Source organism: Raoultibacter phocaeensis (assembly GCF_901411515.1).
GTDB lineage: Bacteria > Actinomycetota > Coriobacteriia > Coriobacteriales > Eggerthellaceae > Raoultibacter > Raoultibacter phocaeensis.
Window position 1 is genome coordinate 576,442 of record NZ_CABDUX010000002.1, and the last position, 230,686, is coordinate 807,127.

The window sequence follows — 230,686 nt, forward strand, 5'->3', positions numbered from 1 at the left end:
CGCGCGATCCCAACGCGGCGCTCGGGCAGCTCGAGGGGAAGACCCAGGAAGAGATCCAGGCCGAGCTCGACCGCACGGTGGCCGAGGGCATGCTCTCCATCTCCATCGCCTCGTTCGTGGAGTTTTCCGACGGCTCATCGGAAGGCGAGGTCAAAATCGAGAACGCTCCGTCGAACCACTACCTGATGAAGGTTCGCATAACGCGCGACGACACGGGCGAGACCGTCTACGAATCGGGGATCATCGAACCCAACCGCCACATACAGAAGGCGAAGCTCGCCGTCGACCTCGATGCGGGCGAGTATCCGTGCACGGCCGTGTTCGACGCGTACGACAGCGAGACGGAGGAGCCCGTGGGCCAGGCGGCCGCGAAGCTCACGATAGCGGTGAAGGCGTAAACCATGGGCACGAGAGAGGTAATCGCAGCTATGAGAAGGCATACGAACACATGGTTGGCGGCGCTTCTGTGCGCATGCCTGCTCATATCCTCGGTTCCCGCAACCGCGCTGGGTGCGGCGCGGCCCTCGGTGGGGCCGCACGGGCGCGTAGGCGAAAACGGCGTGGCCTACACGAGCGTCAACGTGCTTGCCGTCAAAGAGCTCTCGGTCCGGGCGAGCGAGAGCTTCGCGGCCACGGTAACCCAGATCCAGCAAGCACCCGACTTGTATATGCTCAAAGCGGCCGTGTCGGGCCACTCGGGCGAGCTTTCCTATGCGTGGACCCGCACGGTGGACGGCGAACCCGACGACGCGTTTTCCTGGGACGGCGCCGAAGTGCGGCTCGCCGATTGGATCGGCGATGGAGCGGGGGGCATCGAGGACGGACGCGAGTACGTCTACACGGTCACGGCGACCGATTCGTCGGGGGCGAGCGCGAGCGCGGCGGTCAGCGTGGCGACCCTCGACGGCTACGGGCGGGCGACCCGCACCGAGAACGGCGTCACCGTCGAGGGCGTGCTTGCCGACGAGGCGGTGTTCGCCGCAGGCGAGCTGGACGGCTCGGCGCCCGCCTACGACCACCTGCTCGCCTCGGCCGAGGGCAAACCGGTCGCAGGCGTTTGGTGCACGGAGCTCTCGGGCACGCGCGGCAGCCGGCCCGCCCATGTGGGCCCCTTGGACGTCACGCTGCCTGCAGCCGGGCTCGGCGAAGGCTCCGAGGTCGTCGTCATCGGGCTGGATGCCCGGGGTGCCGTCGCTAAGTATCCGGGCACGGTGGAAGGCGGCTGCGTGACCGTATCGGTTCCCGCGCTCGGCGCGTTCGCCGTCGCCGCCTGCGGTTCGGGCGGTTCGAGCTACACGATCGAGGCGAGCGCGGGCGAGGGCGGCCAGATCACCCCGTGTGAGACGGCATCGTACGCCGAAGGCGCGGCTCCCCGCTACGTCGTCCTGCCCGATTCGGGGTACGTGGTCGATCAGGTGCTCGTAGACGGTGCGCCCGCTGCGCTTTCCGGAAACGCGTACGTATTCGCACCGCTCGATGCAAACCATGCCATCCGCGCGACCTTCGCAGCCGTCGAACCCGATGCATCGACCGGGCACCGCCTTTCCGCATCCGTGAGCGGCGGGCACGGACGCGTATCCGTGGCGGGCGGCGAGGCGGCTGCCACAGTAGAGGCCGAGCTTTCGCACGGCGCGTCCGCGCTGGTCGAGTTTCTGCCCGACGACGGCTACGCGGTGGACGCCCTCACCGTGAACGGGGTGCCCCATGCGGTCATCGGCGATTCGTTCCTCGTCTCGTGCGCGACCGAAGACGTCGCGGTGCAGGTGACGTTCAAGCCGGGTATCGCGCCGCCGCTACCCGTGCACGCCGTCGAGGCGTCGGTCACAGGCGCAGGCGGAAGCGTCTCGCCCGAGCGCGCCCTGGTTCCCCACGGTCGGTCGGAATCCTTCACCTTCGTGCCCGACGAGGGCTACGAGCTCGAGGCGGTCGCCCTCAACGGCGACGACGTGACGCATCGGGTGCAGCAGGCCGACGGGGCAACGCTCTTGATCGAGAACGTCGTGAAAAGCCACGCGATCGAAGCTTCGTTCAAGGAGAAGGACGATCCCGGCCCCGCTCCCGACGAGCCGTTCGTCAACGTAGACGTGAAGGTGGAGGTGAGCTCGGAAGGCGGCGAGGGCGGAAGCGTGTCGCCGTCGGGCGCCCTGGTGATGGCGCACGGATCGTCCCAGACCTTCTATATCTACCCCGAGGAGGGCTATGACCTCGACCGGGTGACCGTGAACGGCGAGCTTGTCGAAGCCCGACCCCTCGCGCGGGCGACGCTGTTTTCGGCGCGCAGCACGGCGGGCGCGTACGGCGGATACGTGGTGTCGGTCGAATCCGTGACGACGGATACGGTCATCGAGGTTTCCTTCAGGAAGCTCGGCGAGGGCGAACCTCAGCCTCCTGCCGTCGCGGTCTGGGAGGTGGCTTCGTCGGCTTCGGGGGGAGGCACCGTCTCTCCTGCGGGGGTTTCGCGCGTGCCCCAGGGCGAATCGCTTTTCTTGACGCTCAAACCCGACGAGGGGCACCGCTTGGCATCCCTTATCGTGAACGGAACGGATGCAACCGCCGAGGTGTCCGGAAACGTATTCGCCCTTGCCGATGTGCGGGCCGATACGGCCGTGCACGCGGTGTTCGAGCCCGAGGGCGGTGATCCTGGACCCGGCCCAGGGCCTGGCCCCGACCCCGGTCCAGGGCCCGATCCAGGGCCTGATCCAGGGCCTGACCCCGACCCCGAAGGCGAGTTCTTCGCCATCGAGGTGGCGGCGGGCCCGCACGGCACCGTGTCCGACCTTGGCGGCGCCCCGTCGGCAACCATGCAGGTGTCAAAGGGTGCGGACAAGGCGTTCTTCTTCCTGCCCGAGGCGGGCTATGCGGTCGGCGAGGTGAAGGTGGACGGGCAGCCGGTGGTCGCCGCGCGCAGCTACACGTTCTTGAACGTGCAGGCCGACCATACGCTCGAAGTCACGTTTAAGGCTCAGGCTGCGCCGGTTCCCGTACATCCCGGCCAGGCTTTCGGGCGGTTCGCCCAGACGGGCGATGCGCCGTTCGCCTTCGCTGCGGCGGGCCTTGCGGCCCTTGCGGGCGTGGTTGCGCTTATCGGATGGCTCCGTTCGGCTCCGCTTCGTAGGCGTTTTAGCATGAGCCCGGTCTGTGGGGGCAGCAGAGCCGAGAGGACGGATAAAATCGACGGAAGGGGTAGCCGATGAGCGCGCGGGCGAACAGACGGCGCGCTTCGGCGCTGCGCAGGTCGCCGTCCGGCCGTCGCGTGCCGCGGCCGACCATGGCCGATGCCTGCGCCCGCTTCGGCAGGGAATCGCTGCGCGTCAGGCAGATCGAGCACTTCGTCGCCGCGGTGGAACTCGGGAGCCTCTCGGCCGCAGCCGAGGCGGCGGGCATCTCGGTGCAGGGGATGTCCCAGTCGATCGCGGGGCTCGAGGAGGAGGTGGGTGCGCGGCTGCTCGAGCGGGGCCGCCTCGGGACGTCGCCGACGGCGTTCGGCTGGGAGTGCTACGACCGCGCGAAGGACCTCCTTGCGGAGTTTGACGGTTTCGACGCGTTCGTGCGGAGCCGAAGCGGCCCGGACGATGCCTGAGGTCGGCTGGCTGCCCGCCTTGTGCCTTATCGCGGGAGCCGTCGCTTTGGCGCTTGCGCTGGCGGCGATCATCCTGGCTCTGCTGAGGCGAATCCGGGTTCTCGCCGAGCTCGCCTACGTCGATCAGGTGACGGGCGGTTGCACGCAGGCTCGCTTTGAGCGAATGGCGGCCGAGCGGCTTTCCGGGGCCCTTGCGAACGAATACATGCTCGTGACCCTGAATCTCGAGGGCTTCAAGCTGGTGAACGACGCGTTCGGGAGCGAGCGGGGCGATGCCGTGCTTCGCCACGTGTACCGCACCGTCGAGCGGTGGATGGACGAGGGCGATCTGCTCTGCCGCACGTTCGCCGACCATTTCATCCTGCTCGTCGAGACGAAGCCGCGCGCAGAAATCGTCAGGCGGCTCCAGGGGCTCTCGACCGAGCTCAACCGTTTCAACGAGGGGGCGGCTCGCGCGTACCGCCTCGTTTTGAGCGCGGGGGCCTACCCGATCGACGATCCGTCGCTTCCGCTCGTGCAGATCCGCGACCGATCGAACGTGGCGCGCCTGAGCGCCGCCGATTTGGAATCGGGGAGCCTGTTCTCGTGCGGGTTCTACTCCGATGCCGACAGGCTGCGGCTTTTGCGCGAGAAGCGGCTGGAGAACCGGACGGGTGATTTGGTGGAGAGCGGCGAGCTCGCCGTGTTCCTGCAGCCCAAGCTCGACTTGCGCGTGGGTGGGGTAGCCGGGGCTGAGGCGCTCGTTCGGTGGCGCGACCCCGAGCGCGGCCTCGTCATGCCCGACGGGTTCGTGCCGTTCTACGAGAGGAATGGCTACATCGTGAAGATCGACCTGTTCGTGTTCGAATCCGCGTGCGCGCTTCTGCGGAAGTGGATCGGCGCCGGGGTTGAACCTCTGCCGATCTCCTTCAACCTCTCCCGCGCCCACCTTTCGGATCCCCTGTTTCTCGATGCCTTCGAGCGGGTGAGGGAGCGCTACGGCGTGCCGGCGCATCTGCTCGATTTCGAGCTCACCGAGACCTACGCGGCGAGCGACCCCGGCGTCGTGGCCGCCGCTTTCGACGCCATCCGCGCGGCGGGCTACCGCGTTTCCGTCGACGACTTCGGCAGCGGGTGCTCGTCGCTCAACATGCTGAAGGACATGCGGGCCGACACCCTCAAGCTCGACCGCGAGTTTCTGTACGCCGCAAGAGCAGCGAGCCGAGGGAAGCCTGCAGCAGGCGATGCGGCCCCCGACTCGTCCCGCGCCAGTGTCGAGGATCCCGGCCCCGAAGCTGCTTCTGGGAGCGGGCCCGGCTCGTCGCAGCTCGCCCGGCTCGCACCGGGCGAGGCATGTCTGCCGCCCAGCGGGCCCGCCGACTTACCCTGCGCCGTCGTCGTGGTCGAATCGGTGGTGGCCATGGCCAAGCGCCTCGGCATGCAGGTCGTCTGCGAAGGCGTGGAGTCCGACTCCCAGCTTGAAGCCCTCGCCGCCATGGGCTGCGACCTCGCCCAAGGTTTCGCCATCGCCCCGGCGCTGCCTCTCGACGAGTTCGAGCGCATGGCGTTCGGACGGGTTGTGGAGTAGGGCGATCCCACGCTTCTCTTCGACGTCCGTTTATTCGGAATCCGCGCCACGATCTCCCGGCAGCGCATGCTCGCCGCGGCCCGAAAGGCGGGTGAAGCGGTTGACTTCCTGCGCTCGGAGGTGTTGGGGCGGCTTGGGGTGAAATAAGGCGTCGATTTTCTCGGTGACGATGGCTGCCCCTTGTAACCGTTCGTCGGACAAAACGAAAAAATGTCACTTTATCTCAAACGAACTGAAAGTTCCGTCCTTTGAAAGCTTCTTCCGCGCTTGGAACAATGAAGCGGTCGGCATGGTGCCGGCATGCGCACAGGTGCGTACGGGAGGAGGAGACCATGAAAGAAGACAACGCTTTACGATCTGCAAAGTCGGCAATGTCTCGTCGGACGTTTCTCGGGGGAAGTGCCGTAGCGTTCGGGACGCTTATGCTTTCGGGTACGCTCGGTATGACCGGCTGCTCGTCAGCGAACGAGCACGAGGCAAAAGGGGATGTCGCCTCGACTCAAGCGGGCGATCAGGCGACCTTCGAGATCTACGATACCGAAATACTGATCATAGGGGGTGGGCTGGCTGGTTCCCATGCAGCGCTTCAGGCCTATAAGCAGGGTAAAGATGTGACCGTTGTAGAAAAGGGTCCGTTCCATTTCGGTGGTGCTTGCGGGTACAACTGGTGCAACTGGATAAACTTCATTCAAACCGATACGCCGTGGGATCAGTCGGAAGATTTCGTGCTGAACGAACTGACGAACAAGAAGATTGCAAAAGCAACCCACGAAGCGTTCAGCGTAGATGAGCGAAATCTGCTTCTGAGGTACGCCCAAGAAGGAAACAACCTGTTCGTTCGCGATGAAGAGGGAAATTTCGCTCCAGGGCTCGACATGTCCGACTATCCGTTGTTCGGGACGTTCAACGGCTTCCCCCGATACTTCACGGATTCCGTTGAACGCACAGGGGCTCGCATCTTCGACCATACGATGATCACCGATGTCATCATCGAGGGCGGCTCATGCATAGGGGCGATAGGCCTTCATGTGCCAACCGGCGTGGTAAGGGTATTCAGGGCGAAGGCGACGGTTTCTTGTACCGGTGCGAGTTCGTGGATATATGGATGGAATACAGTCGCTCCGACATCGATCAACTCGCCTGACAACACAGGTGACGTCGATGCAGCGGCGTATCGGAGGGGCGCTTTGCTTCAGGATTCGGAATTCTTCCAATTCGACCTCATCAGCATGTACCCTACCGGACTTGCAGCAACGTTCGTGGGCGGAATCGGCGCCGACAACCTCTGCTGCGAGTACATCTGCGATGCGAACGACAATTATTTCTTCCGTGGCATGGATTATTCGACCCTCGATCGCATTACGTTCACGCGTACGATCGCGAAAGCCATACACGATGGCGGGGGATCCCCGAGCGGCGGGGTGTACGTCGATTTTTCCAACCCCGAGGCATTTGCGGCAATGGGCGAGGTGTATCGTCGAAACGTCGGCCTCTGGAAAGACGTGTTCGGCATCGACGTTGCTTCGACCAAGCTCGAGTGCGCACTCGAAGCCTACGAGCATGGAAGCAACCCGCGCGTCGATGAAAACCTTATGGTCGAAGGTATGCCGGGGCTGTTCTGCTCGCGCGGTGGCGGTGTGTACGGTGCACAAGGGGGTTCGTCGGTCAACGTTGCCTACCGAGACGGGTCGTATGCCATGATGAAGGCGATCGAATACGCCGAAGGCGAAGGAGAAGCGCGTCCGGCGGCGTTTTCGTTCGATCTCATCGGGGAGGAAATCAACCGCCTCCACGAGCTGCGTGTTCGACAAAACGGGGGAAAGAGGCCCCAGGAGATTACCCGCATGATCCAGAAGGCCGCGTATGCGGCATGCCAGCCGACGCGCGAGACCGATGCCATGAAGCAAGCCGTGGCCGAGCTCGAGCGCATACGAGTCGAAGACATGCCGAGTATGACGCTTGCCGATCATTCGCTAACCTATAACAGCGATTGGAAGGCGGCCATCGAGGCTTACAACGTGCTCGATATAGCCGAGGCTAGCTCAAAAGCCGCGCTTATGAGGGAAGAGAGCCGTGGACACAGCTACCGCCCAGAGTATCCAGAAGAAAACCCTGCAGAATGGACGTGCAACATCGTAGCCGAAAACGTGAACGGCGAGATGAAACTTGCAACCGTTCCTGTCGTAGAGCTTGACTAGTCCGCCTTATCCAAGGTGAAGGAGGCGTTTTACTATGAAGATCAAGGTCCAAAAGTACAATCCGTCCGTGGATGCAGAGCCATCGTTTTCCGAATACGACATCGACTATTGGGAGCACATGACGCTTTTGGAGGCGTTAGTGCTGATAAACGATACGATCGAGCCTATTGCATTCGACTATAGCTGCAGAGGCCGCGTGTGCGGTAGATGCGCGATGGCGCTTGATGCCACACCGTGCCTCGCCTGCGTCACGCTTGTAGAAGAAAACGGCAAGAACGTGGTGACTCCGCTTCCCGGTTTTCCCGTCATCCGCGACCTTATCGTCGATAAAACGAAGATTACCGATAAAGTGAGCAGAATACTTGCCCGGCAACGTGCGTTCGACCTTTCGCTTGACGAAGTTAAGGCGCCGATCGATCCCGAGGTGTACGAGAAGCTCGAGCCGCTTGAGTACTGCGCCCGCTGCGGCGTATGCATGGCGGCATGTCCGGTCGTGCAGGCGGACGGTGCGAAATCCTATATCGGCCCAACGGGGATGGTAGCAATCGCCAATCGCTTCTACGATCCGTACGATCAGGGGGATCGTGTGGTCGAAGCCGTGCAGAACGGATTGTGGAACTGCACCCAATGTGGCACGTGCGACGTAGTGTGCAAAGCGCTTGAGATCGACCATCAGTCGGTTTGGAAGGATCTGCGCGCCGCCGCAGAGGCAGCGGGGTTGAAGCCCGCGAACGCATAGGGCCTTATTTAGCCGTCCTGCATCTAAGCGTGGCGACGCGGGACGGCTTACTTCGTTCGGACGGATGCTCTCAGATGAAAGCGAGCCTGCAGGTTAGCATACCATTCGTGCGCACGAACGCGTAAGGGAGTATACTTTTTCATGAGGGGTTTCCGTATGGGATGCGGATGGGGGATATATGAAAAACGATGCTTGGGAGCCGCAGGGCCTCTTCGATAGCGAGGACGTTCAAATCAAGCTGCGCATCATGCATGCGGTCGATGGTTCGCTCGATCAGATAACCGTGGCGGATCTGTGCGAAAAGACGGGTATTTCCCGACAGACCTTCTATCGGAATTTCGACAGCAAGTACAGTTTGCATTGGTGGTGGCCGACGCATATCCACAAGTTCTACCTTGTTGAAGTGGGCAGAACCATCGATTGGGAGACGGGCTATTTTCACCATATTCGGTTACTCTCGCTTGAAAAAGACTTCTTCGAGGTTGCAACGCAGTATACGCTCAACTTCCCAACCGAGCGCAGCATCATGCCGCATTACCGCAAATGCGCCCTCATCGAAACCCTGCGGGATTACCGCGACATCGAAATCGATGACGACCTCATGTTCTGCGTAAACACATGGGTCAAAACTGAAACCGAGATACTGACCGAGTGGTATCGGCTCGGCACGACGCCGTCTCCGAGGGAAGCTGCAGCCAAGATCGCAGGCGTTATTCCCAAGCGGCTCTACGATGCTCTTTCTATGGAAGCGGACTAGAGACGAGCATCACGCGGGGCTTTTAGTTTCAGGTTCGGACACATTAAGCGGAGTCGCGGCCTCTCCCGGCAGCGCATGCTCGCCGCGGCCCGAAAGGCGGGTGAAGCGGTTAACTTCCTGCGCTCGGAGGTGTTGGGGCGGCTCGCTCGGCTCGCGGCGATGCTTCTTTCCGTACAGCTCGTAGATGAGAAACGGGATGAGCACGGTCACGGCGGAGCCGATCGCAAGGAGCGCTTCGTAGGCGGGCTGCTGCGATGCGGATATCACGATGGGCGGGAAAAACGCGATGACGAGCGCAAAAAGCGAGCTCGCGAACCCGGCGACCGCGAACACCCATTTGCCAACTGCTTTGCCCGGTACGTGGTAGCCGCGCTTGATCTCAGGGTGCAGAATGAGCTTGATGTAGGAGATGAACAGCATCAAATACGCCACCAGGTAGATCACGGCCGTGAGCGATACGGCGGCGAGGTAGGAGAGGTTGTTGCCTCCGCCTGCGAGCGTGAGCACGACCGCCCATATGCTCACGACGATGCCCTGCACGACGATGATGGGCACGGGCGCACCGTGCTTGTTGAGGCTTTTGAAGCGCTCGGGGATGAGCCCCTGCTGGGCGACCGCGTACAGGGCCCGCGAGGGGCCGACCACCCACGAGCCCACCTCCCCGATCACGCCGAGCACGAGCATGAGGCAGAGCACCTTCACCGCCCAGCCGAGTTCGGGGCCGATGCCGAGCACGAGCGTCTCGTAGGTTTGCACCATGCCGCCGCTCATGGAAAGCTGTTCGAGCGGCACGACGCCCGCAACGGCGAAGCCGCCGATGGCGTTGAGCACCGTCGCGACGATGACGAGGACGATCATCGCGATCGGGTAGTTGCGCGAGGGGTTCTTGAGCTCGTTGATGTGGCTCGCGCTCGCCTCGGTGCCCATGTTCGCGAACAGGAAGCTCACGAATACGACGAGCGTGGAGGCGTGGGCGAAATCGGGCAGCAGGTTCGGGTGCGCAAGGTCGAGCTCGAGCGGTTTTCCCGAAGCGAGGTAGAGTGCGCTTAGCACGATGAGCAGAAGCGTCGGCACGAGAACGCCGACGATGAAGCCGATGCGCGCGAACGCGGCGGTCTTCTTGGTTCCGCCGAGCTGCAAGAGCGTGACCGCCCAGAACACGACGAGCACGCCTATGGTTTTGACGAGCGGATCGTTGTCGAGCGCGGGGAAATCGAGCAGGTAGGAAAGCGCGCTCAGACCGAAGTAAATGATTATGATGAAGCAGATGGTGATCTGGAACCATTGGAAGAACACGGCGGCGAACCCAAACCGCGGCCCGAGCATGCGCCCGACCCATGCGAAGATGCCGCCGTTTTCCCAGCCTTTGACGGTAGCCATCTCGGCCGAGCAGAGGGCGACGGGGAGAAACCAGAGAAAACCGCTCGCCAACAGGAAAAACGGTATTTGCATGCCTGCGACTGCGAAGGTGGGGTACTCGTGTACCGACATGACCATGGCGGCGGTGATGGAAAGGAAGCCTGCGAGCGTGAGCGCAGGTTTGGCGGCGGCACGTGCGCGGGATCGGGTGCTTTCGGGCGATGCTTTCATGTATCCTCGCTTGATTGGATGGTATCGATAGCGTAGCGCGCAGAGGGCTTCGGTGGCGGCAATCGTCATGCAAGCGTAGCCGATGGGATACGATTTCGATCCTTTTCCGCAGCTTTCCGTTGCGCTTGTTGCCCTGATGCCTATAATCGGGAGCGAGCGGTGCCGATGCGCCGCCTGCGGCTGTAAGCCGCATACATAGCAGGGGAGCTTGCAGGAAGCGCGTTGAGCGCTGCGGCAGGCTGAGAGGAAGCGCGATCCCGCTTCGACCCTTTGAACCTGATGGTTAATGCCAGCGAAGGGAGTGCCATGACGCAGATTACTGCTGCACGTGACGGAACCGTCACACCTCAGATGAGAATCGTCGCCGAAAAAGAGGGCCTCGAGGCCGAAACGATACGCGAAGGCGTGGCCGCGGGGCGCATCGCCATTCCCGCAAACGTCAACCACACCGCGCTTTCGCCCGAGGGCGTGGGCGGCGGGCTTCGGACCAAGGTGAACGTGAACCTCGGCATTTCGGGCGATATGCACGACGAGGAAGAGGAGTTCTCCAAGGTGGCCGTCGCGCTCGAACTGGGCGCCGAGGGCATCATGGATCTGTCGAACCACGGCAAGACGCGCGAATTTCGCACCAAGCTCATCGAGCGGTCGAGCGCGATGGTGGGCACCGTGCCGATGTACGATGCGATCGGGTACCTCGAAAAGCCGCTCGTGGACATCACGGTCGAAGATTTTCTCGAGGTCATCCGCGTGCATGCCGAAGACGGCGTCGATTTCGCAACCATCCATGCCGGCATGAACCGGCGCGTCATCGACTCGTTTCGCGAAACGGGACGGCTTACCAACATCGTGAGCCGCGGCGGTTCGCTCATCTTCGCCTGGATGGAGGCGACCGGCAACGAGAACCCGTTTTACGAGCACTACGACGAAGTGCTCGCCATCTGCCGCGAATACGACGTGACGATCAGCCTCGGCGACGCGATGCGGCCGGGAAGCACCTATGATGCATCCGACGCGGCCCAAATAGCCGAGCTCATTGAAATCGGCACGCTCAACCGGCGTGCGTGGGATGCGGGCGTGCAGGTGATGGTGGAGGGGCCGGGCCACATGGCGCTCGACGAGATCGCCGCGAACATGAAGCTCGAGAAGCGTTTGTGCCACAACGCGCCGTTTTACGTGCTCGGCCCGCTCGTGACCGACATCGCTCCGGGCTACGATCACATCACGGCGGCCATTGGAGGCGCGGTGGCGGCGGCATCGGGTGCGGATTTCCTCTGCTACGTGACGCCTGCCGAGCACTTGCGCCTGCCGGATGTGAACGACGTGCGCGAAGGGCTCGTGGCTACCAAGATCGCAGCTCATGCGGCCGACATCGCGAAGGGCGTGCGCGGCGCACGCGACATCGACAACCGCATGAGCGATGCGCGCCGCCGCATCGATTGGGAGGGCATGTTCGACTGCGCAATCGATCCGGTGCGTGCGCGGAAGGTGTTCGAGAGCGCGCCTCCCGCGACGGAGGGCACCTGCACGATGTGCGGGAAGATGTGCGCCATGCGCACGGTGAACACCATCATGGAAGGCTTAGTGGTTTCGCTGGACTGACGTCCATCGAAACGGGTCGACTGCTACGCCGCGAAGCAAGTCCCCTCGGGACGGGTTTCCGCAGCGCCCCGCCTCGACGGTCCAAGCCCTCGTCGCGTACGAAGTACGCGTCCCCGGGCTTTCCCGCCGATTCGAGGCACCGCGAAAACCCTCGCTGACTTACAGGGACCTGGAAGGTTGAAAGGAAACGAACATGGAACGGTTCTCTTTGAAAAACGCCCTCGAGACGGTGCGCGCCACGGTGCCGCTCGTCCACAACATCACGAACTACGTGACGGTCAACGATTGCGCGAACGCGCTTCTGGCGGCGGGTGCGAGCCCCATCATGAGCGACGAGCCCGAAGACGTCGTCGATATTACAACGATCTGCGGCGCACTCACCCTGAACATCGGAACGCTCAACAAGGCGAGCATCGAAGCGATGTTTCTCGCAGGCGAGCGTGCAGCCGAGCTCGCCCATCCCATCGTGCTCGACCCGGTGGGGGCGGGGGCGTCGGGCTTGCGTACGCGTACCGCGGCGGAGCTTCTTGACAAACTCCCCGTTGCGGTGATCCGCGGCAACATGTCGGAGATGAAGGCGCTCGCGAGCGGTGCCGCCTCCACGCGCGGCGTCGACGTGTGTCCCGACGACGCGGTCACGCCCGAGAACCTTGCCGAATCGGCCGCGTTCGCCCGTGCCTTTGCCCGGAAAACCGGCGCAGTCGTTGCTATCACCGGCGCGATCGATATCGTGACCGACGGCGAGGAGGCGTACGCCATCTCGAACGGATCGCCGGTTATGGGAAAGATCACGGGAGCTGGCTGCATGCTTTCGTGCTTATGCGCTGCTTACGCGTGCGCAAACCCCGCTTCGGTACTCGATGCGACGGTTGCCGTGGTTGCCGGCATGGGTCTTGCGGGCGAGACGGCCGAGAAGCGCATGGGCACCCGCGACGGCAACGGGTCGTTTCGCACGTATCTGCTCGACGCGCTCTACCGCATGGACGGTGAGGCGCTCGAAGCAGGGGCGAAGATCGAGCGGATCGAGCGGTAGGCCATGTACCCGCGCGAGAAAATCCGCGAGGGCATGCGCCTGTATGCGGTCACGGACAACGCATGGCTTGCGGGTCGCACGCTCGCGACGTGCGTACAGGAGGCGCTTGCTGGGGGAGCGACGTTCGTGCAGCTGCGCGACAAGCGGGCGACAACCGACGAGTTGGTCGTGCAAGCCCGCGCGCTCATGCCGCTGTGCGCGAAGGCCGGCGTGCCGTTCGTGGTGAACGACGATGTGGAGGCGGCGCGCGCATCGGGCGCCTGCGGGGTGCACGTGGGCCAGGATGATACGGCATGCGCGAGCGCCCGGGCGGTGCTCGGGCCCGATAAGATCGTGGGCGTGTCGGTGCAAACGCGCGAAGAGGCGCTCGCGGCCGAGGCCGCAGGTGCCGATTATCTTGGGGTTGGGGCGATGTTCGGCACACCGACCAAACCCGAGGCGGTGGATGTGAGCTTTGCGGAGCTCGCATCCATCTGCGCCGCCGTCTCCATTCCCGTCGTGGCGATCGGGGGCTTGAACGAACGCACCATCCCGCAGCTTGCGCAGACCGGCGTCGACGGAGCTGCGGTGGTGTCGGCGATCTTTGCAGCGGCGGACATCGAAACGGCAACGCAACGCCTGCGATTGCTCGTTGACGAGGCGATCAGGTAAGCGCTACGATGAACGCGAAGCAACGACGATGCGGGCGCATCGGCGGGCGCGGACGGCGAAAGGACCGAACATGGAAGCAGTATTGAGCATAGCAGGTTCCGATTCGAGCGGGGGAGCCGGCATCCAAGCCGATATCAAGACCATCGCAGCGCATAAGCTCTATGCCGAGACGGTCATTACGGCGCTCACGGCGCAGAACACCACGGGCGTCTTCGGCGTCATGGAGGTCGATCCGGCGTTCGTTGCGCAGCAGATCGACGCGGTGTTCGATGACATCCGCCCCGACGCCGTGAAAATCGGCATGGTGTCTTCGGCCCCCATTATCGAGGTTATCGCCGAGCGTCTTGTCGCCCATAAGGCCGAGAACATCGTGGTGGATCCCGTCATGGTATCGACCTCGGGGGCTTATCTCATCGACGACGATGCCGTGGAAGCCCTCAAGACCACGCTCATTCCCTTGGCGAACATCATCACCCCGAACATTCCCGAAGCCGAGGTGCTCTGCGGCCGCCGGATCGCATCCGAAGAGGCCATGGAGGAGGCGGCGAAGGAGCTTGCCGAGCTTACGACGGGTGCGGTGCTCGTGAAAGGGGGGCATGGCTCCCAGCGAGCCGACGATGTGCTCGTCACCGAGCACGGGCGCGTGGTGTGGCTGCGCCATAAGCTCATCCCGACGCCGAATACCCACGGCACGGGCTGTACGCTCTCTTCGGCCATTGCCTGCGGTCTTGCGCAGGACTTCGAGATGCAGGCGGCGGTGTCGAAGGCGAAGGCGTACGTGACAGGAGCGCTACAGTACGGCCTCGACCTCGGACGGGGCAACGGCCCGTTGAACCACATGTGGGATTACTGACGGTTGCTCTTCGCTCGACGAGTTCGGTTGCTCGGGGCCCGCGCGGCGGCGGGCAGGGCTTCCGTGTAGCGTACGGAAGCCCATGGTTTCGCGTGCCCCTGGAGGTGGCCGCTTTTCGGTGCCCTTGCATGAATCTGGCGCGGAAAATGGCCAATTGTCTCGCTTGTCCCACGCTGTCGCGTACATGCCCGAGGTTGAACGTGTATCGCTCTCGTTTGATCAGGCATGATGTTCGTGCGCCGTGGTTCGTGGCATAACAGGTGCTGAGAAAACCGCGATTTTTTGGGACAGACGAGACGATTGGCCAAAACAGGGTGGTTTTTTGTGCATGCACCCACTCTCAATCGTCGACGTGCCATATTGTCCTGCGATTTGCGTGTGGTTGAGCCGCTTGCCCCATCGGTTCGGCTCTATCGTTCGTACTTCAGCGTGCCTCCCACGTAGGTGGCGATAACCTGCGTGCTCTGTATCTCATCGTCGGGCAGTGCGAGCAGGTTTCGGTCGAGTACGCAGAAGTCGGCGAGTTTGCCCGCTTCGAGCGTACCGAGCTCATGGGCGCGACCTGCCGCATGGGCGCTCCCGAGCGTGTAGGCGCGTATCGCATCGGCCAGGGGAATGCGCTCTTCGGGCAGCCACCCGCCGCGCGGCATGTGGGTGTGCGGGTCTTGCCGGGTGACGGCAGCGTAGAGCACATCCATGGAATTCACGTCGACCACGGGCGAATCGGTTCCGAACGCCATCTTCACGCCCTCGTCCAAAAACGTTGCGAACGGCCACATCCACCGCGTGCGCTCGGGCCCCAGATCGCGTTCGGGGCCGCCGGGGTCGAGCGTGATGTGGGGCGGCTGCACGGCGGCGAGCACATTGAGCGCGGATAGGCGCGCGATGTCGGCTGGCTGGAGGTTCTCGAGGTGCTCGAGGCAGTTCTGGCCGTGTGCGGGCAGTCCGTATTCACGCTGCGCTTCCTCGAAGATGTCGAGCGCGAGGTGGATGGCCTCGTCTCCGATCGTGTGGATGCGCACAGCATGGCCCGCCTGCGCTGCAGCCAACACAAGCTCGCGCATCGTTTCGGGTTCGATGGTCGGCCGTCCGCGATCTCCTTCGAACCGTGCGTTGGCGTAGGGCTCTGCAAGGTAGGCGGTGTGCTGGCTCGATACGCCGTCGAAGAACTGCTTGAAGCCGGGTGCTTTAAGATAGGGCCCAGAAAAGCGGCGCTGCATGGCTTCGAGGCGGCTCATGTCGAAGGTGAGCGTGGGGAACACATGCACGCGCACCGCGAGCTCGCCGCGCGCTTCGAGTGCCGCGTAGATATCGTCGCGCACGAAATCGAGTCCCGGATGCGCCATGAGCGACAGATCGCAGACCGACGTGATGCCATTTTCGAGCAAGGTTTCCATGAAGCCACGGTATGCGCTTCGCATCTCCTCGTCGGAGAACGAGGAAACGATGCGCGGCATGAGTTCCATGGCCGCAGCTTCGCGGATGATGCCCGTAAGGTTTCCGTCGCTGTCGCGGTCATAGCTGCCGCCTTGGGGCGGTTTGCTTTCTGTTGTTACGCCGAGGGCGGCAAGGGCTGCTGAATTGACCCAGAGCGTATGGGCGTCGCCCGAATACAAAGCGACGGGTCTATCGGGAAAGGCGGCGTCGAGAGAGCGCTTGCTCGGCATGATCGGCGGGTCCCACCGGTACTCGCGCCAACCTTGGGCGAGTATCCACGAACCATGCGGGCGGGCGGCGGCAAGCGGAGCGAGGTGTTCCACGTAGTCCGCCTCGCTCGTTCCGAGATAGTTCAGCGCGAGCGGGGACGAATAGAGCGCCGAGTGGAAGACGTGCAGGTGCGAATCGTGGAATCCAGCCACGATCATCGACGAACCGAAGTCACGCACGGTCGTGTGCGGTCCGCGGAAGGGCCGTACCCCTTCGTTCGGGCCTGCGTATACAATGCGGTCGCCCTTAACGGCGAGGGATCCGGGTGCGGCATCGTTTCCGATGCCCGTGAACAGCGCTTGGGTTTCGAAGATGGTGTCTGCGAACATTGCCGTCCTTTCCTTTCACGTGCCGAAAGCGCAGTGCGTTTCGTCTTCTGCCCTTGGCCGCGCGAAGCGAGCGATCCGTGCGGCGCGCTCGTCTTCGGCTTCGGTTGCCGCGTGTAGGGCGGGCCTTCGTCGGAAAAGCTTACGAGGGAAGTTCGAAGCGGTACTCGTCGCCGCAGATCGTCTGCTTGATCTTCCCGTCGCATACGAGGTACACCAAATGCGCCATCGTCTCGGCCATCGAGAAGTACTTCTGGTCGAGGGGCCAGCGGCACCAGTCGGGGTACTTCCATTGCGCGTTTTGCGAGATGGAGATGATGTCGTGGTGGCCCTCGGCGACGAGTTCGTAGATTTCCTCGAGGCGCTTTTCGTGATGGTCCTTCAAGTATAAAACGCGTTCGTGCAAGCCGGTGAAGGGGTTTCCGTGTGCGGGGAGCACGAGCTTAACGTCGTAGCGGTTCATCTTGCCGAGGCTTTCCATAAACTCTTCGAGCGCGTTGTGGGTGGCGAACCACGACGAGATGGCGGGCGTGATGCGTTCGAGCACGTGATCGCCGATGATCATCGTCTTCGTAGCAGGCTCGTACAGGCAGATGTGCCAATTGTCGTGGCCGGGCGTTTCGATGACCTCGAACTCGTAGCCGCCGGCAAAGATGGTATCGCCCTCTTCGACGTAGGTGACGAACGGGCGGTGCTTCAAAGGCAGTAGTTCGGCATGAAGCCTGAGGCGCGGTACGCCTTTTTCGAAGGAGAGCCCCTCGTCTTGGGGGCGCGCCGCCTGGCGTACGAGCGGCTCAAACACCTTCGCCTCCATCATCTGGAGGTTCTCTACTTCCTGGAACGAATGGAGGTTCGCGTACAGGCACATCCCATCGCGGTAAATACGGTCGAGGTTGCCGGTATGGTCGGGATGGGAATGCGTGAGCACGATCTTCACCGAATCCCAGCCGCGCCCGAGTTTGGCGAGCGCTGCGTTGAGCGCCGCTTCGCACGCCGGATGGTCGAACCCGACGTCGACGATCGTGGTCGTCTCGTCGTCGAGGATGAAGTACGAGTTCAGCTCGCGCAGCGGGTTGTCGGGAAGCGGTACGCGCACCTGGTAGATGTGCGGCACCACTTCGGTGATGAAACCGTCGTAGTCGAACTCGTATGTAGGAGAAGCCTTCGTATCGATGCTCGAGGCCCTGTTGCCTATACTGTCCATTGTCTGCCTTCTGTTCGGTGTCCTGCGTTCATTGTACGACGGGGCGGGTGCGTATGCAGGTTACGACTGGGCAGCGAGTTGAAAGTCTCCGTAAAACGATGGTTCGAAAGTGCGGCTTGCAATGCCGACAGGCAGGGTTTTGAGCATTTACCCAGCGCTCAGGCTATGGAGAATGCTTTCGGGAATATCGAAAGGCGTAACCGCCCCTTGTTTCGCTGCCGCTTCGTTCTTGAAGTCACGAATCAGAGCGCGCTTGATATGCGCAATGGCACCTGTGGGCTCGAATACGTACTCCGCGAGCGCATCCAAAAACAGGGGAAGCGGCGAGTTCCTTCCTGCAATTTTCATTCTGGTAAACCCGCGAGAGCACAGGTAAGAAATACGAGAGTTGGAAATAAACAGATTGTTACCGAGACGGTTTTCGATGTTCGAAGCGGTTTCCAGATGATAGCAGGGCTGCCCCGATCCTCTGCAGCCCCCATCGTTCCATTCTTCGAGCTTTTTAATATGATTGTAGACGTTTTGGCAGTTCGGGACGCAGAATTGATTAACAATTATTTCAACCTTTTCGCGAACGTCGTACAGGTTTTCTAGGCATTCGTCGTTCAGCGCGTATTCGCTTCTTACAACGATCTCGTCGTAGAGCTCGAGGAGACTTCTGTAATAGGCGGTCTCCTGTTCGCAGTCTTCGTGCATAGTGCTCATGGCCTTGTTCAGCGACGCCACGGTTTTGATGCTGGGTCGGGTTTGCTTTATATGGTTTGCCAGAACATCATCGAACAAGATGACCTCGCCATCATATTCTTCAACGAAATCCAACAGCAGGTTGCAATACGTGTCGCGGTAGTAGCCCTCATCGACACTAAGTCGGGATAGGGTCAAGGCACACCGGACACCGAAGTGCGCGTATGCAGAAAAATATGTATCAAGTTGTTCTTCGTTGAGGCGGGCTTTTACAGCAGAGGGCCGTCCGCCCGACCAGGCGCAATAGGGAGCTCCGTATACGATGTCGAACGGCCGATCGAAGCCTAAAGTCGAGCACAGCTCCAAGAGCTTCAGCGCACCCCAGTCGTTGCAGCAGAATGCTGGAATTTTCCAAGAAGCTCGAACCGGATGATTACGGTATACGTCAATGTCGTTTCGAACGGTCATAGCAGCAGCAACTCCTCGTGATAGCGTGCGTTTCGCAGCAGGGGTACATGCATGGTAGGCAACCGGCCGATTGAAAATCGGCCGGTTGCGAAACCTTATGCGCCTTGGAGAGCCGAAGAAGCAGCGAGATATCCGCTCCCCCAGCTCAGTGCGCATGCGCCTGCAAGGCTCGTGTTAGTCCATTGAGAGCCGTAGCTGTTCTCGCCCGCTATGCCTCCCGCAGTTAAGAAATTGGCGTAGAGACCGGGAATCTGCTTTCCTTTAGCGTCCACGACGTGCATGTTCTCGTCAACGCGCAGTCCGCAGAGCGTCTTTCCAATCATGGCGCCGATCTTTGCGCAGTAATAGGGCGGCTTTTCAATGGGAACAAGCCATTGGGGATTGTAGGGTACAGCGAGATCGGTGTCTTCCCCAAGAGCGCAAAGCTCGTTCCATCGCTTGACGGCCGCTTCGAACGCGACTGGATCGAGCCCGACTTCTACAGCCAGCTCCTCAAGCGTGTCGGCTTTTTTAATGGATCCGCGCTCTACGGCATCCAGTACCTCTTGCCGCCAATCATCGGTAACAAGATCGGTTTGAATCATCGGCTCGCCCTTTTCGATAGGGATTTTTGAATGGTCGAGGGCTTTTCGGTAAATGATCTTCTCAAGATTCTCTTCATAGTTATCGTCGAGAACTGCGTAAGCCCCGTGTCCTGGTAGCGACATCTGGATGGACGCGTTGGTGCATTCGCCCATGCAAAAATCGCCGTTGTAGAATTCGGGTTGAAAATCGTATCCCGAAAGGTACTGGACGCGATTGCAGGTTTCATCGAGCAACAACCATGGGTTGGTTAAGAGCTGGCGCGGACCATTCCAGAAATAATGCCAATACGAACCGTCGCCTGCTCCGTAGTATTCGTCAAGCCCGCCTTCCCAGCAGCTGAATGAATTCAATCCTGCATAATCGGCTCCCGCACCAAGACCCATGCGGAAAACTTCTCCGGTATGGAAGGGCATCGGACCACCCTGCAGGGCTTGCTCAAAGCAGGATGGGATATATCGCTGCAACAGATCGCGGTTCATGCCGAAGCCGCCTCCGCAGAGCACGACACCTTTGGCTCCCTTGATGTATATCTCGGTGCCTTCCGCCGTGGTCGCCATAATGCCGACGGCAACTCCGTCGTCGATAACGAGCGCTTCCGCTTTGGTGTTCAGCATGATGTCCGCACCTGCGGAAAGCGCGGCTTTTTCCATCGCGTTCACTGTGTTGTTCATGCCAAGGACAAAGTTTTGTTTACCCTCGAGAACATCGTTGTCCAAGTACGAGCGCGGCGTGGCGAATAACGATATTCCATCATGCTCCAACATCCAGTCAACGCATTCGCCACACGCGGTGAGGACGTTTGCGTGCAGGGGAGCATTGAGTGAGAACTGATAATAGGGATTGATTCTGTTTACTGCAGCGATGGGATCGAACGTATCGCCGGGCCATGCAGCGCCCATTTCTGTTTGCAGTTTCGAGCCGCCGGCGAAAAGGACATAGCCCACGGCGTGGCGAGTTGCTCCACCTACTTGACCCTCTTTTTCCACAGCGATCACGGTAGTGCCGTTTTCTGCGGCGAGCGTCGTTGCGGCAAGACCGCCTCCCCCTGTGCCCACAACCACCAAATCAGCTTCGAAATCCCAAGAAGCTGGAGGATCGAGCGGCGCGATGGGATCGGCTTCGTTTGCGTTTTGAGATGCATCCTTCTCATCTTCGCCAGCTTTCGGAGCTGGCGGGCTGCATGCGGTGACGCCGAACAGCGCAGCCGTACTTCCCGCTAATGCGGCTCCCTTCAAAAAACTACGACGATCAAGTTCCATGGTTCCCCCTCAGGTAGTGATGCTCAAAGATTTGAACATCTCTTTTCGTTCGCAGGCGTGTGCCGTGCGGGTTCAGAATACCTGCTTATCATTTGATGGGAAAAACGATGATTCTTGATAGGTTCATGCGAAAAATCCATCGAGGGTATCGTGATTTTTGGCAGAATGAATCGCGAACTACGATAGCCGATCACGGTTGGTGGGCGATAGGTTTTTGAAGGCGAGTCGGAATGCGGAGCGCTCTTACGGCGCAAATAAGCGATCCGTTACACAGGAGCTGGTCATCGTAGAAACTATGCGTCCTTATGGCAATCCTGCCAGTGGGTTTCTTTGTAGGATTCCAACAGATGCTCCTTGAAGCTCGTAACGGCTCTACTGTTATCCTTGCTGCGAAATACGAGATATCCAACCGAGTAGATGGGAGGCTTGAAGCAGCGAAACACTTTGCCGTTCGCTTCGTTTATTGCAGCCACCATTTGGGAGCCTCGATTGAGTATCAGCAAATCGTCTCGCTTGATTTTCGAGAGAAAAAAATCATCGATCGATTGGCAATAACGAGGTTTGATGTTCGCTTTTGCTCCGAAAGACGAAAAAAGCTCCTCGTACATCGGCGGCAAATAGCCGCTGTAGGTGCCGGCGCTTACAGGTACGGGAAGAACGGAGTTTTCTAGGTCGAGCGGCGCCAGGAATTCCTTATCGAGTAGGGGCGAATCCCTGTCCATCCAGACGATGAACTCTTCATCGACGACGGGAATCAGTTCGAACTCTCTTTCTACCTCGGGCTTGTTGATCGAATTTCCGAAGTATCCGCAATCGATGCTTCCATCCCTAAGCTCTTCGAACAGCCGGTTGCTCTGCGTGTTTTGAATATCGATGGTTGCGTATGGATTGTCTTTCTTGAAATCGATTATTTTGTTGAGCAGGGCTAAAATGAAACCTTCTCGACGTTGCGGAGCCCGAACCGTAATGACCTCTTCGCTCTGATGCCGATTTTTCTTCACGCGCTCCTTGAACTCGTCATACAAACCCATGATGTCCGATGCCGTTTCGAGAAACTCCCTTCCCGCCAACGTAAGGCAAGGGGTTCCGTCGCGCTCGATAAGCTGAACGCCGAGTTCTTTTTCGAGTTTGATGATATGGCTGCTCAAAGTCGATTGGGCAATATTGAGCTCACGAGATGTTTTGGTGACATTGAGGCCTTCGGAAAGAGAGATGAACTCTCTGAATATTTCTATATCCATGATTCTCCCCGTTATAGAACTCCCTGCCGCTCAGTATAGCACCGGGAATGGCGGATTGACAGAGGTGCCGAAGCACGGAGCCCATGCTTTCATGTCTTCGACGGTCGTTTCAAACGAGTTGAACGGCGGCTCAGGGCGACCCTGTCAGGAATCCGACCATCCAGCTGACAATCGCCGTTTTTCGTGCTTTTCCGTATCGTAATGATTCCCGACGAGTAACGGTTGATCTTCTTTTTCGATTCGGCTTCGACGGAAGGATACGATGCTGTCAAACCGATTTGAAGGAGCGATCATGACAGCGCAGCCCTACCGCCTTACGGCGGATGAGGTCATCGAAGAGCAGCAAAGCAGCCCAGAAGGGCTGACCCCCGAGGAAGCGAAGGAGCGGCTTGCGCGCTTCGGGGAAAACGAGCTGTACGAGAGCGAAGGCAAAAGCGCGATCGCTGTATTCTTCGGGCAGTTCAAAGATCTGCTCGTCATCATCCTCATCGTCGCTGCCGTCATATCGCTTTTGTCGGGCCATCTGGAGAGCACGATCGTCATCTTCGTCGTCATCGTCTTGAACGCGGTGCTCGGCACCGTGCAGACCATCAAGGCCGAGCAATCGCTTGCGAGCCTCAAAGAGATGAGCGCACCGGCAGCCCGCGTCGTGCGCTCAGGCGAGCGCGCCCTTGTGCCCGCTGCCGAGGTGGTACCGGGCGACGTGCTCGAACTCGAAGCAGGCGATTTGGTGGCAGCCGACGCGCGTATCGTGGAAAGCTTCTCGCTCAAGGTGAACGAGAGCGCGCTGACGGGGGAGAGCGAGAGCGTGGAGAAGATCGCAGACGCGCTCGACGGCGCGGACATCCCCATCGGGGATCGCGACAACATGGTGTTCTCGGGCTCGCTTGTCACGTACGGGCGCGCGCGTGCCGTGGTCACTGCGACCGGCATGGCGACCGAGATCGGCAGGATCGCATCGCTCATGAACGAGACGAGCGCCCGCAAGACGCCGTTGCAGAAGAGCCTCGATGACTTCTCGGCGAAGCTCGCCATCGGCATTTTCATCATCTGCGGGATCGTGTTCGCCCTCTCGATATTCCGCAGCGGCATGAGCGTCATCGATTCGCTCATGTTCGCCGTCGCGCTCGCCGTAGCGGCAATCCCCGAAGCGCTCGGCTCCATCGTCACGATCATCCTCGCTATCGGCACGCAGAAGATGGCGAAGCAACATGCGATCATCAAAGACCTCAAGGCGGTCGAATCGCTCGGCAGCGTTTCGGTGATCTGCTCGGACAAGACGGGCACGCTCACGCAGAACCGCATGAGCGTCCAGGGTATCTACGTGGAGGACCGCTACGTTGCGTTTGCCGACATCGACCTCGACGATGCCGTGGAGCGCCGCCTTGTCGAGATCGGCCTGCTTGCAAGCGATGCGACCACCGACGAGGCTACGGGTGCGGCGATCGGCGATCCCACCGAAGTGGCGCTCGTGCGCATCGGGGACAACCTCGCCATCGATGAGGGGGCGTTTCGTGCGAGCCATCCGCGGCTGGGCGAGCTCGCATTCGATTCCGACCGCAAGCTCATGAGTACGCTGCACCAGCGCTCAAGCGGTCCGACGCTTCTCACCAAAGGGGCGCTCGACGTGCTGCTCGACCGCTCCGTGAACGTGCTGACCGCAGACGGGGTCGTGCCTCTGACCGAAGAGCGCAAGGCCGCCATCCTCGACGAGAACCGCCGGCTTTCGGAAAACGGCCTGCGCGTGCTCGCCTTCGCCGAGCGCACGCTCGATGCAGTTCGCGAACCCGCGCTCGAAGACGAGTTCGGCTACACGTTCGTCGGGCTCGCGGCCATGATGGACCCGCCGCGACCCGAGGCGGTCCGTGCTGTGGCCGACGCGCGCAAAGCGGGCATCCGCACGGTTATGATCACGGGCGATCACAAGGTGACGGCCTCAGCCATTGCACGCGAGCTCGGCATACTCGGGCCCGACGATCGCGCTCTCGACGGCGCGGAGCTCGATGCGATGAGCGATGAGGAACTCGACCGCGAGCTCGCGCATATCTCGGTGTATGCCCGTGTATCGCCCGAGCACAAGATCCGCATCGTGTCGGCGTGGCAGCGCAGAGGCTCGATCGTGGCGATGACCGGCGACGGCGTGAACGACGCGCCCGCGCTCAAGCAGGCCGACATCGGCGTGGCGATGGGCATCACCGGCACCGAGGTGAGCAAGGACGCTGCGTCGATGATCCTCTCCGACGATAACTTCGCCACCATCGTGCGGGCGGTGGAGAACGGGCGCGGGGTGTACGCGAACATCAAGGGCACCGTGCACTTCTTGCTTTCGGGCAACGCGGCGGGGATCTTAAGCGTGCTGTTCGCCTCGCTTGCCGCGCTTCCCGCACCGTTCGCTCCGGTGCAGCTTCTGTTCATCAACCTTTTGACCGACAGCCTGCCCGCGGTTTCGATCGGCATGGAACCTGTGGCCGACGACGTGCTCGCGCACAAGCCGCGCGATCCGAAGGAGCCCATCTTAGATAAGAGGCTGCTCGCGCAGATCGGCATCGAGGGCGTGCTGATCACGATCCCCACGATGGCCGCGTTTTTCATCGGCCTCGATGCGGGTGGCGCCGCCCTTGCGATGACCATGGCGTTCGCGACGCTCTCGCTCGCACGGCTGTTCCACGGATTCAACTGCCGCGGCAACGCCTCGATCTTCCACTTGGGGCTTTTGAGCAATCCCTATACGCTCGGGGCGTTCGTGCTCGGCGTCGTGCTGCTTGCCGCCGTACTGTTCATCCCGGCTCTGCACCCGTTCGTACAGGTTGTCGAGATCACGGCGGGCCAGGCGGGTTTGATCGCGGCGCTGGCGTTCGCACCCACCGCGGTTATACAATTGTACCGTGTGGTAAGGGGGTTGGTCACGCGGAAGGAAGACAGCCATGAAGCGCAACGCTAAAGCTATCGGATGGATTGCAGGCGTCGGTGCAGGTGTTCTCGCGCTTGCGGCGGCGTCCGTTGTGCTCATCGGCAATGCGGCCATCGATTTCGCCCTCGTACCTGGCAAGGACGGCAAGACCGGGCGCATGCGCAAACCCGACCGCATCGGGGGCGATCTGGCAAACGGGTCGGTCGATCGCAGCGTGCGCGGTCTCGTTGAGCGCAACCGCCGTGCGATCCGCGAGAAACGCGACGAGTGGCTTTCGACGGTGGACGTGGAGCGCGTGTTCATCAAGTCGTCGTGCGATTCGGGGGCTTTGCAGTGCGCGTATGCGGGCGAGGGGGGCCGCGATGCGCGAGCAGGGAATTCGGTTCGACATGGCGTCCGTGCGCGCCGCCACGAGCATCGAGGCGCGCACGCATTCGGCCACGGCGAGCCGTTCGACCTTGCGGGCTTCGTCTATCCCGCGCGCGAGCGCACAGCGAAATGGGCTGTTCTCGTGCATGGCTACACCAACGACCATACCGATATGGAGCACATCGGCGCCTTCTACGCCGAGCGCGGCTACAACGTGTTTGCCCCCGATCTGCGGGCACAGGGTGAAAGCGGCGGCGACCTCATCGGCATGGGCTGGACCGATCGCAACGACCTCGTGCTGTGGATCGACTACCTTGTGAAAAGATTCGGAAGCGACATCTCGATCGTCTTGCACGGTGTATCGATGGGCGGGGCGGCGGTGTGCATGGCGTCGGGCGAGCGGCTGCCCGCTCAGGTGAGAGCCGTCGTGTCCGATTGCGCGTTCACCGATGTGGAAAGTATGTTCGCGGGCCAGGTCAAGAAGCTCTACGGCTTGCCCAGACACCCCGTCGTCGACGACGGCCGCATCATGCTCAAGGCGCGGGGCGGCTACGATATCAAGCACGCCTCGGCGCTCGACCAGGTGAAGCAAAGCTGCACGCCCACGCTGTTCATCCATGGGGCGAGCGACGGGTTCGTGCCGCCCGCCATGGCTCGCGCGCTGTTCGAGGCGTGCTCGGCACCCGAGAAGCGCCTGCTCGTCATGAGGGGAGCGGGCCATGCGCTTGCCGCCGAAACCGACCCCGATTTGTATTTCCGGACGGTGTTCGACTTCCTTCAGGGGAAGATGTAACAAGCGCTAGCATGACCGATCCATGCCTTATGCAAACCCGAACACCATGCACAGCGCGGGCAGGAGCGTGGAGGTGAGCACCACGAGGAGCACCGTGGGCATCCAGCCGATCTTCACCATGTCGGACATGCGGTAGTACCCGGTCGAATACGTGAGAATGGGCACGCAGTCGAGCGGCAGGATGTAGGCGAGTGAGGCGTGCAGGGCAACTACCATGAGCATGCAGTACATGCTGATGCCGAAATCGCCCGCGATCACACCGAACGGATAGGCGAGGATGCCCGCCACAGCCGGCCCCACGGGAACGATGTTGTGCACGATGGCGCCGATGGCGGACAGCACGAGCAGGATGACGAGCGGTATCTTCCAGCTTTCGGGCAGAGCACCCACGACGGCTGTAACCATCCAATCGCCGGCACCGGTTGCCACCACGAAGTGCGCGACCGATAAGATGCACATGATCATGACGAGTACTCCCCAGTTCATGCGCGAAACGAGTCCCTTGAACTCGAGGGTAGAGCATCCGGGCACCGAGAGTAGCACGACGGCGAAGATGGCGATCATGGCGGTGTTGAGCACGGGTATCCACGAACTCAGAATCCAGAACACCATGGCAAGCGCGATAATGACGACGGTCATGAGTTCGGGGCGGGTGACTTTTCCCATGTGCGAGGCCTCGGCCATGGTGATATCGATCGACGATTGCGAGATGGGCTCCGGTTTGAAGAAGCGGGTGATGATGAACCACGAGGCGAACAGCATGATGAGACAGAACGGCAGTCCGAGCATCGACCATTCGACGAAGTTTATGTTCACACCGAACAGCGACGAGAACAACCCGACGGTGACTATGTTGCACCCGTTGCCGGTCATGACTGCACAGCCGCCCGCATACGAGGCCCAGGGTATGGCGATCATGAGGGCCTTTCCCATGGGCGATGCGAGCTTTTCCGCTTCGTTGAGTTCGAGTAGCCGTTTGCCCACCGATATGAACACGCCGCATGCAGCCACGTCCGACATGAAGAACGAGAGAAAGGCCGTCGCGCACATGAAGCCGAGCAGCATCTTGTTCGTGCTGGTGCCCGACCATCGAAGCACGAACGCGGCGATGCGGGTGGGTATGGTGGTGGCATCGAGTGCGACGGTGAACGCGAACGTTCCCATAAGGAAGAACACGGTCGAACCCATGGCGTTCGCATACGCATCCTCGAACGTGCATACGCCCATGATCGGCATCATCACAAGGATGAGCAGCGCCGTTGCGGGCAAGGGCAGCGATTCGGTTACCCACAAAAGTATGCCCGCCCCGAGAATTCCCAGAACCATACGGCCCTCGTAGGAAAGTCCCTCGGTCGCCGGGGCGAGTGCCGTTGCGGCTACGATGCCGATAGCGAGCAAGATGCACACGACGGCGCGCGGACGCAGCGCGGTTCGCTGTATGGCTTCAGACATGATTAACCCCCGTTACGTGATGCCTGTCCTTGTGCTTTCGTAGCACCCGAGCAGGCGTATCCCCTGGAATGGTTTTGCTCGGGTGCGTCGCACGGGTTCCCAAGCGAAGGAGCCCGTGCGAATCGTGCGGATCGATACGTTACAACGCTCCCAGCATGGGTGGAACGACGAGCAGAAATGCGCTGAAGAATACCATCGTCGCGATAGTGACGGGAAGCCCGCCCTTCCACATCTCGTTGAACTTGTAGTACCCGCCCGCATACGAAACGAGCAGGACCGAATCCAAGGGAACGAGGAAGCAGAGGGCGCACCACAGAGCCAGCATGAGGATAGTTGCCGTGAAGTTGCCGCCGACCGCCGCCACGAGGCCGAGCACGGGCGCGGTCACGAGAGCCGCAAGGCCCGGGCCCGAGGGGAAGAAGTTGTGCACGATGGCCAGCACGACGCTGATAACCATGAACAGCATGACGAAGCTCATATCGGACGTCACGCCGAGCAGCATGTTGACGATCCATGCGACGGAGCCCGCTGCCGACATGGCGGCGACGATACCGTTGATGGACGCCATCATGAGCAGGATGTCCCACGGGCTTTCGGATCGGTACTGCTTCGTCGTGATCATGGACGTACCGGGCAAGAACAGGAGGCCGAGCGCGACGAGCGCGACGAACGTGGTGTTGAGCGCGGGAATCCAAGAACTTGCGATCCAGCATACGAGTGCGACGAGCAGCACACCGATGTTGAACTTCTCTTTGAAGTCCATGGGCGGCAGCGCGGATACTTCGCCGAGGAACGCATCGACGGTCTCTTGGCTCAAGGGTTCGGGCTTGTATACCTTGACAAGAATGATCCAGCAGGCGATGAGGCTCAGCGTTACCGGGATGATGGTGTAGCCGAACCATTCCGCAAACGTGATGGTGACGCCGCACGCGGTTTCAGCGAGGCCGAGCACGACGACGTTGATGGGCGTGCCTGATGGCAACAGGCATCCGCCGAACATGACGGCGAACGGAATTGCGAGCGCAAGGCAGCGACCCATGTTGGATTCGCCCGGTTTGGCACCGGCCGCACGCAAAAGCGATGCCGCGAAACCCATCATGATGGCGGTAAGCGCGATGTTCGACATGACCATCGAGATGATGGCGGAGATCACCATGAAACCCAGTATGACCAGGTTGATGTTGCCCTTCACCATTTTCACGACCATGGCTATCAAGCGCTGGGGGAACGTGGACACCCCGAGAAACGTCGTGAAGCCGAAGATGCCGATGAACATCCAGAGCGATCCCGTAAACGTTGCCGCCCAGATGTCGTTGTAGGCGGCGATCCCCAAAAACCCGCACATCGCCACCATGACAAGCGAAGTGATGGGCAAAGGCAGCGCCTCGGTCGCCCACATGACCACGGCGGCTAGCAGGACCATGATGGCCGCCTGGCCCTCGCGTGTTAAGTCGGGCGACCAGAGCGGGCCGAACTGCCCGATGATGATCATGACGATGGCAACGGCGATCCAGATCCATTTGAAGACCACCTTGTTGCCCTTGGCTGTTTCAGCCATTGTTACCCCTTCCTGTTGTATCGTGTGTAGCCCCGCAGCGGCGCCGAACGTGCACCGCTGCGGGGAAGATCCCAGGCTCGGTTTACGCAGCGGCATTCAGGAAGATGTCGCCTAAAACCACATCCTCTTCGGTGGTGTCGGCGGCAAGGACCACATCCTCGTAGCCGTCCACCTTCGCATGCACGGTATACGCCGCTTCGTCGAGCTCCTTGAAGCGGAACTCTCCGAACTCGTCGGTTTCGACTGAGGCGACCTCGGCGCCTTCGGCGTCGACGAGCTGTACGGTTGCGCCGACGATCACTTCGTTGATGGTGCGGTCCACGAGCACGCCGTACACCCAGCGTTTCGGGATGTTCATGTAGTACACGTGCGGATGCAGCTCTCCTGCGGCAGGCATGGGATAGGCTGCCTCGGGCACGTCCTCTTCGTCGATGTAGGCGAGGGCTCCCGTGGCGCATACGTCGACACAGCGCGGAGTTGTCCAGCCGTCGTCGAGCAGGTGGGCACAGCCCGTGCACTTCTGAGGAAGATCAAGCGCCTCGTTGTAGTACACGGCGCCGGCGGGGCAAGCATCCGCGATCGCTTTCTGGCCCTTCGCTTTTACCGGATCGATGATCACGAGCCCGTCGTCGCGGCGGTACACGGCGTTGTCGGTCGCAGCCTCCATGCAGGCGGCGTTTTCGCAGTGCCCGCACAGCACGGGTTGGTACTGTACTTTGATCTCGGGAATCTTGCCTCGGGTGGTCTGCTCGACCTTGCACCAGAACTGGCCGGTTGTGGGCTGTTCGGCAGCGATGGGGCTCCAATCGTTGCCGCAGTGCTCGTCTTTGCACGCCATCTGGCAACCGTAGCAGCCGTTGCACAGGCTGGCGTCAAACAGAATAGTCTTCATTCTTTATGCCTCCTGCAGATAATCGTAGACGTTCGTACCTGTTTCGATGGTGTAGTGCTCGGCTTCGAAAGCCTCGGGATACTGTTCCATGAGCGCGTGGATGTCGCATTTGCGCACGCCCACCAAAAAGCCGCCCGTCACTTCGCCGGCCGCGTTCTTGGACGACGTTTTGCTGGGAGCGATCAGGTTATTCGCGCCGCCGCGATCGATGCCGCCCACTCCGGGGACGATCGGGTCGGTTTCGGCTCCGTGGTCTTGCAGCACCGCTCCGGGAATGATGCGCTCGGTGATGTAGGCGCCTCCGAGCACGGTGCCGCGCTCGTTGAATACCTCGACGATATCGCCGTTTTCGATGCCGAGCTTCGCGGCATCGGTGGGATGGATCCAAACGGGTTCGTAGGCGTAGCCGTCGACGCCGACCACCTTGCACGTTTCGATCTCACGCGTCCACGGACAGTCGTCGAAGTTCGCATGGATGCGCCAACGCGGATGGTTGGATACCAGCAAAAAGGGGTAGTCCTTCGCGCGGTCGCAGCTAATGCGCTCATGATGGCTTTCGGATTCTTCGATCCACTTGGCCACCGGTTGGCGCTCCATGTCGTCGGGGAAGAAGTTGGCGAGGCCGGTGGAGTAGAACTCGATCTTGCCCGTCGGGGTTTCCATAGGGTTGTTTTCGGGGTCCTCGAAGAATTCGATCATACCCGCGGGTTCCTTGTCCCAGCCTTCGCGGGTGGGAAGCATCTGGTAGCCTTGGCTTTTGATGAGCTCGAGGTCCTGCTCCTCTTCGGGCAGGCCCGATCCCTGGTAGCCCACCTCCTGCCATTGTTCGACGGTCATGTCGCCGGAAAGGTGGCTTGCGCAATCCTCGTAGACGCCGCCGTACTTCTCGAGCTTTTTCGCCACTTCGAGCACGGCTTCGTAGTCGGAGAGCGATTCGTACTGACGCTCGCACGCCTTCTGCTCCCAGATGATTGAGTTGAACTGGCCGGAATACGTGTCGACGCCGAAGTCGTCAAGCTCGAGCGTGGTCGAGATGGGAAGGATCAAGTCGGCGAACAGGGTATCGTTTTCCATCCAGGGATGCTCCACTAAGAAGAACTCGAGGTTGGGGTTCAAGAGCGCATCCTGGAATTCGTTGCCGCCGTTCCAGCAGGTGGACCAGCAGGGGGAATCCGACCAGATCATCTTGATGCCGTGATCGCCGTCCTGCGGGAACTGGAACTTCTTGAACTGATCGGTGCGGTGGTGGCGGCTTGTGGTGTGGCCGTACCATTCGACCTTCTCGCCCTCCTCGACGGTGATGCACTGGGGTACGAGGGTCTTCGGGATGAAGGAGGCAGGAAGCTCGCCGAGCACCGAGCCGTGGTAGCAGGCGCGAACCTCGGGCAGGAAGTTTCCGGGAGGCAGCGGGTTGAACGAGTCCATGCCGATGAGCGCCCATTCGATGAATTTCACCTGGTTGCGTCCCGGTTTGCCGACAGCCTGCATGGCGAGCAGGTACACCTCGAGGCGTGCAGGCTCGTGGGAGTAGCAGGAACGGATGTAGGAGCCGCCGTTGCAGTGCCCGATCGACACGTTGTGCTTGGCCCAGTAGCGGGCGAGCGCCTTGATGCGGTAGGCGGGCACGTGGCATTTCTCCTCGGCCCATTCAGGCGTTTTCGGGATGCCGTCCTCGTTGCCGAGCACGTAGTACTCGAACCAATCGAAGCCTTCGGTATGGGTTTCGACGTAGTCTTTGTCGTAGGTGCCTTCGGTCATCCACACGTACGCGATGGCAAGCTGAAGCGCCGCATCGGTGTTGGGGAGTACGGGGATCCACATGTCGGAATGGACGGCGTTGGCGTAGTTCACGTCGGGTGCGATGTGAATTTGCTTCACGTCGATTTCGCTGAACCAGAAGCACAAACGCGACGCCTGCTGCCCCGACCAGCCCCACGGCGTGGTCTCGGGGTCGCAGCCCCAGAACAGCACGGCGTCGGAGTTTTCGGAAATGTCCTTGAACAGGTTGTGCTGGTGGGTGTTTTGGCCCAGTGGCTCGTTTCCCCAAGCGTGCTTGGCGCCCCAGTACCATCCCTCCCAGCTGTCGGGCTGGCGGGCCTGCATGGTCAGGCCGCCCGTCATATCGAGGAGGTTTGCCATGGTGCCGTGGGGTCCGTGGATGGAGCCGGTTTCGCCGTGGCCGTCGCCCTGGCAGAAGATGGAGTTGCGGCCGTAGGTTTCGTCGATGCGCACGATTTCGGAGGCGATGATATCGGTCGCTTCGTCCCAGCTGATGCGCTCGAATTTCGATTTGCCGCGGTTCTGCGGATTGCGCTCTCCGTTCGGATCCCAATCGACGCGTTTAAGCGGGAAGGGGATGCGGTTGGGGGAGTACGTGCGGGTCTTGTAGATGAAGGTGAAGGGCGAGTTCAGCGTCTTCATGCCCGGCTCGAAGGAATGGCCCTTCGCCTCGATGGTCCAGTAGTTCAGGTCTTCTTTGGTGTAGTGCTCGTCGTAGTGCACGGGGCGCATACGAACGATCTTTCCGTCTTTGGAGTCGACAGCGGTGAGATTGGCGCCGTTGCCGAAAGAACACAGCGACATGTTCTTGTAGATTGTCTTGTCAGACGTCTTCATGCTCCTCCTACTTTCTTCGTCTTCTGCTGATGTCCAACCGGTCGGCAGGGCTTTGCCTTGCATGTCGGCAGAAACACCAATCTGCATGCTCGCCTGGCCTCGTTTGGGTGAGCGATCGTAAGATCTTGGCTCCCGTGCGCACAAAAGCGTCGATCCGATCCCCTTGCCTCAAGTGTATGGACCGGTGCGGCGGGAGAAAATAAGCGGAGCGTTGGGCTGCCCCTCGTTTTTGTGGGGCCTGCGCACGGCTACGCATTTCGTTGACGCGGCTCAACGTTTCGTTGCTCGAAGCGCATATCGGGGCAGATCAGTGCTCGGGAGTTGTCTCAAGCTCCCGACGAAAACCCGCATCGGCGATTCGGCGCGCAATTCGGTATGCCGAGCGCCCCGCCTTGCCTTATAATGAGGCTGCTTCGATCGGATCGACGCCAAGGGGGACAGGGTGAACATCGAGTATCTGCACTATTTTTTGGATGTGGCTAAAACCAAATCCATCACCCGGGCGGCTAAGCTGAACTTCATTTCGCCTCAGGGTATGAGCCGCGCGATGAACGAGCTCGAAAAGGAACTCGGCTGCGAGCTGCTCATCCGTTACTCCAACAAACTCGTCTTATCGCCGATCGGCGAGGAGCTCGCCCCCAAAATCGCCGATGTCGTGGACGGCTACACGGGCATACTCGAGTACGCCGCTGCGAAATCCCAGGTTCAGCTTACCGGCGGCCATTCTATCCAGCTCGAATGCCAGAACGTGGCCATGCTGGCGTTTCTCACGCAACAGGCGAAGGATTACATCTTCGGTTGCCGCGATATCCATTTCCGCGAATCGCAGAACTCCCAGATCCGTCATGATCTTTTAGCAAACAACGCGAACGATCCTGCGGGGGCGAACCCCATCATTGGGCTTGTGTGCTTCTTCAACCAGGATCGCAGCACCAACATGGGCGGCATCGACGATTTGGAGGAGAAGGGCTACCAGTACAGGCCGTATCTGAAGACCTACGACAAGGTAATGGTGAACGCGCAGTCTCCTTTGGCGAAGAAGGACACGCTATCCGACGAAGACATCGTATCGAAGCCTCTGGTGTCCACCAACACGTATCTGTACAGCGTTTTATCGAAACGCTTCGGGCAAAGTGCCATCGAGTTCTCGAGTTCGGATTTCTCGCTGCGAAAAAGCATGGTGGAGCGGGATTCGGCCGTATCGTTTCTGCCTGCTATCGCAGCGCTCACCATGGCCGACGAGGCCGGGTTCGTTTTGCGCGACATGGAGCATTCGTACGAGGTCGAGATAGGGTTCGTCGGGATGGAGTCCGATTTGGAGTCCTCATGCTTCCAGGGCCTTATGCGCATCTTAGACGAGTTCTACCGCGCTCATGAGGATTCGGGATTGTACGCCTTGTGCAGATAGGCGAGCGGAGTTACTGCGCGGGTGCCGACTGGTGCGTCTGCTGGCGTCTGGCAGGTACAGCGGCGAACTGAGCGATCCAGCCGCTGCATGACTTGCATATGCTTGTTCGGAGCGGCAAAACGGCACCTCGCCCTCGAACGCTTTTCAGGGGCGAGCGAGTATCGGTCAGCAGCGGTGCATTCTGCGGGTTCGTTCGGGTTCGATGCGGTCAGGAACCGGATTGCTGTTCGCGCCCCCGGCTCCTGACTCTCGTAGCGGTGCGGTTACGCGCCAGGGGCTTTAGGCGCGCCCGGCGCGCTTGGCGCTTTCGGGGCGCCGGGAGCTTTGGGGGCACCGGGGGCCTTGGGGGCGCCAGGCGCACCGGGAGCAGTGGCTCCGCTCGCGGCGAAACCGCATTCCTCGCATACCGTTGCCGAGATGGGGTTCTCGTGACCGCACATGGGACACGCGATCAAGCCGGTGTTGACTGCTGCTGGTCTGAAGCACATGGTATTCCTCCATTCGATTCGCTTAACGGTTTAAAGCTTACGTAAGCTTGCCTCGAATGCACAGCAGCCGGATATTGATGACCCCCAACGAAATCTGGGGGAGCCGAACCTCTCATACCGCTTGCCTGCGGTGTTTTGCTGCAAACGCGCAGCATTGCAGTCTCGTATTCCCCGATGCAGACATGTTGCCGAGCGCCAAAGCTCGCGGGCATCTTCTTTCTGTTGGGCATCCCCTCGTTTTCATTGAACTGATCTCGAAGTATTTTTGCGTCAGGTCCGTATCATTGAAGCAATGCAACTACGTTAAAGGAGGACGACATGCTTGGACCGCTCGGCGGAGACCGCCTGTGGAACCCGAAGGAACTCGACGCATGCAAAGCTGCCGCGCAGGAAGCGGTGGATGCTCAGGACAAGGGCGCCGAAGAAGGCGGCATCATCTACGGCTACATGTACACGATGAACAACAGCAACTACGGCTACAAGGGCGACGATCTTGAGTTCAAGACCATCGCCGAGATCGAGGCGTTCGACGCGAACGGCCAGGTGAAAGAAACGTACGTCGCGTATAAGGCGTAACATCTGCATTATTGGAGCATGGTCAAACCAGGTGCCCTTGCATAAAGCTGCGAAAGCGCAGCTGCAAGGGCACCTCCATTTTCGCGTACCTATGGCATGGAATCAGGCTGACCCGATTCATTTCAGGCGGCAAGCGCTGCTGCGAAGCCCTTCGTTCTCTGCGAGCCCGGTAGAGTTCACGGTTCTTTCCGGCCTTCTATTTCGGGGCTTGCGATTGCTACCATGCATCGACGATATGGATCAGCTCCTGCTGGGAGTTTATCGTGAGCTTCTGGTAAATATGCTGGATGTGAGTTCTCGTGGTCGGCCGTGCGATGCTCAATTCCGCAGAGATGAAGTCGGCGTGATAGCCCTTTGCAAGCAGCACGAGCACTTCGGCTTCGCGCGGCGTGAGGCCGTACGCTTGCGCGATGGCGTCGCAGCGGTCGCGGAAACGTCGGGTGGGTACTTCGCCTTGTTCCGGATTTTGCTGCGGCGACATATGCTGCTCGTCGGTGTTGTTGTAGGTGCAGAACTCCAGGAAAGCAAACGCCACGCATATCAAGGCGACAAGCGCCGCGATAATTATAGTGAAGACCTCAGTGTTGGAGCTGACGGCGATTTCGCAGACGATGGCTCCTATGAAAAGCCCGAACCAACCCGGCAGTTTCTCTTTCGAGAAGACCTCTATCGGTCCGCGATGCTTCGAGGATGATTTCCGTGCGGTAGTGTACCAACTGATTGTTGCGGTGAAAATCGAGGTAGCTATGATGGGGATACTGCACAGTATGTAGCTTACGATTCCACCGAGTGGAAGGAACAGCAGCGGGGCGGCGACGGGGACGAACCCTATGCGGCGGATATCGGCGCCTCTGCTCAGCGCTCCCGCCAAAATCGCTACCAACGCTATGCTGCATCCGATTATTCCCCCGACCGCCCCATAGCTGACCGACATCGTCCCGATCGACTGGAGGAGGATAATCGCAAAACCGAAGTTGATGCCGCAGGTTGTCGAGTAGACGATGCGGGAGAAGGCCTTGAGGGAAATTCGCGTTGACTCGGGCGATGCGTCCTCGCTTTTTGCGAGATTTCCTGCCGGTATGCTTTCCGGCGTTCGATCGCGCGCGTGTTCGATGGGTTTCGGCGCGAAGAGCAGAAACGCCAACATGCCCGTCGTTACGGCAGCGCTTGTAAAGCCCAAAAACAGCGAAGATGCTGTGTTGTCGAACGGCACGGTCAGCGAGTATAGGAAGAACATAGAAAAACCGACTACATAGCCGACGGCAACGATGACGGCGGTCCACGAATCGAAGTTCTCGCTAAAGCACAGCGCCCAAGCAAACATGAGGAAGGCCAGACTAAAGCCATGCGCGCTCCATACGATGATGCCTATCCACAGGGGCGGAACCGTTACGTGGGGAAGAACCGATGAGAACAGCACCGCTACAAGGGCGGCACCGCCCCCAGCGCCGAGGACGAAAACTGGACGGTTTTCAAAGCGACCATACAGCCTCGTTGCGGCGAAAAAGCTCGCTGCAAGAACGAAGAACCCGCACACTCTCATGAACCAAAGCGACTCAGGGGGGAAGTAAGGTGCTGCAAACGGAAGAGCACCGAAGATGCCCAGCAATTCCCAGAATATATAGCACGAAAAGCCGAGAAGGGCTAAAAGAGAAGGCGCACTGAGAGCCGATTTGGGTTCGCGGCCGTTTCTTTTTTCCGATGACCGAGTGAGAAAACGTATCATGGTTGCCTTTCGATCTTGAACGGGAAGCCAGCGGCGCGCAGAGTGCTTTTTCATTTTATCGGAACACTTCCTCGTTGAGCATCATCTCGGGGAGATGATGCTCTCAGATACGGTTTCGCGCGCGTTGCAACCTCCTTGTTTTTCCTGCAGAAAACAAAGCAAATCACCGTCCTTCATGAACGGTTTGATCAGGCGATTCATCATGTGGTGATGAGATGGCAAGCCGATAAGAATCACGGTGGCACGATGCGTTTTTCCCGTTTCGTTTCCATACTGCGTGTCATACGCCTCGGTGTGCGATACGCGTGGGGCGTCGATGACGAAAGGAGGACGTATGTGTTTTAGGCCACCAAGCGTCGATGAGGGGGGAGAGTCGGTGTGCTCTTCGTGCGGTGCGAACAACCCACCGGGAAGCGAGGTGTGCACCTCGTGCGGAAAGCCTCTGCTGAAGGTGCCCGCAGCAGCTATGGGCCGCGCCGGCGCACCGCCTGTTCCCGGAGCGTCGGGGACGCCCAAAGCACCTGGTGCACCGAAGCCGCCAACGGTGCCTCGGGCACCGAAGGCTTAAGTTCGAAACGAAAGTTGCAACGTGAGGAGGATGAAGTGAGCAACGAGGAGAAGAAGGATACATGCGCAGGGGTCCAGCAAGCCCCGAGCAAGGAGGCCAAAGCGAAAAAGAAGCCTGCGCCGCCAGCGCCGCCGAAGAAGCCGGTAGCGCCGAGTGAAAGCGCCATCAAGGATAAAGACGCCATGCCCGATCTCGATGCATTCAACTTCATGAAGTGGTAGGAGACGAAGGGAACACTATGGGAACTGCTACAGGAAAGACAATCATAAAGGGTATGGGCTTTTGCGCTTCCGCCATCGGTGCGAACGTGTGCAACGTCGACGTTGCCGAGGATGAGGGCAAGATCCTTCGCATTCGACCCTTTCATTTCGACGAAGCGTACGATGCCGATCATTTCAACGCCTGGAAGATAGAGGCGCGCGGTCATACGTTCGAGCCAGGGTACAAAATGGTTTCCGGGCCCTTGTCCTACGGATACAAAAAACGCGTATACTCGAAAAATCGGATTCTTTTTCCCATGAAACGTGCGGACTGGGATCCGGCGGGCGAGCGCAATCCGCAGAACCGCGGCAAAAGCAAGTACGTGCGTATCTCGTGGGACGAGGCCACCCAGATCATCGCCGAAGAGATAAAGCGCATTCACGACGAGTACGGTCCGCTTTCGATTCTCATCCAAGGGGACGGCCATGGCGAGACGAAGTTCGTGCACGGTACTCACGGGTGCCAGACCCGCATGCTCGGGTTGGTCGGAGATTACACGCTGCAGGCGCGCCAGCCCGACAGCTGGGAGGGCTGGTACTGGGGAGCCAAGCACATATGGGGCATGGACCCGCTCGGCCAGCAGAACCTGCAGAACAACGTGATCAAGGACATCTCCGAGAACGGCGATGCGGTGCTGTTCTGGGGCTGCGATCCTGAGACCACGCCGTGGGGCTGGGGCGGCATGATGGCGAGCCGCATCTGCTTCTGGTTCACCGAGATCGGCGTGAAGCAGATCCACATCTCGCCCGACGTGAACTACACCAACGCCGTGCACGCCGACAAGTGGATCCCCGTGCTCCCCAACACCGATGCGGCGCTGCAGCTCGCAATCGCCTACGTGTGGCTATCGGAGAATACGTTCGATCGCGACTACCTCGATACCCACTCCATCGGATTCGACAATTTCGCCTACTATGTGATGGGTGGCGAAGACGGTGTTCCCAAGACTCCGAAGTGGGCCGAGAAGAAATGCGGCGTGCCCTCCTACACCATCAAGGCGCTTGCCCGCTACTGGGCCAAGCACGCCGTGTCGATCGCGCACTGCAACGGCGGCAGCTTCATTCGTTCGGCGTTCGCGCACGAACCCGCCCGCCTCGAGGTTGCGCTCCTCGGCATGCAGTCGCTCGGCAAACCCGGTGCGAACCAGTTCAAATTCATCGAATGGTCGCTGTTCGGTATGGAAAGCGTCACACCCATGCCTCCCTCGGTTGAGATTCCGAACTGCGGTCCCGCATTCCGCGGCCGCCAGTATTCGGTGCGGCCGAGCATCATTCCCAAAACGATGATTCCCGAGGCTATTACCAACCCGCCCGTGCAATGGTACGGGCACATCGCCGCGGGCTTGCCGCGCGAGGACCAGTTCGTCGGCCCGCTCACCTTCCCGCTCGAGGGCAAAGAGCGCATCCATATGATCTGGTCGGATGCGCCGTGTTGGGAAACGTGCTGGAACGGCGGCAACGAGATGCAAGAGGCGCTGCGCCACGAATCCATTGAGTTTCTGCTCATCCAGCACCCGTGGATGGAGAACGACTGTTTGTTCGCCGACATCCTTCTGCCCATCAACACGAAGCTCGAGGAAGAGGACATCGGCACCGATTCCGATAACGGGATGTGGTCGGTCGTGTACTACGAGCAGCAGGCTATCGAGCCGTTGGGCGAATCGAGATCCGACCTAGAAGCCGTTGAAGAAGTCGCCAAGAAACTCGAGCGGTTCGGCGGAATCTACGAGAATCTGCATGCCCGCATGATGGACGGCGGCAAGACGGTCGGAGATTTCATCCAGGCCGGCTTCGAGAACACGGGCGCATCCGAGAAGCTCACGTTCGAGGAGTTCAAAGAGAAGCAGTACTATCCGTTCCCGACGAAAGAGAGATGGGAAGAGCTTCCCGTGGGCCTAAGCCAATTCTACGAGGATCCCGAGAACCATCCGCTCACGACGCCGTCGGGCAAGCTCGAGTACTATTCGACGGCTCTTGCCGACATCTTTCCCGATGACGAGATTCGCGGACCCATTCCGCGGTGGATCGAGGAGGGCGACGGGCACGAGGAGCGCATCGATTCGAAGCGGGCGGTCGACTATCCGTTCCTTATCGTTTCGAACCATCCGCGGTGGCGCGTCCATGCGAACTGCGACGACATCACGTGGTTGCGCGAAATCCAGACATGCAAGGTCGTCGGGCCCGACGGCTACGCGTACGAGCCTGTGTGGGTGAACCCGGTCGATGCTGGCAAGCTCGGCCTTAAAACTGGCGATGTGGCGAAAATCTACAACGAGCGCGGCGGCGTGCTCGGCGGCGTCATCGTGTCGGAGCGCATTATGCCCGGCGCGGTCTACCAGGACCACGGTGCACGCGTCGACACCATTGTTTCGGGGGTCGGTGGGCTCGACCGTGGCGGAGCGAACAACTTGATCGCTCCTTCGGCAACCACGTCGAAGAATGCACACGGCGAGGTTACGAGCGGCTTTCTCGTCAACATCGAAAAAGTCGATGTCTTCGGGCTCGCCGAACAGTATCCCGAGGCGTTCGGGCGCTCCTATGATCCGGCATCCGGTGTCGTGGTGGACGAGTATATCGTGGAAGGGAAGTAGCATGGGCAAGATATTCGTAATCGATCCGGCGAAGTGCAACGGTTGCCGAAACTGCCAGATCGCCTGCAAGGACGAACACTGCGACAACGATTGGTCTCCCATCGCGTTGCCCCAGCCCGACACCGGTCATTTTTGGATCGGCGTCAACGAGACGGTGCGCGGCAGCGTTCCGAAGGTCAAAGTGTCCTATGTCGTAGAGCTTTGCCAGCATTGCGGCGATGCTCCGTGTATGAAGGCCGCTCCCGAAGCGGTGTACCGGCGCGACGACGGGCTTGTGATCGTCGATCCGAGCAAGTCCAAGGGAAAGCGCGAACTGGTAGATTCCTGCCCATACGGGGCGATTTTCTGGAACGAAGAACTCGACGTGCCGCAGAAGTGCACGGGGTGCGCGCATCTGCTCGATGAAGGATGGGCGGTGCCTCGGTGTGTCGATGCGTGCCCGCACGATGCCATCCGCTTCGGCGACGAAAAGGAATTCGCCGAAGAGCTCGGTTCTGCGGAGTTCATTGCGCCCGACCGTGCGGATGCCGACAAGCCCCACGTCTACTATCTGAATCTGCCTAAGCGCTTTGTTGCCGGTGTCGTCGTCGATCTGGAATCGGACGAGGTGGTAGTAGGCGCCCAGGTCACTCTTGAGAACGCCGAAACGTCCGAGTTGCTTCAGGCCGAGACCGATGAGTTCGGAGATTTCTGGTTTAATCAAGTGGGTGCTGCTCCATACAATGTATATGTCGAGGCCGAGGGGTACATGACGCGCATGGTGAAGGCGGATGCAACGGCCGAGGATTGCAACGTCGGACCGATCGACGTATTCGCAACTGCTGAGTAATGCTGAGCGGGGCCTCTTTGCATGAGGGGCTCCGCTTGGATTCTTCAACTCGAATTGTTAGGGGATCATATGATAAACGTATCATCGAAAAAGCAAATCGTCGGCTTGGTCATAGCGGCGATTCTTGTAGTCGGCGGCCTGTTCCTGCCGGGATCGGGGGATCTGACCCACGAGGGAATTTTGGGACTCGCTATACTGCTTGCGACGGTGGCTCTTTGGATCTGCGAGTCGATACCGATGGGGGTTGCGGGACTCTTGGCGCTCGTCGTAGCGCCGATCGTCGGCATTGCGGAGATCAACACGGTCTTTTCGGGTTTCGGTACGACAACCGTCATCTTCGCCATCGCGGTGTTCGGACTCACGGCAATCGTCATGAAGTCGAACCTCGCGATTCGGCTGACCGCTACTATGACAAAGTGGTCGGGAGCCAATTCGAACAAGCTCGTACTTGCCTTCATGTGCGTTTCCTGGCTGCTCTCGACGGTTATGAACGACTCCGCCGTTCTAGTGCTCGTCATCGGCCTGTCCATGATCGTTCTCAACAACGCGGGGCACGTAATCGGCACGTCGCGTTTAGCGAAAGCGCTCTATATCGGCATTGCACTCTGCGCGTTCATCGGCGGAGGCGCGACCCCTGCCGGCTCTTCGATCAACGTGCTCGTCATCGGCATGCTCGAGCAGACGATGGGGCAGACGATCAGCTTCGTCGATTGGATGGTCGCCTGCTTGCCGGTTTGCCTTCTGATGGTTCCGATCACGTGGTTTGCCGTCATCAAGATTCTCAAGCCCGAGCCCATCGAGCCGAAGGATCTCGTCGATCTGCAAAACCGCGCAAAGGCGCTCGGGCCTCTGGCGGCGGAGGAGAAGAAGACGCTTTTCTTCCTCATCGCCATGCCGGTGCTTTGGATTGCCGGTTCGTGGATTCCCGCTCTCAACGTTACGACGGTGACCGTGCTCGGTCTCGCTGCGATGTTCCTTCCCGGCGTCAAGCTGCTGACGTTCGAGGAATTCCAGCGCGAGGTTCCGTGGACGATCGTCATCATGATCGGCGCAGTGCTGTGTCTCGGCGGCATCGTTAACGCCACCGGTGGCGTCGCATACCTAGCGAACATGTTCTTGTCGACGGGTGTGACGGAGCTCGGCGGGTTCTTCTCGTTGCTGCTCATCATGCTGGCCGTGTACGCATTTCACACGCTCGTTCCGATCGGACCTGCGTTTATCACGCTGCTCGTGCCTCCCTTGATGGCGTTTTGCGTTTCGGTTGGCATGTCGCCTGCCGTGCCGGGCATGATGCTCGCGATCCTGCTTTCGGGCAACTTCCTCCTTCCTTTCAACCCGGGTATGGCACTTGCTTACCGCGATAACTGTTGGACGGCAAGCGAGTTGTTCAAGACGGGCATCATTCCGGCGATCATTTTCGTCGTGCTGCTGAGCGCTTGGACGCCCTTCGCTTCGGGTCTTATGGGCATCGCCATGTAATATATTACTAAGAAACAGTCGCTTACAGGCCTTCCGGCCGATCGAGTCGGAAGGCCTTGGGGATAGGGGGAGTTATGGTTCGTGTTAACAAGAAGTACGTCGGCATCCCTCTTGCGCTTGTCATCTTGCTCGTCGGATGGTTCCTGCCCCCGATCGAGGGGCTTACCCATGAGGGAATAGTCGGGCTCGCTATACTGTTCGCAGCCGTTGCGCTCTGGATTTGCGAGACGCTGCCAATGGGCGTGACCGGTCTTCTCGCCCTCGTATGCGCGCCTTTGCTCGGCATTGCGGAAATCAACACGGTCTTCTCGGGTTTCGGCACGACGACCGTCATCTTTGCCATGGCCGTTTTTTCGCTGACGGCTATCGTGATGAAATCCGATCTTGCCATTCGTCTGACGGGGTTTCTCGTGCGGATAGCGGGAAGGGATTCCCGCAAGCTCGTGTTGGCGTTCATGGCTGCGGGCGGCTTGCTTTCAGCCGTGATGAACGATTCGGCAACGCTCGTGCTGTTTTTGGGGTTCGCCGACACGGTGCTTGAGAATGCAGGGCACGTAAAGGGGAAATCGAACCTTGCAAAGTGTTTGTACCTCGGTAGTGCGTTCGCAATATTTATGGGAGGTATGGCCACGCCCGCAGGCGCTTCCATCAATGTGCTTGCACTCGGGTTGGTGGAGCAGGCAACGGGGCAGACCATCCCGTTTCTGTCGTGGATGCTCGCAGCCGCACCCGTTGCCATCGTAATGATCCCGATCATCTGGATCGTGCTGACGCGGGTGTTCAAACCCGAGCCCATCGACGAGGAGAGCTTGCGCGTGCTTACAGCTAAGGCCGCCTCGCTCGGGTCGCTGACGCTCGAAGAAAAGAAGACGCTGGTGTTTCTTCTGGGCGTTCCGGTGCTTTGGATCATCGGCTCGTGGGTACCGGCGCTCAACGTGACGACGGTTTCGGTTGTGGCGCTTGCGCTCATGTGCGCGCCTGGCGTGAAGCTGCTCACCTTCGACGAGTTCCAACGCGAGGTTCCGTGGACGATCGTCATCATGATCGGTGCCGTGATCTCGCTCGGCGGCATCGTCGGTTCGACGGGCGGCGTGGCGTTTCTGGCGAATCTGTTCCTGAACAGCGGCGTCATGGAGTTGGGCATGTTCCTCACGTTCTGGCTCATCGTGGCGGCTGTCTACTTCACTCACTCGTTCGTACCGGTCGGTCCTGCGTTCGCCACCATCCTCATTCCGCCGCTCATGACGTACTGCATGTCGGCTGGATATTCTCCTGCGATACCGGCCATTCTGCTTGCCGCTATTTTGTCGGGCAATCTGCTGCTTCCCATCAATCCCGGGTTGGCGCTCTCGTATCGCGACAACGTCTATACGTTCGGCGATGCGTTCAAATCGGGTATCGTTCCAGTCTTGTGCCTGATAACGCTTCTGGCTGCGTGGGTGCCGTTCATGGTGGGGGTTTTGGGAGTGCCAAACTAGCGTCCACGTGTGTTCTGCAAGCAAAGAACCCCCGACTTGCGGGGGTTCTTTAAATTTTTGGTAGTCCCGACCGGATTCGAACCGGCGACCTCCGCCTTGAGAGGGCGGCGTCCTGAACCGCTAGACGACGGGACCATTGTGGCGCATCGTGGTAGTTTATCGGGAGCGGCAAGGTTCGTCAAGCACTTATTTTCGAGCCTTGCAGCAGCCGTGTACCGCTCTGCAAAAACTGGCTGGGGTGGAAGGAGTCGAACCCTCACATACGGTACCAGAAACCGCTGTCCTGCCATTAGACGACACCCCAGCTTCTTTGCGCTGAACTCGGAACCATCGGTTTCCGGGAGCAAACGCGAGTGAATATATTACGGTGATGTACGCACTTCGTCAAGCCCGTTTTGATAAATTACCGAAAACGCGATGGAACGCTTGGGTACTTGGTGGTGAGAGGCCGTTGGCGCACTCGTTGCTGCTCTCGGAAGCTGGCGCGTGGCGCTGCTCGACCCGTCACGCCGCTTGGCGTTCATCGCCCGTGCTATATAACATTGTCGCCCGAGCTGCGAAATGGTGCGCACGGACAGCCTGTGTGGCATTCGGTAAGGTCGCGCATGCTGTCCGTGCGACGGGTGGCCGCTCGCGCTGCCTTCGGGGTTGGGGCTACGCGTGGCTCGAGCCCTGCGGCCTTACAGCCCGTCGCGGAATGCGGCGGGTACATGCATGGCGTCGCAGAAGGGCTTGTTGCGGGATTGGCCGCAGCGGCAGAGCGTATAGCGGTTGCGCAGCTCGTAGCGCGTGCCGTCCGCGGATTCGAGCGGGATGCCGCCTTTCACGTACAAGCCCGCGCTCACGCCCTTCTCGGGGTCTTCGAGCAGTGATATCTCGGGGTCGAGGTCGGGTTCGATGAGCGTGCCGTCGTCGACGCGGCGGTGCACGAGCCTGCCTGCCGGGCAGTCGGTCGATTCCTGGACGGCTTCGGCCATCAGGCGGGGATCGTCGGATGCTTCGGTGAGCGACCACACGTCGCCGTCTTCGCGATGGCAGAAGCGGGCGAACGCGCAGCGGTTATCGTCGAGAAGTTCGACGCCGCCGCCGGGATAGAGGTCGGCGCGGTCGAGGAAATCCTCGCGCGATGCGGTTTCGGTTCCCTTGAAATGCGCCTCGATGTGCGATCCGTCGCAGAACGGATGGTTTTTCGAATGGCCACACCGGCAGAGCGCGTACGTTTCCTCGGTTTCAAAGATGCGATCAAGCTTGTATTCGCGGTGGCCTCCGACGAGCGTGATGATCTCACGTTTGAGCGGCACGTTTCCCGTGACGAGGTAAGGTCCGTCTTCCGCGATCGTGATCAGCATGTTTTCGGCCGTGGGCTTGGGTGCGTTCTCGTTTCGCGTGCTGGCTGATTCCATGGATGTCCTCGCTTTCTCGTGCTAATGTAAGGCTTCGCACCAGTATATGGGTAAGGTCATCAGGAAAACGAGCTTCGGAGGCATCGTTGCCGAACGGTTGCGTCCTCGTCACCGCATACGGACGAACGCAGTAAGCGCCGCTCGTTCGTTGGGCACGCGCTCGTCGATCACCGCTTCGAGCGCCTCTTCGAGCAGCCGTCCTACTTCGGGGCCGGGTGCGATGCCGAGCGCGATGACGTCGCCTCCCTTGATGGCGAGGTCTTTGAGGGAGAACGCTTCTTCAGCCTCGAGGATCGCATCGAGCGCGCGGTCGAGCTCATCGGCAAGCGCTACGCGGTTGTGGCAGTGCGGCGCCTGGGCGAGCGCGTCGCCGCGTTTGAGGTCGCACAGGGCTCGGAACAGGTCGACCCTGCCGCCGAGACGCCGGAGTGCGCGCTTCACCGCTTTCGGCGTTGGCTCGATATCATCGTCGTGCCGCGTTACAAGCTCGATTATGTCGGAAGAGAGCGCCGAGGGCATGCCGAGCCGCTTCATGACGGGCTCTGCGAGCTCGACGCTTACCGTCGCATGACCGTAGAAATGCCCGATGCCCGCATCGTCGGTGAAGAAGGTGCGCGGTTTTCCCATGTCGTGGAACAGCGCGGCCCAACGGACGAGCGGGTAGGCGGGGGTGTTCTGCATCGCGTAGGCGGTGTGTTCGAGGACGTCGTAGATGTGGTAGGGGGTCTTCTGATCGAAGCCCTTCATGGCTTTGAGCTCGCCGATGACGGATGCGAGCACGTCTGCGCAGGCCATAAGCGCATCGTAAACATGCTCGCCGCACACGAACCCCTGGAGTTCCTTAAGCGTGCGCTCCGAAGCGATTCTCGAAAGCAGCGGCGCGCACGATTCCATGGCGCGCATCGTGGCGGACTCGATGGCGAATCCCAGCTGCGAGGAGAACCTGCAGGCACGCAGGATGCGCAGCGCATCTTCGCCGAAGCGCCGGCTCGGATCGCCGACGGCGCGGATCAGGCCTGCTTCGATGTCGGGTACGCCGCCTTCGGGATCGAAAAGCCCCCGCCTCGGATGGTAGGCGACGGCGTTCATCGTGAAATCGCGCCGCTTGAGATCGGCGGCTATGTCGTTCACGAACTCCACCGTATCGGGATGGCGGGAATCGGTATAGGTGCCGTCGGCGCGGTACGTCGTGACCTCGATCGGTTCGTCCGACACGATCACGGTGATAGTGCCGTGCGCGATGCCGGTCTCATGGACGCGCAACCCCTGCGCCGCAAACGCCCTCGCAGCTTCTTGCCAGGGGGCGGATGTCGCGATGTCGATGTCGCCGCTTGCGCGCCCCATAAGCGCATCCCGCACGAATCCGCCGACGATCCACGCCTCGTACCCTGCGTTTTCGAGCGCGCCGAGGGCTTGGCGTGCGGGGGCGCGAAGGGATAGGGATGTGTGATCTCTGCACATGGATGCACTATACCATGCGCAGCGCAGGCATCTCAATGTGATCCCGGTCCCGACGGTATTCGGGGAACGATTATCAAAGTGATAATCGTTCAACCTGTCTCTTGCGAGTACCTATGATTGAACCTATCATGTATCGCCCTGAGAATGCCGATCGGAGGGATCCATGGCGGACTTCATCATGAACTCGGCTTGCAACGGGTGCAAGCCGAAGCATCTGCGAGGGCGGCGGCACTACCAGCGCACGGGGCTTTTGTCGCGCATGATGCAGAAGCGGGATGTCGGGCGATTTCTCATCGCCCCTTCGGGGTTCGGCAAAACGGCGCTCGCGTGCGCCTATGCGGAATCGATCTTCGAATTCCGCAACGTGTTTTGGCTCGATGCGCAAAGCCCGTGCTTTCTGCGCGACGTCGATCGGGGCACGCTCGCCTCGTCGCTTACGGCGCGCACCCGCACTTCGTCGCTCGTCGTCATCGAAGACGTTCCGAGGCTTACGGCCGAGCGCGCCGAATCGATGTCGGCGTGTATCGACAAACTGCTCGAACGAGGATGGGAGGTTGTGGTGAGCATGGTGCCGATGCACCGTGCGCTCGCCGACCGCCAGCCCGACGGGGTGCGCATCTGCTCGGAAGATTTCATGGTGACCGAAGACGAGCTCAGGAGTATCGCCTCCGAATCGGGGGTTCAGTTCGATTCCCGGACGCTGTTCGCCGCAGGCGGCGTCCCCGGCCTTGTGTGGGGCGGTCCGAAGGCGCCGCTTCGCATGCTGCGAGCAGCGGTTGCCGACGCGGCTCCCACCGATCTGCTGTTCGCCCTCTTCGCGATCACGTCGCTCGGATCGGGAAGCATCGAAGACGTCGAGGTGTTCACGGGCTCCCTTAAAAGCGATACCCGCGCCTTGCTCGAGAGAGGTTACCTGTTCGCGGGCCTCGACGAGCGGCGGGGGCATTTCGAATCCTACCCGTTTTCCGTCGAAGATATCGTACGGGCCTTTTCTCCGTGTTTGGGGCGTATCGCCGCCGCATCCTCGTTCGCCGATGCGAACGCGCTGGCGGCGCGCCTCGCCGATGCGCTCATGGCGCGCGGCCAGAGCGAACGCGCCTGCTTGCTCGTGGACGGATGCTGCAATGCCGATAAGCGGATATCGTGGCTTTCATCGCGTTCGGCCGAGCTTACCGAAGCGGGGTGCCTGCTCGCCGCGCATCGCTTGTTCGAGAGCAAAGCCCTCAGGTTGAATGCGCAGACAGCGCAGGCGTTCGTGCAGGAGGCGTGGCGTCTTGCTGCCCTCGATGATATCCGAGCGGCCCTTGCGCTGTGCGAGAGAGTGATCGGCTGTGCGGGTGCGCCCGATGTCGAGCGAGGGCAGGCTGTTTTGCTTGCGGCCCGCTTCGCCGAAGCCGAGGTACGCGCGCACGCCTTGGCAGCACTCAAAGGGGTTTCCTCTGCGGGCGGTCGGAAACCCGAATCGCGCTCAGAGGCCATCAGGGGCGCCCTGAACTCCGAACGGCAACGATGGAGGGCGCTCGCATGGGCGCATCTCTGGCTATGCGAAGATGCCCGGGCGGTATTCGACCTGTGTGCGCTTGTCGCGGAGCGCGGGCTTGCGGGTGCCGTCGAGACGACCCTGCTGCTCTGGTCGGTACAGGCGCTTGTTGGCGCCGGCCCGTGTGCGTGCGGCTCATTAACGGAAGCAGAGGCTTCGCGCGTACTCGGTATCGTGGGCGACTACCTGCGCATGTGCGAGCAAGGGAGTGTGTGCGGTCTCGCGGAGGCTCTTCTGCTCGATGCATGGGACCAGGCGAAGGCGCTCGGCCGAAGCGAAGAGCCGTATCCGCGTCTCGCTGTGCTGCGCGCGTCTGCCCAAGCGGTACAGTTGTGGTTGTTCTCGCAGAGAAGCGCATTCGAGCGAACGAAGCATACAGCGGTGCCCGCGCCGAAAAGCGCAGCGCGCGGCACCGTATCCGCAAAGACGGTGTCCGCCTTCGGTATGGACCGGAGCATCCGGGACGCGGACGCTGCGGCGAGAAGCGCTGTACCCGAGCTCTCCATCCGCCTGTTCGGCGGCCTCGAGGCTTCGATCGGGGGCGCCGAGGTTGATCCGTCGCTCTTCCGAAGGCAGAAAGTCAAGACCCTTCTGGCACTGCTTACGCTCAACCAGGGAAAAGAGCTTCTGCGTGAACGGCTCTCGGAAATTCTGTGGCCTATGAGCTCGCCTGCTACCGCCAAACGCAACTTTTACAGCACCTGGTCGTTTTTGCGCAAAGCGCTTTCCCTTCCCGGAGGCGAGTGCCCTTACCTCATTCGCCTGCAGCACAGCTGCAAGCTCGATGCCCGTTTGGTTGCAAGCGACGTGGCCGAGTTCGACCTGCTGTGCAACAGGCTTCTGTTCGATCCGCCCGATGTGGAGGCCTGGTCGGGCATTTACAGCCGGCTCGACGAGCTGTACCGGGGCGATCTGCTTCCGTGCGAAGGGCGAAACGAATTCATCGTGCGGCAGCGCGAAGAGTACCGCGCGCGATTGATCGACGCCCTTGTGGCGGCATCGATGCGGCTGTTCGAGCAAGGCGGGCTCCAGGCGGCGCTGTGGTTCGCACATGCGGCGGTGCGCAAGGACGCGACGAGGGAAGACGCCTACATTGCACTCATGCAGGCCCAGATTGCAATGGGGCAGAGAACGGCCGCTCTCGACACGTACTTCAAATGCAAGCGCTACCTGTCAACCGAGCTCGGCATCGATCCCTCGAAGCGCGCGCTGCTTTTGTACGGGTCGATCATCGAAGAGGAGCCGAGTCTCAAATCGTTCGTTCCCAAAGGATGAGCCTTCGCACGCCTGCTCAAGCGCTTCGCGCAAACGTTTCAAATCGCTTTACGCGGTATGGATTTCCTTTGACGTTATACGAGGTGTGATAGAGTAGATCGACAGGCTTATACGCCCTTGAAACATGAGAGAAAGACGGCTCGTACATGGCAGGTTTTTTATCGAAACTCCTCACGCTTGGCGAAGGGAAGCAGCTTAAGCGTTACGAAGATACGGTTCAGAAGATCAACGGCTTGGAAGCGGGGATGCAGGAGCTCTCGGATGCTGAGCTCACGGCACTCACCGCTGCGTTTATGGAGCGGCAGGAAAACGGCGAAGCGCTCGAATCGCTTCTGCCCGAGGCGTTCGCCGCAGTGCGCGAGGCGGGTGTCCGAACGCTTGGCATGCGCCACTTCGACGTGCAGCTCATCGGCGGCATGGCGTTGAACGACGGGCAGATCGCCGAGATGAAAACCGGCGAAGGCAAGACGCTCGTATCCACGCTCGCCGGCTATTTGAACGCGCTTACCGGCAACAACGTGCACATCGTCACGGTGAACGACTACCTGGCCAAGCGCGACAGCGAATGGATGGGCCGCATCTACAAGTTCCTCGGGATGGACGTGGGCCTCATCCAAAACGGCATGAAGCCCGATCAGAAAATCCCCGCCTACCAAGCGGCTGTCACATACGGCACGAACTCGGAGTTCGGCTTCGACTACCTGCGCGACAACATGGTCACGAAAGCCGGCAACCGCGTGCAGCGCGGCCATAACTTCGCCATCGTCGACGAGGTCGACTCGATCCTCATCGATGAGGCCCGAACCCCGCTTATCATCTCCGGCGCGGGAACGCAGGCGGCCGAGACCTACAACAAGTTCGCCCGCATCATGCCCGGGCTTGCGCGCGATGTCGATTTCGACATGGACGAGGCGAAGAAGACGATCAACGCCACCGAGAGCGGGCTTGAGAAGATCGAAGCCATGCTCGGCATCGAGGATATCTACGCCGACCCGTCGGGCCAGCTCGCAAACCACCTGCAGCAGGCCTTGAAGGCGCAGTTCCTCTTCCACCGCGACGTCGATTACGTCGTCATCGACGGCGAAGTGAAGATCGTCGACGAGTTCACGGGCCGTATCATGGAGGGCCGCCGCTATTCGGAAGGCCTCCATCAGGCGCTTGAGGCGAAAGAGCACGTGCTTGTGCGCGAAGAAAACCAGACGCTTGCCACCATCACTCTGCAGAACTACTTCCGCCTCTACGAAAAGCTCGCCGGCATGACCGGTACGGCCATGACCGAAGATGCCGAGTTCCGCCAGATCTACAACCTGCCCGTCATGGCCATCCCGCCGAACAAACCGGTAATCCGCAAAGACGAAGACGATCTCATCTACCGCAACATCGACGCGAAGTTCAACGCAGTCGCCGACGATGTAGCCGCCCGCAACGCTGCGGGGCAGCCGTGCCTCATCGGCACTGTGTCGATCGAGAGTTCCGAGAAGCTTTCGCGCCTGCTCGACAAGCGCGGCATCAAGCACGAGACACTGAACGCGAAGAACCACGAGCGCGAGGCGCACATCATCGCCCAAGCGGGCCGCGTGGGCGCTGTCACCATCGCCACGAACATGGCGGGCCGCGGTACCGACATTCTCTTGGGAGGAAACCCCGAGGTTATGGCCGAGGATGTGCTGCGCGAGCGCGGGTACGATCCCGAGCTGCCGGAAGGCGCCGAGGTTGAAGAGGGCAAAGCGCCCGCACCGTCGGCCGAAGAGCGCGAAAGCGCGCTTGCCGAGGCGAAAGCCGTCACCGAGGTCGAGCACGACCGCGTGCTCAAAGCGGGCGGCCTTGCCGTCATCGGCACCGAGCGCCACGAGAGCCGCCGTATCGATAACCAGCTCAGAGGCCGTTCGGGTCGTCAGGGTGATCCGGGCCTCACGCAGTTCTACCTGTCGCTCGAAGACGATCTTATGAGGCTCTTCGGCGGAAACCGTATGGATTCCATCGGTCGCATGATGGAAAAGACCGACATGCCCGAAGATACGCCGATCCAGGCCGGCATGGTGTCGAAGGCGATCGAGGGCGCTCAGCGGCAGGTCGAGAGCATGCACTTCGCTGCCCGTAAGAACGTTCTCGAATACGACGATGTCATGAACCTCCAGCGCGTCGCCATCTACGAGGAGCGCAACGCCATCCTCGACGGTAAGGACCTCACCGACCGCATTCCCGAAATCATCCGCGACGCTGCAGAGAGCGTCGTCGCCGAGAACTGCCCCGAGAAAGTGCCCTCCGACGATTGGGACGCCAAAGCGATCGAGCTTTGGGTCGCAAACATGTGCGGCCGTACCGATTTCGACGTGGCGGCCCTCGACCACGACGACGACCCCGATGCGGTGCTCGAAGGTATCGTCGACTTTTTACAGGCGGTCTATGACGAGAAGACCGAGATGCTCGGCAGCGAGGCTATGAAAAACCTCGAGGCGCAAGTGATGCTGCGCATTATCGATACGAAGTGGATGGCGCACCTCCAGGAGATGGATTACCTCAAAGCGGGCATCGGCCTGCGCGCCTTCGGCCAGCGCGATCCGCTCGTCGAGTACAAGAACGAGGCGTATTCCGCGTTCGAATCGCTCACCGTGTCGATGTACGAAGATTTCCTGCGCACGCTTCTGCGCCTGCAGATAGCCGTGAAGGAAGTGCCCGAGGAGAAAAGCCCGCTCGACGGCAAGGTGAGCTATTCGTCTCCCGAGGCGACGCTGACCGATTCGTCCACGACCACGGCCGAGCGCACGCAAGCTGCGGCTGCGCAGGCGAAGGGCATGCCCGCACCCGCGCCGAAGGCCGCCCCAACCGGTAAGGCCAAGACGGTGGAGAAGGACAAGGACGACCCGTTCGCCAATGTGGGCCGCAACGACCCGTGCCCCTGCGGCTCGGGCAAGAAGTACAAGAAGTGCCACGGAGCTTAGAGGTTCCGGTATGACTGACAGAGAGCTGAAAGATATCGAGCAGGTAGGCGTGCGCGTCGCGGATGCGAAGCGCTATCTGCATGTAGATGAGAAAAAGGCCGAACTGGCTTTGCTCGACAAGGAAATTGCGGCCCCCGGGTTCTGGGACGATGCGTCCCATGCTCAGGAAGTGTCGAAGCAGGCAAGCAATCTGCGCGATGTCATCGACGAGTACTACGAGGCCGAAACGCTTCTGGAAGACGCCCAAGCGGCGCTCGACCTTGCGGCTGAAGACGTTGCGTTTGCAGACGAAGCGGCCGACGCGCTCGACGCGCTCGACGCGCTGCTCGATCGGCTCGAGGTGTCATCGTGGTTTTCGGGCCGCTTCGATGGGGGTGATGCCATCCTTACCGTCAATCCCGGTTCGGGGGGACTCGAAGCGCAGGACTGGACCGAGATGCTCTACCGCATGTATACGCGCTACGCCGAGAAGAAGGGCTGGAAGGCGCGCGTGCTCGACCTCGTACCCGGAAACGGCATCGGGCTCGACAAGGCCACGATCCAAATCGAAGGCCGCAACGCCTACGGCATGCTCAAAAGCGAATCGGGCGTGCACCGGCTCGTGCGCATCTCGCCGACAGACGACAAGAAGCGCCGTCACACTACGTTTGCGGGCGTGGAAGTGCTTCCCGTGCTTCCCGACGACATCGAGATCGACCTGAACCCCGCAGATGTGCGGGTTGACGTGTACCGCTCGAGCGGTCCGGGCGGCCAGTGCGTGAACACGACCGACTCCGCCGTGCGCCTCACGCACGTGCCCACCGGGCTCGTCGTCACGTGCCAGAACGAGAAATCGCAGCTTCAGAACAAGGAGGCGGCGTTCAAGGTGCTGCGCGCGAAGCTCTTCGAACTCGAAGAGCGCAAGCGCGAAGAGGAGCTTGAGGCGCTCAGGGGAGAGCGTATGGAAAACTCCTTCGGCAGCCAAATTCGCAACTACGTATTGTATCCTTACCAATTGGTGAAAGACGTGCGCAGCAACATCGAGACGGGCAACGTCGACGCGGTCCTCGACGGCGAGATCGACGAGTTCGTGCTCGGATACCACAAGTGGCGCGTATCGTCTTAAGGAGCAAGAGAAGAAGGGCGGGCATGGAAAGTACCGAGATCGAGAACAAGGCGCGCGATATCCGCGAGGACATCGTGAAGATGATCGCCGAAGCGGGAAGCGGGCATCCGGGCGGATCGCTCTCCTGTGCCGATATACTGGCGGCGCTGTACTTCGGAGGCGTGCTCAAGCACGATCCGGCTCACCCCGACGATCCGGATAGAGACTACTTCATCCTCGGCAAGGGGCATGCGGCGCCTGCGCTCTATGCTACGCTCGCCGAAGCGGGGTACTTCCCGAAAGAGGAGCTCATGTCTTTGCGCAAGCTCGGCACGAGGCTTCAGGGGCATCCCGATTCCAACCTGCTCGAGGGCATCGAGGTGTCCACCGGCTCGCTCGGCCAAGGGCTCTCCATCGCCGCAGGAGCCGCAAGCGGCCTTGCACTCGACGGCCGCGACGGCCGCGTGTTCGTACTCATCGGCGACGGCGAGAGCCAGGAGGGCCAGGTGTGGGAAGCGGCAACGTTTGCCGCGCACCAAAAGCTCGGAAATCTCGTCTGCATCGTCGACGCGAACGGCCTGCAGATCGACGGCGCCTGTGACGATGTGTGCGCATCGGGCGATTTGGGCGAGAAGTTCGCCGCATTCGGTTGGGACGTGTCTCGCGTAGACGGCCACGACATCGAGGCGCTCATCGAACTCTTAGGCACCTTGAAGGCGGCGGGGGGAGCCAAACCCCATGCGGTCATCGCCACGACCGTCAAGGGCAAGGGCGTGTCGTTCATGGAGGGTCAGGCGGGCTGGCACGGCAAGGCTCCGAACGCAGAGGAACTCGCCTCTGCTCTTGCCGAACTCGAGGCGGAAGGAGCAAGCCGTGGTTAAGTTCGCATCAGCCGAAGAGGCGTCTCAGAAAAAGGCCACCCGTGCGGCCTTCGGCGAAACGCTCGCCGAGCTTGCAGCGAAGGGAGTGCCTGTCGTAGCCGTCGATGCCGACCTGTCGGGATCGACCACCACAAAGAAGTTCGCGAGCGCGGCACCGGGAAACGAAAAGCGGCTTTTCAACGTGGGCATCGCCGAGCAGAACATGATCGGCGTTGCGGCGGGCCTCGCGCTTACCGGCCACATCGCCTACACCGGTTCGTTCGCCGTGTTCGGCACGGGCCGCGCCTACGACCAGATCCGCAATACAGTTGCCTATTCCAAACTCAACGTGAAGATCGCTCCTACGCATGCGGGCATCTCGGTCGGCCCCGATGGCGGCAGTCACCAGATGCTTGAAGACATCTCGCTCATGCGCGGCCTTCCGAACATGACGGTGCTCGTGCCTGCCGACTACGCTTCCGCGCGCGCTGCCATCCGCATCGCGGCGAACACGCCCGGTCCGGTGTACGTGCGCATGGGCCGCGCTTCGGTCCCGTGCGTGTACGCGCACGACGTCGAGCTCGAAGCAGGACGCGCCTATGTGCTGCGCGAGGGATGCGATGCGACGGTTGTCGCGTGCGGCGTGGAGATCGACGAAGCCCTGAAAGCCGCCGACATGCTTGCGAACGAGGGTGTATCGGTCGAGGTTATCGATGCGTTTTCGGTGAAACCGCTCGACCGCGCCACCATCGTGGGCTCGGTGGCGAAAACCGGATGCGCCGTCGTAGCCGAAGAGCACTCGGTCGTAGGCGGGCTCGGGTCCGCTGTGGCCGAAGCGCTCGCCGAGGAACATCCTGCGCCCTGCGAATTCGTCGGCGTACGCGACACCTTCGGCAAATCGGGCGAATTCGCAGAGCTCATGGCCTATTTCTCGCTCGATGCCAGAGCCATTGTTGAAGCTGTGAAGAAGACGATGGCCCGAAAGGCGATCTGCTAGAATTACGGCGTCTCAGTATATCGACTATTCGAACGGAGCATTCTGTGACAAACGATAACTTCCAAGGGGCTCCTGCGCGCACCGGTGCGCACGCGGGGCGTCCGAGGCAGGCGGCGGCGCCCGCGCGAGGGCAGGCTGCTTCGCAGCTCTCCGCGTCGCTCCCCATGCTCGACGCCGACGACATGCCCCAGCCGATGGGCACGCCCGTCATCACGTTTGATCATGTGACCAAAGTGTATCCGGCCCAGCCCAACAAGCCCGCCCTCGACGACATCTCCCTGCAGATTTATGCGGGCGAGTTCGTGTTTCTCGTCGGGCATTCCGGTTCGGGCAAATCGACGTTCATCCGCATGCTCATCCGTGAAGTAAAGCCTACGCAGGGCCATATCTACGTAGCCGACGAGGACCTTTCGACCATGCGCAATTGGCGCGTGCCGTACCTGCGCCGCAACATCGGCTGCGTGTTCCAAGATTTCAAGCTGCTCCCGAACAAGACCGTATTCGAGAACGTCGCCTTCGCCCTCGAGGTAATCGGCAAGAGCCGCCACGTCATCAAAACGCAGGTGCCCGAGGTGCTGCGCTTGGTCGGATTGCAGGACAAGCTCAACAAGCGCCCCGATCAGCTTTCAGGCGGCGAGCAGCAGCGTGTGTCCATTGCGCGCGCCATCGTGAACCGTCCGCCGCTGCTCATTTGCGACGAGCCGACCGGCAACCTCGACCCGCAGACTTCGCGCGGCATCATGGATCTGCTCGAGCGCATCAACCGCACGGGCACGACGGTGCTCGTTGCTACGCACGACCGCGAGATGGTCGACAACATGCGCAGGCGCGTCATTGCGCTCGACAAGGGCCGTCTGACCCGCGACCAGGACAGGGGGGTGTACGGGTTCGATGTCTAGCCTTCTGTACTTTCTCAAAGAATCGCTTACCGGGTTCACCCGCAATCTATCGACGGCGCTCGGCTCCATCGTCACGATATTCTTGTCGCTTCTGATCATCGGCATCTTCCTCATCGGCGGTTTCATCGTCGAGAACGTGGTGTCGTCGGTTGAGGACAAGGTGTCCATTTCGGTGTGGATCTCAGACGATGCGTCCGATTCTGACATCACGACACTCGAGAACTACATCCAGGGTCTCGAGGGCGTCGAGAGCGTGGGCTTCACCACGAAAGATCAGGCGCTTGAGAACTTCCGCAACTCGATGACCTCGAATCCCGAGATCGTCGATCAGCTCGACGGCCAAAACCCGCTGCCAGCCTCGATCGAGGTCGAGCTCGCCGACCCGCAGATGGTCGAGACGATCGCGGGGCAGATACGCGATAACGCCACGTTCCAGAAGATCTGCGACAATCCCGCAGATCCGGCCGATTCGCTCAAGTACGGCCAGAAGAGCGTTCAGCGCCTGTTCGATCTCACGAACTACATCCGCTACATCGGCATTGCTCTTATCGCGCTTCTGATCTTCATCGCGATGGTGTTCATCAACAACACGATCCGCCTGGCCATCCTCGCGCGCCGCAAGGAGATCGCGATTATGCGGCTCGTCGGCGCTTCGAACGGGTTCATCCGCGGGCCGTTTTTGATGGAGGGCGCGCTGCACGCCATCATTGGCTCGCTTCTGGCGGTCGGCTCTCTCGAGCTCTTGCGCTCGATCGTGTTCCCGAAGATATCGACGGCGCTCGTGTGGCTGCCGCTCGATCTCGGCACCTCGACGACGTTTCTGATCTATGCGGCGCTCGTCGTCGCGGGTCTGCTCATCGGCCTCATCGGATCGGCGCTTGCCATGCGCCGCTACCTGAAGGTGTAGAAGCGATACACGGCCATGGCCAACCACAGCGAAACAAACAAGCTCAAAGCGGCAAGTGCACGCAACGCGAGGATCGTCAAGATCCTCGCTGTTTGCATTTGCGTGTGCCTTGCATTCGCCGCGGGATTCCTGCTCCGCGGCGATCAGGGCATCTTGAAGCGCATCGGGTTCGAATCGCTCATCGTGGCGGGGGAACAGAACCCCGGCGCTACTGTGAGGGGCGATACGTACAGCTCCATTTCGGCGCGCGTCGCCGAGGTGGAGGGTATCCTTTCCAACGACAGCATGGATTCTTACAACCTCGATGAAGCCACCTCGGGCATTCTCGCCTCGTTCGCCGAGGCGACTGAGGATCCGTATCTGCGCTACTACGACGAGACCCGCTACCAAGCGTTCATCAAGGAGAACGCGAGCAAGTACGGTGGTATCGGCGTGCTGTTCTCCGAGCGCAACGGGCGTGCGTACGCAGTCGATGTGTTCGAGGGGTCGACGGCCGACGCGAACGGCGTCAAAGCGGGCGATTTCATCGTGGCCATCGACGGCGACCGCAGTCAGGAATGGTCGGCGAACGAGGTCATCAATGCGCTTTCGCGCGACGAGGGCGATTCGGTCGTGGTGACGTGGCGGCGTCCCGCCACCGCCGATGCAGAGGGAGGCGACGAGTTCTCCACGACGCTTACGACGGCGGTGTACCAGGAGCCGAACGTCACGACTTCGCTTGAAGACGATCAGGTGGGCTACATCTCGCTCAAGCAGTTCACGCAAAACTCCGCAGCGCTCGTTGGCGATGCCGTGGCCGAACTCGAAGAGCAGGGAGCGCTTTCGTTCGTGCTCGACATCCGCAGCAATCCCGGCGGCTACCTCACGCAGGCGGTCGACGTGGCATCGCTGTTCATGAAAAGCGGCGTCGTCGTGGAAATCGAAACCGTGCGCGACGGCGTGAGCACGAAATCGGTCGGCAGCAGCACGACGGCGACCGACAAACCGCTCGTAGTGCTGGTGAACGGCGATACATCGGCGGCTGCCGAAGTGGTTGCGGGCGCGTTGCAAGACAGCCAGCGTGCGACGATTGTCGGTACGAAGACCATGGGCAAGGGCTCGGTGCAGCGCGTGCAGAAGCTCAGCTTCGGCGGCGCGCTCAGGTACACGGCCGCATACTACCGCACACCGCTTGGCTACGATATCAACAATGCGGGCATCTCCCCCGACATCACCGTGAACGACGACGGGGAAGAAGACAACCAGAAGCAGTTCGCACTCGAGACCGCTTTGTCGCTCATCGAGCTGTAGCGCCATGGGCCGCAAGCGCACAACGTCACGGCGGAAAACACGCCGCACTCCCCGCAGCAACCCGCGCGGCGTCCTTAAGGTATCGGCTGCGGGCTACGGGTTCGTGCAGACGGCCGAGGGCGAGTTCTTCGTGCCCGCATCGAAGATGGCGGGCGCGTTCGACGGGGATGTGGTCGAGCTTGCACGCGAACGAGCGAGCGCCCAGCGCAAGCAAGCGCATCAGGATCGCGGCAAGCAAAGCGATAATCCCCCAGCACGTGTGGTGCGGGTTGTGAACCGGGCGCATGAAAACATCGTGGGGCGCTACGAGGTCGCGGAGCCTTTCGGCGTGGTCGTCCCCGAAGACCGGCGCATTCCCTACGATATCTTCACGATGCGCAAGGATTACCCGCACGTGCAGGACGGCGATGCGGTACGCGTGCGCATTACCGCCTACCCCTCGCGAACAAGCGCCGCCACGGGTGTGATCGAAGAGGTGATCGGGCGTGCGGACGACGAGGATCTCGCGATCGATCTGATCATCGCGCGCCACAAGCTTGAAACGACGTTCTCGCCCGCTTCGCTTAAGCAGGCGCGCGAGGCGAAGGTCGATGCCGAAGGCGCACGTGCCGAAGGGTACCGCGACCTGCGCGAGCGCACGGTGTTCACGATCGATCCGCACGATGCGCGCGACTTCGACGATGCGATCTCCCTTGACGCGGTAGACGGCCTCATCCGTCTCGGCGTGCACATCGCCGACGTATCGCACTACGTGGCGTGGAACTCGTCGATCGATCTCGATGCGCGCCGGCGAGCAACGAGCGTCTATCTTGTGGACCGCGTGATCCCGATGCTGCCCGAAGAGCTTTCGGCCGACATCTGCTCGCTCAAGCCGGGCGAGCCGCGCCGTGCGATGACCGCCGATTTGTATCTCGACGCGGAAGGGGAGCTTAAACGGTGCGAATTCTACCCTTCCCTCATCGAATCGAACGCGCGCCTGACCTACGACGAGGCCCAAAGCTTGCTCGACGGCGCACCCGATCGCGCAATCGATCCGGCGCTTGCGGATAAGCTCGTCGCGCTGCACGCCCTCGCCGTCAAGCTTGCCGACAAGCGCCGGCGAGACGGCGGCATCGACTTCGATACGACTGAGGCGAAGGTGCAGCTCGACGAAGACGGAGCGCCTATCGAAATCGTGCTGAGACGCAGAACCGATGCAACCGAGATGATCGAGGAGGCGATGATCCTCGCGAACAACGCGGTGGCCTCGCATCTGCTGGGCCGGGGCTTCCCGAGCTTGTACCGCGTTCACGAGCCCCCCTCGCCCGAGAGTCTGTCGGAGCTCGTGCCTGTTTTGCAGGAGTTCGATTACTTCAAAGACGTCTCGTCTGCGGCGTTTTCCGTCGGAAACCCCAAAGCCATCCAGGCGGTACTCGCCCGGGCGGCGGGCAGGCCCGAGGCGGAGCTCGTTTCGACGCTCGTACTGCGTTCGATGAAGCGCGCCGAGTACAAAAGCGAATGCGATCAGCACTTCGGACTGGCAAGCGATGCGTACACCCATTTCACGAGTCCTATCCGCCGCTATCCCGACCTCGTCGTGCACCGTATGCTCAAAGCGCAGCTGTTCGGGAAGTCCGAAACGTTCGAACAGCAGGTGCACAATCTGGCGTGGATCGCGAAGCATTCTTCGGAGATGGAGCGCATCGCCGAGACGGCTTCGCGCGAGTCGCAGGAATACAAGATCGTGGAGTATATGTCCCACGAAGTGGGCTCGGCCTTCGACGGCGTGATAGCGCACGTTGCAAGCTACGGCTTCTTCGTGCGGCTGGCCAACACGGCCGAGGGGTTCGTGCCGCTCAAAGAGCTCGGCGATGAGTATTTCGCCCTCGACGCGAGGCTTCATGCGCTCGTCGGACAAGAGAGCGGGAGGGTATACCGGCTCGGGCAACGAGTGCGTATCGTCCTCGAGCAAGCGCATCTGAGCCAGCGCAAGCTCGATTTTCGCCTCGCCGCCCGCGAGCGGTAGCGATTGCCGCTTGCGCGCCCGCCCGTGCGCTCATGGCATTCTCCCCGCTGGAATCAGGGTGCGGCGCTATACTGGGCATCGGCGGGTTTCCGGATTCGAGCGCGTTCGATCTTCTGCTTTTCACCGCGTTTCGGTTTCTGCGCATCCGACGATCCCGCTGCCTCCGCTTCAAGGGAAGCAGGCGAGCGCGCTTCTGCAGCGTACTCGCTTTTCTGCACCGCCGTTCGGGCGGTTTTTCGCGTTGTGCCCGCTACGGCCCTTATGACGAGAATATCCCAATTTCGCAAGGAGCAACTATGACTGACTACCGTCAGATGTGGACCGATTTGGACATGGACCTCGAGACCCATGACCAGCTGTGCGCGGTGCTGCCCATGGCATTCGGCGATACGTATCTGTCGCAGGAAAACCGTCCCGAGAACATGGCTTTCTACGATTTCGTCGTATCCGAAATCCACGGCGTTCGCCCCGCCGAGCTCATCGAACTCCAGAAGCAGGGTGGCAAGGTGTTCGGCACGTTTTGCGTATTCGTGCCCGACGAGGTGATCATCGCCTGCGGCGGTGCCGTTACGGGGCTCTGCGGTGGCTCCCAGTTCTGGGTGCCCGAAGGCGAGAAGGTGCTGCCGAGCGACATGTGCCCGCTCATCAAAGCGTCGCTGGGCGCCCATTTCGGCAAGACATGCCCGTATTTCAGTGTTGCCGACCTGTACGTAGGCGAAACTACGTGTGACGGCAAAAAGAAAGCCTACGAGATACTCGGTGCCGACAAGCGCACTTACGTCATGGACGTGCCCCAGATGAAGCGTCAGAAGGACATCGACGCATGGACGGCGGAGATCGCCGAATTCGCCGCCGAGGTCCAAGCGGTTACAGGACGAAAACTGACGGCCGCCAGCTTGGCGGACGCCATCGCACTCGTGAACGAGAAGAGGCGTGCGCTCGGGCGGGTATTCGAGGCGCGTAAGGCGAAAGACTGCATTCCCATCAGTGGCAAAGATGCGCTTCTCATGATGCAGATCGCGTTCTTCGACGATCCGGCGCGCTGCGCCGAGATGGCGAACAAGCTCGCCGACGAGCTGGAAGCGCGCATCGAAGACGGCGTAAGCGTGTTTGCCGAGAACACGAAGCGCATCCTCGTGACAGGCACGCCGCTCGCCATCCCTAACTGGAAGCTTCACCATATCATCGAGACGAGCGGTGCGGCCGTGGTGTGCGAGGAGATGTGCACGGGCACGCGCTACTTCGAGAACCTGGTGGACGAAAGCGCCGAAACGATCGAAGGGCAGTTCCAAGCGCTGAGTGAGCGGTACATGAAAAACAACTGCGCCTGCTTCACGCCGAATCCAGGACGGATCGAGGATGTGGTCCGCATGGCCCGGGAGTACCACGTTGACGGCGTGATCGACGCCAACCTGAAGTTCTGCACGCTCTACGACGTAGAAAAACCGGGGTTGGCTGCGGCGCTCGAGGCCGAAGGCATTCCGGTTTTGGCGCTCGAAACCGATTACACCGACAACGATGCCGAACAGCTGCGCACGCGCGTGGGTGCGTTCGTCGAGATGCTCGAAGCGTAGACGCGATGGGAGCCTTGGATGGAAGGCCGGCATCGGGCTTTGCGGCGGATAGCGCCGAGCCCGCCGATTGCTACGTACTGTTCCAAAGCCACACCGACGGACTTGCGCTGCACCGCGCGTTGAGGGGTTTAGGCGTCGGCGCTCGCATTGCGCCGACGCCCCGCGCCGCCCGCTCAACCTGTGGCATGAGTTTGCTCGTCTCGTGCGATGACGAGGGGCGCATCAGGGCCGCAGCGAAGGAATGCAAGGCGCGCATCGAGGACGTAGTCCGGCTCGAAAACCAGATACGACCCGACCGGGATCGGTTTTGCTGATACGGCACGGTTTCAGTGCGCAGCGAGAAGCGGAAAGGAACGGATATGCATTACGTGGGCATCGACGTGGGATCGACGAGTACGAAGGTCGCCGTGATGGACGAAGCGCGCAAACTCGCGGACACGTTTCTGTGCCCGACGGGGTTCAGCAGCGTGGATGCTGCGCAGCGCGCTCAACGTCTGCTGGTCGATGCGGGCTACGACGTGCGCTCGTGCGCGGTTGCGGCGACTGGTTACGGGCGCGTGGCCGTACCGTATGCCGCACACGTCGTAACTGAGATCACCTGTCACGGCAAAGGTGCCGCGTACCTGTTCGGATGCGACGGCACAGTGATCGACGTGGGTGGCCAGGACACGAAGGTCATCGTGCTGGTAAACGGTTCGGTTAAGAAGTTCGTCATGAACGACAAGTGCTCGGCCGGAACGGGCCGTTTTCTCGAGATCATGGCCGATCGTTTGGCGGTTACCCAAGACGAGCTCGCCCGCCTTGCGCGCCTCGGGCATCCCACGCCCATTTCGAGCATGTGCACCGTGTTCGCCGAATCCGAAGTGATCTCGCTTGTGGGCCGGGGCGAGTCGCGTGAGAACATAGCCAACGGAGTCATCGAATCGGTGGTGGCGCGGGTCGCTTCGCTCGCATCGCAGATGGGCTCGCAGAGGTATTATCTCACCGGGGGCCTATGCGATAACGGCTACGTGGTCGAGCGATTGAGCGCATGTCTGAAAAGCCCGGTGCGAAGCGTGCCCGAGGCGCGTTTCGCGGGTGCTGTGGGAGCGGCGCTGTGTGCGCACGATGCGGCGCATGTCGCTTCGAATACCTGCTATGATTCAGTGGACGGAAAGGCGTCGGTGCAATGATCTACTTCGATAACGCGGCAACCACCCTGAGAAAGCCCCCCGAGGTGGCCGATGCGGTAGTGCGCGCGCTCGGCGCATTCGGCGGCGTCGGTCGCGGTGTGCACGGCGCGTCGCTCGATGCGGGCATGGCCGTCTTCGAAGCACGCGAAACGGCGGCACGGCTTCTCGGTGCTCCGTGCGCCGCACGCGTATCGTTTGCGCACAACGCCACAGCTGCGCTCAACATCGCCATTGCATCCACGATTCCGTGCGGGGGGAGGGCGGTGACGACGGCGGCTTCGCACAATTCGGTGTTGCGCCCGCTGTTCAAAGCCCGCGACGAACGGGGCTGCAAGGTGGATGTTGCGCCGGTACGCCCGGACGCCTCGCTTGATTTCGGCGCCTACGAGCGGTTGCTGGAAGGCGGTGCGGACCTCGTCGTCGCCACGCATGCGTCGAACCTCACGGGCGATGTGTACGATATCGCCCGCATGACCGCATCTGCCCATGCGGCAGGCGCGGTTTTCGTGCTCGATGCCGCTCAGACGGCAGGTACCGTGCCGATCGATATGGGCGCGCTCGGAGCCGATATCGTATGCTTCACCGGGCATAAGAGCCTGTTCGGTCCGCAGGGTACGGGCGGACTTGCGGTTGCCGAGGGCATCGAGGTCGCACCGCTGTTTGTGGGGGGCTCGGGCACGGCGAGCTTCGACGAGCAACACCCCCGCTTCATGCCCGAGGCTTTGGAGGCGGGCACGCTCAACGCGCACGGTTTGGCGGGGCTTGCGGCGGGCATGGCATTCGTCGAACGCGAGGGCGTGGCCGCTTCAGCTGCACGGCTCGGGCTTTTGACCGAGCGGTTCGAGTGTGGGGCGCGGGAGGTTTCGGGCGTGCGTGTGCTTGGGGGTCGCGGCGGTATCGACCGATGCCCGATCGTCGCTTTGGACGTCTGCGGCATTGATTCGGCGATGGTGGCCGATGAGCTGTACCGCGAGCATTCCATCTGCGTGCGGGCTGGCGCGCACTGCGCCCCGCTCATGCACCGTGCGCTGGCAACGGAGCAAAACGGCGCCGTACGCTTCAGCTTTTCGCACTTTACGACAGCAGAGGAGATCGACGAGGGGATTTCCGCCCTCGAGGCCGTCGTGCGCGCCGTGCGATGAGGACTTCGAGCCATACGGCTTATACATATACAGATTGCGGGGGCGCCCCGGAAAGGAATTGGACAACCATGAAGATCATCGATGCATTCGGCATGCAGTGCCCCAAACCGCTCGTTTTGGCCAAGAAGGAGATCGACGCGGGGTGCCGCGAGCTTTCCGTGCAGGTGGACAACCAGACGGCCGTAAACAACCTTACAAGACTGGGCGGCAAGACCGGCCTGTCCGTATCGGTAGACGAGATCGGGGGAGGATGGCTCGTGTCCTTCGCCGAGGGGGATGGCGCCGTTTCCGCTTTGCCTGCCGCTATCGCCGCATCTCCGCATGCAGCCTGCTCGTCTGAGAGAGGCTGCGGCTTTAGCGTCTTCATCGGCAAGGACCATGTGGGCGAAGGCGATGGGGAATTGGGTTACAACCTCATGAAGATGGCTTTGTACACGCTTTCCGAATCCGAAGAGGCGCCGGTCTCGCTTCTGTTCATGAATTCCGGCGTGAAGCTCGTTGCCGGCGGGGAACAGCAGGTTATCGAGAGTGTACGGACGCTGCGCGACAAGGGTACCGAAGTGCTCGTATGCGGAACGTGCCTCGACTTTTACGGCGTCAAGGACGTCCTCGCCGTCGGCGAGGTTTCCAACATGTACGACATCCTCGGCCGCATGCAAGAGGCGGCTAAAGTCATCGCGCTGTGATCGCCATGCCGCGCTACCTGCTTGCATTCGAGTCGACCCACGCGGCCATGGCCGCGAACCGGGCCCTTGCCTCTGTGCAACCCGTCGTGATGCCGACGCCCCGCTCCATCACCGCGAGTTGCGGCATGTCGCTTCGCTTCGAAGCCGAGGACGTCGATCGGGCTTGGGCGCTTGCCTCTTCCGCAAAAGAGAGCCGCGGCCTCGCCTCGCTCTATGCCGAAGAGGCGGAGGGCTACACGCTGCTGCGAAAGCTTTGAGCTTCGCTCTGTCCGCAGTGGTGAGATAGTCTATACTGAACGGGGATAACAGCCGATCGGAAGGCGGGTTTGCACATGAATGCTCCGAAGAAGATCATCGCGCTTGTTCTGTGTGCGTGCGCGCTTTGCTGCGTGCTCGGCGCATGCGGTGCTGGACCCGACGATTCGCAGGAGACGGACGAACAGGCCGAGAAGCAATCGAGCGTCGAGTACGTCGTCGCCGAAGAAGTGCAGCAGTATTCCCAAGGTGAGCTGAAAGGCGCAAGTTATCGCGTGGCAGTGCCTGCCGATACGCCCGAAGACGAGTTGAAAGCGGTGTTTGCCGACGTCGTGGCGCATGACGGCTTCGATGTGCACACCGTGTGGTTCTACAGCGATGCGCGGCTTACCGACGGCACTGCGCCTTGCGACGTTGCGAGCGCCGTGCAGGAGGATCCCGGAAGCGAGCCGTCCATCGTGCTTGCAACCGACGAGACGAAAGCCAAAGCCCAAGAATCGCTCGCAGCTAAAGGGTAGGCCGCGCACGGGTGCATGCCGGGCGTCCGCCGTCAGGCCGATATCAGCGCGGGCCCGCATGGTGCCCGACGGCGATCCGCCCGCTCGGAGCACTGATGCGCCAGATGGCCGTCAAGTGCCATGAAAGGTCGCGTCAATATCGAGCGGTGCGGCGCCCAAAAGCCCAATAATTGCCGCTGTGAAGTGTTCTGTAATGTATTATCGATGCAAGCAGATTCCACGGTAGCGATAACCCCTGGTCACCGACCCGTCGGTTCCTCGGTGCATGCAGCAGTTTTCCGCTTACGTATCCCGTCGGTGCCTTGAAGCCCCTCAAATCCTTCACGACGGCGATTTTTGGGCTTCGGGCGGCCTTCTGCCGCCGAACCGCCGCCGACACCCGCCCGCGTCCCTCGCCGCCCGCGTGCCCTTTACGGGCGTATGCCGATCCTGGTTCAGCAGCGGAGACGGCCTGTTCTGCACAGTTTCCTTCTTTGTGTTGCGCCCGGGGGCACAGGGGTCGGGGCCGCTTCTGTCGGCTCGAATGAATCCCCTGATCACGGTGCTGCAGCCAATCGCGCGCCGACGGAAGGCGTTGTCGGCGGGTCTCTGGGGCGGCCCAAGGAGCCCGATTCCGCAACACATGGGCGGAAAACGTGCATCTGGCGGGGTTTTCGCCGTCGAACTGATGCCGACGCGACCTCGCTAACACCCGACGGCGATCCCGCGTGTCCAGTGTGCGAGAGCCGCAACCGTGCGGCCGCGGCGCACCGGTCGCGCTCGGCCAGTGCCGAGGGCGCAGGGCCCTCGGCGACACGACGCGAAATTTGAAGATTTGGTTTACTGCTTCCTTCTCGATAGAAATTAGTTTGATAATCAAACTAATTGCGCTACGATGGGTCGGTCTTGAAACCGTGCGGCGCATCTGCCGTGCCTGTCCGGGCAGCGTCCGGTCAGGATGAGAAAGAAGGTTTGCCTATGAGCATCGCCATCGTTACCGATTCGACGTGCGATTGGTCGCTTGAAGAGTACGAGCGTCGTAACGTCGTCATGGTTCCCCTCACAATCCAAGTCGGGGAGGCGTCGCTTCTCGATCAGGTGGAGCTTGTATCGGAAGATTTCTACGATCGCATGATCGCATCGGACGAGATCCCCCTGACCTCCCAGCCCTCGCCAGGCGCTTTCGCGGCGGTGTACGAACGGCTCGCCGAAGAGGGCTTCGATGCTATCGTTTCGCTGCATCTCGCTCCCGTGCTTTCGGGCACGCTCGCCTCGGCCGAGATGGCCGCCGAAGCGGTCGACATCCCCGTCGTCGCCATCGATTCGAAGAACGCTTCATCGAGTTTGGGGCTGCTCGTCGAAAAAGCGTGCGTCCTGCGCGATGAGGGCGCGACGTTCGAAGAGATCGCAGAGGTGCTCCGAAGGGCCGCTGCGAAAACGCATCTGTACCTTGCGCCCGATTCGACCGATAACCTTGTGAAGGGCGGCAGGATCTCACCGGAGCAGGCGCAGGGAGCCGCCATGCTCAACATCAAGCTCGTGTTCGCGCTCGACGAAGACGGCAGGTTGGTGAACCTCGACAAGGTGAAGGGCGCAAAAGGCGTCATCAAGCGCCTCGTCGAAGCTGCCCAGCTTCACGCCGAAGCGTACGGTCCGCTCAAGCTCCGCTTCATGCATGCGCGCAACGGCTCAGAGGTCGAGAAGCTCATCGAAGCGCTTCGGGAAGCGGGAATCGAATTCGAGGTTGCGGGAATCGACGCGTGCGGTGCGACGGTGGCAACCCACGCGGGCATCGGCGTAATCGGCATGGCCGTTTCGCCCTTAAACGGGTAGAATGGGAACAACCGAACGGATGGGAGCCATGGACGAGCACAACCAGCAACCTGAGCGCGCGCGGCAGCAACTCGACGCTGCTGCCCTGAAGCGCCGCGACGAGCTCGACGAACTGCTGTCCGGCACGTTCAACTCGGTGCTGCGCACCGAGGAGAAATCTCTGCAGAACAAGCTCACCGAGGGATTGACCATCACCGAGATCCATACGATCGTTGCGGTGGGGCTGCATGAGGTGAATCCCATGAACGTGGTTGCCGCGCGGCTCGGCGTGACGCTTGCCACGCTCACGACGGCGGTGAACAAACTCGTCGACAAAGGGTTCATCTCGCGCACGCGCAGCGAAGACGACCGGCGCAAAGTGCTCGTCTCGCTTACCAAGCGTGGAAAGCAGGTGTACCGCGCCCACGGACTCTTCCACAAAAAGATGATCGACGAGGCGCTCGCGGCACTCACCGAAGAGGAAGAGCGCGTATTCGTGCATGCGCTCGCCAAAGTGAAGACGTTCTTCGACGAGCAGGCGTAACGGCGCATTTCGCCTGGGCGACCGATGGGCGCAGCTCCGCGTGCATCAGGCGATGGGCGGGTTCGGTCCTGGGAGCGACGAGGGGGTCTGACGCGAAGGTGCGGACGGGCTTGGTTCGCGGATGGCGCGATTCGGCCCGTGTAGCGCCCGACTCCGATACACCGTTTGCAGAAATCATGGACTCGTGTGTAAAAGGTATGAGAAGCAGCATTATCGGCGAAAAAAGCTTAGACTATCAAACTATTAGAAAGTAAGACTAAAGTGCGCGGAAGCGAAAAAGCTTCGCATGCGTGCGGGAAAGGACGATCATGGCAACGCTTGACACCGTGAAAGAAGTACTCTCTGAAAACCTCGATATCGAAGGCGACCAGGTGAGCGAAGAGGCAACCCTCGACTCGCTCGGCATCGATTCGCTCGATATGGTCGAGCTCATCTGCGATATCGAGGAGAAATGCGATATCGAGTTCGGCGAGCCCGACAACATCGCGACGATCGGCGAGCTTGTCGCGCACATCGACTCCCTCAAATAGGCGGCGCGCATGAAAACGCGGGTAACCGAGCTTTTGGGGATCGAGCATCCCGTTATCCAGGGCGCAATGGCGTGGGTCGCCAACGCGAGTCTTGCCGGGGCGGTCAGCGAAGCCGGAGGTCTCGGCATCATCGCTGCGGGAGCCGCGCCGCTTGCCTGGATCGAAGAGCAGGTGCGCATCGCGCGCTCGATGACCGATAGGCCCATCGGCGTGAACGTCATGCTCATGAACCCCGAAGCGCCTGAGGTGGCGAAGCTTTTGGCGAACCTCAAAGTCGATGTCATCACCACCGGCGCGGGCAGCCCGTCGGCCTACATCGATATGTGGAAGGAAGCGGGGTCGAAAGTCGTTCCCGTCGTGGCGTCGAGCGCGCTTGCTGCACGGATGGAACGCCTCGGTGCCGATGCGGTGGTTGCCGAGGGCTGCGAGGCGGGCGGCCATATCGGCGAGCTCACCACGATGGCGCTTGTGCCGGCCGTGTGCGATGCGGTGTCGATTCCCGTTATCGCCGCAGGAGGCATTGCCGACGGGCGCACGATGGCTGCGGCGTTCGCGCTCGGCGCCGAAGGAGTGCAGGTGGGAACGAGGTTTCTGACGGTCGATGAATGCACGGTTGCGGATGCGTACAAAGATCGCGTCATCGCGGCGAAGGATTCCGATACGATCGTGACGGGACGAGCGGGTGGGCATCCCGTCCGCGGTCTCAAAAACGCGTTCTCGCGCAACGTCAGGACGCTTGAGGCCGATCCCTCGTGTGATCCGAGGGAGCTCGAAGCGCTCTACGCCGGCTCGCTTCGGCGGGCGGTCGAGGGCGATGTGGTGCGGGGTTCGATGATGGCCGGCCAGTCGGCGGGTATCGTGTACGAGCGCAAAACTGCCCGCGAGGCGATCTCCGAGATGATCGGGCAGGCCGAAGCGCTTGGCATGCGCTCGCTCGAAGAGCTTGCGCAGGCGAATGCGGATCGTACGCCGATGCAGCGGGGCGCTTGATGGAGCTTGTTTTGAACGGAAACGGACCCGTTTTCATGCTTTCGGGCCAGGGCTCGCAGGCACCCGGCATGGGTGCCGATCTGCTCGAGGTGCCCGAAGTGGCCGAAGCGTTCTCATGCGCTTCGGAGGCGTTCGGATTCGACGTCCGTGCGCTCGCGGCCGAAGGGAGCGCCGAGGAACTCGGCCGTACGCTCTGCGCGCAGGCGGTCATCTGCGCGCTCTCGACAGGTATCGCTTGCGCGCTCGTTGCCCGTGGGGTGATGCCGGGTGCCGTGCTCGGCTTCTCGCTCGGGCAGATCGGGGCGCTTGCGGTATCGGGCATGCTCGGCCTCGAAGAGACGTTTGCGCTTGCGGCGCATCGGGCGAAGCTCATGGAACGTGCCGCCGCCGAGCATCCGGGTGTGATGTGCGCACTCATCGGGGCTGACGAAGAATCGGTCCGCGACGTATGCGAAGCCAGCGCAAAAGGCGACGTGCTCGTGGCCGCCAACTACAACTGCCCGGGGCAGATCGTCGTTTCGGGAACGCCGGGTGCGATCGCGCGTGCGCAGGAGGCATGGGCTTCCCGCAACAAGCGCTCGGCGCTGCTCGCAACGGAAGGCGGGTTCCACAGCCCGCTTCTCGCGGAGGCGTCCGACGAGCTTGTCGCATACCTTTCGTCCGTGACGTTCGCCGAGGCGCGTATCCCGCTCGTATGCAACGTCGATGCGCGCCCGCTTGCGGCGAAAGATGCGGCCGATCACCTCGCGCGCCATCTCACACACCCGGTGCGCTTCGAGGAGAGCGTACGATCGCTTGCGCGAGCGGGCGCGTCCGATTTCGTCGAAACCGGATTCGGCGGCGTGCTCGTCGGGCTCGTCAAGCGAATCGATAAGACCCTCGTTCGCACGCGCGTCGAGGATCGTGCAGGTTTCGAAGCAGCATGCGAGCGCTATTGCGCTAACACCGAGAACGAAAAGGAACAACGATGACACTACTGAAACACGACGCCGCTGCCGACGGTGCATCCGAGCGCGTCGCCGTGGTAACCGGATCGAGTCGCGGCATCGGCCGTGCCATCGCCTGCGAGCTTGCACGCGCAGGTATGGACGTCTGCGTAAACTGCGCGTCGCAGGCAAGCGTTTCCGCTGCCGAAGAGACCGCCGCCTTCCTTCGCGATGCCTACGGCGTGCGCGCTATCGCACTCGCTGCAAACGTCGCCGACGCGTGCGAGGCGAAATCCCTCATCGATGGGGCTCGCGAAGCCCTCGGCCGTGTGGATGTGCTCGTGAACAACGCGGGCATCACGCGCGACGCGCTTGTCATGCGCATGGGCGAAGACGATTTCGACGCGGTGATAGCAACGAACCTCAAAGGAGCGTTCAACTGCTGCAAGGCCGCGAGCTCGTACATGATGAAGCAGCGCTTCGGCCGTATGATCTGCATGGGCAGCGTTGTCGGGCTTGCGGGCAATGCCGGCCAGGCGAACTACGCGGCATCGAAGGCGGGGCTTGTCGGCCTTGCGAAATCGCTTGCGAAAGAGCTTGCGGGCCGCAATATCACGGTGAACGTCGTTGCTCCCGGGTTCATCGAAACCGATATGACCGGCGCGCTTTCCGAATCACAGCAGGCCGCCATACGCGATCGCATCGCGGCGAAGCGCTACGGCACGCCCGAGGAAGTGGCTTCGCTCGTCGGGTTTCTAGCGAGCGATCAGGCGGGCTACATCACCGGGCAGGTCGTCGGCATAGACGGGGGGATGGCACTATGAGCGTGCAGGATCGATCGAACGTGCGCACCCCGGACGGGTGCAATCGCGTGGTTATAACCGGAACGGGCGCAATCTCGCCTGCCGGTGTCGGGGTCGAGGCGCTCTGGCAAGCCGTCATGGAGGCGCGGTGCTGCATCGGGCCCCTGACGCGGTTTCCGAGCGACTCCTTCGATGTGAAGATCGCAGGCGAGATACCCGCCTACGATCCGCTTGCGCTCGGTCTCACCAAGAAAGAGGCGCATCGTCTGGCGCGCTTCGTGCAGTACGCCTTCATCGCTTCGGACGAGGCGTGGGCGCAGGCGGGCATTGCCATCGAGAACGAGGATGCGACCCGCATCGGTTGCGTGTTCGGCTCGGGCATCGGGGGACTCGAAGCGTTCGAGCAGGGAAGCGTTACCTTGAACACCAAAGGCCCCAAGCGCGTGATCCCGCTGTTCATCCCTACCGTCATCTCCAACATGGCGGCGGGCAACCTCTCGATCCGCTTCGGACTCAAGGGGGAGTGCACCAATATCGTGACCGCCTGCGCGACCGGGACCCACTGCATCGGGGCCGCATACCGCAGCATCAAGCACGGCTATCTTGATGCGGCTCTTGCGGGCGGCACCGAAGAAAGCGTCACGCCTGTATCTCTCGCAGGGTTCTCGAACCTCGGGGCGCTGACGAAACCCGCCGATCCCCATGCGGCTTCCGTGCCGTTCGACAAGCGCCGCAGCGGGTTTGTGGCCGGGGAGGGGGCGGGCGCTGTCGTGCTTGAATCCCTCGATCATGCCCGTGCGCGCGGTGCGCACATCATCGCCGAAATCGTCGGATTTGGCTCGACGGGCGATGCGTATCACATGACCGCCCCCGAACCGGACGGCGAAGGGCTCGTGCGCGCCATGCGCCTTGCGCTCGAAGAGGGCGGATTCGGTCCTGAGGATATCGGGCACCTCAACGCGCACGGAACGTCCACACCGGCGAACGATAAGGCGGAGGCGCAGGCGCTCATCGGCCTCTGCGGTAAAGGTTGCGAGGTTCCGGTCGTTTCGATCAAGGGATCGACCGGGCACATGCTCGGCGGGGCGGGTGCCGTCGAGGCCATCGTGTGCGCACGTTCGGTCGTCGAAGGCGTCGTGCCGGCGACGACGGGATTTTCCGAACCCGATCCCGCGTGTCCGGTTCGAGTGTTGAGAGAGCCTTTGCGCGATTATTCCCAAAAGGTCGCCCTTTCGAACTCGCTCGGGTTCGGGGGGCATAACGCGTCGTTGGCCATCGCGCCGTATTGCGGCTAAGCAGGAGGCATACATCATGGAGTCGATACACTATCCTTGCGGCGCATCGGTCATCGAAGCCGTGTTGCCGCATCGCGATCCGTTCGTCTGGCTTACGCGCGTGCTCGCCTGCGATCCCGGCGTATCGATCGAAGCCGAACTCGACGTCGACGAGAACCTCCCCGTGTTCAAAGGGCATTTCCCCGAGCATCCGGTACTGCCGGGCGTGATCATCATGGAAGCGCTTGCGCAGGCGGCATCGTTTTGCGTGCTCGTAGGGAGAAGCGATGCGGGAGCCATCGGGTTTCTGACGGGCATCGACCATGCGAAGTTTCGCCGTCAGGTGCAACCGGGCGAGACGGTGCGCCTTGCGGCCCGCATCGTGAAATCGTCGTCGCGCATGTGCGTAGCCGAGGTCGAGGCGAGCGTGGATGGCGCCGTGTGCGCGAGCGCGACGCAGAAGTACGTGCTCGACAAAGCGCCGAGCGGGATGTAAGGCAAGGGAGCGAGTCGTGGGTAGGCGGAAGCGTCAGGACTACATAACAATTCCCCATCAGGGGATAAGACCCGAATGGGTGCAGGGCGTCTCGACCGAGGAGCTGCTTGCCGCAAACGGCACGAACGTCGGCGCGCTCGGCACCGTCGAGATAGCTTACAGCCTCGCCTCCATCGCACAAGAGCTCGAGCGCGACCGCGCAAGCGCTGAGAAGGATGCTCGGGCTTTGCGCGTCGTCGTCGCCGGATACGGCGAGAACGCGAAACGCACGATCCGCGCGTGCCTCGATGCGGGACTTGAGGCCTATGCGGTCTATGCCGGGGAAGACGAGCAGGCGGCGTACGTGCGCGCTGCGACCGGTGCCGAGAAGATCGGCGAGACGTTTTCCGAAGCGCTTTTCTGCAACAGCCATGCGCTCCTGTCCGCATGCGACGCATGCGGTGCGCGCGCGGTGCTTGCCCTCGATGCGGCGCTCGGGACCGACCAGCATTTCTGCGGCCTTGCTGCCGCACGGGGCATCAAGGTGTTTCGAGCGATCACGCCTTCGGTGCCCGTGCGGGGGTGGCTTGTGTGCGAAGGCACTCCGCTCGTCCGCGAAACGGCCTGGAAGAAGTGCCCCCATTGCGGTCTTATGTTCGACGTGGCGACGCTTGTCGCCGGGCACTACGAGTGCCCTTCGTGCGGGGGCCTGTACCGCATGTCATCGTCGGAGCGCATCTGCGACCTCTTCGATGCGGGAAGCTTCGAGGAATGGGAGCGCGGTCTTCCCCAAACCGACCCGCTCGATTTTCCCGGATACCGCGACAAGCTCGCCTCCGCGTGCGAGCAGACCGGGCTCGACGACGCCGTGAGGTGCGGATCGGGTGCGATCGCCGGTATGCGCATGGCGATCGCCATCATGGATGCGCGCTTCTTCATGGGTTCGATGGGCTCGGTTGTCGGTGAGAAAATCGCACGTACCGTCGAGCGGGCAACGCGGGAGAGCCTGCCGCTTGTGATTTTCACCGCTTCGGGCGGCGCGCGCATGCAGGAGGGGATCGTATCGCTCATGCAGATGGCGAAGGTGTCCTGCGCGCTTTCGGCTCACGGTGAAGCGGGGCTTCTCTACGTTTCAGTGCTCACCGACCCCACGACAGGCGGTGTGACCGCCTCGTTCGCCATGCAGGGCGATATCGTGTTGGCCGAACCGGGGGCCCTTGTCGGGTTCGCGGGGCAGCGCGTCATCCGCGATACGATCAAGCAGGAGCTGCCCGACGGGTTCCAAAGTGCCGAGTTCGCCCTTGAGCACGGGCTCATCGATGCGGTCGTACCGCGCGCCGAGCTGCGCGAGAAGCTCGCCCATATCGTTGCCATCCACGAGGCGTCGTCTCGTCGCTGCGCGCTTGAGGACGGGGCGGTGGTGAGCTATGCGGCGGTGTGCGAGAACCTGAGCAGCGAGGGCGGAACGTACAACACGGTGACGTACGGCAAGCTTCCGCAGCTGAGACGCGCATTCACCGCAGCCTCGCAGCGCTTCATACCCGCGAAGCCAAAGCAGGCTAAGCGCAGCCCGTTCGGTAGATCCAAAGCGCAGCGCGCGTCCGAAAGGCGGCTTGCCACGCTTTTGAGCGGGGGATTCTATGCGGAAGACGGCATGCTTTTCGACGAGGCAGACGAATTCGGACCTGCTGCGGAAAAGCGAGCGCGCACGAAGGACCGCAGCGCACGGGCCTCCTGCGCAAACACGCCGCCTGCCAGCTCGGACAACCGTGCATGGGAAAGCGTGCAGCTTGCGCGCAACACCAAACGCCCGACGGCGATGGCGTACGTGCGCGGGTTCGTCGACGGGTTCATCGAGCTGCATGGCGACCGTTCGTTTGCCGATGACGGAGCTGTCGTGGGCGGCATCGGTTGGATCGGCGGCCATCCCGTAACGGTGATCGTTCAAGAAAAAGGTGCCGATCTCAAGGAGCGTCTCGCCCGCAATTTCGGATGCCCTCAGCCCGAAGGCTACCGCAAATCGCTTCGGCTCATGCGTCAGGCGGAGAAGTTCGGCCGTTCGGTCGTCTGCATCGTCGACACGCAGGGGGCGCTCTGCGGGACTGAGGCCGAACAGCGGGGGGCGGGCAACGCGATTGCCGACAACCTGCTTGCCATGGCGGGGCTGCGCGTGCCCATCGTGAGCGTGCTCGTAGGCGAAGGCGGCAGCGGTGGGGCGCTTGCGCTCGCGCTTGCGGACCGGGTTGCTATGCAGGAGCACGCCGTGTACTCCGTGCTTTCCCCCGAGGGGTTCGCGTCGATCCTCTGGAAGGATCGCACCCGCGCGCCCGAGGCGGCTGCAGTGATGAAGATGAGCGCCCGCGAAGCGCACGAGCTCGGCGTGGTGGATGCGGTGCTATCCGAGGGGCAGGGTCCCGCTCACGAGAATCCCGATGTCGCCATCGCTGTCGTGCGGGGCTATCTCGTGCGCGCGCTCGATGAACTCGAGGGGCTCCCGGCTTCCCAATTGGTCGAAGCGCGGTATGCGCGCTTCCGCTCGCTCTGAGGTGCTTCGGCAGCTTTACGGTAACGGCGTGACCGAATTTGCGCAGTTCGGGGTACAATGGGCGCGGTGTGCGGTCGGTCGTTGCAGCGGAAGGCGAGTAGGCGGTGTTCGAGACAATCAACGCGTGGTTTGCGCGGCTTGAGGATGTGATGGCGTTTCAGGCCATACGCCAGGGTCTCATCCTCACGATACCCGTTTTGCTCATCGGCTCGTTCAGCCTCATCTTCCTCAACCTCCCGATCGACCCGTACCGCGATCTCCTTGCATCCCTGCCGTGGTTCGAAAGCGTGCTCGACATCTCGTATGCCGCCACCATGGGCATTTTCTCGCTCTACGTTTCGGTCGCTATCGCGTTGCGCTACGCGCAGGCCTATGCCGAACGGTACGGAAGCTTTTTCGTGCAGGGGGCGCCGTTCGCCGCACTGGCGGCGTACCTCATGTTCGTCGGGTTCGGCACCGAGGCGTTCGACAACGCGGTGCTCAGCACCCGCTCTCTCTTCATCGCGATCGTGTGCGGGCTCGTCTCGTCGATGCTGTACTGCAGGCTCATGCGCATGCGCGCGAACAAGCGGCTCTACGGCGACAGCATCGACGGCGTGTTCAACCAAGCGGTCTCGGGGCTTATTCCCATTGCCTGCACCATCGCCTTGTTCGCCGTCGTCGAGGCGACGGCGGTCGCGCTCGGCGGCGCGGGAAGCGTCGAGGAGCTGTTCTTCCACGGCGTAAGCGCGCTGTTCCCCTTGGCGAACGCCGATGCTGCGAGCGGGCTCCTGTACCTGCTCATGAACAACGTCATGTGGTTCTTCGGCATCCATGGCGGCAACATGCTCGACGGGGTGGCGCAGAGCGTCTTCGTGCCGGGGACCGCTGCGAATGCCGCGTCGATTGCAGCCGGGGGCGAAGCGGTCCAGATCGTCACCAAGACGTTCTTCGACGTGTTCGCCTCGATCGGCGGGGCCGGGGCGCTGCTTTCGCTGCTCATCGCCATTCTTCTGTTCGGAAAGCGCAGAAACGTACGCCGCCTTTCGGCGTTCGCTACCGTTCCCATGGTGTTCAACATTTCGGAAATCATGATGTTCGGTCTGCCCGTCGTATGGAACCCGGCGCTGTTCGTGCCGTTCATCGCCGTGCCGCTTGTGAACATGGCCATTTCGTATGCGGCCATGGCAACAGGGCTCGTGCCGCCTGTCGTCGTCGACGTATCGTGGACGACGCCGCCTATTGTGGGCGGCTACATCGCAACCGGCTCCGTTACCGGTGCCGTGCTGCAGGTTGTCAATCTTGCGGTGGGGGCGCTTGTGTACCTTCCGTTTTTGCGCCGCTATGAGCGGGTTGCCGACGAGCGCGACCGCACGGAGTACCGCAGCCTGCTTGAGCGGTTCCAGGAGGCCGAGCGCGGGCAGCGCGAGGTCGAGCTGATATCCGCATCGGGAGCGCTCGGGGGCGTTGCCCGCTCGCTTGCCGAAGATGTTCGCAAAGCCGTTACGGACCGTTCGTTTTCGCTGTACTACCAGCCGCAATTCGACACGTCCGGTTGCGCGGTGGGCGCTGAAGCACTGCTGCGCTTCGAGCATCCGACCTATGGCATGGTGTACCCGCCGCTCATGATCGAGCTTGCGCAGGAGGCGGGCGTGCTCGACGAGCTCGAACGGGCGGTGTTCGAACGAGCTTTGGACGACGCAGCCGTTCTCGAGGATATGGCGAGGCGCGGTATGCTGCACGCGGGCTTTTCGGTCAGCGTGAACGCCTCGGCGCGCATGCTGCAAAACGAGGCGTGCGTCGATTTCATCATCGCGGCTGTACGCTTTCGCGCGCTTGACGAAGGGCGCATCGTGGTTGAGGCTACCGAGCGCGAGGCGCTTGTGTGGGATGCGGGAGCGTCGGCGTTGCTCAAGCGCCTCGATGATGCGGGAATACCGCTTGCCATCGATGATTTCTCGATGGGCCGCACCTCGTTTCAGTACCTCGAAACGAGCGTGTTTACGGTAGTGAAGCTCGACGGTACGATTGCGAAAGGCGTCATGGAAAACGAGCGCTATGCCGAAATCGTAGCGTCGATCACCCGGCTTTCCGAACAGCTGGGCTTTACCGTACTCGCCGAGTACGTCGAAACCGAAGAACAGCGCGCCCGTCTCGAAGAGCTGGGTTGCTCGTATTTCCAGGGGTACCTGTACGCCCCGGCGCTGCCCTTCGACGAGATGGTCGAGCGGGTGCGGCAGACGAATTGAAAGCCTATGCATAGAGAAGGCGAGGGAAAGAGGTATCGTTTCATGGATGAGCGCGAAGAAAAGGTGACGGGACGGTTCGCTGAAGGCGACGTGCGCAGCTGCGCGAACTGCGCGGTTGTGGCCTGCGACGACGACGGGGCGGGTCACGCGTTTCCCGATTTCTGCATGACCGAGCGCACATCAGGTGACGTGTTCGACGAAGCCCTTTCGCTTTACCGAGACGATCCCGAGACCTCGCGCATCTTTCAGGCGGCGGCCGAGATCGAAGGAAGGTACTACGGCAGGCTTACGCGCGTTGAGGAGGTCATGGTGTTCGCGCGGCGCATCGGGGCCCGCAGGATCGGCATCGCCACCTGCACGGGTTTGCTTGACGAGTCGCAGGCGTTCGCGAAGATCCTGCGGGCGAAAGGGTTCGAAGAGGTATGCGCCGTCGCCTGCAAGGTAGGCAAGATCGACAAGGTCGAGGCGGGTATTTCCGACGGGGTGAAGGTGCATCCCGGATGCTTCGAGCCCACGTGCAACCCCATCGTTCAGGCGAAGATATTGAACGAGGCGAATACCGACCTCAATGTGATCGTCGGCCTTTGCGTCGGCCACGACACGCTGTTCATCAAGCATTCCGAGGCCCCCGTAACCTACCTGATCGTGAAGGACCGTGTGCTCGCCCATAATCCTGCGGCTGCCCTCTATACGCGAGGATCGTATTACGGCCGCCTTATGGCCCCTGACCTTCCCAAGCCGCGCCCGTGAAAAAAGTGACGAGTAACGCCGCAGAGGAAGACTTGTCGGGTGGGGCTCGGCGTGACGAACCCGATGGGCCTGCCAAGCCCGTGAAACCCGCGAAATCCGCGAAACCCGCCAAACCCGCCAAACCCGCCAAGCCCGCTAAGCCCGCTAAGCCCGCCAAACCCGCAGACTTCGCCAAGCACTACCTCTACGTGCTTGAGTGCTCAGACGGTACGCTGTACACGGGCTATACGGTCGATATCGAGCAGCGCGTTGCCGCCCACAGCGAGGGGAGAGGTGCGAAATACACCCGCTCGCACAGGCCGGTGAAGCTTATCGCTTCGGCCGAGTTCGAAACGAAGCATGCGGCCATGAGCGCAGAATACCGTTTCAAACGGCTTTCCCGTGCAGAGAAGCTTTCGCTTCTCGACAAAGGCACGCGTTTTCCGTTCGAACACGTGCTCGAAGAGCGGTTCGGCATCAGTGATATGGAATCGGGGGCATTGTAGTTCTTTTGCGATGCATTGGTCTTTGCGGTTCAGGTTGCCTTTTGTGTCCTTGACCTTGGGCTAAGCGAGGGATGCTTCGAAGGGGTCGAGGCGGCGTTTGCGAGGATGCTGCCGTTAAACTTTGAAGGTACCTTGCCAGATCGCTTCGGCAAGGTACCTGTGTTTTATTGATAATGCGTTTCTGCGAGAAAAAGGCCTTCAGATGGCGGCGAACTGTAGCTTTGCGAAGACCAGTCGGGTTTCCGCCGCTTTCGGCTGCGATAAGGCTTGACAAAACGCTTGGTCGTGGTTCCCCGCATCTAACAATATGCCGCCGACAGGGCTTCCAGCGGCGTTTTCGTAGCGCAAAGCGGCGGTTCGCAACCATTTTGAGGCTTGGTTTCGACAAAACTTTGGTACGTTAGTCGGGCGGTGGGGTTCGGGCTTGCCAAACGACGCACGCATGTCTGTAGGTTGGGCTTTGCTGCGGGGCTTGTTGGTGCACTTTCGCGGGGTTGCAGGTTACCCGGGCGCCTCTGTTTTCGGCGCCCGGTTTCGGATAGACGGCGCGTACGCATAGGGGGGATTACCCGCGCGGACCCCGGCATCTCACCGATTCTTCCACCAGACGATCGAGATTGGCGGCAAACCGTTCGCGGTCTTCGTCGGTGAACGCGGCGGGTCCTTTCGTGCGTCCGCCTTGTCGGCGGATCTTCTTTTCCTGGTGGCGAATTTCCATATCCATATCGATGGTCGCGCGCGTGTACACGCGTCCGCGCACGCCGATGGCATGTGCGCTGCGTCCCAGCACCATGGCGGCAAGCCCGATGTCCTGCGTGACCACGATGTCTCCCGGTTGCAGCCGTTCCACGATGGCGAAATCGGCCGAATCCGCACCGACGCCGACGGCGAGCGTATCTGCCCAGAAGCCGCCGGTGTCCTTGCGCGGGTCGCCTCGGCGGATGTGGCGGGCGAGATTCTGCGTCGAGTTGCCGGCAATCAGCACAGGCAGGCCCCGCTTGCGGGCGACCGCGAGCGCTTCGGCCGTTACCGGGCATGCGTCGGCATCGATGATGATCGTAGGGCGGATGCCCTGCTTATGTTCGCTGTGCGGCATGGTGATCTTCCTTTTTGCCGTTCGAGCGCTTTTGTCCAAGAGCGCGCTCTCTTTTGGGTCGGGTGCGGTGAAGTTCGTCGGCTCGTATTGTAGCCGACGCGGCGTGTTTGCCGTGCAGCGTGCCGTAAAGCTTCTCGAAGGCCGCACGTGCGAAAGGTTGCTGCGCGGTTCGGAAAGCGTTGGTTCGGCAAGGCCGCCGATTGCGTGGCGAAGCGTTCTGCGCTCTTGACATTCTCTTTTGCGATACTACAATTTCCTATTGGCACTCTAACAGCTAGACTGCTAAAAACGCCGCTCATAGTTGTGAACAGTATCCGTGAGGAAGGTAGTTGGCATGCGCAAGTTCAAAACCGAGAGCAAGAAACTGCTCGACCTGATGATCAATTCGATCTACACGAACAAGGAGATTTTCCTTCGCGAGCTCATCTCCAACGCGTCGGACGCGGTTGACAAACTCTACTTCAGGAGTCTGACCGATTCCGATGTCACGATCTCGAAGGACGATCTTGCTATCCGCGTTTCGTTTGACAAGGCGGCCCGCACGATCACCGTGTCTGACAACGGCATCGGCATGTCGAAAGACGAACTCGACAAGAACCTCGGTACGATCGCGCATTCAGACAGCCTCGAGTTCAAGGCCGAGAACGCCGATACGCAGGGCGAGGACATCGATATCATAGGGCAGTTCGGCGTTGGTTTTTACTCGGGCTTCATGGTGGCATCGAACGTCACGGTCGTTTCGCGAGCATACGGCTCAGACGAAGCGTACTCGTGGGAAAGCGACGGCATCGAGGGCTACACCATCACGCAAGCCGAGCGGGCAAGCCACGGCACCGATGTCATCCTCACGCTCAAAGAGGACACCGACGAAGACGACTACGACACCTTCCTTTCGGAGTACAAGCTCAAAAGCCTCATCAAACGCTACAGCAACTACGTACGCTACCCCGTGCAGATGGAAGTGGAGAAGACCCGCGAGCTTCCCAAGCCCGACGATGCGGATGAGGATTACAAGCCCGAATACGAGCAGTACCGCGAGCTCGACACCATCAATTCGATGATACCCATCTGGAAACGTCCTAAATCCGAAGTAACGCAAGAGGAGTACAACGAGTTCTATAAATCGGATTTCCACGATTTCGCCGATCCTGTGCGTACGATCACGGTGCATGCGGAGGGTTCGTTCTCCTACGATGCGCTCCTGTTCGTTCCCGGGCGCGTACCGTTCGACCTGTACAGCAAAGAGTACAAGAAGGGACTCGCCCTCTACAGCTCCAACGTGCTCATCATGGAAAAGTGCGAGGAGCTCGTACCCGACTACTTCAACTTCGTGCGCGGCGTGGTGGACAGCCAGGACTTGACGCTCAACATCTCGCGCGAGACGCTGCAGCACAACAGCCAGCTCAAAGCCATTGCAAAACGCATCGAGAAGAAGATCAAATCCGATCTGGCTGACATGCGCGACACCGACCGCGAAGGCTACGAGGAGTTCTTCACGAACTTCGGGCGCGGTATCAAGTACGGTATCTATTCGAGCTACGGCATGAAGAAAGACGAGCTTGCCGACCTTCTGCTGTTCTATTCGGCCAAGCAGGAAAAGATGATCACGCTTGCCGAGTACGCCGCCGCTATGCCCGAGGGCCAGGAATCGTTCTTCTACGCGGCGGGCGATTCGATCGAGCGCTTGGCGAAGATGCCCATTGTGTCCACGGTGCTCAAAAAAGGCTACGACGTGCTTCTGTGCACCGAGGACGTCGACGAGTTCTGCATGTCCGCCATGGCCGATTATGCGGTGGCCGATGCCGACGATCCCGATTCGCTTACCGCTCTGCCGCTCAAGAACGTCGCAGGCGGCAACCTCGGGCTTGAGACCGAGGAGGAGAAGGAGGCGGCTGAGGCCGTTGCCAAGGAGAACGAGGGTCTGTTCGAGGCCATGAAGGAATCGCTCGGTGACAAGGTGACGAAGGTGGCGGTATCCACGCGCCTGACCGATTCGCCGGTGGCGCTTACCGCCGAGGGTCCGATTTCGCTTGAGATGGAACGCGTGTTGGCGGGCGCTCCCGGCAACGACGACGTGAGGTCGGAGCGCGTGCTCGAGGTGAACGCCGAGCATCCCATCTTCACCGTGCTCAAACACGCTCAGGAGGCGGGCGACGCGGATAAGGTGAAGCTCTACACCGATATCCTCTACAACCAGGCGCTCCTCGTTGAAGGTATGCCGATCGACGATCCGGTTGCCTACGCGCAGGCGGTCTCCAAGCTCATGGTGTAAGCGTTTGCCTGCGTTTGGGATTTGAGCAACGCGCAGGCAGCCTACCGCTATCGCAAAGCCCGCACGGACCGATCGTCCGTGCGGGCTTTCTGTTGCTTCGCAAGGAACCCGACGGGTTTTCGCCGCTGTCGTATACCGCGAGCTTTCTGTGTCCTCTCGGTTGTTCGCCGTTTCCTGCATGGTGCGCACGGGCTTTTGCTACCATATCATCGGAAGATACACAGACGCTCTAAAGGAGGCCGCACGTGCCCGATGCACCCCGCATTCCCGAAACCCTGAATCAAACACTCGATCTGATCGAGGCAACCGTCGATGAGCGCGATGCGGAGCGACCTGCGTACTCCCTGCTCGTCGAGGGACAGGTTGCGGAAGGGGCCGACCTTGCACGGCTTGAGCTTTCTTCGTCGCGAGTGCTCCGGTGCTCGTTTCTCGCTTCGGATTTCTCGAACACCACGTTCGAGAACGTTGCCTTCGAGCAGTGCGATTTCTCGAATTCCGATTTCTCGTCCTCGTATTTCCTGAGATGCTCGTTTTCTTCGTGTCGGTTCGTCGGCGCCGATTTTTCGGATGCCGTATTCAAACATGTGGCCGCATGCGATTCCACCCTCCAGTACGCGACTTTCTCGCGGGGCGGTTTCGATACGTGCAGCTTCGATTCGTGCGACTTCTCGCAGGCTTCGATTTCCGAAGCCGAGCTCAAGCGCTTCGAGATAACCCGGTCGAGGTTCACGAACGTCGATCTGTTCCGAACGAGTTTGCGCGATGTCGATCTGTCGGACAACGACATTACGGGCTTTCTCGTTTCCGATACCATGCACGAGTTCCACGGGTGCATCATGGATCCGTATCAGGCCGCATCGGTGGCGCGCAAACTCGGGATTGTCGTGAAGGAGTAGCCGGACCGATGCCTCTATGCTGGATGCCGCGCGATGCCGATGTGTCGTACCGCTTTCGCTTCAATCGATCGGGGTACCGAAGCGACCGTCGGGCAACGTCGGATCATCACATCCGAAACGCCGCAGCTCCGCCTCTTGCGAAACGGTATAATGAACCGAAACCAGATGACCCGCCCGTTGACGTTCCCTGCGCTTGCGGCGCAGCCGCGTTGTAGCGTGGTGGGTTCGAACGCATAAAGGAGCACTTCATGAAGAAGAAGGATGTGAAATTCCTCAAGCGCATGCTCGAGACGCCTTCGCCGACCGGTTCGGAAGAGGCCGTAGCGGCCATCGTACGCGAGCGCCTTTCCGACAGTGCCGACGAAATCGAGACGAACGTGCTCGGGTCGGTGCACGCCACGCTCAAAGGAACGGGCGCCGGTCCTTCGGTGATGCTCGCGGCGCACATGGACGAGATAGGCCTTATGGTCACCTACGTAAGCGACGAAGGGTATTTGAGCGTTTCCGCCATCGGCGGCGTCGATGCTGCAATCCTTCCGGGCATGCGCGTTGACGTGCATACCTTTGAGGGAGCGCTGCGCGGCGTGGTCGGGCGCAAGCCGATCCACCTCATCCCGCCCGACGATCGCAAGAGCGTCACGCCCCTCGACAAGCTCGTGATCGATCTCGGCATGCCGGCGAAGGCAGTCAAGAAGCGTGTGCGCGTGGGGGATTCCATCACATTCGGCGTCGGTTTCGAGCGTTTCGGCAAAGGTATGGCTGTATCGCGCGCGTTCGACGATAAGGCGGGCGTGTGGGTTGCGGTGCGCGTGCTCGAGGAGCTCGCGAAGGCAGGTGGTGCTCCAGGCGATTTCACGAGTGCCATCACCGTGCAGGAGGAGATCGGCGTGCGCGGGGGAGAAACCTCCGCCTACGGCGTCCATCCCGATGTCGGGCTGGCGTTCGATGTGACCCATGCAACCGATTACCCCGGCATCGATAAGACGAAGCACGGCGATATCGCCTGCGGGCAGGGCCCGGTGATCGCGCGCGGCCCCAACATCAACCCGATCGTGTTCGAGCGGCTGGTTGCCGCTGCCGAGGCCGAGGGCATCCCGTATCAGATCGAGGCGGAGCCCGGCGTAACGGGCACCGATGCGCGCGGGATCCAGATAGCGCGCGGCGGCAAGGCGACGGGACTCGTATCGGTTGCCCTGCGCTATATGCACACGCCGACCGAGGTCGTCGCGCTTTCCGACCTCGAAGCAACGGTCAAGCTTCTCGTGCGCTTCATGCTTGACCTTGACGAGAACGTTTCGTTTGTGCCGGGTATGTCGTGTTTCGAGGCGGATGGTTCGTCCGACGGCGAAGCTGACGGTGCCGCGAACGAAGAACAGGGAGCGGAAAGCACCGAATGAAACGCGAAGAGACACTCATAGCTAAGAACAAGCGGGCGTTCCACGAGTACGAAGTGCTCGAGCGTTTCGAAGCGGGCATCGAGCTCAAGGGCACCGAAGTCCGCTCGCTGCGCGACAACAACTGCCAGCTCACCGATGCGTTCATCATGATTCGCAACGGCGAAGCATGGCTGAACAACCTGCATATCGCGCCGTTTTCGCACGGCAACATCAACAACGTCGACCCCGACCGCCGACGCAAGCTCCTGCTCCATAAAAAAGAGATCAGGCAGCTCGGTGAAGCGGTGAAGGAAAAGGGCATGGCGGTTATCCCGCTCAAAATGTACTTTGCTAAAAACGCCCTCGTGAAAGTCGAGATTGCGGTAGCGCGGGGCAAGAAGCTCTACGACAAGCGCGCGAGCATGGCCGAGCGCGACACGCGCCGCGATATCGAGCGAGCGCTCAAGGAACGAAGCAGATAAAGGCGAGCGTCGCATCTGCGATGCGGATAGGAGCACACAATGAACCTAGACGACGAGCTCGAAACGCTGGAAGACGGTGTGGAAACCGAGGGCATCGCTGCCGAAGACGAATCTGATCTCGAGATAGAAGACGAGTTCGAAGATACGGCTTTAGGCGCCGATGCAGACGAAGAAACCCTTGAAGAAGTGTACAAGGATTTCGAAAACGACGAGGCGGATATCGACGGTGCGCCTGCGCCGAATATCGGGTTCGAAATCGTTGATCTCGAGGACCTCAAGGAAGAGGAAGAAGAGGCCGACGACGAGTTCATCGAGGTCGAACTTGAGATCGACGAAGACGATATCGTGAGTTACCTAGTCGACGAGGACGATAACGAGATCGGCTTCACAATGCTTGATCAAGAAGGCAACGAGGTCGAGTACTTCTACGTAGAAGACGACGAAGCCGTTACCGGTAACGATGACGAAGACGATGACGAGTTCGACCTTGGCATCACCAAAGAAGGCGTGGCTCAGGCGACCACCGACATCAACGCTATCTACAAGGACGGCGTTGCGGTGGCGGCCGAGCTCAAGGGCGCGTTCGACGACATCAAAACGGCGTTCGATTTCAAGAGCGTTCTGAAGAAGTAACGTCCGTACTGCGCTTCGCACTCGTGTGCGAATATCTGCGCCCCGGCTGCTTGCGCTAGGCTTCGCGCTGCAGAAAGCAGATGCAGATGCGGCATCGCTTTGTGGAAATCGCTTTGTGACGCGGCGCTTGCGGATTTTGGATGCGAGCGCTACAATAGAACGTCCGCTTGGCGAGTTTGCGAGCTGCAAGCGGGAAGCACGTTGACAAGGTGGGGCCATCGACCCGTTCGGTTTGCGGCAGCGCTGCAAGCCGGCACACTTTCGGGGGCGACTGGTTTCGACATGGTACGTTTGAACTGAGGAGCAGGTCGTGGTCTCCTCGCCACGTTAAACAGGGGTACCGTCAATTTAATTGGCAAAAAGAACACTCAGAGCGCTCCGGCGCTCGCCATGGCTGCGTAATCGCACCTGGCTGTCGGCCTTGGGATTTCCCCGCCCCTTGGTCCGGCATCATTTCAGGGGAATGCGCTCGAGCACGTAGCCGGTATGGATCGAGCAAAGATCGAACCGGCTAGGAAGCGCAACGTTCGTCGGTGGACCGCGCGCAACCGAATGCTGACCGCCGAATAAGCTTGTAGAGCCTCACGGATTACGTAGTATGGACCGGAGTTCGATCCTCCGCGCCTCCACCAAACACGCAAGCCGCCCGATCTGCGAAGGAGCAGATCGGGCGGCTTTTCTTTTTTTGTAGTGCTTTTGAGGTTAACCAGGGTTTCCTCTTCTGATTACCGAGTGCCCACCGTCGGAAAACAACTCGTAACCAGTTCTTCTGCGTCGAGGCGACCGAAGGGTATTGTGATAGGCAACAATCGATGCCAAGCGATATTTCCGAGGTGCCCCATGGCCGATCAACTCAGCGAATACAACAAGAAGCGCGACTTTGCGAAAACCTCCGAGCCGAAAGGCGTGGCCGCCAAGCCGCGCAAGGAACTCGCGTTTGCGGTTCAACATCATCTGGCAAGCCGCGATCACTACGACTTCCGCCTCGAGTACAACGGTGTGCTCATGAGCTGGGCGGTTCCGAAAGGGCCCTCATACAACCCACACGACAAGCGGCTTGCCGTACAGGTGGAGGATCATCCTTACGACTACCGAACCTTCGAAGGCACCATCCCGAAAGGCGAGTACGGGGGCGGCACGGTGATGCTGTGGGACGAGGGAACATGGGAGCCGCTCGTCGACATCAACGAGGGACTCGAGATTGGCGACCTCAAGTTCGTTCTGCACGGGAAACGGCTCAAGGGCGCGTGGGTGCTTGTGCGGATGAAACCCAAGAAGGGCGAGACGAAGCACAACTGGCTTCTCATCAAAGAGAAGGACGGGTACGTGCAGTCCGATGCGGGCATTGCCTCGTACACGACCAGTGCGAGTACGGGTCGCACGATGGCCGAAATCAACGAAGACGCCGAAGCGAAACATATGCGCAATCCCTTCGAGCGCGTCGATGCCGAACTTGCGAAACTTGTCGACGAGGCCCCGACCGACGGCGAATGGGTCTACGAGGTCAAATACGATGGATACCGCATCATCGCGTTTTTCGAGGCGGGCGAAACCCGCCTTATGACGCGAAACGACAACGATTACACGGAGAAATTCGAATCGATCGCCGCATCGATTGCGCGTTGGGCTCAAGAGCGCGCGATGGTGCTCGACGGCGAGGTGGTGATCGCCGACGATGATGGAAAGACCGACTTCCAAGCGCTGCAAAACCATCTGCGCAATCCCGGAAAGACCGAGCCTGCCTACATGGTGTTCGACCTGCTTGCACTCGATGGGGAGGATCTGCGCGATCGCCCTTTGACCGAGCGCAAGGAACTTCTTGAGCGGCTGATGAACGATGCGCCTGACAACCTCCGCTACAGCAAGCACGTGGCGGCGCGCGGCGAGGAGAGCTTTGCGGCCGCGTGCAGCCTTAAACTCGAGGGCGTTGTCGGGAAAAGGGCCGACTCGCGCTATCGTGGGGGCCGCACTGGCAATTGGATCAAGCTGAAATGCGAGCATCGCCAGGAGTTCGTCATCGGCGGATACACGCAGTCCGGCAAAGGCGCCCGATCGATCAGCTCGCTTTTGCTCGGCGTATACCGCGGCGAAAAACTCGTGTACGTCGGTCGCGCAGGATCGGGATTGAGCGATGCCATCGTGGACGATCTCGAAGCGGCCTTCAAAGGAAAGCGCAGAAAGACATCTCCGTTCGAGGATGCGCCCAAGCCCCGGGGCGGGGAGTCGTTCACCTGGCTGAAACCCGCCCTCATGGCCGAGGTGCAGTTTGCGGAATGGACCGACGAGGGTCTGCTCAGACATCCGAGTTTCAAAGGTCTGCGCAGCGACAAGAATGCCCACGATGTGCGGCGAGAGGAAGCGCAGAAGCCTGTGAAGAAGCATTCCGACGGGATCGTCATCGGGGGCGTATCGATTTCAAGTCCAGACAAGGTTCTGTTCGAGCACCCCGGCATCACGAAAGAGGAAGTCGCCCGCTATTACGAACAGGTCGCGCCGCGCATGCTTTCGTATGTGGGCGATCGCATCCTGAGCATCGTGCGCTGTCCGAGCGGCATCGCAAGCGCGTGCTTCTACAAGAAGCATCCCGATACGGGTGGTACAGGCGTGGTTGCCGTCACCGTGCCGGCGAGCGACGGATCGGATGAGGAGTACTTCTATATCGAGAACGATACGGGCATCATCTCCGAAGTGCAGATGAACACGCTTGAGTTCCACGTATGGGGAAGCCGCATCGAAACGCTCGAGAAGCCCGATACGATGGTGTTCGACCTCGATCCCGACAAGGGCATGGCCCTCGATCGCGTCCGCGAGGGCGTGCGCGACCTCAAAGGGCTCCTCGACGAGCTGTCGCTTGCAACCTACCTCAAAACGAGCGGCGGCAAGGGCTACCATGTGGTTGTACCGTTCGAACCCGAGTCCACCTGGGATGCTTTCCACGATTTCGCGCGCCGCATCGCCGAGGCTATGGAAGAGCGCTGGCCCGACCGCTACACGAGCAACGTGCGCTTGGCGAAACGCAAGGGGAGGATATTCATCGATTGGATGCGCAACGGCCGCGGGGCCACGAGCGTAGCACCGTATTCGCTGCGCGCCCGCGATGGCGCTCCGGTGTCTCTGCCGCTTTCCTGGGATGAACTCGATACGGTGGCGCCGAACGACATCACGATACAGCGTGCGCTCGCGCGGCTCGACGAAGCCGACCCGTGGGCTGAGTACGGACCGCATGGAAACGCGCTGAAGTAACCGATACGCCTGCGCATGCGATGCGAGTGCGGGGTTCGGCGGGCAGTGCCGAACCCCGTTTCGTATGGGCGGTTGCCATTCGCTTGCACGCAGCGAGCGGTCTTCCGCGTGCTTCGGATGGAGCCGTGCTTGCGGACTCTCTGTCGAAATCGGTACAACGGCCTTTCGTTCGGGTAGTATGGTCAGCTTCGAACGAAAGGCGCAAACCCATGGAACTGACGGCGATGGCCGCATGGCTCAATACGACGTTCGCGGGATTCGACCTTGCGGTTTTCGGCATGCTCCACGGTGCGTCCGAAGCCGCAGGCTGGTTCTTGACGCCGTTTTTCCACCTGGTGAGCTTCTGCGCCGAAAACGGCATCGGTCTTCTTGTCGTATCGTTCGTGCTGATGCTGTTTAGGAGCACGCGCAAAGCGGGCATGTGCATGTTCGTAGCGGTGCTGTGCGGCGCGATCATCACAAACGTGCTGCTCAAGCATGTCATCGTGCGTCCGCGTCCCTTTTCCGACGAAGCGGGCATTGTGCATGCCTGGTGGCTTTCGGTCGGCGCGCCCCTGGAAACGAGCGCATCGTTTCCCTCGGGCCACACAACGGCGACGATGGCGGCCATGACGGCGCTGTTCTTGAGTCTGCGCGGCAAAGCGCGTTGGCTGTGCTTCGTTCCCGTTGTACTCATGGGCCTGTCGCGCATCTACCTCATGGTTCATTATCCCACCGACGTCATCGGCGGTATCGCAGCGGGTGCGCTCGGTGCAACGGGGGCGTTCTTGATCGTGCGAGCGCTGTACCGCTTTCTCGAGTCGCACGCCGAAGATCGTTGGCCGAATTTCATCCTCACCTTCGATATCCGAGGGGATCGTTCCGAAAGACCTACAGGCCCCTAACGAGTGCTCAACGGTTCCGTTTGCCCGATTCGCCGATGCTATGCTAACCGAACATCCAGGTCGAGGCCGCACGGCATGCGAGCAGGTGCGAGCAGGTGAAAGGAAGCGGTATGAAACGCTTGATCACAGCGATTTCCTCAAGCAAAGCGGTGCGACGATGATGATGCATGCGGGCGATTTGAAGCGTCGCTTTTTCGTGTGCCTCGTGCTCGCCGTTCCCGTTTTGCTGCTCTCCCCGATGATGGGCATCGAGCTCCCGTTTCAGCTATCGTTTCCCGGTTCCCCGTGGATCGTCGCCGCGCTTTCGACGGTTCTGTACGGCTTTGGCGGCAAGCCCTTTCTAACCGGTGCCGTGCAGGAGCTGAAAGCGCGCCGCCCCGCCATGATGACGCTCATCGCGCTCGGCATCACGACAGCGTACGCTTACAGCATGTACGCATTCGTTGCAAACGAGATCCTCAGAAGCCCCGATCACGTCATGGACTTCTTTTGGGAGCTCGCGACGCTGATCGTCATCATGCTGCTCGGACACTGGATCGAAATGCGCGCCACGGCGAGCGCAGGCGATGCGCTTCAAAAGATGGCCGAGTTGCTGCCTGCGAAAGCTTCGGTGAGGCAAGCGGACGGAAGCTTCGAAGAAGTTGATATCGATCAACTCGAGACGGGTCAGACGGTCATGGTGAAACCCGGGGAGAAGATACCTGCCGACGGCGTGATCGAGCAAGGCGAGACGACGGTGAACGAATCGCTTGTAACCGGCGAGGCCCGCGCTATCGCAAAGAAGGCGGACTCGAAGGTGGTCGGCGGTTCCCAGAACGGCAACGGCACTATCCTCGTCCAGGTGACTGGGACAGGCGAGAGCGGGTATCTCGCGCAGGTCATGCAGCTTGTGAGTACGGCTCAAGGTGAGAAGACGAAAGCGGAATCACTGGCAGACAAAGTGGCGAGGCTGCTGTTCTACGCTGCGGTGGCGGCGGGTCTCGCCTCGCTTGTCGCGTGGTACATCGCCACCCGAAACTTCGGGACGGCAATTACCTTCATGGTTACCGTGTTCGTTATCGCGTGCCCCCATGCGCTCGGCCTCGCCATTCCGCTCGTGAAAGCGCGATCGACGTCGATCGGCGCGAAAAACGGGCTGTTGCTTCGTCATCGGCAGGCGCTTGAGGCCATGCGAAATGCGGCGGTCGTCATGATGGATAAGACCGGTACGCTCACCGAAGGCGCATTCAAGGTCATCGATGTCGTCTCGGCTGATCCTGGCCGAACCTCCGACGAGGCGCTTGCCATCATGGCGGGTCTCGAAGCGGGTTCGTCGCATCCGCTCGCCGAAAGCATTACGGCGCTGGCCTCGACGAAGGGGATTGAAGCCGCACCCATCGCTAACGGCCATGCCATCCCCGGGGCGGGTGTCGGGGGGACGCTTGCCGACGGGACCGAAACCTTGCTCGTGAATGCACGCTACCTCGACGAGCAGTCGATCGCATACGATCCCGCCCTGCTCAATGATGCAGCCAAAGGCAGCTATACCGTAAGCTACCTCGTGATCGACGGTAAAGTTTCCGGGGCAATCGCCCAAGGCGATGAGATCAAGGGTTCTGCTCGCGAGGCGGTGCGCGGCATGAAAGAACGCGGACTTGTGCCTGTGATGCTCACGGGGGACAACGAAAGCGTCGCCTCGGCCGTCGCCGCCGATCTCGGTATCGAAACATACCGCGCATCCCTGCGCCCCGAAGACAAGGAGCGCATCGTTCGCGAGTACCAACGAAACGGCAATGTCGTGGTCATGGTCGGTGACGGTATCAACGACGCCCCGAGCCTTGCCCGGGCCGATGTCGGCGTGGCTATCGGGGCGGGAACCGACGTGGCCGTCGATTCGGCCGATGCCGTGCTCGTGCGCAGCGATCCGGTCGATGTGCTGCGCCTGTACGATCTGGCGAAGAGCACAGCGCGCAAAACCACCCAGAACCTCTGGTGGGGGGCGGGGTACAACATCGTCGCCATACCGCTTGCCGCAGGCGTGCTCGCGCCGATCGGCATCGTGCTCAGCCCGGCTGTCGGAGCCGTGCTGATGAGCCTTTCGACCGTTATCGTAGCGGTGAATGCGCTTACGCTCACCATTGATCGCTGAACTTATATGGAAGTGCAACAACGGCTATCCTTTCACCGTGTTATCGGTAAACGTTTCATTGCAGCGCGGCGTTGTGCTTCCGTATATGGTGGCAGGACTGCTACAATATCGATGGTATTTGATATAACGGACAAGTAAGGTCTTATGGATAAGAACAAGAAGGCGAAGCTCAAAGCGGCGAAGGGGAGGCATGCCGCTGGAGCCCCATCCCGTGCTCAGGTAGACGATGCGTCTCTGGAGCCGGGAGAAAAGCCTGCACTCGCACCCGCCCTCGCTTCGCAAGCAACAGCTGCATCCGAGTTCGAGCCGCCTGCTTTCGCGCATCCTGAACCGGAAGCAGGTGCGATCGCGGCCCCTGAAGCCGATTCGTCAAAACCGAAACGCAAACATCCGGTTCTGCGAGGTTTCGGCATCGCGCTCGGAGCGGTTGTCGGACTTGTGGTTGTTGCGTACGCAGCCGGGTGCTTCTTTTTCATGGATCGCTTTTTCCCCAACACCGCGATGGGGTCCTTCGATGTTTCACTCAAAACCTCTGCGGAAGCACGCGAGGTTCTGCAGGCTGGGCTCGAAGAGTATCGCCTTGAGGTCGCAGGACAGGGCTTGAAGTTTACGATTGCCGCAAACGATGCGGGCCTCACCCTCGACCAAGAGGCGATACTCTCGAAAGCGCTCGAGCAACGAAACGTGTGGATATGGCCGCTCGAACTTCGAAAACAGCATGATGCGTCGGATGCGCTTGCTGCAAGCTACGATGCTGCCGTTCTCGAAGCTACAGTTCGCGATCAAGTCGAGGCCTTCAACGAAAGCGCGACCGAACCGCAAGACGCGAAGGTCGTGTTCGATACAGGGAGGGGGGCGTACCGGGTTGCCCCCGAAGAGCTCGGCACGGCGCTCGACGTCGGCGCCGTTGCCGACACGGTGGGCGCGGCGCTCGAGGTGCTTGCGCCCGAGGCGACCATTTCCGCCGAAGAGCTGCTCAAACCCCCTGTGCTTGCAGACGATCCAGGCTTGGCCGTTGCATGCGATGCTGCAAACGGACTGCTTACTGCAGACTTTACGCTCATGATGGGATCGTCTGAGGCGGCGCACGTCGGGCCTGAGCTTATTTCGTCGTGGATCGGATTTGATGAAAATCATGTTCCTGCGCTCGATGAAGGACTTATGAACGCGTGGATCGAAGAGTTCGTTGCAGGGTGCAATACGGTCGGCTCGGAGCGCGCGTACACGCGCGAGGACGGTAAGCAGGTATCGGTTGCGGGCGGTACGTACGGGTGGTCGGTCGATCAGGCCGCTCTCGTGGCACTTCTCAAGGAAAGCATTGCAAACGGACAGACGGGAGCCGTCGACGCGCCTGTCATCCAGAGCGCGGCGATGTTCACCGGCGCGGGGCAGCGCGATTGGGGTAGATACGTCGATGTCGATCTGTCCGAACAGTACGTGCGCTTCTTCGACGAGAGCGGAGCCGTCATCTGGGAGAGCCCTACCATCACCGGTGTGCCCAACGCGCAGAAGGCAACGCCTACCGGCGTATACTACATAACCACGAAAGCGAGCCCGACGACGCTCAATACCTACGAGGGCAAGCCCGAGCCGAAGAAGACGGTCGTCCAGTACTGGATGCCGTTTGTGGGCAACGTCATCGGTTTGCATGATGCGTGGTGGCAACCCGGCTTCGGCGGCACGATGTACCGCGACGGATACGGCAGCCACGGGTGCGTGAACCTGCCGAGCGACAAGGCGCAGTCGCTCTACGGCATCCTCGGCATCGGCGATGTGGTCGTCGTACACTGGTAGGAGCGTTCGGACCGAGCCCAAAGGTTGTTACCGCCGGACGGTCAGATCGGCTGTCGTGAGTTCGACAACGCGTGCGAGGTCATCGAGCGAGAGTTCGATCTGGGCCCCGATGCGGCCGCCCGAGAACATGATCGTCTCGAACAGGATGGCTGTTTCGTCCACGACGGTCGCAAACGGCTTTTTCATGCCGATGGGCGAGCACCCGCCGTGGACGTACCCGGTGAGGGGAAGAAGCTCCTTCGCCTTGATCATCGCAATCGATTTCTCACCGACTGCCAAAGCCGCCTTCTTGAGGTCGAGCTCCTCGGCAACGGGAATCATGAACACGTAGTGCTCGTTCGAGTGCCCGATGGTTACCAGCGTCTTGAACACGCGGTCGCGCTCAAGGCCGAGCAGGTCGGCTACCTCGGTGCCGCTCAGGGCTTCGGCGCATTCGAACGTGCGCGAGCCGTACTCGATACGTGCTGCATCGAGTACGCGCATCGCATTCGTTTTTTCGGCGTGCTGCTTCGCCATGGCGCTGGGCGCTATGCGGTCGGGCGGATGAAGTTGGTTGCGATTTTGCGCTCCATGGCGGGGTGGCTGCCGCCCTCTGCCATGTCCCGGTCGATCAGGCGCAGCATCCATGCGAGGTTCTTGCCGAGCATGCGCATGGTCTGCAAGCCCTCTTCGTCTTGCCGAACCTGCTCGGCGCTTTGACCATGCACCATGGGCCAGTACGTGCTCGATACAACCGGCATCTTGTTGAATTGAAAGTACTTGTTGATCTGATCAATCGCGGGCGTAGTTCCCGCGCGGCGGGCGGAAGCGATTCCCGCAGCGGGTTTGAACTGCATGACCTGGCTTCCCGCAAAGAACATGCGGTCGAGAATGGCGAGAAGCGCTCCGTTCGCCCCTGCGTAGTATACGGGCGTCCCGACAAGGTACCCGTCGGCGCGCTCCGCTTTTTCGAGCAGCCGGTTGACCACGTCGTCGTCGAAGATACAGCGATTGATGCCGAGCTTGCTGCAGCCGCCGCATGCGATGCAGCCGCGTACGGGCTCCCGTCCGATCCAGGCGATTTCCGTCTCGACGCCCTCGGCTTCGAGCGCGTGCGCGGCTTCGGCAAGCGCCGTGTAGGTGCTGCGCTCCTCGTTGGGGCTTCCGTTTATGAGCAGTACTTTCATATGCATTCCTCGTCTTTCTCGATGCGGATGCCGCAGTGCTCGGTCGCCCCGGCAGCGAGGCGGGATCTCCCTCTGCTTTGCTGCAACGCTTTCGGACCGAACATCCAGGCACGTATGCGTTTCTCCTAGATTAGCAGATACTATGGCCGATGCGACGGTTTTGTGCCAATCTCATATCCTGCGCTATACTGGGCAACCATGAGCAATTTCGATCAACAGAAGCTTTCTTCGTCTTCGCGCACCGCCTACATTCCCGCGTTCACGACGTTCGGGAACGGGTACTGTCGACCGGGCGGCGAATACGACAACGCTCCCATCGGCGTCTTCGATTCTGGTTACGGGGGCCTCACCGTCACGCGCGAGATCATCAAGGCGCTGCCGAACGAAAGCATCGTGTATCTGGGCGACACGGCCCGCTGCCCCTACGGTCCCCGCTCGCTTGACGAGGTCGACGGTTTCGTGCAGGAAATCGGTGCATGGCTTGTCGAACGCGGCGTGAAGATCATCGTCATCGCCTGCAACACGGCAACGGCTGCGGGCTTGTCCCATGCGCAGCAGACCTTCGAGGTGCCGGTTATCGGCGTTGTCGAGCCGGGTGCACGCGCGGCGGTGCATGCGACCAAGAACCGCCATGTCGGCGTCATCGCCACCAAAGGAACCATCGAATCGGGAGCGTATGCGGATGCTATTCGCAACCTCGACGCGGGCATCACGGTGTTTTCGGTGCCCACGCCGCGGTTTGTCGAAATAGCCGAACAGGGCATTCGCATGGCGGACGGTCCGATCGAGGATTTCACGTCGCTTGCTTCGAACGTGTACATCCGTCCGGCGTTCCAGGAAATAGCGCAGGAGTATCTCGAGCCGCTCAGACGCTGCGATATCGATACGCTCGTGCTCGGCTGCACCCACTTCCCCCTCTTGAAGGCGCTTATCGGCGGAGTGGTGGGCCGCGACGTGCTGCTAATCTCGTCGGCGAAAGAGGTGGCGAAGGACGTTGCCGAAATCCTCACGCGGCGAGGAAAACGCGCCGAGGACGATCATGAGGCGCACTACGAATTTTATACAACAGGCGACGACGTGGGGGAGTTCGAGCGGTTCGGAAGCCGAGTGCTGCGGATACCGCTCGGATCGGCCCGCTCGGTGCGGTTTTGAGATGAGAGGGTCAGCATGAAAAAGGTCGTTATAGCGAGCAACAACGCCCACAAGGTTGAAGAGATCAAAACGGCACTCGATTTCGGGGGATGGGAATTCTATACGCTTTCCGATCTCGGGGTGGTGTCCGATCCGGATGAGGACGCCGATACGTTCGAAGGCAATGCGCGTATTAAGGCTCGCGCCGCCTATGAAGCAGCGGGATGCGCTGCGCTTGCTGACGATTCGGGTATCGAGGTCGATGCGCTCGACGGAGCTCCCGGCGTGCATTCGGCACGGTATGCGGGCGCGCATGCGAGCGATGATGAGAACAACGAGAAGCTCCTTGCCGCGCTTGAGGGCGTTCCCGACGAAAAACGCACCGGTCGGTTCGTGAGCACGCTCGTGTTCGTTGATGACGATGGAACAGAAACTGTTGCCTACGGTACGATCGAGGGGAAGATCGGCTATGCGCCGCAGGGCAGTGAGGGATTCGGATACGACCCGCTGTTCTATCCCGACCAGTTCGACGGAGCCCGCACGCTCGCTCAGGTGAGTCAGGCTGAGAAGAACGCGATCTCGCACCGCGGCAACGCACTGCGTGAACTTAAAGCGAAACTGACCGACAAGCTCTGATCTTCTGCTATAATCGTCAGGCTGTTTCGGCGTCGGGACGTGGCGCAGTTTGGTAGCGCGCCTGCTTTGGGAGGAAAGCGTCGCAGGTTGGCGCTCTCCGATATTCGGGCTAATAACGCCTGTTCAAGATCTTGCCGAGCTTAGTTTATTGCGCACAAAGCCTCGGAATTGGCTCAGATTTATCATCCAAAATGGCTGTATTTGCGATCGCATCGCAGTATATAAAACTTTTTGCAATCGTTTATATAGATTTCGTGTACACAGAATCAGCAGCGAGAATCAACCTGAAATTGGCACGCGTCGCAGAGGGGTCCTTCTTTGCCGCCAGCCGTCTCTGCGGTCGATCGGTTCACGAAATCGCTACGTATCGGTCAAGCCTATTTCCATGTCGCATATACAAACCAGACGCTCTACAGTCACCGCCTCTCTAGCCATGGAGGCGTAGGCGAGGCGTGGATCTGCCCAAGGTCGCTCCTCCCGTATCGCTCGAAAGATACGTCAACGTTTCGAGATCGAACCCATGCGCCGGTATTTCCTTTTAAGCTTGCGTGGTATAATTAGGCCACGAAACGAAGGGAGTTTGAAATGCCCCAGCTTCAGGAAAAGCCACATCGCGCACCAAGGTGCGTGCCTATCCGGGATATGAAGAACACGGCAGCGTTCACGACACTGGTGGAGGAGTCTTCAACCCCCATCACGGTGACGAGGAACGGCTACGATGCGTTCGTCGTGATGCGCAGCGAAGACTACGAGTCGATGCAAGTCGAATTGGCTCACGCTCGGTTGCTGTCGAGGATTTCTCAGGCCGAAGCCGAGTACGCCTCCGGCGATTTCGTCGACGGCAAGGAGTTCACGAGCAGGATCCGTGGCGAATATGGCCTATGAGTACGTTATCCTTCGGGGCGCTCAAGGCGACTACCGGGGCATCGTCGAGTACCTGCTCGAAGTGAAGAGGAGTCCTCAGGCAGCTCGCGGGTTCGTCGACGAGTTCGACCGACAGCTCGATATCGTGTGCGACAACCCGCTCCTACATGCACTGTCCCGCATGCCGGAGCTTGCCTCGTTGGGCTACAGACCCTTTTTCGTGAACAAGTACATCGTCTTGTACGCCTTCCGAGACGATCGCGTGGTGGTCGCCCACGTGTTCCATCAAACGCAGGATTACGCTCGGCTTGTCATGTCGCGGGAGTTTGAATAGCGAACATAATGCCTCAGAGTGCGTGTCTTGACCAAAAGAAGCAAGAGGGCGGGAGTTGGCGAGGATCGAGGAGTACCAGGTCGAAGTATACGAAGGGATTGCATACGCTAAGGACACCGGTTAAGGCTAGCTTTTAAACCTGGCATGTGGCGAACGGGACGCTTCTGCTATAATAGCCGCTGTTGCTTTGAGTCGGGGCGTGGCGCAGCTTGGTAGCGCGTCTGCTTTGGGAGCAGAAAGTCGTCGGTTCGAATCCGGCCGCCCCGACCACAAGATACCTATTGGGGCGATGCGCCCGTTCTTTAATCCCGTCATTTCTTCTACACCATTCAATCGCACTTGCTTCTCTTGTTGTCAAATCCTCTCCAAGGTTTTGACATGATTCATGGTGATCGCGTACACGAAGTTGAGAGGATAATAACGGATCCGCAACTTCGTCTCAGCCGAAAGTCATACGGCTCCGACAAGGAGACGCATGCTTTCTTCCCTTGAGGTTCGAATCAAAGCGGGCGTGCATTCGGGGTCATGCTACCAATCAAATGAACATCGACCTTCGCTCGATCTTGTGAAGAAATCGGCTGATTTGTTGTTCCGATATGCAATAATGGAAGTGGACAAAAAAGCGTTTCGGACGTTTTACGAGGCGGAGTTGCGATGAGCAGTTCCGCCTCGATTTTTTCTTACGGTTCAGTGATCGATTTGGCGAGTAAAATCAGGCTCATTTGGAACGAATGCGCTGTGAGACCCGTCCAACCTCGTCTCCATGCCAAAATCGCTTTCACGACGGTTCGATGAAAGTGAGATGCGACGAATAAACTGATGGAAAGGAAAGCGCGAACGACTACCTCGACTACTGCAGGTGGGCTAGGACGCTGAGCGACGAGACGCTAAAGGCCTACCGGTGCGACCTCCTTTAATTTGTGGAGGGCTCCAAGAAAACGGGACGGCCGTTCGATGGTCGGGTCATCTTCGGCTACGTCGCTTATTGCCGATTGCACTATCCGATCCAATCCTCGTGGCGCCTACATAAGTCAAGGCCGTTCTTCGACAGAAATGGAGAAGGTAGCGCGGTCTTCACGCGACCGGAGCTATTCGTTCTCGTTGTTCCGAGTACGAGGTAGCATTCCTTGATAGCCCGCGTGATGCCAACGTAGTGGAGATTGAGCGCTTGCTGAGTTTCTGCCGGATCAGGTCCCTGCGGTCTGAACATCGGCATGATGCTCTCGTAGGCCTCTAAGTGGAACACAATGTCGAACTCCAGTCCTTTTGCCTTATGAAGCGTCATAAGGTTGACTTCGCCCTCTCCCAAAGGGGAATAGTCGTTTGCCAACCGCTCGGGATCGCCCAGCTCGCAGAAGAGCACGGCGGCCAAGCCAATGGGTCTTTCGTTATAGCACGCCATGCTGGCGAGTTCGATCATCTTATCGATTTCGCCCCGCAGCATGCCTGTAGGCGTGTCGAATAAGTCGCAGGTGATCGAAAGAGCCTTCCTGTATTGACGATCGTCTTCTTCTTCCGAGAAGTAGCGTCGCACGAAACTCGTGAGGGCACCATTTTCAGCGAAATAGCTTGTGAGCATATCGTCCAGCATCTTGGCTTGGCTGCTGCCGTGATCTTCAAGTGCGGTGCTGGTGGCGATACGATACGGAACATCGACGCTCTGTGCCACCTTGGCAAGCGTTCTGTTCGTTCGAGCAAGAATCGCTACTCTCCCTAGATGTTCGACACCGTTCCTCTCCATTATCCCTGGAAGTCTTGCGCAGATCGCCCGAGCGATCTGTTCCTCGCCGCCGGGCACTCGGGCTTCAACGACCCTTTTGTCTTCCGGAGGAACTCCCCTGACACCTATCCCGAGTAGTTTCAAAGAGTAGTCGGAGATTGACTTGTGGCAACGAAAGTTCTGCGTGATCGACATGTGTTGGAATGAGTCGCCGGTCGCAAGCTCCCTCAGGAATCTCGACTTTTTACCAGCGAAACCGTATATGGCCTGGTCGAGATCTCCGACAGCGGTTCCGACTAGACCAATCGCGACAAGTTCGGTGAAAAAACCGTGTTGGGATTCGCCGCAGTCCTGGTACTCGTCGATGAAAACTTGGGTGTACCTAGCTTTGATGTAACGTCGGCACGCCTGCGAACGCTTAAGGATGCGCAGGGCGGTTTCGCCGACGACTTCTAGAAAGATTAGACCGTCACGCAACGCGTTGAACAGGAGTTCTTCCGACTCGACGGTTAAAGGCCGTTTCGCGGAAGACAGTTCGCCGTATTCCGGATGGTCGCAAAGCTTGCAGATCTCGAAATCGGTCGGCATGCGGATGAGATGTCCTCCGAACTTCACGATGATCTCCGAGATAAAGAACCTGTCTATGGTACCAAAGAATGAGCGGCTGCCTGCGACACCCTTCCGAGCGCACCGTTCTTTGAGTTCGTTGCTGGCCTTGTTCGTGAACGATATAGCGATTATTCCTTGGAACGGACGCAGGTTTCGGGTTGCAGCGGTAATCTTCTCGACCATTACAAACGTCTTCCCGCTGCCAGGACGAGCCGTGATGACGAGGTTCCCGTCGTATGCGATGGCCTCCGCTTGTTCGAGCGTAGCCGTGTAGGCTCCCCCTCCCATCTCACTCATTGAATGCAACCTCTACGGCGCACGGGACGGATCCAATGACCGCGTCCCTGACGAACTCGAGTGGTTCCACGATGCTGCTTCCCTTAAGGGACTTGATCGATTCTTGGTTCTCAGCAAGGAACTTGTACATGTTCTCCGCCTTTTTCGCCTGCATTACTTTAACTAAGTCCTCTTGATCGCTTGTTTTGTAATAATCTTCGAGCGTCTCCACCAAAGAACTGTCTGCCAGGTCTCCCTCGAGATCTGATCCTGCGACGAAGAAGCCGATCTCTGCGAGCCCGGATGTTAGGGTGTTTGCACAATTTCGAACATCATCTGGCACCCGATCAAGACTGGAATCCCAAGTCAGACACTTGAGGTAATCATGGACATACAGATCGAGCAAGGGAGACTCGCCTTGCTTAAAGTCGGCGTAAATCCCCATGAGGCGAGTGAGGCCTGCATAGTAACTCTTCTTTTTGCCGCCCTCAGTTTTCACGAATATATCGTTGTCGGTTCGTATGGCGTACGGAATCTCCAAAGCTTTGCATATCTTCGCGTACGGCTTGAATCCGACGCCGTCGACGGACAGTACCGTGGCATTAAGTCGATCGAGGTCGATGCCTATCGATTCTGAGAGTGCTGTGTAGAGAAGCTTCTCCGATATCCCTTCCACAAGGAGTATCCCGTTCGAGAAATACGCTTCGGATGAGATCGCGTTGATCCTATAGCCGAAATCGTCGAACGCTACCTTTGTGGTGTCGCTGCATCCCCCGGCCGAAGCCGTGCACCTTCCATTCTTTTCGTAGAGTCGGGCTATCTCTTTCGGGGTGAACGCAGAGGCGATGTGAGGCGAATGCGTCGTGACGAATACTTGTTCCTTGAACTTATTGCGAAGGTAGTCGGACATTTTTCTCTGCTGATGTGGGTGGAGATGGGCTTCGGGCTCTTCTACGGCGAACATGGTCACTTTGTCTATACTTCTTGAGATGTTCTGCTGCGCGATCCATGTCGCTAAGAACACCTGGTTGTTTCGTCCGTCGCCGCCGAGGGCGATGGGGAGGCTTTCGGCGGTGTAGGAGAGGACGAGGTTGTCGAGGAGCGTGCTCGCGTCTTTGCTGCCTGCGACGAAGGACACCGTTTGATTGCTGTTCTGTATGGACAGATCCGAAAGCTCCTTGTTGACCGTGGTTAGGGATTCTTTGACGAAGTTGAGCTCTCCCACCGTTTCGTTTATCCCGTTAAGAAGCCCCTGTATCTTCATCGTATCTTCATCATCGCTTCGAGCCTGAGCCTCTTCCAGGTTTTCTTTTGCGCGGCTGAGGATTTTAGTTTTCTCTCTACGAAGGAAGGCTCCAAGATCCCTGTTGCTCTTCACGTATTCCAAGTTCAAAGACTTCAGGTAGGTGCGCCCGGGAAGTGCTCGCATGTTCTCTTCGTTGAATCCGGTGTAAATCTCGTATTCTCCCGTTTTGCTATTGCGGTACCTCACGAGAAGCGTACCGTCATCGTCGACACCACCACCAAACTCGCTCACAAGGCAATCCTCGTGCACGTCCTTCAGCTTGGCGGTGATCTCTATCTTCTCCGCTCTTGTATAAACGTTGTAGTCGCTGTCGAGCAGCTCCAGATCGCGGGCGCTGAGACTTTTGTCGAAGAGAATCCGCAAAGCGTAGATGAGATTGGTTTTCCCAACGTCGTTGGCACCGATAACGAGCGTTTGTCGAGCGAAGCAGACCGTCTCGTCGTCGAAGTTCCTGAATCCTTTGATGCGCACGCTCTCAATCCTCATGACCCCTCCGATCTTGAACTGCGGATTAAGGTAGAAACGCAGTGTTTTCCTCATTTTATCATCAAGCGGAAACTGGAAGGGATCTTCGCTCTTGCCATGATCATGCCGCGTCTATCGCTATCAGCATAGCGCCTCGCCTTTTGTTTTAAGCGCCAAGCAGAGTTGCGAAATTCTGTTGGTAAAGTTGCTCGACGATGACAGGCGTAATTGGGATCAAGAAAACCGGGAACACGCGATTAGGCTCGCAGACGAACCAGAAAATGAAGGCTACTGGAGTGACGACGATAATCAACGCTACGGAAGAGATTTTTCTCCATATGCAACTAGGGTGTCCAGCTGTCAAAGCCTGGTACATGATGGCGCATTGCGAAAACGCCTCGCCGATCAGTTCTTTGAGGCTATAATCTGGGTATTCAAACTTGTAGACGATCTTCGTTATACAGAAAATGAATAGGCAGGCTAATCCTTTAATTATGCCTTCGTTCAGGAATATAGAGGCGATGCTTAGCATCTCGAAGCCCTTTCGATCAGAAGCATTCGATACAAGTGACCGCTTTCTCTCGAAAATCGGAACATATCGACCGTATTCGTTATAAATCCTGATAAAACGCATGTCAAGCGTTTTGAACAGCTAAAGATTAACACCGCCAAGGATGCAAAAGATGCGCCGGGATTTTGCATATGTTTTGATAATCGTTAAACTGATTGCGAAACTCGTAACCGGAATCGCGAAGCATCTCTTTAACCCAAAATGGCTCATATGTCATCTTAGAAAAGCTATTTACGCAGGTGCGAGCTGAGTCGATCAGGAAAGGCTGCTTACAAGCAAATCGAATGAATCGGTGCAACTGCTATGCATATAGGCTCTCATCAAGTGTTATAGCGCTTCTTCGAAATGTGATTATTTATGTGCTGCTGGGAGCAGGATGTCGCAGGTTCGAATCCTGTCGTCCCGACCATTTAAGGAGTGCCATCATCAGATGGCACTCCTTAAATGCTTCTGGGCACCGATTCTATTCCATGGGACTGTTTTGCTTGACGAAAGCGTGCATTAAAAAAATGCATATCTCAAAGACCATGCGAAGACTGCAGTGTAGGCATTCAGTTGGTGTTTGATCGGGAAAATACCCGTACCATGCATTTCTTCCTTGACACTCGTTTTCTGCTTCCAGAAAAGAACGCTAGTCTATACTGTGTTGATGCAACGCTTTAGGTCGGGTAACTTGATTGCAGAACTGTAGGTGAGCTTCTTGATGGCGCAGAATGCGATGATCGTCCGATGATGGAGAATTCCGTACAGAGAGAAAAAGAGATCGAGATCGTCAAACGGTTATCCGGAGTCTCTGACGAGAGCCGCATCGAGGTGAGCGAAATTGGGTGGACGAGCCGCGTCTATCTCGTCGACAAAGGGAAAATCGTTTTCAAATTCCCGCGGACCCCAGAGTTCAGGAGCGAATGCGCGCAAGAGGTAGCCGTGCTCGAAGTGTTGAAAAAGCACCGTTTCAACGTCGGTACCCCTGTTCTGGCTTGGACGGCGCATGACAACGAGTACTTTGGCTTTTACGGCGTAGAGGGTAAGCCGCTCAAAGACGCCATCCGTACCTTACCTGATCAGGAAAAGAGAGCCATCGGTACGCAGATAGGCCAATTCTTGAAGCAGCTCCACAGCATAACGGATTACGGTGAAGCTCGATCTCAAACCCTCGAGGAGCAAATTGTCGAATACTCAGAGATGTATAGGGCCGACAGGGGTTTGCTCGAAACCTTTTTCAGCGAATCGGAGCTGAGTCGCATCGACGATTTTTTCGCTGATGACGTCGTGCGCTGCATGGGGGGAGGAAGCGATCTTGTTTTCAGCCACGGGGATCTCGATTGCAACAACGTCTTGGTAGACGATGAAAACCAGGTAGGCGTCATCGATTTCGGCGATGCAGGGCTCTACGATAGGTCGCAAGATTTCAGGGGGATGGACGATCGGGTGGTGCGGACCGCTATGATGGAAGCGTACGGCGGCGGCGAAATCTTGAGCCTTGAGGCGGCGGAGGCCACAGCGAAGATGATCGATGTTCTTAACGTGCCCTATCTCATTAAAAACAGGAGCGCTGCCGAACGCGATGAATGCGTAAAGCGAATAAAAGAATGGCTCTTGCGTTGATAGCTTTGATGGATGCCCGCGAACCTGTATGAATGCGAAAGACGGCATGAAGAAATACCTCCTCAAACGAATGGCGTTCATTCCCCTCGGAATCGCCGCGTACCTCGTGACGCTCTATGCGCAGGGGCATCCCGATTGGACGGAACAGATGTACAGCCGATCGGTGTACCCGGCGCTTTCGTCTGCAGTGGGATTTCTTCCCTCGCTCGTGGGGTTTTCGGTTGCCGAGTGGTTCGTGGTGCTATTCATCTTGTTCTGCCTTGGATACATCGTGTATTACCTTCAAAAGATCATTGCGGCAAAACCATATGGCGCGGATGGTTCCGTAGACGGCGGCGCGCCGATGCCGAACAAAGGCGGACGTGGTATGACGATATACCGCGGGGCGATGGGGGCAGTTGCGATAGCATGCGTCGTCTACTTCTCTTTTACCGGTCTATGCGGGCTGAATTACTATCGGCACACGTTCACGTATCATTCGGGATATGCCATAGAGGAATCGAGCACAGAAGACCTCGAGCGGCTGTGTGCGACCCTTGCCGACGATATGGGGAAGACGAGGGAGGAGATAGGGGATGACGTCGATCTGCGCTCACCCGAACCAGGGGAGTTCGCCTTCTACGCGCAGCATTCGGTAACGACGATCCAAGCGCTCGCCGAACGCTATCCCGTGCTTGAAAGACCTCTCTACTCTGCGCCTAAGCCGGTCTTGTTTTCGGAGTTGATGTCGGATGCGGGTATAGGTGGGGTGTTCTTTCCGTTCACGATGGAGTCCAATATCAATACCCAGATGCCCTTCTTCACCGTTCCTTCGACCATGGCACACGAGCTTGCCCATCAGTGCGGGTTCATGCGGGAGGACGAGGCGAATTTCATTTCCTATCTGGCGTGCATGCAATCAGAGGATGCCCTTATGCGCTACAGCGGGCTGCTCTTGGCGTTCGACCACTCTCTGTCCGCCTTGGGCAAAGCCGATCCGGAGGCCGCATCGCGCATACGGTCCGGATTGTCTGCGGCGGTGCAACGCGATATGGAGCAGCGTATACGGTTCTGGAACGAGCACGAGGGAGTGCTCACCGACGTTTCACGTAACGCGAACGACATGTACCTCAAAGCCAACAAGCAGTCGGATGGGGTTCAAAGCTACGGCAGGATGGTCGATTTGCTGCTAGCCGAGCAAAGGGCAGCCGACGAACGCAGGTGATCGACGGCTTCGGCGACCGGTATACCATCTTTGCGCATAGGGAGCGTTGCTTAGTGATGAGCGGCGCTCATGCAAGTTCGCTGCTCGCTTGGTACCATACCACCTTGCCGCACAGTTCGACCGTATGCTCGTCATCGTCGGTTATGACGATGTCCTTGTGCTCGTCGTTATAGCTTTCCGGGCTGAGAACAAGCGTGTTGCGGGTGCGGTACATACGCCGCACGACGGCATCGCATCCGTCGATGGAGACGACGGCGATCGAGCCGTTTAGGGGCTCCTTGTTGGGCGAGACGACTATCACGCAGTTTTTTTCGGGATACACCTTGTTCATGCAATCGCCTTCAACCTCGCATGCGTAGACATCCGGATCGTCGTCAATGAGAAACTGGGGTACCAACACAAGCTCCTCGCGTGCCTCAAGGTTTTCAGGGTACGAGAAAGGCCCGGCATGAACGCGCCCGCGCAAAGGCACGTAGCCACCGTCCATTCCTTCGACAGGGCTTGCGCCACGTGGTGCGATTCTCTGACTTTTCTCGGCTACAATATCGGCAGCGGTTATCTCGAAAGCCGCCGCAAGTTTTTCGATCGCTCCCATTCTCGGTTGAGACCATCCGGTCTCCCATTGGGTCACCGTCGAGCGCGTAACGCCGATTTTTTCCGCAAGCTGCTCCTGCGTCCAATCGCGCGAGGTTCGAAGCTCCCGTATGTTCGATGCAATAGACATTTGAACATCCTTACGTCAGGTGTTTTATCATTTTATGATAATTATATTGACATAGCAATGTTAGCCTAGTTAACATATGCAGACGAGCATGCTTCAGAAAAGGAATTAAAAAAGACCGACCAAAAACGTGAACTGCAACGATTAGAAGGGTTCTAGCAATGCAAATACAAGAATTCATGGGACACGCATGAGCAGAAACAATAACAATGCTCGTCCAGATATGTTAAATAAATTAACTATACTGCATAACAAATGAAACAAGAAAGTCCGATAAGAAATCAAAGGGGGCAGAACCATATGCCGAAAAAGTCGCCTCGATACGCTGCCGTGCAGGCGTATTTGCGCAGTGTACTCGCCAACGAACGCCGCATTCAGTATCTCGAGTGCGAAATCGAAAAACAGCAAAGCCGTCTCGCGCTGAACGGAATCGAAGGCGGAGAATCGGTGCGGCGCACCATGGCGGGAGACGCTCTCGAGCAAGGTTTCATCAAGCTGTACGAATTATGCGACAGCATGGATACCGAATTGATCGGGTATGTGGAGGAGCGGGAGAAGGCGCGCGCAGTGCTTTCCCATATTGCGGGTTCGAAAGGATACGAGGTTTTGTACCTTCGGTATTTCGAGGGGATGAGGTTCAAGGATATATACCGCCGTATCTTTATCAGCGAGGACTATATGTACGAACTGCATCGAACGGCCATGACCGAACTCTATCCGTATATGCCGGCTGAATTCAAGCTGCGCGACCGCCGCCTCAGCAACCCAGTAAAACCCAGTGAAACCTGAGCTATAGTGTAGATAGCGCAGTATGGCCGTCCCTCGGGCGGCCTTTTTTCTTGCCCTGGCATCTCGGGGCCGCACTGCGCAGAGCCTCGAGCATAAAGGAGGATTGCATGCCGCCCTAAAACGCATCGATCGGCGCAATGCCCTGTCAAGAGTACGAGAAAACAACGTAGAACCATTACACGACAAGCCCGCGCAAGCGGGTTTTTTCTTTAGGAGGAAACTATGGCAACTGCAACGAACAACGCTGAAAACGTAAGCGTCGGTAAACCGAAAGCAGGGGGAGCGGTGTTTGCGGCTCCGATTGGGACAGCCGTTCCATCTGATGCCTCAACAGCGCTCGATCAGGCATTTAAGTGCCTCGGCTACGTATCCGAAGACGGTGTGACGAACACCGTGGAAACCGAAGGCGAAGACATTAAGGCTTGGGGCGGCGATGTGGTGGCAACGCCTCGGACGAGTCGCTCCGAAAAGCTCGTCATGACCTTCATCGAACAGCGCCAAGAGGTGTTCGAGCAAGTGTACGGCGAGGACAATGTGACCGTTTCAGAATCGGGGACTATCGCCATCGCCGGCAACGGAAACGAGCGTGCGGAGTACGTGTACGTAGTGGAAACGCTGCTTGCGGACGACAAGGTTATGCGAACAGTCGCTCCGCGTGGAAAAGTCGTCGAGGTTGGGGACATCGTGTTCGTCGATGGTGAGCCGCTCGGATACGAAACAACCATCCAATGCCTCCCCGATGCCGCTGGCAACACGTCTTACCGCCACATTGCCGCTTTGACCGGTCAGGAATAAAACGATGAGCGATTTGAAGACGATGACGAACGCGCAGCTTGAAAGCCTTGCGCATCTGCGCGGAATCGATATTTCGGAATGCAGCACCAAGGCGGATCGTATCGAGAAGATCGAAGCATATAGTGGCGAAGGTGCTTTGGTTGATCTGCGGGTCATGGGGGTTGACGTCGCGATTTCCGAGGACGCAATGGACGATTTCGAGGTTCTCGGATGGCTTGGCGACATAACCCGCAAAGGCGATCCGACGGTGCTTCCCGATCTCATGAAGCGCTTGTTTCGCGATGATTGGCAGCGCATATTCGACGAGCTGAAAGGGAGCGATTATCGTCTGCGCACCTCCAAGGCGGTCGAGTTCTTTACGGCGATCATGGAAGAGCTGAACGCAAAAAACTGATGCTGCTCGCGCGGATGCTGGATGAGTATCCGGTACACGTGCGGGCCGATATGCAGCAGTACTACGGGTTGAACATCGAGCGCATGGGCATCGACTATTCGATGCGGCATGCCGCCGATCTCATCGCTATGCTGCCGTCAAAATCAAGAACGTTCAGGGCGATCGACGCGCGCTACGAATGGGATATGAACGAATACCTGCTTGCCGAGGCTGTCGATTCCCTACACATGATGGTATGGGCGAACTCTAAAGACGCCCAGAAAAACCGCAACAGACCGAAACCGCTTCCGCGTCCTGGAAGCGGTTCTCCTTCTCGCGAAACGATCGGTCTGGATGCGGAGGAATATGCGGTGGAGCTTATGAAACCAAGAAAGGAGGTGGGATATGGCAACGGATATAGGTAGCGCATACCTGACGGTTGTGCCGTCGCTCGGCGACATCCAGAAGCAAATCGAGGCGCAGTTAGCCTCGATCGATCTTTCGAAGTCAGGCGAAGCCCTTGGAAGCTCGCTCGTTCGTGGCGTGCAAAGTTCCCTTTCGCGCCTATCCCTTGCCCCTGCGTTTGCTCAGCAAGTCGGTCCGGCTACCGAGTCGATCCAGAAGAGCATGCAAGGTGGTGGGATTAACCTCGATGCGCTTTCGTCGGCTACGGGAGTCATCGCAAACGTCCTTCGCGCACTCAGCGCGCTCAAGAGCATGCTGACACCGGTTCGGATCGACCTTTCCAATGTAGAAATCCTCATTGTAAATCTGACGAATTCATCTAAAGGAGCCGAGGGAGGATTCAAGGGATTGAAATCCGTCTTAACCGCATTAACGTCCCCCTTGGCAATCGTGATAGCGATTATTGCAGCTTTAGCCGCAGGATTCGCCTATCTTATGACAACGAACGACGGGTTCAGGGAAACGGTCATGGGGCTTGTGGGCGTTATAGGAGAAAGCCTCGCTCCGATTCTCGGGATCGTGGGGCAGGCCGTTGCGGATCTCGCAACGGCGGTGTTGCCGTTGTTGGCCGGTATGATAGAGCTGCTGCTTCCGGTCATCGGACAAATATGCATCGTTATCTTGCAACTGGTCGCCGCGCTAGCGCCTGTGGTAACTATGCTTGTGGCAGAGCTCGTTCCCATTATCGTAGAGATAATCGAGCTCGTCGTGTTGGTTGCCTCGCAGATACTCGCTGCCATTGTTCCTGTCATTACGACAATCCTGACCATGATTCAGACGAATATGCCGATGATCCAGATGATCATAACGACGGTCATGACCGCCATCATGGCTGTCGTACAAACGGTGTGGCCCCTTATTCAGGCCATCATCGAAACGGCTATGGGAATCATCCAGTCGATCATGAGCATTGTATCGGCGGCTATGGCTGGTGACTGGCAAGGTGTGTGGGAAGGAATCCTCGCGCTCGTCGATACGATATGGACCGGCATCCAAAGCGTTGTCGGCATTGCGATCGGGATACTGCAAGGCGCTATCGGCACTGCTCTCGATTTTATCCAGGGAATCTGGGATGGCGCGTGGACGGCTATCGGTACATTTTTGCAAGGTGCATGGGATGGCATCTGTGCTGCTGTTGAAACGGGAATCTCTACAGCTGTCGATTTCGTAGGAGGATTGCCCGATCAAGCACTTTCAGCGCTTGGGGATATCGGAACGTTTCTGTACAACGCAGGAAATAACTTTATCCAAGGTTTTATCAACGGTATTAAAGCTGCGGGTGATTGGGTGATCAATGCGGTTCGAACACTGTGCGACGATGCGCTTGGGGCGGTTAAATCGTTTTTCGGCATCGCAAGTCCCTCGAAAGTCATGGCGAAAATGGGCGGCTATATAGGAGACGGGCTTGCCGAAGGCATCTCCGCCTCGGCACCTTCGGTCATCCGCGCGATGGACGAAGTCGGCGCTGATGTTGCCGCATCTGCAAAGCACGCAGTATCGGGAGCAGTTCATTCCTTGGCCGCTGAAGCCGACGGCATGTTCGAGCCGTTCGATGGTCCCATGCGGCATGCGACATTGCAGCGAAATTTCGAGCTTGGGAGATTGGAGCCGTCTTCGACGGACGGTGCGAAACTAGACGAACTCATCTATACGGTTCGTCAGCTCCATGGTTCTTTGGGAAGCATAATTGCGGCAAACGCCCCATCGTTGGGAAGACGCGATTTTAGAAGGGTGGTGAATTCTCTCTGATGAGATACGTGAACCATCTCGGTGCCGAATTTGATTTCGATGCACCGGGAATCTATACCCATAGAGATGGGTTACGCGATTATTCGTGGAACGTAACCTTGCTCAACGGTCGAATCGCTTCGGCGAAGAGAGCCGAGGTCGCCATCCCGGTAGTCGTCAACTTTGCGATGCATTCTGCCAAATGCAATGCGGCGAAGGAGAAGCTCCGGACGGTTCTTGATGCGGATCCGGTTGCCGGGAGGACAGGGCGGCTCTACGATGGCGCATGGTACGTTGAGTGCATGCTTCAATCGTCGTCTAAGGCTCTCTGGTGGTACAGCGACGAAACTGCTCGGTGTACTTTGTCTTTTCTGGCTACCGAGCCTGTCTGGATTCGCGAGCATGCTTCTTTGTTCTCTAAGGGAGATACGTCGGGCGGCTTGAATTTTCCGTTCGATTTCCCTTTCGGTTTCGCGTTGTCAGGGACTGGGAGCAGGTTTGTCGAAAATCCAGGGTTTGAGCCGGCGCCCATCAGACTGACCGTATACGGACCTGCGAAATCCCCGGTTGTCATTATTGGGGGCAATCGTTACGAGGTCAATGCGGAAGTAAAGGAGGGAGGTAGGCTCGTCATCGACGGTACAGTCAAAACCATCAATGTCGAGGATGCGTACGGCCGTACGGAAAACGTGTTTTCGAAACGGTGCGGGAACCAACGCGAGGGCAGCGGATCGTATGTGTTCCAGAAAGTGGATCCCGGACATCAATCCGTCACCTGGGACGGCTCGTTCGCGTTCGAGGTCATCGTGTTCGAACGGGGGAGCGAAAGTGGGTGGGGACGATGATCGACCTCACCTACACCGACGCGGACGGTACGGACTTGGGCATTCTCTGCGCATATCAGCTCGATCTTGCTTACGGAAGCGATGAGAACGATTTCGAGCTTACTGTGCCCGAAGGCGTGTTTCTTGAAGAGAAATCGAGGGTTTACATCGAAGGCACCGAATGGGGCGGCATCGTGCGAGGCGGCAGGGAATCGACGCTCGACGGCGAGACCGTCTTTGTCGTCACGGGTGAAACATGGCATGGCAAGCTTGCTTCGACGTACGTGTGCTCCACTGAGGATCTGGTAGTGTCGGGAGAAGCGAACGAAGCGCTGCGCACGGTGATTGCCTTCGTCGGATTGGGTGATGTGTTCGACGTTTCAGAAGAGGAAAGCGGCGTGCGTGTTGCATACTCCCTTCGCTCTATGGAAGCCGTGTATGCGGGATTGCGCAAAATGCTGGCTGCGGCAGGAGGGAAACTGCGTATAACAAAGGAATCGGGAAGCAAACCAACGCTTTGCGCTGTGCCCGTCAACGCGTATATCGACGAGAACGACCTTGACGGATACGGATACGAGCTCGCGTGGGCTACTCCCGCCAACCATCTCATTTGCCTTGGTTCGGGCGAGGGTATCGATCGTGCGATGATCCACCTATACGCTGATGCCGCAGGAAATATCGGCGAGACCCAGGTTTTCTACGGCCTCGACGAGCGGCAATGCGTTCTCGAGAGCAACGTACTTGCCGACGAATTACGTGAAGAAGGCGAAAGAAAACTTCGGGAACTGCAGAACACAGGTACCTGCGAGCTTTCCTTGCCGAAAGACGCGGTGTTCGATGTGGGGGATATTGTCGGTGTGGTTTCCGAGAAAACCGGCGTAACCGTTACGTCTGTCGTTACGAAAACCGTAGTCAAGATTTCCGAAGACGGCCAAATCGAGCTTACCAACGAAATCGGAGAAGTCGTACCAGTTAGTGCAGCTTCTCAGAGGAAATAGTCTACGCTGCCAAGACTCATTCTGACGGTGAAGTTGAGTTTCGGTCGCAGTTGACTGGATAACCGACCTCGTTGTTTTTGAAGAGGTGTGGTTTGCTGCACAAAGATAGTGAGAGAAAGGAGATAAGAAGTATGTCAGTAGAATTAGTTACCGGCAAAGGGGCAACCGACCATGTGGGAGCAGAAGATTTCGGTGCCTATCAAGCATATACCTATGGCCCCGATGAATACATCCTGCACGGATGCGAAGCGACGGTCATCGACTCCAACACAATACGCATATCCGAAGGTGATCTGCTTGTGCAAGGCAGACATGTTCGTGTTAAGGGATCGGAGGATGTCGCGATCCAGAGCGGCATAGTGGGGCGCAATCGTAAGGATCTTATCTGCGTGCGTTACGCAAAAGATCAGAACGGCATAGAAGATGCACCGATCTCTGCCATCGTAGGTACGCCTGTCGAGGGGGAGGCGGTATATCCGCCGACGATCGAGGGAGACTTGCTTGCAGGAGATGTTGCGGCAGACTTCCCGCTGTTTAGCGTATCGATATCGGGACTGGAGGTTGGAGTTCCTGTGCCATGCATGAAGCGAACCGCACGATATGTCGGGCATATTCATAGCCAAGTGGATATTGAAGACGGTGCAATAACTGCAGCAAAACTGGATGATTCATTACTGAAGCGAATTACAGATTTAGAAGCGGCAAAACTAACCAAACTTGACTCGTATCCTATCGGATCGTATTACATTTCGCACATAGCGACAAGTCCAGCTTCGCTCTTCGGAGGCTCGTGGACTTCGATAACTGGACGGTTTTTGTACGCCAACTCATCGACTGCTGCCGGGGGCTCTAATACGCATACGCTTACAGTGAACGAGATGCCTAGCCATACGCACAACTACACTGATTATCACATGGTAGTGCAGCAAAACAGCGGACTTGCTTCTCTTAGCTGTGTTTCTTGGAGCAAGATGGACTACGGTATTGGGGTTCATCCGCAAAACACGGGCGGTAACGCTGCGCATAACAATATGCCGGCATATCAAAGCGTATATGCATGGCGTAGAACATCGTAGGGGGAAGGTATGACAAATTACGAATGGCATGGTGTGTATGATGCCGAAGGAAATAGAATAAAGAATCCTGATCCAGAAATAGGTATCACTGAAATAGAAACGATTGTAGTTCACCATGAGGCTGTTGCGGCTGTGGAGGAAGTTGGTCATGAGGGCAGGGTGCTAGCCGAGTACGAAAACGGCGGACGGGATGTTGAATGGATTGTTGATGTGCCAGCTATTGAAGCTCGTGATGCATATGATGAAGAGATCGAAATCTATCGCTATCGACCATATTCTGCCGATGACCTTGTTGAGAGGGTCCAAGACTAAGCCAAGAGCTGTTCGCATAATGAGAAGTCCTACGGGTCTTCTCTTCTTTTTGGTGGGGTGATGCCGTGGAAAAAGTACTCGATGCGGTGGCGGGCTCTCTCGCTCAAGCGGGGCCCGAATGGGTAATCGCCCTCGGAGCGCTCGCCATCGCAGCATGGGTTACAGCAAAAGGTCTGCCGATCTACAAGGCGACCAAGCTCAAGCGGATCGAGATCGAAGTAGAGCGCGAGACGCGCAAAGCTGAAGAGGCTCGACGGTTCGACGACCGCGAACACGAGCGTTCGGCAATAGCGGTGCGGCAGGTTGATGCGCAGGAACGCTCAACGGCTACCATAAACGCTATGACCGCCCAAATGGCCATGATGAACGCGAGCCTCGATGAAAGCAAATGCCGCTCGCGCGAAATGGGCATGACGGTGGGAGCTATGGCTGATCAGGTCGACGAAATACACGACATTGTCGTTGGATGCAAGATCGGAGGAACCGAATGAGAAAGATCACTGAAAGATTCGTAGCATGGTGCGCCGATGATTGTGCTGCAGCGCGTTTCGAACGAACAGTGGTGCAGGGCCTTATCGGCGTGGCGGTGAGCGCAATGACGTATTGTGGGACAGGAGACGGAGCGATTGCGGTTATCGTCGTTCCAGCGGTCATGGCTGTCCTGTCTCCGCTTCAGAAGGCCATAGGCAATAGGGGGGAGGCGGAGCTATCGTGAGGAATGCGAGGGAGGCTGCAACAGGGCAATTGATCGATGAAGCGGGATCCGAGTCCTTTTCGGAAGGCATTTGCGATGCCTGACATCAAGTGGATCGGCTGCACCAAATACAATCCCGGGCGCGGCGGCTACCGCGTGAAGCAGATCGTGCCGCACATCGCCGAGTGCACGACGATGGCGGGAGTGGACGCAACGTTCGCGGGACCCCGCGAGGCTTCGACGCACTACTGCGTGGACGAGAGTTCGATACACCAGTACGTGTCCGAGTCCGATACCGCGTGGGCCGTGGGCAACTGGGTCGGCAACCGCGAGACCATCAGCATCGAGCACGTGGGAACAACCGCCAACCCCCCGAGCTCAAAGACGCTCGACCGCAGCGCGGAGCTCATGGCCGACATAGCGAAAAGGTATGGGTGGTCCGAGCTCGTGCTGGGTCAAAATGTCGGACTCCATAAGTGGTACAGCGCGACGAGCTGCCCTGCCACGCTCGACTACAACTACCTCGTCGCCAAGGCGAACGCCATCCTGCGCGGCTCGGCGGGATGGAGCGGCCCCGGCGAGGAGATTGCGGGCGCGAGCCGCACAGAGACCGCGCGGGCGATAGCGGACAAGAAAGGATGGACCGGCCGACTTATGCGGACATCGGGAGATAACTGGCCCGATTTGCTCACGGGTATGTGGGTGGCAGGCAGGCTCGACGCGAATATCCTGTACGGCGGCGACGACTTTTATCTCTCGGATGGCACGGGCGGACTGTGCCTCGGCAGCGACAACCGCTACGGCACGAATCGGTATTGCCTCGATTTTTGGGAAAAGGTAAAGGGGCTCGACATCGGCGATACCTGCTTCGTGGTACCGGGGAATGACTATCCCGACGGCGTCGCGTGCGCTTGGGCTTCGTACAACCTTGGCATACCGATCGTTCTATACGAAGATCACCGAAACTTTCGTTCGCTTATATCCCGATTCGAACGCGCTGTCGCCATCGGCAACACCGTGCCCAAGTTCGAAGGCGAAACCGAACGTATTGCGGGAGTCGACCGCGGGGAGACCGCGGTTGCTGTTGCTGAGCGGTTCGCGAAAACCTGGAAGCATCCTGTTATCGTAACGGGTTCCGGCTACGCAGACGGGTTGTCCGCATCCCAATGGGTGGGGGACAACGCACTTTTATTTGCCGAGGGCCAGGCAAGCGTCCATGCACTTGAGCGACACCGGGCTGAAATTGAGACAATCTACTGGATAGGCGATGAGAATGCTATTCCGCATGGCCGCCGATGCGAGCTCAGCAAAGCCGCTGGCCTTCTTCGATGAGGTGCGAAGCGGTAAAGAGAGAGCGCCTCGATGGCGTTTCCAATAAATTCGCATTGAGTCGACGGAGCAAAATGCTTCCTGTTTGGCCGATCGCCTGCTTGGCGGTCGGCCTTTGGCGGCACACGCCTTTCTCAGTGAACCCCTTGTTCGAACAGCGACCTGTCGTGCTGCATCTTGCTGACGAGGTGGCCGACTAGTTCATCTTGCGAAATGGCCGGTTGGGTTTTGACGAACCACCACGCGAGGCTGATGGCTCCGTAGCAGTTGTAGATGACCGACATCTCTCGGTTGATTTCGGCTTGCCTGCTGATCGGCAGGTTGTCGGAGTAATAGGATCGAAATCCCTTAAGCCAGATGTCGACCACCTTGCCTTGCAGCTCCTCGTTGCCTCCAGGCTGTCTCATGATGTGTTCGAGTTGGGTCTTGTGCTGGTTCATGGCATCAAGTAGGTTGTTGAAAAATACGGTCAGGTTCTGATCGGTGAACAAGTGGGCAGAGGGTTTGAGCTCTGCGGACAACCACGCCACGACGAGGTCGTACTTGTCATCGAAGTGTTGGTAGAACGCCGCTTTGCTCACCGAGGCTCGCTGACATATCTGCTTTACGGTGATGGAGTCGAAATCCCGTTCTTCCAAAAGAGCGTCTATGGCGCCGAACAGAGCGTGCCGGGTTCGGGAAACGCGTGCATCGAGAGGTTGTAGATTGGTCATATCTTCCCTTTCTTCGCTCAGCATATGCTATCACAATGCTGCATTCGGAAAGGTGCGTTCTGGCGTCATATTGAAAAAACGGCATGTGGCGTGCAGCCCATGCCGTTTTTTCACATACCTATGCCGAAGAGAAGGTCGTCTCGGGTCGGTATCGGTGTCGGTGCCGAGGGTTTCGGCCTTCGGTGCTAGGGAGATGCCAGGCAGGCTTCGCCTCGATGGTGATCCCGCGAGGAAGCCCGGCTTTAGGCGACTTCGTATGCCCTGCTACGCTGCTTCTTCTTTTTCGCCGTTTCGCGGCGCTCGCTGCGGCTTTGAGGTTTGCGCTTGCCCTGAGCTTTGCGGTTGCCCGGCTCGAAGCTAGCGCCTCCGCGCTTTCTCGGCGCGCTTCCGTGAGCTTTCTTGGCAGGAGCCTTGTGTTTCGGTTTCTGAACGTAGGCTTCGATATCCTTCAGCCGGTCGAATTGCTCGTCTCCACCCATGAGCATTTCGGCGAGCGCAACGGCTACCTGTTTTTCCGAGCCTTCGAACGAGTCGCTTTCGAGAAGGCTCGCAACGAGTTTCTGCGCTGCGTTGCCCGCAGGGGTCTTCGCGCGCTCCTCAACGGTGCAAGCGGTTCGTTTTACTGTTTTGTCCATGATTTCCCCGCTTGTGGGAAGCGTGCGTTCATCGATGGTGCTGCCCGTGTACTTCATGAGGGCGCGCAGCGTCGCATGCTGCTTACCGTTGCAGATAAGCGTCTGCGAAACACCCCGTTTCCCTGCGCGGCCCGTACGGCCGATGCGATGCACGTAGTACTCGAAACTCTGCGGCAGGTCGTAGTTGATGACGACGTCGACATCGTCGACGTCGATGCCGCGCGCGGCTACGTCGGTGGCGATGAGCGCGTGCACCGATCCTTTACGGAAGCCTTGCATGACTTGGCTTCGCGCGGCTTGCGTCATGTCGCCGTGCAGACCGGAGGCCTTGAAACCCTGCTTGCGAAGCGTTTCGGCGAGCTCGTCAACCATCGACTTGGTGTTACAGAATACGACGGAGCGCTGGCCGTTCGCGTGCATGAGCAGGCTGAGCACGTCCTTTTTCTTGGCTTGCGCTACACGGTAGTACGTTTGCTCGATGTCGGCTTGGTTTTCTTTTCCGGAAAGCGTTTCGACGGTTACCGGATCGGTGAGAAACGTGTTCGAGATCTTCAAGAGCGATGCCGACATGGTGGCCGAGAACAGCACGGTCTGACGGTCTTCGGGCGTTGCGGTCAAGATGGTTTCGATGTCGTCGATGAATCCCATGTTGAGCATCTCGTCGGCCTCATCGAGCACGACGGTTTGTATGCGGTCGAGCTTGAGGGTCTTGCGTCGCATATGGTCCATGAGACGCCCCGGGGTGCCGATGACGATGTTGGCGTGGCGCAGTTGTTTGATCTGGTCGCCCATGGGTGCTCCGCCGTATACGACCGCGAGCGAGACGCCTTCTTTGTACTTCGAGAACTTCCTCATCTCGCAGTAGATCTGCATGGCGAGCTCGCGGGTGGGGGAAAGCACGAGCACCTGCGCATGATGCGAGGTGCCATCGACGCTCTCGATCGCGGGGATGGCGAAGGCCCCCGTCTTTCCCGAACCGGTGCAGCTGCGCCCGATCAGATCGTGCCCCTCGAGCAAAAAGGGGATGGCGCGTGCCTGGATGTTCGTGGGTTTGGTGTAGCCGATCTCGTCAATCGCTCTGATGACGTGCGGCGTGAGCGGCATTTCGTTGAATGCCGCGGGGCAACTCTGGGTATTCGACATAACTCCTCATTCGACGTTCGATTGTATGCGGACCTTCGGGCAACAAAGCGCTCTGCGCTTTCGCAGTGCCGTTTCGGGCCCGCAGCAAAACACCATCCACCCGTCAAACAAAGAGATGAGCCTTATTTGCAAGGGAAGAATCAACACTACATGAATCATGGAAAAATGGATCATGTGGATGGCTTCAGCGTGTATGCAGTATACCTGGAAGGGACGCTCGCTCGCACGCCGCGCAGAGAGTACCCGATAAAAACACGTTTACACCGTAGGGTCCCATTTTCAGCGACGATTGCCCGATTCGGCGCAATCGATATAATGGTACGGAGACTATAAGCGATAACGGCAGGTATGGAGGCGCTATGGCAGGGCAGCAAGCAGGTTGGTATCCGGATCCGTCGGGGGACGCATCGAAGCTCAGGTATTGGGATGGGATGCGGTGGACCGATGACTGCACGAGCACGCAGGCGAGTCAACAAACCGGTACCCAAAGCGCTCCGTACAGTCAGCCGGCGGGGCAGTACGGCGCCGCTCAGGGATATTACGGTCAGCCGGTCCAATCGGCGACGGGCGATAACGACCAGACGTTGAGGCTTGTTGCGTTCATCTTGTGCGTGCTTTCGACCATTTCGGTCGGATGGGCTCTCATTCCGCTTGCATGGATGATACCGATGACGGTGCATTGCTGGGGGCTCTACAAGGGTACGAAAGCCAATACCACGGCGTTCGGCGTCTGCACGCTGATATTCGTGAATATCGTAAGCGGCATACTTTTGCTGGTTTCGAAGAAGGATCAGTAGGCGAAGCGGCCGTCGGAAACGGCTTGTGCCGAGCAGGGCTGTACCGCCTATCCCGCAATCCGATGTACGTGGCGTATTTCGTGTACTTCGTCGGGTGCGCGCTGCTCACGCAATCGATGGTGCTGCTCGGTACCGTGATCGCCTTTCAGGTGTCTGCCCACTGGATCATCCTATCCGAAGAGCGCTGGTGTCTCGAGCGATTCGGCGAGGAATACCAACGATACAGCAAAAAAGTCAGACGGTACTTATGATCGGGAAACGGCGAACGGAAGCCCGTTGCCGAAGCTTCCGTCCGCTATGCTTTATGCCAGGTTGTTCTCTTCGAGCACATCGCCTATGTAGGTGCCTTCGGTCTTGCGTACGAATCCCTCGACGATTTTCTGCTCTACGAACGGCATGTCCATTTCCGTGAGCTTTTTGCGATCGGACAGGTAGTAGACCGCGTTCGCGAGCGCCCGCACATCAAAGGCCGAGGCGAAGGTTTCCGGTACGCCGCGCTCGAGATCGAGCAGCTGGTAGACGGCTTCCATGGCGGTGCGCACCGAATACTCCGTCGTGAATACCGTATCGCGCTCGGTTTCGGCGAAGTTGCCGATGAACGCGAGGTTCTTCGATCCGTTCGGCACGACGAGCGGACGGTCGCCTTTCGCCCTGAGCATGAAGTACGAGGTGATGAACGGCATGTACACAGGTATGGCCGTCGTCGAATTCTCAGCGATGTCCTCGATTTCTATTTCGGGTACCCCGAGGTGATATAAAAGCTCCTGTACGATCTCTTCTCCCGTGCACTGCTCGATGGGTTTCTTTACGTAGTTGCCCGGTGTATCGGAGAGCAGTCCGTAGACCCAGATGATGGTCTGTTCGGGGGTTTGGCCTTTGAAATGCGGCTGGCGATGGATGGTGAAGCTGAGCATCCAGTTCGAGTCCTTTGCTGTGATGATGCCCCCGGTAACGATCTTTCCCGTGCGGGGTTTGCGATTCGTGAGCCGCTCGATGTACGGGTCGAGATCGCTGTTCTCGACGGTGACGGTTGCCGAGACAAACCAGCTTTTCGCAGGCAGGTTCTCGCAGAAAGCATCAGGGTTTCCGAATTCGGGTGATTGCTCGGCGAGGTTCTTCCAGAGTTTCCAGCTTCCGCCCAGCTCGTGGGTGATGGGGGCGGGGGTGTGGTGGTCACCTTGCGTCGAGCTTTCGGTGATCGATCCGTTTGTGACGAATACGAGGTCGTTTTCGGTCAAGTCGATTTCCTTGGCCGAACCGGCCTGGGTAAGGACGATCTTCTTCGCGACCTTGGATCCGCCCTCGGTATCGACGATGACGTTTTCCACCTGCGTATCGTACTCGATATGTGCGCCTTTGTCGGTAAGGAAGGCCACGAGCGGTTTCACGAGCGATTCGTACTGGTTGTACCGCGTGAACTTCAGTGCGGTGAAATCGGGGAGCCCCTTGATGTGGTGGATGAACCGCATCACGTAACGCCGCATCTCGATGGCCGAGTGCCAGCGCTCGAATGCGAACATCGAGCACCAATACAGCCAAAAATTCGATTCGAAGAACTCGTCGGTGAACACGTCTTCGATGCGTTTGCCTTCGAGCTTGTCTTCCGATGTCATGAAGAGCTCGACCAATTCCTTCTGGGCTTTCTTCGACAGAGTGAAATCGCCGTCGTCTGCGGCGCGCTCGCCTCTGTTGTGGATGATGCGGCAGTTCGAGGAATTAGGATCGTCGTGATCGAGCCAATAGAACTCGTCTAGGACAGAAGCGTCTTCAACTTCCAAGGAGGGTATCGATCTGAAGAGATCCCACAGGCACTCGAAGTGATTTTCCATCTCGCGCCCGCCGCGTGTGACGAAGCTTTCGGGAGAGACCTCCTTGCCATCGAGGGAGCCGCCCGGGGTGGGCAGCTCTTCGAAAAGATGCACGTTGTCGGGTTTCATCTGCCCGTCGCGGACAAGAAATACCGCCGCAGCGAGCCCTGCGAGTCCGCTTCCGACGATGTAGGCCGACTTCTCATCCACCCCTTGAGGTTTGCGGGGTCGAGCGAATGCTTCGTAGTTGCCGTTCGTATGTCTCATGGCAAGCTCCCTTCGAGTATGTGCTTGGTGTATGCACCAAGCCTACTTCTTCAAGCGAGGGTAGGGAGGAAGCGTACCGAAATGCAGCCCGACGGTTGCTGCGCTGAAACCGGATTTGACGGTTTCAGCGAAACCGTTCATGGGCGTCTGGGCGTCGAGCGTAGTCCCCGTACGTCATCGGCACACGGGTCTACGCGAACGGACGCATATCCTGAGAATCTCACAGGAGATCTTGTTGGAAATCTTGCGGTAAACGGGACTTTTCAATAGGGACTGTTTCGTGTATCATGCATAAGGTTGCTTCGCGAGAGTGAAGTTTGCGCCGATGCGCGGGTGTGGTTCAATGGTAGAACTCCAGCCTTCCAAGCTGATAACGCGGGTTCGATTCCCGTCACCCGCTCCATTAAGAATGCAGGCCAGGGCTACAAAGCTCTGGCCTTTCTGGTTCCATTGAACCGGAAGTGCCTCTGGAAAAAACCGCTCGTATAGAAAAAGACCCGCTGTATGCGGGTCTTTACGGTTTAGGGGTTGTTCGCAAGTGGGATCGGCTCAGCCGGCCTGGGTTGCCAAGTAAGTGATGATGTCATCCGACTCGTACATCGCCTTGCCCCCGGTGACGAGGCAGGGAACCTGTTTCTTGCCTCCGATGCACACCAAATCGTTCTGGATACCGGGTTGGGTGGTGTCGCGCATATCGAGCGTAATGCCCTTCTCGTCCATGAAACGAAGTACTTTCTGGCAAAACGGGCAGGTCTTCTTATAATAGAGTGTATGGTCTTTCAAGTATGCCACGGGTGCTCCCTTCGTACGATCCCCGAATGACGACCGCGAAAAATGCGATAGCGCGTTTTATCTTACTAAAGAAGTGATCGATCAAGCGCTCGGTGGGCTTCGTTGTTGCTAAGCGGTTGCTTTCCTTACGCGAAGCCTCCACGAGGGCCCTTGCACCCGATGGGGCGATGCTGTTTGGTTGTTCGCGCCGAGGTACGGGGACAACCATACGAACTCAACGAAGCGTTTGTTGCACGGCAGTGCGGCTGCCGATACGATGCCACACGGAGGTGTGCATGATGAACAGCGAGAAAACAGGGTCTCTGATCCGCCGGTTGCGTACGGAGCAAGGCATGACCCAAAAGGACTTGTCCGACAAGCTGCACGTCAGCGATCGTGCGGTTTCCAAGTGGGAGCGAGGATGCGGATCGCCCGACGTATCGCTGCTTCAAAGCTTGTCTGATGTGCTCGGCGTAGACGTGCAAAGCCTCCTTACGGGCGATCTCAGCCCAAACGACAAAGACGGAGGAAACATGAAGCGCATCAGATTCTATCGATGTCCAACATGCGGCAACGTAGTCACCAGCACATCGGCTGCGGAAGTTTCGTGCTGCGGTCGCCCGCTCGAGCAGCTTGAGGTAAAGCGATCCGAAAAAGAGCACGCGATCTCGATCGAAGAGGTGGAGGACGAGTACCTCGTAACGGTCGACCACCCGATGAAAAAGGACCATTTCGTGTCGTTTGTAGCCTGCGCCACCGACGAACGTCTCGTGCTCGTCCGCATGTACCCCGAACAAGCGGCTCAAACGCGCTTTCCGCGGATGCCGTGGAGCACGTGGTACGTATGCTGCACGCATCACGGGTTGCATGTTCTGAGCGGCAAAGAAATGCGTTCGATCGCCCCTATGCGCTCCGGAGAATAAAACCGAAAGCTTATGCACTTTTGTCAGAAAGCCGCTTAAATAATTACCGTTTTTCACGTATTCGGCTTCCGTAGCTCGTCTTACGATATCTTATCAATGACTGGTTAAATGGAATGAAATAGGGTATACTGAAGAGTTTTTTACTTAGAAAACGTATAGCGCGTGATTCAGCGAGAAGAAAACCGCTCAGTAGTTTCTCTTTGCGAATGGCGCTCGGTGAGCGCGAAGTGCGGTATAATACCAACGCGCCGAACGGCGCAGAAGCGCTCGTAGCTCAGCTGGATAGAGCAGTGGACTTCTAATCCGAAGGTCGCAGGTTCGAATCCTGCCGGGCGCACCACGTAAACGAAGCGGATCGGCGCGAGGTCGGTCCGCTTTTTACATTCGGACGTAGAGCGGTTCGAACTGATTGCGATTATCGTCTTTCTGACGAGGCGAAACTCTGTATGAAGTCAAATGTCAAAACGAAGCATGGCGAGGTTCTGAGACGCGCCTGAACACACGAAAGTATCCCTTTTTGCGGCGTGGGAGAGGAGGCGGTCATGCAGCTTTATGCCATCGGGTGCCGCCGCCGATTTTCGTGGAATATAACGATTTTGCATTTTCACGCTTCTTTATGCAGCCCTATTCATAAAGTGAAGCAGCGTGTGGGGCTCATCGAGCTTTTCGAGTCGATGCGGAGACCGTTTGTCACTTTTTCGCTTTACTGCGATGGAGCAATTTCTGGAAGAAAACTGAAAAGAAATCGTTTTGTCAATAACCGTTCACCGCTTTAAAACTACCGTTCGCCAATCCTTTATTTCAGTTCGGTACTACCTGTTGCTTTTTCTTTTCGCCCATGAGATTTTGGCCCTGTCATGCGGTTGTGCTCAAAATATGAAGCAAAACCGAGAGTCTGAATCTATAAAGTGCATAAAAAGAAAAGGAGGGTTGCCATGGCTGGTGTAAACGTCAAAAGTGAAATCAAGCCTTTGAAAAAAGTCTTGCTTCACCGACCGGGTAAAGAGTTGCTCAACCTGACACCAAACACGCTCGAAGAGCTTCTGTTCGACGACATTCCGTTTTTGAAGGTCGCCCAAGAAGAGCACGATGCGTTCGCCGAGATTCTTCGCGACAACGGCGTCGAAGTCGTCTATCTCGAAGACCTTATGGCGGAAGTGCTCGACCAGAAGCCCGAATTGCGCGAACAGTTCCTGAAGCAGTTCATTGAGGAAGCTGGCATCCGCACCGATCGCTACCAGAAGATCATCTACGATTACCTCAACGACAATTACAAGGACAACAAGGATCTCGTCCTGAAAACCATGGAGGGCATCAACCTCACCGAGTTGCACACCGACAAGTCGAATTCGCTTGTCGACCTCGTGAGCGAGTCCTCGAAGATGGTTGTCGCCCCCATGCCGAACTTGTACTTCACGCGCGACCCGTTCGCTATGATCGGCAACGGCGTCTCCATCAACCGTATGTATTCGGCCACGCGCAATCGCGAGACCATCTACGGCGAGTACATCTTCAAGTACCACCCGGATTTCGAAGGAACTCCCGAGTACTACAGCCGCTACAACACCTTCCACATCGAAGGCGGCGACATCCTCAACATCAACGATAAGGTTCTCGCCATCGGCATTTCCCAGCGCACCGAGCCCGATGCGATCGACGCCATCGCGAAGAACATCTTCGAATCGGATTCCCCGATCGAGACCATCCTGGCATTCAAGATCCCGAACAACCGCGCCATGATGCACCTCGACACCGTATTCACCCAGATCGATTACGATAAGTTCACCATTCATCCCGGCATCCTTGGGCCGTTGACCGTCTTCGAGATCACCTCCGACGGCCAAGGCGGCATCCGCGTGAAAGAGATTCACGATACGCTCGAGAACATCCTCGAGAAGTACGTCGGCAACCCTGTCGAGCTCATCCTGTGCGGCGGTGGCGACCGCATCGCAGCCGAGCGCGAGCAGTGGAACGATGGCAGCAACACGCTGTGCATTGCTCCGGGTACCATCGTGGTCTACGAGCGCAACGACGTGACGAACGCCGTACTGCGCGAAAAAGGACTCACTGTTTTGGAGATGCCCTCCGCAGAGCTCTCGCGAGGCCGTGGCGGCCCGCGCTGCATGAGCATGCCCATCTGGCGCGAAGACTAATCCCCTAAAACCCAATCGGCCCTTCGCCCAAGCGGCGAGGGCCGGTCGAGGTAGGGCGGTTTATAACTTGGCACCGCCCGAACGTTTTGTCATCACTGTACATGCACTATCGAAAGGAATGAGCAATGCCTACTAGTTTGAGCGGACGTAACTTCTTGAAGCTGCTGGATTTCACGCCCGATGAAATCCGCTACCTCATCAAGTTGTCCAAAGAGTTCAAGAACCTGAAATTGACGGGCACCCCCCATCGTTATCTCGAAGGTAAGAACATCGTTCTTCTCTTCGAGAAGACTTCAACTCGCACCCGTTGCTCGTTCGAGGTCGGCGGCATGGACCTCGGCATGGGCGTCACCTACCTCGATCCCGGCAGCTCGCAAATGGGCAAGAAGGAATCCATCGAGGATACCGCTCGCGTGCTCGGCCGCATGTACGACGGCATCGAGTACCGCGGCTTCGACCAGTCGATCGTCGAAGACCTTGCAGCCAACGCAGGCGTACCGGTATGGAACGGCCTTACCACCGATTTCCATCCCACGCAGATGATCGCCGACATGATGACCGTCGAGGAGAATTTTCCCACGGGCATCAAAGGCCTGAAGTTCGTGTTCATGGGCGACGCCGAGAACAACGTGGCGAATTCGCTTATGGTCGTGTGCGCCAAGCTCGGCCTGCACTTCGTCGCATGCGGTCCGAAAGAGCGTATGCCGAAGAACGAACTCGTCGAGCAGTGCAAGGAAGTCGCCGCTGAAACCGGCGCCACCATCACGCTGACCGAAGACGTCAAGGAAGCCTGCACGGGCGCGCATGTCATCTACACCGACATCTGGGTATCCATGGGCGAGCCGGCCGAGCTTTGGGCCGAGCGCATCAAGCTCCTCGAGCCGTACCGCGTGACGACCGAGGTCATGGCCATGGCTGCCGACGATGCCATCTTCATGCACTGCCTGCCTTCGTTCCACGACACCAAGACCACCGTCGGAGCCGAGATCGCCGAGAAGTTCGGCGTGACCGAGATGGAGGTCGAGGATGCCGTGTTCGAGTCTCACCAGTCAAAAGTATTCGACGAGGCCGAGAACCGCATGCACTCCATCAAGGCCATCATGTACGCGACCCTTTCCTAAAGCGGAAGGAGACCTGTTATGGCTTATCAGAAAGGCGAGGGCAAGAGCGTGGTCATCGCGCTCGGCGGTAACGCGCTCGGAGACTCCCCCCAGGAGCAGCTCGAGCTCGTGAAGAACACCGCTGAGCACATCGTGGACATGGTCGCCGAGGGCATCAACGTTGTGGTATCCCACGGCAACGGCCCTCAGGTCGGCATGATCAACAACGCGTTCGCCTACGCGAGCGCCCATGACGGCAAGACCCCCGAGATGCCCTTCCCGGAGGCTGGCGCCATGAGCCAGGGCTATATCGGCTACCAGCTCTCGCAGGCGATCCTCAACGAGATGAAGCGACGCGGCATCATGCGCTCGACTGCGTGCGTGGTCACCCAGACCGTCGTCTATCCCGACGATCCGGCGTTCCAGAACCCCACCAAGCCCGTCGGCGCATTCCTCAGCGAGGAAGAGGCGAAGGCAAAGGCCGCCGAGACCGGCTGGACGTTCAAAGAGGACGCGGGCCGCGGATGGCGTCAGGTCGTGGCTTCCCCGAAGCCCCAGCGCATCGTGGAGTTCGACGCCGTGAAAGACCTCATGGACGCGGGCTACATCGTCGTGTCCACAGGCGGCGGCGGCGTGCCAGTAATCGAGAAGAACGACTCGTACGAGGGCGTTCCCGCGGTTATCGACAAAGACCGTTCGTCGGCGAAGCTCGCCGCGGACTTCAGGGCCGACATGCTCGTGATCCTCACGGCTGTCGAGAAGGTCGCGATCAACTTCAACACGCCCGAGCAGGAGTCGATCGACTCCATGACGGTGGCCGAGGCCCGAAAGTACATCGAGGAGGGCCAGTTCGCGCCCGGTTCGATGCTCCCGAAGGTCGAAGCCTGCATCGAGTTCGTCGAGGCCCATCCCGAGGGTCGCGCGCTCATCACGTCGCTCGAGTGCGCCGCAGCCGGACTCAAGGGCGAGACTGGCACGGTTATAACCAAGTAATACAGTAGCAAGGGGTGCTTTAACAGGCGGACGGAGCCTGGACGTACACGAGACCACGGCTCGGTCCGCCTGCAATTTCTCGTTCACCGTAAACTTCGATCCCTACTAAAAAGGAGGGGCAATGGCCGAGAAAGTTAAAGACAAAAGCAAGAAGAAGCGATCGATAAGCTCGTTTACTATTTTGCTTATCATGCTCATCGTGCTTGCGATCATCACCGTGGTGATGTCGTTTGCAGGCGTCGAGGGCGTGGAGGGCGCGACGATCGCCAATGTGGCGACGGCACCGGTGAAAGGTTTCACCGACGCGCTACCGGTATGCCTGTTCGTTCTTATCCTCGGTGGATTCCTGGGAATCATCACCGAAACCGGAGCTCTCGATGCAGGCATTGCCGCATTGGTTAAGAAGCTCAAGGGCAACGAGCTCATTTTGATTCCCATTCTCATGTTCATCTTCTCCATCGGCGGTACCACCTACGGCATGTGCGAGGAAACCGTTCCGTTCTACCTGCTGCTGGCTGCGACAATGGTCGCCGCGGGCTTTGACAGCGTGGTCGGTGCGGCAACCGTTCTGCTCGGTGCCGGTTGCGGCGTGCTCGGCTCGACGGTCAACCCGTTCGCCGTCGGTGCCGCAGTCGACTCGCTTTCGGGTACGGGCATCGCGATCAACCAGGGCACGATCATCCTTCTCGGCGTCGTTCTCTGGCTCGTCACGCTGGCCATCTCGATCGTGTTCGTCATGCGCTACGCGAAGAAGGTCAAGGCCAACAAAGGCTCGACCATCATGTCTTTGCAAGAGCAGGAGACCATGAAAGAAGAGTTCGGCGAGGCTCAGCAGGAAACCCTGAACGCCGAAGCGAACCCCAGCGAAAAGCTTATGACGGGCCGCCAAAAGGGCGCTCTCATCGTGTTCGCGCTCACGTTCGTCATCATGATCATCGGCTTCATCCCGTGGGAAGATTTCGGCGTAGAAGTCTTCAATGCGGGTGCGGCTTCCGAAGAGGTAACCGAAACCATCAGCGGCGCAGATATCTCTGCAGCATGGGATGACGCGCGGGTCGGCGGAGCGCTTGAGCTCGGCGACAACGTCGAAGGTACCGTTACCGAAGATGTGCAGATTTCCGACGGTTGGTCTTCGTTCCTCACGGGCGTTCCGCTCGGCGGATGGTACTTCGACGAGGCTTCCACGTGGTTCCTCATCATGGCCATCGTCATCGGTTTCATCGGCGGTCTGTCCGAAAGCCGTTTCGTCAAGGCATTCATCAACGGTGCAGCCGACATGATGAGCGTCGTGCTTATCATCGCGCTCGCTCGTTCGATCACCGTGCTTATGGGCGAGACCGGCCTCGACATGTGGATCCTCGAGAACGCTGCGAACGCGCTGGCGGGCATGTCGGCGATCATATTCGCGCCGCTGTCGTTCTTGCTGTACGTGGTCCTGTCGTTCCTCATCCCGTCGTCCTCGGGTATGGCGACCGTATCCATGCCCATCATGGGCCCGTTGGCGAACAACCTCGGATTCTCAACCGACGTCATGATCATGATCTTCAGCGCGGGCAACGGTCTTGTGAACCTGTTCACCCCGACGAGCGGTGCCATCATGGGCGGCTTGGCGCTTGCGAAGGTCGAGTATTCTACTTGGCTGAAGTTCGGCGCGAAGCTGTTTATCGTCCTCGGTGTCGTCTGCATGGTCATCCTCACGGCGGCGATGCTGATCTTGTGATACTACGCGGGCACATTGCTTGTGTGAACTGAGACGGATCCCCTGCGCAAGCGGGGGATCTTTTTTTCATATGCGGTTTCTGCGCGCGATGGTTCCGAGCGCTACGCATCCGCGCCGCGTCCTGTGATCGGCTGAGTCGATCACCCATCTGATATTCGAAAAACGCACGCGTGAGTGAGCCGCGTATAATCGGGGCAACGTTGGTCTGTGACTATCACGTGAGGAGTTGTTATGGATGAGGGACGAGTAAACCAACAGCTCGATGCATCGGCGCAGGGGGAAGCTGCCGTGCCGAAGCGGGTAACTCAAGACGATCCGGCGGGACGTACGTGGACGTGGGAGGAAGACGGCTACACGGTCATCCGCTCCAACGCGCGTTCGGGCCCGGGGTGCCACGATAACTGCGGCGTCCTCATGTACGTTAAGGATGGGGTGCCCGAAAAGATTGAGGGCGACCCCGAGAACCCGTACAACCAAGGCAGGCTCTGCCCGCGGTGCCTTGCCTTCAAAGAGATGCTCTACCATGAGGATCGCCTGAAGTACCCGATGAAGCGCGCTAAGGAAGATCGCGGTAAGAACACGTTTGAGCGCATCACGTGGGACGAGGCGTACGACATCATAGAGCGCGAAATGAAAGCGGTCATCGAAGAGTACGGCAATGAGGCCATCTGGGTTACTCAGGGCACCGGTCGCGACATCAACGGCTACGGGCCGCTCATGGCGCAGTACCTCGGCACGCCGAACTACGGCACCGGCTTCCTTTCGGGCCAGGCATGCTATGCGCCGCGCATCTTCTCGACAGCGCTCAAGGCGGGCGGCCTCTTTATCTGCGACTATTCGCAGTTCTTCCCCGATCGCTACGACGATCCGCGCTGGGAGGCACCCGAGTACGTACTCATATGGGGAAACAACCCCGTTGTTGCCAACTCGGACGGCACACTCGGCCACTGGATCGTCGAGAGCATGAAGCGGGGCAGCAAGCTCATCGTCATGGATCCGATGCTCACGTGGGTCGCCGGCAAGGCCGATGTGTTCTTGCAAGTGCGCCCTGGCACCGATGCGGCGCTCGCGCTTGCGCTGTGCAACCAGATCATAGCCGATGGGCTCGAGGATAAGGAGTTTGTCGAGTACTGGTGCTACGGATACGACGAATTCGCCGAGCATGTGAAGGACAACACGCCCGCCTGGGCGGCTGAAATCTGCGGCGTCGACGAAGAGCTCATAATCGAGGCTGCCCGCAAGATCGGCAACGCGAAATCGTGCTGCTTGCAGTGGGGCGTAGCCATGGACCACACCTCCGAGGGCTTCATCACCGGCATGGCGTGTTTCGACCTCATGGCGCTCACCGGCAACTTCGAGAAGCCGGGCACGATGGTTGCCGCGAATCCCGTATGGGATATGAGCGTCACTTGGATGCCGAACGACAGGGTGTGGCGCGGGTGCTCCGAGCCGGTCAAGGACCAGGGCCGTACGATGAACTTCGATTACCCGGCCCTCAAGGCCATGGCGGCCATCAGCCCCGACATGCTGCTCAAGGCCATGGAAACGGGCGAGCCGTATCCCATCAAGGCCATGTTCATGATGCAGAACAACGCGCTCGCCTGCATGGGGGCCGAGCCGCAGCGTATTCTGCCGGCGCTCCAGAAAATGGAATTCAACGTGTGCGTCGACCTGTTCCTCACGCCGACCATCCTCGCCTGCGCCGATGTCGTGCTTCCTGCGGCATGCTTTGCGGAGCGCATCGGCATCACGGGTCATCAGCCCTATGCGCTCGGAGCGATCGCCCAAGCGGTCGAGCCGCTTGGAGAATGCAAATCCGACCAGCGCATCATCTATGAGACGGGCAGTCGCTTCACGACCGACGAGTACAAGCAATGGGATGATGAGCAGGGCTTCTATGATTACCTGCTGCGCAAGACCGGCTACAACTACGAGGAGATGCGCGAACGCACGTGGGCCTATCCCGAGTTCGAGTACAAGAAGAACGAGAAGGGGATGCTGCGCCGCGACGGATCGGTGGGTTTCGCCACCTCGACGGGCCGCTACAACTTCTATTGCCCCGAAATGCTGCACTTCGGCCTTTCTCCGCTTGCAACCTACGAAGAGCCGCCTGAGAGCCCGGTATCGCGTCCCGATCTTGCGGAAAAATACCCGCTCGTGCTCACGACCGGCGCACGTCCGTGGGGTTTCTTCCATTCGGAGCACCGCCAGAGCCCCTCGATGCGGCGCTTGCATCCGAACCCCGAGATCCGCATCCATCCCGAGACGGCGGCGAAGTACGGTATCGCAGAGGGCGACTGGGTGCACATCGAGAACAATTTCGGATCGTGCAAGCAGAAGGCGCACCTGACCAAACGCATCCGCAAAGACACGGTATCGGCCGACCATGCCTGGTGGTTCCCCGAGCGCGGCCCCGAGGACGGAACGCTCTTCGGCGTGATGGAGTCCAACATCAACCGGCTCGTTCCCATGCGGCCCGGCAAGGTGGGGCTTGGGGCGTCCTATAAGTCGCAGCTGTGCAGCATAGCCAAGATCGAGGAGTGAGTGCCATGAAACAAGTGCTTGTAGTCGATTACGAATACTGCTCGGGATGCCATAGCTGCGAAATCGCCTGTCAGCAGGAACACGGCTTCGAGCCCGATCAGTACGGCATCGAGTTGAACCAGATCGGACCCGATCAGATCACCGATAGGAAGTGGCAGTACGAGTTTGTGCCCGTGCCGACCGACCGCTGTGACCGCTGTGCACACCGTCAATCGCAGGGCAAGCTTCCAAGCTGCGTGCAGCATTGCCAGGCAGGTTGCATCTACGTCGGCACGCTTGAGGAGATGGCAGACAAGCTCGGCAAGAAGAAGATTGCGCTGTTCACCTGAGAACGGGTGCCTACGGGCGTTTCGGGAAACGACGATGTTCGCTTTTCGGGCGGGGATGAACTATCCCCGCCCGTTTTCATGCGGTACAATAGACGACATCCCTTTACGATTGCAGAGGAAGCCATGCGGATCGAAACGCTCTATGAGTTCTTGCTGCTCACGTCGAACCTCAACTTCACCGAGACGGCGAAGAGCTTCTTCATTTCCCAATCGGTTCTGAGCAACCATATCTCGGGACTCGAAAAGGAGCTCGGCATCCGCCTGTTCGTGCGCGACCGCCATTCGGTGAGGCTTACCCAGGCGGGATCGCTTTTCCTCGAAGATGCGCAGAGGATCATCGCCGAATACGAGCACGCGATCGGGCGTATCTCTCAGTACCGCGACGGCGTTTCCTCCGTCATCAGGATAGGCTTTCTGCTCGGTTCGTACGGATCGTTTTTGCCGCTTGTGTGTAAACGTTACAGCGAACAGAACCCCGATGTGGGCTTCCATTTCTTGACCATGGAGATCGGCGATATCCAAGCACGGCTCAACGAGAACCGCATCGACATGGGGTTTACGCTGTTCACGAAAGACATTCAAGGGGGCAAGTACGCATATCGGTGCCTCTATGCCGACCGCTATAAGCTTGCGGTTCCCAAGACGCACCGCTTGGCCGCCCGAGAGAGCATTACGCTCGCCGATCTTGAAGGCGAGACGGTCCTTTCGCCGCGCTTCAACCGCACGCGCAACACGATAACCCAGGTGGGCGTGATGCTGCGCAATGCGGGCATCGATGTCCGCACCGACGATCAGATCGTCGATTCGGGCGCCCTCATGGCGACCATCGTGGCAACCGGCCACGTTGCGGTAACGCTCGACCACCATCGCGTGTACGGCAGCGGCAACGTGGTGTTCATCCCGATCGAGAGCGAGGGGATGGATCTGTGCTGCGGTCCCATATGGAAGAAATCGAAGGAAACCGATGCGATCCTGTCGTTCGTCGATTTCCTCCTCAAGGAAACTAAGGGCTTCACGAAAGAGGATTTCCTGTCCCGGGAAGGTGCCGAGGCCCTGCCGCCTTTGTAGGAAAATGCTGTGATGTTCGTGCGGTTGGGCGGGTGCCTCACCTTCCTGTGGTAGCATGGCAAATGCTATATGCATGGCTTATATAAGCCGAAGCAAGATCCTAAACGCAGTAGAAACGAACAGGGGGTCTGAGATTTCATGACGAAAACCCAACCAAAATCGAGGTCGACACTGAGTGCGCTGCTCGCTGTAACGCTTGCGCTTGCACTCGTGCCGTTTGCGAACGCGCCCGCCGCGTATGGCGAAGAAGAACAGGCCGAGGATACGGTCGTGCAGGAGCCTAAGGGCCAGGACGGCGAAGCCGAGGGACTCGACGCCCCTACCGCCGAGGCACCGGGGGAGGGTGCGGGAGATGCCGATACCGAGTCCGTGTCCGAAGCGAGTTCGCAGGAAGCAGCCCCTCAGAAGGAAGAGGGGACCGTTGTCGTGCTTCCCTCGGCCGAAGACATGGAAAAATCACTTATCGGGCTCGACGATCTGGCGAATGGCGAGGCCGGGATATCGACGTACTCGCTCGGTGCGGATGCCCGAGCAGCAGGCGTAGACGTGAAGTTCTTCAGCGGCGCCGACCGTGTGGAGACGTCGGTGCTTCAAGCGAAGGCCGCTTTCCCCCGGTCCGACTATGCCATCATCGCCGGCAGCAACTCTTGGCCCGATGCGTTGGCCGCTTCCGGACTTGCGGGTTTATACGACTGCCCGATTATGCTGACGCCGCAATACCGGCTCGATAGCGGAGTTGCGCAGGCCCTGAAAGATATGGGTGTCAAGCACGTCTTCGTTTTGGGCGACGCATACAGCATTTCCGCCGATACCGCAACGGCCATCAAGAACGTCATCAACGAGAACCCGGTGCGTTTAAGCGGTGCCGATCGATATGAAACGCAGATGGCGATTTACAATTACGGTCTGAGCAACAGCGACAATAAAACTTGGAAGAGCGAGCTTGCGGTTGTTGCGAACGGGGGAGATTCCCACTTCGCCGATGCGCTTTCGGCTTCTTCGGGCGCTTTCGCCCAAGGAGCACCGGTGTTTCTTGCGAACAGCTCGGGTGTTCTTAACAGCACCCAGCGCACTGCGTTGACCACCGGGGCTTCAAAGGGGCTGTTCAAAAACATCCTCGTTACGGGTGACTCTTACTCGATCTCCAACGACACCGAAACGTTTTTGAAAGGTGCTTGCTCCGGCGGAGCTTCGAATGTCGTGAGGCGTGGTGGAGCCGATCGGTACAAGACCAGCGCGCTCATAGCCGAATGGATGGTCGGCAAAGGGTACCTTTCGTGGGATAACGCCGCCTTCACCACCGGCAAGCTCGCGTACGACGCGCTTGGCGGCGGAGCGGCGCAGGGCCGTGCCAGCTCGGTCGTGCTTCTGGTTGATCTGTACCACACCGATGCAGCCGACAAGTTGATCGCCAACAAGGCGAACGTGAACACTTCGTTGAGGTTCTACGGAGGCTATCCGTCGATACCGGTGAGCGTGCGCACGTATGTCGCGAAAGGGCTTGGCATTTCGATGACGGCTACGGTGCAATACGACATCACGCTCGATGCGATGGTTGACTACGAAGCCAAGTTTTACGGGTCTTCGAGGAAAAACGAGCTGCGAAGCTACCTCGATCCTTCGGGAATCACGTCGGGCGATGCTAGATTCTACCAGTACGCCGATGTCGGACAAGGCTATACGGGCTTGTTCACGGCAGCTCAGCTCGACTCCTACATAGCGAAGATGGCTTCTGCATATTGGGAGGGCAAAACGGGTTATACGAGTAAGCTCCGCGGCATGGGGCAGGCCATCATCGATGCCGCACAGGCGTACAACATCAACGAGGTGTATTTGCTGAGCCATGCGGGCATCGAGAGCGCGTGGGGCTGCTCGAACTTGGCGCAAGGAAAGATTTCCGGATACTCTGGTTACTATAACTTCTTCGGCATCGCGGCTTACGATTCGAATCCCGGAAACGGGGCGGCCTACGCGAAGTCGAAGGGTTGGAACACGCCCCAGAAGGCTCTTATGGGCGCAGCGGAATTCTTGAGCAAGGGATATATCCACGATACGTCGTTCGCACAGAACACGCTCTACAACATGAAATGGGATCTCTTCAATGCTATCAACCATCCGGGTTCCCATTACGAATACGCGACCGATATGGCATGGGCTCAAAACATCGCCATAACCATGAGCGCGCTCTACAAAGCGCATGGCATGGATCAATCGACGTCGGGACTCGTTTTCCTGGTTCCCGAATATAAGAAGTAGCCTCAGTCGATATCCGCTGTACCGGGTGCCGGGGCCTCAAAGGCTCCGGCACCTTTGCGTTCGGATGGTTCGTGCTGTACGGGGATTTCGAATCGGATCGATTGGCCTTGGTGCATACGGACTTTGTATGAGGGGATGAATATGATACGTGCCCGAGGGGAAAGATGGTAAAATCTACTCTAATTGTACGGTATCAGCTAACGATGGAAAGAAGCATCATGCAAATTCGCGAACAACTTGAACTCGTGGTGAACGATGCCCTGAAAAACGCAATCGAAGGCGGGGCTCTCGAGCTGGAAGAAGCGCCGCACGCGGCCCTCGAGCGTCCGCGCGACGAATCCAACGGCGACTGGGCTTCGACGGTTGCCCTGCGCACCGCAAAGCTCGCCAAGAAGAATCCCCGCGACATCGCTCAGATCATCGCAGACCATATCCCCGAGAACGATCTGATCGAATCGGTCGAGATCGCGGGCCCCGGCTTCATCAACATCCGCCTCAAATCGGCGGCGTTCCAAAGCGTGCTCGCCGACGTGCTCAAACTCAAGGAATCGTACGGCAAGGGTGAAATCGAGCAGGGTAAGCGCTATGTGAACCTCGAATACGTTTCCGCTAACCCGACCGGCCCCATGCACGTGGGCCACGGCCGCTGGGCTGCGCTCGGCGATGCCACAGCACGCGTCATGCGCCATGCGGGCTACGATGTCTACGAAGAGTTCTACATCAACGATGCCGGCGTGCAGATGGATCTGTTCGGCAAGTCGGTGGCATGCCGCTACCTTCAGATGCTCGGTCAGGATATTCCGATGATCGAGAACGGCTACGGCGGGGGGTATATCAAGGATATCGCCCAAAGCATCATTGACCGCGATGGCGACAAATGGGTCGATGCCGATGAAGCTGCGCGCACTGAAGAATTCCGCGAGTTCGCCTACGCCCAAATGCTCCAGCTTATGAAAGATACGCTCGAAGGCTTCGGCAACCACTTCGACTGCTGGTTCTCGGAGCGCAGCCTGTACGTCGAAGGCCCCGACGGCACGAGCCCGGTTTCCCGCTCCATCAAGGCCATGGACGAGAAGGGCTACGTGTACGAGGAGGACGGCGCAACCTGGTTCAGGTCGACGGCGTTCGGCGACGAGAAAGACCGCGTCATGATCAAGGAGAACGGCGAGTTCACCTACTTCATGAGCGATGTCGCCTATCACTACGATAAGCTGTCCCGCGGATTCGACCACCTCATCAACATCTGGGGAGCCGATCACCACGGCTACGTCAAGCGCTGCGAGGCCATGCTCGAGGCCTGGGGCCGTCCGGGCGCGCTCGAAATCATGCTCGGCCAGCTCGTGAACCTCTACCGCGACGGCGAAGCGGTGCGTATGTCGAAGCGCACCGGCGAGATGATCACGTTCGCCGAGCTCATCGACGAGGTGGGTGTGGATGCGACGCGCTACCTCATGCTGTCGCGCTCACAGGACCAGCCGATCGACTTCGATATCGAGGTCGCCAAGAAGAAAGACGCTTCGAACCCGGTGTACTACGTGCAGTACGCCCATGCGCGCATCTGCTCCATCCTGCGCAAGGCGGCTCCCGCGGGGGATGCCGAGGCGGTTGTCGCCGGCACGAAGAGCATGGAGGAGCTGATCGAGAAACTCTTCTCCAGCGAAGCCGACCTGTCGCTTCTCACTCACGAATCGGAGATCGCGCTCATGCGCAAGATGTCCGAGTTCGGCGAGCTTGTGGCCGATGCCGCACGCGACCGCGCGGCGTTTCGCCTGACTCATTACGCTCAGGACCTGGCAGCTCTGTTCCACCAGTTCTATACGAACTGCCATGTGCTCGGCGAGGACAAAGAACTCGAGAAGGCACGTCTGTCGCTGGTGAACGGTACGCGCATCGTGCTTGCGAAAGCGCTCGATCTGCTCGGCGTTTCAGCGCCCGAGCAGATGTAGCTGCTTGCGTACCGGTTGCACCGGGCCGCACTGCATACGGTAATCGAATCATGGGGACCTTCGGGTCCCCTTTTTCATGCGTGCGCGTGCACAGAAATCCGCGCGTCTTGGCAAATGTTGCCGAAAAATCTCGGTTTGCACTTGCTTGTTACGTTGCGTCACATAGTACGCTGGCACTCGATGCAAAGCCGAATGCGAAAGCGAGGCATGACATGATAGATTCTCTCTACACCGTGGGGGAGATGGCGAAACGCATGGGCGTTTCGGTGAGGACCCTGCAGTATTACGATCGGCAGGGCCTTCTGGTCCCCTCGGCGCACTCCGAGGGAGGACGGCGTTTGTACGGTGCCCAGGATGCGATCAGGCTCCAGCAGATCCTCTCCCTCAAATACCTGGGCCTTTCGCTCGACGACATCAAAAGCCAGCTTGCGAAAAGCGAAGGCGAACCCGATGTGCGCGCTATTGTGGCCCAGCAGATATCGATCATGGAAGCGAAGGTCGATCGACTGCAGGAGTCGATCCGCACGCTGAGGCTCGTCATGGACGATATCGAGGGATCGGACGGGGTCGATTTCGCCTCCGTCGCCGATGCGCTCTCGACCATTCGCCTCGTTGAAACGCGCAACTGGATCGAACTCGATCGGTTCGACGACGGGTTGCGCACCCATATCGAGCGTCAGAGCGAAACCGACGAGCAGTTCAAGCTGCGCCTCGCTTGCCGGTTCGAGCGCGTTTCGAACCGCATGTTCGACCTTGCGCAGGCCAACGTGGATCCGACGGGGCCTGAGGGGCAGGCGGCGGCAAAAGAGGCATGGGACATGATCCAGGAGTTCACAGGTGGCGATGCGAGCTTGCTATCTCAGCTCAACGCATTCAACAAGGAGAAGGGATCGTGGCCCGAAGCCATGCGGGAGCGCCAGCAGACCATCGATGATTTCATGGGCAGAGCGCTTGACTGCTATACCCGTTCCCTCTCGATCGATTTGGAAGGAGGCATCTTATGAGGTGCGCTCTTTCGGTGACGGGGCTTGTAAAGGCCTACGGCCAGAACCAGGTGCTCAAGGGGGTTTCGTTCGAGCTGCGCTACGGGGAGGTGCTTGCGCTGCTCGGCATGAACGGTGCGGGGAAGACGACGACGATGGAGTGCATCGAAGGACTTCGCCGCGTCGACGGCGGGACCATCGAGGTTGACGGGAGGCTCGGTGTTCAGCTGCAATCGTCGAGTATCGTCAGCGAATGCACGGTTGACGAGGCTGTCAGGTTGTTCTGTGTATGGAACCATGCGCCGGCAGAGCCGATCCTCTCGCTCTTCGGACTCGAGGCTCTGCGAAAGAAGCGGTACGTGTCGCTGTCGGTAGGGCAAAAACGCAAGCTCCATCTTGCGCTTGCGCTCGTCGGCGATCCCGATATCGTCATCCTCGATGAACCGACTGCGGGTCTCGATGTGGAATCGAGGATGCGGCTGCACGATGAAATCCGCATGCTCAAGGAGGCCGGCAAGGCCGTGCTGCTTTCGAGCCACGATATGGCCGAGGTAGAAAGCCTCTGCGACCGTCTAGCGGTGCTGCGCGGCGGACGCATTGCATTTGCAGGCACGCCGCACGAGTTCAAAAAGCATGTGGGCACGCAGGTGCTCATCACGTTCAAGCTTACCCGAGCGCTTCCTGCAACGAAGTTTTCGACCTGCACGCTCGTAGAGGCCGATGGCGAGCGATGCGTGGTGCGCACGCCCAACGTCGCTCGCGCGCTCGAAGAGATCATGGCCGTGGGAGGCCGTCAGGGAATCGAGGTACTCGAGGTGAATACCGAGCAGGTGAGTTTAGAGCAGCGGTTTCTCGAAGTGTCGAAGGAAGGTGGGAAATCATGAAAGCGTTCTGGTACGGGGCTTTGCTCCAGTGGAAAATCGATATCAGGCGCAAGGATGTCCTGGTCATGTACTATCTTATGCCCCTTGCGTTCTTTCTGTTCATGGGAGGCATATTCTCATCGATCGATGCGGGGATGAAGGAGACGCTTGTGTACGCAATGAGCGTGTTCGCCGTGTGCGCGGGTGCGCTGTGCGGTGTGCCGACCTCCGTAGTTTCGTTTTACGGAACCGGCATGAAAAACGCGTACAAGGTGGGTGGTGTGCCGGTGTGGACCGCGTGGGCGAACAGTTTCGTTTCGGCGGTTCTCCACCTTGCGGTGACGACGGCTGTCATAGCCGTGCTGGCTCCGATCGTTTTCGGAGCGCAACCGGTAGCGGATTTGCCCCGTTTCATCGGGGTGGCGGTAAGTTTCACCCTTTCTCTGATAGCGGTAGGCGCGCTGCTCGGGCTGCTTGCAAAGAGTCAGACCAAGCTCTCGATGGCCGCCATGATGCTGTTTTTGGTGTGCATCATGCTTTCGGGAATCATGCTGCCCGATCAGTTTCTGCCCGAGGCATTCAGGACGGTTGGGGAGTTTCTGCCTTCAAGATGGGCCTACGAGGCGTTTTCGGGCGTCGAGGTGCCGAGAAACGTTGGTTTGTTACTCGGATTGTGCGCGGTCTGTGTAACTCTTGCCGCAGTGCGCTTGAAGGTGATCGCAAGCCGAGAATGAGCGGGCTGCTAGATGCGTTCTTCGAGATCGATCTGCATGAGGTAGACGTTCTCGCGCATGCGCTTTGCGGCGACGCGGCTCAATCGATCTGCATTGTACATTGCTTGCACCTGCTCGAGCTCGATTCTTAAACCTGCTTGCTCTACCGCTATCGTATCGGATACTCGTTTGGTGATGGCGGTGACGCTCGGGCGGGCGGCCCTCAGCGCAGCGAGCGTACGCTGGTATTCCAAGATGAGCTCACTGACATCCTCGGTGGGGGCGTCGGGGCTTGCCATCTCTTCTCGCAGCTTCGAAATGGCGTAGTTGCCGGTGGCGATCTGGAGGCTTCTCAGCTCTTCGGCGTTCTGCGACGAGGTTTTTCCGGGCAGCGCGTGGGTGAACCGTTGCCAAATGGCGCGCGAGAACAGCCCGAACCGTCGGAAGGCGTTGCGCCTTACCCAGCTGTAACGGTGCTCGTGCTTGATGAGATTCTGCACGTAGGCGAGGTGATTCAGGTGCTTGTAGCCGATCATGGGATCGATCTCGCTCTTGTCGATGAGCTCGAGCGTGTAGTCCTGCTCCCACCGAAGCGCTTTGATGCGCAACTCCTTGTTAGGCTCTATCTCGATATCGCTCGTATCTTTCAGGCGGTTGATGCGTTCGTTGTAGGAGCGGATGACCTTTTGCGTGGCCCGCCTGTTCTCGGGCGTCTGGTTAGCCGTGAGCTCCTCGATGACCGCACGGTAGATGTCGATGACGGTTTCAACCTCGTCTTCGTCGAGAATCGCCGTGCCTTTCGCCTTGTCTGCCTTCGGAGCTATGAGCGGAACGACGAAGGTTGCGACGAGCAGTGTGAGGATGATGACACCCGAGGCTATGAAAATGATGGTGCTGCGCTGGCTGAAAGCATTGCCGAGATCCCCTACCTGTGCGGGAATCGTCATCACGAGCGACAGCGTAATGGCTCCGCGGGCGCCGGAAAGCGTCATAACGAGAAGCTCTCTGAGGCTCAGCACGCCGAGCGTCTGCTTTGCGGGTTTTCGCTTGCTTTCGAAAAGATTCATAAGCACAAGCCATGCGAACCGCAGGACGTAGAGGGCTGCCGTGATGACGAGGATCCACACGAAAAGGTCCCAGTTGGTGATTTCCTTATTGACCCAACCCCCGCTCATCTGTTGGGGTAGCTGCGCTCCAAGCAGCACGAAGACCACGCCGTTCAAAGCGAATGAAAGCACCTTCCATACGCTATTCGAAACGATGTTGAGGCGCGATACCTGCGGATCCATCGTTCGGGGCGATATAATGCCGATGAGGCCCGCGGCTACGACGGCGAGAATGCCGCTTGTGCCGAGCTCGTTGGCGACGAGGTAGACGATGAACGGGATGAATACCTCGAAGAGCACGTGAAACGTCGTGTTTTCAAGGCCGAGCGAGCGTACTTGGCGGATGGCGAAGTTGGCGAGATAGCCGAGCACGATGCCGATGAGAATGCCTCCGAAGAAACTAACGAGAAAACTCACCGAGGCGTCGAGAAGAGAAAACGTGCCCGTGACTGCTGCAGCCAACGCGAACTGGAACGAGACGATGCCCGAGGCGTCGTTGATGAGCGATTCCGCTTCGAGCACGTTTTTTTGTTGCTTCTTTATGTTGATGTCCTTCGAAAGGGAAGCGACGGCCACTGCATCGGTAGGGCCGAGCGCTGCACCGAGTGCGAATGCGGCGGCGAGCCACATGGAGGGAACGAGCAGCTTCGTTAGAAAGCCCACCGCGAGGGCTGCTATGACGACGAGGCCGACGGCAAGCGAAATGACAGGCCTGCGGTTTTTCCAGAGCGATGCCTTATCGATGTTCTTCGATTCGCTGAATATGAGCGGTACGATGAACAGCACGATAAAGAGGTTAGGGTCGATGTTTATATTGACGTCGACTCCGGTAATAAGTGTTGCGAACAGCGCAATAAGCACGCCGAGGCCGATCTGGATGAGCGGGGAGGATACTTTAGGAACGATCTGGTCGATGACGGAAGATAGGAGAACTGCTGCAAGTACCAGTAACCCTATCTGCAAAGCTTCCACGCGCCATACGTCCTTTCGTCGTCTGTGTGCACATGAGGCGCTCACGCGGCGGCGCGGCGCTCCGGGCGTTTTCGCACTCATCTGAAGAGGAATCATCAACCTGTACAGCGCTATTCTACCGTACCGAGGGCAGGGATATGTTCCGAACGGTAAACTTTCACACGGGTACCCGATCTGATACGCGATTGGGAACGCGCAGTTTCAGATCGGTAATTTCCGCTGCGCGAAACGTCGGCGCGAAGAACCTTTATACTGGTCGTTGCATGGTAAGTAAGGATGCGCTGAGCGCTTGAAGCACGTGGATGGTTGGGGGATGCATGACATACTTGGGAAAGACGCTTGTAGTGGCGAACCCCGTCGCGCAAAACGGCAACGGTGCTGCCGCTGCCGAGCGTGCGGGCGAGCATTTGCGCCGATTACTCCCTGAGGGCTCGTTCGAGCTTGCTATGACTGAGGAGCCGTTGCATGCGACCCGCATAGCGGCGCAATCGGGTGCGTTCGACACCGTTGTTGCGCTAGGGGGCGACGGGATCGTGCACGAAGTGGTCAACGGACTCATGGAAATCGATGAGGCCGTACGGCCTGCATTTGGGCTGCTGCCTTTGGGCTCGGGCAACGACTACGCCCGTACGCTCGGTATGTCGTTTGATCTCGAGACATCGATTCGCCAGCTCGTCGCTGCATCGCCTGTGGCGCTCGACCTTGGATTATGCAACGGAGAATACTTCGCTGAGACGCTTTCGTTCGGCCTCGACGCGGCTATCGCGCTCGATACGGTGGAGCGGAGAAAGCGAACCGGAAAGACAGGAACGCCGCTGTTTCTGGCCAGCGGCATCGATATGCTGCTTCACAACATCACGGAACATCGGTTTTCTGCACAGATCGACGGGGGAGAGCCGTTTGAGAGCAGCATGCTTTTGTTCGCAGTGCAAATCGGGCCGACGTACGGCGGGGGATTTACGATATGCCCTGACGCCTCGGCGCGCGACGGCCTGCTTGATCTGTGTATAGCCCATCCGCCGCTCGGCATCCCGAAAGCAGTGCTCATCTTCCTGTTGGCGAAAAACGCGCACCATACCAGGTTCAAGCAGCTCGAGTTCAGGAGGGCGGCATCGCTTTCGATCCGTTTCGATGAAGCGCCTCCCGCACAGATCGACGGCGAGCCGATACCGGCATCGAGTTTCGACGTATCCGTCGTCCCGCGTGCGCTGAACGTTCTCGTTCCGTAAAACCGTTTTACCACGCGCGAGGTTCGCTGTGTTCGACGCTGGCGGCTATCGGACTTTGCCGATGCCGCATACCTTCAAGCGTATCGCACGAAGGTATGCTTCGGCTACTCGGATTCGGGTTCCATGGCGATGAGGCTCGCCTTGATGTAGAGCGTGTAGGCAACGGCGGCTGTGGAAGCGAGGACGAGGTCCCGCTCGAAATCCCCCTCGTTCGAGGTTCCGATCAGGCCTCTCGGCGTTTCGTTCAGGTCGCCGAACAGCGCCTTGACGGCATTTTCGAACGCACTGCAATAGTAGTCGTAAGCGACGGCGGTATCGAAGCTTGCGATCTGCGAAGCGATGAGCCGCTCGATTTCAGCTATCGAGAACGTCTGCTTCAGCGTGCAGATGACGATGAGGTACGCGATATGGTTGCGCGTGTAGCGCTTCGAGTGCGTTGCCGCCAGTATGCCCTGCTTCACGTAGTTGTTAACCATCGATGAGGTGATGATCTTCTCGTTGTCGCTGTACAGGGGCCGAAGCGTCTCCTCGAGGTACCCGAGAAGCTGATCCATGTACAGCTCGATACGGGGAATTTCGTCGAAGCGGGGCAAAGCGATAGTTTTGAGTCCTGCAGCGTATGCCGTGCGTGCTACCGATACCATGGTGTGCTGTCCTTTTCTTTCCTGATAAGAGATGAGCATACCAATCAACGGGGATTGAGTCAATTATAAAAACCGCTTGACATTGAGTAATCATACCCGTAATCTAGTTTTTAATACTATATCATAAAGCTTTAAAAAACAGTTTAGGTAGGGTCATGAAAAACACCGAAATCGCCCTGATCGTCGATTCCTGCACCGACGTTCCCGAAAACCTCATCGAATCGTACGGCATGTACGTGGTTCCGCTTACCGTCAATTACCATGACGGCAGCTATCTCGACAAGGTCACGATTACGCCCCAAGAAGTCTACGACCGGTTTTCCGAGGAAATCCCGACCACGTCTACGCCTTCCTCCGCATCCGCGAAAGCCGTATTTGAACAGGTAATTGCCGACGGATACACCCAGGCGGTTGTCGTCACCATCTCAAGCGGCCTTTCGGCGACCTACGAGTTGCTTTGTTCGACGGCGCAGGAATTCCCCGAGCTGTCTTCGGTGGTGGTCGACACCAAGAACATCGGCATGGGGGCGGGGCTGTCGGCCATCAGAGCGGCGCAGCTCATCGAGCAGGGCGTTGCGTTTTCCGAGATGGAGGCGCGCATGGCTCGGGTGGTGAAGAACACGAAAGTATTTTTCTGCGTCGATACGCTCGAGTACCTGCACAAAGGCGGAAGGATCGGTCTCGTGACGTTCGCCGTCGGAAGCTTGCTCGACATGCGGCCCGTCATCAGCTGCAATGAAGAGGGAGTGTACTACACCGTTTCGAAGGCGCGTGGCCGCAAGCAATCTCTCAAAAAGGCACTCTCCGTAGCCGAGAAATTCGCCTCCGAATTCCCTGAATGCGCCATAGCCGTGGTAAACGGCGATGCGGCCCTTGAGGCCGAGGGCGTGCTTGCCGAAATGAAAGACCACGTCGCAAACCATACAGCCGTGTACGACGGCCAGATCAGCCCCGTGCTCGTCGTGCACACGGGCCCGGGTCTCATCGGCATCGGGGTGCAGGGTCTCGATTAGGCTCCGGCATCCGAGACGCTGGTTTCGTGCCGTTGGTCGCCTGGGAGCCGGTGGCGGTGCGCTCTGCGGGATCGTATACACATGCGGTCTGCAATTTCGGTAATTTCGGTCTTGCGCGGTAGATGCAAAACCCCTATACTAATCGCTTGCGCCTTGGTGGCTATAGTTCAGTTGGCTAGAACGCCAGATTGTGGCTCTGGAGGTCGTCGGTTCGAGTCCGATTAGCCACCCCAGCGCGTTTTTTAAGAATTGCTTGCACGAACTTCGGGCTTGCATTACAATAGCTCGGCGCGATTGTGCAGTTGAAAACGATATACTTGGACCGTTAGCTTAGTTGGTAGAGCAGGGGACTCTTAATCCCAAGGTCGAAGGTTCGAATCCTTCACGGTCCACCAGAAAGAAACAAAAAGGCCAGAAGCGAAAGCTCCTGGCCTTTTCTTATGCCGAACGTACTTTCTTGAACGAAGCAGCACTTAGTACATTGTGCGGCAGATGAAGCCTGAACACTTCCTTACAGCTTGAAATCCCTGATATAGCCCTTTTCGGCGAGTATCGCATCGACCACCCGCACGAACGCCTCCATGTCTTCCTGTGAGATGTTCTTCTCGTAGCGTCGCCGTATCGTATTCAGATGACTGTTAACGCGTTTGGTGAGAACCTTGCCTTCGTCGGTTAGTTCGATGCGCAGGCGGCGCGCATCGCGCGGGTCGTGCTCGGCATGCGTGCAGCCATGCTCTTCGAGTATCGCTACGAGCACCCTGATGTTTTGATACGAGCACCGCATACGCTCCGCGAACTCGCCAAGCGTCGGCGGATTATCAAACGAGGCGAGCGATGCAAGCATCATGAGCTGTCGGCCGGTATAAGGCCCGATTGCCGAGCGGTTCTCGTCCTCGACGCGTTCGTGCAGACGTTCGAGGCTGTCGATGAATTCATCGATCATGACTCCTCCTTCCCCCGGAAGTTGGCGCTATTGTACTCCACTTATATAGGTAATTACCATATGATAGTAACGACTTATCAAATACAAAATGGGCAAAATGTCCAGTATCTTCGGGGGAGCACAGAAGAGCACAGAGGGACGATCCTTTCGTGCTGCTCGCTTCGTTCTGCTCGGCAGAGCACGAAAGGACCGTCCCTCTGTGCTCAGTTAGAGCCACTTTTTGCTGGCGCGGCGTTTGCGGGGTTTCTTCGGTTCGCGAAAATCGAGTTCGATTTGATCGCCGCAGAGATCGTCTTTTTTCTTCTTGAGCTTCACTTCGTCGATAACCCAGCTCACGGCCTCTTTGCCGAAGAGTTCGAGCATTTTGATACGGGCATCGTGCGCGTTCTTCTTGGACGATGCCCGGTGTTCGCTTTCAAATTCGAAGTATCCCTTGGTAGGCGATTCGGTTATCGGGGAGGTGTAATGCGCGATGTAGGTTTGGACGCCCGTGTCTACGAGCCGAGCAGCAGGGCGCGCGGGCTTGATCGCGCTGTCTTCGGGCTCGAGATCGAACAACGTGTCGATCGTATCGTCCATTCCTATCCTCTCGTTACACGGGTACGTAAACCATTGTATCAGGGTGCGCGCGGAGACGAGCGCATTTCCGCAAAGCTTCCGCTTGCATCAGGTGGTACACCGCATGAGTCCGCGCGTATACGCGCATGCAAGCCGGTCGTCCGTTTTCGCACCTGATTACCTGGTGACGTTTTGGCATCTGTTGGTTGAAGCGGCGTTAGCCGAGCGTTTCGCCATGGTAAGGTATAGCGGAAAACAAGTATGCGCAGAGCAGCATGAGAGAAAGAAACGATCATGAAAAAGATACTGATCGGCATCGGAGCCGTTGCCTTAGTGGTGCTCGGCTTCGTCGGTGCCCAGGTGTGGAACAAAGCGATGGAGCCGAGCGTTTCGCTTTCGGCGACGTCGATTCAGGAGCAATTGAGCGAATCGAGCGATCTTGCGACTGCTAAGCTCGAATACCGCGGACTCGTGCGTTACGAGAATGGCGACATCGACTTTCTTACGAAGAAGGGGTTCACGATGGTCTACGATGCCGAGGTGAGGGCCGGGGTGGATCTGTCGCAGGCAAGCGTCGAGGTGAACGGCCGCTCCATCACGGTGGCGCTGCCTATGGCCGAAGTGCAAACCATTTCGATCGATCCCGATTCCATCGAGTTTTACGACGAGTCGTTCGCGTTGTTCAACTGGGAGAACAAGCAGGACACCACTGAGGCGCTCGTGCTTGCCAAGCAGGATGCCGAGAGCAAGGTCGATCAGGTGAGCATGATCGAGCAGGCGAACGCCCAGGCGAAGGTGGCGGTGGGAAGCTTGCTTGCGCCGTTCACGCAGGGCGAGAACGCCTATACGGTAACCGTCGCGCAGCACTAGCGGCACGAGCGGATGCCATCAAACGGGCGGCCCCAGCATGTGTTGGGGCCGCCCGTTTTGCGTCAGTCGGCACGCGCGAGCCGCTTTGCGCCGAAGTAGGTGAGCAGGAAGTACGCGCCGTACACGACGAAGAACGCGGCGGCGCACATGACGGCCATCTGCCCGATATCGAGGTGACCGAATACGGCTACGACGTCGGTTACCACAACAAGCGCGCACACCGAGTGCGCCACGGCGAGGACGAGTGGAAACGCGAAATAGATGGCGATCTGCACGAGTAGCGCCCGCTTGATCATGGCCTCAGGTGCGCCGAGCTTGCGCAGCAGCCCGTAGCGGCGCGCGTTGTCGCTCGCTTCCGAAAGCTGTTGGATGGCGAGGATGGCCGCGCATGCCATGACGAGCACGAATCCGATGTAGATGGCGAGATAGGCGATGATGGTCGAGAGTCCCACGCTCTGGTCGTATACGGATGGGCGGGTGAGGGTCATCGAGATCGGCCATGTTTCTCCCACATCGGTCGCCTGGATGCCGTTTGCGATCCGCTCGAGCTCTGCTGCGGCTTCTTCGGAGGGGCACTGTATGTCGAGCAGCGAATAGCCGATCGCGGCGGTTTCGGGCATGGCCTCGTCGGGTATCACGAGTGCGCCCGTATTCATGGGGAACGGCGTGGTTTCCAAGCAGTAGTCGCTGAACTGGGCCAGCGCAAGATCGGTGTCGCCGATTGCGAAAACGGGCTCGACTTCGACGAGGTCGCGGTAATAATCGGCGAGCAGACTGGAATCGGCGATGACGGCGCACGTGCCCGGCTTAAGCTCGATCGCATCTCTTCCAGCGAGGGCGAGCGCATCGTTGACCTGCGAGAGGGCGACGAGGTAGATGGGGTATTTCTCGTATCCCTCGTTTACTGACGAGCCCGCGTACTCCTTCACCGTTTTGCCGAGTGCCCGGTCAAGATCGCCGATCGTGATGTTGTCATGCGTGTCGACCATGAAGTCCACTTGCACGGCGTTTTCCACCAGCACATCGAAATCGCCCAGACCGAGCGTTTCGGCGCTTTCGCGCAAGCCCTCCTCCATAGCATAGCCCTTGGATGCGGCGAATTCGCCGAATGCGCCGATATCTTCGGGGATGTAGCCGTCCTCGGAGGTGTAGGTGCCGAACAGCGAGCGCACCGTCGCGCTGTAGCCGGTGCTCTTATCTATTTGCGCGGTGAGCGTATTGCAGATGCCGATGCCGCCGCAGACGCTCGTAATGGCTAAAAACAGCGTGATGCAGATGACCGACATGGAAAGAAACGTCGTATTCACCTTGCTGTTGAGCTGGCGCAGCGTGAACATGTTGAGCCCGCGCAGGTATACGGGGCGAACAAGCTGGATAAGGCGCAGAAGAAACCCCGAAAGCGAGTAGAAGAACAAAACGGTGCCAACGCAGACGAGTACGGTTGCCGCTGCGAACTGAGGCGAGGGTTCGAGCAAGCCGTTATCGATGAGCAGCTTGTACGAGATGCCGATGACAATGCAGCTCACGACGAACAGGACGAGCGAAAGCGGAAGGCTCCGAAGCTTCATGACCTCGTTTTTGCTGTCGGCGTGGAGCAGGTCGATGAGTTTCGCCTTCATGATGGTACGCGAGTTGGCGAGCGCGGCGATGAGGAATATGATCGCGAATACGGCGAGCGTCTTTGCCGCGGCGGCAACGGAGACGTCGAATACGAATCCGGGCACTTCGACGGCGAAGAGCGATGCCGTGAGATAGAGGAGCGCTTGCGAGAACGCGATGCCGAGCACGAGGCCGCCGGCAAGTGAAACGGCTCCCACGATGAGCGTTTCGAGCGCGGTGATTTTGATGACGTCGGATTGCCGCATGCCGAGGCACAGGTACATGCCGAATTCCTTTTTGCGGCGCCTTATGAGGAATCGATCGGCGTATATGACGAGAAATGCGAGGATGACCACGATGAACACCGAAACCCCGTCGATGATCATACCCAGAAGCTCCATCATCTTGTTGGCGTTCCCTAAAAACGTGATCGCCTCTTGGTCGGTGATGGAGTTGAACGCGTAGAACACCGCCACGCCCAAGAGGATCGTAACGAAGTACACGCCGAAATCATGCAGGGATTTGCGAACGTTTCCGAAGGCGAGCTTAGCATGCATCTGCCTGATCACCTCCGAGCCGCGAGGTGATCGTGACGATGTCGTTGAAGAACGCCTTGCGGTCTTTGTCTCCGCGCTTGAGTTGGCCTGCGAGTGCGCCGTCTTTTATGAAGACGATGCGGTTTGAGTAGCTTGCCGTCACCGGGTCATGCGTTACCATGAGAAGCGTGGCCCCGAGGCCGTGTAACAGCTCGAACGTTTCGAGGAGCTGTGCAGCCGATTTGGAGTCGAGCGCCCCGGTCGGCTCGTCGGCAAGGATAAGGCTCGGATGGCCGACAGTCGCGCGTGCGGCGGCAACGCGCTGCTTCTGGCCGCCTGAAAGCTGGTAGGGGTACTTCGCGAGTGTATCTGAGATCGAAAGCTGTTCGGCAACGGTGCGCACCCTCGCTTCGATTTCCTTCGCGGGCGTCTTCTTTATGGTGAGGGCGAGCGCTATGTTTTCGAACGCCGTGAGCGTATCGAGGAGGTTCGCGTCTTGAAACACGAATCCGAGCTGGTCGCGCCGAAACGTCGAGAGCTGCTTGGAATCGAGTTTCGTCACGTCTTGGCCGCTGATCGAGACGGTGCCCGAGGTGGGCGTATCGATGGTGGCGATACAGTTGAGCAGCGTGCTCTTCCCCGACCCCGACGGCCCCATGATGCCCACGAATTCGCCCGCTTCCACCAGAAAGCTCACGCCTTCGAGCGCAAGTGTCGACGAGCCGTCGCGCTTCGCATTCGATCCGTATCGTTTTGTGAGGTTGCGCACCTCGAGGAGGCTTTGTTGTGCCATGGGACTTCCTTTTCTCCGTCAGCGTCGAATGACGCGCTTCCTATCGCATCCAAGCCTACCGAGCGTGCTTTACGCTGCCCTTCGCGCTTCCTTACATCTTCCTTACTTCACCTGCAGAGGCTTTTTGGATCGGGCTTTGCGTGGTTTAATACGTTTGGAGGTGTGCCCGTGAATACCGAAGACTCATATCTTGCGCGCAAGCGCATCATGCTCGTCGACGACGAGCCCGGCCTTTTGCGCATGCTTGAGACGATTCTTTCCCAGGCGGGGTTCGGAAACGTCATCTCGTTCGGTAGTCCCCGCGAGGCGCTTTCGTACTGCGAGAGCGCGCGCGGTGTCGAAAACCCGGTGCACCTGTTCGTGCTCGACGTTATGATGCCCGGCATGGACGGATTCACGCTTCTGTCGAACGTTCGTCGGATTGGCTGCTACGCGAAGACCCCCGCGATGTTCCTCACCGCGAAGGACGAGCCGCACGACCGGTTGTCGGGGCTGGGCCTCGGGGCGGACGACTATATACCCAAGCCGTTTTTGCCCCAAGAGCTCGTTTTGCGCATCAAGGCGGTGCTCAGGCGCTGCTATGCCGATGAGGATCCGATGCTCGATTTGGCCGCATGCAAGGTCGATCTTGCGAATGCCGAGGTGAAGCGTGCAGACGGGAGCACGATCACGCTGACGGCGAAAGAACACGAGATACTGAGCGTGCTCGCGCGCAACGCGGGGCGCATCGTTACCATCGACGCTATCTGCGATGCGTGCTGGGGCACGACGTTCGGCTACGAGAACTCGCTCATGGCCCACATACGGCGTCTGCGCGAGAAGATCGAGGCTGATCCCTCTGCGCCTGAATCGCTGGTGACCGTCAAGGGGCTCGGCTACAAGCTCGTGGTGGGAGCGTGAAGAGCTTTCCAAAATTCTTCACCAAGCAGTTGCTTGCGTTCGCTGCGTTGGCGTTCCTCATCGTGGTTGTCGATTTGGTGCTCTATATCGTCATTGCCCTGTACGAGTCCGATACAACGCTTTCGGAGCCGGCAACGATCGTCAGAACCGTTTCCGATGCGCTTTCGCCCGATGAGGATGGGACGGATTTTTTGTTCGAAGGGAGTGCGGCGGATATGCTCGACGGGGCAGGCGCATGGGCGCTGCTTATCGGGCCCGAAGGCGATCTTCTGTGGAAGTACAAGCCGCCCGACGAGGTCGTCAAACACTATTCGATCAACGATGTCGCCTTGTTCGCCCATTACGGGTACCTTGAGGATTACCCTGCGTTCGTCTGGTCGCGCGGCGACGGGTTGCTGGTGGTGGGCTTTCCCGAGACGAGCTATGCGATGTATGCGACGACGGGCTTTCCGCGCGAGGTGATCGGCCGCGTGCCGATGTACGTGCTTTTGATCCTTACGGCTGATCTGCTCATCTTCTTCGTGGCCTACCTCGTTTCGAGGCGACGTACGGTAAAGAGCATAGCCCCCTTGACCGAAGCGCTCGACGATCTGGCAAAGGGCCAGGCGGTTTCTGTAAGTCTCGGCGGCGATATGAAAGAAGTGGGGGAGCGCATCAACGAGGCGTCGGAGATCATCAGGAAGAAGGACGATGCGCGCAATAGCTGGATCAAGGGCATCTCGCATGACATCCGCACGCCGCTTTCGATGATAACCGGTTACGCCGATGGCATTGCGGGCAACGAGGCGGTACCAGAGCGCGTGCGCGACGATGCGGCGATCATCCGCACGCAAGGCCTTCGGATCAAGGACCTCGTACTCGATTTGAACGCAGCCTCGCAGCTCGAATACGACATGCAGCCGCTCAATGTGGAAGAGGTGCGCGTGGCAGGGCTCTTGCGCGAGATCATCGCGGACTATCTGAACGGCGGCGTGCCGGACGGCTACGAGCTCGATCTTGCGATCGACGCCTCGGCGCAGGATCTCGTGCTTGTGGGCGACCGACGCCTCGTGAAGCGTGCTGTGCAGAACCTCGTGCAAAACGCGATGGTGCACAACCCGGACGGCTGCACGATCGAGGTGGCGTTGCGTGCGCGCAAAGACAAGACGGCCGAGTACTGTTCCATCGTCGTTTCGGATACGGGGGCGGGCATGCCGATGAGCGACATGATCCTTTTGCAAAGCAGGATCCTCCAGGCGGCGTCGGGCTCTTCCGACGAGCGTCCGCAGCAGGCGCAGCACGGGCTCGGCCTCGTGCTTGTCGAGAAGATCGTGCGTGCACACGGCGGCGTTATGCAGCTTGCGGGCGAGGGCGGAAAGGGCTTTACGGCGACGCTCTACCTGCCGATGCGCCACGCGTGAGCCCTGGATACGAGAGGGGCCCCGCAGGGCCCCTCGTGCTTGCGTATGATGGATGCGCCGGCTTTTAGTCGAACGCTTTCGCTTCCTCGACGGGATCGCTCTTTTCGATGAGGGCGCCTGCCTTGTACGAGCGCTTCTCTTTGTTCCAGGTGCGGTACTCGGCCGTTGCGGTGAACAGCACGTCCGACGAGGAGTTGAGTCCCGTCTCGCATGAATCCTGGATCACGCCGATGATGAAGCCGATGGCCACGACCTGCATGGCGATATCGTTGCCGATGCCGAACAGCGAACAGGCGAGCGGGATGAGCAGAAGCGATCCGCCCGCTACGCCCGAGGCCCCGCACGCCGACACGGCGGAGAGCACGCAGAGGATCACGGCCGTCGGCAAATCGACCGAGACGCCGACGGTGTTTGCAGCCGCCATGGTCATGACGGCGATGGTGACGGCGGCACCGGCCATGTTGATGGTTGCGCCGAGCGGGATGGACACCGAGTAGTTATCCTTGTCGAGTCCGAGTTTGCGGCACAGCTCCATGTTGACGGGGATGTTGGCTGCCGAGCTGCGCGTGAAGAACGCGGTGATGCCGCTGTCTTTCAGGCAGCGCAGCACGAGCGGGAAGGGGTTCTTGCGGATGCTCAGAAACACGATGAGCGGGTTGGTGACAAGTGCGATGAAGATCATGCAGCCCACGAGTACGAGCAGAAGCTGGCCGTACTCGGTAAATATCTCGAGCCCGCTTGTGGAAACCGACGTGTACACGAGGCCGAGGATGCCGAAGGGGGCGAAGCTGATAACCCAGCGCACCACCTGCGAAACGGCGTCGGATACGCTCGTGAACACGCTTTTCGTTCCATCGCTCGCCATGCGAAGCGCGATGCCGAGCACGGCTGCCCATGCGAGTATGCCGACGTAGTTCGCGTTCATGAGCGCGTTTACGGGGTTGTCGACCACGTTCATGATGACGGTGGTGAGCACTTCTCCGATGCCGCTCGGCGAAGCCTGCTCGACCGCATCGGTGAGCGTAAGCGTGAGCGGGAACAAAAAGCTTGCGGCAACCGCCACGAGTGCTGCGACGAGCGTGCTGATTACGTACAGGACGATGACGGTCTTCATCGATCCGTCCGAGCGCGCGTTGGCGAGTGCGCTGATGACGAGGAAGAACACGAGGATGGGGGCGACGGCTTTCAGGGCCGATACGAACAGTGATCCGAGCAGCGTGACGAGCTCGATTCCGGGGAAGAACACCCCGAGCGCCGCGCCGATGATGAGACCGACGACGATGCGCTTGATCAAGCTGATGTCGTTGTACTTTCTGAACAGTTCTTTCACGAGCGAAACCCCTATCTTTCCGAGGGCGGTGGCGCCCACGCTTTGATTGGCTTGCGCAGCCGAGCCGATTCGTCGGTTGCAACTCGACCATAATAGCAGAACGCTGGGAAAGGGAAGCTGCTAACCGGTAAAGCGATGCCGTGCGGTACCGTTGCGGAAGACCCGCGCATCCCCGCAGAACCTGTAAGCATCGGAATGTTCTTTTGGGAAAGCGGCGTATGATTTGGTATCATGTCTTGATGCTGCGGGCGTTGGTTCTCGCGGCACTATGTCGATGTGCGGGCGTGGCGGAATTGGCAGACGCGCCAGATTTAGGTTCTGGTACCGAAAGGTGTGAAGGTTCAAGTCCTTTCGCCCGCACCATTTCAGTTTTCTCTTTTTATTTGTTTTCGACCATGTAGCAAACATGGGGTTTGAGCGGGTTGTTATCTGGTACTGCAGGATGATCGAAGTATTCGAATACTTGCATCCCGATTTTCTTCATGACACCTTGGGAGGGTGTGTTTTCAATGGCAGTGAAGCTGTAGATCCTGTCGAAGGCAAGGTGTTTGAATCCATGTTCAAGACACGATCGCGCTCCTTCAGTTGCATAGCCTTTTCTCCAGTATTCCCTTTTTAGTCGCCATCCAATCTCTATGCAAGGACAGAAATCGGCATCAAAGTTTGCGTGATGGAATCCTACGAACCCAAGGAAGTCTTTGCTGTTCTTTTCTTCTACCGCATAGAGTCCGAACCCATATTCCACGAACTCTCTTTGAATGATTTCGAAAAACGCAAGGGTTTGCGCTTCGGTTAAGGTTTCAGGGAAATAGCGCATGACGTGCTTGTCTGAATTCATCTCTGTGAAAGCTTCGAGATCAGGTTCTTTCCAATCTCGAAGGATAAGCCTACTGGTCTCTATATGTATGGCCATATGCTTTCCTAGCGGTATACGTCTCGACGATGCCCCGTCTGCACTATAAGAATAACAAGTTCCTCGTCCTTAATCTCGACTAACAAGCGGTAAGAACCCACCCTATATCGCCACCATTCATATTTATCTCCCGACAATGCTGTACCGATAGAGCGGGGGTCGTCGCATCCTAGAAGGTTTTTCTCTATCCAGGCTATAAGAAGCTTACTCTGATTCGGATCAAGCTTTTTAAGCTGTTTCCTTGCTTTATCCGAGTATTCGATGCTCCAAGCCATCAGAATCCGAACTCTTGCTTAATTTCATCATGGGTGTAAGTCTTTGGATTAGCTCTGTGATCAGCTACCGCTTTTTCCATATCGCGAAGATCTATCTCGTCCTCAATCTTATCGAGAACGGTCTCGAGGATGAAACTAGACATGGTTTCGCCATGCATTTTTGCATACTCGGCAATAAGATTCTTTTGCTTTGCGTCTGCCCTCAAGGTGATAGTGGTATCCATGGCATCTCCAATCAAATTGTTTATACAGTGTAACATACTGTGTAAACAATGTCATATATCCTTAACAGGGCCCACTGTACCTGGACCCTGCGTGCGAACGATCATCGGTTGAGTGCGCGCCGACGGCGGGCGACACCGATGACGAGGGCGAGGCCGCTTGCGCCAAGCGCGAAGGCAAGGCCTGATACCAAAGCCGAATCCCCGGTGGGAGACAAGCGTGAGGCTGCTGGGCGGGTGCCTTGCTCAGCGTTCGAGCCGCTTCCTGCAGCCGCATCGCCGTCCGAGCCCGCAGCTCCGTCGTCGCCTTCTTCGCCTTGCCCCTCTTCGTTATCGAGGTCAATGACGAAGTCTTCGGTTGTCGTGCGTCTCGCTTCGATCGTCGTCGAGCGGGTCTCGAGAGTGTCGTTGTATTCGAAGGACACGTCGTAGCTCCCCGCCACCAGGGGGATGCGGTATGCGCCGTTTTCGTCGGTGACGACTTTGATGGAGCCGGGTGTTATGGTTATGGTGGCTCCGCTTACGGGGTCACCCGTCTGTTTGACTGTGACTGTCCCCTCAAGGAATCCAGGCCTGTCGTCGAGGACGAAATCGACGATGCTTGTAGCGTCCGCTTCGATAATCGTTTGCTTTGCCTGGGTCGCGTACCCGTCTTTGGCGGTTACGACCGTGTAGTCTCCAACGGGCAAGCCCGCAAAGAGGTATCTTCCCTGGGCATCGGTCGTCGTGGTATAGGTAAGCGAAGAGGTGTTCGAATAGACGGTCACGCTTGCTTGGGCAATCGGCGTCCCGTCGGCGGTACTCACCGTTCCCTCGAGGCTACCGGGCAGCGGGATCACGAAATAGACGACGGTATTCTCATCGGCAACGATATGGGCGTCTTCGGTTTGGACGATCGTTCCGATCTCCCTAACCGCGAGGCTCGTCTCCATCGTCACGATATACTCGCCTTCGTGGATAGGGGTGAAGGAGTATGCACCGTCGGCGTCGGTCGTCGCCTCTTGCTCGCTTTCGGACGCGTCGGCGGCACGCACGCTCATGCGTGCCCCCGGCACGGGGCTTCCGTCGGCGTACTCCACACTTCCCGACAAGATGCCGAGTAAAGGCATTAAGTGGAAGTTCTCGTAGGATACCCGTCCGTTACTCACGGTGACCGTGCGGGTTTGGCCGTGATAGCCCGGGGCCTGGACTTCGACGGTGTACGTACCGTCCTGGAGGGAAGACGTATGGTATTGCCCGTCGCCCAAAGGCGGGTTCGAATGGTTTCCGTAATACACTTCGGGATCGCTTGTGGGCGAGCCGCTCACGGTTATGGTCGCGTTGTCGATGGGCGTGCGTGCAACGTAATCGCGCACCAAGCCTGCAATGCTACCTTTCGGGTACACGTAGAACAGCACATCGCGGCGCTCTGCGTCTGCAACGGTGACGGTTTGGGCGGGGGCTGTGTAGCTTCCGTATGAGGCTGTTCCCTCGTAGGTTCCGGGTGCGACGCGGGCGGTGCCGGTTTCCCCTTGGTCGTTCGTCGTGCGCGAGAGGACCTCTTCGCCATAGGCCATGGAAACCGTTGCGCCTGCTACCGGCTCGCCGCTTCCCGAATACAGGACCCGGCCGGTCAATTCGGCGTATTCTTTCAGCAGATGAAGCTCGATTTCTACGTAGCGGTCATCGCCGGTACCGTGTATTTCGGGATCGCCCGATCCGATCTCCACGGTATCCCACGCGGTTGCGTACCCCGCAGCCTCGGCGCTTACGGTATAGGTTCCGAACGGCACTTTTTCGGCGAACGAAGTGCTGACGGGGTTTCCGGCGGAGGTCGTATTGCTTGTTTGGAGGTTGAAGTCCTGCGCATCGTGTTCTGAGGTTCCTTGCAAATACGTTTGAACGTCGCCGAGTTCGAACGTCTGGGCGCCTTCCCCCGAAACCACCACGCGAACGGCGACCTCTATCGGTTTGAAGGTGATCGCAATGGCTCCCGCAGAGAGGCCGGGGGTATCCAAGGAAAACGACGCGACGTGATCGGTGGTCGTGAGGGCTATCGGGGAGTCGAACTCGATATCGTATCCTTTGTCGTCTGCGGGCCGAACCGTGTAAGCGCCGAGCGAGAGGTTGACCGAAACGCGCCCGTTCCCATCGGTTGCAACCGGCTGCTCGTCGTTCGTGGCGGTTTCGGTAACGATCAGCGTCCTGTTCTCAAAAGGCGTCGCAGCGTCGCGCAAGTACGTTTCGAACGTCACCGTAGCGAAGCTCCTCGAAAGTTCGAGGTCTTGCACAACAGGCGAAGACGAGCTTTTCATGATGGGCACGTCGGCGCTGTCGTCGCTGTAGCCGGCGGCCGAGGCGGCCACGGTCGCATGGTAGTCGGCGGCGTATACGCTGAAAGAGTACACGCCGCTGGCATCGGTGGTTGCGGTCGGTGACTGCCCGTTCGGTAAGCTCACTGTCGCCGATACGCTCACCGAGGCGCCCCCGATGGGGGATCCATTGTCTTTGTCCGTTACCGTGCCCGTCAGCGTGATCGTGCGCGGCCAGAGCTTGATGACGATGCTCGTCGTGGATCCGTCTGCGGCTACGGCAATCACTTCGCTGTCGTTGTCTTCATACCCCTCGGCGCGCACGGTTCCGGTGTAGGTTCCAGAGGGGATCTGCTCGTAGCCGAACGTGCCGTCTTCGCCCGACGTTTTCTCGACAAGGGGGCTGCCGTCCCCGTCGATCGGCGCGATTGCGGCACCTTCGATGGGATCGCCGGTCAGGCCGTCGACAACCGTGCCGATAAGCGATCCATACACGGGATCGAGCGTGAAGTCGACACGTGCCGTTTCCCCTGGATCGACGGCGGTCCGCTTCGTCTGAGTCGTGTATCCCGCAGCCGAGCAGGTGACCGAATACGTTCCGCTTGAAACCGAATCGAACGCGTATTCGCCGTTTGCATCGGTGATAGCCGTCCTCGACGGGTCGCTCGAAAGCGAGATGCTGGCTCCTTGGACGGGTGCACCGTGCGCATCGGTGACGGTTCCCCGTATCGCGCCGTCCGCCGCTTCTTTGAATTGGAACGGAAAGCGGTAGATCGAGTTTTCGAGGCCCATCCAAACCGGCGACGAGAACGTGAGCTGCAGCGTGTAAGCCTTGCCGTCCGAGAAACCCTCGTACTCGCGCATGAGCTCACTGCCGTCGACCGCGGGAAACGAGTCGACGACGCCGTTGTTCGCGTTGAGGATCGTCCACGTGCCGATAGGCGATCCGTCGCCGTACTGCACGTACTGGAAGAACAGAGGGGGGGATGAAGGGGTGTACTTCGGCGAAGCTTGCGTTGGATATCTGGATGACCGAAGCGTAGGTGTAGTTCTGGTTGTTCGCTGTGTATATAGATATCTCGCCGCTTTGCACGCGCGCGATGAACGCGGGCGGGAAGCGCTCGATGAGCGATTGGTTGTCGAGGCGGGCTTCCCGTAAGCCCCCCAGGTACTGGATCCCCTCGACGCTGTAGACGGTTTTCGGAGGCTGGACCGAAACGACGGTGTTCAGCTCGTTTTGCGTGACGGAATCCGAAGCGCTTTTCCCGAGTATGGAAGCCACATAGGCGGCAAACACCGGATCGGGAAAGAGGCTTGCGATCGTTCCCGAAGCGCGCATGTCTGCATCCGAGGGGGATGCGAGTGCTGGTTCGTTCGGCACGGGTGCCGATTCTCTTTCGGTCGCGGCAGGGGTTTTGTCGGGGTCGTCGGCTTGGGGCATGCCCTTTTCGGTGTTCGTGCCCTCAGCTGGGATGGTGGTGCCATCGGGGGAGGATGCGGCATCGGGTTGGGAGCCCAGCTCGGCGGGGGTCGGATCGTTGGAGTCTTGGGTCGTCGGATCCGTTGACGGGCTGTTCTCGGCATCTTGGTCGGACAAGGGCACCGTGTCGTTGTCGGATGCGGTCGCGAGTGCCGCGGCATCCGTAGCGTGAAGCTCGACGTCCGATCCGCCTCCCTCTTCTGGTGCCGCGAAGCCGAAGCTCGGGAACAGCGAAGCTGCGAGCATAAGCGCGCATGCGATCGCAAGGATCTTTCGAAGCGGCGTGACGGTGCTCATCGTGTACCTCCCTGGATACTGGTCTTTTCGGTTGCGGGAGCGTTTTTTGCCCTGGCCTGCCGATGCGGAGCGCCCTGCGCGACGGACTGTCGTCTTGGGACGTTCTCGCTCGGCGCATCGCTGACGTCTTCGGCCTGGGAAACGAGCGCTGTCAAAAGCTCCCGTACCTCGCTCGGGCTTCCGAGTGCGAAGCGTGCCTTGGTGGGGCCGCAGCCTACCTTGACGGTCCATGCTTCTTCAGGGGCGGCTGCGAACATGTCCTCGTCGGTGCGGTCGTCGCCGATGGTAAGGATGAAATCGAAGCTCATATCGCAAAACCACAGGTTCGCAGCGCTTCCTTTATCGACGCCGTTCGGCTTGACCTCGACGATCTTGCTGCCCGCCATGACGGCGAGGTCGTGTTCCTCGGCGATGCGGGAAAGCGCGTTTTTCATTTCGACGGCTCGGCGGCGCGCGAGCGAATCGTCGCACTTGCGGTAGTGCCAAACAAGCGAGCATTCCTTCTCTTCGAGCGACGATGCCGGCGTGCGATCGGTGAACGCCTCCATGAGGGGTCGCACCGCGCGTTTCCAGCGGTCGTCGAACGGGGCGGTCTGCATCCACGTGCGTGCGGGGCGGTCGTACATGAGAGCGCCGTGCTCGGCGACGAGTCCGACCGGAACGCTGCCGAACCACGATTCGAGCGTCGTCTTGTCGCGTCCGGAGATCACGCACACATCGGTGCTCGGATCGGATCCGAGACCTTTCAGGAGCGCAAGGAGCTCGGCGTCGGGTGCGGCGTCTTTAGGCTCGTTCGAAAACGATACGAGCGTGCCGTCGTAGTCGAGCAGGATCGCCCGCTTCCCGGCGGTCTTGTACGCATCGACAAGGGTGCCGCCCGCGCTCTCGTCGAGCTTTTGAGCCCGCTCATCTTCTCGCTGCATATGCGTTTGCTCGAGTCCGTCAAGGAATTCCGCCGCCCATTTCTGCGACGTGTAGCGTTTGAGCCTTTTCTGCATGGCGGCGTTTCTTCTGCCTTGTTCTGCTTTGGGCATGGTAAGCGCGCACTGCATGGCGTCGACGAGCTCTTGAAGGTTGAAGGGGTTTACGATTACTGCATCGGTGAGCTCGAAAGAGGCGCCCGCAAGCTCGGAGAGGATAAGCACGCCGTCTTCGCCGTCGCGCGCGGCAAGGTACTCTTTGCACACGAGGTTCATCCCGTCGCGCAGCGGCGTGACGAGCATGATGTCCGAGGCGCGGTACATGCTGCAGAGCATATCGTGCGAAACCGATCGGTAATAGTAGTCGATAGGCGCCCATGCGGGTGTGGCGTACTTGCCGTTGATCAGGCCGACGAGCATGTCGATATCTTTCTTGAGCTTCTGATACGACCCGACGCCTTCTCGCGAAGGCACGGTTACGAGTACGAGAACCACCTGCCCGATCCATTCAGGGTGCTGCTCGAGCAGGGCATCGTAGGCGTGGAGCCTGTCGGGAATGCCCTTCGAGTAGTCGAGGCGCTCGACCGAAAGCATGAGCTTGCAGCCGGTTCTCCCGTGGTCCCGTCGAAAATCTTCGGCGAGCGAGCGCACCGTGTCGGAGTTCGCCGTCGCAGCGAAGTCGTCGTAGTCGATCCCCATGGGGAAAGCGTCGCAGGTTGCCGTGCGGTTTTGCAGGCGAACCGTTCCCTGCTCCTCTTCGACGCCGAGGATCCGCGTGCAGCTTTCGAGAAAATAGCGCGCATAATCGTAGGTATGAAAGCCGATCAGATCGGCACCGAGCACGCCCGCTAAAAGTTCGTTTCGCCACGGTACCATGCGGTACGTTTCGAACGAGGGAAACGGAATATGGAGGAAGAATCCGATCGATGCGCCCGGCAAACGCTTTCGAAGGAGCTGCGGCACGAGCATGAGATGGTAATCGTGTATCCAGAACACATCTCCTGGCTGGGCGCGCCGAACGATCTCCTCGCAAAAGCGCTCGTTCACGCGTACGTAAGCCTGCCAGTCTTCGTCGTCGAAGCGTGCGATTTGCGGAAAGGAATGAAACAGCGGCCAGATAGCGGAATTGGAGAGTCCTTCGTAGTAGCCGGCGGCATCGTCGGCATCGAGGAACACCGGGGCACACTTGCGCTTGGCCAACTGGGCTTCGAGCTCGGACTTATCGGCGGGTTCGAGCGCTGTCGGATCGATGTCGGCCCAGCCTATCCAGAGGCAGGCGCGCTCGTCGTTGAAGAACGGCTTGAGGCCCGTCACGAGACCCCCTGAACTTGCGGAAAAGCCGAACGTGTTGTCGCGGTTCTTGGTTATGGATTGCGGAAGCCTGTTAGATACGATGACGAGCCTGCCATCCATGTGTTGTTCCTTCCTCGGGTGCTCAGTGGTGAACTTCCAGTATAGGCAGGGTATGCAGACAAAACGCCATCTGCTGACGGGACGTTAGCGCGCCGTTATGCTTTCGTGAAGGAGTCGCTCGGCTGGACGCTTTCTTGGGCGGCGGGCGAGGGGTTGTGCAGCAAAGCGGGTACGGGCGTGCTTCCGATCGATGCATCTTTCCGCCCGGCATGATGGGCTTCCGCTCTCAAGCCGCCATCGCCATGCGCCCGTTCGGAGCGCCGATGTGCCGGATCGCCGCCGGGCGCTCGCGGGGCCGCGTCAATCTGGTTTGACAGCGCAATGGGCTTTGGGTGTCCGCCAACCGTCGCTAAACGACATAATTACGGCCAGAAAATAAGGGAATGAGATCCTTGTGCCTGATCGCAGACTTCGGCAGCGAATCGAAGCACTTCGAAATGTCGTTTAGCGACGGTTGGCGGACACCCAGACGTCTTTCCGCCGGGCAAAACCGGCAGATTGCCGCACTGCGCCTAACGGCTCCCGATGCTCTTGAGCTGCAAACGGATGCAGATTGCCTCTTCGACAGCGGGGATCGCCAGACTGATCCGCTTGTCCGAATCCTCAGATCCGTGACAAACCGCGGTTCGCGGTCGGGTCATGGTATTATGGGAAAATCTCGATATACCCGCCGATGGCTTTCGGCCCGATCGCGTAAGGAGGCGCATATGATCGCCCGGCTCTACCGCAGCTTACCGCTGATCATCATCCTTGCGCTCATCGCGCTCGTCGTGTACTTCGTGGTTTCGTACCGCTCGTCGCCCAACCGCGCCAAGGAAGTTCTCATCAGGTCGTTCATATGGCTCACGGGCATTCTTTCGGGCTTTTTCGCGCTTGCGAGCCTCTACGCTCTGCTCGAGCGGAACTACTTCGCGCTCGACATCATGGCGAGTTTCCTTGCGGTGACCCTCGTCGCCCTCGGCATCGTGCTCGTGTGCCGGGCGGTCTTCTTGAAACACCATCCTCAGTATCGCAAAAAGCCGATGAAGGCGAAGAGGGAACGGCGCCTGCGCTAAGCGGGCTCGCCAGCCGTACGCGTACGCAGGTGCCGGGCGGCTTTTGTCGAGCGTGCGCGTTGGATTGAGGCTTGCGACGTCCAACGCGCATCGGACGGCCTTGTGCCAATTGCACGTTGGGCGTCGTCCTGCCGGCCGGCCTCTGCATGCGCGCCGGACGCTCTTACGGGAACACCGCCATGATGCGACGGCTGATGGTGCGGCGAACGCTCTCGATCGTGTCGAGGAAGCGGTCGATTTCGGCGGTTGTGTTGTAGAAGCACGGGCTTACGCGGCATGACGATTCGAGGCCGAGTGAGCGATGCAGGGGCTGGGCGCAGTGGGAGCCGGTGCGGATCGCGATGTTCTCGCCATCGAGGACAAGCGCGATGTCCTGAGGATGCGCGCCGTCTACCGTAAAGGCGACGACGCCTGTGCGGTCGAGGGTCGCGTAGGGGTTTCCGATGATGCGGACCGAATCGATCGCACGCATGCCGTCGAGCAGGTGCGTTGCGAGCTGACGTTCCACGCGTCCGATCTCGTCGAATCCTATTCTTTGCACGTAGTCGATGGCCGTTGCGAGTCCGAGGGCACCGGCAACGTTGGGTGTTCCCGCCTCGAAGCGCTTCGGGCCGTTTTCGAAGGTGGAGCGGTACTCGCGTACCTCGTCGATCATCTCGCCGCCGAAGAGAAACGGCTTCATCTGCCCGAGCAGCTCGCGCTTGGCGAACAGCACGCCGATGCCCATGGGAGCGTAGAGCTTGTGCCCCGAAAACGCGGCGAAATCCACGTCGAGCGCACTCAAGTCGAGCGGAAGGTGGGCCGCGCTCTGGGCGCAATCGAGTACGACGACCGCCCCGACGCTATGGGCCTTTTCCACGATCTTCTCGATGGGGAACACCGAACCGAGCACGTTCGAAACGTGCGCGCATGCGACGATCTTGGCGGCACCGGTGATCTTCTGCTCGATCTCCTCGTCGCGCAGCCGACCGTTTTCGTCAGGGCGCATGTATACGAGCTTTGCCCCGGTCTTTTCGCAGACATGCTGCCATACCACGAGATTGCTGTGGTGTTCGGAGATGGGCAGGACGATCTCGTCACCGGGTGCGAGGGTGTCGAGCGCGTAGCTGTACGCGACGAGGTTGAGCGATTCGGTGGCGTTTCTCGTAAATACGATCTCGTCGGCATCGGCGCCGATGAAGTGCGCGACGATGCTTCGCGAGCCTTCGTAGAGCTGGGTTGAGGCGACGCTTGTGCGGTAGGTGCCCCGATAGGGGTTGGCGTTGCACTCGCGGTAGTACCCCTCGACCGTCTGAAGGACGATCGAGGGTTTGTGCGTCGTGGCCGCGTTGTCGAGGTAGGCGAGCGGGTTCGAGGTGTATCCGAGTTCACCTTCGAAGGCGCCGAGCGCTGGGAAATCCTTGTAGTAGCAAGAGTCCATCCGTCGCACTTCCTTTCATGGGCCACACGGGAGTTGGCTGGTTGGCGTGGTTTGGGCCGCGCTGTCGGCAATCGGCCAGAACCCCGCAGATCTATCGCGTCGGCGGATTCGAGCACCCAGTGCGGTTGACGAACCCGCCTTCGGCATGCATGCCGCCTTACTGCTCCTCGGTTGCGATGAGGTCGGTCAGTTGGGCGAGTCGCATGTCGATGAGGTTGCCGAGCTTCTGCACCTTGCCGTGATAGCTTTCCTCGCCCGCGGTGTCGCGTGCGATCGCATCGGCGAGGTCAGGGTCGCGCACGTCGTTTCTCAGCCATGCGACAAGCTTGTCGATGTCGAACCAGCTGATCGATCCTTTGCCTCCGGTCGATAGGCCCATGCCTGCGGTTCCGTAGCGCAGAAACCGCGAGGCCTCCTGCAAGCTGTAGATGTAGATGTCGCGATTGCCGGCGGCGGGGTTCATCTCGATGCCGATGAAGTGCTCGCCCCATTCGAGTTCCCGTAGGATGAAGCGCGCCTCCTCGATGTCGGGCAGGGGAAACGAATAGAGCTCCATCACTTCGGGAGGCATCGTTACGGTACTTGCTGCCATAGCAATCACCCTTTCAGTGCGCCGGCGGCCTCGAGCGCGTCGGCGACGTGCCCCAAGTCGTACGATTCAAGCGTTTCGCGGGTGGGGCAGCCGGTCGCCACATCCCAGCCCTCGTGCTCGTAGAAGCGGTCCTTCACGGTTTCGAAGCGCTCGCGGTCGAGCGTGCGGTCGAGACAGGCGCCGTACGACCATTTCCCGTCCTCGTACACGGGCAGCGGGTAGGGCGCGCTGGTCGGAAGCGAGTAGACGAATTCGGCGAACACCTCCTGATCGCGATGGCGTCCCTGCATGTGCCAGATGGCGCGGTCGAGCGTGTAGATCTTCTTGCCCATCTCGAGGCTCTCATCGAACGTGATGTCGATGCCGGTGACCGCCTTGTACATGCGCGGTTCGAAGTTCGGCGTCGCGGGCGTGATGTCGCCGGTGGGCGAGGCGTACTCGATGAGGTGGGGCCACAGCCAGTCGCACATGCCCATCGACTGCACCCAGAAGCGTCCGTAATGGCGCATCCAGGCGACTTTCTCGATCGTCGCGTCGGAGTAGATGCCCTCTTCGCTGTAATCGAAGCAAAGCGGATCGCCGAGCGTCGTCGATTCGGCAAGACGGTTCGCCATGTCTTCGGCCGAGATGAGCGGCTCTTCGCCGACCATGCTGCATATCATCGGCATCCAGTGCACGTGCCAGTTGAGTCCGTGCTCGTTCACGTCGCGCTCGCTCATGACGCTCGCATAGCTCCACTCGACCTCGAGGCGCGGGTCGTAATGGTAGTAGTAGCCCCATTGCGGGTACTGGAAGGTGCCGTTGGCGCTGTCCTCTTCCCAGCGGCCCCACTTCTTGACGGCGCGCGCCGATCCTTCGGCGAGGTCTGCGCCGATATCCTCGCGGTATGCGATCGCCTTGATGAACGCCTCGGCGAACTCCCATGATCCGAACTTGTCGAAGGGCAGGTTCGACTCGATTTCCTTGCCGGGTCCCATGACGCCCATCTTGTAGAGGTTGCGGCAGTACGAGATGATGCTCGTTTCGAACCCGTTCATACCGAGCTTGTTCTGCAAGTCGGCTGCGCGGATCTGGTCTTTGAGGTTGTCGGCGGACATGTAGAACAACGAGGCGGCGCACATGATGCCGTTGCCCACGCCGTCATCGAAGTTGTGGCGGCAGTTGCGGAAGCATCCCTGGCATCCGTAGGGGCGCGAGATCATATCGCGGGCGTTCCAGTAAATGCCGTTGAAACCGGGATGCCGCGTGATGAAGCCGTACACGGCAGCATCGGGATTGGGCGTTTCGAGCACCGGGTCGTCCACGTTGTAGGAGAACTTCTGCTGGAACTCTACGCGCAGATCGATGAGCGCCGCCGGATCGGCAACGGGGACGCTGCCCGTGCCGAGGAAGCTCACGGCTTTGAGGTTCTTCGATCCCCATACGGCTCCGAGCCCGCTTTGTCCTGCGTGGTGGCTTGCGTCATGGGTGATGGTGGCCGTGCGACCGAGGTTCTCTCCTGTCGGCCCGATGCACATGACCGCGGGCTTTTGGGTGGTGCGGCCGCCGTCGCGCGACGTTCCCACCGTGTACCATTCGCCGTCGGGCGTGCCGCCGGTTACGCGATCCCAGATGGCCTCTTGGGTCTGGGCGGTGTCGAGGCCCCACAGCTCGTCGGCGTTGTGGAACTCGACCTCGCCATTGATCACGTTCACCCAGGTCTTCTCAGAGGCCTTGCCCTTGACCAGGTAGGCGTCGTATCCGGCTGCCTTGATCATGCCGCCGATTCTGCCGCCCATGCTCGAGCGGGTGAACCATTCCGGATCGGCGAACGATCCGATGCCCTGGATTTCGACGCGGGCCGAGGCCGAGGGCACGGGGGTGCCTGAGAACGGATTGGTGCATACGGTGACGACGTTGCCCTCGTCGAAGGGGCCGACGGTCTTGTCTTCGCAGAAGTCCCAGAACAGGGCCGATCCCATGCCGTGGCCGCCTCCCCATTGCTGGTAGGGGGAAGAGTCGATCGTTTCTGCGGTCTGGTTCGTGAGGTCTATGATGAGGATCTTTCCGACGAATCCTCCGGTTGCTTGTGGCATTGGTATCCTCCTCGTTGGTTGCTATTCTTCGGTGGCGGTATCATCGGCGGGCGGCGTCTTCACGACCGATGCGGTCGGAACCGAGACGTCGGGCTTCACGCGGCCCTCGTCGTCGATGGGGAAGCCGATGATCGCCCAGTGTTCGTTGCGCAGGTTCACGTCGTAGCCCTCGTCGCTTTGACGGGGGATGGTGTGAGTGAACGAGATGGCGCGCATGGGACAGACCTCGATGCACGCCTGCTTGCCGTTCGGACCGCCCTCTTCGTTCCAGTACGGCGTGTTGAGGCACAGGTCGCATTTCTGCGCGCATTTGTCCTCGTAGTTCCATTGTACGCGCGAGGGCGTGAAGGGGCAGGCCTCGATGCACCGCTCGCAGCCGATGCATTTGCCTTCGGCAACGAGACGCACGCCCGTTTCGGGATCGGCGTGCATGGCTCCGGTGGGGCAGGCGTCGACGCATGAGGGGTAGGGACACTGGCGGCATTGGTTCTGCTGCACGTCGTACGGGAAGCATCCGAGCGGGTTTTTTGTGAGCTGCAAACGCGAGAGGTTCACGTTCGTGCGCCCGCTGTGGGCGAGCGAGCAGGCGAGCATGCAGGTTTCGCAGCCGCCGCATTTCTTGGTGTCGACGAGCAGATATCCGTCGGACGATTCGACGGCGTACACCTCGTCGCCTACGAGGAAGGCGGAAACGCCCGCTCCGGCGAGTATCGCGCCGATGCCGACTCCGCCGATCGCCGCGATGAAGTCGCGGCGTGTTACCGTTTTAGCCGCAGCCTTCTCGTTGGCGGCATTCGTGCTTGCATCAGACATGATCGATACCTTCCTTCCGTCCTTGTGCGGCAAACGGGGCGCCCGCGCCGTCCTTCTCGTCATTCGTCTCATCGGCGCCTTCGATAGCGCCTTTCTCCTCAAGCTCTTCGACCCAGGCGGCATGCTCGTGCTTGGCGTGATCGAGCGGCAGATAGCCGGTGAACATCGATTTCAGCGTCTTCCACGAAACCGGCAGGATTGCTCCGAAGAACACGTGCGCGAGGAAGAACAGAAGCATGAGCGCCGCGGAGATGTCGTGGATCCATGTGATTGCGTTCATGAAGCCCTCGGGAAGCGCGATCGCGTGCGCGAGCACTTTGAACAAGCCGCTCACCAGCACCGCAACGGTTGCCACAATGGCGAGGATGAACGCCATGCGCTCGCTTTCGAAGTACTTCGCCTCTTTGGGATACGTGCACTTCTTGACGCCGAGCAGGCTTCCGTAGTGGTTGAGCGTATAGGTGATGGCGTTTTTAGTGGGCATGTGCTCGCCGAAGCGCCAGCGCGAGATGATGGTGTTCCCGAGCCAGTAGAACGTGCCGAACAAAAACAGCAGCGCGAACACGAAATGCACGTTGAACCACAGCGCAGTTGAGGCGTCGGTCGTCACGAACGCGGGGGTGAACCTCGTTCCGAGGATGATGCCCGACACGAGCAGCAGCGCCGTGCCGAGCGCATGGGTCCAATGCGATACACGCGCGGGCCCATCGTGTCTCAGTATCCGGTTTCCCCTGATGACGGGGTCTTGACGCTTGCTCAAGCCCGCCACCAGTAATCCTAAGAAGGGGGCCGCGAATACGAGCCAGGTGAATTGGTCGAACAAAAGCGTTTCCTGCATCCCTGCTCCTCTCGATTACTCGTCTATGCATGGATTAGTATAGAAACGGCAGGCGAGAGGCCCAATGTGGCGGAAATGAACAGCGCTCAGCGTTTTCTGCGCAGACAGGGTGGTGCTACCTGTTCAAAATGAACAGCAAACGAAGCGAATGGGAGAGCATGGTGCCGAATCGGCGGTAAACGTGTGCCAGCCGTTCGCCAAACGAGCCGCGATCAAGCCTTGAAACCGGATCCGTTTTCGGTTTCGGGAAGGGTTTTCGCCCCCTTCGCTCGGCAATCGGCGCGTTTCGGGGCATCGGGGGTAGTAAATGCAGCCCTTGTTTGGCCGCTCGTCCGAGAAAAGCGACCGATGAATACGTAAGCGGGTTCGTGGGAAACGGGTCGGATAGCGCAAGGGCGCATGCTTCGAAGCGATGCGGGTGCAGCTAGAGGTTGCGGGAGAGCTCCTCGACTCCCTCGTCGGCGATGAATACGAACGCCTTGCCGCGCTGCTCGGCACGCAGGTATCCCGCTTCGGAGAGTTCAACGAGGTCGCGCCGGGCCGTTGCGTATGAAATCCGGTGTTTTTCCTGGTGGTAGCGGATATGGAATTCCGCAAGAGGCGTGCGTAGGGCCCGGGCGAGGATGGAGCGCTGCCGGTGGTTGAACCGCGCATCGGAGGAGAGCATGCTTTTCGCCGCGGAATCTTTGTCCGCCACCCCGGTGATGCGGGCTTCCGCTTCGTCGAGTGCGACTTTCATGCATTGCGCGGAAAGCGTGTGGTGTACGGTCAGATCGCAGCAGGTGCGCCTGAGCGTGCTTTCGTATTCAGCGGGGCTGCAGAGCGTGCGGTCGCCGAGTTTCCTATCAAGCCACCTGAGCTTTGCATGCGAGACGGGCACAAGGGCGAGGACGGGCAGGTCGTGCTTGAGGAAGAACAGCCTCGATGCGAGCGAGGCGACAAGCGAACTCGCAAAACCGAACGGTTCGTGGTAGCGGATTGCGTCGGCAACGAGGTTGCCCTGCATGACGAGGAGGTCCTCGTCGTCTCCGCTCGCATTGGCGTACTCCATGATCGCATCGAGCTGATGCTGCACGATGTTCCACGTCTGCTCGTCGATGGCCCCCGCCGAAGCTATAGAGAGCGATTCGATGTCATCGGGTGCGAGGCCTTCGGTCAGGCGCTCGTAGAACGAGCCCAAGAGCGATCGGGAAAACGGTTCGCGTACGAACAAGGGCAAGTCCTGATCGACGAGCACGGCGTTTGCGACGGCCCGTTCCGCAGGATGATCGGGCAGCGTTCCTAGCCGCACGTGCATTTCGAGGTGGTCGCAATCGACGGAATGCCGTGAAAGCCGCAATGCTGCAACGTACTCGGCCAAGCGCAATCCAAGCGTGAACGAACGGTCCGCATGGTCGAGCAGAACCTCGCAAAACGACGATTCCTTCGCACTGAGCCGCTCGATCGCATCGACGAGGTCGCTCAGCTCATGGGTGCGCCGATACCAAAGTAGGTTTCCATCCTCGTCATCGAACAGGTGGACCCCGATGCACTGCCCGATAGAGCCGAGCATGTCCCAAACAGCGAGCGGACTCATGTCCGGCGGCAAAGGATGCGCGAGAAACGTGTCCCACGTCATAGCTTCGCGCTGCGAAAGCCGCAGAAGCGCGCGAAAACTGCGATCATGTATGATCTCGGTCAATGTCGGTGCACGGTCGTCCAACGTAGTACCCCCTGGCAGGCCCGCTCGGCTGTGCGCCGTGCTGCCTGCCATCCATCGATGCTGTGTGAGCCTCGTCGCCAAGTAAGAGATTACTATAGGCCCTCGTGCTCCGAGTGTGCGAATACGGTGGATGGACGTTTCAAGGCGAAGGAGGCCTTTGCTACACCGATAAGCGTACGCACGGTAACCGGTTGGCATCCGAATCGTCAGTTTGATGTGTTCGTGCACGTTCGTTCTTTCTCATTCTAACCATATGTGCGATAATTCCGTTTCGGTATGCTTTAAGCCGTGGGATACCGCGTTTCACGTGGGATGCTACGAGGCCATGATCGGGGGTTGCCCCGGCTGCTTCAAAGGGGCGTTGCAGACCGCGTTTATGCCGCAAGGCAGCAATGGAAGATGGAAGGAAAACTACGTGGAAACAAAAGTCGAGGCATTGAAGGACAACCAAGTCAAACTGACCGTCACGATCGATGCCAAAGAGATCGATGATCGCATCAAGAAAACCTACAAGGATTTCGCCTACAAGTACAATTTCCCGGGCTTTCGCCGCGGCAAGGCTCCGCGTCCGGTCATCGACAACGCCCTCGGCGCTGAAGCCGTTCCGGCGACGGTGACCGATGCCGTGTTGAACGAGACGTATCCTGTCGCCGTGGACGAGGCTCTGCTCTATCCCGTTTCGCAGCCGCAGTTCGAAGATCAGTCCTCGCTCGTCGAGGCCGGCAAGCCCTTCACGTACGTTGCCACCGTATCGGTCAAACCCGAGTTCGAGCTTTCGAGCTACGAGCCGGTTGAGATCGAGCTTCCCTGCGAGCATGCTACCGACGAGGAGATCGCCGATCAGATCGATCAGCTTCGCGAGCACTATTACTCGTTCGAAGATGCGCCTGCGAGCGCCAAGATCGAAGAGGGCGGTTACGCCGACCTCGCCATGACCGCTACCGGTTCTGACGGCGAAGCGCTCGAATCGCTGACGACCGAATCGCGTCTGTACGGCCTTGGCGTGGGCCTCTTCCCCGAGTCCTTCGATGCGGAGCTTATCGGCCTCAAGAAGGGGCAGAAGAAGAGCTTCGACATCGACATCACGGGCGATTCCTCCATGATGGTATCCTCGCTTGCCGAAAAAACCGACTCGATCCACTTCGACATAGAGGTGCTCGCGGTCAAGAAAAAGGACCTTCCTGAGGTAACCGACGAGTGGGCAAAGGATACGCTCGGGTTCGAGAACGTCGAAGATCTGAAAACCCGTATCGCCGAGTCCATCGAAAAGCAGAAGGCCGATATGCTTCCGGGCATGAAGGAGAACGCGTGCCTGAACGTGCTCGCCGAGCGCCTCGAGGGCGAAGCTCCCGAGTCGATGGTCGAATCGAACGAAGCCGACCTGCTCAAATCGTTCTTCCAGCAGCTGCAGCAGCAGTCCATGAGCTTCGATGTGTACCTCATGCAGCAGGGCATCACCGCCGACCAGTTCAAGGAAGACGTGAAAAAGCAGTCCACCGACATCGCCAAGCAGGATCTCGCGCTCGATGCGTGGGCCCGCCACGCGAAGATGGAAGTGACCGACCAGGAGCTCACCGACGAGTTCGCCAAGAGCGGCGTTGAGGATCCTGAGGCCCTCGAGGCCGAGTGGCGTGCCAACGGCCAGATGCACATGCTTCGCCAGGGCATCTTGCGCACGCGCGCCGTCACCGAGGTCATGGATACGGCGAACGTGACCGAGCTTACCGGCCCGAAGAAGGACGAAGACAAGGCCGAGAAGAAGCCTGCCAAGAAAGCCGCTGCAAAGAAGACCGCCAAGAAGGACGAAGCGGGTGCCGAAGCGGAAGAGAAGAAGGCTCCTGCGAAGAAAAAGGCCCCGGCCAAGAAGGCCGAAAAGAAGGAAACCGACGCCGAAGAGGCGAAGGAATAGAACAAGCATACCGATCAAGCAATCAAGCATATGAGAGTCAGGCGGATCTATCCGCCGGAAACGAGGCATACATGACATCGAACATCCAACCCGCAACCTCAGCGCTCATCCCTTACGTCATCGAGCAATCGCCGCGCGGGGAGCGCAGCTACGACATCTACTCTCGCCTGCTCAATGATCGCATCATCTTTTTGGGCGAGCAGATCGACGACAACGTTGCCAACTCGGTGGTGGCGCAGATGCTCCATCTGGCGAACTCCGATCCCGACAAGGACATCTCGCTCTACATCAACTCGCCCGGAGGCTCGGTTACAGCCGGGCTCGCGATTCTCGACACGATGAACTTCATCAAGTGCGACGTGTCGACGATCTGCCTCGGCGAATGCGCATCGATGGCCGCCGTGCTGTTGAGTTCGGGCACCAAGGGAAAGAGGCTCTGCCTGCCCAACTCAATGGTGCTCATCCATCAGCCTTCGGGCGGAGCGCAGGGCCAGCAGACCGAGATCGCGATCGTTGCGGACTTCATGTTCAAGACACGCGAGCGCCTGAACAAGATCCTCGCGGATAACACGGGCCAATCGCTCGAGACCATTCAAAACGATACCGAGCGCGACAACTACATGACCGCCGAAGAGGCGAAGGCGTACGGGCTCGTGGACGACATCGTGAAGTCCCAGGCCGTCGTGAGCGATGACAAGAAAAGCGAAGAGTAATGCCTAACGATAGGATCGACGGGCGCGACGCCGGATACGGGATGGAGCAGGATCCCCGTGATATCGCGTGCGCCTTCTGCGGCAAAGCGCCGCACCAGGTATCGGCCATGATATCGGGGCCGGGCGGCATCTACATCTGCGACGAGTGCATTTCGGTGTGCGCGGATGCTATGATGCGCGATATGGGTCTCAACAACGCGTCGGGGGATATGGATTCCCCGACGCCTGTTGCCTACGGCAAGGGTGGTACCGCCGCCCGCCACGCGCGCGGTTCCATCGAGCCGAGCGTCATCGAGCCCGAACCCGAAGACATCCTCGCCGATCTGCCAACGCCCCATGAGCTCTACGAAGAGCTTTCCGAGCACGTAGTGGGGCAGGAAACAGCGAAACGCGCCCTGTCCGTTGCCGTGTACAACCACTACAAGCGCATCAGCCTCGACGAGGATCTCGACGACGACGATGTGGAGATAGCGAAGAGCAACATCCTTCTGCTTGGGCCCACCGGTTCGGGAAAGACGCTCCTTGCCCAAACGCTCGCCCGCACGCTGCAGGTTCCGTTCGCCATAGCGGACGCGACCACGCTCACCGAGGCGGGCTATGTGGGCGAGGATGTGGAGAACATCCTGTTGAAGCTCATCACCGCAGCCGACTTTGATGTATCGCGTGCCGAAATCGGCATCATCTACATCGACGAGATCGACAAGATCGCGCGTAAGGCCGAAAACCTTTCGATCACGCGCGACGTGTCGGGCGAGGGCGTGCAGCAGGCGCTTCTCAAGATCGTCGAGGGCACCGAGGCGAGTGTGCCGCCGCAAGGGGGGCGCAAGCACCCCCAGCAGGAGCTCATCCATATCGATACGACGAACATCCTGTTCATACTGGGTGGGGCGTTCGTGGGACTGTCCGACATCATCGGCCAGCGCGTCGGAAAGACCGGGCTCGGGTTCAACGCGGAGCCGCCGAAGGCCAAGAAGCAGACCGAAGAGGAGCTGCTCGCACGCGTGCTGCCCGAAGACCTCAACAAGTACGGCATGATCCCCGAGTTCGTCGGGCGCATCCCGGTGATCACCTCGCTCAAGGAACTTTCGGAGGATGATCTGGTGCGCATCCTCACCGAACCGAAGAACGCGCTTGTCAAACAGTACACGCGCATGTTCGAGTTCGAAGACGCCGATCTCGTGTTCGAGCCCGATGCCCTGCGCGCCATCGCGCGCGAAGCGGTAAGCCACGGCACGGGCGCGCGCGGTCTGCGCTCCATCATGGAACGCGTGCTGCTCGATGTGATGTATGATCTGCCCGAACAGGAAGGCGCGTCGAGCGTCGTCGTACGGGAAAGCGATATCACGGGCGAAACGAAGCCCGAGATCGTAGCGGTGAAGGTATCGAAGCGCAAGCCCAAGCGAAGCGCCTAAACGCAAAGCGGAAATCGGGCGGGCGCGGCTTTGAGCTTTGCGCCCGCCTTTTGCATTCAGGGATAAGAGGAGACTATGTCGGAAGAGAAGAACAACGAGCAGGCGAAGAAGCGGGTCGACTACGATTTCGCCGCGCACGAACGCCCCCTTATCGAGGCCTGGGAGAAGCAGGGCTACTTCAAGCGCACCCCGGGTTTCGGGGAGCATGAGGGCGATGCGTACACGATCGTCATTCCTCCCCCCAACATCACCGGCGCGCTCCATATGGGCCACGCCCTGAACGACACCATCCAGGATACCTGCATCCGCCGTGCGCGCATGCAGGGCTACCAAGCCAGGTGGATCCTCGGCACCGACCATGCGGGCATCGCCACGCAGACCAAGGTGGACAAGAAGCTTGCCGACGAGGGCATATCGAGGCTCGAGATCGGGCGCGAGGCGTTCGTCGAGGCGTGCTACGACTGGTACCGCGAATACGGTGCAACCATCGTGAACCAAATCAAGGGCATGGGCTGCTCATGCGATTACTCCGACGAGCATTTCACGCTCGAGCCAGCGTACGTGAAAGCCGTGCGCCAGGTCTTCGTCGACTGGTATCGCGACGATCTCATCTACCGCGGTAAGCGCATCGTCAACTGGTGTCCGAGCTGCACGACGGCCATTGCCGATGACGAGGCGGAGTACGTGGACGAAGCGGGGCACCTGTGGTACCTGCGTTACCCCCTTACCGAGCCGGTGGATGGCATGGACTACATCGTTGTGGCCACCACGCGCCCCGAAACCATGCTCGGCGATACGGGCGTTGCGGTGAGTCCGAAAGATGAATCGAAGAAGGCGCTCGTTGGGCGTTCGGTTATGCTGCCGCTCGTGGATCGCGAGATACCCATCTTCAGCGATTTCCATGTGGATCCCGAATTCGGCACCGGATTTGTGAAGGTCACGCCCGCGCACGATCCGAACGATTACGCGATGGGCGAGCGCAACGGCCTTGAGCGCATCAACATCTTCGACGAGAACGCGGTTGTGGTCGAAGGTTATGGCGAGTTCTCGGGTATGACGCGCGACGAGGCCCGCGAGGCCGTGGTGGCGAAGTTCGAAGAGCTCGGGCTGCTCGATCACGTCGAGGAGCACGACCATTCGGTCATGACGTGCTACCGCTGCCACACGAAGCTCGAGCCATGGCTCTCCGAGCAATGGTTCGTTGCCGTGGACGGGTTGAAGCGCGATGCTGCCCGCGTGGTTGAGGACGGGTCGGTGGCGTTTTATCCCGAGCGCTGGAAGCAGGTCTATCTCGACTGGATGGAAAACCTCAAGGATTGGTGCATCTCGCGGCAGCTGTGGTGGGGGCATCGCATCCCGATGTTCTACTGCGACGCGTGCGGCTGGGAAGATGCGAGCGTCGAGGATATCGAGGTATGTCCTGTGTGCGGCGCCCCTGTTCGCCAGGACGACGATGTGCTCGACACCTGGTTCTCTTCGCAGCTCTGGCCGTTCGCCACGATGGGGTGGCCCGAAGCGGGCATGGATGCGCCCGAGATCAAGCTCGCGTACCCCACCCAAGTGCTTTCGACCGCCCGCGATATCATGGGGTTGTGGGTGGCGCGCATGGTCATGTCGTCGATGTATTGCTGCAAGGAGATTCCCTTCGAGAACGTCATCATCCACCCGACGGTCATGGCGGCGGACGGCAAGCCGATGAGCAAGTCGCGCGGCAACGGCGTCGATCCTTTGCGCCTCATGGAGGATTACGGTGCCGATGGCATGCGCTTCGGTCTCCTTATGCAGGTGACCGGCGCCCAAGACCTCAAGTTCAACGAAGCGAAGCTCGAAAGCAGCCGTAACTTCGCGAACAAGATCAGAAACGCCGCGCGGTTCGTGATGATGAACCTGGACGGCTTTGAACCGGGCGAGCCCGAGCCGGTGACCCCTGCCGACCGGTGGATATTCTCGCGCCTTGCGGGGCTGGTGGCCCGCATCGACGGGGCGTTCGCGCGCTTCGAGTTCGGTGAGATCACCCGCGAGCTCTACACGTTTTTCTGGAACGAGTTCTGCGATTGGTACATCGAGTTCTCGAAGAGCCGCCTGAACGGTTCGGCCGAGGACCGCGCTGCGTGCCAGCGTAACCTCGTGTTCGTGCTCGATACGGCGCTCAGGCTTCTGCATCCCATCATGCCGTTTGTGACCGAGGAGATATACCAGGAGCTGCCCGTCGACAAGGCGGATGCTCCGTACCTGATCATAGCCTCGTGGCCCGACGCTTCCGCGCTTGCGCGCTACGTTGACGCCGATGCCGAGCGCGCCATCACCATGGTGACCGAGACGGTGTCGGGGATCCGCTCGACCCGCTCGCGCTACGGCATCACGCCGAAGACAGCGCTTTCGGTGGTCGTTAAAGCGGATGCGCACGATGTAGAGCTGCTCGACGCGCAGCGACAGCTCGTCGCCGACATGGCGAATGTGGACGACCTTGTGATTGCGGCCGATGCCGAGAAGCCCGCCGAATCGGGCATCGCGCTCGCCGCGGGCCTCGAGGTCTACATCGTGCTAGCGGGGCTTGTCGATTTCGAGGCCGAGCGTGCTCGCCTCGAGAAGGAGCGGGCGAAGGTTGCGGCCGACGCGGCGAAGCTCGAGAAGAAGCTTTCGAACCCGGGCTTTCTTGCGAAAGCGGCACCCGAGATCGTCGAGAAGGACCGCGCGAAGTGCACCGAGCTCACCGATATGCTCGCCCGCATCGAAGGACAGCTTGCCGAAATATGGTAGGGCGCTGCAACATTCAGGCGAAAGCGGCTGCATCGTTTCGGCGACGGTGCAGCCGCTTCGTTGTGTGCACAGTGTCGCCCGAAAAACACGGATTAGGCGCAAGAACCGTGTTTTTGGGCGATACTGTTATCCGCGCTTGAGCCTCCGACGCTCGCACTTCACCGTCAGTCGGCTCCCGGCTTTCGGTGTCCACCAAGGTTCGCTGCGCGACATCTTTGGACGACCTGTGGAAAGGCGCATCCCCCCATCGGTTTTCCGAGGAAATTAGGGGTATCTACTTGGCGTGCATAGGTTCTTTGTTACAATAGGGCACTGTGTCGGCGCAGATGGTCGACTCGTGCGCGTTAAAAACGGCCTGTGCCGCGCGCGCTGACCGAGGAAAACGAGGTTACCATGAACGAACTGTTGTCCCAGCTGTGGACGCCCGAGCTGCAATCGGCATTCACGATCGTCGTCGTGCTGCTGGTCGTGCTCTACGTGCTGTCCATCGTTTGGGTGGTGCGCGATGCCTACCTGCGTGGATCATTCTGGTACATCTGGGCGATCGTCGCGCTCGTGCCGCTTGTCGGCGTGATAGCGTATTGCTTGCTTCGCCCCCCGCTTCTGCAGATCGACCGCGACGAGCAGGAACTCGAAATCGCACTCAAGCAGCGCGAGCTCATGAAGTACGGCGAATGCGCGAACTGCGGCTATCCGGTGGAGGCCGATTTCGTTCTGTGCCCGAACTGCCACCAGCGCTTGAAGAACCTCTGCATGACCTGCAATCATGCGCTCGATCCGTCGTGGACGGTGTGCCCGTACTGCGCCACCCCCGTTACAGGAGGCGCGCCTCGCCGTGGTGCTGTGCGACCCCGTTCAGGCGCGACAACTACCACGCCGCAGAATGCGGCCACCCAGCAAGCGAGATCGGCTCGCTCACGTTCGCGCTCGGGCGATGAGCTCGGCGCACAGTAGTTCTCAACTGTATGCAACGCGAAGCCGCCCTCGTATGGCGGCTTCGTTGTTCGTAGGGCCGATGGGCCCGCATGAAGGTGTTCGATCCGCGAGGGACGGCACCGCAACGATCGTGCAGGTGCTTTGTACGCACCCGGCACAGGAAAGGATTTGACATGGAAATCATTTTGCCCGACGGATCGCGCAAGGAACTCGAGGACGGCGCGACGGTTGCCGACATAGCGGCGTCGATCGGCGCAGGCCTTGCGAAAGCTGCGCTTGCCGGCATCGTCGACGGCGTTGCGGTCGATCTCGGTTGCGAGGTGCACGATGGCGAGCAGGTATCGATCATCACGAATAAGACTCCCGAAGCCATCGAGATACTCAGGCATTCGACGGCGCATATCATGGCGGCGGCGCTCGTGGACTTGTACGGCGATGTGAAGTTCGGCGTCGGTCCTGCGATCGAGGACGGTTTCTACTACGATATCAAGCTGGACGACAATCTGGGTCCCGATGATCTTGCGAAAGTCGAGGCCCGCATGGCCGAGATCATCGCTGCTGCCGAGCCATTTGAACGTCGCGTTGTTACGCGCGCCGAAGCCGAGGAACTTTTCTCCGACCAGCCGTTCAAGCTCGAGCTCATTGCCGAGCTGCCCGAGGACGAGGCCATCACCACGTACTCGATCGGCAGGTTCACCGATCTGTGCCGCGGCCCCCATCTTCCCGACACGTCGAAGGTTCCCGCGTTCAAGCTCACAAAGCTCGCCGGCGCGTACTGGCGCGGCGACAGCGAGCGCGAGATGCTCCAGCGCGTGTACGGCACGGCATTCTTCAGCAAGAAGGAGCTTGAAACCTATCTTCACAATCTCGAAGAAGCCGAGAAGCGCGATCATCGCAAGCTGGGCCGCGAGCTCGGCATCTACACGATGGATCCGCTCGCCGGCGTCGGCCTGCCGATGTATCTGCCCAAGGGCGCGCGCATCATCCGCACGATGCAGGAGTGGCTGCGCCGCGATCTGTACGAGCGCGGCTACGAGGAGGTCATCACGCCGCACATCTATAACGCCGACGTGTGGAAGATGAGCGGCCACTACGACTTCTACCATGAGAACATGTACTTCTTCGAGATCAACGAGGGCGACGAAGAGAATCCGCGCATGAGCGAGTACGGCGTGAAGCCCATGAACTGCCCCGGCCACGTCATGCTGTACAAGGCCGACTTGCACTCCTATCGCGATCTGCCGCTGCGCTACTTCGAGTTCGGCACGGTCTACCGCCACGAGATGAGCGGCGTCGTGCACGGCCTTCTGCGCGCCCGCGGGTTCACGCAAGACGATGCGCATGTGTTCTGCACCAAAGACCAGGTGGTCGACGAGGTGGTCGCCATCCTCGATCTCGTGGACCACATCATGACCACGTTCGGGTTCGAGTACACGGCCGAAATATCGACACGTCCCGAGAAGAGCATCGGTTCTGACGACATGTGGGAGCATGCAACGACGTCGCTTGAGGAAGCGTGCTCCCGCCACGGCCTTGAGTACGAGATCAACGAGGGCGACGGCGCATTCTACGGTCCGAAGATCGACATCAAGGTGAAAGATGCCATCGGTCGTACGTGGCAGTGCTCGACCGTTCAGGTCGACTTCAACTTTCCCGAACGGTTTAACTTGACGTACCGCACCGAGGACAACTCCGAGGAGCGTCCCTGGATGCTTCACCGCGCCATCTTCGGTTCGATCGAGCGTTTCTTGGGTATCCTGATCGAGCACTATGCAGGCGCGCTGCCTTTGTGGCTCGCACCCGTGCAGGTGGCTGTGCTGCCCCTGACCGATCGCCACGTCGATGCGGCGAACGAACTCATCGGCAAGCTGAAGGCGGCGGGCGGACGCGTAGAGCTCTATGCGCAAAACGAGCCTATGCGCGTGAAGATCGCGAAGGCGCAGAGCCAGAAGATCCCCTACATGGTCGTGCTCGGCGATAAAGAAGTCGAGAACGGCACCGTGAGCGTGCGCGAACGCCATGAAGGCGATCTGGGCAGCTGGGACGTCCAGAAGCTCGTCGATATCATCGAGGAAGCGGCGTTGTAAAACGATTTCCCAACTACTGCGTCATTGAGGCTCCGGGCAGCTCGAATGAATCGATCGCTCGGAGCCTCGCGTATTTTCCTGTCGGAATCGTGTCGGTCGGTGTACGCTATGCGGCTATCGACGGTCGTTTTCGTTTGGGTCGGGAAGCCAGAAGCGGTATGCTGTAGCGGGCTCGCTGTCCCACGTGGTTATGCAGAATTTCGAAAGGTCGTAGGTTCCATCGGCATGGGTTCCGGTCAACTCTTGTTTCGGGAGCACGAACGCTACCGTAATGGTTCGTTTCTCCGAGGGCGCAAGTATGTTCCAGCCATCCTTCAGGGCGTAGTGGATGAGGTTCTCGTCTTGCCGGGGCTCGCCGTATAATTCCGAAAAGATGCCGAGGTCCAGCTGCCATCCGCTGCCGATAAAGTCGGAGTCCGTACCGTCGAACCTGTCTGCCCAGAGCGCGAGCGTGGGCATGTAGGTTTCTGCGTCGCTTTCGTTTGCGAGGGTGATATCGGCAAACACGACAAAGCTCTCAAGCGGTTTTCGCTGACGGGGGTTTGCCTCGGCATAGTGCGGGTACCATTCTCGGAATGATTGCAGGCTGACGGCCTTCGAGCTTTCGACCTTCATGGTGAGGGCCGAGCATTCGTAGGACCATTCGGGCGTCTCGGCGAACTGCCGGGCGATTTCCGTACCCATGAAATCGAGCTCTTCATCGGTTATCAAGTGTTTCCTGCCTTGCTCAAGATCCTCAAGCGCATAGGGCATGTTCGGAGGTATGTCGACGACGCTTTCTGCCTCGACGGTGCTGTAGACGGCGAAACTCCATGCCTCGGCTTCGTACTCGGTAGCAGCGGTTCTCGGTGATCCAGGAAGGTAGCGTCCGATTGCCCATCCTGCGACAAGCGCTCCTGCAAGCAGGCAGCATATGCCCGCTGTGATACGTTTTGTTCGCGTGGTTGCCTGCAACAGATCACATCCTTTACGACGGGTTCATTACCTGAAACCCTATCACGCAAAGACGAAAATCAGCAATGATGATTTATATCACCCCTGTTCTCGGCTTTTGCGATGCGACGATTTGCTACGCTGTTTCGTGCGAAGACCAACGGTTGCCAGTTGGTATGCGCTGCGCTTGCGAACACGGTAGAGCGGGCTTCGTTTGCGGATATGAGGGCTAAGGAATATGGTGCGATGTTCGATTGGGCTGCGATGGTGTCTGTTTTGTGTTTGACGGGCGTGTTCGCTGGATTCTGCATCGCCGTTTCATGCGCATTCTTCGTTCAGCACCCTTTGCGGGTTCACTATCGCATGGTGGCACTCTGGGCCATTGCGCTTACCGCGGCGGCGTTGCTCGGCCCAATTGCAACGGATGCTCTTGGTGCGGATGAGGCATTCGTTGCGATTTTCCTTGCCGTGCTCCTTGTTGCGGCTCTGTTCCTGTCGATTGTTCTCTTTCGATATTGGGAGACAAGGGACGCGCTTGCGGCGGTTGCGTATTTGCAGATGGGTCGCTATCGGATGCGCGCTATCGAAACCGGCGTTTCGGGACTGAAGGAGGATCCCGCTTGTAATTCAAGGGTAGCCGATGTTTCATCCGATACGCTGTCTTCTGAGTCGGCGATGGTGTATGCGATGGCTGCACGCCGGTACGATCTTACCCGAAGGGAAGAAGAGGTGCTGCGGCTGCTACTCGACGGCAAAAGCTTTGCGGCGATAGCGGGGGAGCTTTTCATCTCCGACAACACGGTGAAGACCCATGTTCGCCATATCTATCGCAAGATGGGCGTGAATCGCAAACAAGGTCTCAGCGAGAAAGTGTACGGACCCGCCTCGGCTTCGGAATGACGATTGTCGAACGAGCGGTAGCGGAAGAAAAATCGCGAGAGGCCTTCATGTTGGCAGAGATTTACGATGCTGAACTTGCTCAGGGCTAGAAAGGGAGGAAGCTAAATTCCCGATCTGCGGGTCTCGTGCAGTTGCACAAGATCTCCGGCTCCGATTGCAGCTCCAGTGAGGCTTTTACAGTTCACGATCGCAAATCTCTGCCACCTTTGCTCCACATTTTCAAATTTTCGATGTTCCGCGATGCTGGGAATCGAAAACTCCCTTAATCCCGATGCGCTGAGCATGTGGAGGCGGATGGCCAGAGCTTTTCGCCATGGGCGCCGTCTGCTTCCTCGGTGGCTAGCCGGCGGCATCGTCGGAGGTGCCAGGTTTTTCTTCTAGCACGTCGTCGGCTCCCGTATCTTCCTCGTCGTCGCCCGCACCCCACGATCCGTAGCCGCGTCCGAATCGGCGGCCCTCTTCTTTGCGCAGCGCGCGCCGAGCTTCGCGTGCAGTGTGGCGCTCTTCGCGGCGTTTCTTGTGGGCGGCTTCGATCTCGGCTTTCTCGTCGTCGCTGAGTTTTTCGAATTCGGCCAGACGGCGCGCCTGCTCGGCTGCGAACAGAAGCGCCACGCGATCGGCATGGGCGGCTCGCGCGGCCGATGCCTTTCGAGCGAGCTCGTCGCGCTTCTCTTCTGCGGCGGTGCGCAGTGCGGTGCGGCTTTGGAGGGCGGCGGCTTTATCCTGCCAGTTGCCGCTTTGCTGCGCCTCGACGGTCTGGTCGCCGACTTTCTTCACGGTCTGCCAGCGCAGATCGCCCTCGGTTTTGAGGTGCTCCCATGTTTTGTCGCCCGTGCGCTTCGCCGATGCCCATTCGTCATCGCCTTGCTTCTTGATCTCATCCCAGAGCGCTGGATCGAGTTCGGCTCCCTGGATGAGCGCGTTCGCGCGGTCGATATGATCGCTTGGAAGCCAGGTATCCATGGGGCCGCGGCCTGTGTGATGCGAGAGAAAGCCAGCCGCTTTCGTGCGGGCGAACGAAGCGGCTCGCAAAGCCGCGTCCTGCTTGGCGAGCATGCGCTCGAGCGCCAGGTGGTCGCGCAGGATGCTGCCGATCTCGCGAGGGTTCTTGCTGATCTCCTTGACGGCGACGATGGGTTGCGCATCGACCACGCGGTAGGTTATAGAAGCGAGAAACGGCATGAGGAACACAGTGATGGCGCCTGCCGATACGAGTACCGAAGCGGTGTCTTGCGGCATGGCACCCACCTTTACCGCCACGCTTGTCACAGCCACGATGATGGGCAAGGCGGTCGTGCAGTACAGAGCAACGGTGAGGCGACTGTTCGGCGACATGTCACGCGTATCCTTGCCGGTCGTCAGCGCGATGAATATGGGAACAGCGCGGATGAGCAGCAGCATGAGAATGAACCCGACAAGAAGCACAGGCTGCGTGAACACCGCCATGAGGTTGATCTTCGCGCCCGACGCGATGAAGAACACGGGGATGAGGAACCCGTACGCGATGCCGTCGAGCTTCATTTCGAGGTCGTGGTCGCCTTCGGGAATCACGTAGCGCAGCACGAACCCTGCTGCGAAAGCGCCGAGCACGATGTCGAGATCGAAGATTGCCGAGAGGGCGACGAGTGCCACGAGCAGAAGCACCGTCACGCGCATGGCCGTCTGGGCGGTGGTGTTGGCGTTGGCGGTGAGGAACTTGAACCCCGCACCGCCGGCCTTCTTCGCCTTGGCGGAGAATACGCCCGCCAAAACCGCGACGCCGACGAAGCCGATGAGGATGAGCACCGTTTTCCATTCCGCGCGCGACGAAAGCAGAAGGGCCATGGCGATGACGGGACCGAGCTCGCCGTAGGTTCCGTAGGCGAGGATCGATTCGCCCACGCGGGTTTCCATGAGGTTGCGCTCTTTGAGGATGGGAAGCAGCGTGCCGAGCGCGGTTGTGGTAAGGGCGATAGCGACCGCGATGCCGTCGACATGGCTGATCGAGAAGTTAGGGGAGAGCCGCACAGCCAAAAACCCGAGACCGAGCGTGATGATCCACGTGACGAGGCCGCGTTTTCCCTGCGAGCCCGTCAAATGCTTCGGATTGATTTCGTAGCCCGCGAGCAAGAAAAGAAACGCGAGACCAAGGTCTGAAAGCAGCGCCACCGATTCGGTCATGCGGATCAAATCGACCATGTACGGCCCGAGCAGGGCTCCTGCGACAAGGAGGAAGACGACTTCGGGTATCGGTTTTCCAGGGATGAGCTGGGCGACCATCGGGGACACGGCGGCGACGAGCGCGATGACGGCGAGCGATATGAGATCGACGGGCATAGAGCAGGCCCTTTCTGGCGGCTCAAACGGTACGGTTCGGTTTGGGAGATTATACACCTCCTATGATCGGGAATTCGTAAACCCCTTGCAACGACCTGCGTATCTACGAAAAGGAGCAGAAGAGGACTGGTGCTGACCTGTCGTTTTCGGGGGTCGAGTCATGTCGCACAGCCGAAAGCGCGCTTGCGGTTGTTCAAGGCATGCTCGACCTCGATCTCATGTGCGCACTCATGTTGTACAGCCCCGATACGTAAATCGATTGGTTGCAAACGGTCGATCCCGACGAAAACCGCACGTTTTCGCGGTAGCATATACGGCGAATCGAAAAAGAAAGGACGTTGCCATGATCGTTACCACCACACCGGAAGTTGAAGGTTACGCCATTACCGGATACTACGGCGTCGTATTCGGGGAAGTCATTACCGGTGTCAATTTCTTGCGGGACTTCGGCGCGGGTATTCGCAACATAGTCGGCGGAAGAAGCGAAGGCTACGAAGCGGAGCTGACGCAGGCGCGCACCGAGGCGCTGCAGGAGCTTGAGCAGCGGGCGGCCTCGATGGGTGCGCATGCGGTCGTTGGCGTGGATATCGACTACGAAGTGCTCGGCCAGGGCAACATGCTCATGGTCACGGCCTCGGGCACCGCCGTGACGCTGGCCGCTAAGTAGGAGAGCGCATCGTGACGTTGCGGGTTGATGACGGCAAGCTTGACGACGCTTCCCCTTTCAAGCGCCAGGCGTTCTACGCGCTCAATGCTCCGATGCGCGGCAATGTGCCGGCACGCGTATTCGGTATCGGAATATTCGTCCTCATCATCGCAAACGCGCTGTTCGTATTCGTGGATGCCCATACGGGCCTTCCGGATGTCATCTATGCCGTGATGGCGGCGATCGGCATGGTGTCGACGGTGTGCTTCCTTATCGAGTACTGCTTTCGCGTATGGACATCCGATCTGTCGCATGCGGACATGAAGCCAAAGCGCGCACGCGTGCGCTATGTCGTATCGCTCATGGGTCTGATCGACCTGCTTGCCTTTCTTCCGGGTATGCTTGCCTGGTTCTTTCCGCTTTCACCTGCGCTGTTGGCGAGCGTTCCCGTGATCCGTCTCGTGCGCCTCATAAAGATATCGCGCTATATGAAAGGGTTGCATTCGATCGCGCTCGTATTCGAGAAGCGCCGTCAGGAGATCATCTCGGCGTTCATGGTGCTCGCGTTGCTCACGGTGACGGCGAGCGTGCTCATGTACCAGGTGGAAAACCCCGTGCAGCCCGAAAAGTTCGACAGCGTGTTCACGGGCATGTACTGGGCCATGACTACCATCACCTCGACGGGATACGGCGATTTGGTGCCGGTGACGGGCATGGGCCGCTTCATCGGCTTCTGCACGATGGTGCTTTCGATCGCGGTCGTCGCCATTCCCGCGGGTATTTTCTCCGCAGGGTTCGTGTCGCAATTTAGGGAAGACGACGCCCGCACGGCCCGTCGCGAACGCCGGGAGCGGATGGACGAGTGCGAAGGGCAAGATGAGGGGGATGGGGACGCGAGCCGCTAGCGCAGGTCGTCTCCTAGATAGCGCTTGAGCTCAGGCCAGGTTCGTGCCGCGGTTTCGTATCCCTGTTCGTAGAGGGCGAACAATTTGTCGGGATCCTTCTCCATGCTTCCGATGGTTACCGGCTCGGGCGGCCGGATCACGAACACCGTATCATTTTCGTGCATTTTCGGAAGCGCGCGGTACAGGCGGTTGTATTCGAAGTGGCGGTAGCGCATGCGGTCGACGAAGTACGGATACGCGCTGTATTGGCGCGAAGCGAGTGCCTGGAGCTTGTTGGGCTCCTTCTTGTAGCTTTCGTGCTGCGTAAGCACGACAACATGCTTCTTCGTGCTGGTGAAAAGCGAGTACATGATGGGAACGCTATCGCACGTGCCCCCGTCGAGCAGATGCTTTCCGTCGATCTCGACGATCTTGCTTACAAGCGGCATGGCCGACGATGCGATGAGGTAGGGAAGATCGGCTATAGGATCGGTAAACGCATGGTAGTCGGCTTCGCCGGTTTCGAGGTTGCTTGCAACGGTGGTGAGTTTCATGGGCGAGTTCCGAAACGCCTCGTAATTGAAGGGCTCGAGTACGTTGGGGATCGTATCGAATGTGAACTCGACACCGAAGGCGTTGCCGGTGCGCACGAAGCTTTTCATCGAAAGATAGCGCCAATCCGAGCAGTACTTGGTGTTGAGGTAGCACGTGCGTCCGTCTTCGCCCGCAACGTAGTTATAGCCGTTGAGCGCACCTGCCGAGGTGCCGATGACGTGATGCGCCCAGAACTTCTGATCCATGAAGAAATCGAGGACTCCTGCGGTGAACTGACCGCGCATCGCGCCGCCTTCGAGTACGAGGTTCACAGGCGATGCGGCGCATCCTGTGTATGCCGGTTCGTGGAGGCTTGCGTGCACGCGCTCTGCAGGTGTTTGCTTGCTGGTTTCCATGCTTTCGTTCCCTTCTGTCAAACCGATAGTATAGCGCTTCTTACTGTTCGTCCGAATAACGTCGATTTGTTTCCTAAATGGCAACACTCGTGTTCAGCGCCGATGCGAACCGCTACAATGGAATCAATACAAGATGAGCATGCGAACGAAATGCGAGCATGCGAGCGGATCGAGAGACCCGCGCAGCTTTTAGGAGGTTGCAATGAGCGAGGTTATTACGTCGGCGGAGTTCCAGAGCAAGGTGCTCGACGAGAAGCAGCCGGTGTTGGTCGATTTCTTTGCGACGTGGTGCGGTCCGTGCAGGATGCTCGCTCCCACGTTGGAGGAAATTACCAAGGATATGGATGGCAAGGCGAAGGTCTACAAGCTCGATATCGACCAGAGTCCCGAGATCGCTTCGCGCTATGGCGTGATGAGCGTTCCGACGCTGATTTTGTTCGAAGGCGGTCAGATAAAGAAGCAAACGGTTGGAGCCCAACCGAAAGCCCAGATCATGGCAATGTTCGACTAACATTCCGACATAATCGCAACAATAGGGCCGGTGCAGCGCGCATCGGCCTTTTTTTGTGCAGACGAACGGCGATCCGCCAGCGAAAGGTTGGTTGCGGTAGGGCGAACAACGGTCAGCACAACGAGACGATCCACCAGTGCGGGCCGGTTGCGAGAGAGCGAACGGGAGCGGTGGCGGCGAGGTGATCCGCCAGCGAAAGGTTGGTTGCGGTAGGGCGAACGGACGCAGAGCGTTTGAGGGCACCGCGTTTGGGCGGCTCGCGCGCGCGGCGCCCCGAGGCTTACGCGCGGCTCGAAAGCGGCTCGGCATCCGCGAGCTCGCGTTCCTCTTCGAAGTCTTCGAAGAGCGGCTTGAGGTAGCCGTATCCCTGGCTATCGAGCTCGTCGTACGGGATGAAGCGTAAGGCGGCGCTGTTGATGCAGTAGCGCATGCCGCCCGCTTCGGCGGGTCCGTCGGGAAACACATGCCCGAGGTGCGCATCTCCTGCGCGGCTGCGGATTTCGGTGCGCAGCGTGTTGAAACTCGTATCTAAATGCTCGGTGACGACCTCTTCAGCGATGGGCGACGTGAAACTCGGCCAACCGCATCCCGATTCGAACTTGTCGATCGAGCTGAACAGCGGTTCGCCTGTGGTTATGTCGACGTATATGCCCTTGTCGAAGGTACGGGTGTATTCGCCTGTGAAGGGGCGTTCGGTTTCGCTTTCCTGCGTAACCTTGTACGCGATGTCCGAAAGGCTCGCCTTAAGCTCGGTATCGGGGGGTTTGTGATAGGCTGAGGCATCGATCATGCCGTCAGCGGTCGGCTCTTCGGTCGACGGCTCCGGAATCTGGGCGGAATCGGCGGGGTCGGCGTTGTCGCTGATTCCAGATGCAAGCTGCTCGGGCGTGAGGAACACGCGGTTGCCGAGTCCGTGCTCGCGTGCGAACTCGTCGGCAGAGCGCACGTTGATGTGGCAGTAGCCGCCGGGATTCTTGTCGAGGTAGTCTTGGTGGTACTCTTCGGCGGGGAAGAAGCCGTCGATCGGCTCGACCTCGATCGCGAGGGGCTCGTCGTAGGTTTCTTGCAGGTCGCGAAGCTCGGTCTCGATGATGGGGACATCGTGCATGTCGGCGTAGTAGATGCCCGATCGGTATTGGGTTCCCCGGTCGTTTCCCTGGCGGTTCACCGATGTGGGGTCGATGGTGGTGAAAAACGCTTCGAGCAGAAGCTCGGTCGGGAGAACCGTTCGGTCGTAGGCGACCGCTACCGTTTCGGCGTGGCCGGTGTTGCCGTAGCACACATCGCGGTACGACGGCGATTCAGTGGTGCCGTTCGCGTAACCCACCTGGGTCTCCAGGACGCCCGGAAGGCGTTTCAGGTACGCCTCGAGTCCCCAGAAGCAGCCGCCGGCGAGATACATCACATGCCGGTCGATCGGGGTATCGAGATCGTCTTCTTCGTTTGTAATGCGTTCGGGTACCATAGCAAACTCCTTGTCGTTTGGGCATGATCCTATCTAACTCGTCTTTCGAGGAAGCGGCGCAAAGCGTTACCTTCGTGTTGCGGCTTTTTGCTCCATTCACCCGAATCGTTACGCGTTCGTTGATACCCGCGCTTGGCAAAGGGTGCGCAAACGGGGTAAGGTATACGAAACAGCAGTGCTAAGGCAGCATATGAAGGAGCGTGCATGGGTATGGGAGAGAATGCCCCGAGCAAGGTATACGACGTAGCGGTTATCGGTTCCGGGCCTGCGGGCATGACGGCGGCTCTGTACGCAGCGCGAGCGGGGCTTGAGGTGGCGGTGTTCGAGCGCATCACGCCGGGCGGCCAGCTCGGCCAGACCGAGCATATCGAGAACTACCCGGGGTTCCCCGACGGCATAAACGGGTTCGATCTCGCATTTGCAATGAAACAACAGGCCGACCGGTTCGGCTCCGTCAACATTGGCGAGGAGATACTGTCGGTTGACTTCTCCGCATCGCCTAAGGTCCTGAACACCGGATTCGGCACCTATGGGGCGCGAAGCGTCATCGTGGCAACGGGAGCGAAACCCCGTCGGCTCGGTCTGGAGCTCGAAGGCGAGCTCGGCGGCCGCGGCGTCTCGTACTGCGCAACCTGCGACGGAAACTTTTTCAAGGACCGCGACGTGGTTATCGTGGGGGGCGGCAACACGGCAGTCGCCGACGCCATCTATATGGCCCGCATCGCACGCAAAGTCTACCTGGTGCATCGACGCGATACGCTGCGCGCCACGGCCATCTACCATAAGATGCTCGAAGAGCTCGATACCGTCCAGTTCGTATGGAATTCGGGCATCAAAGAGCTTCTTGCGAAAGACGGTATGCTCGGCGGCGTGATCGTGGAGCATTACGACACCGGAGAAACCGAGGAGATCAACTGCTCGGGATTGTTCGTCGCGGTGGGTACCGAGCCGAATACCGAGTTCCTCGGCGGTGCGGTCGAGCTGGACGGCGGCTACATCGTAGCCGATGAATCCGGCCACACCTCGGTCGAGGGCGTGTTCGCTGCAGGGGATGTGCGCACCAAGGTGCTCAGGCAGGTGACAACCGCCGTTTCCGATGGTGCGAATACTGCGGAGGCTGCTGCGGAGTACCTGGCTTCGTGATACCATATCCAGTTGCGGTTTGCGCCCGGTTATCCGGGTTCGCCCGCACGCGCGAACGCTTCGGCGTTTGCACCGATACGATGTGCACGAAGCTGCAAAGGACTACCGATGATAGAAAAGCTCGAAAAGATAATCGAGGCGTACGAGGATTTGCAGACGAGGCTCGGCGATCCCGCCGTGCTCGCCGACCAGAAGGAATACAACCGGCTCGCGAAAGAGTTCTCGAGCCAAGGCCCTCTTGCCGCGAAGGCACGCGAGTACGTGCAGGCTTCCGAGGATTTGGCGGCGGCCAAGGATATGCTCGCCGATCCTGATATGAAGGAATTCGCGCAGGAGGAGATCGCGGCAATCGAAGCGAAGCTCCCGCAGCTCGAAGAGGATATCAAGTTCATGCTCATACCGGCCGACCCCGCCGATGACAAGGACATCATCGTTGAAATCCGTGCGGGCGCAGGTGGCGACGAGGCGGCTATCTTCGCAGGCGATCTGTACAAGATGTACGAGCGGTTCGCTGGCGAACAGGGTTGGAAAACCGAGACGCTCGACATCTCCGCTTCGGAGGCCGGCGGTTTCAAGGAAATTCAGTTTAAGGTCAAAGGCGACAAGGTCTACTCCGTCATGAAGTTCGAGAGCGGCGTGCACCGCGTGCAGCGCGTTCCGAAGACCGAGAGCCAGGGGCGCATCCACACCTCTACGGCGACGGTGGCGGTGCTGCCCGAGGCCGATGAGGTCGAAGTCGAGATCAACCAGAACGATCTGCGCATCGATGTGTATCGCGCAGGCGGTCCCGGCGGCCAGTGTGTGAACACGACCGACTCGGCGGTGCGCATCACGCACATCCCTTCGGGTCTCGTCGTGCAGTCGCAGGATCAGAAATCTCAGCTGCAGAACAAGATCGCGGCCATGAGCGTTCTGCGCGCACGCCTTTACGAGAAGATGCTCGCCGAGCAGCAGGCAGCCGAAGGCGCCGAGCGACGCAGCCAGATAGGCACGGGCGATCGTTCGGAGAAGATCCGTACCTACAACGGCCCGCAGGACCGCGTGACCGATCACCGTATCGGCTACAACGGTACGTACAACGGCGTGCTTCTGGGTGCGGGAGGCGCTGGCCTTGCCGAGCTCATCACGGCGTTGCAGGCAGCCGACCGTGCGAAGAAGCTCGAGCAGGCCGTTTAGCCTTGGGCGTCAACGCGGCCCTTGAGGCGCTTTCGAAAGAGCAGCTCATCGAGTTGGTGGGCATATGCTCGAAGAATCTCATCGCCATCGACGGTACGTGGTTCCAGTCGGTCGAGCGCGAGCGCGGGATGGGCGAAGCAATGCACCACGACGAGGAAGCCTGGCGGCGGTTCACAGTGAGCGAGGCGAAGCGCTTGAAAAGCTTTCTCGGGTTGCCCGAACGCGCGGGGCTCGACGGGCTCGAGGCGGCGCTCGCCCTCAAGCTCAATACGCTTTCGAGTACCGCTGAGGTGCACCGCGAGGACGGCGCGCTCGTGTACCGCGTAGTCGAATGCCGCGTGCAGGCGGCTCGCGCGCGCAAGGGCATGGAGCTGCATCCCTGCAAGTCGGTCGGCCTTATCGAGTACGAAGGGTTCGCCCGCATGATCGACGAGGGTATAGCGTGCGAGTGTCTGAGCTGCTACCCCGACGCCACCGATACCACCTGCAGCTGTGCGTGGCGGTTTTCGATCGACGAAGATTAGCTTGCGGGATTGCCTGGTTCGCCGCACGGGGAAATCGCACTGGAAAATCGCGGCCGCGGATTCGATCAGGCGGCGGCCAGAGGCAGCGAGGTTCTGCTACAATCGAAACCATGAACGATACCTGGACCATACAAGCGGCGCTCGACTGGACGCAAGGCTATCTCGAGCGCAAGGGCGACGAAAACCCGCGGCTTTCATCCCAATGGCTTTTAAGCGAGGCGACCGGCCTTTCGCGTATCGAGCTGTACGCCCATTTCGACAAACCTCTGAGCATGGAGGAGCGCGACGTGCTGCGCGGGTACGTTACGCGTCGTGGCAGCGGGGAGCCGCTGCAGTACATTACCGGCGAGGTGGGCTTTCGCCATATCACGGTGAAGGTACGCCCCGGCGTGCTCATTCCGCGCCCTGAAACCGAAGTGCTCGTGAGCGAGGGGCTGGCCGCGCTTCCCCCCGTGCCGAAACGCGTCGCGGCCGATGCGTTCGTCCCCGACTTACCCCAAGGCGAAAAGGGGGAAGAAGAGCTGGTCGGCGATGGTGCCGCGGCGGATGAAACGCACGTTGACGGCGACGCTGCGGGCGGGATCTCTTGCGATGGTGCCGTGGCGCGCGGCGCGCAGGACGACGGCGACGATGCAGACGCTGCGCTGGGCGAACGCGAAAGCGCGCCTGCGGATGCAAGCAGGCTTCTCGTGGCCGATCTCTGCACGGGATCGGGCTGCATCGCCTGTTCGATTGCCTACGAGCATCCCCATGCCCGCGTGATCGCCACCGACATCGCTCCCGAAGCCGTTGCGCTCGCCCGCGAGAACGCAGAGGCGCTCGGACTGTCTGAGCGCATCGAGGTGCTCGAAGGCAGCCTCGGGAATGCGGTTTCCGGCAGTTTGCTGGGGACGTTCGACCTCGTCATCTCGAATCCGCCGTACATTCCCACCGCAGTGCTCGCCGACATTCCGCGCGAAGTTGCCGATTTCGAGCCCTCGCTTGCGCTTGACGGGGGAGCAGACGGGCTCGACCTGTTCAAGCCGCTTGTCGTCTGGGCGGCGCGCGCGCTCAAACCGGGTGCTGCGATGGTGGTCGAACTGCACGAGACGTGTTTGGATGCGGCTGCGAGGATCGCGTGCGATGCGGGGTTCGAAACGACGAAGATCGTCGAAGATTTGGCGGGCAGGCCGCGTGTCCTGGTGGCGCATACGCCTGCAGAGGGAGGTGGGTCCGATGAGTAAGATCGTGAACGAACCGAAAAACACGTTTCCCTTGTTCGTGAAGGTGCGCGAACAGCTCGAGCACCGTGCGCTCTGGCTATCGCTTCTGGCCGAAGAAGCGGAAAAACGCGGACTCGACGCCGACGATTTCGCAGCGGCGGCGGTCAAGCGCTGCGGCCTTTCCCAAGGTGCCGACATCGTCAAAAAGAGCGGGACGAAAAGCCTCAAAAGGCTGCGCAAGGTGCTCTTTACCAAAAACGCCCAGATCGTGTTCGAGATGAACGTGGTGGAATGCACCGATGACGTGCTCTCGATAGACTTTCATTACTGCCCGCTCGTGAAGGCGTGGCAGAAACAGGGGCTCTCAGACGAGCGCATCGCCCAGCTCTGCGACATCGCCATGTGCGGTGACCGCGGCATCGGAGAGGCTCACGGCGTCGAGCTCGACCTGCCTAAAACCATCGCGCGCGGCGACGACTGCTGTGCGATCCGATACGTGCGACGCTGACGCGAGCCGTTGCAAACGGTCGGCTGAAACGAAAGGACATCCATGCTCGAACGCACCGTACTCGAAGAAAACCTCATGCTGAGCGCTTACGTGTTGAAAGAGCGGCTCGGAGGTCGCAAGCCCGCTGTGGGTTTGGTGCTTGGATCGGGGCTCAATCCGCTTGGCAACGAGATCGAAAACGCGGCGTACGTGCCCTACGCCGAAATACCGCGCATGAAGACGAGCACGGCCGAAAGCCATGTTGGCAGGTTCGTATGCGGCACACTCGGAGGCAAGGAGGTCTTGTGCATGCAGGGCCGTCTGCACGGCTACGAGGGCAACAACGCCCAGGAAGTTGCCTACCCCGTCTGGCTTATGGAGCGCATGGGCGTCGAAGCCATCATCACCACCAATGCGGCGGGCGCCGTCAACGAGTCCTATGAGGTCGGCGATTTCTGCATGATGGCCGATCAGATCAACTTCACGGGAAGAAATCCCATCGCCGCAGCCGATCCGGCCAACCTCTCCGATCGGTTCTTTTCGATGACCGATGCGTTCGACGAGGGTTTGCGTGCCATCGCGCGCGAGGTTGCGCAAGAGGAGAACGTGAGGCTGCAGGAAGGCGTATATCTAGGTCTTCTGGGTCCGAGTTTCGAAACCCCGGCTGAAATCAGGATGTTTCGCGGCTGGGGAGCCGATACGGTTGCCATGTCGGTATGCGAGGAAGTCATTGCGGCGCGCCATGTGGGTCTTAAGATGCTCGGCATCTCGCTCGTGTCCAATATGGCTGCGGGCATCGAAGGCGCTTCGCCTACCGGTATCGAAGTGCTCGAAGTCGCGAAGATGCGCGAAGGCGATTTCAAACGCCTCGTCACCGGCATCGTGGCGCGGATGTAGCATGGCGAAGCGCCTGATTTTTTCCGAAATCGTGCCCGAGGTCGATGCGCACGCTTCGACGGGATCGTCTGCGTCGCATCGTCTGGAGCTCCATGTGCTCGCCAGCGGAAGCGGCGGCAACGCTTCGGTCATCGTCGATTCGCAGACGGGTGGTGCCATCGTCATCGATTGCGGCATCTGCAAGCGCGATTTCTTTGCACGCTTAAACGAGGCGGGTATCGCGCTCGGCGACATTGCGGGGATCCTCGTCACTCACGAGCACACCGATCATACCAAAGGACTCGGCGTGGTGCTGCGCGGCATGCGCAAGCTCGGTTTCGAGCCGCCTGTGTTCGCAAGCGATGCCGTGCGCGATTCCAGTTCTGAAATCGGTGCATTGCGAGAATCGTTCGACGTGCGGCCGTATTGTGCCGAGCATGCGTTTTCGCTTGGCGGCATGGAAGTCCATCCGTTCGCGACCTCGCACGACTCGGTCGAGTCGTACGGGTTCCGCATCGGGGGAGCGCTCGGCGATACGATCGGCTTCATGACCGATACGGGTATCGTGACCGATGCGGCACTCGCCCACCTCGAAGCGTGCCGCATCCTTGCGATCGAAAGCAACCACGATGCGAAGATGCTCGCCGAGGGACCGTATCCCTATGTGGTTAAGCGCCGCATTGCATCCGACGGCGGCCATCTTTCGAACGAGCAGTCCGCCGATTTGCTTGAACGCTTGCTGTGCGCGGAGCTTGAGCAGGTTATTGCCATGCACGTTTCCGAAAACAACAACACGTACCGTTTACCGGAAGATTCGCTTGCCTCGGTCATCGCGCGCAACGCGCACGGCGCGTGCGTGCAGGTTGCCTACCAGCATATGCGCGTGAGCGCCCGGTAGCATCGGCTCCTTAGACGACGCTACGCTTCGAACAGCTCGGTCGAGAAATAGCGCTCTCCGGTGTCGGGCAGGATGGTGACGACCGTTTTGCCTGCCCCGAGCTTGCGTGCGAGCCTGCGTGCTGCGGCGACGTTCGTGCCGCTCGACACGCCTACCATGAGGCCCTCCTCGTGAGCGAGCCTGCGGGCGGTTTCGAGCGCCTCTTCGTCGGAGACCACGCATACGTCGTCGTAGATGTCCTGATCGAGGATGTCGGGGATGAGCCCGTCGCCGATGCCCATCTGCAGATGCGTGCTGATGCCTCCGCCCGAGAGGATGGCGGCGTTTTCGGGTTCGACCGCCCAGATGGATACGCCCGGATAGAGCGCTTTGAGCACCTGGCCGATGCCAGAGATGGTGCCGCCCGTGCCGATGCCTGCGCAGAAGCCATGGATGGGCCCTTCGACGTCCTCGAGGATCTCAAGGGCGGTGTGGTACTTGTGTGCGAGCAGGTTGTCGGTGTTCTTGAACTGCTGGGGAATGTAGACGCGTGAATCTTCGGCGGCCATGCGCTCGGCGGTGGCAATGCATTCGGCGATGCATTTGCCGATATCGCCCTCGTCGTGCACGATGACGACTTCGGCTCCGTAATGGCGCACGAGCTTGCGGCGCTCGACGCTCACCGAGTCGGGCATGATGATTTTCGCGGCATAGCCTTTGACGGCGCATACGAGCGCAAGTCCGATTCCCTGGTTGCCGCTCGTGGGTTCGACGATGATAGTGCCCGGACCGATCTCGCCGCGCTTTTCGGCGGCGGTGATCATTTGGTACGCCGTACGGGTTTTGATCGAGCCGCCGATGTTAATGCCCTCGTATTTCACGAGAATCTGGGCGGCATTTTGCTCGGAGAGGTGGTTGAGCCTCATCATGGGCGTGCGGCCCATCGCTTCGAGAACGTTATCGTAGATCATGATCGTATCTTTCGGGTTTGGGTGCATTGTGTCGGAATGCCCGCGAGGGCGATTCGCCTATTGTACACCAACGCGGTGCATGGAGGCTCCCGTGGCCGCAACCGTGAAGCAGGTACAAAGGCGCAACGTCGAACATCCGAATGTCTTATCCCGCCACCGGTGAGGACAAGGCCCACATGGATTCTGCCTGCGAGATCACCGTCTCGAAATCCCAACCCACTGAACTGCGTGCGTCGCTTGAAGGATCGCGTACGGTAAGCTTGCTGTCCATGTCTATATCTGCGAGCACGATGAAGGTTCTCTGCTCTCCGAAGTCGCCGGGTACCATGGAGCAGATGACGGGCTTTCCTGCGATGATCGCTTTGCGGATACTCGACTCGTCGAGCTTGATCTCATCTGCTTCGAGGCCGAGCGCCTCGGCGGTTGCGGGGATGAAGGCCGCATCCGTCGAAGCGTTCGATGCGTAGCCGGCCGCTTCGATCAGGGCGCTTATGTCGGTGGGCAGCGCGTCGCGTGATCCGGTTACGGCTGCGTAGGCCATGGCCATGCAAAGCGGGCCCTGTCCGCACGAACCGAGCGTTGACGACGCATACGGCTGCGTTGCCCATTGCGGATCCCGCTGGTAGAGCTGGGGGATCGTACCCTGTTCCCAGTCCTGCAAAGGCGTGCTCCTGACGGTGCGGGTTGCCTGTTCGGTTTCAGCCGAAGGCAGCAGGGGGAGATTGTTGGAAAACACGCCCGATCCGTCCATGTCCTCGGCACCGCTTTGCGTGATTCCGAAGCTTACCGTTGCTATGCCGAATACGGCAAGCGCTACGAGCACGACGAAGGCGCCGATCGTTTTACGGCGGCCTTGCCGCCTCCTTTCGCGGTACCCCTCGACGGGGGAGAGCAGGGCTGGGTTGTACGGTTTCGCCTCGCCCGTCCAATTGAAGCGGCTCATGCGTTTTTGGGGGTGCTGCTCGGGGTTCGCGGCGCCGCAGGGGGCTGTTTCGGCATGCGGGGCTTCTGCGTGGGCGCCTTCGGGTTCGGCTACGACGCGATAGCCGCACGAATGAAACGAGAGGTAGAGCTTATGCGGGTATCCCATCGATGCACCTCCTTGGTATGCGGGTCTAAAGCCAGTCCGACTGCCGTTGCCGTTTCAGTATACCCGCAAGTCATCGCCGAGCACCGCTTAGGTATCCGAATGTTCCAAGCTGTTGAACGTGCGTTACCGAACAGAGCGGACGCAAGCGTAAGGCTGCGTCGTGCGGACGCGGGCTTGAAGCCTCGCGCTGTCCCTGCGCTTTCGAGCGGGTGAGCCGGAAGCGCTCTTGGTGAGCGCAAGCGCGCTCGACCCCCTTCGCGCTTGTGCGCCCGCAAAGCGAGAAGCGGCCAAGGATGGTACAATAGGCCTGTTTTCGCCCGAGTGGGACAACCAGGGGGTAGCCGCGTGCTGTTGGACGACATCGAAATATTCCTCGTCATATCGGAGACGAAGAGCCTGTCGCAAGCGGCCGAGCGCCTGTACATGTCGCGCCCCGGACTTTCGCAGAAGATCGCGGCCATCGAGGCTCGCTACGGTACGAAGCTCTATGAACGCACCTCCACCGGCGTCGTTCCCACGGCTGCCGGGCAGATCGTTACGAAGTTCGCGAAGAAGATCTCGACGCTCGAAAACGCGCTCGCCTCGGAGCTTGCCGCCGTCGACGAGCATTTCGATCGCACGATCGAGGTCGGCATGAGCTTCAACGACGGCGTCGCGCTTTTGCCGGCTCTCGTCAAGAAGTTTCATGACGTCCACCCCGACGCGCTCGTCCATCTCGATGCAGGTTACGAACCGGAGCTGATGGAAAAACTCAAGGCGGGCAAACTCGACTTCGCCATACTCGAAAACCAGCCGCTCGAAGATGGCCTCTCGCGCGAGACGCTCGGCTACCAGAGGATTTTGTTCTGCGCGCCCGACAAGCCGCCGTACAATTCCACGCCGCAGCCGGTGAAGATCGAGACGCTGCTCAAGTGGCCGATGATCATCTACGAGTGGAATTCGGGCCGCCACATGGTGGGAAACCGCCATTTCCGCGAGCGCTACGGCATTTCGCTCACCGAACACAACATGGTGGCGCAGTTCGACACGCACGAGGCCATGGTCAACGGCGTGAAGGCGGGGCTCGGATGGGCGAGCATCCCCGAGTGCGTCGCCACGCGCTACAAGCACGAGCCGGGCATCATCTGGTTCAAAATAGACACCGACCCCATGCGCTATCCGGTCGATCTCACGTGGCACACGGGCCATATCATGTCGGATCAGGCGCGCTTGTTCATGGAGTTCATACGAGGCAACGTGCCCGCTGGTTATTTCGGCGAGCACTCAAGCTAGTGCCCACGGTGCACCGCGTCGCATTCTCCGCCTCGTGTGAGTTCGCCTTTTCGATCGACGCGCATGCCCTGAGTTCCGCTGTAAGAAACCGATATCGACGCGGCCCCGCATGGCACCCGTTGGGACCCGGCGCATCGGCGCTCCGAGCGGGCGCATGCCGATTCTGGTTCAACAGCGGACTCTGAGTCCGCTTGCCGTCAAGCCGAGTTTGCGGCCGCGGTAACCTTTCTCTGCATGAAAGCTGCGCTTTACGGCAGCCGTTAACGATCATGACGGCGATTCGGTGGATGACGTTCAAAAGCACCGCCGCCCCGCCGTATCCTTTGCCTCACGTCAGAACCGGAGCGCGCAAGGGGACCCCAAGCATGCTGCGCACCTCCGCTTCGACACCGTAATCAAGCTGCACGCGCGAAACCCGGCACATCCCGGATTTCGGCGGCCAAGACGAGGAGGATTCGGTGGATAAGCACGATATCATCGACGCACGGAAAAAGGCGAGGGAGGGCGAGCGCATCTTCTACACCTCGTGTCCGAACAACGGATGCTGGGATTCGGCCTGCATTCTGAAGTGCCACGAAAAGGACGGCAAGCTCATCGCTGTCGAGCCCGACGACAGCATCAACGCCGGCATGTGCCGCGAAGACGTCGAATGGGAGAGCATCTGGCGCGGCATGGTACAGATGCGCCCCTGTTCGATGGGGCATGCGTGGAAAGAAGAGCTCTACGGCGAGACGCGCCTTACCCATCCCATGAAGCGCATTGGCGAGAAGGGTCCTGGCAAGGGCTACTTCGTCGAGATCGGCTGGGAAGAGGCGCTCGACACCATCGCCGAGAAGATGATCGAAATCAAAGAGAAGTACGGCGAGTTCGGTATCTTCCACACCCAGTACGGCAGCTTCAGCAAAAACGGCTTCCCGCTTGCGAAGTGGTGGCCGGCGAGCTTCGGGTTTTGGGGCGATCATTCGACCTCGGGGCATACCGCAGGCGAGAACTTCCATCTGGGCTTCGATCTCACGAAAGCGATGGTGAGCCGAACGAGCCCCGCGCTTCCGGGCTTCGAGGCGTCCGACGTGTTCAATTCCAAGCTCATCATCATGTGGGGCATGGATCCGGTCGTCGACTGGTTCGGCCCGACGTCCTACTACATGCAGCTCGCCCACGAGTACGGCTGCAAAACCATCGTCATCGACCCGCGCTACACCGCTAGCTGCGAGGTGCTCGCCGACCAGTGGATTCCCATCCGTCCCGGCACCGACCTCGCAATGCTGCTCGCCGTAGCGCAGGTGCTCTTCGAGGAAGACCTGTACGATCACGATTACGTGGCCGAGTGGGTCGAGCCCGAGGGTTTCAAAGAGTGGCGCGCCTACTGTTTGGGCGAGGGCGAAGATGGCGTGGCGAAGACGCCCGAGTGGGCCGAGCCCATCTGCGCCATCCCGGCCGAAACCATCCGCGAGTTCGCACGGCTCTACGGCACCACGAAACCGGTGCACCTGCAGTACTTCTACTCATGCGCGAAGCGCCACCTTGGCGAGTACAGTGCGGCTGCAGCCATGCTGCTCCAGACCATGACGGGCAACCTCGCGTGCCCCGGCGGCTGCCAGACGGGCTCCGCCCTGCCGACCCCGGGCCGCATCCCCACGCCCTACGCCGACTTCAAGCAGGCGCCGTCCGACTACACGATCCCGGTGCTCTGCAACAACAACAAGCTCACCGAGACGCTCGCGTGCCAGAAAGACTTCTGGGAGGGCCGCATGAGCGAGGAGGAGTTCCGCCATCGCATCGGCGCACCCACCGACGATTCGCCGCTTCCCAATATCCAGATGCTCATCATCGAGAACAACTACGTGAACAACCATCACGATACGAACAAGCGCATGGAAGGGTTCGCATCGACCGAGTTCAACTGGGGATTCCAGTGGCACAAGAACCAGCCGTCGATCGAGTTTTGCGACATCGTTTTGCCGGCACCCGTGTGGCAGTTCGAGGGCATGGACCAGTACATGTACGGCCACCAGCGCTTCGTGAGCGGCCCGTCGGGGATGCGCAACTACTTCGTGTTCAGCGATGCAGGCTGCGAGTACCCGGGAGAGGTGCGCTCGAAGGAATGGGTGTGGACCGAGATCGCCAAGCGCCTCGGCGTTGCCGAGCAGTACAACCCGCGCATGGTGGACGTCGCATGGGAGGATTGGACGACTGCCCAGCGCGCGATCTACCAAGAGGCGTACGAAGCGTGGGCGAAGGATGAGAACGGCATGCTTAAGCGCCTCGGAATCGAGCCTAAGAGCTGGGACGAGTTCGTGGCGAATCCGGTCGTGCGCATCCCGATCGACACGCCGTACTACCCGTACAAGAGCTGCCTCGAAGCGGGCGTGAACCCCTTCCAGACCGAGTCGGGCAAGATCGAGTTCGTGTCGAGCTACGTGAAGAACAACGACCTCACCAAAACTAGGTGGCGCGGTCATTTCGACCCGATGCCGGTGTGGGAACCGAGCTACGTCGAGGGCGACATCGGAACCGCTGCGGCCGACGGCTTCTACAACCCGAAAGCCGAAACGTACCCGCTTTCGCTCGTCACGCCGGTTTCGGTGTACCGTCAGCACTCTTCGAACGACAACAATCCGCTTCTGCGCGAGGACTGCTACCGCCACGGCGTGTGGATAGCGGGCGTCGACGCGAAAGCGCGCGGTATCAAAGACGGAGACGTCGTGCGCGTGTACAGCGAGACGGGCGAGATGGAGCTTGCCGCGTACGTGACGAACCGCATGATGCCGGGTACGGCCGCCGTGCACCACGGCGCCTGGTTCCAGGGCGGCGGCAAGAAGACCGAGCTCAACCCTTACGGCATGGACATGCGCGGAGCACCCAACATCCTGCTCGATGACGTGCATCTGCCCAACATCTTAGGCACGCTGCTTACCGCGGGGTTAGTTGAAATCGAGAAGATAGCCGATGGCGATGCAGAGGGTTACGGTCCCGAAGCGGAGCGTTCCGGCATGAGGGGTGCGGCCCTGGCAATCGCCTCGCGCGAGGCGTTGGGAGAGAAAGGGGAAGCGCGATGACGCAGTACGGATTCCACTTCGATCAGAACCGTTGTTACGCGTGCCAGGCGTGCAGCATTGCCTGCAAGGACTGGAACGGCATCGATCCGGGTGCGGAAAAGTGGATGGCGGTGTACGAATGGGAGACGGGCACGTTTCCGAACATCCGCCTTCATCCGCTCGCGTTCTCGTGCGCGCACTGCGAGAAGCCCTCGTGCATTCCCGCGTGTCCCGAAGGCGCTATCTACAAAGAAGACGATTTCGGTGCGGTACTTGTCGATCAGGACAAGTGCACGGGATGCCGCGAATGCTACGACGCGTGCCCCTACGGCGCCCCGAAGTTCGCTTCCGACGATCCGACCGAAAAGATGAGTAAGTGCACGATGTGCATCGATCGCTTGGTCGAGGGCTTGCAGCCGCTCTGCGCCGCCTCGTGCCCGCTGCGTGCCTTCGATTTCGGGCCGCTCGACGAGCTTATCGAGAAGTACACCGACATCCGCTACTGCGAGGGAATGCCGTCGCCCGAGATCACCGAGCCGGCATATCTGATCTGGCCGCAGCGTGAGAAGGAGCAGCTCGTTCCCTTCGATGCCGAGCGCGCCATCGAGCTCAACCGCCAGCGCGGGGATTTAGGTACGATGTTCGAAAGCAAAGAAGACCTTACCGAATTCGAAGAGGGGACCATCGGCCGCGACGGGCTGCGCATGAAGCACGCAAGCATCGCCGAGCTCATGCGCGCCACGCGCAACGATATGGCGTAAGCGGCCTCTGTCGGCCGTCCAGCCGACTAGCAGCGCCGAAGGTCAATTGTACTTGCGACCAGGGGCGGTACCGAACCGCCCCTGAGCGGGGATTCGTTTCCAAAGCGTGCAGGGTGCACTTCCGCCAAAGAGCGCGAATGCTTGTTTCGGAAACGGACCGGGTGCGTATACGGGTTTTCCGAAAGCGCACCGTTTGAATCGAGCCGTCGACCCTGTCGGTCGACGGAAAACGAAAGGGGAGTTTCATGGAGTGGATCGGAGTTATCGGCATCGTCGTCGGTCTCGTGTTCTTCGTCATTGCAGCCATGAAGGGCTGGAACGTTCTCATCACGTCCATCGTGACCGCTATCATCATCGCGCTCACCAACGGCATGGACATCGGTGCCGCCATGGTGGGCAACGAGTCGTCGTACGTTACGGGGCTCGCCGGTTTCGTTCAGAAAAACCTGCTCATCTTCATGGGCGCCGCCATTTTGGGCGAGTACATCGACAAGTCGGGTGCGGCTAAGGCCATCGCCCAGGCGATTATGAACAAGGTGGGCACCAAGAGCCCGTATCTCGTGCTCTTGGGCATTGCGGCTGTGGGCGCCATCCTCACGTACGCGGGCATTTCCATGTTCGTGGCCATGTTCGCGCTCATTCCGCTTGCGCGACCGCTGTTCAAGGAATGCAACATCCCGTGGCACCTGTTCGCCGCCGCGTGGTCGCTCGCTGCGTGCTCGTTTACCATGGCGATGATCCCGGGTGTGCCGGCTATCGCGTGGATCAACGCTGCGAATGGCTGTGGCGTGTCACTTACTGCAGCCCCCATCATGGGCATCGTCGGCTCGCTCATCGCCATCGTGGTCTCGTGTCTCTACATCAAGTTCGCGCTGAAGCGCGCCCAGGCCAAGGGCGAGGTCTACGAAGCGGCCGAGGGCGACGGCGTCGTTGCGGAAGAAAAGGATCTTCCGAACCTGTTTCTGGCCCTGCTGCCGTTGATTCTGCTTATCGGTATCATCATCGTCGGTTCGCAGCTGCAGGTCGCCAACGTCGTCTACATCGCCATGATCGTTGCCGTCGTCGCATCGATGATCGTGTTCAACAAGCACATCGCGAGCCAGCGCGACGTCATGGGTACCGGTGCCAAGAACTCACTCGGGCCTGCGCTCTTCACCTCCGCTGCGGTCGGCGTGGGTACCGTGGCCGCCGCTTCCGTCGGTTTCACGGCCATCTACGAAGCCATCTTCAACATGCCGGGCGGCGCGTACGTTTCCGCTGCCATGATGGCGGCCGTTCTCGGCGGCGTCATGGGATCGGGCTCGGGTGCGGTCGGCATCATCTCGGCGAACTTCCTCGCCCCGTATCTGGCCACCGGCGTCGATCCGGCGGCTCTGGCGAAGATCATCGCCACCTCCGCCACTATCGGCGGCGCATTGCCCAACTCGGGCGCTATGTTCGGCATGCTCGCCGCCATGGGCCTGAACCACAAGAACTCCTACAAGCACATCGCCGCCATATCCATCGGAGCGGGACTCTGCGCCTTGGTTGTCATGATCATCATGGCGAACATCGGCATCGTGTAGAAGGATTCAGTGGGGCCCGCAGGGCGGTGCGGGCCCCTTGTTGCTCGGTTCTGCTGGTCGTAGGCATGTCGAACGGTTCGCAGATTTGAGGTAAACGCACTTTCACTGCATGCGTGCAGCGTGGCTGCCCTCTCGGGCAATCACGCTGTGCGCATCGCACGATAAAGGAGTGAGCGTGTATGGGGGTAACGGAGGACAAGGGTTCTGCAACCGAGCAGGTCTCCCTGTTCGAGAAGGTTCCCGAAGATAAGAAGCTCGGCTGGACTGGGGTTGCAGCCATTTTGTCGGGTGTTGTGTCGAGTTTGACGAAGCTCATGGGCGGCGGCATCGTCGCGTACTACGCGGGATGCTACTTCGGGCTCGGTGCGGCGGCGATCATGTTCGCCTTGAGCGTGTTTCTCACGTTCTTCGTCGGACGAATCTCGTTGCGCGAGGGCCTGCCGAGCAACGTTACCTCGCGGCTGTACGTATTCGGCACGAAAGGCTCGGCACTCGATTCGCTCATCTGGATATTTCTTTTGGTGGGGACTCTCGCGATCGGTACGGTGCAGCTCGGCAACGCGATCATCTACTATTTCGGTTGGACCGACGAGATCGTGAAGCACCTTCTATATCTTGCGATTTCGGCTGCGTGGGTTCTCATGTCGCTTTTCGGCATGAAGTTCGTCGCGCGGTTCAACATGGTGTTCGTGATCCTCCTGTTTTTGGCGCTTCTGTTCGTTGCGGGCAGCATCGCCCAAGACGGACATCTGGTCGACGCGCTCACGCACGGGGTGCTCATTCCTCATGTAGGACAGCTCGAAGGCTTCGCGTACGCGGTCAACTACAGCATCATGACATCGGGGCTGATGGCGCTCTTCTCATCCGACTTCACCCGCTTCGTCAAACGCGAGCGCGACATGGCCGCCATCTCGGTAGTCGGAAGCATCTTCGCCGTGCTCACCTACGTGTTCGGCGCGCTGTTGGCCTACTACGGGTTCAACGTGTCCTACGAGTATTTCCTCGGCCAGGGATTGGACGAGGTGGCGGCCGCCAACGCGGCCATCACGAACCCGGGCATCACGTTCGTCTTGTCGCTCGGTTTGGTGGGGCTCGTCATCATCTGCCTTTCGCAGCTTAAAGTGGAAACGTCGAACTCTATCAGCAGCAGCAACGCCATTTCAAACCTGTTCGACAGCCTCTTCGGCATCAAGCTCAAGTGGCCGACCGCTGTGATAGCGGTCAACCTCATCGGCTTGGTGTTCATCTTCGGCAATATACTCGATCGGGTGAACGCCTTCATGGGCATCGGAAGCATTCTCACGATGTCATGGTGCTTCTTGCTCATCACCGATTACTACATCGTACGCGGCAAACTCAAAATCGGCACGCGCGGCATCGTCTCGCTCAAGTACATTGAAGCGGTGAACTGGCGCGGCGTATCGACGATCGTCATCGTAACGCTCGTGGCCGGCACGCTGTACACGACGGGCAACCTCGCCGTGCCGTTCCTGCTCGTGGCGCCATTGACCGTTGCGCTGTATACAGGGTTGAGCCTCGCGTTCAGAAAACGCGTCATTTCGCAGGATCGGTCGATGCGCGAGAAGGAGTACGGCGATCCTGAACTCGCGGGCGCGGTTGCCCGCGTGGAGGCGGGGGAACACCCGGGCGCTTCGGTCGACGCGTACGCCGAGGCGGGAAGCTTAAGGTAGCGTTATGGTCCGGAAAACCTGGGCTTAACGATAGAGAAACGAGAAAAGGAGATTCATCTATGTGCTTCAGACCACCAACTGTCGATGCCGGCCCGGTACAATGCCCGAAGTGCGGGGCCGAGGTCGATCCGAAAGCCGACGAATGCCCCAGCTGCGGGGCGAAGGCCATGCCGGCTCCCGGCATGCCTGCTGCTCCGGGAGCTCCCGGAGCCCCGAAGGCCCCCAGCGCGCCGCAGGCCCCGGGTGCGCCTGCGGCCCCGAAAGCGCCGGGAGCATAAGGGCGGCGAACATCGAAGCGCGTGCGTAAGGATGGGCGGGTTCGGGAATATCCGAACCCGTTTTGCGTTACAGCGGCGGCGTGGAAGCTCGTATGAGCTGTTCTTTATGTGCCATGAGGTCGAGAAAGCCGGAGGGAAAACCGGCGGCTTCAAGAATATCATCGTCAAACGAGCGAGCTAGCCCTCGCATTTCTTCGGCGAATGCCGAGGTGTAGTGCATTCCGAGAACGCTTTCCGAATCGCTTTCTTCAGTGAGCCTCTTGATAACAAGCGCTACGTAGGAAAGGGAGGAGTTGTCGGCATCGAGGTCGGCTATTCGTTTCGGTCTGCAAACAAGAGGCTTGCAGACCAACGACGAAAAATGTGCGCACCGGTTTCTTACCTCGGATACAGTGCGCATCCAGCTTATGAGCGTATCGTACGGTATTCTGAAAGAGTCTGAATTCACTATGCAATAAAATGGCCGGGGCATTGCCACATCGTTGAGAGGTGCCCCCGGCTCTGTCGCTGATAACGATATCATCGTTCTTCATTTTGTCAAACCTTCAATCCGCTTGCCGCGAGATGCTTTAGCCCAACTGCAGTTCAAAATGTGTAGTATTTATTATACAACAATACACTGGTAATCGTATAATAAATAGTTGGCTTTTTTGGAATTTCTTGCTGCTCGGATGGATCTGACAGATGATAAAGCGGTCACGCTTACGTGCCCTACATGGGCTTGAGGTTCTTGTCGAGCCGCTCGATCATCCAGGCGAGGCGTTTTTCGCGCCCCGCATCGGTTTTCGCGTCGAAGTAGGCGCGCGTGTACGTCTTCTTTACGGAGGGCGACATGGAAAGGAAGTTCGTGTAGGCGGGTTCATGTCCTTGTAGCACTGCAGTTACCTGATCGATCTGCTCGTCAGTGGCCTGCTGGGGTTTCGGGGCGTCCCATTGCCCGTTTCGCTTTGCCTCGTCGATCTTCGCACGACCGTACTCGGTCATGATGCCGCGCTTCTCGAGCTTCTCGACGAGCCCCTTGTTTTTCTCCGACCATTTGCTGTTTGCCCGCCGCTGCGCGAAATACTTGCGGTAGACCGTGTCGTCGATGCTCTGCATCTGCCCGTCGATCCAACCGAAGCAGAGCGCCTCTTCGAGCGCTTCGCCCGCTTTGAGTGTTTTCGGCCCGCCTGCTTTGCCGAATAGGAGCCAGACGCCCTCGTCTGACGTGCAGTTGTCGCTAAGCCAGGTTCTGAATGCTTCTCGGGTTGAAAAGGTCAGCTCTTCGGCCATGTTCCCTCCGTTGATCGCATAGTCTTGTATGTCCGCATTATCTTACTATGGTTGCCTCGGCGCAGCCTTCTCGCGCAGGCGATCGGGCGGGTATTACAAAAATGAAATATCTATTACGGCCGATTCAATTGAACGTGTGCTGCCTCTTCGGAATACTTTGAACCGTAAACTTCGCCCATGGAGTAAGAGATCACATCCTTTCGCTAAGCGAGATGCTGCGCTCGAAATTCATAGTAAGCAAGAACTCATCGATCTCGTTGAGGGGGAGCGTCGAGAGCTCCTTTCGTAGGATGTTTGGGTTTTCGGTCGTCTGACAGCGGATGGTGCCGAAAATGCACACTTTTCCGCTTTGTGTTGCGTTTTCTACCTCAAGGGCGAGCGTGCAGCCACCGAGGTTGGAGCTGTCGGGCAAAAGGTCCACGGGGTAAAGGCTGTGATCAGGTAATTCCTATAGGATGAGAAACAGGTTTTTACTTGTGCGGCCCGTGTATGCAACACTTCGTGAAAAAGTGTGCGAAGTGAGCCTTTTTCGTTGCACGGCGGTAAGTTGGCCTGTTCCCGCGGTTCACTTGGGGCGCCGCGCGTACGTGCGAGAAGAGGTCCGAACGCTGCTGCAGAATTCCATAAGCTCTTAAAGTTTTTTCTCCCTTTTCGAAATTCAGCGTTGCGCGATGGGGAATCGCGAGTATACTTCGTACCCAACAAATCTATAGCTTCAAATGCGTTGACGAGGAAAGTACGGACGAATCCATCTTCAGAGAGCCGGCGGGTGCTGCGAGCCGGTGGTGGACGGCCCGAAAGCCACCTTTGAGCAGTCGAGTTCGAACGAAGCGGACGCAGCCGGGCAACTCACGGTGTGCACCGCGGCAAGTAGGCTTGAACCGGTGACAACCGTTATCAGTCCGAATGTTGAGCGCATCGCCCAAAGCGTGCGCGTCTTCCTTTACCTGATGGTCCTGGTGCAAGCTTCTTGCGGCAGGATTTTTTTGTTGTAGCGCATGCAATGCGCACGCTGATCGCCGAAGCGGCATTGCGTGCGGTTGGGTGCAACGGGCATACGTCAGACGGAAGGAAGGCACATCATGCACTACCGCAGCGATGCTGTGAAAAAGGGGGTTGCGCGCGCACCGCACCGCAGCCTGCTTAAGGCAGACGGAATGACCGACGAGGAGCTTGCGCGACCGCTTGTCGCCGTCGTCAACTCCCGAAACGACATCATTCCCGGGCACAACAACCTCGATAAGATCGCCGATGCCGTGAAGGCGGGCATCTACATGGCGGGCGGCGTTCCTTTCGAAATCTCCACCATCGGCGTGTGCGACGGCATCGCGATGAACCACGAGGGCATGCACTACTCGCTCGTTTCGCGCGAGGTTATCGCCGATTCGGTCGAATGTGCGGTGCAGGGCCATCAGTTCGATGCTATGGTATGCATTCCCAATTGCGACAAGATCGTGCCCGGCATGCTCATGGGCGCTTTGCGCGTAAACATCCCCACCGTGTTCGTGTCGGGTGGTCCTATGCTCGCGGGCAAGCAGCCGGGCGGGTGCGGGCCGACGACCGACCTCAACACGCTTTTCGACGGGGCGGCTGCCGTGCAAAACGGCACGATGACCGAAGAGGAGCTCGCATACTACGAAGATACAGCGTGTCCGACCTGCGGCAGTTGCTCGGGCATGTTCACGGCGAACTCCATGAATTGCCTGTGCGAGGCGCTCGGCATCGCGCTTCCCGGCAACGGCACGATACCTGCCGTCTACTCCGAGCGCATCAGGCTTGCAAAGCATGCGGGCATGAAGGCGATGGAGCTTTTGGAACGGGGTGTCACCGCCCGCGATATCGTGAACAAAGCTGCTATCCATAACGCGATGGAGTGCGATATGGCGTTCGGCGGCTCGACGAATACGGTGCTCCATCTTACGGCCATCGCGGCCGAGGCGGGCCACCCCATCTCGATGGACGATTGGGATGACGCAAGCGCGCGCACCCCGCATCTCGTGAAGCTCCAGCCCTCGGGTCCCAGGCCGCTTTCCGATCTCTACGAAGTCGGCGGAGTACCGGTGGTCATCGCCGAGCTCGACAAACTCGGCCTCATCGACCGCAGTGCCGTTACGTGCATGGGTTCGATGGGCGAGTACCTCGACTATATGGGCGAGCACTGCCAAGGCGCCGACGGCGAAGTGTGCCGCAGCTTCGACAACCCGTTTTCGGAAGCGGGGGCGCTCAAAGTGCTGCACGGCAACATCGCTCCCGATGGGGCCATCGTCAAGAAGGCGGCGGTCGATCCGGCTATGATGAAGCACACTGGTCTCGCCCGCGTGTTCGAAAGCGAGGAAGAAGCGTGCGCCGCCATCAACGCCGGCAAAATCGTCCCAGGCGATGTGGTTGTCATCCGCTACGAAGGCCCGAAAGGCGGCCCCGGCATGCGCGAGATGCTCACACCCACCTCGTCGATCGTCGGCATGGGGCTTTCCACGTCGGTCGCGCTCATCACCGACGGGCGTTTTTCGGGGGCAACCAAGGGCCCTGCCGTGGGGCACGTCAGTCCCGAGGCGGCGGCGGGAGGTCCGATCGCGCTTATCGAAGAGGGCGATTCGATCACCGTCGACATCGGGAGGGGAGCGCTTACGCTCAATGTCGACGAGGCGGAACTCGAGCGAAGGCGCACGGCATGGCAGCCGCCCGCGCAGAAACACAACCACGGGGTGCTCTCCCGTTACGCGAAACTGGTGACTTCGGCAGACAAGGGGGCGATTCTCTCATGAGCGCACTGCGCAGCAAGACGGAAAAGGAAGGCGCGATGATGACGGGCGCGCAGGCGGTCATCGCCTCGCTCGAGGCCGAGGGCGTCGATCTGGTGTTCGGCTATCCGGGCGGGCAGGCCATCAAGATTTATGACGCGCTTTACGATTCGAAGGTGCTCCACCATGTGCTCGCTCGCCACGAACAGGGTGCCGTGCACGAAGCCGACGGGTACGCGCGTGCCACGGGCCGCGTGGGCGTCGCCATCGTCACGAGCGGACCGGGCGCTACGAATACGGTGACTGGCATCGCAACCGCCTACATGGATAGCGTTCCGCTCGTGGTCATCACCGGTCAGGTGCCGCGCGGCGTGATCGGTACCGATTCGTTTCAGGAGTCCGACATCGTGGGCATTACGATACCGGTTGTGAAGCACAGCTATCTTCTGCAGACCACCGACGAGCTCGCGCAGACCTTCCGCGAGGCGTTCCATATCGCGAGCACCGGGCGTCCCGGCCCCGTGCTCATCGACGTGCCGAGCGATCTGCAAAGCGAGCTCATGGAGTTTCGCTATCCCGAAGAGGTCAACCTGCCGTCGTATAAGCCCACGTATAAGGGCAACGTGAAACAGGTCAAGCAGGCGGTGAACCTCATCCGCGAAGCTCAACGGCCCGTTCTCTACGTCGGCGGAGGCATCGTGTCGTCGGGGGCGACGCCCGAGCTGACCGAGCTTGCCGAAACGATGCAGATTCCCGTGGTCACCACGCTCATGGGCAAAGGCGCGTTTCCCGCATCGCACCACCTGAATTACGGACCCATCGGCATGCACGGCTCGAAGTACGCCAACATGATTATGACCGAATCGGATCTGATCATCGCAGCTGGGGCGCGATTTTCCGACCGCGTGACCGGCAAGCTCTCCGAGTTCGCGCCTGATGCGAAGGTGATCCATATCGATATCGACCCGGCCGAAATCGGAAAGGTCCGCGAAGTGCGGGTTCCCATCGTCGGCGACCTCAAAGGCGTGCTCGCGAACATGAACGCCGAGATCGCCAAGCAGGCTGCTTTTCCTGCTCCCTCAGCGTGGGTCGAGCAGGCTGACGAGTGGAGACGCCGCTTCCCGTTCTACCATCCGGGTGTGGGCGACAGCCCCGAGGAGATCGTGCCCGAGATCGTCTTGAGCGCGCTATCGGACAAGCTCGACCCCGCAAAAAGCATCGTCGTAACCGAAGTGGGCCAGCATCAGATGTGGGCGGCGCAGCACATCAAACGCGAAGAGCCCCGTTCGTTCATCACGAGCGGAGGCCTCGGCACGATGGGCTTCGGGTTTCCCGCATCGATCGGAGCGGCGCTCGGGTGTCCCGACAAGACGGTCGTGTGCGTTGCGGGCGACGGATCGTTCCAGATGAACTCGCAGGAAATGGCGACGGCGGCCATTCAGAACGTGCCTGTGAAGGTGCTCGTCATGGACAACCGCTGCCTTGGCATGGTGCACCAGTGGCAGAAGCTCTTCTACGACGAGCGGTACTCCTCGACGCTGCTCGATCCGGTGCCCGATTTCGTGAAGCTTGCCGATGCGTACGGATGGCAGGCCGATCGCGTGAGCTGCCCCGACGATCTCGACGCGGCGCTTGACGCGATGCTCGCCGCCGAGGGTCCGTACCTGCTCGACGTGGTGATATCCCGCGATCAGAACGTGTATCCGATGGTTGCGCCCGGCAAGGCGATGAACGACGTCATCGGGGCAATCGACGTCGCGGTGGGAGCCGTGCGCACGCTTGTCGACGACGGGGAGGATCGAAAGGGGGCCAGGCGATGAGGCATATACTTTCCGTGCTCGTGGAGAACAAGCCAGGCGTTTTAAGCAGGGTGACGGGGTTGATCTCGCGGCGCGGGTTCAACATCGAATCGCTTTCGGTGGGTCCGACCGAGGATCCCACCATGTCGCGCGTGACCGCGATCGTGAAAGCCGACGACGTGTCCTACGAACAGATCACCAAGCAGCTCCACAAGCTCATCAGCGTCCACAAGATCACCGACCTCACCAACGATGCGGCCATCGAGCGCGAGCTTGTGCTGTTCAAGGTGAACGCCGCGCCCGAGCGGAGAAACGAGATCATCGAGATCGCGAACGTGTTCCGCGCGAAGATCGTCGATGTGGGCAGAAGCTCGCTTACCATCGAGGCTACGGGCGACGAGAACAAGCTCAAGGGTATGGAAGATCTGTTCCGCGCCTACGGTATCAAGGAGATCACGCGCACCGGCAAGATCGCCATGTCGCGCAACAGCAAAGATTAGCGCCAAAGCACGCCGCGCCATGCGGCGCCGCTTGTCACTTACCTGAGGTTTCACCAGTCAGACGAAAGGAACGAACAACTATGGCTGTAACGGTATACCATGAAAACGATTGCGATCCGAGCATCATCCAGGATAAGAAGATCGCCGTCATCGGCTACGGGTCGCAAGGTCATGCCCATGCGCTCAACCTGAAGGATTCGGGCTGCGACGTGCGCGTCGGCCTGCGCGAGGGATCGTCTTCGCGCGCCGATGCCGAGGAAGCGGGACTCAAGGTCACAGACATCGCAACAGCTGCGGCCGAAGCCGATCTCATCATGATCCTCACGCCCGACGAGACGCAGGCCGATACCTACAAGGCCGAGATCGAGCCGAATCTGAAGGCGGGCGATACCCTCGCTTTCGCGCACGGTTTCAACATCCACTTCGGCTACATCGAACCCCCGGCGGACGTGGACGTGATCATGATCGCTCCGAAAGGTCCTGGCCACATGGTTCGCCGCGTGTTCGTCGAGGGTGCGGGCGTGCCGTGTTTGGCGTGCGTTGCCCAAGACGCATCCGGCAACGCGATGGCGACGGCGCTTTCGTACGCATGGGGCGTGGGCGGCGCCCGTGCCGGGGTGATCGAGACCACGTTCAAAAACGAGACCGAGACCGATCTGTTCGGCGAGCAGGCCGTGCTCTGCGGCGGCGTGACCGCCCTCATCAACGCGGGATTCGAGACGCTCGTCGAGGCGGGGTACCCGCCCGAGATGGCGTACTTCGAGTGCTTCCACGAGATGAAACTCATCGTAGATCTCATGTACGAGGGGGGCATGGCGAATATGCGCTACTCGATTTCGAACACCGCGGAGTACGGCGACTACTACGCGGGTCCGAAGGTGATCACCGACAAATCGAAGGCCGCCATGAAAACCATCCTTACGCGCATCCAGAACGGCGAGTTCGCCCACGAGTTCATGGAGGATTCGAGAAACGGGCAGACGTGGCTCAAAGAGCAGCGCAAAGAGCATGCGGATGCCCAAATCGAGAAGGTTGGTGCCGATATCCGCTCGATGTTCAGCTGGATCAAACGCTAAGACGGATGCTGTCGCGCCTGCGCCGAACAGGGCGCGCTCAGCTGGACTCTATCACGCCTGCGCCGAACAGGTGCGGTGACAGACGATGAAAACGTGGCTCCAGGGTCTGTTAACCTGGGGCCGTTTTACACCCGACGATGGGCCTTGCGCAGCGGTACCTTCGTCGGCACCCGACCGCCCGAATCGCAGCCGGCCATCTTGCTTCTGCGCACGGTCAGTCGGCGAGATCAACAAGCGCGTAGTCGTCGATGTCTTGCGAGGCGTGGACGACGCGCCATACGGTGAGCCCGTCTTCGCCGTACGAGTAAAACAGCCGATACGATCCGACGAGATACGTCTGCATCCCGCTCGTCGACAGACGCTCGTCGTCGAAGCGTCTTCCGAGGTCGGGAAACTCGCAGAGGAGGTCAACCTTTGCGACAAGGGTTTCGTACCACGTGCGGGCTGCCTGAGGCGAGTCGAGTATCACTCCAATGTATATGACGGCGGATTCGATATCGTAGGCGGCTCTTGGCCGATATGTGGGCGCAAGCATGATGCGTTTACGCTTCGAGCGCTTCGATGACGGTACGGATCCTCTCGTTGAGGGCCGCTTGGCTTTCTTGGATAATCGCGAAAACGAAAGTCTCTGCATAGGCTAGACTGAGAAGCATCAGGAGGAATTCAACCGAGGAGGTTGTTGATGGCGGATATACTGGTGGTTACGGGAAGCCCGCGCGTGGGCGGGAATACGTCGATGCTCGCGGATGCGTTCGCCGAGGGCGCGCAAGGGGCGGGAAACTCCGTCGTACGTTTCGATGCGGGGCGTGCGGATGTCAAGGGGTGCCTCGGGTGCAACTACTGCTTCACCCACGATGGCGCGTGTTGCCAGTCCGACGACATGCAAAAAGCTTATCCGCTGCTTCATCGATGCGATACGCTCGCTTACGTGACGCCCATTTACTGCTTCACCTTCTCCGCGCAGATCAAAGCGTTCATGGACCGCATGTTCTGCGGCATCGCCAAGCCGTTTTCCGTCAAGTCGACGGTGCTTCTGTGCGCATTCGAGGACAAGGACCACTCCATATCCAAACACATCATCGATACGTACCGCGCCCTCACCGCGTATTCGGGCATGGAAGACAAGGGGGTCGTCGCGGTCGGCAGCGTGTTCGAAAAGGGCGCGATTGCGGGAAACCCCGGTTTGGGGAAAGCCCGCAAGCTCGGCGCGAGCCTGTAAGGCTTTCGCCCGCCGTTGGGAAGTCGTGCAGCGCTAGAAGCGCTCGGCAACGATACGGGGTGCTTAGGCAAACATGTGCAGGCATCAGCTTGGAAGCGAAAAGACGGCTCGGTGTCCGCCAAGGCCCGTTAAACGACATTTCATCTATGCGGAAACCGAATAAAGCCTGATCGGAATTTTCTGATTTGAAAAATTGATCCAAAAATGTCGTTTATCGACGGTTGGCGGACAGCGAAGGTGCTGCGAACCGGTGAATCTCGGCTTCAAGCCAAGGTCGGCCCATCTGCGCCGCCCGCTGTTCTTTTTTGCATGGTGAGCGCGCAGCGCGGCGTTCCGTATTACAATGCCATGATAACCGAGGCTCTTGCGGGTGATGCACGGCGTGCAGTCGTGTCAATCCGGAAAGCGGAAACAACAGGGAGAAGAGGAGATCGCGAACATGGGTAGGGTGTACAATTTTTCTGCAGGTCCCGCAGTTTTGCCGGAAGAGGTGCTCGCCGAAGCAGCTTCCGAGATGCTCAATTACCGAGGATGCGGCATGTCGGTCATGGAGATGAGCCATCGGTCGAAGCCCTTCGCGGAAATCATCGAGAACGCCGAGGCCGACCTGCGTGAGCTCATCGGCATTCCCGAGAACTACAAAGTGCTGTTCTTGCAGGGCGGAGCTTCGCAGCAGTTCGCAGCTGTGCCGATGAATCTCATGAAGAATCGCGTGGCCGATTACATCATCACCGGTTCATGGGCCAAGAAGGCGTGGAAAGAAGGCGCTATCTACGGCGATGCCCGTGCTATCGCCTCAAGCGAAGACGAGACGTTCTCCTATATTCCCGACTGCTCCGATCTGCCGATTTCGGACGATGCCGATTACGTGTACATCTGCGAGAATAACACCATCTACGGCACGAAGTTCCATACGCTGCCTAACACTAAGGGCAAAGATCTCGTGGCCGACGTCTCGTCGTGCTTCTTGTCCGAGCCCGTCGACATCACGAAGTACGGAGTCATGTACGGCGGTGCTCAGAAGAACATCGGGCCTGCAGGTGTGGTGATCGACATCATCCGCGAGGACCTCATTTCGGATGACGTGCTTGAGGGTACGCCGACCATGCTCAAGTGGAAGACCCAGGCCGATGCCGATTCGCTGTACAACACGCCGCCCGCTTACGGCATCTACATCTGCGGCAAGGTGTTCAAGTGGTTGAAGGACCAGGGAGGTCTCGAGGCCATCGGCGAGCGCAACAAAGAAAAGGCGGCCATCCTCTACGACTACCTCGACCAGAGCACGCTTTTCAAGGGTACGGTTCGCAAAGAGGACCGTTCGCTCATGAACGTGCCGTTCGTCACCGGCTCCGATGAGCTCGATGCGGCGTTCGTAGCCGAGGCGAAGGATGCGGGCCTCGTGAACCTCAAAGGCCACCGTTCGGTCGGGGGTATGCGTGCGAGCATCTACAACGCCATGCCGAAAGCAGGCGTCGAGAAGCTCGTCGAGTTCATGGATGGCTTCGAGAAGGCGCACGTGTAAACTGGCGTTTGCATGGCGAAGGGCAGCGTGTTTTTGTGCCGATGGGCGTTCCGAATTCTGAAGCGGGCGAAAACGCGCTGCGTTATGCGCTAGAATGCTTACCGCTGCGCGTGGGCTATGTTGCGGCCCGTGCATTGTTTGCAATGATGAGATTCCGATGCGGCTGCACGTTAGTAGCCTGGTCGGCCGATGGAAGGAAGAGTGGTTGCCCTTATGGCGAAGAAGGTGCTGGTTACCGAGAAACTCGCGGATGCCGGTCTCGATATGCTGCGCGGCAAAGGCTACGAAGTGGATGTTTCGCTCGAACTGACCCCCGAAGGGCTCGTTGCTGCGATTCCCTCATACGATGCGCTCATCGTACGCAGCGCCACCCAGGTTACCCGCGAGGTCATCGAAGCGGCATCGAATCTTCGGATCATCGGGCGTGCGGGCGTGGGCATCGACAACGTGGACGTGGAGGCCGCCACCGAACGCGGCGTCATCGTGTGCAACGCGCCTACGTCGAACATCGTCTCTGCCGCCGAGCATACCATGGCGCTCATGCTCGCGTGTGCGCGAAACGTTCCTCAAGCAGCAGCTTCCATGAAGGAGGGAAAGTGGGAGCGTTCGCAGTTCACGGGGACTGAGCTGTTCGAGAAGACGCTTGCGATCTTCGGTCTCGGCCGCGTCGGCGGCCTTGTTGCCGAGCGGGCTCGGGCATTCGGCATGAACCTCATCGGTTACGATCCGTACTGTAGTCCCGAGCGGGCCGAGCAGCTCGGTGTGAAGCTGTTCGACAACGTGGACGACATCGTGCCCCAAGCCGATTTCATCACGGTGCACCTTCCCAAAACGAAGGAAACCATCGGCATGTTCGGCCCCGACCAGTACGCGGCCATGAAAGACGGCGTCATCCTCGTGAACACGGCGCGCGGCGGCATCTACAACATCGAATCGCTTGCCGATTTCGTGGCCGCTGGCAAGATCGGCGGCGCGGCGATTGACGTGTATGAAACCGAGCCGTGTACGGCAAGCCCGCTCCACGAGTTCGACAACGTCATATTGACGCCGCACATCGGGGCTTCCACTAAAGAGGCCCAGTTGCGCGCAGGCATGCAGACCGCCGAGTATGTGGCGGCAGGCCTCGAGGGCTCCATCGTGCCGACTGCGGTGAACATGGCGCTCGTGCCGCCTGAGATCATGGATGCGGTGGGGCCGTACGTTCCCGCCTGCCAGCTCATGGGCTCGATGCTCGCGCAGATCGACGGCGACATCCCGCAGTACCTCAAGCTTACGGCTGCAGGTTCGCTTGCAGGCGCCGACCCCTCGATCCTCGTTGCGGGAACCTTGGGCGGCATCCTCTCGTACAAGAACGTCGCTGTCACGCCCGTGAACGCCGAAGCGGTCGCAAAACGCCACGGTATCAAGGTCGATACCCTGTCAAGCGCAGATGCGCAGGGCTATGCTTCCGCAGTCACGATCGTCGCCGACGGCACTGAGATATCCTGCACACTCGCCGATACCGCCCAGGTCCCGCGCATCGTCTCTCTGTTCGGCTACCAGATCGACATCGCGCCTGCGTCCCAATCGCTCATTTTCGAGTACGTCGATGCGCCCGGTAAGATCGGCACCATCGGCACCATTCTCGGTCAGTCCGGCATCAACATCACTACGATGCAGGTCGGCATGAAGGAGAAAGAGAAGAATGCGCTCGTGTACATGAACGTCGAGGGCGACATGGACGAGGGAATCATGCAGAAGCTTTCCGAGGGCTTGGGCGATCTCAAGAACCTGTGGTACGTGAAGCTGTAGCTTCGTCCCTGAAAACAACGACTCGAGATGCGCCGCCTTCGGGCGGCGCATGCATCTTCAAGCTGCTCGGGTGAGCGGCCGCCCTACTTGACCATGCGCAGCGGGAGAGAGGCGCCTTCATCGGATGCGCCGACGTGCTCGAATGCAGCGGCACATCCATATCCTCATCCGTGAAGTGGCAACATCGTGATGAATTAGGTGCCTTGTTAGGAATTTCGCGGAGCAATCCGACAAGTTTGCTATGATAGTCGAATCGTTTCCGAGAGATCAGAAAGGGCAGCACATGACACGCAAGATCAATATCTTCGATACCACCTTGCGCGACGGCGAGCAGTCGCCGGGCGCTTCAATGAACACGGAAGAGAAATTGGTTGTCGCGCGTCAGCTTCTACGACTTAACGTCGATGTGATCGAGGCGGGCTTCCCCATTTCGAGCCCTGGTGATTTCGAGAGCGTACGCCGCATCGCGGAGCTTGCGGGCGACCAGGCAACGGTATGCGCACTTACCCGTGCGGTGGACAAGGACATCGATTCTGCGGCCGATGCTCTCAAGTACGCGAAGCGTCCCCGCATCCATACCGGCATCGGCGTGAGCCCGAGCCACTTGCAAGACAAGCTCCGCATCACCGAGAAGGAGTGCCTGGAGCGCACCGCGCACTGCGTGTCGTACGCGAAGCGATTCGTCGAGGACGTGCAGTTCTATGCCGAAGACGCCGGTCGCTCCGATTACGATTTCCTTGTGCGCGTGATCCAAACCGCCATCGACAACGGTGCGACGGTGGTGAACATACCCGATACCACGGGCTATTCGCTGCCCGAAGAATTCGGACGCCGCATCAAGTACCTCATGGACAACGTGGACGGCATCGAGAACGTGACGGTTGCCGTGCACTGCCACAACGACCTCGGTATGGCAACCGCGCTCGCTATGGCCGGCGTGAGAAACGGAGCGACGCAGATCGAGTGCACGATCAACGGCCTTGGCGAGCGCGCGGGTAACACGGCCATGGAGGAAGTGGTCATGGCCATACGTATGCACGAGCAGGAGCTCGATGCTCATACCGATGTGAACACGCGCGAGTTCTTGAAAGCAAGCCGCCTCGTCTCTTCGATCACGGGTATGAACGTGCAGGCTAACAAAGCGATCGTCGGGGCAAACGCATTCGCGCACTCCTCGGGTATCCATCAAGACGGCGTGCTCAAGAAGCGCGACACCTACGAGATCATCGATCCGGCCGACGTGGGGGCGGGGCAGAGCCAGATTGTGCTCACGGCCCGCTCGGGCCATGCGGCTTTGAAACACCGTCTCGACGAGCTGGGCTACAGCCTTGAAGGCGAATCGCTCGACCAGATCTACCACGCGTTTCTTGATCTGGCCGACAAGAAGAAGGAAGTCTACGACGAGGACCTCGAGAGCCTCGTAAACGAGCGCGACCGCAACGAGAACGCGATCTACGTGCTCGAAGGCGTGCAGATCAGCTGCGGCTTCCCGCTCATGCCTACCGCAACGGTCACGCTGCGCAACCAAGACGACCAGGTAGTGACCGCCTGCGAGTTCGGTACAGGCCCGATCGACGCGATGTGCAAGGCGGTCGATAAGATCGTGCAGGTGGATAACGATCTCACCGAGTTCGCAGTCCAGTCGGTCACTCGCGGCATCGATGCGCTCGGCGAGGTGACGATCCGCGTGAATGATCTCGAAGGCACCATCTACACCGGTCGCGGCTCGGACGGCGATATTGTCGTGTCGTCCACCAAAGCGTACCTGAACGCATTGAACCGCCTGCTGAACGACAAGAAAGAACATCGCAAGTAGGAAACGGACTATCTGAAGCGCGTGCGAAGCGGCTCGGGTCATGCGATCCGAGCCGCTTTTGCGTTGCTATAGCATTGTTCGATGTTGCTTCTTAGAGATCGGGGCGAGCTGCTCGGTAAGTATTTCAAGCGTCACTAATTATTTCGGAGTTACATTTATAAACCGTACAAATGTTCCATGATATGCTATACTTAGCCTTATCGAAAAGAGCCAGTGCAGACGCATCATTCGAGGATGCCCATAGGTGGCAGCGGTACTCCGCGCTGCCCGTACCACGTCCGCAAGATCTCTGAGAAACGGAGCAGTCCCTTGCGGCGATTCTTCCTGTTAGCGCGTAAGGGCCGATTGGGAGGTGTTCTATGGAACGGTCCGATATTGAGAAACGGGCGATGACGCTGGATGATCTGGCGCATATCGATGAGGGGAGCGGTGTCGAATACTGGTACGCGCGCGACATCATGGGATTTTTGGGGTATACGCAATGGCGCAACTTTGAGGCCGCTGTCAAGAAGGCAATGGTATCGGCACAAAGCGCCAAAACTGCAGGTGAACATCATTTTGCTGGCGTCAGCAAAATGGTCGAACTGGGTAGCGGTTCCCAGCGTGAAGTGAACGATTACAAGCTCACTCGCTATGCCTGCTACCTGATTGCGCAGAACGGCGATCCCCGCAAGGAGGAGATCGCCTTCGCCCAAAGCTACTTTGCTCTGCAAACGCGCAAACAGGAGCTCATCGAGGAGCGTATGGCAAATCTCGCCCGGATAGCGATTCGCGGGCAGCTTACCGAAGCCGAAAAAGTGTTCTCGCGTATCGCCTACGAACGCGGAGTGGATGGTGCGGGGTTGCACGCATACGTTCGAAGGGAGATGCCGCCCTGTTCGGCGGACATTCAACGGCAGACATGAAGAAGCGACTCGGCGTGAAGGGCGCAAAGCCGCTCGCAGACCACCTGCCTTCGGTTACGCTTGCGGCCAAGCAGCTCGCAACAGAGATGACGAGCCATAACGCAGTACGGAAGGATCTTCGGGGTGAGCCTCCCATTGCCCGCGAGCATGTGCAGAACAACGAGAGCGTTCGTGGTGTTCTCGGGCAGCGTGGCATCAGGCCCGAAGAGTTGCCGCCCGAAGAAGACGTGAAGAAGCTCGAGCGCCGTGTGATGGGCGAGGGCCGCGCGCTCGAGGAAGGCGCAAGGGGGTTTCCTGTTGGAGTCGGACCGATGCGCGGGGACGTTGACGAACGCCCCGATTCCTGAGGTTTCGCTCGAATGGCATTCGGTCGATACCGTATAAGGGTGCATGGGGAGAAGCGCCGTTCGCCGATTTAGTGCGGCATTCCGTGCCACTGTTTTGTTCGCGCTCAAATACGGCACCGATCAAGTAGCAAATCATACCGTTTGCGCGCCGATCGGTAACGGTTCCCTATCGCATCATATCCTATCCTCATCTGGGGTGTATGGTGTAGCCATGGCTGGATTCCAGCTCGGCAGAGCGAGCCTTTAGCTCGCACCAATCGTACGAAAGGAAACCGTATGAACAACCCTGCTCAAGATTCCTATCAACTCTACATCGGCGGCGAATGGGTCGATGCCTCTGACGGCAAGACGCTCGACGTCTACTGTCCCGCTAACGGTGAGAAGCTCTCTACCATTGCCGATGCGACGCGCGAAGACGTCGATCATGCCGTCGACGTCGCATGGGACGCGTTCAAAACGTGGGGCAAGACCACGAAGGCCGAACGCGCGATCATCCTGAACAAGGTTGCCGATATCATCGAAGAAAACGCCGAGCATTTCGCGATGCTCGAAACGCTTGACAACGGCAAGCCGATCCGTGAGACCCGTGCGATCGACGTAGCCCTTTCCGTAGATCACTTCCGTTACTTCGCGGGTGTGCTTTTGGCTGACACCGGTGAGGCCGATATGCTTCCCGGCAACATGATGTCGCTCGTGTTCCACGAGCCCATCGGCGTTGTCGGCCAGATTGTGCCGTGGAACTTCCCGTTCCTCATGGCCGCGTGGAAACTCGCCCCCGTCCTGGCAGCGGGCGACTGCACGGTGTTCAAGCCCTCCTCGACGACCTCGCTTACCGTACTCGAGCTTGCGAAGCTCACGCAGGATGTTATTCCCGCCGGCGTGTTCAACGTGCTCACGGGCCGTGGCTCGAAGTCGGGCCAGTACATTTTGGAGAACAAGAAGATCAGCAAACTCGCGTTCACCGGTTCCACCGAGGTCGGCCGCGACGTCGCCCTTGCGGCAGCCGAGCGCCTGATTCCCGCCACGCTCGAGCTCGGCGGTAAATCCGCGAACATCATCTTCCCCGATGCGAAGTGGGATATGATGCTCGACGGCATCCAGCTCGGCATTTTGTTCAACCAGGGTCAGGTGTGCTGCGCCGGCAGCCGCATCTTCGTGCACGAGGACATCTACGACAAGTTCGTGGAAGACGCCGTGCATGCGTTCGAGAACGTGAAGGTAGGCCTTCCGTGGGAGGACGACACCCAGATGGGCAGCCAGATCGATGAGGGTCAGATGAACAAGATCCTCGATTACATCCAGATCGCGAAGGACGAGGGCGGCAAAGTGCTCGTCGGCGGCGAGCGGGCGTGCGAAGGGGAGCTTGCCAAAGGCGCGTTCTTGAAGCCGACGCTGCTCGAAGTCCCGAACAACTCGTGCCGTGTGGCTCAAGAGGAGATATTCGGGCCGGTGGCTGTGGTCATCAAGTTCAAGGACGAGCAGGAAGTCATCGATATGGCCAACGACTCGGTTTACGGCCTCGGCGGTGCGGTGTGGACGCGCGATATCAACCGCGCCTTCCGCGTTGCCCAAGGTATCCAGACCGGCCGCATGTGGGTGAACACGTACAACCAGATTCCGTCGGGTGCGCCGTTCGGCGGCTATAAGGAATCCGGCATTGGCCGAGAGACGCACAAGGTCATGCTCGAGCATTACTCGCAGGCCAAAAACATCATGATCAACCTAGGTGAAGAGCCGAGCGGATTCTACCCGGCGAAGTAGCGGCCGGCGCATCGAGTCAGACTCATACTGTACGTTCAATCGGGCATCGCAGAGTGCGGTGCCCGATGATATTTCCTGCTCGATGCGTGCTTTCAGATGAAACTACAACAAGAACGCTTACCTTTTATCGCTTAAGGCGAAAGCTGGTGTTGATCTGATGTACATGTGCTTTTGACGAGGTGATATACTACCCGATTATTGGGCGTGGGAGCGCTTAGGCGTTTTCCGAAATACGTTTCTTGCAGCGCAGCGGTGACTTGGGAAACGTAGGCAAACACAACGTGAATAGGCGATGCATGGACGAAGAACTCGGTTGCTGCAAGCCGAGCCTGTTGGTTGCATGGGTGCGCGAGAATCCGAGCAGGGCGGCGCTTGCGGCGAGTGCGATGCTGTTGACAGTGCTGTTGGCGCTGGCATTCGCCGCATCGTGGCAGCGCGTATCGGCTGCTGACGTGTCCGCGGTTCATGTTTCGGGAGACATACGGTCCCTTGTGCTTTCCGGTTCGTACCGCGTCGACGACGGCCCTTGGAGGCCTTATGAGACGGGACAGAAACTCGAAGCGCAGGGTGTCGGCGTAAGCTCCATCGTGGTGCGCGGCAGCCTTGGGGTCGAGAGCGCGGCGGGGGAGCGCATAAACGTGCGCCTGAGCAGCACTGCGTACGCGCTTTCGGTCAACGGTACCGAGGTGTTCTCGTCACCGGGCATTGGCGATGCGGGGCCTGCAAGCGAGCCGCTGTTGGGCTGGGTGGGATTCGCCTCGCCTGGCATCTCCGCCGACGACGAGGTCGAGATCCGTCTGTCGAGCAGTTCCGGGTATTGCGCGCTGGGCGATTACGCCATTGCGCTTGACAGCCTGCACGCGGGGGATGCGAACGCCCTGTTCTTCGCTATGGTACAGCGCTATCTTCCCATGTTCGTTTCGGGCCTCGTAGTACTCGTGGCAGGGTTGGTGCTCTTCCTCGTGGCGAGCGTAGGCCACCTCATCGGCGTGCCGAAAGAGGAGGGCGGCCTGAGGTTCGCGTTGTACGTGCTCGTGGGCGGCGTGTGGATATTCTTCTGCTTCGATTACATCACGCTGCTCGTTCCCCATCCGGCGTTCACCACCACGGTGAGCCTGCTCGCGCAAGACGTTTTGGGCGTGCTTCTGCTCGCCTTCGTCGCCTCGCGCGTGGGGGGTCGTACGAGAGTGGTGGTGAGGGCGTTGTTCTGCCTTGCAACAGGAGTGCTGATTGCGGCTATCGTGCTGCGGCTTTGTGGGGTCGTGTCGCTCTACAATGCGAACATCGCCATCGTACCGCTGTTCATTCTGGCCTGCGTGGCGGCGGCTGCGCTGCTCGCCCGCGACGCGTGGAAGAGACGCAGACACATCGAGGTTGATGCGGCCTTGGTGGTATTGCCGTGTGCGGCGGGCATGTTCGTGGAGGGTGCCTCGTTTCTGGTGGGAGGCGTGACAACCGGGCTTTGGCTGTGCGGGGGCATTCTCATAGCGGTTGCGGTGCGGTTTGTAGCGCTGTTCGCGTTCGCGCGAGGCCAGATACTTCAGGCAGAACGAGCGCAGCGGATGGAATCGGAGGTTGCACAATCGCGCGTTGCGGTTCTGCTTTCCCAAATCCAGCCGCACTTCCTGTTCAACGCGCTGAACGCCATCGAATTTTTGTGCGAGGCCGATCCGCCGCGAGCAGCGCGAACCGTACAGGAATTTGCGCAGTACTTGCGCGGAAACATGGATTCGCTTACGGGCGAGCCGCTCATTCCCCTCAAGCGAGAGCTCGAGCACCTTGCCCACTATGTAGCCATTGAACAGCTGCGGTTTCCCAACGTGGAGGTGCACTACCATGTGCAAGCAGACGATTTTCAGGTGCCGCCGCTCAGCGTTCAGCCTTTGGTGGAGAACGCCATTCGTCACGGTGCATCGCAAAGGCGAGGCGGTAAGGGGACGGTGACACTTTCCTCGTGGCGCGAAGGCGGGCGTTGCTTCGTGCGGGTGAGCGATAACGGCCCGGGGATCACAGTCGATGCCCCTGTGCCGCACGGCTGCGGCGCCGAGAGCCCGGCGGGCGAACCGATGCACGGCGCCGAAGGCAGCCCGTCGCGCAGCCATGTCGGACTTGCAAACGTCGAGGCGCGTTTGGCGGTCTGCGGCGGTGCGCTCCATATTGAGAACACCCCTGGTTCGGGGGTTCAGGTTACCTTGGTCGTTCCCTACGATGAAGAAAGCGAAATGTGCGTATGAACGTGATAGCGGTTGACGACGAGCCCTGTGCTCTCGAAGGATTGGGCAAGAAGCTCTCATCAATCGACGCTGTGGAAGACGTCAGGCTGTTTTCGAGCGGAGCCGATGCATGCACGTGCATGGAGTCGCACGAGGTCGACGTGGCGCTGCTCGATATCAATCTGCCGGGCGAAGACGGCTTCGAACTGGCTCGGCGCATGAGGGCCTTGCAGCCGGCATGCGCCATCGTATTCGTGACGGGATATTCGGAATACGCCGTAGATGCGTTTAAGCTGCATGCCGACGGCTACGTGCTCAAGCCGATGTCGGTTGAAGATCTAAAACGCGAGCTCGCATACGCGGCCGAAACGAAGCAGAGCCGGCTCAGTCGCGCAAAGCCGCGTTTGCACGTGCAGATGTTCGGAGGTTTCGAGGTGTTTTCGGGTGGTGTGCCCGTGCACTTCCCGCGCAGCAAGAGCAAGGAGCTGTTCGCGTTTCTGGTTGATCGGCGCGGGGCGGGGGCGACGAACGCCCAGATCGCTTCTGCTCTGTGGGAGGATGTGTACTACGATCGGTCGCATCAGAAGATGCTGCAGACCATCATAGCCGACATGCTGAAGGCTTTGCGCGCCGTGGGTGCAGCCGATGTCATCGTACGCAGGCGCAACCACTTGTCGGTGGACTCGGAGAAGCTGGATTGCGACTACTACCGCTTCATCGAGGGGAATCCCACGATATCGTGTTTGACGACGTACCTACCCGACTATTCATGGGCCGAGAACACCGCCGCCATGCTCGCCCGTCAATGGTGAGGCGATTCGGCTTCGCTAAGCGCTCTCAGCCGCCGATCATCGCAAGGTAGTCCTCGAGGCACACCGCTTCCTCGTGCATCTCTCGTGCCGCGTCTTTTCCGACGTAGCGGTAGTGCCACGGTTCGTAGATGATGCCGGTCGTTTCGCTTTTGTCGATGGGGTAGCGCAGCACGAAGCCGTACTCCCAACTATGCTCGATGAGCCACTGCTGCACGGGCGTGCGCTCCTGGCTTTCGTCGAGATTCTGGTTGGCGAAATCTACAATGTCGAGCGCAAGGCCCAGCTGATGTTCGCTCGTGCCGGGTACGGCGACGGTTTTCCCTGCCTCTTTTCGGGCGTCTTCAAGTGAAAGCCCGGCAGCGAGATTCCGCTGCACGTTGGTGGAGAAGAGCGTTTCCTGCGTTTCGTGCGAGCGGTACGCCGAGCATATGAAAGGGTTGAGCCCGGTAGCGCGGCATGCGGCCATCATGGCCGCCGCATCGGCGGCGCATCGCTCATCGACGTAGAAGCCCTGTTCGAGATGCACGAGCGTTGGTTCATAGCCGTCGGGAAGAGGATGCCATGGGTTGACGAGGATAAGGCTCCAGTCATCGGGATGCGGTGTGCTGTTCGCGCGTTCAGCGAGCGGCGGTTGCGAAGCGTTCAGGGCTCCCGTACGGTCAGCTTCGCCTTCGGCGAGGATGCTGTCATCGTGGTTGTTGCCCGGCTCGCCCCCGCTTGAGATCGGATTCGCTGCGGATGCGCAGCCGAAAGACGCGAACACGATCGCAAGCGCGCACGCGATGAGCAGTGCCCCCGCGAAGGCAAGCCGTCTGCCGGCTTGGCTGAAACAGATGCGTGCAGAAGAGTCGGACGTTCGAGCGCCCGCGCACCTGTTTCGTCCGACCGCGTTTGGGCGAGTGCGCGCAGGTGTGCTGAGCCGCTTTGATGGAGCCATGGCGGGCCTTCTTTCCTGTTGTTTTCGACATACTAAGAAGAAGACCCATCAAGACGACATAGCGACGGCATCGGTATGCCATCCGTTGTTGAAAGAAATCCGATCGTCGCTTACGTAGAGGGGCGCTTCGAATGGTGTGCGGGTATCGTGTGCCGTTGTGCCAAGGGCGATCGCGTATTCGCTGAGATAGGTGCCGGGCGCGATCGCGTTCACCTCTGCCGTGTCCACCGTTTCGCATTGCCGCAGGTACTCCAAGACGAGCTCGACGCTTTCGGGGAGTCCTTCTTCGGTATGTGCGAGCGTCGACGTGCCTGTGTTCAGTTCGAACGCGACTGCATCGCCGGTCGCATCGTCGAGCACGATCGATTCCGTCATTTCGCTGCTGTTCTGCCAGGTACATATCCAGTACACTCCCGAAAGTCCCGCTTCGTCCGCATCGGTGACGAGCAGGGGGCTTGCAAAGCGTTCGGCGGAGGGGTGAGGTGATGGTTGCAAATGCGCGAGGATAGCTTCGGTGGCGGCACGTGCCTCGTCTTCGGTCATATGCACGCCTTCGGAGAGCGTTATCAGCGAACCTGCGGAAGCGAAGAGCTCCATCGCACCGATGAGGTCGGGTGCATCGCCGTAAGCGAACGAGGGGCTGCTGCTGATGCGCTCCGTCGTTCTCTGCTCAAGCTCGCGGTCGAGCGCATGTGTTGCGATATGCGGCATGGCGGCTCCGATGCCGACAAGTCCGAGCGTGCACAGGATTGCGAGTGTTGTGCCGGCGCGCCTCATGCCGTTCCCCCTTTGAGCTCCACGATGACAGCCGTTCCAATGCCGACGCTGCTCCTAAACCGGATGCTTCCCTTGTGCGCGGCGACTATCTCTTGGCACAGGGCCAATCCGAGTCCGGCTCCGCCCTGGGTGCGGGCGCGCGATGCGTCGGCGCGATAGAACGCTTCGGTTACATGTTCAATCGCTTCTGGGGGGATTCCTCGACCTTCGTCGCTCACGCATATTTCGCAGCCGTTCGGGATCATGCGCGAGCGTACGAACAGCGTTCCGCCCGAGGCGTCCATGGCCTTCGCGGCGTTATCCCACAGATTGATGAGAAGCGAGGACACAAGGTCGCAGTCTAAGAGGCATCGCCCCGCTTCGCATTCGCATGCAAGCTCGATGCCCCTCTTCGCGAAGAAGGGCATCATGCGGGCGGCCAGCCCTTCGATGAGGGCTTTCGGACTCGCAGGAGCGAGAATGGGTTGCTCCCCTTTGAGGACGAGCAGACTCAAAAGCTTTTGCGAAAGGCTTTCGAGCCGCTTTCCCTCCGAGACGATGTAGCAGGCTGCTTCGATTTGCTCGCTTTCGCTCAAGGTTTGGCCGCGCAGAAGATCAGCGTATCCTATGATGGAGGTCAAGGGCGTTTTTATCTCATGGGCAAAACTGCCGACGAAACGGTCCTGCCTTCGGGCCGTGTCTTCGAGTTCGGTTATCGTGCGTTCGAGGGTGTCTGCCATGGCGTTGAAATCGCGAGCCACACGGCCGATTTCGTCATTCGTGGCGATGGTCGCACGGCCCGCCAAGTCGCCGCAGGCTATAGCGCGGGAAGCGCGCGAGAGCCCGACGAGGGGCCGTGTGATCAGGCGTGCGACCGTGTAGGACAGGATACCGCAGAGCGCCGTCAATGCGAAGAAGACCCAAAGGTAGGTGACCAGCTGTGCATCGCGCGCCGCGATGAGGGCGGAAACGTCTCGCGATATATCCACATACAGCGTTTCGTCGCCCGCTTCGAGCGCACCTGAAAGCACGACCATATGCACGCCGGAATCGAGCGTAGCGTATCCGATGGTCGAGGTACCCGTTTGGGGCTGCTCAAAGAGCTGCGCGAGGTGTGCGGCATTGTACTCGTAGACGGTCTGTTCGCTCGTCGAGACGCGCAGGGCGGTCCATCCGACGTCGTTTTGTGCGGTGAGCTGGTCGAGCGTGCTTGTGATGTCGTCGGCCTCGAGGGGGCCGTTTACGCTATCGACTACCTGCAGGGTTCCGAGCACCATATTGTACGCGCCGTAGGCGGTTTCCTGTTCGCGTTCGAGCGAATCCTGGAATGAAAGGGCGATGAGCAGGCTTCCTCCGATGCCGAACAGAACGGAGAGAAGCCCTACCATGCACACCGTCATTTTGAGGCGGACCGTCATCTCAAGCCTCGAGGCGGTAGCCGACTTTGCTCACGGCGGTGAGCCTGTCTTCCCAACCGACTTTTTTGCGAAGCCGCTGCACATGCAGGTCGACGGTCTTGCTGCCGTACTGGAACGGATCGCCCCATACACGCTCGTACATTGTTTCTCGGTGAAGCGCGCGACCGGGATTTTGGGCGAACAGGAGCAGAAGGTCGTACTCCTTCTTCGTGAGCGCCACAGGTTCGCCTTCTTTGCGCACTTGCATGCCGTACGTGTCGATTTCGAGTCCGCCGATGCAGATGAGCGTATCGTTCTTTTTGTACCGCCTGAGCACAACGTCGACGCGTGCGAGCAACTCGGCGATCTCGAAGGGCTTTACGATGTAGTCTTCGGCCCCCGCACGCAGTCCCCGCACCTTGTCGTCGAGTGCGTTTCTCGCCGTGATGAATATGACGGGAATCTCGGAGGGGCGCAGGTACTCCATGAGCTCGAAGCCGTCGAGTTCGGGGAGCATCACGTCGAGCAGCACGAGGTCGAACGCTCTGCGCTCTATGAGATCGGCCGCTTCTGAGCCATCGTATGCGCAGGTGCATACGTAGCCTTCTTTGGTGAGGCTTAACCGAATGAGGTTTGCGATGGGCGGCTCGTCTTCGACGATGAGAATTGCGGGCACAGAAACCACCTCCTGAAGGACAACGATACCTCGTTTCGGCATCAAAACGGCAAACCTCCAGCCTGCAGTCCATCGGGTCCACGGAAACGGCATACCCTTTCTGGGAGCCGCAGGTGCGACCCGCAAGTCTCGCTGCCAACCGCCACGGGGTACCTGCGATCTGTGGATTTCCCCCGCAGATGGGCCCTTGCCTGCAAAACACCTTTTCACGCTCAAAGAAATGTGGTATAAATACTGATTGTCTGTGCACGGATGGGTGCAGACGAAACATACTTTCGAACGTATCGGTGAAAGTGGGTTTATCCCGCTTTCTTTTTATCTGGGAGGTGACCTGCATGTTGACCGCAAAAGAACGAAACCTGCTCGAAGCGCTCGAAGGGCAGGCTGCCGAGCACGACATCGAAATCGTGACCGTCGAAGTCGTAGGTGCAAAAAAAGCGCCGACGATTCGCGTGTACATCGATACGGAGGGCGGCGTGAGCTTCGACGAGCTTTCGAGCGCGCAGGTGTGGATCAACGAGCGCATGGACGAACTCGATCCGTTTCCGGGTGCGTACACGCTTGAGGTATCGTCGCCCGGCATCGACCGCCCGTTGCGCACGCTCGAGCACTTCGAGCGGTTCGCAGGTGAAACCGCTACCGTCACGGCGGAGCCCCAAGACGGGCGCAGCAAATGGACGGGTACGCTTTCAGGCGTCCGCGGAAACGCTGTGCTGCTCGACGTCGACGGCGTTGAAGTGGAGATCGAAATCAATACCATCAAGCGAGCCCGCCTCAAAGGCGTGGTGGACTTCGGTTAGGAAAGGAAAGGCATCGTGGCAAGTTCAGAATTGATCGAGGCCCTGCAGGCGCTCGCGCACGAGCGTCACATCGACGAGTTCTATCTCATCGAACGGCTTGAGGCTTCGCTTGCGAAAAGCTACCAGCACATCCTCGACCTCGAGTGGGATGCGCGCGTGACGATCGACCGTTCGACCGGCCAGATCTACGTGTACGAGCTCGTGCCCGTCGGCGAGCCCGACGAAGAAACCGGCGAGTACGCCGAGTTCGAAGAGCGCGATGTGACCCCCGACGACGTGAGCCGCATCGCTGCGCAAAACGCCAAGGGCGTCATTTCGTCGATCGTGCGCGAAGCGGGCCGTCAGAGCATCTACGAGGAGTTCTCGAACCGCGTAGGCGATCTCGTGACGGGTACGGTGCTTCAGGGAACGCCTGATTTCACCATCATCAAGATCCGCGACGGCGTGGAGGCGGAGCTTCCGCATTACGATCTCAAGCGCAACCCGGGCGAGCGCAACGAGCGGCCCGGAAACGAGCACTACCGCCACAACCAGCGCCTCAAAACGCTTATCATCGACGTGCGCGACCCGAACTCGGATGCGCCGAAAATGCGCGGCGAACAGGCGCGTCCCTCGATCGTCGTATCGCGTACGCATCCCGATCTCATCCGCCGTCTGTTCGAGATCGAGGTCCCCGAGATCTACGACGGCATGGTGGAGATCAAATCGATCGCACGCGAGCCGGGCGCCCGCTCGAAGATCGCGGTAGCCTCGCGCGAGCCGAACCTCGATCCGGTCGGCGCGTGCGTCGGTCCGAAGGGTTCGCGGGTGCGCATGGTGGTCGAAGAGCTGCGCAACGAGCGCGTCGACGTGATTCAGTGGAATGAGAA

191 protein-coding genes, 8 tRNA genes and 1 other RNA gene (2 of these 200 running past the window's edge) are annotated in these 230,686 nt (G+C 59.5%); 142 read left to right on the plus strand and 58 right to left on the minus strand.

Going from position 1 to position 230,686, the window contains the following annotated elements; genetic code table 11:
- The 7 genes from FJE54_RS10285 to FJE54_RS10315 form a co-directional block, all read left to right on the plus strand.
- A protein-coding gene (locus FJE54_RS10285; protein WP_139652695.1) for a hypothetical protein crosses the window boundary here: on the plus strand, positions 1–398 show its 3' portion. 190 nt of this gene lie to the left of the window's left edge; only the last 398 of its 588 coding nucleotides appear in the window; its start codon lies beyond the left edge, outside the window; the stop codon is at positions 396–398.
- Between the two features lie 3 nt (positions 399–401).
- A complete protein-coding gene (locus FJE54_RS16060) occupies positions 402–3,194 on the plus strand; it encodes an InlB B-repeat-containing protein (protein ID WP_180326695.1) in 2,793 nt (930 codons plus the stop codon).
- Complete coding sequence (locus FJE54_RS10295) at positions 3,191–3,580, plus strand: LysR family transcriptional regulator (protein ID WP_139652696.1); 390 nt, start codon at positions 3,191–3,193, stop codon at positions 3,578–3,580. Before FJE54_RS16060 ends, FJE54_RS10295 begins: the two co-directional genes overlap by 4 nt.
- The gene (locus tag FJE54_RS10300; RefSeq protein WP_139652697.1) at positions 3,573–5,147 is read left to right on the plus strand and encodes a GGDEF domain-containing phosphodiesterase; all 1,575 of its coding nucleotides are present in this window, start codon (positions 3,573–3,575) and stop codon (positions 5,145–5,147) included. Before FJE54_RS10295 ends, FJE54_RS10300 begins: the two co-directional genes overlap by 8 nt.
- A gap of 332 nt (positions 5,148–5,479) precedes the next feature.
- The gene (locus tag FJE54_RS10305; RefSeq protein ID WP_139652698.1) at positions 5,480–7,345 is read left to right on the plus strand and encodes an FAD-dependent oxidoreductase; all 1,866 of its coding nucleotides are present in this window, start codon (positions 5,480–5,482) and stop codon (positions 7,343–7,345) included.
- A gap of 34 nt (positions 7,346–7,379) precedes the next feature.
- The gene (locus tag FJE54_RS10310) at positions 7,380–8,084 is read left to right on the plus strand and encodes a succinate dehydrogenase/fumarate reductase iron-sulfur subunit (RefSeq protein ID WP_139652699.1); all 705 of its coding nucleotides are present in this window, start codon (positions 7,380–7,382) and stop codon (positions 8,082–8,084) included.
- 178 nt (positions 8,085–8,262) lie between these two features.
- Positions 8,263–8,841, plus strand: coding sequence for a TetR/AcrR family transcriptional regulator (locus FJE54_RS10315; RefSeq protein WP_139652700.1), 579 nt, complete (start codon positions 8,263–8,265; stop codon positions 8,839–8,841).
- Positions 8,842–8,850: 9 nt separating this feature from the next.
- On the opposite strand, the gene FJE54_RS10320 is transcribed toward FJE54_RS10315, so the two are convergent.
- Positions 8,851–10,431 (minus strand): amino acid permease, encoded by a 1,581-nt coding sequence (locus FJE54_RS10320; RefSeq protein ID WP_139652701.1) that lies wholly within the window; start codon positions 10,429–10,431, stop codon positions 8,851–8,853.
- A gap of 306 nt (positions 10,432–10,737) precedes the next feature.
- Here FJE54_RS10320 and thiC point away from each other — a divergent pair, with 306 nt between their 5' ends.
- The 4 genes from thiC (at position 10,738) to thiD (ending at position 14,567) form a co-directional block, all read left to right on the plus strand.
- On the plus strand, positions 10,738–12,030 hold the full coding sequence (thiC, locus tag FJE54_RS10325) for a phosphomethylpyrimidine synthase ThiC (RefSeq protein WP_139652702.1): 1,293 nt from the start codon (positions 10,738–10,740) through the stop codon (positions 12,028–12,030).
- A gap of 193 nt (positions 12,031–12,223) precedes the next feature.
- On the plus strand, positions 12,224–13,063 hold the full coding sequence (gene thiM / locus FJE54_RS10330; protein WP_139652703.1) for a hydroxyethylthiazole kinase: 840 nt from the start codon (positions 12,224–12,226) through the stop codon (positions 13,061–13,063).
- A gap of 3 nt (positions 13,064–13,066) precedes the next feature.
- Complete coding sequence (gene thiE, locus FJE54_RS10335; protein ID WP_139652704.1) at positions 13,067–13,714, plus strand: thiamine phosphate synthase; 648 nt, start codon at positions 13,067–13,069, stop codon at positions 13,712–13,714.
- Positions 13,715–13,784: 70 nt separating this feature from the next.
- A complete protein-coding gene (gene thiD / locus FJE54_RS10340) occupies positions 13,785–14,567 on the plus strand; it encodes a bifunctional hydroxymethylpyrimidine kinase/phosphomethylpyrimidine kinase (protein WP_139652705.1) in 783 nt (260 codons plus the stop codon).
- A gap of 410 nt (positions 14,568–14,977) precedes the next feature.
- On the opposite strand, the gene FJE54_RS10345 is transcribed toward thiD, so the two are convergent.
- The 5 genes from FJE54_RS10345 to FJE54_RS10365 all read right to left on the minus strand — a co-directional run bounded on the left by FJE54_RS10345 (position 14,978) and on the right by FJE54_RS10365 (position 22,041).
- Positions 14,978–16,603: an amidohydrolase gene (locus FJE54_RS10345; RefSeq protein ID WP_139652706.1), complete on the minus strand. Its 1,626-nt coding sequence runs from the start codon at positions 16,601–16,603 to the stop codon at positions 14,978–14,980.
- Between the two features lie 139 nt (positions 16,604–16,742).
- Positions 16,743–17,804, minus strand: coding sequence for an MBL fold metallo-hydrolase (locus FJE54_RS10350; RefSeq protein WP_139652707.1), 1,062 nt, complete (start codon positions 17,802–17,804; stop codon positions 16,743–16,745).
- Between the two features lie 147 nt (positions 17,805–17,951).
- Positions 17,952–18,956 carry a hypothetical protein gene (locus FJE54_RS10355; RefSeq protein WP_255467363.1) on the minus strand — a complete coding sequence of 335 codons (1,005 nt, stop codon included), beginning with the start codon at positions 18,954–18,956 and terminating at the stop codon, positions 17,952–17,954.
- Between the two features lie 95 nt (positions 18,957–19,051).
- Positions 19,052–20,800: an FAD-binding protein gene (locus FJE54_RS10360; protein WP_139652708.1), complete on the minus strand. Its 1,749-nt coding sequence runs from the start codon at positions 20,798–20,800 to the stop codon at positions 19,052–19,054.
- A 293-nt stretch (positions 20,801–21,093) separates the two neighbouring features.
- A complete protein-coding gene (locus FJE54_RS10365; protein WP_139652709.1) occupies positions 21,094–22,041 on the minus strand; it encodes a LysR family transcriptional regulator in 948 nt (315 codons plus the stop codon).
- 292 nt (positions 22,042–22,333) lie between these two features.
- Here FJE54_RS10365 and FJE54_RS10370 point away from each other — a divergent pair, with 292 nt between their 5' ends.
- Positions 22,334–24,982, plus strand: a complete 2,649-nt coding sequence (locus FJE54_RS10370; protein WP_139652710.1) for a cation-translocating P-type ATPase — start codon at positions 22,334–22,336, stop codon at positions 24,980–24,982.
- Positions 24,966–26,114 carry an alpha/beta hydrolase gene (locus FJE54_RS10375; protein ID WP_139652711.1) on the plus strand — a complete coding sequence of 383 codons (1,149 nt, stop codon included), beginning with the start codon at positions 24,966–24,968 and terminating at the stop codon, positions 26,112–26,114. The genes FJE54_RS10370 and FJE54_RS10375 overlap by 17 nt, the downstream gene beginning before the upstream one ends.
- Before the next feature lie 27 nt (positions 26,115–26,141).
- Here the strand turns inward: FJE54_RS10375 and FJE54_RS10380 are convergent, their stop codons facing one another.
- The 4 genes from FJE54_RS10380 to FJE54_RS10395 all read right to left on the minus strand — a co-directional run bounded on the left by FJE54_RS10380 (position 26,142) and on the right by FJE54_RS10395 (position 32,632).
- The gene (locus tag FJE54_RS10380) at positions 26,142–27,566 is read right to left on the minus strand and encodes an SLC13 family permease (protein WP_139652712.1); all 1,425 of its coding nucleotides are present in this window, start codon (positions 27,564–27,566) and stop codon (positions 26,142–26,144) included.
- Positions 27,567–27,705: 139 nt separating this feature from the next.
- Positions 27,706–29,124 (minus strand): SLC13 family permease, encoded by a 1,419-nt coding sequence (locus FJE54_RS10385; RefSeq protein ID WP_180326697.1) that lies wholly within the window; start codon positions 29,122–29,124, stop codon positions 27,706–27,708.
- A gap of 82 nt (positions 29,125–29,206) precedes the next feature.
- On the minus strand, positions 29,207–30,016 hold the full coding sequence (locus FJE54_RS10390) for a 4Fe-4S dicluster domain-containing protein (protein ID WP_139652714.1): 810 nt from the start codon (positions 30,014–30,016) through the stop codon (positions 29,207–29,209).
- Between the two features lie 3 nt (positions 30,017–30,019).
- Positions 30,020–32,632 (minus strand): molybdopterin-dependent oxidoreductase, encoded by a 2,613-nt coding sequence (locus tag FJE54_RS10395; protein ID WP_139652715.1) that lies wholly within the window; start codon positions 32,630–32,632, stop codon positions 30,020–30,022.
- Positions 32,633–33,074: 442 nt separating this feature from the next.
- Between FJE54_RS10395 and FJE54_RS10400 the strand changes: the two genes are divergently transcribed.
- Entirely contained in the window at positions 33,075–34,040 is a 966-nt protein-coding gene (locus FJE54_RS10400) for a LysR family transcriptional regulator (protein ID WP_180326698.1), read from the plus strand.
- Between the two features lie 263 nt (positions 34,041–34,303).
- Here the strand turns inward: FJE54_RS10400 and FJE54_RS10405 are convergent, their stop codons facing one another.
- A complete protein-coding gene (locus FJE54_RS10405; RefSeq protein ID WP_139652717.1) occupies positions 34,304–34,528 on the minus strand; it encodes a hypothetical protein in 225 nt (74 codons plus the stop codon).
- Between the two features lie 318 nt (positions 34,529–34,846).
- Here FJE54_RS10405 and FJE54_RS10410 point away from each other — a divergent pair, with 318 nt between their 5' ends.
- Positions 34,847–35,104, plus strand: a complete 258-nt coding sequence (locus tag FJE54_RS10410) for a hypothetical protein (RefSeq protein WP_139652718.1) — start codon at positions 34,847–34,849, stop codon at positions 35,102–35,104.
- Between the two features lie 217 nt (positions 35,105–35,321).
- On the opposite strand, the gene FJE54_RS10415 is transcribed toward FJE54_RS10410, so the two are convergent.
- The gene (locus tag FJE54_RS10415; protein WP_180326699.1) at positions 35,322–36,647 is read right to left on the minus strand and encodes a helix-turn-helix transcriptional regulator; all 1,326 of its coding nucleotides are present in this window, start codon (positions 36,645–36,647) and stop codon (positions 35,322–35,324) included.
- Positions 36,648–37,164: 517 nt separating this feature from the next.
- Here FJE54_RS10415 and FJE54_RS10420 point away from each other — a divergent pair.
- From FJE54_RS10420 to FJE54_RS10445, 6 genes are all read left to right on the plus strand, one after another.
- Positions 37,165–37,398, plus strand: coding sequence for a zinc-ribbon domain-containing protein (locus tag FJE54_RS10420; protein ID WP_139652720.1), 234 nt, complete (start codon positions 37,165–37,167; stop codon positions 37,396–37,398).
- Positions 37,399–37,433: 35 nt separating this feature from the next.
- Positions 37,434–37,619: a hypothetical protein gene (locus FJE54_RS10425; protein WP_139652721.1), complete on the plus strand. Its 186-nt coding sequence runs from the start codon at positions 37,434–37,436 to the stop codon at positions 37,617–37,619.
- A gap of 17 nt (positions 37,620–37,636) precedes the next feature.
- Positions 37,637–40,249, plus strand: a complete 2,613-nt coding sequence (locus FJE54_RS10430; protein ID WP_139652722.1) for a molybdopterin-dependent oxidoreductase — start codon at positions 37,637–37,639, stop codon at positions 40,247–40,249.
- A gap of 1 nt (position 40,250) precedes the next feature.
- A complete protein-coding gene (locus tag FJE54_RS10435; protein WP_139652723.1) occupies positions 40,251–41,078 on the plus strand; it encodes a 4Fe-4S dicluster domain-containing protein in 828 nt (275 codons plus the stop codon).
- A gap of 69 nt (positions 41,079–41,147) precedes the next feature.
- On the plus strand, positions 41,148–42,557 hold the full coding sequence (locus FJE54_RS10440; protein WP_180326700.1) for an SLC13 family permease: 1,410 nt from the start codon (positions 41,148–41,150) through the stop codon (positions 42,555–42,557).
- A 74-nt stretch (positions 42,558–42,631) separates the two neighbouring features.
- Positions 42,632–44,035 (plus strand): SLC13 family permease, encoded by a 1,404-nt coding sequence (locus FJE54_RS10445; RefSeq protein ID WP_139652725.1) that lies wholly within the window; start codon positions 42,632–42,634, stop codon positions 44,033–44,035.
- 58 nt (positions 44,036–44,093) lie between these two features.
- Here FJE54_RS10445 and FJE54_RS10450 read toward each other — a convergent pair.
- The 4 genes from FJE54_RS10450 to FJE54_RS10465 all read right to left on the minus strand — a co-directional run bounded on the left by FJE54_RS10450 (position 44,094) and on the right by FJE54_RS10465 (position 46,899).
- Positions 44,094–44,170: transfer RNA gene (locus tag FJE54_RS10450), tRNA-Glu, on the minus strand.
- Positions 44,171–44,265: 95 nt separating this feature from the next.
- A tRNA-Gln gene (locus FJE54_RS10455) sits at positions 44,266–44,339 on the minus strand.
- A 376-nt stretch (positions 44,340–44,715) separates the two neighbouring features.
- Positions 44,716–45,438, minus strand: a complete 723-nt coding sequence (locus tag FJE54_RS10460) for a CDGSH iron-sulfur domain-containing protein (RefSeq protein WP_139652726.1) — start codon at positions 45,436–45,438, stop codon at positions 44,716–44,718.
- Positions 45,439–45,546: 108 nt separating this feature from the next.
- Complete coding sequence (locus FJE54_RS10465) at positions 45,547–46,899, minus strand: CCA tRNA nucleotidyltransferase (protein ID WP_139652727.1); 1,353 nt, start codon at positions 46,897–46,899, stop codon at positions 45,547–45,549.
- 163 nt (positions 46,900–47,062) lie between these two features.
- Between FJE54_RS10465 and FJE54_RS10470 the strand changes: the two genes are divergently transcribed.
- The 28 genes from FJE54_RS10470 to FJE54_RS10605 all read left to right on the plus strand — a co-directional run bounded on the left by FJE54_RS10470 (position 47,063) and on the right by FJE54_RS10605 (position 79,386).
- Positions 47,063–49,714 carry an AfsR/SARP family transcriptional regulator gene (locus tag FJE54_RS10470; protein ID WP_139652728.1) on the plus strand — a complete coding sequence of 884 codons (2,652 nt, stop codon included), beginning with the start codon at positions 47,063–47,065 and terminating at the stop codon, positions 49,712–49,714.
- 146 nt (positions 49,715–49,860) lie between these two features.
- Positions 49,861–52,656: a preprotein translocase subunit SecA gene (gene secA / locus FJE54_RS10475; RefSeq protein ID WP_139652729.1), complete on the plus strand. Its 2,796-nt coding sequence runs from the start codon at positions 49,861–49,863 to the stop codon at positions 52,654–52,656.
- A gap of 10 nt (positions 52,657–52,666) precedes the next feature.
- Positions 52,667–53,761 (plus strand): peptide chain release factor 2, encoded by a 1,095-nt coding sequence (prfB, locus tag FJE54_RS10480; RefSeq protein ID WP_139652730.1) that lies wholly within the window; start codon positions 52,667–52,669, stop codon positions 53,759–53,761.
- 23 nt (positions 53,762–53,784) lie between these two features.
- Complete coding sequence (locus tag FJE54_RS10485; protein ID WP_139652731.1) at positions 53,785–54,621, plus strand: transketolase; 837 nt, start codon at positions 53,785–53,787, stop codon at positions 54,619–54,621.
- Positions 54,614–55,597, plus strand: coding sequence for a transketolase family protein (locus FJE54_RS10490; protein WP_139652732.1), 984 nt, complete (start codon positions 54,614–54,616; stop codon positions 55,595–55,597). The genes FJE54_RS10485 and FJE54_RS10490 overlap by 8 nt, the downstream gene beginning before the upstream one ends.
- 44 nt (positions 55,598–55,641) lie before the next feature.
- Positions 55,642–56,496, plus strand: coding sequence for a cell division ATP-binding protein FtsE (ftsE, locus tag FJE54_RS10495; RefSeq protein WP_255467372.1), 855 nt, complete (start codon positions 55,642–55,644; stop codon positions 56,494–56,496).
- On the plus strand, positions 56,489–57,403 hold the full coding sequence (gene ftsX / locus FJE54_RS10500) for a permease-like cell division protein FtsX (protein ID WP_139652733.1): 915 nt from the start codon (positions 56,489–56,491) through the stop codon (positions 57,401–57,403). Before ftsE ends, ftsX begins: the two co-directional genes overlap by 8 nt.
- A gap of 15 nt (positions 57,404–57,418) precedes the next feature.
- The gene (locus tag FJE54_RS10505) at positions 57,419–58,693 is read left to right on the plus strand and encodes a S41 family peptidase (protein WP_139652734.1); all 1,275 of its coding nucleotides are present in this window, start codon (positions 57,419–57,421) and stop codon (positions 58,691–58,693) included.
- A gap of 4 nt (positions 58,694–58,697) precedes the next feature.
- The gene (gene rnr, locus FJE54_RS10510) at positions 58,698–60,698 is read left to right on the plus strand and encodes a ribonuclease R (protein ID WP_139652735.1); all 2,001 of its coding nucleotides are present in this window, start codon (positions 58,698–58,700) and stop codon (positions 60,696–60,698) included.
- Positions 60,699–60,994: 296 nt separating this feature from the next.
- Positions 60,995–62,272 carry a double-cubane-cluster-containing anaerobic reductase gene (locus tag FJE54_RS10515; protein ID WP_139652736.1) on the plus strand — a complete coding sequence of 426 codons (1,278 nt, stop codon included), beginning with the start codon at positions 60,995–60,997 and terminating at the stop codon, positions 62,270–62,272.
- Between the two features lie 5 nt (positions 62,273–62,277).
- Positions 62,278–62,586 (plus strand): putative Se/S carrier protein, encoded by a 309-nt coding sequence (locus FJE54_RS10520; RefSeq protein ID WP_139652737.1) that lies wholly within the window; start codon positions 62,278–62,280, stop codon positions 62,584–62,586.
- Between the two features lie 45 nt (positions 62,587–62,631).
- Positions 62,632–63,444: an acyl-CoA dehydratase activase gene (locus tag FJE54_RS10525; protein WP_139652738.1), complete on the plus strand. Its 813-nt coding sequence runs from the start codon at positions 62,632–62,634 to the stop codon at positions 63,442–63,444.
- Positions 63,441–64,586, plus strand: coding sequence for an aminotransferase class V-fold PLP-dependent enzyme (locus FJE54_RS10530; protein WP_139652739.1), 1,146 nt, complete (start codon positions 63,441–63,443; stop codon positions 64,584–64,586). The genes FJE54_RS10525 and FJE54_RS10530 overlap by 4 nt, the downstream gene beginning before the upstream one ends.
- Positions 64,587–64,654: 68 nt before the next feature.
- Entirely contained in the window at positions 64,655–65,272 is a 618-nt protein-coding gene (gene yedF, locus FJE54_RS10535; protein WP_180326701.1) for a sulfurtransferase-like selenium metabolism protein YedF, read from the plus strand.
- 5 nt (positions 65,273–65,277) lie between these two features.
- Positions 65,278–65,529: a putative Se/S carrier protein gene (locus FJE54_RS10540; protein WP_255467476.1), complete on the plus strand. Its 252-nt coding sequence runs from the start codon at positions 65,278–65,280 to the stop codon at positions 65,527–65,529.
- A gap of 75 nt (positions 65,530–65,604) precedes the next feature.
- The gene (locus FJE54_RS10545) at positions 65,605–66,045 is read left to right on the plus strand and encodes a hypothetical protein (RefSeq protein WP_139652742.1); all 441 of its coding nucleotides are present in this window, start codon (positions 65,605–65,607) and stop codon (positions 66,043–66,045) included.
- Between the two features lie 957 nt (positions 66,046–67,002).
- On the plus strand, positions 67,003–67,857 hold the full coding sequence (locus tag FJE54_RS10550) for a DegV family protein (protein WP_139652743.1): 855 nt from the start codon (positions 67,003–67,005) through the stop codon (positions 67,855–67,857).
- A 1-nt stretch (position 67,858) separates the two neighbouring features.
- Positions 67,859–68,380, plus strand: coding sequence for a MarR family winged helix-turn-helix transcriptional regulator (locus FJE54_RS10555; protein WP_255467374.1), 522 nt, complete (start codon positions 67,859–67,861; stop codon positions 68,378–68,380).
- Positions 68,381–68,688: 308 nt separating this feature from the next.
- A complete protein-coding gene (locus FJE54_RS10560) occupies positions 68,689–68,910 on the plus strand; it encodes an acyl carrier protein (RefSeq protein WP_139652744.1) in 222 nt (73 codons plus the stop codon).
- A gap of 9 nt (positions 68,911–68,919) precedes the next feature.
- A complete protein-coding gene (locus tag FJE54_RS10565; protein ID WP_139652745.1) occupies positions 68,920–69,900 on the plus strand; it encodes a DUF561 domain-containing protein in 981 nt (326 codons plus the stop codon).
- An 11-nt stretch (positions 69,901–69,911) separates the two neighbouring features.
- Complete coding sequence (locus FJE54_RS10570) at positions 69,912–70,871, plus strand: ACP S-malonyltransferase (RefSeq protein WP_255467375.1); 960 nt, start codon at positions 69,912–69,914, stop codon at positions 70,869–70,871.
- Positions 70,868–71,650 carry a 3-oxoacyl-[acyl-carrier-protein] reductase gene (gene fabG / locus FJE54_RS10575; protein ID WP_139652746.1) on the plus strand — a complete coding sequence of 261 codons (783 nt, stop codon included), beginning with the start codon at positions 70,868–70,870 and terminating at the stop codon, positions 71,648–71,650. Before FJE54_RS10570 ends, fabG begins: the two co-directional genes overlap by 4 nt.
- A complete protein-coding gene (fabF, locus tag FJE54_RS10580) occupies positions 71,647–72,924 on the plus strand; it encodes a beta-ketoacyl-ACP synthase II (protein ID WP_139652747.1) in 1,278 nt (425 codons plus the stop codon). Before fabG ends, fabF begins: the two co-directional genes overlap by 4 nt.
- Before the next feature lie 16 nt (positions 72,925–72,940).
- Positions 72,941–73,399, plus strand: a complete 459-nt coding sequence (gene fabZ / locus FJE54_RS10585; protein ID WP_139652748.1) for a 3-hydroxyacyl-ACP dehydratase FabZ — start codon at positions 72,941–72,943, stop codon at positions 73,397–73,399.
- A gap of 16 nt (positions 73,400–73,415) precedes the next feature.
- A complete protein-coding gene (gene accD / locus FJE54_RS10590) occupies positions 73,416–75,923 on the plus strand; it encodes an acetyl-CoA carboxylase, carboxyltransferase subunit beta (RefSeq protein ID WP_255467379.1) in 2,508 nt (835 codons plus the stop codon).
- Between the two features lie 104 nt (positions 75,924–76,027).
- Complete coding sequence (locus FJE54_RS10595) at positions 76,028–78,151, plus strand: PTS sugar transporter subunit IIC/EAL domain-containing protein (RefSeq protein WP_139652750.1); 2,124 nt, start codon at positions 76,028–76,030, stop codon at positions 78,149–78,151.
- 42 nt (positions 78,152–78,193) lie between these two features.
- Positions 78,194–78,901, plus strand: a complete 708-nt coding sequence (locus tag FJE54_RS10600) for a DUF1847 domain-containing protein (protein WP_139652751.1) — start codon at positions 78,194–78,196, stop codon at positions 78,899–78,901.
- Positions 78,898–79,386, plus strand: a complete 489-nt coding sequence (locus tag FJE54_RS10605) for a GIY-YIG nuclease family protein (protein WP_255467380.1) — start codon at positions 78,898–78,900, stop codon at positions 79,384–79,386. The genes FJE54_RS10600 and FJE54_RS10605 overlap by 4 nt, the downstream gene beginning before the upstream one ends.
- Before the next feature lie 565 nt (positions 79,387–79,951).
- Here the strand turns inward: FJE54_RS10605 and FJE54_RS10610 are convergent.
- A complete protein-coding gene (locus FJE54_RS10610) occupies positions 79,952–80,482 on the minus strand; it encodes a YaiI/YqxD family protein (protein WP_255467381.1) in 531 nt (176 codons plus the stop codon).
- Between the two features lie 334 nt (positions 80,483–80,816).
- Here FJE54_RS10610 and htpG point away from each other — a divergent pair, with 334 nt between their 5' ends.
- The 10 genes from htpG to FJE54_RS10660 all read left to right on the plus strand — a co-directional run bounded on the left by htpG (position 80,817) and on the right by FJE54_RS10660 (position 94,190).
- Complete coding sequence (gene htpG, locus FJE54_RS10615; RefSeq protein ID WP_139652752.1) at positions 80,817–82,754, plus strand: molecular chaperone HtpG; 1,938 nt, start codon at positions 80,817–80,819, stop codon at positions 82,752–82,754.
- Between the two features lie 245 nt (positions 82,755–82,999).
- Positions 83,000–83,650: a pentapeptide repeat-containing protein gene (locus tag FJE54_RS10620; RefSeq protein ID WP_139652753.1), complete on the plus strand. Its 651-nt coding sequence runs from the start codon at positions 83,000–83,002 to the stop codon at positions 83,648–83,650.
- A gap of 248 nt (positions 83,651–83,898) precedes the next feature.
- Positions 83,899–85,047, plus strand: a complete 1,149-nt coding sequence (locus tag FJE54_RS10625) for a M42 family metallopeptidase (RefSeq protein ID WP_139652754.1) — start codon at positions 83,899–83,901, stop codon at positions 85,045–85,047.
- A complete protein-coding gene (smpB, locus tag FJE54_RS10630; RefSeq protein WP_139652755.1) occupies positions 85,044–85,508 on the plus strand; it encodes an SsrA-binding protein SmpB in 465 nt (154 codons plus the stop codon). Before FJE54_RS10625 ends, smpB begins: the two co-directional genes overlap by 4 nt.
- 39 nt (positions 85,509–85,547) lie before the next feature.
- On the plus strand, positions 85,548–86,141 hold the full coding sequence (locus FJE54_RS10635; RefSeq protein ID WP_139652756.1) for a hypothetical protein: 594 nt from the start codon (positions 85,548–85,550) through the stop codon (positions 86,139–86,141).
- A 263-nt stretch (positions 86,142–86,404) separates the two neighbouring features.
- Positions 86,405–86,773, plus strand: a transfer-messenger RNA (tmRNA) gene (gene ssrA, locus FJE54_RS10640).
- Positions 86,774–86,981: 208 nt separating this feature from the next.
- On the plus strand, positions 86,982–89,384 hold the full coding sequence (ligD, locus tag FJE54_RS10645) for a DNA ligase D (RefSeq protein WP_139652757.1): 2,403 nt from the start codon (positions 86,982–86,984) through the stop codon (positions 89,382–89,384).
- Positions 89,385–89,593: 209 nt separating this feature from the next.
- A complete protein-coding gene (locus FJE54_RS10650; protein ID WP_180326702.1) occupies positions 89,594–90,268 on the plus strand; it encodes a phosphatase PAP2 family protein in 675 nt (224 codons plus the stop codon).
- 157 nt (positions 90,269–90,425) lie between these two features.
- A complete protein-coding gene (locus tag FJE54_RS10655; protein ID WP_139652759.1) occupies positions 90,426–92,396 on the plus strand; it encodes a copper-translocating P-type ATPase in 1,971 nt (656 codons plus the stop codon).
- Positions 92,397–92,540: 144 nt separating this feature from the next.
- Positions 92,541–94,190 (plus strand): L,D-transpeptidase family protein, encoded by a 1,650-nt coding sequence (locus tag FJE54_RS10660; protein WP_139652760.1) that lies wholly within the window; start codon positions 92,541–92,543, stop codon positions 94,188–94,190.
- Between the two features lie 27 nt (positions 94,191–94,217).
- Here FJE54_RS10660 and ybaK read toward each other — a convergent pair whose 3' ends face one another.
- Positions 94,218–94,706 (minus strand): Cys-tRNA(Pro) deacylase, encoded by a 489-nt coding sequence (gene ybaK, locus FJE54_RS10665; RefSeq protein WP_139652761.1) that lies wholly within the window; start codon positions 94,704–94,706, stop codon positions 94,218–94,220.
- Between the two features lie 11 nt (positions 94,707–94,717).
- A complete protein-coding gene (locus FJE54_RS10670; protein ID WP_139652762.1) occupies positions 94,718–95,356 on the minus strand; it encodes a flavodoxin family protein in 639 nt (212 codons plus the stop codon).
- Between the two features lie 198 nt (positions 95,357–95,554).
- On the opposite strand from FJE54_RS10670, the gene murI reads away from it, so the two are divergent.
- The 5 genes from murI (at position 95,555) to FJE54_RS10695 (ending at position 98,591) form a co-directional block, all read left to right on the plus strand.
- A complete protein-coding gene (murI, locus tag FJE54_RS10675; protein WP_139652763.1) occupies positions 95,555–96,508 on the plus strand; it encodes a glutamate racemase in 954 nt (317 codons plus the stop codon).
- Between the two features lie 15 nt (positions 96,509–96,523).
- Positions 96,524–97,123 (plus strand): RdgB/HAM1 family non-canonical purine NTP pyrophosphatase, encoded by a 600-nt coding sequence (rdgB, locus tag FJE54_RS10680; RefSeq protein WP_139652764.1) that lies wholly within the window; start codon positions 96,524–96,526, stop codon positions 97,121–97,123.
- A gap of 585 nt (positions 97,124–97,708) precedes the next feature.
- Positions 97,709–98,008 carry a type II toxin-antitoxin system Phd/YefM family antitoxin gene (locus FJE54_RS10685; RefSeq protein ID WP_218971920.1) on the plus strand — a complete coding sequence of 100 codons (300 nt, stop codon included), beginning with the start codon at positions 97,709–97,711 and terminating at the stop codon, positions 98,006–98,008.
- Positions 97,998–98,321 (plus strand): type II toxin-antitoxin system RelE/ParE family toxin, encoded by a 324-nt coding sequence (locus FJE54_RS10690; protein WP_139652765.1) that lies wholly within the window; start codon positions 97,998–98,000, stop codon positions 98,319–98,321. The genes FJE54_RS10685 and FJE54_RS10690 overlap by 11 nt, the downstream gene beginning before the upstream one ends.
- 193 nt (positions 98,322–98,514) lie before the next feature.
- A tRNA-Pro gene (locus tag FJE54_RS10695) sits at positions 98,515–98,591 on the plus strand.
- 727 nt (positions 98,592–99,318) lie between these two features.
- On the opposite strand, the gene FJE54_RS10700 is transcribed toward FJE54_RS10695, so the two are convergent.
- The 3 genes from FJE54_RS10700 to FJE54_RS10710 all read right to left on the minus strand — a co-directional run bounded on the left by FJE54_RS10700 (position 99,319) and on the right by FJE54_RS10710 (position 103,229).
- Positions 99,319–100,947, minus strand: coding sequence for a UvrD-helicase domain-containing protein (locus FJE54_RS10700; RefSeq protein ID WP_139652766.1), 1,629 nt, complete (start codon positions 100,945–100,947; stop codon positions 99,319–99,321).
- Positions 100,940–102,718, minus strand: coding sequence for an ATP-dependent nuclease (locus tag FJE54_RS10705; RefSeq protein ID WP_180326703.1), 1,779 nt, complete (start codon positions 102,716–102,718; stop codon positions 100,940–100,942). The genes FJE54_RS10700 and FJE54_RS10705 overlap by 8 nt, the downstream gene beginning before the upstream one ends.
- 145 nt (positions 102,719–102,863) lie before the next feature.
- A complete protein-coding gene (locus tag FJE54_RS10710) occupies positions 102,864–103,229 on the minus strand; it encodes a hypothetical protein (protein ID WP_139652768.1) in 366 nt (121 codons plus the stop codon).
- Positions 103,230–103,997: 768 nt separating this feature from the next.
- Between FJE54_RS10710 and FJE54_RS10715 the strand changes: the two genes are divergently transcribed.
- Together FJE54_RS10715 and FJE54_RS10720 are read left to right on the plus strand one after the other, a co-directional pair.
- Positions 103,998–104,873 carry an aminoglycoside phosphotransferase family protein gene (locus tag FJE54_RS10715; RefSeq protein ID WP_139652769.1) on the plus strand — a complete coding sequence of 292 codons (876 nt, stop codon included), beginning with the start codon at positions 103,998–104,000 and terminating at the stop codon, positions 104,871–104,873.
- Between the two features lie 46 nt (positions 104,874–104,919).
- The gene (locus FJE54_RS10720) at positions 104,920–106,077 is read left to right on the plus strand and encodes a DUF3810 domain-containing protein (protein WP_139652770.1); all 1,158 of its coding nucleotides are present in this window, start codon (positions 104,920–104,922) and stop codon (positions 106,075–106,077) included.
- A gap of 67 nt (positions 106,078–106,144) precedes the next feature.
- On the opposite strand, the gene FJE54_RS10725 is transcribed toward FJE54_RS10720, so the two are convergent.
- Complete coding sequence (locus FJE54_RS10725) at positions 106,145–106,801, minus strand: LexA family protein (RefSeq protein WP_139652771.1); 657 nt, start codon at positions 106,799–106,801, stop codon at positions 106,145–106,147.
- A 297-nt stretch (positions 106,802–107,098) separates the two neighbouring features.
- Here FJE54_RS10725 and FJE54_RS10730 point away from each other — a divergent pair, with 297 nt between their 5' ends.
- From FJE54_RS10730 to FJE54_RS10785, 12 genes are all read left to right on the plus strand, one after another.
- Positions 107,099–107,587, plus strand: coding sequence for a hypothetical protein (locus FJE54_RS10730; protein ID WP_139652772.1), 489 nt, complete (start codon positions 107,099–107,101; stop codon positions 107,585–107,587).
- Positions 107,588–107,809: 222 nt separating this feature from the next.
- Positions 107,810–108,382, plus strand: a complete 573-nt coding sequence (locus FJE54_RS10735; RefSeq protein ID WP_139652773.1) for a phage tail tube protein — start codon at positions 107,810–107,812, stop codon at positions 108,380–108,382.
- A 4-nt stretch (positions 108,383–108,386) separates the two neighbouring features.
- Positions 108,387–108,776: a hypothetical protein gene (locus FJE54_RS10740; RefSeq protein ID WP_139652774.1), complete on the plus strand. Its 390-nt coding sequence runs from the start codon at positions 108,387–108,389 to the stop codon at positions 108,774–108,776.
- Positions 108,776–109,180, plus strand: coding sequence for a DUF5361 domain-containing protein (locus tag FJE54_RS10745; protein WP_139652775.1), 405 nt, complete (start codon positions 108,776–108,778; stop codon positions 109,178–109,180). Before FJE54_RS10740 ends, FJE54_RS10745 begins: the two co-directional genes overlap by 1 nt.
- On the plus strand, positions 109,161–110,969 hold the full coding sequence (locus FJE54_RS10750; RefSeq protein WP_139652776.1) for a phage tail protein: 1,809 nt from the start codon (positions 109,161–109,163) through the stop codon (positions 110,967–110,969). Before FJE54_RS10745 ends, FJE54_RS10750 begins: the two co-directional genes overlap by 20 nt.
- A gap of 389 nt (positions 110,970–111,358) precedes the next feature.
- Positions 111,359–111,793, plus strand: coding sequence for a hypothetical protein (locus tag FJE54_RS10755; RefSeq protein ID WP_139652777.1), 435 nt, complete (start codon positions 111,359–111,361; stop codon positions 111,791–111,793).
- Positions 111,781–112,770, plus strand: coding sequence for a Gp37-like protein (locus FJE54_RS10760; protein ID WP_139652778.1), 990 nt, complete (start codon positions 111,781–111,783; stop codon positions 112,768–112,770). The genes FJE54_RS10755 and FJE54_RS10760 overlap by 13 nt, the downstream gene beginning before the upstream one ends.
- Positions 112,771–112,901: 131 nt before the next feature.
- Positions 112,902–113,846, plus strand: a complete 945-nt coding sequence (locus FJE54_RS10765) for a phage baseplate protein (RefSeq protein ID WP_139652779.1) — start codon at positions 112,902–112,904, stop codon at positions 113,844–113,846.
- A gap of 9 nt (positions 113,847–113,855) precedes the next feature.
- Positions 113,856–114,158 carry a hypothetical protein gene (locus FJE54_RS10770; protein WP_139652780.1) on the plus strand — a complete coding sequence of 101 codons (303 nt, stop codon included), beginning with the start codon at positions 113,856–113,858 and terminating at the stop codon, positions 114,156–114,158.
- A 65-nt stretch (positions 114,159–114,223) separates the two neighbouring features.
- Positions 114,224–114,649 (plus strand): hypothetical protein, encoded by a 426-nt coding sequence (locus tag FJE54_RS10775; RefSeq protein WP_139652781.1) that lies wholly within the window; start codon positions 114,224–114,226, stop codon positions 114,647–114,649.
- Positions 114,646–114,873: a hypothetical protein gene (locus FJE54_RS10780; RefSeq protein ID WP_139652782.1), complete on the plus strand. Its 228-nt coding sequence runs from the start codon at positions 114,646–114,648 to the stop codon at positions 114,871–114,873. The genes FJE54_RS10775 and FJE54_RS10780 overlap by 4 nt, the downstream gene beginning before the upstream one ends.
- Positions 114,874–114,948: 75 nt before the next feature.
- Positions 114,949–116,184, plus strand: coding sequence for a cell wall-binding repeat-containing protein (locus FJE54_RS10785; RefSeq protein ID WP_180326704.1), 1,236 nt, complete (start codon positions 114,949–114,951; stop codon positions 116,182–116,184).
- Positions 116,185–116,315: 131 nt separating this feature from the next.
- Here the strand turns inward: FJE54_RS10785 and FJE54_RS10790 are convergent, their stop codons facing one another.
- Together FJE54_RS10790 and FJE54_RS10795 are read right to left on the minus strand one after the other, a co-directional pair.
- Positions 116,316–116,894: a TetR/AcrR family transcriptional regulator gene (locus FJE54_RS10790; protein ID WP_180326705.1), complete on the minus strand. Its 579-nt coding sequence runs from the start codon at positions 116,892–116,894 to the stop codon at positions 116,316–116,318.
- A gap of 242 nt (positions 116,895–117,136) precedes the next feature.
- Complete coding sequence (locus FJE54_RS10795) at positions 117,137–118,672, minus strand: DEAD/DEAH box helicase (protein WP_139652785.1); 1,536 nt, start codon at positions 118,670–118,672, stop codon at positions 117,137–117,139.
- Positions 118,673–119,031: 359 nt separating this feature from the next.
- Between FJE54_RS10795 and FJE54_RS16155 the strand changes: the two genes are divergently transcribed.
- The gene (locus FJE54_RS16155) at positions 119,032–119,469 is read left to right on the plus strand and encodes a DUF2510 domain-containing protein (protein WP_139652786.1); all 438 of its coding nucleotides are present in this window, start codon (positions 119,032–119,034) and stop codon (positions 119,467–119,469) included.
- 23 nt (positions 119,470–119,492) lie between these two features.
- The gene (locus FJE54_RS16160) at positions 119,493–119,720 is read left to right on the plus strand and encodes a methyltransferase family protein (RefSeq protein WP_218971921.1); all 228 of its coding nucleotides are present in this window, start codon (positions 119,493–119,495) and stop codon (positions 119,718–119,720) included.
- 51 nt (positions 119,721–119,771) lie between these two features.
- Here FJE54_RS16160 and FJE54_RS10810 read toward each other — a convergent pair whose 3' ends face one another.
- Positions 119,772–121,544, minus strand: coding sequence for an oleate hydratase (locus FJE54_RS10810; protein WP_139652787.1), 1,773 nt, complete (start codon positions 121,542–121,544; stop codon positions 119,772–119,774).
- 329 nt (positions 121,545–121,873) lie between these two features.
- On the opposite strand from FJE54_RS10810, the gene FJE54_RS10815 reads away from it, so the two are divergent.
- Positions 121,874–121,947: transfer RNA gene (locus tag FJE54_RS10815), tRNA-Gly, on the plus strand.
- Between the two features lie 146 nt (positions 121,948–122,093).
- Here FJE54_RS10815 and FJE54_RS10820 read toward each other — a convergent pair.
- Positions 122,094–122,336, minus strand: a complete 243-nt coding sequence (locus FJE54_RS10820) for a glutathione S-transferase N-terminal domain-containing protein (RefSeq protein WP_139652788.1) — start codon at positions 122,334–122,336, stop codon at positions 122,094–122,096.
- A gap of 278 nt (positions 122,337–122,614) precedes the next feature.
- Here FJE54_RS10820 and FJE54_RS10825 point away from each other — a divergent pair, with 278 nt between their 5' ends.
- From FJE54_RS10825 to FJE54_RS10890, 14 genes are all read left to right on the plus strand, one after another.
- Entirely contained in the window at positions 122,615–123,238 is a 624-nt protein-coding gene (locus FJE54_RS10825) for a helix-turn-helix domain-containing protein (RefSeq protein ID WP_139653786.1), read from the plus strand.
- Between the two features lie 263 nt (positions 123,239–123,501).
- Positions 123,502–123,578: transfer RNA gene (locus tag FJE54_RS10830), tRNA-Arg, on the plus strand.
- A gap of 595 nt (positions 123,579–124,173) precedes the next feature.
- The gene (gene arcA / locus FJE54_RS10835) at positions 124,174–125,391 is read left to right on the plus strand and encodes an arginine deiminase (protein WP_139652789.1); all 1,218 of its coding nucleotides are present in this window, start codon (positions 124,174–124,176) and stop codon (positions 125,389–125,391) included.
- 125 nt (positions 125,392–125,516) lie between these two features.
- A complete protein-coding gene (gene argF, locus FJE54_RS10840; protein ID WP_139652790.1) occupies positions 125,517–126,512 on the plus strand; it encodes an ornithine carbamoyltransferase in 996 nt (331 codons plus the stop codon).
- 18 nt (positions 126,513–126,530) lie between these two features.
- Positions 126,531–127,484, plus strand: coding sequence for a carbamate kinase (gene arcC, locus FJE54_RS10845; RefSeq protein ID WP_139652791.1), 954 nt, complete (start codon positions 126,531–126,533; stop codon positions 127,482–127,484).
- A gap of 121 nt (positions 127,485–127,605) precedes the next feature.
- Complete coding sequence (locus FJE54_RS10850) at positions 127,606–129,204, plus strand: YfcC family protein (protein ID WP_139652792.1); 1,599 nt, start codon at positions 127,606–127,608, stop codon at positions 129,202–129,204.
- A 231-nt stretch (positions 129,205–129,435) separates the two neighbouring features.
- A complete protein-coding gene (locus FJE54_RS10855; RefSeq protein ID WP_139652793.1) occupies positions 129,436–131,748 on the plus strand; it encodes a molybdopterin-containing oxidoreductase family protein in 2,313 nt (770 codons plus the stop codon).
- 5 nt (positions 131,749–131,753) lie between these two features.
- Positions 131,754–132,077 carry a 4Fe-4S dicluster domain-containing protein gene (locus FJE54_RS10860; protein ID WP_139652794.1) on the plus strand — a complete coding sequence of 108 codons (324 nt, stop codon included), beginning with the start codon at positions 131,754–131,756 and terminating at the stop codon, positions 132,075–132,077.
- Between the two features lie 123 nt (positions 132,078–132,200).
- The gene (locus tag FJE54_RS10865; RefSeq protein ID WP_180326706.1) at positions 132,201–133,145 is read left to right on the plus strand and encodes a LysR family transcriptional regulator; all 945 of its coding nucleotides are present in this window, start codon (positions 132,201–132,203) and stop codon (positions 133,143–133,145) included.
- 138 nt (positions 133,146–133,283) lie between these two features.
- Entirely contained in the window at positions 133,284–135,401 is a 2,118-nt protein-coding gene (locus FJE54_RS10870; RefSeq protein WP_139652796.1) for a cell wall-binding repeat-containing protein, read from the plus strand.
- A gap of 218 nt (positions 135,402–135,619) precedes the next feature.
- The gene (argS, locus tag FJE54_RS10875) at positions 135,620–137,347 is read left to right on the plus strand and encodes an arginine--tRNA ligase (RefSeq protein WP_139652797.1); all 1,728 of its coding nucleotides are present in this window, start codon (positions 135,620–135,622) and stop codon (positions 137,345–137,347) included.
- 212 nt (positions 137,348–137,559) lie between these two features.
- A complete protein-coding gene (locus tag FJE54_RS10880) occupies positions 137,560–138,351 on the plus strand; it encodes a MerR family transcriptional regulator (RefSeq protein ID WP_180326707.1) in 792 nt (263 codons plus the stop codon).
- Positions 138,348–139,214 carry an ABC transporter ATP-binding protein gene (locus FJE54_RS10885; protein ID WP_139652799.1) on the plus strand — a complete coding sequence of 289 codons (867 nt, stop codon included), beginning with the start codon at positions 138,348–138,350 and terminating at the stop codon, positions 139,212–139,214. The genes FJE54_RS10880 and FJE54_RS10885 overlap by 4 nt, the downstream gene beginning before the upstream one ends.
- A complete protein-coding gene (locus FJE54_RS10890) occupies positions 139,211–139,927 on the plus strand; it encodes an ABC transporter permease (protein ID WP_139652800.1) in 717 nt (238 codons plus the stop codon). The genes FJE54_RS10885 and FJE54_RS10890 overlap by 4 nt, the downstream gene beginning before the upstream one ends.
- An 8-nt stretch (positions 139,928–139,935) precedes the next feature.
- Here FJE54_RS10890 and FJE54_RS10895 read toward each other — a convergent pair whose 3' ends face one another.
- Positions 139,936–141,984, minus strand: coding sequence for a cation:proton antiporter (locus FJE54_RS10895; protein WP_139652801.1), 2,049 nt, complete (start codon positions 141,982–141,984; stop codon positions 139,936–139,938).
- Positions 141,985–142,301: 317 nt separating this feature from the next.
- Here FJE54_RS10895 and FJE54_RS10900 point away from each other — a divergent pair, with 317 nt between their 5' ends.
- Positions 142,302–143,213, plus strand: a complete 912-nt coding sequence (locus FJE54_RS10900; protein WP_139652802.1) for a diacylglycerol/lipid kinase family protein — start codon at positions 142,302–142,304, stop codon at positions 143,211–143,213.
- A gap of 104 nt (positions 143,214–143,317) precedes the next feature.
- Here the strand turns inward: FJE54_RS10900 and FJE54_RS10905 are convergent, their stop codons facing one another.
- On the minus strand, positions 143,318–143,857 hold the full coding sequence (locus FJE54_RS10905; RefSeq protein WP_139652803.1) for a DUF1836 domain-containing protein: 540 nt from the start codon (positions 143,855–143,857) through the stop codon (positions 143,318–143,320).
- Positions 143,858–144,012: 155 nt separating this feature from the next.
- Here FJE54_RS10905 and FJE54_RS10910 point away from each other — a divergent pair, with 155 nt between their 5' ends.
- The 3 genes from FJE54_RS10910 (at position 144,013) to FJE54_RS10920 (ending at position 145,265) form a co-directional block, all read left to right on the plus strand.
- The gene (locus tag FJE54_RS10910; protein WP_139652804.1) at positions 144,013–144,870 is read left to right on the plus strand and encodes a DegV family protein; all 858 of its coding nucleotides are present in this window, start codon (positions 144,013–144,015) and stop codon (positions 144,868–144,870) included.
- 156 nt (positions 144,871–145,026) lie between these two features.
- Positions 145,027–145,103: transfer RNA gene (locus FJE54_RS10915), tRNA-His, on the plus strand.
- 86 nt (positions 145,104–145,189) lie between these two features.
- Positions 145,190–145,265: transfer RNA gene (locus FJE54_RS10920), tRNA-Lys, on the plus strand.
- A 116-nt stretch (positions 145,266–145,381) separates the two neighbouring features.
- Here the strand turns inward: FJE54_RS10920 and FJE54_RS10925 are convergent.
- Together FJE54_RS10925 and FJE54_RS10930 are read right to left on the minus strand one after the other, a co-directional pair.
- A complete protein-coding gene (locus FJE54_RS10925; RefSeq protein ID WP_139652805.1) occupies positions 145,382–145,813 on the minus strand; it encodes a MarR family winged helix-turn-helix transcriptional regulator in 432 nt (143 codons plus the stop codon).
- Positions 145,814–146,020: 207 nt separating this feature from the next.
- Positions 146,021–146,392: a hypothetical protein gene (locus tag FJE54_RS10930; protein WP_255467388.1), complete on the minus strand. Its 372-nt coding sequence runs from the start codon at positions 146,390–146,392 to the stop codon at positions 146,021–146,023.
- Positions 146,393–146,665: 273 nt separating this feature from the next.
- Here FJE54_RS10930 and FJE54_RS10935 point away from each other — a divergent pair, with 273 nt between their 5' ends.
- Complete coding sequence (locus FJE54_RS10935; protein WP_139652806.1) at positions 146,666–147,241, plus strand: DUF4230 domain-containing protein; 576 nt, start codon at positions 146,666–146,668, stop codon at positions 147,239–147,241.
- 62 nt (positions 147,242–147,303) lie between these two features.
- Here FJE54_RS10935 and FJE54_RS10940 read toward each other — a convergent pair whose 3' ends face one another.
- Together FJE54_RS10940 and FJE54_RS10945 are read right to left on the minus strand one after the other, a co-directional pair.
- Positions 147,304–149,397 (minus strand): ABC transporter permease, encoded by a 2,094-nt coding sequence (locus FJE54_RS10940; RefSeq protein WP_139652807.1) that lies wholly within the window; start codon positions 149,395–149,397, stop codon positions 147,304–147,306.
- Positions 149,387–150,169 carry an ABC transporter ATP-binding protein gene (locus tag FJE54_RS10945; protein WP_139652808.1) on the minus strand — a complete coding sequence of 261 codons (783 nt, stop codon included), beginning with the start codon at positions 150,167–150,169 and terminating at the stop codon, positions 149,387–149,389. Before FJE54_RS10945 ends, FJE54_RS10940 begins: the two co-directional genes overlap by 11 nt.
- A 168-nt stretch (positions 150,170–150,337) precedes the next feature.
- Between FJE54_RS10945 and FJE54_RS10950 the strand changes: the two genes are divergently transcribed.
- Both FJE54_RS10950 and FJE54_RS10955 read left to right on the plus strand, forming a co-directional pair.
- Positions 150,338–151,069, plus strand: coding sequence for a response regulator transcription factor (locus FJE54_RS10950; protein WP_439653133.1), 732 nt, complete (start codon positions 150,338–150,340; stop codon positions 151,067–151,069).
- On the plus strand, positions 151,066–152,469 hold the full coding sequence (locus FJE54_RS10955; RefSeq protein WP_139652809.1) for a sensor histidine kinase: 1,404 nt from the start codon (positions 151,066–151,068) through the stop codon (positions 152,467–152,469). The genes FJE54_RS10950 and FJE54_RS10955 overlap by 4 nt, the downstream gene beginning before the upstream one ends.
- 64 nt (positions 152,470–152,533) lie before the next feature.
- Here FJE54_RS10955 and sstT read toward each other — a convergent pair whose 3' ends face one another.
- Positions 152,534–153,799 (minus strand): serine/threonine transporter SstT, encoded by a 1,266-nt coding sequence (sstT, locus tag FJE54_RS10960; protein WP_139652810.1) that lies wholly within the window; start codon positions 153,797–153,799, stop codon positions 152,534–152,536.
- Positions 153,800–154,077: 278 nt separating this feature from the next.
- Here sstT and FJE54_RS10965 point away from each other — a divergent pair.
- Positions 154,078–154,162 (plus strand) — tRNA-Leu (locus FJE54_RS10965).
- Between the two features lie 16 nt (positions 154,163–154,178).
- Here FJE54_RS10965 and FJE54_RS10970 read toward each other — a convergent pair.
- From FJE54_RS10970 to FJE54_RS10995, 6 genes are all read right to left on the minus strand, one after another.
- Entirely contained in the window at positions 154,179–154,712 is a 534-nt protein-coding gene (locus FJE54_RS10970) for a GNAT family N-acetyltransferase (protein ID WP_139652811.1), read from the minus strand.
- Positions 154,713–154,720: 8 nt separating this feature from the next.
- Entirely contained in the window at positions 154,721–154,987 is a 267-nt protein-coding gene (locus tag FJE54_RS10975) for a type II toxin-antitoxin system RelE family toxin (RefSeq protein WP_139652812.1), read from the minus strand.
- Entirely contained in the window at positions 154,987–155,211 is a 225-nt protein-coding gene (gene relB / locus FJE54_RS10980; protein WP_180326708.1) for a type II toxin-antitoxin system RelB family antitoxin, read from the minus strand. The genes FJE54_RS10975 and relB overlap by 1 nt, the downstream gene beginning before the upstream one ends.
- A gap of 101 nt (positions 155,212–155,312) precedes the next feature.
- Positions 155,313–158,462 carry a carboxypeptidase regulatory-like domain-containing protein gene (locus tag FJE54_RS10985; protein WP_139652814.1) on the minus strand — a complete coding sequence of 1,050 codons (3,150 nt, stop codon included), beginning with the start codon at positions 158,460–158,462 and terminating at the stop codon, positions 155,313–155,315.
- Positions 158,368–159,276 carry an internalin N-terminal domain-containing protein gene (locus FJE54_RS10990; RefSeq protein ID WP_139652815.1) on the minus strand — a complete coding sequence of 303 codons (909 nt, stop codon included), beginning with the start codon at positions 159,274–159,276 and terminating at the stop codon, positions 158,368–158,370. The genes FJE54_RS10985 and FJE54_RS10990 overlap by 95 nt, the downstream gene beginning before the upstream one ends.
- Positions 159,273–161,609 carry a bifunctional alpha,alpha-trehalose-phosphate synthase (UDP-forming)/trehalose-phosphatase gene (locus FJE54_RS10995; protein WP_139652816.1) on the minus strand — a complete coding sequence of 779 codons (2,337 nt, stop codon included), beginning with the start codon at positions 161,607–161,609 and terminating at the stop codon, positions 159,273–159,275. Before FJE54_RS10995 ends, FJE54_RS10990 begins: the two co-directional genes overlap by 4 nt.
- Before the next feature lie 707 nt (positions 161,610–162,316).
- Here FJE54_RS10995 and FJE54_RS11000 point away from each other — a divergent pair.
- The gene (locus FJE54_RS11000) at positions 162,317–162,664 is read left to right on the plus strand and encodes a guanylate cyclase (RefSeq protein ID WP_139652817.1); all 348 of its coding nucleotides are present in this window, start codon (positions 162,317–162,319) and stop codon (positions 162,662–162,664) included.
- A gap of 163 nt (positions 162,665–162,827) precedes the next feature.
- On the opposite strand, the gene FJE54_RS11005 is transcribed toward FJE54_RS11000, so the two are convergent.
- The 6 genes from FJE54_RS11005 to FJE54_RS11030 form a co-directional block, all read right to left on the minus strand.
- Positions 162,828–164,084, minus strand: coding sequence for an aminotransferase class V-fold PLP-dependent enzyme (locus tag FJE54_RS11005; protein ID WP_139652818.1), 1,257 nt, complete (start codon positions 164,082–164,084; stop codon positions 162,828–162,830).
- 157 nt (positions 164,085–164,241) lie between these two features.
- Entirely contained in the window at positions 164,242–164,676 is a 435-nt protein-coding gene (locus tag FJE54_RS11010) for a hypothetical protein (RefSeq protein WP_139652819.1), read from the minus strand.
- A gap of 5 nt (positions 164,677–164,681) precedes the next feature.
- Positions 164,682–166,751 (minus strand): aldehyde ferredoxin oxidoreductase N-terminal domain-containing protein, encoded by a 2,070-nt coding sequence (locus FJE54_RS11015; RefSeq protein ID WP_139652820.1) that lies wholly within the window; start codon positions 166,749–166,751, stop codon positions 164,682–164,684.
- A 21-nt stretch (positions 166,752–166,772) separates the two neighbouring features.
- Positions 166,773–167,564 carry a 4Fe-4S dicluster domain-containing protein gene (locus FJE54_RS11020; RefSeq protein WP_139652821.1) on the minus strand — a complete coding sequence of 264 codons (792 nt, stop codon included), beginning with the start codon at positions 167,562–167,564 and terminating at the stop codon, positions 166,773–166,775.
- Positions 167,557–168,402, minus strand: a complete 846-nt coding sequence (locus tag FJE54_RS11025) for a cytochrome b/b6 domain-containing protein (protein ID WP_139652822.1) — start codon at positions 168,400–168,402, stop codon at positions 167,557–167,559. The genes FJE54_RS11020 and FJE54_RS11025 overlap by 8 nt, the downstream gene beginning before the upstream one ends.
- Positions 168,403–168,826: 424 nt before the next feature.
- Positions 168,827–170,104 carry a Fic family protein gene (locus tag FJE54_RS11030; protein ID WP_139652823.1) on the minus strand — a complete coding sequence of 426 codons (1,278 nt, stop codon included), beginning with the start codon at positions 170,102–170,104 and terminating at the stop codon, positions 168,827–168,829.
- 415 nt (positions 170,105–170,519) lie between these two features.
- Here FJE54_RS11030 and tig point away from each other — a divergent pair, with 415 nt between their 5' ends.
- From tig to thrS, 6 genes are all read left to right on the plus strand, one after another.
- Positions 170,520–172,013: a trigger factor gene (tig, locus tag FJE54_RS11035; protein ID WP_180326709.1), complete on the plus strand. Its 1,494-nt coding sequence runs from the start codon at positions 170,520–170,522 to the stop codon at positions 172,011–172,013.
- A 71-nt stretch (positions 172,014–172,084) separates the two neighbouring features.
- The gene (locus FJE54_RS11040; RefSeq protein WP_139652824.1) at positions 172,085–172,726 is read left to right on the plus strand and encodes an ATP-dependent Clp protease proteolytic subunit; all 642 of its coding nucleotides are present in this window, start codon (positions 172,085–172,087) and stop codon (positions 172,724–172,726) included.
- The gene (gene clpX / locus FJE54_RS11045) at positions 172,726–174,138 is read left to right on the plus strand and encodes an ATP-dependent Clp protease ATP-binding subunit ClpX (protein ID WP_255467403.1); all 1,413 of its coding nucleotides are present in this window, start codon (positions 172,726–172,728) and stop codon (positions 174,136–174,138) included. Before FJE54_RS11040 ends, clpX begins: the two co-directional genes overlap by 1 nt.
- A gap of 75 nt (positions 174,139–174,213) precedes the next feature.
- Positions 174,214–176,898: a valine--tRNA ligase gene (locus FJE54_RS11050; RefSeq protein WP_139652825.1), complete on the plus strand. Its 2,685-nt coding sequence runs from the start codon at positions 174,214–174,216 to the stop codon at positions 176,896–176,898.
- A gap of 393 nt (positions 176,899–177,291) precedes the next feature.
- Complete coding sequence (locus FJE54_RS11055; RefSeq protein ID WP_139652826.1) at positions 177,292–177,852, plus strand: zinc ribbon domain-containing protein; 561 nt, start codon at positions 177,292–177,294, stop codon at positions 177,850–177,852.
- 155 nt (positions 177,853–178,007) lie between these two features.
- A complete protein-coding gene (thrS, locus tag FJE54_RS11060) occupies positions 178,008–179,921 on the plus strand; it encodes a threonine--tRNA ligase (RefSeq protein ID WP_139652827.1) in 1,914 nt (637 codons plus the stop codon).
- A 114-nt stretch (positions 179,922–180,035) separates the two neighbouring features.
- Here the strand turns inward: thrS and FJE54_RS11065 are convergent, their stop codons facing one another.
- The gene (locus FJE54_RS11065; RefSeq protein ID WP_139652828.1) at positions 180,036–180,875 is read right to left on the minus strand and encodes a hypothetical protein; all 840 of its coding nucleotides are present in this window, start codon (positions 180,873–180,875) and stop codon (positions 180,036–180,038) included.
- 225 nt (positions 180,876–181,100) lie between these two features.
- Between FJE54_RS11065 and FJE54_RS11070 the strand changes: the two genes are divergently transcribed.
- A complete protein-coding gene (locus FJE54_RS11070; RefSeq protein ID WP_180326710.1) occupies positions 181,101–181,754 on the plus strand; it encodes a helix-turn-helix transcriptional regulator in 654 nt (217 codons plus the stop codon).
- A gap of 339 nt (positions 181,755–182,093) precedes the next feature.
- On the opposite strand, the gene FJE54_RS11075 is transcribed toward FJE54_RS11070, so the two are convergent.
- Positions 182,094–184,070 (minus strand): cation:proton antiporter, encoded by a 1,977-nt coding sequence (locus FJE54_RS11075; protein ID WP_139652830.1) that lies wholly within the window; start codon positions 184,068–184,070, stop codon positions 182,094–182,096.
- Positions 184,071–184,413: 343 nt separating this feature from the next.
- Between FJE54_RS11075 and FJE54_RS11080 the strand changes: the two genes are divergently transcribed.
- Together FJE54_RS11080 and FJE54_RS11085 are read left to right on the plus strand one after the other, a co-directional pair.
- Positions 184,414–184,737: a heavy metal-binding domain-containing protein gene (locus tag FJE54_RS11080; protein ID WP_139652831.1), complete on the plus strand. Its 324-nt coding sequence runs from the start codon at positions 184,414–184,416 to the stop codon at positions 184,735–184,737.
- Between the two features lie 11 nt (positions 184,738–184,748).
- Positions 184,749–185,621, plus strand: a complete 873-nt coding sequence (locus FJE54_RS11085) for an ion transporter (RefSeq protein ID WP_255467404.1) — start codon at positions 184,749–184,751, stop codon at positions 185,619–185,621.
- Here the strand turns inward: FJE54_RS11085 and FJE54_RS11090 are convergent.
- Entirely contained in the window at positions 185,618–186,550 is a 933-nt protein-coding gene (locus FJE54_RS11090) for a patatin-like phospholipase family protein (RefSeq protein ID WP_139652832.1), read from the minus strand. The genes FJE54_RS11085 and FJE54_RS11090 overlap by 4 nt on opposite strands.
- Positions 186,551–186,752: 202 nt before the next feature.
- Here FJE54_RS11090 and trxA point away from each other — a divergent pair, with 202 nt between their 5' ends.
- A complete protein-coding gene (trxA, locus tag FJE54_RS11095; protein ID WP_139652833.1) occupies positions 186,753–187,061 on the plus strand; it encodes a thioredoxin in 309 nt (102 codons plus the stop codon).
- A gap of 280 nt (positions 187,062–187,341) precedes the next feature.
- Here the strand turns inward: trxA and msrB are convergent, their stop codons facing one another.
- Positions 187,342–188,526, minus strand: coding sequence for a peptide-methionine (R)-S-oxide reductase MsrB (gene msrB / locus FJE54_RS11100; protein WP_139652834.1), 1,185 nt, complete (start codon positions 188,524–188,526; stop codon positions 187,342–187,344).
- Between the two features lie 204 nt (positions 188,527–188,730).
- Between msrB and trxB the strand changes: the two genes are divergently transcribed.
- From trxB to FJE54_RS11135, 7 genes are all read left to right on the plus strand, one after another.
- Positions 188,731–189,669, plus strand: coding sequence for a thioredoxin-disulfide reductase (trxB, locus tag FJE54_RS11105; RefSeq protein WP_218971923.1), 939 nt, complete (start codon positions 188,731–188,733; stop codon positions 189,667–189,669).
- Positions 189,670–189,777: 108 nt separating this feature from the next.
- Positions 189,778–190,845: a peptide chain release factor 1 gene (prfA, locus tag FJE54_RS11110; protein ID WP_139652835.1), complete on the plus strand. Its 1,068-nt coding sequence runs from the start codon at positions 189,778–189,780 to the stop codon at positions 190,843–190,845.
- 2 nt (positions 190,846–190,847) lie between these two features.
- Entirely contained in the window at positions 190,848–191,369 is a 522-nt protein-coding gene (locus tag FJE54_RS11115; RefSeq protein WP_139652836.1) for a DUF6125 family protein, read from the plus strand.
- A 110-nt stretch (positions 191,370–191,479) separates the two neighbouring features.
- Positions 191,480–192,592, plus strand: a complete 1,113-nt coding sequence (locus FJE54_RS11120) for a N5-glutamine methyltransferase family protein (RefSeq protein WP_139652837.1) — start codon at positions 191,480–191,482, stop codon at positions 192,590–192,592.
- Positions 192,585–193,079 carry an L-2-amino-thiazoline-4-carboxylic acid hydrolase gene (locus FJE54_RS11125; protein ID WP_139652838.1) on the plus strand — a complete coding sequence of 165 codons (495 nt, stop codon included), beginning with the start codon at positions 192,585–192,587 and terminating at the stop codon, positions 193,077–193,079. The genes FJE54_RS11120 and FJE54_RS11125 overlap by 8 nt, the downstream gene beginning before the upstream one ends.
- A 42-nt stretch (positions 193,080–193,121) precedes the next feature.
- Positions 193,122–193,955: a purine-nucleoside phosphorylase gene (locus tag FJE54_RS11130; RefSeq protein ID WP_139652839.1), complete on the plus strand. Its 834-nt coding sequence runs from the start codon at positions 193,122–193,124 to the stop codon at positions 193,953–193,955.
- Between the two features lies 1 nt (position 193,956).
- On the plus strand, positions 193,957–194,832 hold the full coding sequence (locus FJE54_RS11135) for an MBL fold metallo-hydrolase (RefSeq protein ID WP_139652840.1): 876 nt from the start codon (positions 193,957–193,959) through the stop codon (positions 194,830–194,832).
- 20 nt (positions 194,833–194,852) lie between these two features.
- Here the strand turns inward: FJE54_RS11135 and cysK are convergent, their stop codons facing one another.
- Positions 194,853–195,782, minus strand: coding sequence for a cysteine synthase A (gene cysK / locus FJE54_RS11140; RefSeq protein ID WP_139652841.1), 930 nt, complete (start codon positions 195,780–195,782; stop codon positions 194,853–194,855).
- 145 nt (positions 195,783–195,927) lie between these two features.
- Complete coding sequence (locus FJE54_RS11145; RefSeq protein ID WP_139652842.1) at positions 195,928–196,872, minus strand: papain-like cysteine protease family protein; 945 nt, start codon at positions 196,870–196,872, stop codon at positions 195,928–195,930.
- A gap of 345 nt (positions 196,873–197,217) precedes the next feature.
- Between FJE54_RS11145 and FJE54_RS11150 the strand changes: the two genes are divergently transcribed.
- The 6 genes from FJE54_RS11150 (at position 197,218) to FJE54_RS11175 (ending at position 205,477) form a co-directional block, all read left to right on the plus strand.
- Positions 197,218–198,144, plus strand: a complete 927-nt coding sequence (locus FJE54_RS11150; protein ID WP_180326711.1) for a LysR family transcriptional regulator — start codon at positions 197,218–197,220, stop codon at positions 198,142–198,144.
- Positions 198,145–198,602: 458 nt separating this feature from the next.
- Positions 198,603–201,203 (plus strand): molybdopterin-containing oxidoreductase family protein, encoded by a 2,601-nt coding sequence (locus FJE54_RS11155; protein WP_139652844.1) that lies wholly within the window; start codon positions 198,603–198,605, stop codon positions 201,201–201,203.
- Positions 201,200–201,943: a 4Fe-4S dicluster domain-containing protein gene (locus FJE54_RS11160; protein ID WP_139652845.1), complete on the plus strand. Its 744-nt coding sequence runs from the start codon at positions 201,200–201,202 to the stop codon at positions 201,941–201,943. Before FJE54_RS11155 ends, FJE54_RS11160 begins: the two co-directional genes overlap by 4 nt.
- A 245-nt stretch (positions 201,944–202,188) precedes the next feature.
- The gene (locus tag FJE54_RS11165; protein ID WP_139652846.1) at positions 202,189–203,508 is read left to right on the plus strand and encodes a GntP family permease; all 1,320 of its coding nucleotides are present in this window, start codon (positions 202,189–202,191) and stop codon (positions 203,506–203,508) included.
- Between the two features lie 179 nt (positions 203,509–203,687).
- Positions 203,688–205,199, plus strand: coding sequence for a purine-cytosine permease family protein (locus FJE54_RS11170; RefSeq protein ID WP_139652847.1), 1,512 nt, complete (start codon positions 203,688–203,690; stop codon positions 205,197–205,199).
- Between the two features lie 59 nt (positions 205,200–205,258).
- Positions 205,259–205,477, plus strand: a complete 219-nt coding sequence (locus tag FJE54_RS11175; RefSeq protein WP_139652848.1) for a zinc-ribbon domain-containing protein — start codon at positions 205,259–205,261, stop codon at positions 205,475–205,477.
- 711 nt (positions 205,478–206,188) lie between these two features.
- Here FJE54_RS11175 and FJE54_RS11180 read toward each other — a convergent pair.
- Entirely contained in the window at positions 206,189–206,749 is a 561-nt protein-coding gene (locus FJE54_RS11180; RefSeq protein WP_139652849.1) for a YdeI/OmpD-associated family protein, read from the minus strand.
- Positions 206,750–207,831: 1,082 nt separating this feature from the next.
- Here FJE54_RS11180 and ilvD point away from each other — a divergent pair.
- The 4 genes from ilvD to ilvC all read left to right on the plus strand — a co-directional run bounded on the left by ilvD (position 207,832) and on the right by ilvC (position 212,865).
- Positions 207,832–209,514: a dihydroxy-acid dehydratase gene (ilvD, locus tag FJE54_RS11185; RefSeq protein ID WP_139652850.1), complete on the plus strand. Its 1,683-nt coding sequence runs from the start codon at positions 207,832–207,834 to the stop codon at positions 209,512–209,514.
- Positions 209,511–211,310 carry a biosynthetic-type acetolactate synthase large subunit gene (ilvB, locus tag FJE54_RS11190; RefSeq protein WP_139652851.1) on the plus strand — a complete coding sequence of 600 codons (1,800 nt, stop codon included), beginning with the start codon at positions 209,511–209,513 and terminating at the stop codon, positions 211,308–211,310. Before ilvD ends, ilvB begins: the two co-directional genes overlap by 4 nt.
- The gene (gene ilvN, locus FJE54_RS11195) at positions 211,307–211,789 is read left to right on the plus strand and encodes an acetolactate synthase small subunit (RefSeq protein WP_139652852.1); all 483 of its coding nucleotides are present in this window, start codon (positions 211,307–211,309) and stop codon (positions 211,787–211,789) included. Before ilvB ends, ilvN begins: the two co-directional genes overlap by 4 nt.
- Positions 211,790–211,869: 80 nt before the next feature.
- The gene (gene ilvC, locus FJE54_RS11200) at positions 211,870–212,865 is read left to right on the plus strand and encodes a ketol-acid reductoisomerase (protein WP_139652853.1); all 996 of its coding nucleotides are present in this window, start codon (positions 211,870–211,872) and stop codon (positions 212,863–212,865) included.
- Between the two features lie 214 nt (positions 212,866–213,079).
- Here the strand turns inward: ilvC and FJE54_RS11205 are convergent, their stop codons facing one another.
- Entirely contained in the window at positions 213,080–213,400 is a 321-nt protein-coding gene (locus tag FJE54_RS11205) for a type II toxin-antitoxin system RelE/ParE family toxin (RefSeq protein ID WP_180326712.1), read from the minus strand.
- A 147-nt stretch (positions 213,401–213,547) separates the two neighbouring features.
- On the opposite strand from FJE54_RS11205, the gene FJE54_RS11210 reads away from it, so the two are divergent.
- The 9 genes from FJE54_RS11210 (at position 213,548) to FJE54_RS11245 (ending at position 225,251) form a co-directional block, all read left to right on the plus strand.
- Positions 213,548–214,084 carry a flavodoxin family protein gene (locus tag FJE54_RS11210; RefSeq protein ID WP_139652855.1) on the plus strand — a complete coding sequence of 179 codons (537 nt, stop codon included), beginning with the start codon at positions 213,548–213,550 and terminating at the stop codon, positions 214,082–214,084.
- A 439-nt stretch (positions 214,085–214,523) separates the two neighbouring features.
- On the plus strand, positions 214,524–215,606 hold the full coding sequence (serC, locus tag FJE54_RS11215; RefSeq protein ID WP_139652856.1) for a 3-phosphoserine/phosphohydroxythreonine transaminase: 1,083 nt from the start codon (positions 214,524–214,526) through the stop codon (positions 215,604–215,606).
- 189 nt (positions 215,607–215,795) lie between these two features.
- Positions 215,796–217,397, plus strand: coding sequence for a phosphoglycerate dehydrogenase (gene serA / locus FJE54_RS11220; protein ID WP_255467405.1), 1,602 nt, complete (start codon positions 215,796–215,798; stop codon positions 217,395–217,397).
- A 283-nt stretch (positions 217,398–217,680) separates the two neighbouring features.
- Positions 217,681–219,213: a 2-isopropylmalate synthase gene (locus FJE54_RS11225; RefSeq protein ID WP_139652858.1), complete on the plus strand. Its 1,533-nt coding sequence runs from the start codon at positions 217,681–217,683 to the stop codon at positions 219,211–219,213.
- A gap of 359 nt (positions 219,214–219,572) precedes the next feature.
- Positions 219,573–220,118, plus strand: a complete 546-nt coding sequence (locus FJE54_RS16165; protein ID WP_218971924.1) for a BRO family protein — start codon at positions 219,573–219,575, stop codon at positions 220,116–220,118.
- Positions 220,115–220,465, plus strand: a complete 351-nt coding sequence (locus FJE54_RS16170) for a hypothetical protein (RefSeq protein WP_218971925.1) — start codon at positions 220,115–220,117, stop codon at positions 220,463–220,465. The genes FJE54_RS16165 and FJE54_RS16170 overlap by 4 nt, the downstream gene beginning before the upstream one ends.
- Positions 220,466–220,741: 276 nt before the next feature.
- The gene (locus FJE54_RS11235) at positions 220,742–222,226 is read left to right on the plus strand and encodes an aldehyde dehydrogenase family protein (RefSeq protein ID WP_139652859.1); all 1,485 of its coding nucleotides are present in this window, start codon (positions 220,742–220,744) and stop codon (positions 222,224–222,226) included.
- 296 nt (positions 222,227–222,522) lie between these two features.
- Positions 222,523–224,460, plus strand: coding sequence for a sensor histidine kinase (locus FJE54_RS11240; protein ID WP_139652860.1), 1,938 nt, complete (start codon positions 222,523–222,525; stop codon positions 224,458–224,460).
- Positions 224,457–225,251: a response regulator gene (locus FJE54_RS11245; RefSeq protein ID WP_139652861.1), complete on the plus strand. Its 795-nt coding sequence runs from the start codon at positions 224,457–224,459 to the stop codon at positions 225,249–225,251. The genes FJE54_RS11240 and FJE54_RS11245 overlap by 4 nt, the downstream gene beginning before the upstream one ends.
- 25 nt (positions 225,252–225,276) lie before the next feature.
- Here the strand turns inward: FJE54_RS11245 and FJE54_RS11250 are convergent, their stop codons facing one another.
- Genes FJE54_RS11250 through FJE54_RS11265 form a run of 4 tightly spaced genes read right to left on the minus strand, consistent with a single transcriptional unit; the run spans position 225,277 to position 229,017 of the window.
- On the minus strand, positions 225,277–226,188 hold the full coding sequence (locus FJE54_RS11250; protein ID WP_139652862.1) for a M15 family metallopeptidase: 912 nt from the start codon (positions 226,186–226,188) through the stop codon (positions 225,277–225,279).
- 48 nt (positions 226,189–226,236) lie between these two features.
- A complete protein-coding gene (locus FJE54_RS11255) occupies positions 226,237–226,965 on the minus strand; it encodes a hypothetical protein (protein ID WP_139652863.1) in 729 nt (242 codons plus the stop codon).
- A complete protein-coding gene (locus FJE54_RS11260; RefSeq protein WP_139652864.1) occupies positions 226,962–228,362 on the minus strand; it encodes a sensor histidine kinase in 1,401 nt (466 codons plus the stop codon). Before FJE54_RS11260 ends, FJE54_RS11255 begins: the two co-directional genes overlap by 4 nt.
- A 1-nt stretch (position 228,363) precedes the next feature.
- A complete protein-coding gene (locus FJE54_RS11265) occupies positions 228,364–229,017 on the minus strand; it encodes a response regulator transcription factor (protein ID WP_139652865.1) in 654 nt (217 codons plus the stop codon).
- 335 nt (positions 229,018–229,352) lie between these two features.
- On the opposite strand from FJE54_RS11265, the gene rimP reads away from it, so the two are divergent.
- Entirely contained in the window at positions 229,353–229,817 is a 465-nt protein-coding gene (gene rimP, locus FJE54_RS11270; protein WP_139652866.1) for a ribosome maturation factor RimP, read from the plus strand.
- Positions 229,818–229,832: 15 nt separating this feature from the next.
- Positions 229,833–230,686 carry the 5' portion of a transcription termination factor NusA gene (nusA, locus tag FJE54_RS11275; RefSeq protein WP_139652867.1) on the plus strand. Its footprint extends 355 nt past the window's final position, so only the first 854 of its 1,209 coding nucleotides appear in the window; the start codon lies at positions 229,833–229,835; the stop codon falls past the right edge of the window.

What these genes read in the sequence shown, in the direction of transcription:
- FJE54_RS16060 (WP_180326695.1), top strand. Translation starts at nt 402, where the DNA reads ATGGGCACGAGAGAGGTAATCGCAGCTATGAGAAGGCATACGAACACA.
- FJE54_RS10295 (WP_139652696.1), top strand. Translation starts at nt 3,191, where the DNA reads ATGAGCGCGCGGGCGAACAGACGGCGCGCTTCGGCGCTGCGCAGGTCG.
- FJE54_RS10300 (WP_139652697.1), top strand. Translation starts at nt 3,573, where the DNA reads ATGCCTGAGGTCGGCTGGCTGCCCGCCTTGTGCCTTATCGCGGGAGCC.
- FJE54_RS10305 (WP_139652698.1), top strand. Translation starts at nt 5,480, where the DNA reads ATGAAAGAAGACAACGCTTTACGATCTGCAAAGTCGGCAATGTCTCGT.
- FJE54_RS10310 (WP_139652699.1), top strand. Translation starts at nt 7,380, where the DNA reads ATGAAGATCAAGGTCCAAAAGTACAATCCGTCCGTGGATGCAGAGCCA.
- FJE54_RS10315 (WP_139652700.1), top strand. Translation starts at nt 8,263, where the DNA reads ATGAAAAACGATGCTTGGGAGCCGCAGGGCCTCTTCGATAGCGAGGAC.
- FJE54_RS10320 (WP_139652701.1), bottom strand. Translation starts at nt 10,431, where the DNA reads ATGAAAGCATCGCCCGAAAGCACCCGATCCCGCGCACGTGCCGCCGCC.
- thiC (WP_139652702.1), top strand. Translation starts at nt 10,738, where the DNA reads ATGACGCAGATTACTGCTGCACGTGACGGAACCGTCACACCTCAGATG.
- thiM (WP_139652703.1), top strand. Translation starts at nt 12,224, where the DNA reads ATGGAACGGTTCTCTTTGAAAAACGCCCTCGAGACGGTGCGCGCCACG.
- thiE (WP_139652704.1), top strand. Translation starts at nt 13,067, where the DNA reads ATGTACCCGCGCGAGAAAATCCGCGAGGGCATGCGCCTGTATGCGGTC.
- thiD (WP_139652705.1), top strand. Translation starts at nt 13,785, where the DNA reads ATGGAAGCAGTATTGAGCATAGCAGGTTCCGATTCGAGCGGGGGAGCC.
- FJE54_RS10345 (WP_139652706.1), bottom strand. Translation starts at nt 16,603, where the DNA reads ATGTTCGCAGACACCATCTTCGAAACCCAAGCGCTGTTCACGGGCATC.
- FJE54_RS10350 (WP_139652707.1), bottom strand. Translation starts at nt 17,804, where the DNA reads ATGGACAGTATAGGCAACAGGGCCTCGAGCATCGATACGAAGGCTTCT.
- FJE54_RS10355 (WP_255467363.1), bottom strand. Translation starts at nt 18,956, where the DNA reads ATGACCGTTCGAAACGACATTGACGTATACCGTAATCATCCGGTTCGA.
- FJE54_RS10360 (WP_139652708.1), bottom strand. Translation starts at nt 20,800, where the DNA reads ATGGAACTTGATCGTCGTAGTTTTTTGAAGGGAGCCGCATTAGCGGGA.
- FJE54_RS10365 (WP_139652709.1), bottom strand. Translation starts at nt 22,041, where the DNA reads ATGGATATAGAAATATTCAGAGAGTTCATCTCTCTTTCCGAAGGCCTC.
- FJE54_RS10370 (WP_139652710.1), top strand. Translation starts at nt 22,334, where the DNA reads ATGACAGCGCAGCCCTACCGCCTTACGGCGGATGAGGTCATCGAAGAG.
- FJE54_RS10375 (WP_139652711.1), top strand. Translation starts at nt 24,966, where the DNA reads ATGAAGCGCAACGCTAAAGCTATCGGATGGATTGCAGGCGTCGGTGCA.
- FJE54_RS10380 (WP_139652712.1), bottom strand. Translation starts at nt 27,566, where the DNA reads ATGTCTGAAGCCATACAGCGAACCGCGCTGCGTCCGCGCGCCGTCGTG.
- FJE54_RS10385 (WP_180326697.1), bottom strand. Translation starts at nt 29,124, where the DNA reads ATGGCTGAAACAGCCAAGGGCAACAAGGTGGTCTTCAAATGGATCTGG.
- FJE54_RS10390 (WP_139652714.1), bottom strand. Translation starts at nt 30,016, where the DNA reads ATGAAGACTATTCTGTTTGACGCCAGCCTGTGCAACGGCTGCTACGGT.
- FJE54_RS10395 (WP_139652715.1), bottom strand. Translation starts at nt 32,632, where the DNA reads ATGAAGACGTCTGACAAGACAATCTACAAGAACATGTCGCTGTGTTCT.
- FJE54_RS10405 (WP_139652717.1), bottom strand. Translation starts at nt 34,528, where the DNA reads ATGTGCTTCAGACCAGCAGCAGTCAACACCGGCTTGATCGCGTGTCCC.
- FJE54_RS10410 (WP_139652718.1), top strand. Translation starts at nt 34,847, where the DNA reads ATGCTTGGACCGCTCGGCGGAGACCGCCTGTGGAACCCGAAGGAACTC.
- FJE54_RS10415 (WP_180326699.1), bottom strand. Translation starts at nt 36,647, where the DNA reads ATGAGAGTGTGCGGGTTCTTCGTTCTTGCAGCGAGCTTTTTCGCCGCA.
- FJE54_RS10420 (WP_139652720.1), top strand. Translation starts at nt 37,165, where the DNA reads ATGTGTTTTAGGCCACCAAGCGTCGATGAGGGGGGAGAGTCGGTGTGC.
- FJE54_RS10430 (WP_139652722.1), top strand. Translation starts at nt 37,637, where the DNA reads ATGGGAACTGCTACAGGAAAGACAATCATAAAGGGTATGGGCTTTTGC.
- FJE54_RS10435 (WP_139652723.1), top strand. Translation starts at nt 40,251, where the DNA reads ATGGGCAAGATATTCGTAATCGATCCGGCGAAGTGCAACGGTTGCCGA.
- FJE54_RS10440 (WP_180326700.1), top strand. Translation starts at nt 41,148, where the DNA reads ATGATAAACGTATCATCGAAAAAGCAAATCGTCGGCTTGGTCATAGCG.
- FJE54_RS10445 (WP_139652725.1), top strand. Translation starts at nt 42,632, where the DNA reads ATGGTTCGTGTTAACAAGAAGTACGTCGGCATCCCTCTTGCGCTTGTC.
- FJE54_RS10460 (WP_139652726.1), bottom strand. Translation starts at nt 45,438, where the DNA reads ATGGAATCAGCCAGCACGCGAAACGAGAACGCACCCAAGCCCACGGCC.
- FJE54_RS10465 (WP_139652727.1), bottom strand. Translation starts at nt 46,899, where the DNA reads ATGTGCAGAGATCACACATCCCTATCCCTTCGCGCCCCCGCACGCCAA.
- FJE54_RS10470 (WP_139652728.1), top strand. Translation starts at nt 47,063, where the DNA reads ATGGCGGACTTCATCATGAACTCGGCTTGCAACGGGTGCAAGCCGAAG.
- secA (WP_139652729.1), top strand. Translation starts at nt 49,861, where the DNA reads ATGGCAGGTTTTTTATCGAAACTCCTCACGCTTGGCGAAGGGAAGCAG.
- prfB (WP_139652730.1), top strand. Translation starts at nt 52,667, where the DNA reads ATGACTGACAGAGAGCTGAAAGATATCGAGCAGGTAGGCGTGCGCGTC.
- FJE54_RS10485 (WP_139652731.1), top strand. Translation starts at nt 53,785, where the DNA reads ATGGAAAGTACCGAGATCGAGAACAAGGCGCGCGATATCCGCGAGGAC.
- ftsX (WP_139652733.1), top strand. Translation starts at nt 56,489, where the DNA reads ATGTCTAGCCTTCTGTACTTTCTCAAAGAATCGCTTACCGGGTTCACC.
- FJE54_RS10505 (WP_139652734.1), top strand. Translation starts at nt 57,419, where the DNA reads ATGGCCAACCACAGCGAAACAAACAAGCTCAAAGCGGCAAGTGCACGC.
- rnr (WP_139652735.1), top strand. Translation starts at nt 58,698, where the DNA reads ATGGGCCGCAAGCGCACAACGTCACGGCGGAAAACACGCCGCACTCCC.
- FJE54_RS10515 (WP_139652736.1), top strand. Translation starts at nt 60,995, where the DNA reads ATGACTGACTACCGTCAGATGTGGACCGATTTGGACATGGACCTCGAG.
- FJE54_RS10520 (WP_139652737.1), top strand. Translation starts at nt 62,278, where the DNA reads ATGGGAGCCTTGGATGGAAGGCCGGCATCGGGCTTTGCGGCGGATAGC.
- FJE54_RS10525 (WP_139652738.1), top strand. Translation starts at nt 62,632, where the DNA reads ATGCATTACGTGGGCATCGACGTGGGATCGACGAGTACGAAGGTCGCC.
- FJE54_RS10530 (WP_139652739.1), top strand. Translation starts at nt 63,441, where the DNA reads ATGATCTACTTCGATAACGCGGCAACCACCCTGAGAAAGCCCCCCGAG.
- yedF (WP_180326701.1), top strand. Translation starts at nt 64,655, where the DNA reads ATGAAGATCATCGATGCATTCGGCATGCAGTGCCCCAAACCGCTCGTT.
- FJE54_RS10540 (WP_255467476.1), top strand. Translation starts at nt 65,278, where the DNA reads ATGCCGCGCTACCTGCTTGCATTCGAGTCGACCCACGCGGCCATGGCC.
- FJE54_RS10545 (WP_139652742.1), top strand. Translation starts at nt 65,605, where the DNA reads ATGAATGCTCCGAAGAAGATCATCGCGCTTGTTCTGTGTGCGTGCGCG.
- FJE54_RS10550 (WP_139652743.1), top strand. Translation starts at nt 67,003, where the DNA reads ATGAGCATCGCCATCGTTACCGATTCGACGTGCGATTGGTCGCTTGAA.
- FJE54_RS10555 (WP_255467374.1), top strand. Translation starts at nt 67,859, where the DNA reads ATGGGAACAACCGAACGGATGGGAGCCATGGACGAGCACAACCAGCAA.
- FJE54_RS10560 (WP_139652744.1), top strand. Translation starts at nt 68,689, where the DNA reads ATGGCAACGCTTGACACCGTGAAAGAAGTACTCTCTGAAAACCTCGAT.
- FJE54_RS10565 (WP_139652745.1), top strand. Translation starts at nt 68,920, where the DNA reads ATGAAAACGCGGGTAACCGAGCTTTTGGGGATCGAGCATCCCGTTATC.
- fabG (WP_139652746.1), top strand. Translation starts at nt 70,868, where the DNA reads ATGACACTACTGAAACACGACGCCGCTGCCGACGGTGCATCCGAGCGC.
- fabF (WP_139652747.1), top strand. Translation starts at nt 71,647, where the DNA reads ATGAGCGTGCAGGATCGATCGAACGTGCGCACCCCGGACGGGTGCAAT.
- fabZ (WP_139652748.1), top strand. Translation starts at nt 72,941, where the DNA reads ATGGAGTCGATACACTATCCTTGCGGCGCATCGGTCATCGAAGCCGTG.
- FJE54_RS10600 (WP_139652751.1), top strand. Translation starts at nt 78,194, where the DNA reads ATGGATGAGCGCGAAGAAAAGGTGACGGGACGGTTCGCTGAAGGCGAC.
- FJE54_RS10610 (WP_255467381.1), bottom strand. Translation starts at nt 80,482, where the DNA reads ATGCCGCACAGCGAACATAAGCAGGGCATCCGCCCTACGATCATCATC.
- htpG (WP_139652752.1), top strand. Translation starts at nt 80,817, where the DNA reads ATGCGCAAGTTCAAAACCGAGAGCAAGAAACTGCTCGACCTGATGATC.
- FJE54_RS10625 (WP_139652754.1), top strand. Translation starts at nt 83,899, where the DNA reads ATGAAGAAGAAGGATGTGAAATTCCTCAAGCGCATGCTCGAGACGCCT.
- smpB (WP_139652755.1), top strand. Translation starts at nt 85,044, where the DNA reads ATGAAACGCGAAGAGACACTCATAGCTAAGAACAAGCGGGCGTTCCAC.
- FJE54_RS10635 (WP_139652756.1), top strand. Translation starts at nt 85,548, where the DNA reads ATGAACCTAGACGACGAGCTCGAAACGCTGGAAGACGGTGTGGAAACC.
- ligD (WP_139652757.1), top strand. Translation starts at nt 86,982, where the DNA reads ATGGCCGATCAACTCAGCGAATACAACAAGAAGCGCGACTTTGCGAAA.
- FJE54_RS10650 (WP_180326702.1), top strand. Translation starts at nt 89,594, where the DNA reads ATGGAACTGACGGCGATGGCCGCATGGCTCAATACGACGTTCGCGGGA.
- FJE54_RS10655 (WP_139652759.1), top strand. Translation starts at nt 90,426, where the DNA reads ATGATGATGCATGCGGGCGATTTGAAGCGTCGCTTTTTCGTGTGCCTC.
- FJE54_RS10660 (WP_139652760.1), top strand. Translation starts at nt 92,541, where the DNA reads ATGGATAAGAACAAGAAGGCGAAGCTCAAAGCGGCGAAGGGGAGGCAT.
- ybaK (WP_139652761.1), bottom strand. Translation starts at nt 94,706, where the DNA reads ATGGCGAAGCAGCACGCCGAAAAAACGAATGCGATGCGCGTACTCGAT.
- FJE54_RS10670 (WP_139652762.1), bottom strand. Translation starts at nt 95,356, where the DNA reads ATGAAAGTACTGCTCATAAACGGAAGCCCCAACGAGGAGCGCAGCACC.
- murI (WP_139652763.1), top strand. Translation starts at nt 95,555, where the DNA reads ATGAGCAATTTCGATCAACAGAAGCTTTCTTCGTCTTCGCGCACCGCC.
- rdgB (WP_139652764.1), top strand. Translation starts at nt 96,524, where the DNA reads ATGAAAAAGGTCGTTATAGCGAGCAACAACGCCCACAAGGTTGAAGAG.
- FJE54_RS10685 (WP_218971920.1), top strand. Translation starts at nt 97,709, where the DNA reads ATGCCCCAGCTTCAGGAAAAGCCACATCGCGCACCAAGGTGCGTGCCT.
- FJE54_RS10690 (WP_139652765.1), top strand. Translation starts at nt 97,998, where the DNA reads ATGGCCTATGAGTACGTTATCCTTCGGGGCGCTCAAGGCGACTACCGG.
- FJE54_RS10700 (WP_139652766.1), bottom strand. Translation starts at nt 100,947, where the DNA reads ATGAGTGAGATGGGAGGGGGAGCCTACACGGCTACGCTCGAACAAGCG.
- FJE54_RS10705 (WP_180326703.1), bottom strand. Translation starts at nt 102,718, where the DNA reads ATGAGGATTGAGAGCGTGCGCATCAAAGGATTCAGGAACTTCGACGAC.
- FJE54_RS10710 (WP_139652768.1), bottom strand. Translation starts at nt 103,229, where the DNA reads ATGCTAAGCATCGCCTCTATATTCCTGAACGAAGGCATAATTAAAGGA.
- FJE54_RS10715 (WP_139652769.1), top strand. Translation starts at nt 103,998, where the DNA reads ATGATGGAGAATTCCGTACAGAGAGAAAAAGAGATCGAGATCGTCAAA.
- FJE54_RS10720 (WP_139652770.1), top strand. Translation starts at nt 104,920, where the DNA reads ATGAAGAAATACCTCCTCAAACGAATGGCGTTCATTCCCCTCGGAATC.
- FJE54_RS10725 (WP_139652771.1), bottom strand. Translation starts at nt 106,801, where the DNA reads ATGTCTATTGCATCGAACATACGGGAGCTTCGAACCTCGCGCGATTGG.
- FJE54_RS10730 (WP_139652772.1), top strand. Translation starts at nt 107,099, where the DNA reads ATGCCGAAAAAGTCGCCTCGATACGCTGCCGTGCAGGCGTATTTGCGC.
- FJE54_RS10735 (WP_139652773.1), top strand. Translation starts at nt 107,810, where the DNA reads ATGGCAACTGCAACGAACAACGCTGAAAACGTAAGCGTCGGTAAACCG.
- FJE54_RS10740 (WP_139652774.1), top strand. Translation starts at nt 108,387, where the DNA reads ATGAGCGATTTGAAGACGATGACGAACGCGCAGCTTGAAAGCCTTGCG.
- FJE54_RS10745 (WP_139652775.1), top strand. Translation starts at nt 108,776, where the DNA reads ATGCTGCTCGCGCGGATGCTGGATGAGTATCCGGTACACGTGCGGGCC.
- FJE54_RS10750 (WP_139652776.1), top strand. Translation starts at nt 109,161, where the DNA reads ATGGCAACGGATATAGGTAGCGCATACCTGACGGTTGTGCCGTCGCTC.
- FJE54_RS10765 (WP_139652779.1), top strand. Translation starts at nt 112,902, where the DNA reads ATGTCAGTAGAATTAGTTACCGGCAAAGGGGCAACCGACCATGTGGGA.
- FJE54_RS10770 (WP_139652780.1), top strand. Translation starts at nt 113,856, where the DNA reads ATGACAAATTACGAATGGCATGGTGTGTATGATGCCGAAGGAAATAGA.
- FJE54_RS10780 (WP_139652782.1), top strand. Translation starts at nt 114,646, where the DNA reads ATGAGAAAGATCACTGAAAGATTCGTAGCATGGTGCGCCGATGATTGT.
- FJE54_RS10785 (WP_180326704.1), top strand. Translation starts at nt 114,949, where the DNA reads ATGCCTGACATCAAGTGGATCGGCTGCACCAAATACAATCCCGGGCGC.
- FJE54_RS10790 (WP_180326705.1), bottom strand. Translation starts at nt 116,894, where the DNA reads ATGACCAATCTACAACCTCTCGATGCACGCGTTTCCCGAACCCGGCAC.
- FJE54_RS10795 (WP_139652785.1), bottom strand. Translation starts at nt 118,672, where the DNA reads ATGTCGAATACCCAGAGTTGCCCCGCGGCATTCAACGAAATGCCGCTC.
- FJE54_RS16155 (WP_139652786.1), top strand. Translation starts at nt 119,032, where the DNA reads ATGGCAGGGCAGCAAGCAGGTTGGTATCCGGATCCGTCGGGGGACGCA.
- FJE54_RS10810 (WP_139652787.1), bottom strand. Translation starts at nt 121,544, where the DNA reads ATGAGACATACGAACGGCAACTACGAAGCATTCGCTCGACCCCGCAAA.
- FJE54_RS10825 (WP_139653786.1), top strand. Translation starts at nt 122,615, where the DNA reads ATGAACAGCGAGAAAACAGGGTCTCTGATCCGCCGGTTGCGTACGGAG.
- arcA (WP_139652789.1), top strand. Translation starts at nt 124,174, where the DNA reads ATGGCTGGTGTAAACGTCAAAAGTGAAATCAAGCCTTTGAAAAAAGTC.
- argF (WP_139652790.1), top strand. Translation starts at nt 125,517, where the DNA reads ATGCCTACTAGTTTGAGCGGACGTAACTTCTTGAAGCTGCTGGATTTC.
- arcC (WP_139652791.1), top strand. Translation starts at nt 126,531, where the DNA reads ATGGCTTATCAGAAAGGCGAGGGCAAGAGCGTGGTCATCGCGCTCGGC.
- FJE54_RS10850 (WP_139652792.1), top strand. Translation starts at nt 127,606, where the DNA reads ATGGCCGAGAAAGTTAAAGACAAAAGCAAGAAGAAGCGATCGATAAGC.
- FJE54_RS10855 (WP_139652793.1), top strand. Translation starts at nt 129,436, where the DNA reads ATGGATGAGGGACGAGTAAACCAACAGCTCGATGCATCGGCGCAGGGG.
- FJE54_RS10860 (WP_139652794.1), top strand. Translation starts at nt 131,754, where the DNA reads ATGAAACAAGTGCTTGTAGTCGATTACGAATACTGCTCGGGATGCCAT.
- FJE54_RS10865 (WP_180326706.1), top strand. Translation starts at nt 132,201, where the DNA reads ATGCGGATCGAAACGCTCTATGAGTTCTTGCTGCTCACGTCGAACCTC.
- FJE54_RS10870 (WP_139652796.1), top strand. Translation starts at nt 133,284, where the DNA reads ATGACGAAAACCCAACCAAAATCGAGGTCGACACTGAGTGCGCTGCTC.
- argS (WP_139652797.1), top strand. Translation starts at nt 135,620, where the DNA reads ATGCAAATTCGCGAACAACTTGAACTCGTGGTGAACGATGCCCTGAAA.
- FJE54_RS10880 (WP_180326707.1), top strand. Translation starts at nt 137,560, where the DNA reads ATGATAGATTCTCTCTACACCGTGGGGGAGATGGCGAAACGCATGGGC.
- FJE54_RS10885 (WP_139652799.1), top strand. Translation starts at nt 138,348, where the DNA reads ATGAGGTGCGCTCTTTCGGTGACGGGGCTTGTAAAGGCCTACGGCCAG.
- FJE54_RS10890 (WP_139652800.1), top strand. Translation starts at nt 139,211, where the DNA reads ATGAAAGCGTTCTGGTACGGGGCTTTGCTCCAGTGGAAAATCGATATC.
- FJE54_RS10900 (WP_139652802.1), top strand. Translation starts at nt 142,302, where the DNA reads ATGACATACTTGGGAAAGACGCTTGTAGTGGCGAACCCCGTCGCGCAA.
- FJE54_RS10905 (WP_139652803.1), bottom strand. Translation starts at nt 143,857, where the DNA reads ATGGTATCGGTAGCACGCACGGCATACGCTGCAGGACTCAAAACTATC.
- FJE54_RS10910 (WP_139652804.1), top strand. Translation starts at nt 144,013, where the DNA reads ATGAAAAACACCGAAATCGCCCTGATCGTCGATTCCTGCACCGACGTT.
- FJE54_RS10925 (WP_139652805.1), bottom strand. Translation starts at nt 145,813, where the DNA reads ATGATCGATGAATTCATCGACAGCCTCGAACGTCTGCACGAACGCGTC.
- FJE54_RS10930 (WP_255467388.1), bottom strand. Translation starts at nt 146,392, where the DNA reads ATGGACGATACGATCGACACGTTGTTCGATCTCGAGCCCGAAGACAGC.
- FJE54_RS10935 (WP_139652806.1), top strand. Translation starts at nt 146,666, where the DNA reads ATGAAAAAGATACTGATCGGCATCGGAGCCGTTGCCTTAGTGGTGCTC.
- FJE54_RS10940 (WP_139652807.1), bottom strand. Translation starts at nt 149,397, where the DNA reads ATGCATGCTAAGCTCGCCTTCGGAAACGTTCGCAAATCCCTGCATGAT.
- FJE54_RS10945 (WP_139652808.1), bottom strand. Translation starts at nt 150,169, where the DNA reads ATGGCACAACAAAGCCTCCTCGAGGTGCGCAACCTCACAAAACGATAC.
- FJE54_RS10970 (WP_139652811.1), bottom strand. Translation starts at nt 154,712, where the DNA reads ATGGCCATACATATAGAGACCAGTAGGCTTATCCTTCGAGATTGGAAA.
- FJE54_RS10975 (WP_139652812.1), bottom strand. Translation starts at nt 154,987, where the DNA reads ATGGCTTGGAGCATCGAATACTCGGATAAAGCAAGGAAACAGCTTAAA.
- relB (WP_180326708.1), bottom strand. Translation starts at nt 155,211, where the DNA reads ATGGATACCACTATCACCTTGAGGGCAGACGCAAAGCAAAAGAATCTT.
- FJE54_RS10990 (WP_139652815.1), bottom strand. Translation starts at nt 159,276, where the DNA reads ATGAGCACCGTCACGCCGCTTCGAAAGATCCTTGCGATCGCATGCGCG.
- FJE54_RS10995 (WP_139652816.1), bottom strand. Translation starts at nt 161,609, where the DNA reads ATGGATGGCAGGCTCGTCATCGTATCTAACAGGCTTCCGCAATCCATA.
- FJE54_RS11000 (WP_139652817.1), top strand. Translation starts at nt 162,317, where the DNA reads ATGATCGCCCGGCTCTACCGCAGCTTACCGCTGATCATCATCCTTGCG.
- FJE54_RS11005 (WP_139652818.1), bottom strand. Translation starts at nt 164,084, where the DNA reads ATGGACTCTTGCTACTACAAGGATTTCCCAGCGCTCGGCGCCTTCGAA.
- FJE54_RS11010 (WP_139652819.1), bottom strand. Translation starts at nt 164,676, where the DNA reads ATGGCAGCAAGTACCGTAACGATGCCTCCCGAAGTGATGGAGCTCTAT.
- FJE54_RS11015 (WP_139652820.1), bottom strand. Translation starts at nt 166,751, where the DNA reads ATGCCACAAGCAACCGGAGGATTCGTCGGAAAGATCCTCATCATAGAC.
- FJE54_RS11020 (WP_139652821.1), bottom strand. Translation starts at nt 167,564, where the DNA reads ATGTCTGATGCAAGCACGAATGCCGCCAACGAGAAGGCTGCGGCTAAA.
- FJE54_RS11025 (WP_139652822.1), bottom strand. Translation starts at nt 168,402, where the DNA reads ATGCAGGAAACGCTTTTGTTCGACCAATTCACCTGGCTCGTATTCGCG.
- FJE54_RS11040 (WP_139652824.1), top strand. Translation starts at nt 172,085, where the DNA reads ATGACATCGAACATCCAACCCGCAACCTCAGCGCTCATCCCTTACGTC.
- clpX (WP_255467403.1), top strand. Translation starts at nt 172,726, where the DNA reads ATGCCTAACGATAGGATCGACGGGCGCGACGCCGGATACGGGATGGAG.
- FJE54_RS11050 (WP_139652825.1), top strand. Translation starts at nt 174,214, where the DNA reads ATGTCGGAAGAGAAGAACAACGAGCAGGCGAAGAAGCGGGTCGACTAC.
- FJE54_RS11055 (WP_139652826.1), top strand. Translation starts at nt 177,292, where the DNA reads ATGAACGAACTGTTGTCCCAGCTGTGGACGCCCGAGCTGCAATCGGCA.
- thrS (WP_139652827.1), top strand. Translation starts at nt 178,008, where the DNA reads ATGGAAATCATTTTGCCCGACGGATCGCGCAAGGAACTCGAGGACGGC.
- FJE54_RS11070 (WP_180326710.1), top strand. Translation starts at nt 181,101, where the DNA reads ATGTTCGATTGGGCTGCGATGGTGTCTGTTTTGTGTTTGACGGGCGTG.
- FJE54_RS11075 (WP_139652830.1), bottom strand. Translation starts at nt 184,070, where the DNA reads ATGCCCGTCGATCTCATATCGCTCGCCGTCATCGCGCTCGTCGCCGCC.
- FJE54_RS11080 (WP_139652831.1), top strand. Translation starts at nt 184,414, where the DNA reads ATGATCGTTACCACCACACCGGAAGTTGAAGGTTACGCCATTACCGGA.
- FJE54_RS11090 (WP_139652832.1), bottom strand. Translation starts at nt 186,550, where the DNA reads ATGGAAACCAGCAAGCAAACACCTGCAGAGCGCGTGCACGCAAGCCTC.
- trxA (WP_139652833.1), top strand. Translation starts at nt 186,753, where the DNA reads ATGAGCGAGGTTATTACGTCGGCGGAGTTCCAGAGCAAGGTGCTCGAC.
- msrB (WP_139652834.1), bottom strand. Translation starts at nt 188,526, where the DNA reads ATGGTACCCGAACGCATTACAAACGAAGAAGACGATCTCGATACCCCG.
- trxB (WP_218971923.1), top strand. Translation starts at nt 188,731, where the DNA reads ATGGGTATGGGAGAGAATGCCCCGAGCAAGGTATACGACGTAGCGGTT.
- prfA (WP_139652835.1), top strand. Translation starts at nt 189,778, where the DNA reads ATGATAGAAAAGCTCGAAAAGATAATCGAGGCGTACGAGGATTTGCAG.
- FJE54_RS11120 (WP_139652837.1), top strand. Translation starts at nt 191,480, where the DNA reads ATGAACGATACCTGGACCATACAAGCGGCGCTCGACTGGACGCAAGGC.
- FJE54_RS11125 (WP_139652838.1), top strand. Translation starts at nt 192,585, where the DNA reads ATGAGTAAGATCGTGAACGAACCGAAAAACACGTTTCCCTTGTTCGTG.
- FJE54_RS11130 (WP_139652839.1), top strand. Translation starts at nt 193,122, where the DNA reads ATGCTCGAACGCACCGTACTCGAAGAAAACCTCATGCTGAGCGCTTAC.
- FJE54_RS11135 (WP_139652840.1), top strand. Translation starts at nt 193,957, where the DNA reads ATGGCGAAGCGCCTGATTTTTTCCGAAATCGTGCCCGAGGTCGATGCG.
- cysK (WP_139652841.1), bottom strand. Translation starts at nt 195,782, where the DNA reads ATGATCTACGATAACGTTCTCGAAGCGATGGGCCGCACGCCCATGATG.
- FJE54_RS11145 (WP_139652842.1), bottom strand. Translation starts at nt 196,872, where the DNA reads ATGGGATACCCGCATAAGCTCTACCTCTCGTTTCATTCGTGCGGCTAT.
- FJE54_RS11160 (WP_139652845.1), top strand. Translation starts at nt 201,200, where the DNA reads ATGACGCAGTACGGATTCCACTTCGATCAGAACCGTTGTTACGCGTGC.
- FJE54_RS11165 (WP_139652846.1), top strand. Translation starts at nt 202,189, where the DNA reads ATGGAGTGGATCGGAGTTATCGGCATCGTCGTCGGTCTCGTGTTCTTC.
- FJE54_RS11170 (WP_139652847.1), top strand. Translation starts at nt 203,688, where the DNA reads ATGGGGGTAACGGAGGACAAGGGTTCTGCAACCGAGCAGGTCTCCCTG.
- FJE54_RS11175 (WP_139652848.1), top strand. Translation starts at nt 205,259, where the DNA reads ATGTGCTTCAGACCACCAACTGTCGATGCCGGCCCGGTACAATGCCCG.
- FJE54_RS11180 (WP_139652849.1), bottom strand. Translation starts at nt 206,749, where the DNA reads ATGGCCGAAGAGCTGACCTTTTCAACCCGAGAAGCATTCAGAACCTGG.
- ilvD (WP_139652850.1), top strand. Translation starts at nt 207,832, where the DNA reads ATGCACTACCGCAGCGATGCTGTGAAAAAGGGGGTTGCGCGCGCACCG.
- ilvB (WP_139652851.1), top strand. Translation starts at nt 209,511, where the DNA reads ATGAGCGCACTGCGCAGCAAGACGGAAAAGGAAGGCGCGATGATGACG.
- ilvN (WP_139652852.1), top strand. Translation starts at nt 211,307, where the DNA reads ATGAGGCATATACTTTCCGTGCTCGTGGAGAACAAGCCAGGCGTTTTA.
- ilvC (WP_139652853.1), top strand. Translation starts at nt 211,870, where the DNA reads ATGGCTGTAACGGTATACCATGAAAACGATTGCGATCCGAGCATCATC.
- FJE54_RS11205 (WP_180326712.1), bottom strand. Translation starts at nt 213,400, where the DNA reads ATGCTTGCGCCCACATATCGGCCAAGAGCCGCCTACGATATCGAATCC.
- FJE54_RS11210 (WP_139652855.1), top strand. Translation starts at nt 213,548, where the DNA reads ATGGCGGATATACTGGTGGTTACGGGAAGCCCGCGCGTGGGCGGGAAT.
- serC (WP_139652856.1), top strand. Translation starts at nt 214,524, where the DNA reads ATGGGTAGGGTGTACAATTTTTCTGCAGGTCCCGCAGTTTTGCCGGAA.
- serA (WP_255467405.1), top strand. Translation starts at nt 215,796, where the DNA reads ATGGAAGGAAGAGTGGTTGCCCTTATGGCGAAGAAGGTGCTGGTTACC.
- FJE54_RS11225 (WP_139652858.1), top strand. Translation starts at nt 217,681, where the DNA reads ATGACACGCAAGATCAATATCTTCGATACCACCTTGCGCGACGGCGAG.
- FJE54_RS16165 (WP_218971924.1), top strand. Translation starts at nt 219,573, where the DNA reads ATGGAACGGTCCGATATTGAGAAACGGGCGATGACGCTGGATGATCTG.
- FJE54_RS16170 (WP_218971925.1), top strand. Translation starts at nt 220,115, where the DNA reads ATGAAGAAGCGACTCGGCGTGAAGGGCGCAAAGCCGCTCGCAGACCAC.
- FJE54_RS11235 (WP_139652859.1), top strand. Translation starts at nt 220,742, where the DNA reads ATGAACAACCCTGCTCAAGATTCCTATCAACTCTACATCGGCGGCGAA.
- FJE54_RS11240 (WP_139652860.1), top strand. Translation starts at nt 222,523, where the DNA reads ATGGACGAAGAACTCGGTTGCTGCAAGCCGAGCCTGTTGGTTGCATGG.
- FJE54_RS11245 (WP_139652861.1), top strand. Translation starts at nt 224,457, where the DNA reads ATGAACGTGATAGCGGTTGACGACGAGCCCTGTGCTCTCGAAGGATTG.
- FJE54_RS11250 (WP_139652862.1), bottom strand. Translation starts at nt 226,188, where the DNA reads ATGGCTCCATCAAAGCGGCTCAGCACACCTGCGCGCACTCGCCCAAAC.
- FJE54_RS11255 (WP_139652863.1), bottom strand. Translation starts at nt 226,965, where the DNA reads ATGAGGCGCGCCGGCACAACACTCGCAATCCTGTGCACGCTCGGACTT.
- FJE54_RS11260 (WP_139652864.1), bottom strand. Translation starts at nt 228,362, where the DNA reads ATGACGGTCCGCCTCAAAATGACGGTGTGCATGGTAGGGCTTCTCTCC.
- rimP (WP_139652866.1), top strand. Translation starts at nt 229,353, where the DNA reads ATGTTGACCGCAAAAGAACGAAACCTGCTCGAAGCGCTCGAAGGGCAG.